This is a genomic window from Marnyiella aurantia, assembly GCF_014041915.1.
In the GTDB taxonomy this organism is placed as follows: domain Bacteria; phylum Bacteroidota; class Bacteroidia; order Flavobacteriales; family Weeksellaceae; genus Marnyiella; species Marnyiella aurantia.
In genome coordinates this window covers 1094014-1324699 of sequence record NZ_CP059472.1, presented here as the reverse complement: position 1 = coordinate 1324699, position 230686 = coordinate 1094014, and the positions used below count along the sequence as shown (strand labels likewise).

The window sequence follows — 230686 nt, the reverse complement described above, 5'->3', positions numbered from 1 at the left end:
ATGTTTTTGGGTCCGCTTGAGCAGAGTAAACCGTGGAATACTCAGGGACTGACTGGTGTCTATGGTTTCCTGAAGAAATTCTACAACCTGTATTTCAATGGCGACGATATAGATGTGTCTGAGGACGAGCCAACTAAGGAAGAATACAAGGTATTGCATACTTTAATAAAGAAAGTAATTTACGATCTGGACAATTTTTCGTTCAATACTTCCGTTTCATCCTTCATGATCGCTGTAAATGAGTTGCAGAAACTTAAATGCTGTAAGCGAAAAATCCTGGAGCCGCTGGCAGTTGTAATTTCCCCGTATGCACCACATATTTGCGAAGAGTTGTGGAGTGTAATGGGACATACTGATTCGATTGAGACGATTCCCTTTCCGGAACTGAAGGAAGAGTACCTGACTGAGGCCAATTTTGAATATCCAGTAAGTTTTAACGGCAAGATGAGGTTTAAGATAAGTCTTGGTACCGATTTGGATACAGAGCAAATTGAGACTGAGGTGATGAAGGACGAAAGAACCATTCAGCAACTCGGCGGTAATTCGCCCAAAAAAGTGATTATTGTTCGGAATAAAATAGTTAATATTGTCGTCTGATTTTAAATGAAAGATTGATAAATATTGCAGATTTAACAATGTTATCCTGTAATTTTCATGTGTTTTCAATGGTTTTCAGATAATCACCTATATTAAGCATTATTTGGGAATCTTATTGATAAATCGGCAATATTAATTATTGTTAATGCACGCTAATATCTGTTGCTATACGGCTGAAAAGTTTGCGTGATAATAATATTTGCTTTTATTTTACGGCATAAATTTTTAAAAAAAAATAACAATTATAATTTAGTTTAATATGGAAATGAATGTTTCAAACAATGGGGAGCAAGTTGTTGCTAAAAAATTAGGAGGTTTAAATCCTGCTTTAATATTACCTATTCTGATTGGTATTGGATACCTGGTTTATTATTTCGTACTGGGGAATCCAAGTAACTTTAAGGACGATCCACGTCTAACAGGTCCTTCTGTTGGTTTTTCGGGAGTAGAAACTAAGGAACTGCATCCGGACGGATTTATGGGTATTATCTTCATGGGAGGTCCTATCGTACCGATTCTTATCGCATTTATGATCATCGTAATTGTTTTCTCTATAGAGCGGGCACTTGTTCTTAGAAAAGCTTCAGGATCAGGGAATGTTGATAACTTCGTTGTTAACGTAAGAAGGTTGCTTAACCAGAACAAAGTGGACGAGGCTATTGAAGAGTGCGACAGACAGGAAGGTTCTGTTGGTAATGTAGTAAGAGAAGGTCTTACAACTTACAAGGCGCTGTCTCACGATACTACAATGAATAAAGAGCAGAAAATGGTAGCTCTTAACAAATCAATTGAAGAAGCAACTACACTGGAAATGCCGATGCTGGAGAAAAACATGATGATTCTTTCCACTTTGGGTACCGTTGCAACACTTGTAGCACTTCTTGGAACCGTGATCGGGATGATCAAGGCGTTTAACGCACTTGGTTCCGGTGGTGGTACACCAGACTCTGCTGCTCTTTCAATCGGTATCTCCGAGGCACTTATTAATACGGCTTTAGGTATTGGTACTTCTGCAGTAGCGATTATCTTCTACAACTATTTTACTTCCAAAATTGACGGACTGACATTTAAGATTGATGAGATCGCAATGTCTATCCAGCAATCATTTGCTGAGTTTCACTAAGAAATTGCAGATGTGAGGGACCATTGCACTCAATACGTTTAATGGTCCTTTTAGGTGAAGTTTAATAATAAAATAAAATAATAATGGCGAGAGTCAAACCAAAAAGACATAATATAAGGGTAGATATGACGGCTATGACCGACGTATCGTTTCTGCTCCTTACGTTCTTTATCCTCACGGCTCAGTTTGCAAAACCTGATGTTGAGACGATAACCACGCCATCTTCTATATCTGAAAAACTTCTTCCGGATGCCAGTTTAATGACTATCCTGAGTACGCCGGACGGAAAGTTCTATTTTACACCCGTAGAAAACGGCAGCGAGAGAATGCAGCTGCTGGATAATATGGGAGAGAAGTATGGTATGAAATTCACGGATCCCGAGAAGGCAGCCTTTTCACAGGTACAGGCCATTGGTGTCCCTATGAATCAGCTTAAAGGTTTCCTGAACCTGCCTGATGAAGACCGTAAGGCTTACAAAAGCCCTACCGGAATCCCAATGGATAGTGCTAATGCACAGCTTATTGATTGGGTACAGCAGAGTTTAGCGGTGAACCCGGATTATAAGTTGGCTATTAAAGGAGATACGCAGACTAAGTACCCTAAGGTGAAAGCCTTGTTCGAAGGACTGAGAGATATTGATTTCTTGAAGTTCTGGTTAATAACAAGTCAGGAAACAGCACAAGAATAAAGAAATGGCAGAAGTACAAGTAAAAGACAGTAGCGGGAAAGGTGGCAAGGTACGCTCCAAGAAGCAGGTACCCCACGTAGATCTTACCCCCATGGTGGACTTGGCGTTCCTTTTGATTACATTCTTCATGTTGGTAACGACGTTTAACAAACCGAATGTAATGGACCTGGGACTTCCGGCTAAACCGAAAGAAAATCAGAAACCGCCTGATACGGAAATCAAATTATCCAATTCAATTTCTCTGCTAATTGGCAAGGACAACAGGATTTTCTGGCATCAGCAGGATAATACCAGCCTGACCGACGGTACACTAAATGAAACTTCTTTTGACAGAGAAGGAATCAGGAATATCATTAAGCAGGCAAAAGCCAGAGCAGCAGATCAGACCAAGTTTACGGTCATTATAAAACCAACTGATGACGCGGTTTATAAGAATTTTGTTGATATACTGGATGAAATGGCTATTACCAATAGTGAAATGTACGGTGTTACCGACGTTAAACCATGGGAACAGGCTATTTATGAGAGAAAGGTAGGCGGCACAAGTGCGCCTGCACCGACGAATTAATCTAACCATAAAAAAGAAAAGAAATGGCAGATGATAACAATTACAGTCCCGATCTGACTTTAGACGAGATTGTATTTGAAAACAGAAATAAGCAGTATGGCGCTTATGATCTGCGGAACAGTTACCGCAGAGTTCTTACGCGTTCATTCATAGTTGGGACTGTATTGTTCCTTGTTTTAGCACTTACCCCTTTTATTATCCTGAAAATCCAGGAAATGAATGCGGAAGCTAAGAAGGAAGTAGATGCGAACCTGATTGAAATTATACAGGAAGATGTGATCCTGGAGCAGCCTAAGGAGGAAGAACCACCACCACCACCTCCTCCTCCAAAGGAGGAGCCAAAGCAGGAGGTGATCCAGAATGTGGTACCGGAGCCGAAGAAGGCACCTAAGGTGGAAACTCCACCGCCGCCAATTTCAAAGCAGCTGGAAACCACTACAGGACTTCAGAATCAGGAGGGGGTGAAAACACCAACCTATACGCCGCCACCGCCGCCACCGTCTACCGGTACTAAGGCTGCGACGATTGAAGCACCGAAAGTAAGCACTACTGAAGTATATGATACGGTTGACCAGGCAGCTGAATTTCCAGGAGGTTTGTCTGCATTCAGACAGAAAGTTTCAAATTCCTTTGATACTGGTGTAATGGAGGGTGATGAAGGTTCAATTAAGGCAGATATAACATTTGTGGTAGAAAGAGATGGTTCAATTACTGATATCGTGGCAAAAGGTCCAAACCGAGACTTTAATGCCGAGGCGGTTCGAACTATCAAATCTATTAGGAACAAGTGGACACCTGGTAAAATTAATGGACAGGCTGTTAGGCAGAAATATAGGTTGCCTATCACAATGAATTTTCAATATTAATCATATAAAGAGAGACACCGTCTCTCTTTTTTATTTTTTATATTTTTGTACTATGTTGTTCAACTGGTTATCTATACTCGCTGGGATATTCTATATAATTCTTGGGGTTTTTGTTATTTTGAAATTTTGGTTTTTTATACCGCTGGAACCTAATATTGCCTATGCGTTGGGGGCATTGCTTGTGCTTTACGGTGGATTCAGGATTTTCAGAGCCATACACAGAATAAGACAGGACCGTTATGAAGATTAGTATTTATATTATTGCGCTGCTGGTCTTTTTATTCAGCTGCACGGAGAAGGCAGAGTCTGCTCCTGAAAACTATCACCAGGGAGAAGTAACCATACTGACCGATGAATCTTTTCGAAGCGTTACGGAAGCGCTTGCGGACGGGTATATGATTCATTATCCCAACACACAGGTGAAGGTAGAAACACGAAAGGAAGATGTAGGATTTATGGATTTGCTCCAGGGTAAAGCTAAAGTGGCCGTCATGTCCCGTGAACTTTCGGAGGAGGAAATTAAAGAATATGAAAGAGTGACCGAATCTAAATTTGAACCTGCCAAATTTGCTGCGGATGCTGTAGTTTTCGTAGTTCCCCGCGATTCTGAAAGGGAAAGCATTTCTATGGAAGAAATAAGTTCCGCTATGCAGTCCCCGGAGAAACAGCTGGTGTTTGATGGCACTAATGCCAGTAACCTGAACTTTGTGGCCCAGCAGTTGGGTAAAAAACCGGCAGAACTGCAGTACTCTATAATCAGCGGGAACAGCAATATCATTCGGGAACTGCAGAACTATCCCAATAAAATTGGCGTTGTAGGTCTCAATACACTTAGCAGGCCGTATTCCGCTGAAGCTGAAAATTTGCGCAAACAGGTGAAGATACTACCCATCACATACAAGGGTAAAACGGTTGCTCCGGAAACCACCAATCTTGCCAACATGTCATATCCTTTTACCAGGGTGCTCTATTTTCTGGTGAATGAGCGTACATTCAATATCGCGCACGGCTTTATTCGCTTTTCCTGTACTCACCTGGGGCAAATGATCGTGGATAAGGAAGGACTTCAGAAATACAACCTTTACCAAAGGGAAGTTAAAATGTATTAATTTTTCCGGCTGAATGTACGATAAACGCACGCTTTTCGTTTTTGGAATGGATATTGTGTAACATTACCCGAATTAAATATAATCGTAAAATAATTAAATGAAAAATAATATGAAATTACCCCAAAAAGCAGTTTTCGCGGTAGCAGCGGCTTTTTTCGCGAATTTTACTTTTGGTCAGACTCTCCAGGATGGCATTACCAGCATAGACAGTCATAAATATGCACAGGCCAAACAGAATTTTGAACAGATGGTGAGTAAATCACCTTCAGCTGAGAATTATTTTTATCTTGGTAATACCTACCTGACGCAGAATGAACCTGATTGGGCTACAGCTGAACAGAATTTCAGAAAGGGTCTTGCTGAGGACAGCAAAAGTTACCTGAACAGAATCGGTTTAGCAACAATCAAACTCGGAAAGGGAGATAAGTCTGCCGTTGCCGAAATCCAGAATATCGTTAAAGATTCCAGGGAGAAAGATGCTGAAGTTCTTTTCAGAGCCGGACAGGCACTTACTCTTTTCGAAAAGAATAATAATCCTGAACTGGCTATCCAATACCTGGACAAGGCGGTGGAAAGAGCTATGAAAGGTGGTGTACCCGCGCCTTACTATTATACATTAGGTGATGCTTACCGTTTGCAGCTAACCAACAGCCCACAGGTGGCAGGTAAGGCTATGTCAGCATATGAGAAAGCACTTCCTCTGGCTAAGAACAAAGCTTCTGTATACACACGTATGGGAACATTGTGGATGCAGGCTAATCAGTGGAAAATGGCTAAAGAAAGGATAACGCAGGCTATTTCAACCGATCCTACCTATGCACCGGCTTACCGCGCACTTGCAGGTTACGAAATGAAGTTCCAGCAGCCGCAGGCAGCAACACAGGCTTTGGTTAATTATGCCAAATATGCAGATGAAGATCCAGGAACGCAGTTGGAAATATCAAAACTGTATTTTACCAACCAAGATTACGCAAATTCGCGCGCGGTATTGGATAAGGTGTTTAATGTTGTTGAGGATCCCATCAAATACAAATTAAGAGCTTATCTTGATTACGCAGACGGAAAATATACGCAGGCACAGACAGATCTGAACACCTTCATTAACACTGTTACAGATAAATCAAGGATTTACCCTGCTGACCGCGGACTTGAAGGTCTTATTCTGGCAGGACTAGCCAAAGACGAGAAGGATGCGGCAAAGAAATCTTCAATGATGATTGAATCCCAGCAAAAAATCGCCATCGCGAAGAATGCTAAGGATGAGACGCTGAACTGGGACAATGAACTTCTTAAGATTCAGGGAGGGGGTGCCAGTACCGCAGCGGCAAACGCTGGACCCACGAACCCTGCGATAGAGGCATTGAAAAAGCAGACTGCTGCCAATCCTAATGATGCCGATGCTCTGGTAAAACTGGGAAGCGCTTATCAGGAAGCACAGAACTGGAATGGAGCGATCCTTACCTGGGATAAGATGATAGCACTTTCGCCAACCTGGGCATATTCCTACTATGCAAAAGGAGCAGCCTACCAGCAGTTAGGAAATGAAGCAATGGCTGAATCTTCTTATCAGAAATTCATTGATACGGTTCTGACCCAAAAACCGGAAGAGCAGGCTGCTCAGAAGGAAACGCTGTCCTATGCTTACTATCTGGTGGCCTACTTTAACCAGACAAAGGACGTGGCCAAAGCCAGGGACTACGCTGCAAAAGCAGTACAGCTAAACCCTGGTTATGAGGATGCTGTAAACCTGAATGCTAACCTGAATAAATAATCCACACATCTGTGTATTCCCGGCCTGATGGCCGGGATTTTTTTTAAACCGAATACCATTTATGAAAGTTGATATTTTAGCCATAGGAGCACATCCCGATGATGTGGAACTGGGCTGTGGCGGAACCATAGCAAAACTAATTTCTGAAGGGAGAACAGTGGCGGTAATCGATCTTACAGAGGGAGAACTGGGAACACGGGGCACAAATATTACACGTGCTCAGGAAGCTGCAGAAGCTTCATCTATCCTGAAAATCTCTGCCAGGGAAAATCTTAAAATGAAGGATGGCTTTCTGCTGAATAATGAGGAACATCAGCTGAAGATTGTAAAGATGATCCGTAAATATCAGCCAAATATTGTTTTGGGCAATGCGGTAGAAGACCGTCATCCCGACCACGGAAAAGCAGCTAAACTAATTTCGGATGCCTGTTTCCTGTCCGGACTTATAAAGATTGAAACAGAACACGACGGAATGCCGCAAGACGCCTGGAGACCCAAGCAGGTTTTCCATTATATACAGTGGAAAAACCTGGAACCTGATTTTGTTGTAGATATCTCTGATTTTATGGATGTGAAACTGCAGGCCTGTATGGCTTATAAAACCCAGTTTTATGACCCCAAATCTGATGAACCTATGACCCCAATAGCTACAAAGGATTTTCAGGAAAGCCTGACTTACCGGGCTCAGGATCTGGGCAGGCTGTCGGGTGTACAGTTTGCGGAGGGTTTTACCACGGAAAGGCTGCTGGCATTGAAAAATTTCGACGGAATAATTTTGTAGTTTAGCCAAAAGCGCTATATTTGCAACCTCAAACGGTGATTGTAGCTCAGTTGGTTAGAGCGCCGGATTGTGGTTCCGGAGGTCGGGGGTTCGAGACCCCTCATTCACCCAAACAAAAAACGTACTGAAATTCAGTACGTTTTTACTTTTTATAAGTGTTTTTTATTTGGTTTCCTCAGTGGCATTGTCAGGAAATCTTGCCTGCGTATAATCGCGGGAGATAGATGACCTTTCAAACTTCAACTTTCCGGAAAGGGTTTCAATAACAACACCATCTTCCATAATCTGGGCAATTCTGCCGTGCAAACCAGCTGTAGTAACCACACGCTGACCTACTTTCAGTGATTCCTGGAAACCTTTTTCCTGCTTGGCCTTTCTCATTTGGGGGCGAATCATCAGGAAATAAAATCCCACGAACATCAGACCCATCATCAGCATCATTGTCATACTGCTGCCACCTGCTGCCGGGGCCTGTAAAAATATACTTATCATATTGGATTTATTAGTTTACTACGTTAGCCGAAAAAGTAATAACAACCGGTTTTTCTACGTTTGCAAAAATTTCAGCCTGCTTGTTCTGAAGACCGTCAAAACTTGAAGAATCGAATTCAAGTGTTACGCTTCCTTTCTGTCCCGGCAGTATTGGGGTAGTGGTATAGTCTGGGGCAGTACATCCGCATGCAGGCTTAACCTGAGAGATGATAAGTGGATTTTCTCCGGTATTGGTTACTTCGTAAACGTGCTTTACTTTTTCTCCTTTCTTAACGGATTTGAAATCGAAATGATTTTCTGAAAGTGCCAGGCTGGTAAGTGGGTAGGACTGCGCTTTTTTGATGAGTTCAGCCTGTGGATCCGCTGCGGCTGCCGCTTCGGCATTCATATCTGTGGCTGCGGCCATGCTGTCCTCAACTATTACAGAATCTTCTGTACGTACTTCCGTATTTTCTTTCTTTTCACAGGATGTTACTCCTAAAACTGCAGCAAATAGCGACAGAACAATGATTGATTTTTTCATACTTTTTTTTAAATTTATATTCTGTTTAGTTCTTTTGTGTATTTGTCCAGGATACCGTTCACGAAAATATTGGATCTGTCAGTGGCGTACACTTTAGAAATCTCTATATATTCGTTTATGATTACTCTGGCAGGTGTTAGTGGGAAGCGGTCCAGTTCGGTAATAGCGGCTACCAGGATAATTTTGTCCATCAGGGCAACCCTGTCCAGATCCCAGTTTTCCAGTTTTGCCTCCAGCTTTTTTTCGCTTTCTTCCCAGTGGTTCAGACTTTCTTTAAGTAGTCGGCGGGCGAAATCTTCGTCCTGATGATCCTTAATCATTCGGATCAGTGTGTGTGACTCTTCGTCTTTCTTAAAAAAACCTATTGTTTTCTGGATCATGGAGTTTGAGATGTGGAAATCATCACCCCAACTCATTTCCTTTTCTTCCAGATGCTCATGAAAATCTTCATTTTCGGCAATGTATCTGAGGAAAAGTTTCCCTACGAATTTCTGGTCCTGTTCAAATGACTGCTCTTCCTCCTTCATATAGTCCTGGTACCTCTTACCGGAAATAATACGCTGGAAGGTCTTTACCAACAGATCGTCGTGCATATCCCAGTTCAGTTCCGCATGTTTGGATGTGAAAGACCTCCTTTCGGTATTGTCTTCAATTTTCCTGAGCACTAAATTCTCAACGAATCTCTGGTTGGGATGTAGTTCTGCATCAGTCCGCAGGTATTTCTTGCGTCCTATTTCAATCTGCATTTCTGCAAGTTCCTTTAGGGCGACCATGAAGTTAAGCTGGTAGATGTAGAGGTGATAAATTTTCTCTATTTCTGTGAGCATATTTTTCTCCAGAACATCGAATTTTATGGGGTTCTGGTAGTATGAATAAAGGGTTTCCACCACTTTTTCACGGATCTGTCTTCTTCCTAACATTTCAAAGAGCTTTTTATGGTGGCAAAGATAGGAATTTTTTACACACCCTCTGCCGCGGTGAAGCCTGTTACAAATTCAAATTTGTACTTTTGCCGCTGTAAATGCAGTGCTTTGCTGCAGCCCAACTTCCTATGAAAGCGCTAAAAACTCTGAACTCCTACTTTTGGAAACACCGCATACTGCTGATGTGGGGTTTTCTGTTCATTGTGGCCAGCAATTTTTTTAATATCTACAAGGTTCAGTTTATAGGAAAATCTGTAGATCAGATTGCAGATTCCGGTCACCTCGGCTTTAACCGTCAGGTACTGATTTATGTCGCGATTATTGTAGCTTCCTCATTACTGACCGGTTTTTTCACCTTTATGATGCGTCAGACTATTATTGTGGCGTCGCGCCGGATTGAATATGAGCTGAAAAATAAAATTTATACAAAATACCAACAGCTCTCGCTTACCGATTATAAAAAGACCACAACGGGTGATCTTATGAACCGCCTCAGTGAGGATGTAGTGGCGGTGCGGATGTATCTGGGTCCCGGCGTGATGTACATTGTCAACCTCATTATTCTGGTACTGATTACAGCCATTTATATGATCCGTACTGATGTTTCCATGACGCTTTGGACGCTTTTACCTCTGCCCATTCTTTCATTTCTAATCTATTGGGTAAGTTCCGTCATCAACCGGAAGTCCAAGATCATGCAGAAAAGCCAGTCGGCAATATCAACATTTGTGCAGGACAGCTTTTCCGGTATACGAGTCGTGAAATTTTTTGCACGCGAAAGATATATTGCACGTAATTATGGAATTAAGGTACGCGACTATCAGGACAAAGCACTGGACCTGGCAAAAACTGAAGCCTATTTTTTCACCATTATACTTTTTGTTATAGGTCTCCTTAACGTAGCCGTACTGTATATTGGCGGGAATAAATATCTGAACAATGAACTGTCTGTGGGTAAGATCGCCGATTTTTTCATGTATATCAATATTCTTATCTTCCCTTTTTCCATGGTGGGATGGGTCACTTCCATTAATCAGCGGGCTGAAGCGTCCATGGCACGTATCAACGAATTTCTGGCTTTGAAATCAGAGGTGGTAGATTCCGGAGCGCCCGCATATCCGGTTAAGGGCTCAATTGAGTTTCAAAATGTTTCCTATGTCTATCCCAATACAGGTATTAGAGCACTGAACAATTTAAGTTTTAAGGTAGATGCGGGTCAGTCTCTGGCTATTATGGGAAAAACAGGCAGTGGCAAATCTACTGTCGCCTTATTGCTGGCCGGACTTATACAGCCTACAGAAGGCCGGATATTGATTGACGGAAAAGATCTGAGGGAGCACAACCTGTATAACTACCGCCGGCATCTGGGGTATATTCCGCAGGAAAGTTATCTTTTTTCGGATACGATAGAGAATAATATCGGCTTTGCGGTAGATCAGCCCAGTTCCGAAAAAGTTATGGAAGCAGCGAAAATGGCTGATGTCCATAAAAACATCGTAAAATTTAAGGAGGAGTATAAGACCAGGGTTGGTGAACGCGGTGTTATGCTCTCGGGTGGTCAGAAACAGCGTATTTGCATAGCCAGGGCCCTGATAAAGGAGCCCTCAATTCTTATTTTTGATGATTCCCTGTCTGCTTTGGATACCGAAACCGAAGAAAATATCCTTCAGAATATTGAAAAGTATATCCATAACAGCACTTCGGTTATCATTACGCACCGTGAGTCCAGCGCCAAAAGAGCAGATAAAATCTTGAATCTCACAGCAGTAGAGAAAGGTAAGTCCGCATAGTTTTTGGCATTTTGTTATTAATAAAGCATTTCGCTTGATAATTATATAACAAAATATTTTGAGGTTCGGAGAAATCTTATATATTTGTTAAATAAGACACAAAAAAAAGACGGGACCATGAGTGATTACAAGGAACGCCACGAAAATGAAATTTTTACGAAGGTGCTTAAAGCGGGTAGGAGAACTTACTTCTTTGATGTGCGCGAGACTAAAGCTGGAGACTATTACCTGACCATTACTGAAAGCAAGAAGAATTTTGGCGAAAACGGTGAAGCCTCTTTCGAAAAGCATAAAATCTATCTCTACAAAGAGGATTTTACAGCATTTCATGAAATGTTCAGGGAAAGTACGGATTTCATCATAAATGAAAAAGGTGAGGACGTAATCTCTGAAAAGCATGACAAGGATTTCAAATCCAAATCCTTCACAATAGAGTCAGACGACGAAATCTAATTCTTTCCACACTTAGCTTCCTTCCGGAAGCTTTTTATGTTTATGCCTTCCATTATTTTAGTGGATAGGTAATTCCTTTATAACTGACTGAATTCGCTCCGGCCGGAATTGTCTTTATCCGGTAACTCGCGGTACGCCGTGATGTCAGATATGGATCAATGATATACTTTTTAACCTTCTCCAGATCAGCATCCATACTAATCCAAAATTCAACCTCTGAACCTCTTTTTACGGAAAAATATCTTTCGCGGAAATGTTCGTGTATCATAATCTCGTGTTGTCTTTCATGGTAATAGGTGAGTCCCAGGTGTACACCTGCATAGATTGTGGCGACTGCCAGCAAAGGCAACAGGTTCCTGATGTTGAACCGAACTGTTAAAAACCTTAGATAATAAATGCCGGTGCACAGGATTATAACTTCCACCAAAGTCATCGGAATATTCGTATGCAAAAGTCCGTCAAAACCCGAAAACCAATGTATTACCGCCAGGATAAACTGGATGAATCCGTCATAAAGGTAGAGGATTTGGTTTAAGTAAATTCCCGTGCCCAAAAGTACTGTCATCAATAAACTGAAGACGATTATGATTTCCGACAGTGGAATTATAACCAGGTTCGCCACGATGGAAATCACTGAAAACTGATGGAAATAGTAGATAACTGCCGGCAATGTAGAGATCTGCGCAGCCAACGAAAGAGAAAATGTGTTAAACAGGATTTTTTTTGCAAAATTATCGGCCGGCGGAAGATGTTTAAGGATGGGTTGGTTTAGCCAGTAAATACCGAACACTGCCATAAAACTAAGCTGAAATCCCACATCGAAAAGTTGGTTACTGTCTGCAAGAAGTATGATGAAGGCCGCCAGTGCCATAGAATGAAGCAGATCCGGCTTACGCTGAAGAATAATATAAACGAAGTACGCCGTGATCATTATGCACGAACGTACAACTGAGTTGCCGTAGCCGATGAACACTGCGAAAATCCAGATAAGAGCCAGACTGCAGACTATGGCCAGGCGTCGGTACCCCAGTGGGAAGGCCCGCATAAGGACAAAGTAAAAGATTCCGAAAATTATTACGATGTGGGATCCGGAGATAGCCAGGATATGGACCAGTCCCGTATTGGTGAAATCAGCTACGGTTTCGCGGTCCATTTCCGTCCTGTCAGCCAGGATGATGCCTTTTAGAAATTCCCGTGACTTTGGACTTATTGAAGTAGAATCAATCTTTTGCAGAACTTCCAGCCTTTTCTGGCGGATATGATCAGACAGTGAAAGTTCCGGTGCATCTGCGGCCTCCATTTTTCCAGGCAGATAACTTTGATGATAAATTCCATTGCGCCTCAGGTACTTTGAGTAATCAAACTGATAGTCATTTTTCGGAGGCGCCACTTTGTTGATGTAGAGTTCCGCTTTGTAGAGATGTTTATAATCCAGTTCCGGCAGATTTCTCGGGATGGAAAGTACCGTTCGGAATTCACCTTTTTCAGGACGTGCGGTTATTTCATATCGTCTGTTTTTCTCGTTGGAATTCAGTTTTTTATTTAGCTTGAAAATCACTTCCTGCTTCCGGGAGATTTCCGGGAGTACAGCGTTTTTTGAATGTTCAGCATGCATCAACAAACCAAGGACTGCGAAAAAAAATCCCAGAAAGTATTTCCTTAAACCAATCCAGAAGAGTGACAGGGAAGCATAAGACAGCAGCGGAACTATTGCTGTCAAGAGAAGGATGTAGGCAGTAGCCGGGCGCAGCGAAAGGTATTCCTGGATAATAATGCCGAGGATAAAACAAATGCACAGTATAAACAATGGCTGTTTATGCACCGGTGTGGGATTTACCTATAAATATAGGCAATTTTACGCTTACCTACGCTCGCGCGTTGCCGTCTAATTTCCGGTAATGATATTGGCAGCCAGATCGCTCGCGCCTTTTCCGCCAAGTTTTTCGCGGAGAGTGCTGTAGTCTTTGAGCATCTTTTCGCGTGTGCTGCCATTCAGTATCCTCCCTAATTCCTCAACAAGATTATCCGTGTTGAGCTCCTGCTGGATAAGCTCCTTCACAACCTCGCGGTCCATGATCAGGTTGACCAGCGATATGTATTTAATATTTTTGATGACGCGCTTTCCGATCTCATAGGAAATTCTGGAGCTACGGTAACATACAACTTCGGGAATATTAAGCAAGGCGGTCTCCAGCGTTGCGGTTCCGGATGTTACAAGAGCCGCACGTGAGCAACGCAGCAGATTATAGGTTTCATTGGAAACGAAATGCACGTCTTTTTCAACGAATTTCTCATAAAAACTCTTTGGCAGACTTGGCGCACCAGCGATCACGAACTGATACTCCGGGAAATGCGGCCTTACAGAGAGCATGAGTTGAAGCATTTTAGTCACTTCCTGCTCACGCGAACCCGGCAGAAGTGCAATGATTTCCCGCTGGTCCAGTCCTTTTTCGGTACGGAACTGCGCCTGATCCAGGGAAGGAAGATCCGACAGCGCATCCAGCAGTGGGTGACCTACAAAATGTGCCTTAACGCCATGACCTTTATAAAAGTCTTTTTCAAATGGCAGGATGACAAGCATCTCGTCTACAAACTTCTTTATTTTGGATACGCGGCCTTCTTTCCATGCCCAGAGCTGTGGGGAAATGTAATAGATGACTTCCAGTCCGGAGGTTTTGGCAAATTCTGCAATCCTAAGATTGAACCCGGGATAATCTACAAGGATCAGTTTGTCCGGTTTATACTGTGAAATATCGCTTTTGCAGAAGGCCAGGTTTTTAAAGATGGTTCGCAGGTTTTTTGCCACTTCCAGAAAGCCCATAAAGGCCAGGTCTTTATAATGCTTTACAGGTGCACTATCCGCTACCTGCATCATCAGGTCGCCGCCCCAAAAACGGAACTCTGCCTCAGGATCTTTTTTAAGTATAGATTTCATGAGGTTGGAGGCGTGCAGGTCTCCGGAGGCTTCCCCTGCAATGATGTAGTACTTCACTTGGTATAAAAAATTGTAAATTTGTTCAAAGATAAAAATAAAAATGGCAGAAGATTTTCAGATAAAAAATAAAGTGGCCGACAGTGGGCTGATTAACTTTGATATTGCTTCGCTGGTACCGAAAGGACAGCGTATCGGTGTGGACCTCAGTTCATTTCTATTCGAAGGAATCATCCTGAAGGAAAAGGATTTTCGCGATAAAGTAGCTGCGCTGGATCCGGAACAGTTTCGGGATGCTTATGTATATATCTATAACTCCGCAGAAGCTATAGTTCCTCTTTGGGCTTATTTCCTGATTACTGCGCGGATTACTGAAGCAGCCAGAAAGGTGGTTTACGGCAGCCGCGAAGACCTGGAGGTATTACTTATGCATAATGCAATACAGACCTATGATTTTAGTGAACTGATGCATAAACGAGTGTTAGTGAAAGGTTGCTCCGAGGTCCAGATACCAGAAAATGCATATATCGAACTGGTGGAGCAGCTTAAGCCTCTGGTGAAATCGTTGATGTTCGGTGAAGCCTGCTCCAATGTTCCTATTTTCAAAAACTGATAGGAGTGCGTGCTAAAGAATTGGGTTATCCTGTTATCCTGTTTTTGGGTTTCTTTCTGCTTTATTATGCGGGAAGTTTTTCTAAAATTCCGTTTGGCGACTGTATAGGTTTTGTTGCAGATACTGAAAAGGGTGCCTTTGTACTTTCCACCTCCACCTACGCACATTTTCTGTTTACCAATACACTCGTTCTTTTCAAGACGCTCTTACCCTTCGTGAGCAGTCCGGAGATTGGCCGCTTCACAGTTATAATCTCATCCTGTATATGCCTGCTGGTACTTTACAGGACTGTTTTGGAAGTTACGGAGCACCGCTTTTCAGCAGTTTTCAGTACAATTATATTTGGCTTAAGTTTTACCTTTTGGCGAAATTCCGAAATCATTGAAATCTATACCTTCAACCTGATTTGGATCTCGCTGTTCCTGATGTTTTCGCTCAGATTCCTCTTGGAAAGAAAAAGCCGAAACTTGGCCCTGGCTTGTTTGTTTCTGGGGATAAGTGTTTTTAGCCATATTCAGAATATATTAATGGTGCCGGCGCTGTTGCTGCTTATTTTTTATGCGGAGGACAGAAAAAAAGCTGCTGCTTCCCTGTCAGTATTTATTTTCTTTTTGCTCTTACTTATTGCAGTTCCACTGCTAACTGATCAGCCAGTGTCAAAGGTTTTTTCGGCAGGTACTGTACTGGATTCTCTGAGTTTTGAAGGGATTGTAAAAGGTTTTGCAGTTGCAGTTGGTTACCTGGTGTACAATTTCTGGTATTTTACTTTTTTCGCTATAACGGGTATATTAGGACTGTTCCGGACTAATAAGCGCGTGCTTCTTTTCCTGGGTGTAGCAGGCCTTCCCGTATTTGGTTTCGCCGGCATTTTTGGAGTTTCAGACAATTATGTATTTTTTCTTCCATTCAATTGCATCATCGCGGTCCTGTTCGGCCTGGGGATTTCCCGTTTATGGCAAAATAATATGGCGCGATATGCTGTATTAACTGCCTTTCTAATCCCATTCTTTTATTTTGCTTCATTTAGAATGGCAGGTAGTACTGCCCAAGGTTTGGGGCTTCATTCGCAGAAAGCGTACAAAGGCGGCCTGTCCTACTATCTTCTGCCGTGGATGAATAATAATGTCGGAATCCTGCAATTTGTCCTGGAAGGTAGGGAATCACCGGACCCAATGCAATGGATGGAGAAGAGTGCACGCGAATTTATTCGGCTTAAAAAAGAAAAAGGATATTCTGAAGAACAGTTAAAGAAATTATAATTCAGTAATTACTGCCTCACTGGGAATAGTTTTTGGTAAATTTGGTTCACATTTTTCACCAACCAAATATTAAAACTATGAATTTAATTGATCTCATTACCGGAAATGCAGGCTCACAGGTAGCCTCACAGGCTGAAAATAAATTCGGCATCAGCAAAAATCAGGTAATTGCCCTGATGGCAGTGGCAGCACCACTTGTAATTTCTTACCTCAGAAAGAAATCTCAGGACGATCCTAATGAAGCTGAGGCACTGAACAGTGCACTGGACAAAGACCACGACGGCAGCATTCTGGATAATCCATCTCAGGTAGAAGACAGACAGCAGGAGGGTGGTTCTATACTGGATCACATCTTTGGCGGACAGAAATCACAGGTAGAAAATCAGCTTTCGCAAAATACAGGAATCTCCATGGATAAAATAGGTCCTGTACTTGCCATGATTGCCCCGCTGATTATGGGCTTCATTGGCAAAGAAAAACAATCGAGCGGCGTGAACTCCGGTGGAGGGCTTGGTGATTTGCTGGGTGGAATCCTGGGTGGTGCACAGAACCAGGCTCAGGCTGAACCTTCAAATCCGCTGAACGACATTTTAGGAAGTGTTCTGGGCGGAGGAAACTCCCAGTCTGCGGGTAACCCGCTGAATGATATTCTCGGCAGTGTACTTGGCGGCGGCGGACAGCAGCAACAGCAGCAGCAAGGTGGTTTAGGCGGCTTGCTGGGAAGCATATTGGGCGGCGGCAGATAATATAAACTGCCGTTTAAAATAAAAACCGAAGATTATTCTTCGGTTTTTTTGTCTTTGGTCGCGTTCGGAAGTGGGTCGTTTTCCACATTCGCATTCTCCGATTCATTGGCGGGATAGCCTACATCCTGTCTCACTTTTACTTTGGAGGACTTGGTGTCGTCCGCATCCAGGACATTCACCGGAATGTTCTTTACAGATGCCGACTTTCTCTGTCTTCTTTTGCCATAACTACCCGCAGTAATTTTACCGCGTCTCGATTTCTTGTCTCCTTTTCCCATAAAAATTAAATTTTGGTGTAGATCAAATTTAGCAAAAGTTTTTAAAACACATATGATTTAGTTGGAGGCTTTCACTGTCCTGGCTTTTTTCATCTTTCGCCATTCCCAAGGGGCAACCGGTGTTATATCCTGCCACAGTCCGACTTTCTTTCTACGGGCATTAAGTTCCAGTGCGGCATAGTTATCATTCTTAGAAAATTGTTTGTAGTGCCAAGCCAGTCCGCTGCGTACAAGTTCCTTATTAAGATTCCTGTTTCCGTGATACAGTTCAGCAATCCATCTGCCATTCCGGTCGGGTTTATTGGCGATCACAATTTTCACGGTTTTACCGAAGCAGAAATCAGAAACAAACTGTTTTGCCTTTGTTCCGTAAGGCTGTTTTTTCTCGGGTGTGTCTATATGAGCCAGCCGGATGGTTTGTGGCTTGTTTTTAATAAGCATCACCACGGTGTCGCCATCTTTAACGGCAGTAATTTTTCCCGTATATGTCTGTGCGAAAAGCAAAAATGGATAAAGAACCAGTAGCAGGCTCGGAATTATTTTTTTCATTGGCTGCAAATATAAATTATTAAACCACTTACATTGTTGCGTCTCTTAATTCCTAAGCCGGCCTTAAAGATGTTTTTCTAATACAGGCCGAACTGATTTTCCCTGAATGTTCTATCTTTGCCGGAATTCTCAATAAACCACTACAAACTTCAGCAAAAAATGTTTAGAACGCACACCAATGGCGAACTCTCGCTTAGTAATCTCAATGATAATGTTACACTTTCCGGCTGGGTTCAGACCATCCGCGACAAAGGATTCATGATATGGATTGACCTGCGTGACCGTTACGGAATTACACAGTTGGTGTTTGATGAGGACAGGTCTTCAGCAGAACTTTTGCAGGATGCCAAAAAACTGGGTCGGGAATTTGTGATTCAGGTTTCCGGTAAAGTAATCGAGAGAACCTCCAAAAACCCAAAAATCCCAACAGGGGATGTGGAGATATTGGTTGAGAAACTTACCGTTCTTAATGCTGCAGAGCTGCCGCCATTTACTATTGAAGATGAAACCGACGGCGGCGAGGAACTCCGTATGAAGTACCGTTATCTGGATATCCGTAGAAATCCGGTACGCGACAAGCTTATTTTTCGCCACAAGATGGCGCAGAAGGTTCGCAACTATCTTTCTGACCAGAACTTTATTGAGGTTGAAACCCCCGTTCTTATCAAATCGACACCGGAAGGTGCCAGGGACTTTGTAGTGCCAAGCCGAATGAATCCGGGACAGTTCTATGCCCTGCCGCAGTCGCCGCAAACTTTCAAGCAGCTGCTGATGATCGGTGGTATGGACCGTTATTTCCAGATCGTAAAGTGTTTCAGGGACGAGGATCTTCGTGCCGACCGCCAGCCGGAATTCACCCAGATCGACTGCGAAATGGCTTTTGTGGAGCAGCAGGATGTGCTGGAAATCTTTGAAGGGATGACGGCAACTTTAATTAAGGATATCACCGGAAACGAATTGGGAACATTCCCGAGGATGACGTACGATGAAGCCATGAAAACCTACGGAAACGATAAACCGGACATTAGGTTCGGGATGAAGTTCGTGGAGGTAAACGACCTGGTGAAAGGCAAGGATTTCAAGATTTTTGATGAAGCCGAACTTGTGGTCGGAATTAATGTAGAAGACTGCGCCGACTATACCCGTAAACAGATAGACGAACTCATCGAGTGGGTAAAAAGGCCGCAAATTGGTGCTTCCGGGATGGTGTGGATTAAATTCCAGACCGACGGGACCATCACTTCTTCTGTAAATAAATTCTACAATGAAGTAGACTTAAATAAGATAACAGAAGAATTCGGGGCCAATGCAGGAGATTTAATTTTCCTGATGTCCGGAACCGAAAATAAAGTAAGGACCCAACTTTCGGCATTAAGGATGGAAGTGGGTAACCGTTTGGGTTTACGAGATCCAAAAGAATTTGCACCACTTTGGGTGGTGGATTTCCCGTTGCTGGAATGGGACGAGGAATCCGGGCGCTACCATGCAATGCATCATCCCTTTACTTCGCCGAAACCTGAAGATATTGCCTTGCTGCAAACCGATCCCGGAAAGGCCAGGGCAAACGCTTACGATTTGGTCCTGAATGGTAATGAAATTGGTGGCGGATCAGTGAGGATTTTCGATAAAGATCTGCAGTCCCGTATGTTCGACCTCTTGGGCTTTACCAAAGAAGAGGCGGAAGCGCAGTTCGGTTTCCTGATGAACGCCTTTAAATACGGAGCACCGCCACATGCCGGCCTTGCTTTCGGCTTCGACAGGCTGGTGGCTATTCTGGACGGCAATGAAGTCATCCGTGATTACATCGCTTTCCCGAAAAATAATTCAGGAAGGGACGTAATGATTGATGCGCCAAGTGCGATTGCAGATGAACAGCTTACTGAATTAAGTTTGAAGGTGAATGCTCCTTCAGAAAAATAGGTGCGCTATTTAGAACAGTTACAAACTATATATAGGTGACTTTTCTCATTCGCCTATACCTTAACATTTTTTTAACTTTGTCAAATTTCAAATTTTAAATATTCATTATGGCAGGATTAACAAGTTCTACTATCGGTAGGAAGTACGCAATGGCATTGTCAGCAATGTTCTTGCTGATTTTCCTTATTATGCACCTCACGGTGAATTTTCTTTCCGTTTTAGGTCCCGATGCGTTCAATACGGCGTCAGATTTTATGGGCTACAATCCCTTAATACAGTTTATTATGCAGCCTGTGCTGGGTTTTGCAGTAATCTTTCATTTCGTTATGGGTTTTATCCTTGAAATCAGAAACCGTAATGCCAGACCTACAAAATATGCAGTTAATAACGGTGCAGCTAATTCCACCTGGACATCACGTAATATGATTATCTCGGGGCTGGTAGTACTGGCATTCCTGGGACTTCACATGTATGATTTCTGGTGGCACGAGATTAATTTCAAGTATATTGAACGTAATGAGGTAGATAATCTGAGATATTGGGGCGAGCTTCACGAGCGTTTCGCAAATCCGGTAAGAGTAATTTTCTACATTATTGCTTTTATACTGTTGGGTCTGCACCTGGCACACGGGTTCCAGTCATCTTTCCAGTCGGTAGGTGCCAGACATCCAAAATACACGCCGGTGATCAAAGCAATCGGGAAATGGTATTCCATCCTGATCCCAGCCGGTTTCATCATTATCGCAGTATATCATTATATCACTCAATAAGATTTTAAGTTTTAGTTTACAACCTATCTAAAATTCAAAATTTAAAATTTCAACAAATGAGCAAATTAGATTCAAAAATCCCACACGGGCCGTTAGCCGAAAAGTGGACCAACCATAAAAATCACATGAATCTTGTAGCGCCCAACAACCGCGACAAGATTGATATCATTGTAGTAGGTACAGGTTTGGCCGGAGGGTCAGCAGCCGCTACTTTGGCCGAGCAGGGTTATAATGTAAAGGCATTCTGCTATCAGGATTCACCGCGACGTGCACACTCCATTGCTGCACAGGGTGGTATCAATGCTGCTAAGAATTATCAGGGCGACGGTGACTCTACTTACCGTTTGTTTTACGATACCATAAAAGGGGGAGATTACCGTGCACGTGAGGCGAATGTTTACCGTCTTGCTGAGGTTTCTGCCAGCATCATCGACCAGTGTGTTGCACAGGGTGTTCCTTTCGGGCGCGATTACGGCGGCCAGCTGGACAACCGTTCTTTCGGTGGTGTACAGGTAAAGCGTACTTTCTACGCTAAAGGTCAGACCGGCCAGCAGTTGCTTTTGGGAGCCTATTCTGCTATGAGCCGTCAGATTGGTAAAGGCCGTATCAAGATGTACAACCGTCACGAAATGCTGGACCTTGTCCTTGTGGACGGAAAAGCCAGAGGTATCATTGCCAGAAATATGGTTACCGGAGAAATTGAAAGACATTCTGCACACGCAGTTGTAATTGCTTCCGGAGGTTACGGAAACGTTTATTTCCTTTCAACCAACGCGATGGGATCCAACGTATCTGCCGCTTGGAAAATTCATAAAAAAGGAGCCTATTTCGCAAACCCATGCTATGTTCAGATTCACCCTACGTGTATTCCTGTTCACGGAACTCAGCAGTCGAAACTGACACTGATGTCTGAATCACTTAGGAATTCCGGGCGTATCTGGGTGCCTAAGAAAATTGAAGATGCCGTAGCGATCCGCGAAGGTAAACTGAGACCTGAAAACATTAAAGAAGAAGACCGCGATTATTATCTGGAAAGAAGATATCCGGCCTTCGGTAACCTGGTGCCGCGTGATGTGGCTTCCAGAGCGGCCAAAGAAAGATGTGATGCCGGTCACGGTATTGAAGCGAATGATACCAAAGAAGGTGTATTCCTGGATTTCTCCACAGAGATCATGAAGAAAGGTAAGGAAGCCGCCATCGAAAAAAATATCACAAACCCATCGGAACAGCAGATCTATGATCTGGGTAAGGCTTGGGTTGAGGAAAAATACGGTAACCTTTTTGTAATGTATGAGAAGATTACAGCCGATGATCCTTACGTGACACCAATGAAGATTTATCCTGCAGTACATTACACAATGGGTGGTGTTTGGGTAGATTACAACCTGCAGTCCACTATCCCCGGATGTTTTGTAATTGGCGAAGCCAACTTCTCCGACCACGGAGCCAACAGACTGGGAGCCTCTGCACTTATGCAGGGTCTGGCGGACGGTTATTTCGTATTGCCTTACACAATTGCAGATTACCTTTCAGCAGATATCCGTACGGGAGCTATCCCGACCAATACAGCAGATTTTGATGCAGCCGAAAAGGAAATTCAGGATAAGATCAACTTCTTCCTGAACAATAAAGGTAGCCATTCAGTAGATTACTTCCACAAAAAGCTGGGTCACATTATGTGGAATAAAGTCGGTATGGGAAGAACTCCTGAAGGTCTTAGAGAAGCCATTACAGAAATCGAAGAAGTTCGCAAGGAGTTCTGGAGAGATGTTAGGGTACCCGGAACCAATGAGGAGATGAACCCTGAACTGGAAAAGGCTTTCCGCGTAGCGGATTTCCTTGAACTTGGACAGCTTATGGCCAAAGACGCTCTGGAAAGAAACGAGTCCTGTGGTGGACATTTCCGCTGGGATCATGCGACTCCGGACGGAGAAGCCGAGCGGGACGACGAAAACTATAAGTATGCCGCCTGTTGGGAATACCAGGGCGCGGACATCAACCAGGAGGTTATGCACAAAGAGGAACTTGTGTACGAGAACATCGAGGTGAAACAGAGAAGTTACAAGTAATCTCCAAATAAATTTAATAGAAATGAGTGCAAAAAAAGGATTAAACCTGACTCTGAAAATTTGGAGACAGAAAAACAATAAATCAAAAGGGCAGTTTGAAACGTATAAGATTTCAGATGTATCCACAGATTCTTCATTCCTGGAAATGCTGGATATGCTCAATGAGAACCTGATTAACGAAGGAAAAGACCCGATCGCTTTCGACCATGACTGTCGCGAGGGAATCTGCGGGATGTGCTCCTTATACATAAACGGAAGGTCACACGGTCCCGATACTGGAATCACGACCTGCCAGCTTCACATGAGGATGTTCAAGGATGGCGAGACCATTCATATTGAGCCCTGGAGAAGTGCCGCCTTCCCTGTAATCAAGGATTTAGTGGTGGACAGAAGCGCATTCGACAGGATTATGGCTGCGGGCGGATTTATCTCCGTTAATACTTCCGGAAATACCCTTGATGCCAACGCAATTCCGGTACCTAAGGAAGATGCTGACAAGGCCATGGATGCTGCAGCATGTATCTCCTGTGGGGCATGTGTGGCTACATGTAAGAACGGATCAGCTATGCTGTTCGTAGGTGCCAAGGTTTCTCAGTATGCGCTGTTGCCGCAAGGCCGTGTAGAAGCGAAAAGAAGGGTGCTGAACATGGTGAAAGCGATGGACGAAGAAGGATTTGGTAACTGTTCCAACATCGGTGCCTGTGAGGTAGAATGTCCTAAAGGAATTTCCCTTGAAACTATCGCCAGAATGAACCGCGAGTATATGTCGGCCAACCTGGACAGAGGATAACTATATTATAATATCATCATAAAACCGTTTCCATTATCTGGAGACGGTTTTTTCCTGTTAAACCTTCACAATTTGTGATATTTAATTTTATTCTACAGCATCAATGCTTTATTTTTGCCCAAATTAAATGAATAATGAATAAACTGAAAATTCACGGATTACAGCAAAAAGCACTGAGTTCACTCGGTAAATATCTGTTTATGATGGTACTGGCTTTCCTGGCCGTTACCTGTTCAAAGAAAGTTGAAGTATCCGGTAAAGTAACCGGCGGCTCGCCACTGGAAAGAATTGAATTTACGGAAGCTTCCGGCGTGGCTACTTTGCCTGTAATCAATATGGGTGTAGATAAGGACGGAAACTTCAGAGGTGACTTTGAAGCGCCTAAAAGCGGCATGTATGTCATTTCATATGCCGGAAAACAAAACCTGATCTACCTGAAAGCAGGACAGAGCCTGAATATCTCCGGAGATGCTTCAAGCTTCCCAGCTGAATTTAAAATAACAGGAGATGCCAAAGGAAACAACGATTTTCTTCAGCAGACTCAGAAATATATGACCGAATATACCCAGAAGGTAAATATGCAGGATCATATGAACAAGGACGAAAATGCTTTCCTGAAAGCCCTTCAGAAAATCCAGGCAGACCTTGAAAAGAATATTGATGAAGTTGGCAAGAAAACCAGCGCCGACAAGGAAGTGATTTCCTGGAAGAAAAATGACGTGCGCACCGGTATTATGTCCATTATTCCGCAGTACGAAATGTACCGTAAGCAGATGACAGCTAACCCGGCTTTCGCCAATTCCAAAGCATTGAAGGATTATGAACTGAAGCTTCAGGAAGATAAGGATATGATGGTGAAGGAACATCCTTTATACCGCAACTACCTGTTGGGCAAGATGAGTGAGGATTTCCAGAAGTATGCTACTGCACAAACCGCCGGCAAGACAGATATGATCACTTCAGAGGTTTTCAGCAGCTATCTGAAGCAGCGCAAAGACCTTTCGCAAACCGCCAAGGATTACCTTTTGGCGTTCGTAATGGCGCAGTCGGACATCAATCCATCTTCCACAAAAGAAACAACTGATAAGGTAGCCTCCATCATTGATAAAGACATCAAGGATGCCGATATTAAAAAAGACCTGAAGACAGTACTGTTTGTTCTATCCGGTCTTAAGAAGGGAGAAGTGGCGCCGGAAGCGTCGCTTATCAAACAGGACGGTAAAGCTTATAAAGTGGCCGACAGTAAAGGTAAACCCACAGTAATGATGTTCTACGCATCCTGGACACCTTACATCACCGAATCTACCGTTCCAATCCTAAGCCAGGTGGTTGATTTCTATAAGCAGAAAATCAACTTTACTTTTGTGAATTTTGATGATACCAAAGAGCAGTTCAATAAGACCAGCTCGGCCATGCTGAAAGGCATCCCTGGAACCAATGTATATGCTGAAGGCGGTCTGAACTCGGACTTTGCAAAGAAATACGGTATTTACGGCTTTAAACTGACACCAAGTTTCATCGTATTGGATAAAGACGGTAAAATCGCCGGACGGAACTTCTTCAATCTGGGCGATCCCGAACTCGTAGCATTGTTGGATCAATTGTCCGGACTTAAGGCACCGCAGGTAGCACCTGAGGCTTCGTTGCAGAACGATCTTTTTGCACCTGAAGCAGAGTTGCAGCCGGAAGAAGGAAACACTCCGCCGCCAGCACCTGCAACTAAGTAAGACTTATTTTTAAACTATTGAACCTTGCCTTCGGGTGAGGTTTTTTTGTTATTTTTACTATTGATGATCAGCACACTATTATTGAACCGTTTAATAGTGAAATTTGTACCAAACCGCTAAGCCAGCCTTTATGAATCCTAAGCCCATGATTATTGACCGGAAGTTTTTACTTTTTGTAGCTGTTCTCAGTTTTTTACTAATGTGGATAGGTATCTGGTTTAAAATCACACATTTTTCAATAGGACCCTTTAAGCCAAACTTTATTTTAACCGTTGCCATCATTCCGGGCATATTTACGTGGCTGATGGTGTTTTACGATATCATTAAGCATTCCTTCAGAAACTCTCTCCTTTGGATAATAGGCATGTTTTGTTGTGGAAGCTTGGTTACTGTTCTATACTTGCTCCAGCGCGATCAGTTAGTAGGACATAAATAAATATATAGTCGGGTCTTGGCAGAACCTCTTTCCTACAACTTCACCTGCTTACATTTAAGCTACCGGAAAATCCGGAATACGATAGTTCAAAAAAACAACAACCTCCTTTAAATCGCTTTGAAAGAGGTTGATTTTTGTAGATTCCGGAAACTTATTGCAGCAAATAAGGGGTTGTGCAACGGTTACTGATGTTGAACTAAACCTCTGGTAGCTTTTCTCCTCGCTGTTTTATTAATTTTGGTAAAATAAACAATAAAATCTTTAATATGGCTACAAAAAAATCACCGGAGGAGTTAAGGGTAAGCAAATTTCTGAACCGTGCTTGTAGCGAAGTTAGTGGTTTTGCCGAATTAATAACGTTCAAAATATTTTCCTTAGTTGCGAGGCTCAGAGCACCCAATTCGTAGGCGTTCTTGAAGTGGAAAGCCAAAGAAGGTGATTTTGCTAATGTAGAAGTTCGCAGAACCTTGTCAAGGTTCCAAACCTTGACAAGGTTGAAGCCCCAATGTCGCGGATTTGTAACCCGTTATTTTATTTACATGATAAATCCGTTCTCAACTAAACAGTAATTCCAAACTCCGTCGGACGGTTTTTCTATTTTAATAACATTCAAAATAATTTCCTTAGTTGCCAGGCTCAGACCACCCAATTCGCAGGCGTCCTTAAAGTAGAAAACCCAAGTAGGTTATTTAGTTGATGTACAAGTTAGCAGAACCTTGTCAAGGTTCAAAACCTTGACAAGGTTGGAGTCCATTTCAAACAGATTTTTTTTTTCAGGTACTTTATTTCTGTAGGTATTTAAGCTGGTCCCAATAATGAAACAGGTGAGGTGCTTAACAACTGTGCAGTAGAATAATGGTACACTGCTATCAAGGAGTTAAGTAAAGAAAAGGTCTTCCAAAACGGAAGACCTGAATCTTATTTTTTAAAGCATTTCTCAAGGAACTGATCCTGTTCCCATAATACATGCAGGATACTTTCGCGGGCAGCGTAACCATGGGATTCCAGCGGCAGCAAAACCATCCGCACCGGTGCGCCCAGATTTTTCAGTGCCTGGAAGTATCTTTCTGTCTGTAGGGTAAATGTGCCGGGATTATTATCGGCTTCGCCGTGTAACAGAAGCATTGGTGTTTTCATTTTATCAGCATTCATAAATGGCGACATCTTGTTGTAAACTTCCGGAACATCCCAGTAGTTACGCTGTTCAGACTGGAAACCGAATGGCGTAAGAGTTCTGTTATAGGCACCGCTGCGCGCAATTCCACATGCGTAATCCTTGGAGTGAGTAAGCAGATTAGCCGTCATAAATGCTCCGTAGGAATGACCGCCAACAGCAACTTTTGACCGGTCAATATAACCTAACTGATCCACTGCATCAATTGCAGCTTTACCGTTGGCCACCAGCTGCGGAATAAATGTGTCATTAGGCTCTGTCTTTCCTTCACCGATTATGGGAAAAGCAGCATCATCCAAAACAGCATAACCTTTAGTAACCCAATATATAAATGAACCATAGCTGGGAAATGTAAAATCATTCGGATTCTGTGTATTTTGCCCCGCTGTATTTTTGTCTTTATACTCAGCCGGGTAGGCCCAGATCAGCAGTGGTAATTTTTCTTTCGGATTTTTCCTGTCAAATCCTGCCGGTAAATAAAGGGTGCCACTAAGCTCCACGCCATCGTTCCGTTTGTATTTGATGACTTCCTTGTAAACATCTTTTATACTGTCAAAGGGATTTGCGAAGGCAGTCAGTGCAGTTGCTTTACTGTTTTTGATGTTTCGAATGAAATAATTCGGATACCTGCCCGCCGACTGTTCCACCACCAGTACTTCACCTTTTTTGACATCAATAATATCGATGATATTTTCCTTTGAGTTCTTAAGTTTGGAAGTGTAAATGCGTTTTTTAGCTAAAGTGTTTATATCGATTTCGTCTATGAACGGGAACTGTCCGGCTTTCGTGAATCCCTCGCCCACCAGATACGCTTTATTGCTTTTGGTATCTATAACTGTTCTGCCATATTGATTTTTAGTTTGACTGAATGAGCCCGGATCTGTGTATACATCCTGGTAATTCCGGTCATCAATTATGCGGTGGGTATTGTCTTTCAGATTAATGAGGTAGGATTTTGTGTTGCGCGTATCATACCAGGAATCGTTAATTACGGCGAAATCTGCATTGGACCACTCAATATTATTGAATCTCTGTTTGGTTTTAAAGAAAGACTTTGGCGCAGAATTAAAGGGCGCCTGCCATAAGAAAACTTCATCCCGGAACTCGACAGATTTAGACTGGTCGCCACCATCAAGCGCTTCCGCATAAACCAGAGTTGCAGGCTCATCATCACGCCAGGACATGCTTCGTTTTCCGGTACGGACGGATGAGAAACCTTTAGGCATAATCTCTGTTAATGGCACCTCGTTTACGTTTTTCACCAAATTTCCGTTCAGGTCGTAAACCGTGCTGGTCATGGGAAAACGGCTGAGCGGCACGATGTACGAATAGGGTCGCTTAATGGTGGTAAGCATCACAAGATTACCGTCGGGTGATAAGATCATGCCGGTATAAATGGCCGCACCTTTATAACTGCTCTCGTTACCGTCCAGGGTAATATTCACCAACTCAGCAGTAGCAAGTGTATCAAAATTCTGTTCGTCCTGGGGGTTCTTTAGCAAATCCTGGTAGGTCCTGTTTTGCGAAACTTTACCGTCGGCAGTAGAAACCGTTGGTCCTGCCGGAATTTCTTTTGTCGGGTCAATTAAATCAATGCGGTTTGCCGGGATTTTCTTTGCTAAAAGACTCTGGGAATCTTTCATCCACACATAGGGCGTACCCAGATTGGCATTCAGGTTGTCACTGCTTATTTTTTTGGCGATTGCCGTAGCCAGGTCAGCTACCCAAAGTTCTACTCCCTTTGACGTTGTGTTGGTGAAGGCCAGCTTTTGTTCGTTGGGCGCAAAACTTATGTATGCTATTTTTGGGTTGGCAGGCAGGCCTTTTATCTGCGTTTCTGCCTTGTCTTTTAGCCTCCTTACCTTCAGATTAGTAATGTACGTAACAGTACTCCCAATGTTCGTCACCGGGTTTACACGCAGGCCAGCCAGTTTCATTTCCGGCTGATTAAGTTCGTCCAGTGATTTGTATGTATTTCGGTACGTAAAGACCATCCAGTCTTTTTTACTGTTCATAATCACGCCCGGAGCGCGCTGATAATCGGCAAGCTGAAGGATTTCTGCAGAGGGCTGCCTGTAGGTGATATTCTCCTGCGCATAGGTCAGTCCCGCAAACAGAAGTGCGATGACGGCAGTTTTGATTTTCATCATATTATAGTTTGTTTATATCGGTGTTTTGAGGGTTGCCGAAGCAAGCAACGTACAAGGACCAAAGTAATAAAAATTCTCTAAAAAGGAAATGACTATTGCAAACACAGAGTTTGTCAGGAGGATTTCAATGCATATTCTGCCCAAAAGGTTTGTACGGATCCGGCACTATGGCCTGCTGAGCAGCAGCTGGAAGCGTGGAAAACTGCAGAATTTACAGTCAGATTTAAAGATCAAGATCCCGGAGGTAAAACCCAAAACGCTGCTCAATAAATGCCGGTGCTGTAAAACGGGAAATCTGGTGACTATTACCGTTTTCGGACAGCGTGGTCCGCCACCGGAATATCTTTTCGTTCCCCAACCCTTGTCTGCGAACTAAACTTTGCGGGTAAGGTAATCTGTGTTCTGCAGCGAAGAAAACCGCAGGAAACACTCCTAAACGGCTACCAAATGCCACAAAAAAAGCAGTCATTCCGAAAAACTGCTTTGTGTATATAAAATCTAAAAACGAAAACTCCATAGACTGCCAGAAAGCTCCCGAAAGTTCCGTTCAACGGGCTTTCATCTGCCTTCGGCGAATCTTCGATTTCGTGTCCTGCGGACAAGACGAAAGCTTAGTTATTACCAGTAGGTGCTTTCTCTTTTTGTCATACAAATTTTGCTTCTCTCGATAATTTATTTTTGTCTAAATCAAATTCTTCACTGAACCATTCAGTCAATACTTTTTCAATTTCATTTTTATTAAATGTCCTTGGGTTTCTTCTTGACTTTAAGTAATTTTCTCGTGTCATTTTTTCTGCAACTTGTCCGACCGTTTGCAAGTCAAGCTCGCTTCCAATTTTGTTTGCGAGCCAAAGTCCACCGATTGAAAATAAAAGTCCTGAAAGCCCTATTTGCCACATAAAGTAAAGTCCAATTAGAGACGCAAGAAATATAATTACGAGAGTTACTGTCATCCAGTGAGGTGGTCGCAAAATGTTAAGTTTAATACCTAAATGCTTTTCTAATTTCTTAGTTCTTGATCGTCTGCTTTGTCGTGGTAATAGGTCAACAAGTGCAAAGTCAGTCGAGATTGTTTTATTGTCGATTTGAAGTGTCGATGAAATTGCGTCACGTATTTTATAAAATGCTTGTTGACTTGTGCAGTCGTCAGAATTGTCAAGTTGGATTTTATTTGCTATGTGGTCACAGAGTTCACCAAAACTCGAAATATGCATTAGTTCAGTGTCGCCAAACTTAATGTTAAATGACTTTTCAACCTTAACGAGTAAATCGTTAATGTCGTCTGGGTCGATATTTTTAAGTTCGTAGTCTGTCATAGCATTACTGGTAACGTTTGGGTATTTCTGTTGGCGGGGATTATGATAACGGGTTTTTGTAAATATAACAAAATGAACAACAAGCGAAAATCTTCATGATGTAAACTTCAACCCCGCTAATAGAAATACATTGTGCCTGTTGCACAACTTCAATCAAATATACTTAAAAAGGGTGGACTGCAGCTTAAACCGCATTTATATTGTTATAAATAGTTGAAAAACAGTTGTATATGCAGAATATTTTTTCTAATTTTAATTATGCAGGGAAAGAAAAAATTCACACCGAAGATCTTCTATCAGCTCAGTCTGGACGCCTTGGTGCCGGAAGATAATTTCTACAGGAAAATCCAGTCTGAACTCGGTTTGGATTTTCCCTACAAAGCCACCAGAAACTATTACGGGAAAGAAGGTCAGGCCAGCATTGATCCCGTGGTTTTCTTTAAGATCCTGCTGGTAGGCTATCTCAACAACATCAACAGCGACCGGGCTTTACTGCGGTATTGCAGCAACAGCCTGGATGTGCGCCTCTTTCTGGGGTATGACCTGGACGAGGAACTTCCCTGGCATTCCACGCTGAGCCGTACACGGCAGCTTTTTGGTGAGGAACTTTTTCTGGAACTCTTCAGGAAAGTCCTTTCGCTTTGTGTGGAGAAAGGAATGGTCCGGGGCAAACGGCAGGCCGTGGACTCGGCCTTCATCAAAGCCAATGCAAGTATGGACTCTTTGGTGGAAAAAGAAGTTCTGGAGGATGCTTCGGCGTTCGTGGATGAGCTGGAAGAAAACAGCGAATTTAAAACCACATCCACCCGAAAGAAACTGGTGGAGCAGCACCACGCCTGGAAAGAAGAAGCCTACAAAGGCATGCCCGGCAACAATAGAAGCGAAAGAAAAGACGAGGACGGCAATACCATCCGCCCCAAATACCTGAGCAACCACACCCATTACAGCCCAACCGATCCCGATGCGAAAATCTCGGTAAAACCCGGTAAAGCACGCCAATTAAATTATTCCGGACAGCTGGCTGTGGACGATGCGCATCATGTAATTACCGGCGCCTGCGCGAGTACTTCGGGCAGCAAAGACAGCGTGATCTTCCCGGAGATTATGAACCAGACGCTTGAAAATCTTTCCCTTAACCAAATGCAGACCGAAGAAGTCCTAGCCGATGCCGGCTACAGCAGCGGCGAGTCTTTAAAGTACTGCAAAGAAAGAGGCATCAATGCCTACATCCCAAACTTCGGGCAATACAAGCCCGAGCGGGAAGGGTTTGAATTTGTAAAAGGAGAAAGTGAAGAAGAAGATTATTACCGCTGCACCCAAAAAGGCGGAAACCATGCCGTTTTGCCCTTCAAAAGAATCCTGACCGACAGCAAGGGTTACCGAAAGAAGAGTTACCGCAGCAGCGAGCGCGCCTGTAGTGACTGCCCGCTGAGAGCGGAGTGTTGCGGCAAGGTCACGAAGTTCAAGAAGATAGAAGACAGCATCCACAAACCCCTGTACGATGAAATGCACGAAAAACTGCGGCGCGATCCCAATTACACACGTTTCCTTACCAAGCGGCGGAGTTCGCGCGTAGAGCCGGTGCTGGGAACCCTCATCAACCATCACAACATGAAACGGATTAATTCCCGCGGCATGAGTCAAGCCAACAAACACGTCCTGATGGCTGCGCTGACCTACAACCTGAAAAAATACCTGAAGTTTATTACCCGCAAAATTCACCGCAACATTCAAATCATGAACCTTCCAAAAGGGAAGTTTGGGTTTGGCGGTACCTCCTCGCCACGGCTTCACCTGTTCAAATTTAAGCCACCGGAAAATCCGAAAACTTTCACCGGCAAAAACAAAAACCTCTCTTAAATCGCTTTAAAAGAGGTTGTTTTTATAGGTTTCCAAGAACTAGACGCTGAAGTTTGAAGTTGTGCAACGGTTACCCTTGTTAGCAGACGTTTTTAGTTTTGAATAATTATTGGTGCTGGTTTTAATCTTTCTTGATTTTTGTTTTTTAATAATTCAACTTCATTTTCTATATACATAGTTTTCAAAACAGGATTTCCTGCAACATTTAGTTTTTTTATTGCAGTATTTAAAAGGTAAATCTGTCCAAGATTAGGATTTTGAGTCAGATCTAATTCTGTTAATTGTTTGCAACCGTCCAAATTTAATGTATATAATTCAGGGAATTTTTTTGTTTCAAATTTTAAAAATTCATTGTCCTGCAAGTATAAATTTTTAATCTTTGATGAATTTAGTTTTATTTCTTTTAAACCAAGTCTGAATGCATAAAGCCCAACAAGATTATTTAGATTTTTAAGATTAAGTTTTTCAACGTTTTTGTTATCACCAATTATTAATTCTTCTAAACTTTCTAACTTGTTAAGTTTTGAAAAATCCGAAATTTGATTTTTTCTTAAATTTAGATAAGTCAAATTTTTAAACTTTTCAAGTCCAGAAATATCAGAAATATTTTTTTCGTCAAGTCTAAGTTTTTTTGTCTCCAAAACTTCACTTTCTTCTATTTCTCCATTGGAGTTTTTGTCAATTTGTTCAATTAAAGCACGCTTAAGATTATTATCTTTAATATACATCTTTTGGGCATTGCAATTAAGAATAAAAAAGGAAAATAATGTTAATGATAAAAATTTTTTCATATCGAGAGTTGTCTTTTAAAATGTCTGCTAACGAAGCGCGGATTGGCGAAGTTTCCTCTGAAAGCTTGCTTTCCTGAGGGAATTTTGCCAATCCGCAGATGTGTTGAAGGTTTTTGCGACAGCGAAAACGCTTTGACACAGCTGCGGATGTAATCCGCGCTTCGATGTGCAAAAGTTGGAGCGGAGCGGAAACTTTTGCACATCGGTTGGGTATTTCTGTTGGCGGGGATTAAGATAACTGGTTTTTATAAATATAACAGAAAGAACAATTAGCAAAATCTTCATGATGTAAACTTTAACCCCGCTAATAGAAATACCAGGTTAGCAGAAGTGTTATCTTTTCTCAAGTTTTTGAATAAATTGCCTATTTATTCTAGATTTGCTCTTCAGTTTAAATAAGCTGAATAATTTTGACGTTAGTTCATGTTCTTTTTTTGTATTATTCGTTCCTTCATAACCACCAATAGAATAGATTCGATGATCGTTTAACACAATTACTGTATTAGTGTTTGCGCCATCCATTACGGGATATCCTTTTTGGTCCTCTTTAAAATCATTCTCTTTGAAAGAAGTAATAATTTTTTGAATGGCCTTTATCTCTTCTTCATTTAATTCTAAATATTCAGGTTCCAATTTTGGATTATCGTGTATGAATTGCTGATGTTCAATTCTTCTTCTTTCTAATTCCTTATCATTTGCATCTTTGTGCGGAGGAGGAGGCGGAGGAATCGAATATTTCGAGGGATTATAAAATATGAGAGATTTGTCACCCAGATTCGCAATGATTTCAAAATGCTGAATAAAGGGTGGATAATAACCAAACTTTACCAAATCTGCCTCATTAGAATTAATTTTCTTTTCACAACCTACGGTTGCAATAATCAGAAGGATAATTGTGAAAACATATTTCATACGGAATCTCGTTTTAACATTTCTGCTAACGAAGCGCGGATTGGCGAAGTTTCCTCTGAAAGCTTGCTTTCCTGAGGGAATTTTGCCAATCCGCAGATGTGTTGAAGGTTTTTGCGACAGCGAAAACGCTTTAACACAGCTGCGGATGTAATCCGCGCTTCGATGTGCAAAAGTTGGAGCGGAGCGGAAACTTTTGCACATCGATTATAGTTTGCGCTGTGCGTGTCGCCCATGTGGGTTGAAAAATAGCGCAATACTATTTGTTGTACGCAGTTATTCTTCATTTTTCAATGCGGTCTTTACTGCTTCTAGGTCGCCTTTTAAAAACATACTATATAAGTTTTCTATCTGTGTCCAGTTGTCTGCTTGCTTTCTAAATTGAACTTCTGGGTCATCTGAAAATACTGCGATTACGTTCAAGTCTTTACTCGTTTCTAAAACGTTCTCCTCGTCATAAATAACTCCCACCCAGAAAGCACCGTGTTCCTCATCCATTTCTTGAATTTCTTCAATAGCAGTTTTTACGTCGTCAATTGTCACATTGCCCAATGGGTCAGACCAAGCCTTCTGTAGATATGTTTCGGTCGGAGTTCTCATAATTGCGTACAATTTGGGTATTTCTGTTGGCGGGGATTATGATAACGGGTTTTTGTAAATATAACAAAAAGAACAACTAACGAAAATCTTCATGATGTAAACTTCAACCCCGCTATTAGAAATACTTTGTTGTACGCAGTTTATTGTCGCGATATTGGAATTCTTGAATTAATTATAATAAAAATTTTATGGGTGTTTTCAGAGACTTCTGTCCAGTCTCCCACAGATTTATATTCACAAGTTAAATTCATATTTTCTTTTTTATAACTAAATTTAACGTTTCCAACATAACCCGTTGCAAGACGATTTGTAAATTCAGGAGTAGTTATAGCTTGATAAATGAATTTGGATAAACTGTCTTTCTCTGCTTTAGTAAAAAATAGTTTTTGTAATTCAGTTTTTTCAATCTCATATTTAGGCGGAATATTATAAACTTCCTTGCTGAATATGATATTTTCAAACTCTGCGGAATCAGAAAATTTTGAAATCGTTAGTTTTTGAAATCTAGTTTCAATTATTAGTTCATCCCAATAATTATTAGTGTCAGGTTTTGTTAGTAAATCTCGCTTTTTATCACAGGAAAAAACAACGAATGCTGAGAAAAAAATAAGCGATTTTATATTCATTTTTCTTTTGGTGACACTTTTATCTAAATTGCGTACAACGAAGCGCGGATTGGCGAAGTTTCCTCTGAAAGCTTGCTTTCCTGAGGGAATTTTGCCAATCCGCAGATGTGTTGAAGGTTTTTGCGACAGCGAAAACGCTTTAACACAGCTGCGGATGTAATCCGCGCTTCGATGTGCAAAAGTTGGAGCGGAGCGGAAACTTTTGCACATCGTTTGACAATATGGCCAGTAAGGGTTTGCGGGCGATTTCCAGTCAAGTTACACGAAAAGTTGAAGCGGGCTACAAACCTTCGCATACCTCTGAAACCCTTATTGGCTATATTGTGTGTTGGCCACAGTTATTTATTTGTCTATCATTGTTTTAATCTTGTTGAATGTCTTTTCTGTTTCAATTTTATCTTTGAAATTGATGATAATTTTGTCCCCATTATTTTTGGTCATTATCAAATATGGAAATAAATCAGAATGAATTAACAATCTACTTTTGCCAAATTTATCAAGCTTGAAAAACCCTTTTTTGATATTACCGAAACTAAATCCATTAGTCCGCATTTTAATTGTCGGTAATTCATTAGAAAGCTCAACATTATCAATTTCGCCAATACTTATATCAAATCCGTACATTCCTGAAAATCGAATCGTATCATTATCGTAAATTGTCTTTGAAGGGATAAATCCATAAGTTATTACCCCAATCACGAATAAAAATACCAATCCAAGAATAAAATATGTCAGTTTAGATTTCTTAGTCTTGTTTTTGTCAAATTTCTGAGCATTTATAACCAAAATTGTTACCCCGACTAAAGTCACTATCAAAATCATTGAATTGGCAATCATTGTAAAACCAATCCATTTGAATAAATAATATCCGATTATAATTGACAATCCTATAATGATTAATCCATTGCGCATAAAAGTCGATAAACCTTCAATGTCAACATTTTTCTTTTTGTCTTTGGGCATAGTGTTATATCCCGCAATCAATTCGGGTGCGGATTTAACTAAAAATCCAATCCCAATCATGAATAATCCAACTATCAAATTAAGTATATCCATTGTCTGTCAGTTTTTTATAATTGTGGCCAACGAAGCGCGGATTGGCGAAGTTTCCTCTGAAAGCTTGCTTTCCTGAGGGAATTTTGCCAATCCGCAGATGTGTTGAAGGTTTTTGCGACAGCGAAAACGCTTTGACACAGCTGCGGATGTAATCCGCGCTTCGATGTGCAAAAGTTGGAGCGGAGCGGAAACTTTTGCACATCGTTTCGGGGCTTTGCGTTCGGGCGGGATTTCGAAGCACAAAAGCTGATATTATTACTAAAATTTAATTGAAAAACTACCGTTGAATTTTGCACTTCAGCCCGCCTGACGCAAAACCCTTGTTAGCTGCAGGTTTTTTTCTAACTTATTCTAAGCATTTTTTTATTTATTACTTTCCATTTTCCATTGATTTTTTTGAAAACGAAAAGATGTGTGTCGCCACACAACATTCCACAATTATTACTAATTTGAATTATTGCAGTTTTTTTATCAATTGATAAGACTGGCAGTGAGATTTGTGCATTTGAATTTGTTCCCCATCTTTCAGTTTTTTCATCTATTTTTATTTTTTTTATTTTAGTACTACAATCCGTAATTATTTTTGTGTCAGAAATTTTATTTTCTTGAATTTTGTCATCTATTTTTAAATCTGTTTTGGCACTTTGATTTGCAAATTGACTGTAAACTGAAAGTAAGTCGTAAAATTCAAATTCGTTAAAAATTTCTTTATCAAAATCGGTACTCTCTTTTATTATACAAATCTTTTCAGGTTTGAATTCTGTATCTGTAAATATTTCGTTTAGTATTTCATATTTTTTACTTTCAGTTGAATAAGAAGTTAGAAAATATAAAATTCCCAAAAATAATAGTGTCAAAAAAAATCGTTTAAATTTTTTCATTTTTTGTTTTAAAAAGTGTTACGTAATAAACTTGCAGCTAACGGTTTGCGTATTGGCGATGGTGCGGCTTTAACGCGGAAACTTTCTATTATTAACTAATCTTCGGAAAATCTAAAATCGTTAAACTAGCGATTCCTCCGCACTATTGCCAATACGATGTTATCTGCCGTTTTTATTCAAATTTTTGTCTCAATTTTCTTTCAGTCAGATAGAAGATAATTGCGCACAATAAAAACATTAAACATAACGCAATAATCAACTGAATAAATTCATTTCCTTTAATATTAATTCCAATTAATGAAGTCAAAGAAAAAACAAAGCCTGACCAAATCATAATTTTAGCAGAGTAATTTTGGGCAAAATTCCAATTGTTAATGTTTTTCATTGAATTCTTTGTCCGATAACCATACAAATAATTAATTTTTTTCGGAGGAAATAATAACATTACAATTCCTGCAATCATAAAAATTGGCCCAACTAAAATCGGTAAAAGAAAAAGAGGATTTTCAAAATTCATTTTACGAATTAGATTTTTATTTTCAGCTTCAATTTTGTTCCAACGCACACTTGATAAAATGGCAGATAACACGTAAATATATGTATATTATCTGATGTCCTAAAGTTTTTTGTTAAAAAATCAATATACTCCAATAACTATCGGAATATTACAGCTTTATGCTTATATTTGAAGTGCGCATTTTATATTGTAACGATTGAATAACCCGGTTTTTTTGGAAATATTAACATATCCAAAATGCGCATAGGGTATATGGACTTTTCAGACAAAAGATATCGCTTTTTCGAAGGTACCCATGAGGGGAAAAATGTGATATGGATCCAGTTCGAAAAAAACGCTGAAATGATTGCCTGTCTGCGGTCGCACACCAAGGCACGCTGGTCGGCCACCAATAAAAAATGGTATGTGACTGATAACCGCTACCACCGCCAGCTGTTCAATATGCCCCTGCAAATTACCGGAAAAGCGGTACTCACCCAAATTCATCTCCTCAATCTTCCGGAATACAAACGCTTCCAGGAGCACCTTCTGCTTAAGGGTTACAGCCCGAATACCGCCCGCACCTACAGCACCGCATTTGCTCAACTGCTTTATGTTCTCAAAAGTCATCCTGTGAAAGACCTTACCCCGGAGCGGCTGCGCGCCTACTTCCTGTACTGCCACGGGAAACTTAAGCTTTCCGAAAGCGAAATTCACACCCGCATCAATGCTGTGAAATTCTATTTCGAACAGGTACTGCACCGTGAACGTATGTTTATTGACATACCGCGGCCTAAAAAGAAGCAGGCCCTTCCAAAAATGCTCACCAAAACAGAAGTCCGGAAAATTATTGAAGTAACTGAAAACCCCAAACACCGCCTAATGCTCCAGGTGTGCTATGGGATTGGCCTGCGGGTAAGCGAGGTTGTCGCGCTTAAACTTAGAGATATTGACAGCAGCCAAAAACTCGTGCGAATAGAACAGGGAAAAGGTAAAAAAGACCGCCTGACGCTCTTGCCGGAAAGCCTGCTAACCGATATGCGGAACTACTACCTGGTGTACCAGCCCAAAGTCTACCTTTTTGAAGGGCAGGCGGGCGCTGCGTATGCTGCGCGGTCGGTACAGGCCGTCTTTAAAAAAGCCCTGGAGAAAGCCGGAATAAAGAAAAAAATAGGCATCCATGGTCTGCGCCACAGCTTTGCCACCCATCTGCTGGAAACCGGCACCGACATTCGATTCATCCAGGATCTCCTGGGGCACAGTTCCCTTAAGACCACCCAAATCTATACACACGTTACCGACCTTTCCAAAGCGCAGATCAAAAGCCCGCTGGACTCTTTGTGACACGTTTTTACCATGAGTTCTTCGGAGCAATAGGGTATAGAAATAGTAAACCTCTAACTTTTACCAAGAATGAGAGAAAGACACTTGTGATAACCTTTCTTCCGGCCGGCGGTTTTTTTATTCCAAAAGCGTACTTTTGCTGCATGTCTAAAAACAGAAGAAAAAATCAGATACTCGAAAATATTCAGCTTGTTTCCGCAGGTGCCAAAGGCGTTGCTATAGGCCGTACCGCAGAGGGCAAAACCGTGCTCGTGTCGGGCGCAGTTCCTGGCGACCGCGTAAACGCGCGCGTGAAAAAAGCGAAATCCAATTACTTTGAAGCCGAAACCGTAGAAATACTGGAACGTTCGCCTTTCCGCGTGGAACCCAAGTGCATCCATTTCGGCGTATGCGGCGGCTGCAAGTGGCAGAATCTTTCCTACGAAAAGCAACTGGACATTAAACAGGATGAGGTCTTTAACCATATTAAAAGGATTGGTGGCATTGAGGACTTTGAAACCCTCCCTATCCTGGGCAGTGCGGAGCAATACTTTTACCGCAACAAAATGGAGTTTTCATTCTCCAACGCCCGTTGGCTGACCCAGTTTGAAATCAGTTCCGAGGAGAATTTCGGCAGCCGCGATGCACTTGGCTTTCATATTCCCGGCATGTGGAGCAAAATCCTGGACCTTAAGGAATGCTGGCTTCAGGAACCACCTTCCAACGACATCCGGTTGGCAGTCCGCAACTATGCCGCTGTCAACGGTCTGGATTTTTTTGATGTAAAAAGTCAGCAGGGCTTTCTGCGCACTTTAATGCTGCGCCAGAATTCAATGGGAGAGTGGATGGTGCTTTTCCAGCTCTTCCGCGAAGAAAAGGAAAACCGGGAGAAACTTTTTGAATTTTTGCTGAAGGAATTCCCCCAAATTAAAACTTTGGTTTATACAATAAACAGCAAACAGAACGACTCCATTTACGATCAGGAAGTGATTATCTATTCCGGCGACGGTTTCCTGATGGAGGAAATGGACGGCCTGAAATTTAAGATCGGACCCAAATCCTTTTTCCAGACCAATTACCGTCAGGCGCTGGAGCTGTACCGCAAAACGCTGGAGTTTGCCGACGTGCAGGGTCATGAAGTCGTTTATGACCTTTACACAGGGACCGGAACTATTGCCCAGTATGTTGCACGCAACGCAAAACAGGTTATCGGCATCGAGTCGGTACCCGAAGCTATTGCCGCGGCAAAGGAGCACGCCGAACTGAACGGTCTTTCAAACTGTACCTTCTACTGTGGCGATATGAAGGATATCTTCAATGATGAATTCCTGGCCAATCATCCACCGGCAGATGTGCTCATCACCGATCCGCCGCGCGACGGTATGCACCAGAAGGTGGTGGAGCAGATCCTGAAACTTGCTCCTCAGCGTATTGTGTATGTAAGCTGCAATTCTGCCACCCAGGCCCGCGATCTTGCTTTGATGAAGGATCAGTACCGCCTGGTAAAGATCCTGCCGGTGGATATGTTCCCGCAGACGCACCATGTAGAGAATATCGCACTGTTGGAGCGCATATAACTGCATTCACTGAGGACTAAAGGATGCCGGTCCGTCTTAGTATAATTTTCTATCTTTAGCCAAATATAAAATTTAATGATTCTTAAGAACTTCTTCATACTCACCCTTGTAACTTCAGCCTTTTCATTTTCAGCTGCCCAGGAACGCGACACCCTGGTTGTAAAGACAGACACGGCCACCGTAAAGAAGCCGGATACCGCTGCCAAGGACAAAAAGAAAGAAACTGTAAAGCCATATAAGGACGTTATTACTGCCAAAGCCATTTCGGATGCCGGGGCCATCACCGTTCATAAGGTTGAAGAAAAGTATTATTTCGAAATTCCGGAAAAGGTACTTGCAAAAGAATTTCTTCTGGTTACCCGTCTTACCAAGGCGGCTGCCGGTATGCGTTCCGGAACCACTGGTTATGCCGGCGACCAGATTGCCCAAAACCTGATCACTTTTGAAAAAGGTCCGCAGGATAAGCTTTTTGTGCGCTCAATTTCCTATGCTGACTACGCCTCTGACTCAACATCTCAGATGTATAATTCGGTGATGCGGAACAATATGCAGGCAATTATTCACGCCTTCGACATCAAAGCTTACGGAAAGGATAAAAAGTCATTCGTTGTAGAGGTTACCGATCTGGTAAATGCGGATAATGAACTGGTTTCATTTGACGCAGGCATGAAGAAGAGGTTTAAAGTAGGAGCTTTCCAAAAAGATAAATCATTTATCAACTTCATAAAGTCTTTCCCGAACAATCTGGAAATAAATACGACCAAGACTTTTGCGCGTACACTGGGCGATGTCACATTTCCACCGGGCGTAGAAAAGCCTACAGTAAGCGGAAATTACACGGTGGAAATTAACTCATCTCTCGTAATGCTTCCTGAAAATAAGATGCAGGCCAGATACTTTGACCCGAGAGTTGGTTATTTTACTGTTGGCTATACAGACTTCGATCTGGATCCGCAGGGAGTAAAAAGGATTTCACTGATCAAGAGATGGCGGCTGGAGCCAAAACCTCAGGATCTGGAAAAGTATAAGAGAGGCGAGTTGGTGGAACCTGCAAAACCAATTGTATTCTACATAGACCCTGCAACACCGAAGAAATGGGTGCCTTACCTGATGCAGGGTGTTAACGACTGGCAGAAGGCTTTTGAGAAAGCCGGTTTTAAGAACGCAGTTTATGCGAAAATTCCAAATGCCAGAGAAGATCCGGAATGGAGTCTGGAAGACGCGCGTTTCTCAGCTATTGTTTACAAGCCTTCAGATGTACCAAATGCGTCAGGCCCTTCAATCTCGGACCCGCGTACCGGTGAGATTCTGGAAAGCCACATCAACTGGTATCATAATGTAATGAACCTGCTGCGTAACTGGTATTTCATTCAGGCTTCACCAAATGATGAACGTGCACGCAGGATGAATTTTGATGATGAACTCATGGGCGAACTGATCCGTTTTGTTTCAGCTCATGAGGTAGGTCACACTTTGGGACTGAGACACAACTTCATATCAAGTGCCGCGGTACCGGTAGAAAAACTCAGAGATAAAAACTGGCTGGAGAAAAACGGTCATACTCCCTCCATTATGGATTACGCCAGGTTCAACTATGTGGCGCAGCCTGAAGACAGAATTCCGGACAGTGGCATAATGCCGCGTATCGGCGATTATGATAACTGGGCTATAGAGTGGGGCTACCGCCGTTTCTATCAGTATAATTCGCCTGAAAAAGAAAAAGAACACCTGAACAAATGGGTGATGGATAAGATGAAGGATCCAAGGCTTTGGTTCGGTACCGAAAGCAACCCATTTGATCCGCGTTTGCAGAGTGAGCAGATAGGCGACAATCCCATGCTGGCAGGAACCTATGGAATTAAGAACCTCGGACGCATCGTGAAGAACCTTGACAACTGGACCGCTACTCCTAATGAAGGTTACAGTGACCTGAGCACGATGTATGATCAGGTAACTACACAGTTCAGCAGATATTTGGGTCATGTGTCAAAATACATTGGAGGACAGATGGAAACACCTAAAACGATAGAACAAAAAGGTGCCGTGTATGAAGCCGTTTCCCGAAAAGACCAGAAGGAAGCACTGAAATTTCTCAGCACAAACATTTTCGAAACTCCCCAGTGGCTTGTAAGAAATGAGATATTTGAGAAAACGGGAACATCTCCTGTGGAAGTAGTGGAGCGTCTTCAGAATACTGTCCTTAACAGGATTCTTAGTGCGAGTGTTTTGCAGATGATGTACCAAACGCAGGCTACTGAGCAGAATGCATATCCGGTGGCAGAATATATGAATGACCTTAAAGCTGAGATATTCAGTGGGAAAACCGATTTGTACCGCAGAAATTTTCAGCGTAATTACGTGGAGTCAATGCTCTCACTGCTGAACAGCAAACCTACATCCGGTTCCGGCAGACCCGGCAGGTCGGTAGCTGTATCAGACAACTCAGATGTTAAAGCTATTGTGCGTGGCGTACTGAATGAACTGAAAAATGAACTGAAGACAAAGACAGCAAGTGACGCTTTAACCAAGTATCACTATGATGATCTTCTGTACCGTTTGGAGAAGGCACTTAACCCCCGGAGCTAAATGAAAATCTTCCTTACATTGCTGACGTCTCTGTTTTTGTTCTTCTCTTGTAGTACAGACGATGATATCTGCACGGATGGGGAAGGTACACCCCAGGTAAAAATCAAATTTAAAACGTTTGCAACCGGAAAGCCGCGAACGCTGGATTCCGTATTTGTGGCGGTGGATTATGGTGCCGGTCCCGTAGCTGTGGTGCAGAATACGGTAGCCACAGATTCCCTCATGCTTCCGCTGAGGGTAGAAGATGTTCCTTTTACGGACATCTATGTGGCCACGTCCAGTACCGGCAATTTATCACAGATTAGGTTGAACTATACTACAACTTCAGAATATGTATCCCCTGCGTGCGGTATAAGACGACTTTATACAGGTCTTTCTGCCACTTTGCAGGCCCCGAATCCTGTATTAGCCGTTGAAACTGCCCAAAATGAAATAGTAAATGAAAGCAAAACTCACCTTTTCCTACTTTTTTAGCCTTCTGTTTATTGGTATTTCTGCACAGGAGATTGCACCAGCTGAGAAGTCAAAGTGGAAATACAGTCCGAATTTTGTGGTTGGGGTTGATGTGCTTAGTGCGGGACTTTCCTTTTTCACGGACCGTCAGGTATTCCAGGGCTTTGTATCTTCCCGACTGAACCGCGAACTGCATGCCGTAGCGGATGCAGGTTTTGAGAAAAACATTTATATAAAGAACGGATACGATGCTGAGGTGAACGGACCGTTTGTTAAAATAGGTACATTATATAGGTTGATGAAAGATCCTGAAAATCCTCTCAACGGTTTTTACGTTGGCGGAAAAGCAGCTGCATCTTTTTACACTCAGGAATACCGTGCTGTTCCGGTACGCGGTTTTGGAGGAAGCACATCATCTGTTGCTTTTCCATCATCGGCACAATCTTCTTATTGGATTGAAGGCCACGCAGGTGGTAGGGTACAGTTATTCGACAGTAATTTCTACATTGATGTAAATGTACAGCCCAAATATGTTCTGTACTCTACTACGCAGGAAGATATTAAACCTATGATTATTCCCGGCTTCGGCAGAAGTTCCGGGAAATTCAATATGGGTTATATGTGGAATATTGCTTATTCGTTTTAATTTATCTGTCTTTAAAGTTTTTGGCAACTGAGAAGTAGAATTCGGAAATTTCATTCGGTGGAGTGCCCGAATCAAAACTTTGGCTGGTGTAAACTTTATCTCCTGCAGTAATTTTAATGTCTGCCGAAAAGGCACCGTCATAATAACGTTTTGTAGTTGGTGCTTCAAATGTTTCCAGGCGCGAAAGTTTTTCAGCCGACAAATTCTCAAGTATCGCGGTCCATTCCGCAGTCTGAGTAGCTACCTGTTTTACCTGTCTGTTCACTTCCACGATTTTCGATGTAGGAGTAATCGTAACCATCCTGCGTGATCCCCGGGTCATTTCCTCCAGTACAATTTTCTGGATATTCATTTTAGTAACGGCACTGCTTAAGGCAGTGTGATTCTTTTTATCAACCTTTTTCTGGGCACTGCACTGCAGGGTTATAAAAGAAAGAGTCAGCAGCAGGCCGGTTTTTAGGTAAGTCATAATTTTCTTTATTTTATAATAAATATTCATGTAATATCGCTTTATTTTAAATTATTGATCCCTGAATTAAAAATAATCTGTATTTTCGCAAATCTTTAAAATAAATTTAATATTTGATAAAAGTACAACTAATTATGAGTAAAAGGTCTTTACTGAAATCAATTTTTCTGTCGGCGTTTTTTCTGGGTGTGTCCACTGCGGAAGCTCAAACGCGCACAAAAGCTGATTCAGATGTAGTTATTTTTGGCAAAAAATACACCAATAATGAAATACAGGAAAATCCGGCAGTGGTAAAGTGTGCATCTACAGAGTACGAGGCAAGGCTTCAGGCTCAGGATCCGGGAAGAATGACTGACGCACAGTTCGAAGCCTGGCTGGCGCCATTGGTGGAGAAAGCAAAAATGGATAAATCGCAAAATAACGGAATTATCACAATCCCCGTTGTTGTTCACGTTATCCACAGCGGTCAGCCGGTAGGATTTCAGGCTAATATCAGTGATAACCAGGTGATCTCTCAGATCACGGCTATGAATAATGATTACCGCAAGGTTTTTGGCAGTAGAGGAGATAATACTGACCCGGTAGGTGCAGATATTATGATCCAGTTCGCACTTGCAAAGGTGGATCCAAATGGAAATCCGACCAACGGTATTGACCGTGTGAATCTTTGCCAAACTTCGTGGAACCCGGATGATGTGGATGTAAAAGTGAAACCGCAGACAATTTGGGATCCCAACTCCTACCTTAATATGTGGACAGTAAACTTTTCAGTTCAGGGTCTACTCGGTTATGCGCAATTCCCGAGCGGTTCAGGTCTGGCTGGTATGCCGGGCAACGGTGGAGCAGCAAATTCTGACGGTGTAGTTGCCGGTTACAGGGCATTTGGAAGTTCCGATTTTAATGACGGTACTTTTAACCTGATGCCGGGCTCTGACTTGGGACGGACAATGACTCATGAGGTAGGCCACTTTCTTGGGCTTAGACATCTTTGGGGTGACGGTGGCTGTACGGTAGATGATTTCTGTAATGATACTCCCAACTCATCAAGCGCCGGAAATGCGCAGTATAATTGTAATGACCTGCAGGATTCCTGCCCGTCCAGCCCCGGTCTGGATATGGTTCGAAATTATATGAATTATACAAATGACTTCTGCATGAATATTTTCACCAACGACCAGAAGGCCAGAATAGTTGCTGTGATGAACAATTCCCCAAGAAGAGCTTCATTAAAAACGTCTACAAAGGATGTTCCTATTGCACTTTTCCCAAACGATGCGGAGGTTAAAATTGAAAATGTTTGCGCAGGAGCAGGTTGCGATATAATAACAAACCAATTCAAACTGACAATCTATAACAGAGGTACATCTACTCTGTCTTCTGCGGTAATCAATTACAGCTTTAACGGTGGTCCAAACCAGGTCTATAACTGGACAGGCTCACTCCTTCAGGATAAATCCAGTACTGTAACTGTTTCTATACCCACAGGAACCGTTTTAACCTCTGTATCTGCAAGTATACAGACAGTAAATGGAGTTGCTGATCAGCGCGCAACCAATAATACTGATACCAAAGCATTTGGTGCTCCGGTGTATCCTTTCACAACTGTAGTTTTCAGACTGCAGCAGGATATTTATGGGGATGAAACAAGCTGGGAAATTAGAAACGGTGCGGGTACCATACTGTACTCCGGAGGTCCCTACGCAGACACATCTCCCACTATGCCGGCTTTGATAACCCAGACATGGACTTTACCGTTAAATGACTGTTATACTTTCAAAATTTTTGACAGTTTCGGCGACGGAATAAACAGTGGTTACGGAGCAGGATACTTTGATATCAAATCTCAGGATGGTACTACTGTAATTTACAGTGGTGGTTCTTTCGAAGATGAAGACAGAACCATTTTCAAACTCAGTTCAAACCTGGCAACTTCTGAAGCACTTCAGGCACAGTTTGAAGTGTATCCCAATCCGGCAAAAGATGTTCTGAATGTGACAAAAGTTTCAAACCGGGCTTTGTATACCATTTACAGTTCCATAGGACAGGTGGTTGCTAAAGGAAAGGTTCAGGATAATAAGGTGAATGTCTCCGGCCTGGCTACCGGCGCTTATATCATTACTGTGAGTGACGGTGAGTTCTCAGGAAATGTGAAGTTTATAAAAAGATAATATTCTTATTAATAGTATAAATATCCTCAAATTTATTTGGGGATATTTTTTTTGCTCTGCTCCGAAATATTTTAATAGCAGCGCAGGTCTCTCCACTCGCCTGACGTAACTCTTTCTCACAAACATGACTTTTAGCTGTAACGTAATTGTAGTACCGCAATCACAAAGTTTTGTTATTTTACATATGGTTAATTGTGAAAAAGAATTAATTTTGTTCAAATTATTTAATAGAGTCATGAAGAAACTTTTCACGTTTTTGATTCTCCTGGGTTTGTCTTCCGGCACTTTTGCACAGTGGAAGAAGGCACCACCAAAAGGAGACAGAGTTATAAACGCCTCGGTCAGAGAGGAATTTTATGTATTGAACCTGCAACAGATTAAGGCCCAGCTGGCCAATGCGGAAGAATCCGGGAATTATGCCTCCCCGGTTGTAATTTCCATTCCTGTACTGGGTGGTAAGACTGAAAGATTTAATGTATACAGTGCGCCTGTTGTGGTAAAAGAGCTTGCCGATCAATACGGTCTTGGTTCTTATGCCGGTGTGGGTATTGACGATCCGTCAAAACTGATCAGATTCAGTGTGGCCGGAGACGATTTCCAGTCATCTATCGAGTCTAATGGTTATTATCAGTTTATAACTCCGGCAGACAAATCCAAATCGCTGTTTAAAGTTCATCCAAAGACCGGGAAATCGGGAGACGGAAGTTTCCTTTGTACTACCGAGGAAAGCCCAATGGTGAAAAAGCAGATGGAGCAAATGTTCAGCAGTGCGACATCCTTTGCGCATAATCCCGCAGATTTTTCCAAAACTTCGGATAAAAAGTTCCGTACCCTAAGACTGGCACTTTCTACTACAGCAGAATACACGAATTTCTTTGGCGGTGTAAGTCAGGCGCTTGCACAAATGAATGCCACACTTACAAGGGTGAATTTTGTATTTGAAAAAGATCTGGCGCTAAGGCTGTTGCTTCAGAACTATCCACAGCTTATTTATACAAACCCAGCCGGAGATCCTTATGATGCGTGGAACGCACCTGCACCTGGAGGAATGGATGCCTGGAACGGACAGTTGCAGCAAACACTCACTAATGTTGTTGGAAATGCAAATTATGACATAGGACACCTTTTCGGAAGTAATGGTGGCGGCGGCAATGCAGGATGTATAGGTTGTATATGCGTTAATCCAACTATAGCGCAGCCAAATGGAAAAGGTTCTGCTTACACTTCACCTGGAAGTGGACAACCAATGGGTGATTCGTTTGATATTGACTATGTAGCTCATGAAATGGGACATCAGCTTGCAGGTACTCATACTTTTACCCATCAGATTCAAGGGGGTGGAAGTAGTATGGAACCGGGATCCGGGTCTACTATAATGGGATATGCAGGTATTACCAATCAAAACGTTCAGAATAATTCTGACCCTTACTTTCATGCTATCTCTATCCAGCAGATTCAGAACAACCTTATGTCCAAGACCTGCGATGTAGAAACCAATATAACAAATAACCCGCCGGTTATTCAAGCTCTGCCAAGCTATACAATTCCAAAGGGGACTGCATTTGCATTAACTGCAGTAGCAACAGACCCAGAGAATAACCCTATGACATATACCTGGGAACAGTTCGATAACGGTTCAACCGCTACGACGGCTGCAAACTTAGGAAACAATACTACAGGACCATCTTTCCGGTCTATGCCGCCCACCGCAAGTCCAACCAGATATTTTCCAAGGCTGTCTTCTGTGCTTGCTGGTGTTCTGAATAACAGCAACAATCTTTGGGAAGCTGTATCCACAGTGGCGAGGCCTCAGACTTTCCGCGTAACAGTTCGAGACAACCATCCTGTGTCTAACCAGCAACAGACGCAGTTTGCACAGCAAAGTGTAGCTGTTGGTGATGCAGGACCTTTCCGTGTAACATCGGTTTCCGGCTTCAATAATACTGCAGGTCCTTTAACATGGGATGTTGCAACTACAAACGCGGCTCCTTATAATGTAGCTAACGTAAAGATTGACTATACCACGAATAACGGCAACACTTGGGTAACCCTTTTGGCTTCCACGTCTAATGATGGTTCAGAAAATGTTGTTTTCACCGGCATTCCTACAGGTTCAAATGTAATAGTTCGGGTAAGTGCTATTGATAATGTGTTTTATGCCGTTGGTTCACTTCTGGTAGGACCTCTAGCTGCATGTGACGGAACTGCTCCTACCGGTGTTTCTGTATCGGGAGTAACTGGCTCAGGTGCAACTGTAACCTGGACAGCAATGAACGGAGCTACCTATGAAATCCGTTACAGAATTGTAGGTTCACCTACCTGGATTACGGTAACCAGCAGCAATCCGATGGTAACACTTTCCGGACTTCAGCAGAATTCAAATTATGAAGTTCAGGTTAATGCTACCTGCAGCGGAACTCCCGGGCCCTTCTCCCCATCAGTAGCTTTTTCGACAACTACAGTGACGTATTGTCCTGCAGCATCGCAAAATGCTCAGTTTGAATATATTTCGAATGTAACACTGGCCAATGTAAATAATACTTCATCCGCGAGTTTGTATACCAATTATACCGCTACTCCGGCTTTACAGATTAATGTAGTACAGGGCAATACGTACACATTGTCAGTTACTAAATCTTGGTTATCAGGGGGTGCCGATTTTGACGCGGTAAGTACATGGATAGACTTTAACATGAACGGAACTTTCGAAGATTCAGAACGAATAATGACTTCGCCAGTAAGCACCACATCAGTGGTTACTTCTAACTTCACTGTTCCGACAACAGCAGTTATAGGGCAGCCTCTTCGGATGAGAGTTATAAATATATTTGCCGGCGCATCTAATGCCGGGGCGATCCTTACTAATCCATGTGCTAATCCTGGCTACGGCGAAGTGGAAGATTACAATGTTGTAGTAACAGGTTCAATGGCTACAAGTGAAGTACAGGATTCCGGAGTGAAAATATACCCTAACCCTGCTACTGATGTACTGAACATTACAAAGGTTTCAGACCGTGCGGTTTACCAGATTCATAATATGGCCGGACAGCTTGTAAGCGGTGGTCAGATTAAACGTAACCAGGTTAACGTTTCGGGTCTTACTATTGGTAACTATATCATCAGTGTAACTGATGGTGATTTTAAAACCAGTATGAAGTTTATTAAGAAATAATTGATTTTCACAATTTATGAAGGCCGTTGTATGTACCTCATGCAGCGGCTTTTTTCGTTCCTGCTTATTTACGGTCATTATTGATTGGAAATGCTAAAAAGCGAAAAGCGTTATTAAAGTATAAAAAAATGTAAGAACTTATATACTAACTATTAAAAATATCTTAGATTTGTAAATAATATAGAAATAGTGTTATTATGAAAAAACTTTTATTAATTTTCCTTTTAGGATGGATAGCACAGGTCAGCGGTCAGGCTTGTCCTCCTGTTGCTGCGCCCTTTCTGGAACCTTTTAGTACGGGCGCACTACCTGCATGCTGGATTAATCAGAATCCAACAAGCACTTCCACAAATGCTAATGTTAAGTGGAAGTTTAGTGGAGCACCTGGTTATGGAGCAACCAATAACGGTAAACCGGCGGGAACGTACGCATGGGTTGACGCAAGTACTCCTTACGACAACGAACATACCGTTGAGTTAATTTCTAGACAAATTAACCTTACAGGACTAACGGCACCATTCGTTCAGTTTGAATGGTTCAAAAATCACCTGACATCTGCAACAGGTACTCTTCCTACTTATGATAATAATGAATTAAAACTTCATATTAACGATGGTTCAGGCTGGGTGCAGCTTTGGGCGAGTACTTCCAACTTAGATGAGTGGAGAACTGTTGGTATTCCCCTTCCGGCTTCTTATATAGGTGCAACCGTAACTCTTCGATTTACAGTTGATAAGAATGTAGGTACAAACCCCTATTTTTACGATGACATCCTGCTTGATCAGGTTCAGGTAATGCAGGCTCCTACATGTTTTGTTCCTGCTCTTTTGCCACCGTCCAATGTAACACCAACTGGTGCAACAATCAGTTGGACTCCACCTGCTACTGCGCCTGCGCAAGGGTATGAATATTATTATAGTACGGTTAATACCGCCCCTACGGCAGCGACTGCAGGAACTGGTACACCAGGTACCACGGCGAATATTACACCATTAGTAGCCGGAACCACTTACTACTGGTGGGTAAGATCTGTATGTTCAGCGTCCGATAAGACTGCCTGGGTAGCCGGAGATCCGTTTACACCGGGCCAGATCGGTTCTGGTACTGCAAGCATGGGAAATCTTCCTGTGTACTCATGCTATGGTTATAATTATTCCCAACAACTGTATACTGCAGCGGAACTTACCGGTGCTATCGGCACAAATACCGTCATTAATAAGATCCGATTTTTTGTAAATTCTACAGCAACAACGCAGACCAACTACAATCAGTGGGTGGTCTATATGGGTAATACAAATAAGACCAACTTTGCTACGACCACAGATTGGGTTCCCTATTCTTCGTTATCTCAGGTTTACAGTGGTACTCTGCCAAATATGACTGCCGGAACTTGGGTTGAAATAACCTTAACTACACCTTTTGTTTGGGATGGCGTAAACAACCTTGTTATTGCAGTTGATGAAAATGCTTCTGGATATTCCTGCACCGCAAACTGGGGAAGTTACACTGCCGGATCCAATAGAGGAATTCTATATTATAGCGATAGTGTTAATCCAGATCCTGCATCGCCTCCAACAGCAAGCAGTAGGTATTCAACAATTCCACAACTACAGCTCGTAAGTGAGCCTATGCCACCTTGTACGTCGGCGGCTCCAACTACCGTTAACGTTAGTGGTATTACCACCACAACTGCCAACCTCTCCTGGACACCTGCGCAAGGTGCTGCATATATACTGCAGTGGAGACCTGTTACAACGCCTGCTGCACCGTGGACTACAGTAACACCGGCTCCAACCGCGAGTTTCCATTTGTTACAGGGATTAACTGAACAGACACAATACGAATTCCGTGTAGCATACGTATGTTCCGGCGTTCCAGGAAACTTCTCGAACCCCGTACAGTTTACAACACCGTCATTGACTTATTGTACCATCGGTACAACAAGTACAACAACCTACGAATATATTTCCAATGTTACTGTGAATGCTGTGGGTGCTCCTACCATGGTAAGTAACTCCACGGGAACGGGACAAGCGTATACAGATTATACCAATGATCCGGCGAGACTGGTGCAGTTGGTTATAGGAACTGCCGGTAACAGTGTCTCGGTTGCAAAAACATGGACCGGCTCTACTTATTCAGCAGGAACCGGTGTATGGATCGATTTTAACCGCAACGGTACTTTTGAAGCGTCTGAAAGAGTTTTGAATTCCCCTTCAAATACAACGACGCCGGTTTCACAAACTTTCGCAGTTCCAATGCCGCCACTTTCTTACAATGGTCCACTAAAAACCAGAATGAGAGTTGTTCTGCAGGAAGGAGGTAATCCAAATCCATGTGGTACTTTCACATGGGGCGAAATTGAAGATTATGATGTGCAGCTCATTATGCCACCTGCATGTTCAGCCGCGGCACCAACGAATCTTACAGCATCTAATTTAACCGCTAGTACTGCTACACTTTCCTGGATGCCCGCAACTGGTGCAACTTATGTACTCCAATGGAGAGCGGTAACCACACCAGCTGCTGCATGGACTACCGTAACTCCAGCTCCAACAGTAAGTTCTTATACTTTGACAGGGCTAAGTGAGCAAACTCAATATGAATTCCGCGTCGCATATATATGTGGTACAGTTCAGGGAGCTTTTGCTAATCCAGTGCAGTTTACTACACCCGCAATGTCATATTGTGCAGCCAATCCCACAAGTAGCACAGTAGACCTCTATATTTCCAATGTTACTGTAGCGCCTATTGGCGCACCCACAATGGTTAGTAATTCAACAGATGGTGCGCAATATATAAGTTATGCTGGAGACCCATCACGTCTTGTGACTTTGATCATGGGTACAAACGGTAATACAGTTTCTGTATCTAAAACCTGGCCCGGCACTCAGTGGAGCGGTGGAGTTGGAGTTTGGATTGACTTTAACAGAAACGGAACTTTTGAAACCAACGAAAGGGTATTAAATTCACCTTCCAATACAACAACTCCGGTAACGGCAACGTTTGCTGTGCCGATGCCTCCTACGGCGTATACGGGACCTCTGAAAACAAGGATGAGGGTTGTTCTTCAGGAAAGCGGCAATCCAAATGCATGCGGCACTTTCACCTGGGGTGAAGTTGAAGACTATGATGTACAACTTGTAGAACCTATACCATGTACCACAGCTGCGCCTCAAAACCTTTCGGCCAGTAATTTAGGGCCAACTTCGGCTACGCTTTCCTGGATGCCTGCTACAGGAGCAGTTTATGTGCTGCAATGGAGAGAAGTTACAACACCTGCAGCTCCGTGGACTACTGTAGCACCTGCACCTGTTACCAGTTTCCATATTTTAAATGGTCTTCAGGAACAGAAAACTTATGAATTCCGTGTAGCTTATGTTTGTAATGGAACTCAGGGAGCCTTTAGTGCGCCATTCCAGTTTACAACACCGCCATTGAACTGGTGTAATGCGGGATCGACCACCACACCGGTTGATGAGCATATTACGAATGTAACAGTGACACCAACAGGATTCCCTATCAGTGCACCGATGGTGAACAATTCCGGAGCTAGTACTTATACAGACTATTATTTTGATCCTTCAAAACTTGTAACTCTTGTTTTGGGTTCCACAGATAATATAATTTCAGTAGAAAAAGGATGGGTAAACGCTCCATCAAATGTAGCAGTATCTGCCTGGATCGACTTTAACAGAAACGGAACCTTTGAAACTACTGAACTTGTATTAAATACAGCTTCCAGTCAGATTACTCCTGTTAATGACACTTTTGATGTGCCTGCAGTTGGCTATGCAAGCCCTTACAATACCAAAATGAGGGTAATTGCCAGACTTACCACTGTGCCGACGGCTTGTGGAACCTTTAACTTCGGCGAGGTTGAAGATTATCCGGTACGTCTTGTGGAGCCTATTCCATGTAACAATGCAGCTCCTCAGAATGTAGTGGTTTCGGGAATAACCCATAATTCCGCTACAGTAACCTGGACTCCGGATCAGGGTGGTGCTACTTACATCGTTCAGTACAAGCCTGTAGGTGCAGCTAACTGGACTGGTCAGATTCCTGTAACTTTCCTTACAGGTACCTATACCATTCCTAACTTAGTACCTTCTACACAGTATATTGTTCAGGTGGTGGCACTTTGTGACAACGTACCGGGAGCACCAACAGAAGTACCTTTCGAAACCAAGTGTGATCCTGAACCGCCGACAAACTTTACGGTTACTTCAATTACTCCGAATAGTGCTTTAGTTTCATGGAATCCTGTACCTACAGCTTCTTATGTACTGGAGTACCGTGAAGTAGGTGCTGCGACGTGGACTACAGTTAACGTAACAGGTACCACTTATTCGCTAACAGGTTTGAATCCTTACACAACTTATGAAGTACGTGTTGCTTCAGAATGTTCAGGTGCGGTTAATCCATATACAACACCACAGGTATTTACTACATTGCCAACCTGTGAAATGGCGCCGATCGGACTTACGGTAACCAATATTACAATGACACAGGCGCAGGTAGACTGGAATGCATATCCAGGGGCAACCTATGTGTTGAGATGGCGAAAAGTTGGTTCTTCCGGATGGAATACCCAAAACCTGACTGCCAATACCTATATCATTACTGGACTGTTTGAAGAAACTCAGTATGAAGTTCAGATTGCAAACGTTTGTGGGGGAACTACCCAACAGTTCACGCATCCTTATGTATTTACAACTCCTGGCCTGATGTACTGCGATATGACAGCGGCCAGTTCAGTAGCTGAACATATTTCCAACGTTAACGTGCGACCTGCAGGTGGCCCAGAAATGAACAGTGATTCAGATGCATCAGGTTATACAAGTTATGTGAATGATATAACCAGACACATTCTTCTGGTTCAGGGTTCTACCGGTAACAGGATTTCCATAGACAAGGAATGGGCAAATACCCAGTATAACGAAGCAGTTACTGTTTGGATTGACTTCAACAGAGATGGAGTATTCTCAAACTCCGAGAGGATTCTTATCGCTCCGGCTAACCAGAATACACCTGTTACAGGAACCTTCTCCGTACCGGCAGATGCTTATGTTAGCCTTACTAATGACAAGTATGTTGTTATGAGAGTTGCAATGAGCAGAGACGGATCTCCTGAGATGTGTTCAACATTCGCCAACGGTGAGGTTGAAGACTATAGAGTAAGAATCATGAAGCAGATGCCTACTAATATTTTGGATCCTAATCAGATTACCGTTTATCCTAACCCTGTTAAAAATACCCTGTTTATCACTAAGGTGAAAGATGGCGCCAAGTACAACGTGTACAGCTCAATTGGACAGCTTATCCAGACAGGCGTAGTTTTAGGCAATAAGATTGACGTAAGTAAATTGATTAACGGTGTATTCGTAATAGATATTACAGACACTAACGGAGATACTGCACAGAAGAAATTCATTAAAGAATAACCAGCTTATCTTCATAAACCAAGCCCTCAGAAATGAGGGCTTTTTTTGTTCAACAGTTTTAATTGTGAACAGATTTCTGAAAAATAAAGACATAAAAAAAGGAGGTGATACATAATCATCTCCTTTTAATTTTATTGTAATACAATCAGCTTAATTCCAGTTGCTCCAATACAGTACGTGTTTCGGCTTCCAGTTCATCAAGACCATCGTTATTATTGATTATATAATCTGCCAGCTTAAGTTTATCCTTTTCCGGTAGCTGTTTGTCCATAATGGCTTCTATTTCCCTGTACGTTTTTCCGTCCCTGTCCATAACCCTTTTCATCCGGATGTTATCCTCGGCAGTTACCAGGATGGTCTGTGCACACTCTTTGTCCAGTCCCAGTTCGAACAGTAAGGCAGTTTCTTTAAATATAAAGCTGTTATGCTGTTGAGCTATCCACTGTTCAAAATCTTTACGTACCGCTGGATGAATAAGACTGTTCAGGCCCTGCAGTAAAGCATCGTTTTCGAAAACCTTACCTGCTACGATCTTTCTGTTGTATCTGCTGTCGCTGTCGTAGGCAGATGGGCCCAGTAATCCAATGATCTGCTGTTTTAGTTCGGGGTTGTCGTTCACGATTTCCTTTGCCCGGATATCAGAGTAGTATACAGGATAACCCATTTCTTCAATGAATTTTGCTACTGTACTTTTGCCGGAACCAATACCTCCTGTAAGGCCAATGACCTGGGGTTCGGGTTCCGGCGAGGCGGTACCGCCATCGTTAGTGTCCATAAATATGCTTTTAATTTAAGTCAAAGATAAACAATTCTGATTTTTGTGGCCTGCCGGTCTTAATATCCGAAAACATCGTTCATTGTAAATGTTTCGTCAAGACGGATCCCTTTTTCTGTCATTTTGAGGCTGGCAAGTTCGTGTTGTGCATCATGTTCAAAATATAAAAGATACTCATTGTCTATACATTTCTGCAGAAATTTGGCCTTTTCCTCCATGGTCAACAGCGGGCGCGTATCGTATCCCATAACGTAAACCTGCGGAATGTGCCCTACGGTCGGGATTAAGTCCGCTGCAAAAACAATGGTTTTCTCCTGGTACTGTATTACGGGTAACATCTGCTTCTCGGTGTGTCCGTCCACGAAAATGACATCCATTTTCAGGTCCGGGGCGAAACCGTAATTTCCGCTGGTGGGCGTAGGCAGAAAGCGCAGCTGTCCGCTTTCCTGCATAGGCATGATGTTTTCCTTCAGAAAGCTGGCCTTTTCACGGGGGTTTGGTTCCGTTGCCCATTTCCAGTGTTCCTCATTAGTCCAGTATTCCGCGTTTTTGAAAGCTGGCCGGTAGCCTGTGCGGTCGTCATTCCACTCAATTGCACCACCACAGTGGTCGAAATGGAGGTGAGTGAGGAATACATCTGTAATATCTTCCCGTACAAATCCATATTTCTTTAGATTTTTATCAAGTGAATCATCGCCCCAAAGCGAGTAATGGCCAAAAAACTTTTCGTCCTGCTTATTTCCAAGTCCACAGTCTATCAGGATCAGTTTCTTACCGTCTTCAACCAGAAGAGAACGGGTACCTAATTCAATAAGATTTCTCTCGTCGACAGGGTTGGTTCTTTCCCATAACGATTTTGGGACCACGCCAAACATGGCGCCTCCGTCCAGTTTAAATTTTCCGCACTGAATTGGATATAATTTCATTTTTTCTGTTTTGTAATTTCTAAAATAAATAATTTGTTCTTAACGCACAGCCGCATAGGATCTAGCGTTTCGGGTAACACTGATGCCTTTGCGATTAAACAGACTTAGTATTTTTCATTTTCTCCGCAACTTTTCTTGAATTTTCCTCTGGAGACTCCTGCAGTTCTTTAATGATATTCTTAAAATCAGTCTCTTTTCTGTTTTGTGAAAGTTTTGATGCAATATGAATTTCGGTTGGGAATATATTCATTCCGAAAGCACCTTTCATTTCATTTCTAATATTTTCTTCGCCAATCTCCTCAGCAAACATCGGACATCTTTGTTGTTTCTCGTATTTGTAGGTAAGTTTGTGCAGATGAAGGTAAAGTTCATCATCAGTCATGAGTCTGACCGTCCCGCGCACCTGAACCGCTTCATAGTTCCAGGTAGACACATTAATGTGGTCATACCATGATGAGGAGATATACGCATTCGCGCCTAAAAAGTCACATAGGACTTCATCTCCGTCCTTTAGTACTTTTGCCTGATGGTTCCCCCTTGATACATGCGTTTCAAGATAAAAATCTTCCATATTTTCGTTCATGACAAACATGGAATGTGTGGCCCAAAGTTTTTCCTTAGCAGAAATGAGCATCGCAAAGCCGTTTTCGCTTATGATTTGCTTCATCAGTTCGCGGTCTTCGCTCTTATATATCTTTGGGATGTACATTTTTTGGAGTATTGATAAGGATTCTAAGTAGGTTTTCTTTCGCAGATACTTAGAATATAAGCTAAAACAACTGGTCCGGTCTTTTAGGTACTGATATATTCAAATGTCTGTAAGCTTTCTCCGTTACTTCCCGTCCGCGTGGTGTACGTATCATAAATCCTTCCTGAATGAGGAACGGCTCGTACACTTCTTCCAGCGTTTCCGGATTTTCACCTATTGATGTGGCCAGCGCCGAAATTCCTACCGGTTTTCCGCGAAAGTTCTCGATCATTACGCGCATGATCTTGTTATCCATATCGTCCAGGCCAAATTCATCTACATTAAGGGAGTTCAGCGCAAACTTGGTAATACCAATCTCAATTTCTCCGTTTCCTTTTATCTCGGCGAAGTCGCGAACCCTTCTGAGCAGTGCATTTGCAATTCTGGGTGTCCCGCGGCTGCGTCGTGCTATTTCCAAAGCTGCATCTTCATAAATCTTGACTCCAAGTACGCGGGCGCTCCTCTCAATAATCATTCCCAGCAATTCAATGGTATAATATTCCAGCCTGGACTGTATTCCAAATCTGGCAAGCATCGGTTTGGTAAGCATACCGCTACGGGTAGTTGCACCTACCAGCGTAAAGGGATTAAGACCAATCTGTACACTTCTGGCATTCGGGCCGGACTCCAGCATAATATCGATTTTGTAATCTTCCATCGCTGAGTAAAGATATTCCTCCACGATAGGCGAAAGCCGGTGAATCTCGTCAATGAAGAGTACATCATTTTCTTCAAGATTGGTTAAAAGGCCCGCGAGGCTGCCCGGCTTATCCAGAACCGGTCCGGAAGTGATCTTACATCCAACTCCGAGTTCGTTGGCAATGATATTTGCTAAAGTGGTTTTTCCAAGTCCCGGAGGTCCGTGCAGAAGCACATGATCCAGTGCACCACCCCGGTTTTTAGCAGCAGCTACAAAGACTTCAAGGTTATCCAGCGTCTTTCGTTGCCCCGCAAAGTCCTGAAAGCTCTGGGGCCGGATTTTCTCCTCCTGCAGCAGTTCATCATCTGAAAAATTATCCTTATCAGGATGCAAAAAATCGGGCATACCTTAGTTTTGTATATTTTCAAAGGTAATAATTTTGGTGGATTCACTGATTATGAAACTCACCATGAAAGCAGGTTTAACCATAAATCTTTGCCGGCTTATGTATTAGTCTTAAATTTACGGATATGAAACTTATAGGACCTTTTAAACAGATTGTTACATTGGCCAATCTACCCCTGCGCGGTAAATTGGCTGATGAGCAGCTTCAGATAATTGAGAACGGTGGGATTTTAGTTAAAAATGGATATGTAGAAGAAGTAGCTTCTTACGAAAGTCTGTACAGACAGTATCCGGATATTGATACAGAGGCTGTAAAGGGCGCTCAGATCTGTCTGCCCGCCTTCACCGACTGCCATACGCATATTTGCTTTGGCGGAAACCGCGCCAATGATTTCGCCATGCGTAACGGAGGTAAGACTTACCTTGAAATTGCAGAAAGCGGTGGTGGTATCTGGAGTTCTGTACAGCATACACGTGCCGCTTCCGATGATGAACTTATTCAGACCACCCTGGAAAGAGTTAATTTCCTCATTTCTCTGGGTATTACTACCATTGAGATTAAGTCGGGTTATGGGCTGGATGTTGAAAATGAACTTAAAATGCTGCGCGTCATTAAAAAAGTGCAGGCCATGACAGAAGCTACGCTTATTCCAACCTGCCTTGCAGCCCATTTGAAACCGCGTGATTTTGAGGGCAGCAATGCTGAATACCTGGACTTTATTGTCAACAGCATTTTACCCCGTGTTAAGGAAGAAGGTCTGGCCAAACGTGTGGATATTTTTATTGAAAAATCTGCATTTCAACCAGAGGAAAGCCGTCGTTTCCTTCGGAAAGCCAACGAGTTGGGCTTTGAAATCACCGTTCATGCCGATCAGTTCACGCCGGGAAGCTCAAGGATTGCTGTTGAAGTTGGCGCAAAGTCAGCAGATCATCTGGAAGCTACCGCTGATGAAGATATTGCATTTTTGGCTGATTCCGAAACGGTAGCGGTTGCATTGCCCGGCGCCAGTCTTGGCCTTGGCGAGAAGTTCACTCCCGCCAGAAAGATCCTTGACGCAAACGGTATACTGGCCATTGCCTCCGACTGGAATCCGGGTTCAGCACCAATGGGGAACCTTATAACCCAGGCTTCGGTGCTGGCTACATTCCAAAAACTGTCCACCGCCGAAGTTTTGGCCGGTTTGACTTTCCGGTCGGCTTTTGCATTGGGGCTGGAAGACCGCGGAAGGCTGGAAGAAGGAAAAAAGGCGGACTTTGTAACTTTCAAAACAGATAATTTCCATAACGTACTTTACCGGCAGGGCAGTCTGCGGGCAGAAAGCGTATTTATCAACGGAAGAAATGTAAGCAATGAATAGAGCCAACAACAGTATCTGGCAGGGACGTTTTGATGGTGACAGTCCTTTGCAGCACCGAATCTGGCAAAGAGTATCGCACCATGAGAATTATAGTGATATTTCACCGAAGGACTTCGTTTTACACGGATTTGCAGTGGAGGAGGGGGTTCGGCGCAATAAGGGTCGGGTGGGTGCAGCTGCTGCGCCGGAGATAATCCGAAAGAATATGGCCAATTTCCCCGTTGTTAAACCTGAATTTACGTTAAAGGATTTCGGTGATGTTTCAGACAGTTCTGCATTGGAGACCGTTCAGGCAGAACTTGCGGAAAGAACAGCGGCTGGTCTGGTAAGAGGAGGTAGATCATTGGTATTGGGTGGTGGTCACGAGGTGACCTACGCACATTATTCAGGAATTAAGAAAGCTTTCCACGGGAAAAAGATTGGAATCATTAACATCGATGCTCATTTTGATAACCGCGAGCCGGAGGAAGGCATTGGTGCAAGTTCAGGTACCGGTTTCTGGCAGATTGCGCAGGAAGGCACAATCCATTCACTTCATATCGGGATACAGCGAAATTCCAATACGTTGAAGCTGTTTGATACCGCTCACAAATACGGGATGAAATATATAACAGCCGATGAAATTTTCTTTGAAAACCTGCCCGGTATCTATGAGAGGATCGATGAACTGGCGGAAAGCGTGGACGTCCTGTATCTGACAATCTGCATGGACGTATTTAATGCGGCAATTGCACCTGCAGTTTCAGCGTTGGCTTATAACGGAATTTTTACAGACCCTGCTTTCATGCATTTCTACAGACATATACTTCAAAGTGAAAAACTTGTTGCGATGGATGTTGCCGAAGTCAACCCCGGCCTGGATCCTGACCAGAGAACAGCCAGACTGGCAGCTTCGCTCCTGAATGAATGGCTGATGATCTAAGGCATCAGTTTTGAAGAATAAGGTGAACACTGTAGAACAGTTGGGCTACTAAACCTAATAAAAATGACAAAAGAAATACAGAACAAACTGGATGCAGCCGACAAGGCTTTTCACGAATGGAAAACCGTATCCTTTGGCGACCGGAAAAAGCTGTTTAAGAAACTGGCCAGGCTTCTCGAAAAAAACTCTTCAAAGCTGGCAGAAATTATCACAAAGGAGATGGGTAAACCCATTTCCCAATCGGTTGCTGAGATAGAGAAATGTGCTTTGATGACGCGCTATTACGCAAATGCAGAAAATGTGCTGAAGCCTGAAAAGGTGGAAACTGAATTCCGGATTTCGGAAATCCATTATGCTCCGAAAGGTGTCATCCTGGGCGTGATGCCATGGAATTTTCCATTCTGGCAGGTGCTCAGGTTTGCAGTTCCTACCATCCTGGCGGGGAATACCGTAGTGGTGAAACATGCGTCTATTTGTTTCGGCAGTGGAAACGCTATTGAAAAGCTGTTCTTAGAGGCGGGTTTCCCAAATGCTGTTTTTCAGAATCTTGAAGTGGGCCATGAGGTAGTTAAGGAAATTCTGGAAGACGCGAGAGTGAAAGCTGTAAGTCTTACAGGCAGTGAAGGTGCAGGTGCTGAAGTAGCAGCCACGGCAGGTAGAAACATCAAAAAATCGCTTCTTGAACTTGGCGGTTCGGATGCTTTTATTGTTCTGGATGATGCCGATTTGGAAGCTGCTGCTGAAGGTGGAGCTAAAGCCAGACTGGCAAACTGTGGTCAGGCTTGCAATGCAGGTAAGCGTTTCATCATCCAAAAAAAGATTGAGAAAAATTTTATGCCGCTCTTCATTAACGAATACCGGAAGTATGTACCTGCTGATCCCATGGATCCAGAGACCGATATAGCAGGTATGGCCAGACCGGACCTCGCAGACGAGCTGGAGAAGCAGTACAATACCGCTTTGGAGAGCGGTGCAGAGATTATTCTGCCACTGGAGCGGATTTCCGATACGGCTTTCATGCCTGGACTGATTAAGGTAAAGCCGGGAAACCCTGTTTTAAAGGAGGAACTTTTTGGACCTTTGGGGATGGTAATGATTGCTAAAAATGATAAGGACGCGTTACAGCTTGCCAATGATATTCCATTTGGACTTGCCAATTCTGTGTGGACTGCTGACCGAAAAAGGCAGAAGTTCTTTATTGAAAACCTGGAGTCCGGCACGGTAAGTGTGAACCGGGAAACCAGTTCGGACCCACGGCTGCCGTTTGGAGGTGCCAAATCATCGGGATATGGTGTGGAGCTTTCCCTGCTGGCTCTGAGGGAATTTGTAACTGTTAAAACAGTTGTAGGGGAGTAGTTGATCAGAACCGTATTGTATATAAATAGAGAAAGCGTCTTAAAAAAGACGCTTTCCTGTTTATTGTAAGGTGTAAACTTACTTAAGTTCTACTTCAGCACCAGCTTCTTCAAGTTGCTTCTTAAGAGCTTCAGCTTCGTCTTTAGAGATTCCGGATTTGATTGCAGTTGGAGCACCATCTACCATATCCTTAGCTTCTTTAAGACCAGCACCTGTAAGATCTTTTACCAATTTAACTACAGCAAGTTTGGAAGCACCGGCAGCTTTAAGAATTACGTCGAATTCTGTTTTCTCTTCAGCAGCTTCACCGCCACCACCTGCAGACATAACTACAGCAGCAGCAGCTGGCTCAATTCCGTACTCATCCTTAAGGATAGTAGCTAATTCATTTACGTCTTTAACAGTAAGGTTTACAAGCGTTTCCGCTAAGTTTTTTAAATCTGACATTGTAATAATGTTTTAAATGTTGAACGATTATGTTGTTTTGAGTGTGTATTATTCAGCAGCAGGAGCCTCAGTTCCTTCTGCAGCTTCCGGAGCAGCAGCTGCTTCAGCAGCAGGAGCTTCGTCAGCAGGAGTTTCTTCAGCAGCAGCATCAGCACCTTCAGCTTTGTTCTGTAATGCAGAAACAAGTCTTTGAATTGGTGACTGAAGCAATCCGATGATTTCTCCAAGCATTTCTTCTTTGGATTTGATGTTCGCCAGGTTTTCCAGGTTTTCATCACCTACATAAACAGTTTCCTGTACGTAAGCAGACTTAAGAGCAGGAGTTGCTTCTTTTTTTCTGAAATCCTTGATCAGCTTTGCAGGTGCATTAGCTGTTTCGGCTACCATAAGAGCGGAGTTTCCTTTGAATGTAGGGAACATTTCAGAGAAATCCACTTCCATTGATTCCATCGCTTTTTGTAGAAGTGTATTTTTCACCACTTTTACGCTGATGTTGTTCTTAAATGCCTGTCTTCTAAAATCTGACGACTTTGCAGCATTCAAGCCTTCAAGATCTGCTACATAAACCACTTTCGCGTCCTGCAGAAGGTCTTTTATTTCTTGTATTACTAATACTTTATCTTCTTTAGTCATTGTATTTCAGAATTTAGTTTACAGATTTAGTATCAATTGCGATCCCGGGGCTCATTGTGGAAGACATATAAATGCTTTTCACATAAACACCTTTTGCTGCTGTAGGCTTAAGTTTCATAAGCGTCTGAAGAAGCTCAACCGCATTTTCCTTAATCTTTGCAGGTTCAAAAGATACTTTTCCGATGGCTGCATGGATGATACCATACTTGTCCACCTTGAAATCAATTTTACCGGCTTTAACCTCTGCTACCGCTTTGGCAACGTCCATTGTTACAGTACCGGACTTAGGGTTTGGCATAAGACCTCTTGGTCCTAAAACTCTACCCAATGGTCCCAGTTTACCCATAACAGACGGCATAGTTACAATAACGTCTACGTCAGTCCAGCCTTCCTTAATTTTCTGTAAATATTCGTCAAGACCTACATAATCTGCACCAGCTTCTTTCGCTTCAGCTTCTTTGTCCGGAGTTACAAGAGCAAGAACTTTAACATCCTTACCGGTACCGTGTGGAAGGGATACTACACCTCTTACCATTTGGTTTGCTTTTCTTGGGTCTACTCCTAAACGAACAGCGATATCAACAGATGCATCGAATTTTGCAGTATTTACTTCCTTTACCAAAGCAGATGCTTCTTCCAGGTTGTAGATTTTATTCTTTTCAACTTTGCTAAACGCTTCCTTTTGTTTTTTAGTCAATTTTGCCATTTTCAGTACGTATTAAGCGTTTGTTGGTTTCTGTCCTGTTACTCTTAAGCCCATAGACCTTGCAGTTCCTGCTACCATTGTAAGTGCAGAATCCATTGTGAAACAGTTAAGATCTGCCATTTTATCTTCAGCGATTTTCTGTACCTGAGCCCAGGTTACGGAACCAACTTTGTTACGGTTAGGTTCTCCGGATCCTGATTTTACCTTTGCTGCGTCCATTAGCTGGATTGCTGCTGGTGGAGTTTTAATTACGAATTCAAAAGATTTATCTTCGAATACTGTAATTACTACAGGCAAAACCTGTCCCGGCTTATCCTGAGTTCTACCGTTGAACTGCTTACAAAACTCCATGATGTTCACACCTGCAGAACCCAATGCTGGACCTACTGGTGGAGACGGGTTAGCTGCGCCACCCTTCACCTGAAGCTTTACCATTTTAAAGACTTTTTTAGCCATTTTTTCTTTTTAAATAAATTAGTAATTTATGAATGTGGAAGCATTTATAAATCTGCAAAGCAGCTGTCTCACAAAACTACTTTGCATTTCGGACTGCAAAATTAAGAATTAATTTTAATACCACAAGCGTAAACCGTTGATTTTAAGAAAGAATTTCTTATCCTTTAAATTCTGTACAACGTAAGCGTGGATATTCCAGCCGACCTTGCATTCCGCTGAAAGATTTCCCTAGAATACGTTGTATTTTAGCGAAAGTCCTACATCCGTTGTTTTTATGTCGGTAAAGTAGCTTGTAGAGCTGGAACGGTAGGGTGCGTACACCAATTCACCCATCAGTCTTTTATAGCGGTAACCTACACCAAATAAAAATGATGTTGCGGATCCGGATTTCAACTCACGTTCCTGAGAATTTACGCTTATAGTTCCTTCGAAGTCTGTTTTAATCTGATAAGCCAGTGTTACAAAAAGTGAGCTGGAATCAGTAAAGTAATTATAATAGCGGAAACCTACAGGAATCTCCAGTGTAGAAGTGGAAAGCTGGATGGTTTGCGTGTGTGGCGAAACATCGTATACCCTCACATATTCGTTTTCATACTGAAAGTATTTTGGGGCTGCGGTTACGGAGAAGGACTGTTTGTTAAAGGGTAGGAAATATTCCAGTTCAATTCCAAATTTTGGAACCAGTTTAGACTCCATTTTAATATTATCCAGATAGTATATCGGGCTGTTAAATGAGGTTTGCAACATATGAGCCTCTGCAACGATGTTGACTGCAAATTTAGATTTTCCCACCCCTGAAGATTTCACCCGGTTGCAGTCATTGTTATAGGTGTCAAACAGTTGCTGCAGTGAAGTTGTGCTGTATTGCGCGGCGTTGTAATTGGTTCCCGGGCAGTTCAGTAATCTGGCAAGTTGCTGTCTGTATGTATTTACCGTTTGAAGATCATTCTTATCATTGTAATACCTGCGGTACAGTAACTGTGTAGGCTGTTCACCGGGAGCAGCATAGAAATATTTTGGTGTGCCTTTATAGTAGGAGTAAAGGTTAAGTTTACCTGTTGACAACTGTCTTAGAAAAACGGTTTGTTTCTGTGGGCTGAAGTCGGGATTATTATCAATTTTACCCAGGTCTATTGCGTAGTTGCTGATATCCAGGGTGAATTTGCGGAATACGGTACCATCCTCAAAACCGAACTCCTGAACCTCATTCAGACCCAGGCTGTATTCTTTGGATGCTTCCGAATCCTTAAGCTGAATATTAGAAGGATTCTCGAGCCAGTCACCGTTACGAATCAGTACATCTTTTCTGTTACCAGACTGGTCTATAAGGTAGGCGTTTTCAAATTTAATCTGTGCAATCACAAGCTGTGCGGTGATCATAAAGCAGAGAAAATAGATTTTTTTCATCAATTATTTATTTTTGTCAAATATAAAAAAAAACCGTTCTGTATGAACGGTTTAATATCTTTTTAAAAACAGTGTCTTACACCTTCTCCACCTGAAGGAAACTAAGTTCCATTGGAGTTTTACGGCCGAAGATAAGTACGGAAACTTCGAGTTTCTTTTTATCCTCCAGAATTTTTTCAACTGTACCGTTAAATCCGTTGAACGGTCCTTCGATAATCTTGATATTCTCGCCCACTACATATGGAATTTCCAGCTCGGTAGCGAATTCAGAAAGTTCGTCCATACGGCCCAGCATCCTGTTCACTTCAGATTTCCTCATGGGTACAGGATCACCACCTTTTGTAAGACTCAGGAATGAAATCACGCCTGGGATATTCTTAATGATGTGCGGAATCTCACCGATTAAGTTGGCTTCCACCATCAGATAGCCCGGATAGTAAGGTCTTTCTTTAGGAACTTTCTTACCGTTTCTCATCACGATAACTTTTTCCATAGGAATAACTACCTGAGTAACGTACTGTTCGAAGCCATGATGCTTCATTTCGTTCTCAATATAGTTTTTAACCTTATTTTCCTGACCGCTGATAGACTTCAGCACGTACCATTTCAAATCACTCATTTCCCGGGGAAATTATTTTTTTAGATGAATAGACCTGAAAGCAAGTCGATGATATTTTTGATGGCTTTAGAAAAAAGCTCATCCACACCAAATACAAAAATTGCAAGTATTATGGTAGCAACAGTAATAACAATTGTAGAAGACTGAAGCTCCGGCCATTTTGGCCATTCCACTTTATCTTTAAACTCGTGATAAGAACCTTTTATAAAATTGGCTACGCTCATTTCTAAAATTTAGCACGGGCACAAGGATTCGAACCCTGATCAACGGTTTTGGAGACCGGTATCCTACCATTGGACGATGCCCGTAGATTAAAAAGTTCCGCAAGTTTCCTTGCGGAACTTTATGATTTAGTGGATTATTAATCCAGGATTTCAGTTACCTGTCCTGCACCAACTGTTCTACCACCTTCTCTGATCGCAAATCTAAGACCTACGTTAAGAGCGATTGGCTGAAGCAATTCTACAGTAATAGTGATGTTATCACCTGGCATTACCATTTCTACTCCTTCTGGCAGGAAGATCTCACCTGTAACGTCTGTAGTTCTTACGTAGAACTGTGGACGGTATTTGTTGTGGAATGGAGTGTGACGTCCACCTTCTTCTTTAGAAAGGATATAAACCTCTGCTTTGAATTTTTTGTGTGGCTTAACAGAACCTGCTTTAGCGATTACCATACCTCTTTTGATATCGGTTTTTTCAATACCTCTAAGAAGGATACCTACGTTATCACCAGCTTCACCTCTGTCCAGGATCTTACGGAACATCTCAACACCTGTTACAGTAGAAGTCAGTTTCTCATCACCCATACCTACGATATCTACACCGTCACCAGTGTTAATGATACCTGATTCAATTCTACCGGTTGCTACAGTACCTCTACCAGTAATGGAGAATACGTCTTCAATTGGCATAAGGAATGGCTTATCCTGATCTCTTACAGGAAGTTCAATCCAAGTATCAACAGCAGCCATCAGTTCTTCTACAGTTGCAACCCATTTTGGCTCACCGTTAAGTGCACCAAGAGCAGAACCCTGTACTACTGGAGAGTTATCTCCGTCATAGTCGTAAGAAGAAAGAAGGTCTCTTAGTTCAAGTTCAACAAGTTCAAGAAGCTCAGCATCATCAACCATATCCACTTTGTTCATGAAAACAACAACTCTAGGTACGTTTACCTGACGGCAAAGTAGGATGTGCTCTCTTGTTTGTGGCATTGGTCCGTCTGTAGCAGCACATACCAAAATAGCACCGTCCATCTGGGCAGCACCAGTTACCATGTTCTTTACATAATCCGCGTGACCTGGGCAGTCTACGTGAGCGTAGTGTCTGCTTTCAGTTTCGTACTCGATGTGTGAAGTGTTGATAGTAATACCTCTTTCTTTTTCTTCCGGAGCGGAGTCAATAGAAGAGAAGTCTCTAGCTTCACCAAATCCTTTATCGGATAATACTTTAGAAATTGCTGCAGTTAAAGTAGTCTTACCATGGTCAACGTGACCGATGGTACCAATGTTTAAGTGCGGTTTGTTACGATTAAACGTTTCCTTTGCCATGATTTAAATATTTATTTATTAACTTTTTAAAATTTCAGTGCGCAAATATAGTGATTTTTTGAAAATCAAAACCTTTTTGCAATAAAAAAAAGTTTTAAGATTCAAATCCAGGCATTTGCCACAAGTGGACATTAAATTCTAGGACTGCAAATTTAAATAAAATTATCCGTTCCGGAAAATGAGTGAATTAAAAATTGCTCCGTTACAGAATCGTCGCATGTGTAATATGCCGCGAAGGCTCCTGCGGATAGGCGGGCATCGTAACGGATAATAAAAAAAAATCTCCCGTTTCTGAGAGATTTATTTTATAGAGCCAACGATGAGATTTGAACTCACGACCTCTTCCTTACCAAGGAAACGCTCTACCCCTGAGCTACGTCGGCAATTTTTTTTTCCTTGCCAAGGAAACGTCTCGTCTGCCGAACGAGACTACGTTGGCGAAGACTTAAAAAAAAATCACAAGCCGTAATTTGGTTGTGATTTTTAGAGCGGAAGACGAGGGTCGAACTCGCGACATTCAGCTTGGAAGGCTGACGCTCTACCAACTGAGCTACTTCCGCATTTGTGTTTAACAAATAGTGTTGGTAAACGGTTTGCAAATTTAATGTTAAATTTTAAAAGTGCAATATTTTTTTTATAAAATGTGGGGAGAGCAGGATTCGAACCTGCGAAGTCGTAAGACAGCAGAGTTACAGTCTGATCCATTTGGCCACTCTGGAATCTCCCCAATTTTACAAAAATAATGAGCCTCCAGAGGGACTCGAACCCACGACCTGCTGATTACAAATCAGCTGCTCTAGCCAACTGAGCTATGGAGGCAAATAGATTTCAAAAGAACGCTTATCTCTTTTTGCGAGTGCAAATATAAGGTAGATTTTTTGAAACCTACAAGTAAAAGTTTAAAAACTTTTAAGAAAATTTAAGAGGCTAATTCTTTTTTCTTGATTAGCAGCTTTTTAGCTACTTCAGCACATTGGTCTAAACTTTCCTCAAAACTGGAAGTTGTCTTCTTTACCACGATATCATCGCCCGGAACGCCCAGAATAATCTCCACGGTCTTGTTTTCTTTATCGGATTTATTTTCCACTTTCAGGAAAACATTGGTCTCAATAATTTTGTCATAATAGTTCTCCAGTTTATTCAGTTTCTTTTCAATATGGTCTTCAAGCGGTGCGTGTGGGGTCAGTCCTATAGACTGTACTGAAATTTTCATAATAATACTTTTTTAAAATTATACATCTGAACTTGCGTTCACTCTTTCTTTGTCGCTCGCGGGTGTGCGCTGTTGAATACTTTTTTAAGCTGTTCTATATTAGCCTGCGTGTACACCTGTGTAGAAGCCAGTGAAGAATGGCCAAGCAGTTTCTTCACCTTTGAGATTTCCGCGCCGTTGTCCAGTATATGCGTTGCAAAACTGTGCCTCAGGATGTGCGGACTCTTTTTCTTCTTAGCAGTTACCATACCAAGGTATCTATTAACCGTTGAATATACAAACTTTTCGCCCAGTTTTTTGCCCTTGTGATTTACGAAAAAGTATATCTGGTTTGGAATCAGTGGTTTCTTGGATTCGCGGTACTTCTGCATTTTTCCGGCCAGGTCCGGCGATATGGGAATCAGTCTTACCTTATTGCCTTTTCCCGTTATGCGGAGCTCACAAGTTTCCAGGTTGGCATCTTCCTCCAGTAAATTGCAAAGTTCAGCCTTCCGCATTCCGGTCTGGTACAGCGTTTCGATAATGAGTTGGGACAGGGCGTCCGGTGGTTCCAGTGCGAGCTTATGAAAATTTTCCATTTCTTCCTGCGACAGGGGAATCTGTTTTTCAGGATAGAATTTTAGGGAAGGTATGCTTTCCGTAGGGGAGATCTTGATCTCGTCAATCTTAAGCAGAAACAGGAAAAATGAACGTAAAGTAGACAGCTTCCGGTTAATGCTGCGTTTGGAAATTCCGCTTTCGCTAAGGCTGACCATGAAATTCCGGATCACTTTTTTATCTGCTTTCCAGGATTCGCCTCCTCCTTCTGTACGCAGGAAAAATTCCTGAAAATCCGAAAGATCTTTGCTGTAGCTTGTAAGCGTATTTGGTGAATACCGTTTTTCGAGCTTAATGTGTTCCAGGAATTTATTGATCATGCTGATGTTAAAACAAAAAAATCACCTTCCAAATATAACTGTTTGGAAAGTGATTTAGTATTTTGAAGTAAAAAAAATTAAGCCTGATCTTCTTTGCTGGCCTCTCTTTGCTTGTAGGCAGCTTTAAGTTTAGATTGTCTTAGTGTTACAGAAGGCTTAATAAACTGTTGTCTGCTTCTTAAAGCTCTAACAACACCTGTTTTATCAAATTTTCTTTTGTATTTCTTAAGTGCTCTGTCGATAGACTCGCCGTCTTTTACTGGGATAATTAACATAATTTACATCTCATTTTGGATTGCAAAAATAGAAATATTTTTATTACTGGCAAACTTAAAGCATCTTAAAAACATTATTTTAAAATTAATTACTAATTTTATGCACTATAATGGTAGCTTTTTAATGGCGTTTCAACAATGTGTTACTGTTGTATATTGTTGAACAGCAGGCGGCCTGCTGCCACTTATTTAAGCACATCCCTCAGAAAATTAAATTATGAAAAAGTTATTTCTCCTATATGTCCTGTTAATAAGCACATCTGCATTTGCCCAAAGTTCCAGGCAGGGCAGTATTCCGGCCTCTCCCACGGCCAAGAGTATGCTGGCGGGTTCCTTTATTGATGTGAACACTCCTGCGTATCCTCAAAGTTCGTTTTCAGTTCAGCAGCTTATAGAAAATGTGTTGATCAGTGGCGGTGCAAACTGTGCAGCCAGCGTAACCAATGTGGTGGTTTCTCCTAACCTTGGTCCGTCAAGCCCATCGCGGTCCTGGGGTTATTTTAACAAAGGTACAACCGCATTTCCATTTAATGAAGGCCTTGTCCTGATGACCGGTCAGGCCAGCCAGGCGGGTAATTCCTTTATTCCGGGTAACCTAAGCGGAACATTGAACACCCTGGGAGATCCGGATCTGGCTGCAGCCATTGGAGTACCTAACAGTAATCTCAGGGATGCTACTTTTATCCAGTTTGACTTTGTACCCGTTACCAGCGAAATCACCTTTAACTATATTTTTGCCTCCGAAGAGTATTCCGGAGGATTTGCCTGTAATTACACGGACGGATTTGCGCTGTTGCTTAAGAAAGTTACTGATCCTACCTATACCAATATGGCGGTCCTGCCGGGTGGTGGCGGACCGGTGAGCGTTACCAACATTCATCCCTATGTTTCAGCCGCCTGTCCTGCTATAAATCAGCAGTATTATGCCGGAAACAACACTGCAAATATTGAGACCAATTTTGCCGGCCGGACCATTCCGCTTACTGCTACCGCACCCGTGGTTCCGGGGCAAACCTACCGTTTTAAAATGGTGCTCGCAGATTATAACGATACTGAATATGATACCGGTGTGTTTTTCCAGGCTGGTTCATTTAACATAGGTGTACAGCTTACCGACCCCTCCGGTAATCCTTTGCCGGCGAACATGAGCATCTGCGCAGGTTCCTCTCAGATTTTGAATGCAACTGTGCCTGTGGCGGGAGCTACTTACCAGTGGTATCTCAACGGGGGCCCCATTTCCGGTGCAACAGCAAGTTCCTATACTGCGACCCAAGCGGGTGTGTACTCCGTGCAGGTCCTGGTTCCCGGTTCTACCTGTCCCGGTTCTGCAGAGATTACCATTACCAATCTTCCTCTGCCACAGGCACTGGATGCGGCTCTAAGCGTGTGTTCAGCCACGGCCAACGGTATCTTCAACCTGACACTGGCGCAGCCCAGTATCAGCACAACACCCGGCGTTACCTTCCGGTACTATCTTTCGCTTGCAGACGCTACTGCAGGAAACACAAATACTATTGCCAATCCCGCCGCACACACCTCCGCCGGAGGAACAGTTTATGTGAGAGTTACCGGCGCGCAGTGCAGCGATATTGCCGAACTTACCTTAGCGGTAAATCCTACACCGGCACCACCGGTCATCACGGCATCGTCTACTTTTCTTTGCGGATCGGCGGGTGTTACCCTGACTTCAAGTTATGCAACAGGAAATACATGGTCTACCGGAGCCACAACACAATCCATAACAGTAACTACTCCCGGAACTTATACCGTGACCCAAAATTCAGGAGCTTGCACAAGTGCTCCGGCTTCGGTTGTAATTACGGCGGCAACCAATCCTAATGTGCAGATCACCGGAAATCTGGCCTTTTGTCAGGGCGGATCAACTACCCTTACAGCTACAGTTAGCGGAACCGGAAATACTTTTCTGTGGTCTACCGGCGCTGCCACACCAACTGTCACTGTTTCCACCGGCGGAACGTACACCGTGACTGTAACCACCGCTCAAAACTGCCAGTACACGCAGTCTGTGACCGTGCAGGCTGATACGCCTCCCATAGCTCAGGGCTCAAGTCTGAGCATCTGTTCACCGGCTGCTACAGGTACTTTTGATCTTACGTCGGCTCAGCCAAGTATAAGCACTACGCCTGGTGTTACCTTTGCTTATTATGTAAATCAGGCCGACGCTAATGCAGGAAATGCAAATACCATCGGTGCGCCCGCAACGTTTGTATCCGGCACAGCTACTGTTTATGTACGCGTAACCAGCGGAACCTGTGCCGTTGTAGTACCGCTTCAGCTTACAGTAAGCCAGACGGTCGTACCTACGATTACTGCCTCTTCCACGGTTATTTGCGGTACAGGAAGCGTAACCCTTACTTCCAATTTTGCCACCGGAAATACCTGGTCCACGGGAGCAACTACTCAATCGATTACGGTTACCACACCAGGCACTTATACACTCACCAATACTTCCGGTAGCTGTACCGGTTCACCTGCCTCCGTAACCATAACCGGAAATGCAGACCCAAATGTACAAATCACCGGGAATACGGCCTTCTGTGCGGGAAGTTCTACCACATTAACAGCTACTGCTACTGGAACCGGAAATACTTTCCTGTGGTCCAACGGTGCTGCTACCGCGGCAACTACTGTAAACACAGCCGGAACCTATACAGTTACAGTGACTACACCGGGCAACTGTCAGTTTACCCAGTCGGTCACAGTAACGCAGAATCCTGTGCCTGTAGCTCAAAATGCTGCCCTGAGCACCTGTTCACCAACAAATACATTCACCTTCGACCTTACTTCTGCCCAGCCGGCGATGAGTACTCAGACAGGTGTAACGTTTACCTATTATACCAATGTGGCCGATGCTAACGCGGGCAATACAAACAATATTACTACACCTGCTACTTACAACTCAGGAACAGCTACAATTTTTGTTCGGGTGAGTAATGCGAACTGTGCTGTCGTGGTACAGCTTCAGCTTACGGTTACGGTTACACCGGCACCTGTAATTACACAATCAGCTCCGGCAATTTGCGGTACAACTCCGGTTACTCTAACTTCTAACTATACAACAGGTAATGTTTGGTCTACCGGCGCCACAACACAATCCATTACCGTAACCACCCCGGGAACTTATTCCCTTACCGTGGCAAACGGTGCCTGCGCCAGCCAGCCCGTTTCGGTAAACATTGTTCAGAATAATGATCCCAACGTACAGATCAGCGGAAACCTGTCTTTCTGCCCGGGCGGCAATACTACACTTACAGCAAACGTGACGGGTACCGGACATACGTTCCTGTGGTCCAATGGTTCTGCGGCACAATCAACGGTAGTGAACACGGCCGGAACTTATACAGTAACTGTTACCACTCCTGCGGGATGCCAGTACACTGCCACTGCGACAGTGACAACAGATGCACCTATTAATATCAACATCGCGCAGCCGGCGCAGATTACGTGTACCAATCCATCGATTACGCTTAATGCATCAGCCTCAACTTTCCAGGCGGGAGCTACGATCCTTTGGACGGCCACGGCCGGCGGAAACATTGTTTCAGGAGCCAATACTCTGAATCCTGTAGTTAACGAGGGCGGTAACTATACACTTACAATAACCAATAATTTCGGCAATAACTGCAGCCAGCAGCAAACGGTGACGGTGGTGGAGAATAACCTTCCGCCGGTAATTACACTTACGGCTAACGATATGAATATCTGTGCAGGTGAATCTGTTACTTTAACAGCTTCCGGGGCGCAGGACTATACCTGGACAGGATTGCCGGGTGCGGGTAATACACAGGTAGTATCGCCGACGGTGACTACTACTTATACAGTTACCGGAATAGGTGCCAATGGCTGTCAGGGAACAGTTGCGAATATTACGATTACCGTGGTTCCCGCAATCATATCAGCACTGGAAGACGTTCAGTTCTGCGAAGGCTTGAGTGATGTGCTGGATGCCGGCGCCGGACCTAACTACACCTATCTGTGGAGCACGGGGGCAACAACGCAGACAATTACCGTGGATACTCCGGGAACCTATACGGTAACGATCAATAACGGTGTCTGTTCGCAAACCTTCAGCGCCAATGCCTCCTTTACTCCGCTCGTAGAGGTGAAAGAAATTGTATACGAAAATAATACGCTTACGGTTATTGTTGACGATCCAAGTCCAAATCTGGAGTTCTCCATCGATAATGGCCTTACATGGCAGTCGTCGAATATTTTTGCGAACATCCTCCGTAATACCACCTATTTTATCTCGGTGCGTTATAAGGACCAGACCTGCTTTGGAACTGTGGAATATCTTACTTTCTTCATCGGAAATGCCATAACACCGAATGGCGACGGCATCAATGATCATATTGATTTCACGGGTGTAAGTAAATATAAGAACTTCAGTGCCTCCATCCACGACAGATACGGTAAGGAAGTCTTCCGCGCAAGCTCCTCAAAAACCGTGTGGACAGGCAACTACACCACCTTTAAGGTAAGCACCGATACCTATTGGTACAAAGTAACCTGGACAGATCCTATTACCCAGAGACCCGTCCTGCGAACCGGATGGATACTGGTAAAGAACAGAGACTAAATCAATTTTATAAAGCCGCACGACGCGGCTTTTTTTTGTGCCGAAATGTCACTTTATGATTTTGGAATAAAATTTTCATATCTTTGCAGACTTATCTGGGGTTGACTGGTTTCGACAGCAAGATCAATGGGTAAGTAAGCATGCAGAGAACCGTAGCGCGATCTCTTTAATCCCTTGCTACACAATTTTAACTGGCGACCAAGAGTTTGCTCTTGCTGCTTAATCTGAATTATAGTAAGATTAGCGTTCTCCCGAAGACAGTAAGGAGGCAAGATATCCCACAGAAGTTCTGTTTCGCGACGTCTGAATCCGGGGTATAGCAATGCGGAAATAAGGCTTTGGAAGCTTCGGCCAAAGCACGAAAACTTTAGAAGCTAAGCTGTAAATTGGGTGTCTGTGCTCTGTTTGCAGTCGAAAATTAAATACAGAATAAGCATGTAGAAATCTTATGTGTTGCTTGTTTGGACGAGGGTTCGAATCCCTCCAACTCCACATTTTAAATAACTCACTGTGTTCAGTGGGTTATTTTTTTTGTGAGGTGATGGCTACTATATCAAGAAGGTATTGGGGTTATTAAAAATGCGCAGTATTATCAAGTATTTACAAAAAATAAGATTTTTATACTTGAATTACTGGGATTTATTAATGGCGAGTTTAATAGCCGGATGTAATGCTAATTGCTTATATTTGAGATTTAGCTCTAACAACAAACCGAATTCACATAATTACATATGAAAACAGGAAAAGTACTAGACCCAATTCATGGTTTAATCGAAATAACAGAGATTGAGGAATTCATAATTAATCAGAAAATATTTGGGCGATTAAGAAAAGTTAAGCAAAACACATTGTTAAATTATATTTTTCCAGGTGCTAATCATACTAGATTTGAACATTCAATTGGTGTCATGCATTTAGCAGAAAAAATTTTTAATAAATCAAATGAAAATGTTGAAACAACACATTTGAAAGGTCAAAAATATAATAGAAGTAAAGGGTATATCACAATAAAAGAGTTGGCAAAAGACAATGACCATTTTGAAACTAAACTTCAAGAACTCAGAATTGCCGCTTTACTTCATGATGTGGGTCATGGTCCTACGTCTCATAAGTTTGATTCGTTCACAATTACAGGCAAAGAACTACTTGCCTTTTTGGAAAAATCAATATATCATAAAAACTTTCTGTCAGAAATAAGAGAATATGTTTCTAAAAATCAGTTGCAGAATAGGAAAATAGAACATGAATTAGTTTCTTGTATTTTTATAATCAAAATCATTTATACATTAAAAGAGAATAAAAATTTTACTGATTTTTCACGCAAAATTATTGATGGAATCGAAGTGAAAAATATTCTTAAAATGATTGATCCTGAATTTTTGCCACAACACGAAATCGTACTTGGGGATAAAAATTGCACAAATTATTTTAATTCAATAATAGCTGGTTTTCCTTTTGATGCAGACCGAATGGATTATTTGTATCGTGATAGTTTTTATTCCGGTGTCAAATATGGCTTCTTTGATCAAAGTAGAATTTTGATGTCTCTATTACCTGTTGAACATGAAGGGAAAATAACGCTTGGAGTAAAAACTAGTGGTTTAGACTCAGTAATAAGATTTATTCAGTCTAGAAATCATTTGTATAATCAAGTTTATTTTCACAAAACAAACTCCGCAACAAACTCAATGTTGGATTTTGTTTTTAGACATATGTCCAATCAAAGTGTTTTTGAAAATGTAAGCTCATATGAAGAGTTTGAAGAATTTTATTTTAGAAATGGAGATGAGTACTTTTTGAATTCGACCATGAAATATAAACTTACGACCAATGGTTGTGACGTATGTAACGAGGGATGTGTAGAAAATGATGTGTTAGATGAGCTTCTAGAGAGAAATTTGTGGAAAAAGACTTTTGAATCAAGAATTAACATAAAGTTCAGTGATTCCGAATTGAGAAATGTAACAAACATTTCTGAGTTGGAGTATCAACTGAAGAAAAAAATAGAAACCAATTATTTTGACAGTTCAAAGCTTGAACAATTTAAAACACAATTAGAATGTGAGGATATCTACGTACAAGAAAATTATTCTTCCAACATTGGATTAAAAGGGGCCAGTAAATCGAAAATGGTTCTCATTGAAAAGGAAGACGGTAATAAAACCACAAATCTTTGGAATAAAATAAACGATGAAATGTTTTTTTTAAGTCAGACTAATGTTTTTATAAAAAGAATTTACGTAAGACGAACCTTTAAAAATGCTGAAGAATTTATTGAGATTGAAAAAAGAATAAAAGAATGTATGATAGAATTAGCCCTATAAATTTGAATACAACAATTCCAAGTCCTAGTAGTCTCAGAATTCTATGAAATAGCTGTTTTATTGTGCGTTCCTACTGAATTACATAAAAACATTAATTTGTGTTTTCCCACGTCTTATTTTGATAATTTGTGGCCTTAATTTTTACTTGTCATAATCGTGAAGATAAAAGTGATTCATGAAGTAATCCTAGAAAAGTTATATTATACCATACTTATTTTACTATAGTGAGATGACTTTAGGAAACAATTTTTATGGTTAAAATATACGAAATAATAAGAGCTGCTGATTACAGATGTACAAACTCATACTGATAAAAAAAGATGCTACATATAACCTCCATAAGATTTATCAACTATAAAAGTTTTAAGCAATTTTCACTCACCTTGTCCGATTTTAATATTTTAGTTGGACCAAATAATGCTGGGAAATCGACGGTAATTGGTTCCTTGAAAGTTCTTGCAGAAGGAATAAGAAAGGCAAAATCTAGGAAGCCGATATTGGTTTTAGATCCGAAAGGTAATCAAGTTTTAGGTTATGAGATTGACCTTTCCCAAGTGCCAGTTGCAACGGAAAATGTTTTTCACAATTATGACGACGCGCAACCCGCCCAAATAAGGTTTAGGCTTTCTGATGGTGCGTATTTGCAGGTGTATTTTACATCAAAAAGCACTTGTTACCTTAATTATGAATCGGATAAAAGAATAATTAGAAGCCCTAAAGAATTTCTTCAATTTGTAAACATTGACATTGGTTATGTTCCTATCTTAGGACCTGTCGAACATACTGAAAAATTATATCAAAAGGAGGCGGCTCGGCTTGCTTTATTAACGCATACCGCCTCGCGAAACTTTAGGAATATATGGTATCACTATCGCGAAGACTTTGATAAGTTTAGAGATTTAATAAGAACTACTTGGCCAGGTCTGGATATTTCGGAACCTGAACTGAATACTTCAGGCAAAGATACAACTGTCGATATGTTTTGTCCTGAAGACAGAATTCCCCGCGAAATCTATTGGGCAGGTTTTGGCTTTCAGGTTTGGTGTCAAATGCTCACATATATAATTAAGAACAAGGAAGTTTCTTTATTTTTAATTGATGAGCCCGATATCTATTTGCACTCTGATCTACAACGTCAACTGCTGGGAATTCTTAAAGCCCTCGGTCCAGACATTGTGATTGCAACTCATTCTACCGAGCTAATAAGTGAAGCGGACATAAATGACATTTTGCTAATAAATAAGTCAAATAATTCAGCTAAGAGGATTAAAGATCCATCTCAATTGAGAAATATTTTTCAAGTTCTAGGTTCAAATTTAAATCCGGTACTGACACAAATTGCCAAGACTAAGAAAGTGTTATTCGTTGAAGGAAAAGACTTTTTAATTTTTTCTAAAATAGCACGAACTCTAAAAATGGAACATGTTGCCAATAGAAGTGATTTTGCGGTAGTTCCAGTGGAAGGATTTAATCCTACAAGATTGCATGCGTTTAAAGATGGAATAGAAAAAACGATCGGAGCAAAGATAATTTCCGCTGTTATTTTTGATAAAGATTACAGGTCCATAGATGAAGTTAAATCTGAATACGAAGAGCTTTCTAAAGGGAATTTTTTTGCGCACATTCACTCGAGAAAGGAAATTGAAAATTTTTTATTGGTTCCTAAAGCAATTGAACGTGCTATCCAAAACAGAATTGATGAAGTTAACAAGCGAACGGGTAAGAGTTTGTATTTTAATGAAGATATAGAAACTTTTTTGAAAGCTTTATCAGATGAATTTAAAAATAAGACTCAGGCACAATTGCAGGCACATCGGTTTAAGTTTGAAAAAAGTATTAATCCTAAACATGATGAATCAACAATAATTGAAAAAATTCTTCACGAATTTGAAATTACTTGGAATTCTTTTGATCAAAGACTGACAGTCATTTCAGGAAAAGACTTTCTTTCAAGACTAAATGCCGTTCTCCAAGAAAAACTAAAGGTAACAATTACTTCTGCTAATATAATTAGTGCAATGACGGCTGACTTAATACCCGATGAAATGAAAGAAATCATTGAAAAGATAAACGGCCTACGGAGTGAGCAAATATAGCATCGTGAAAATTGATTTTGAGGAAGTAACTATCTATTAGTTTAAGTTGTTCGTTATTATTGGTGATTTTAAATGCGGTTTTTAATATCGTTCCAAATAACATTTTAGATATGGCAATTGCATTTTCCTTTGCACAGCTGATCCTAAAAATCATGAATTCAAACATTAGAGTGTTTGAAAAATCTGTGGTTATAGATCCATTTAAAAGAGATAAAATATTGAAGCTAAAAAAAATAACTATCAATATCCTCTTCCCGGCTGTAGTATACTTTTATCAACTCCTCTTACTATGGAATGCCGGATTACAAGACAGAATCCTGCAGTAAATTTTTGTAAATATAGATAAAAGGGGTACGCCAGCCTTGTTTCGTGGAGTTGGTCAAATTCCTAAAACAACGTCAGCGGCATTTTATCCGGTTCCAGATTGTCTGCTGTTAAGATCGGATCAAAAGCGGGGTAGGTGAAGTTTTCAATAGGTTCATCGTTCAGGAACCTGTTTGCCATTTCGATGTTCAGGCAGATGGGCATCCTGTGTTTGGAGTTGTGTATGGCCGTCATCAGTTCATTGGCCTGGGTGGTTACTACGCCAAATCCAATTTCGTTATTGTCCCAGACGTCAAAGAAACCCGCCAGATAGAAATGGCCGGCCTCTTTCCAGTACATCCTGTGCTTTACCTTCAGGGGCGTCTTTTTTCCGGGATTGCTTACATGCATCCAGTCATAAAAACCACTTACGGGAATTACACAGCGGTTACTGAGATAGTTTTTGTAGAGTGTATTCGCTTTTTCGGCGGTGAGGTTAATTCCGAGGGCCGGCCGGTCTTTGGGTATTTCCTTATTCAGTCCCCAGGTGGCGTGGGTAATCTTCCTGCCGTGATGGTCCAGAACCACCGGAAGGGCAGGCCGGTCGAAAGCATTGACCTCTTTCGCCGCGTAATACTTTTCTTCCGCTTCCTCAGCATTCAGCTCCTCTGAAATTTTTTCGATGGAAATCCCGAAATTATCGACTCTGTTGCACATAAGTTGGCTTTTATAGGGTCAAATATAGAGAATTGGGAGTTAATCAGTGCTCTTGCTGGCTTTCAATCCTATCAGCACGAATAAAATTCAATACTAAGGATTTCGCTGTTGTTTATTTATTATATTTACTACAGCACTGGAGTAAACTCCTTCAAATAAATTCCCGTAATGAATAATTTTAAACCACGGCCTGGCAGCAAACTTACTTCCGTTTTTATAGCTTTCTGTCTTTTGATATCAGGTATACTACAATCACAGATTTCAGAAGAGTACACCATTGTAAATACAAACAGCGGTAATGTGAAAATACCAGGACAGTGGCAGAAACTTAGTACGGAGGAGGACTCCGGTCAAACATTTTTTGTTAACTCTGAGAAGGTAATTTTTGCAGTTGCCCAAAATGCGAAGAAGGCATATCCTTTTTTTACTGTGGGTAAGAAAAACTTTGAATATGTAACGGAATTTTACACTTGGGATTCAGATTACATGATTAAGAATAACTTTAAAACCTCAAAAATAAAAGAGAATCCTAAGCAAGAATATATTATTTGGAAATATAATGCTGGTAAATTAGATAACCTCTTTTTGTTCGGCTCCAATAAAGAGGCTTTTTTAAATCTTCTTGTTTATACCGACAAGTGGAGTGAAAATGAAAAAATTCTTTTTCTTGAAAAGATCTATAAACTTAATAAGGACGACGTACCGGTAAAATAAACAGGCTCTTTCACTAGCGTTGATCTTATTTATTAAGAAAGTATAGCGAACTTACTTCCCCAACTTCTCCAGGCCATTCACCCTCTTCAGTTCGTTAATCTCCTTTTTCAGGCTTATAAACATGTCCTTTATGGAATTCATGTCCAGACCGCTGCCACCCAGCTCTTCGGTATTGATGCTGCAGGCGTATTCCCAGATTTCTAAAATCTGCGACTTTGGAATGTCGTAAGGCTCATAAAAATCATTGTCCGGAATTACAGAAATGCTTTCGGAGGAGGTTTTCTGAAACCTTTTATAGGTAATCCCTTCGTTTCGGGTGATAAAGATATAGGTCTTGCCCTTTTTCAGGTCGGCAATATTTTCCACGTATTTGCCCACTACATAGGTGCCGTCGTTATAGGGCGGCATGGAATCTCCTTCCGTGGGGAAAGCCCTGTACTTTCCGTTCCTCAGGAAAGGCAGGGACAGCGATTGCAGGTTTTCGATGTACTCCGGATCCGAATAACCGTTCAGGTAACCCATGGACGCCTTCTGCGGAATAATCTCAATCTTGTTTTCCCCTTTTGCATCTACCGTGATGGGCAGGATGATCCGGTTGTCGGCCAGGGTCAGTATCCTGTCTATGGGGTATTTGGCCAGATCTACCGTGAGCAGTAAGTCCAGACTGATCTTAAAATATTTGGACATGCCGATCAGTACTTCAATAGGTGGCTCATTGGCCCCGTCTTCATATTTGGCATAACGGCCGCGCGTAAGTTTCAGGCTGTCGGCCAGTGCCTGCTGCGAGAGATTCAGCTGACCTCTCAGATACCTTATGTTTTCTGACAGTATTGACATTGCTACAATTTATAGCAACAAATATAGTGTTTTTTGTAATAAAACATAATAATTTTGTCCACATGGAAAGAGCAATTGTGCATATGGATCTGGATACTTTTTTTGTTTCATGTGAAAGGGTGATTAACTCTGAACTTGTGGGCAAACCCGTCATCATTGGCGGTGGCGACAGGGGTGTGGTGGCCTCCTGTTCTTATGAAACAAGGTATTTCGGGGTGCACTCGGCCATGCCCATCAAGATGGCGCTCAGGCTTTGTCCGGAAGCCCGGGTCATCAAGGGCGATATGGAACTCTATTCCAGGATGTCGCAGGATGTCACCGAAATTATCCGCGAAAAGGTGCCGGTAGTGGAGAAAGCCAGTATAGACGAGTTTTACCTGGACCTTACAGGTATGGACCGGTTTTTCGGCTGCTATAAATGGACCGGCGAGGTGGCAGGTTCCGTAATTAAGAACACGGGGCTGCCCATCAGCTTTGCGCTGTCCACAAACAAAACGGTTTCCAAGATCGGTACGGGCGAGGCCAAGCCTTTGGGTAAGTTCGAGATTCGCGAAGAAGGTATCCGACCGTTTTTGAACCCGCTGTCCATCCGCAAGATTCCCATGGTGGGCAATGTAACCTTCCAGCTGCTTTCCAGGGTAGGCATCCGGACCATCCAAACTCTTTCGGGCATGCCGGTGGATGTGCTGCAGCAACTCATAGGCAAGAACGGTAAAGAGCTCTGGAAAAAAGCCAACGGCATAGACGAGACGCCGGTAATTCCTTATTCAGAGAAGAAATCCATCTCCAAAGAGCATACTTTTTCCACAGATACCATTGATATTGAATCCATTAAAAGCATCATTACGGGAATGGTAGAAAATTTGGCCTTCCAGCTGCGGGAATCGGGGTGGCTTACGTCCACCGTGGTCGTCAAGATCCGTTACTCCAATTTCGATACGGAAACCAAACAGTTTAAAATCGCTTATACCGCGGTGGATCATACGCTGACTCGCGTAGCGCTGGACCTTTTTAACAAACTCTACACCCGCCGGATGAGGTTGAGGCTTGTGGGGGTAAAGTTTACAGGTCTCGTACACGGAAACCACCAGATGAATCTGTTTGAAGATACCGAAGAGCTGATCTCGCTGTACCAGACCATGGACAGGATTAAAAACCGCTTTGGCAAAGCTGCCGTGGGCAAGGCTTCAGGTTTTAATTTTAATATCCAGTAGCATGTACCTTAACTGCCATACTTACCACAGCCTGCGCTACGGAACACTCTCCATAGAGGAACTGGTTCAGCAGGCCCAGGAACTCCAGGTTTCCACTTTGGCCCTCACGGATATCAATACGGTTACGGGGATATATGATTTTTATAAACTTTGCCTGGATAAAGGGATAAAACCGGTAGTCGGGGTGGAGGTAAGGAATGAAGATGAACTTTATTATATTACCCTGGCAAAGTCCCAAAGCGGTATTGCCGAAATAAACCGTTTGCTAACGGCTCATAACTGCGAAAACAGTCCGCTGCCCGGATCCAATCCGGATTTCAGAGAGGTGTATGTAGTGTATCCGCTGGAGAATGTGCCGGAGAAACTTCTGGAACATGAATTTATAGGAATCCGTCCGGAACAGCTTAATTTGGTCTTCAATTCTCTGTGGAAAAGACTCATCCATAAAATGGTAGCCCTGGCACCGGTTACGGTACGCACGCAGCGCGACCATAATCTTCACCGCATTCTGAGGGCTGTAGACCATAATACTTTAATAAGCAAACTGACTGAGGCGGATTTCTGTAAACCCGATGAGGTGCTTAAACCGGTGTCAGAAATTCGCGACGCTTACCGAAACTACCCGCAAATCCTGGCAAATACCGAAAAGATACTGGAAGACTGCCACTTCAGTTTCGACTTTTCCACGCCCAAAAACAAAAAGCATTTTACAGCGACTCAGGCGGAAGATGAGGAGTTGCTGCGTACCCTGGCTTATGAAGGGCTGAAGAAAAGATATCCCGAAAATCATACCGCCGCGCGTCTGCGGATAGAAAAGGAGTTGAAGGTCATTAACCAGCTCGATTTCTGCGGATATTTTCTCATCACCTGGGATATTGTGCAGTACAGTAACAAGATGGGTTTCATGCATGTGGGGCGGGGCAGCGGGGCCAACAGTATCGTGAGTTACTGCCTGGGTATTACGGATATATGTCCCATTGAACTGGATCTTTATTTTGAAAGGTTCCTGAACCTGAACAGGAACAGTCCGCCCGATTTCGATATAGACTGGAGCTGGCAGAACCGGGATGCCATCCTTCAGTATATATTTGATAAATACGGCAGGGACCATGTGGCTTTCTGCGGAACCAATGTTGAATTTAAATACCGCTCCATCTTCCGCGAAATAGGGAAAGTATTTGGACTTCCCAAAGACGAACTGGATGTGCTGACCACTAAACCTATGGCCGAACATGAAGAGAATTCCGTGGTCAGGCTGGTGCACAAATACGGCAAACTGCTGGAGAAATTCCCCAACCAGCGCAGCATGCATTCCTGCGGTATCCTGATCTCCGAGGAACCTATCACGAACTTCACGGCTTTGGAGATGCCACCCAAAGGTTTCCCCATTGTTCAGTTTGACATGCATGTGGCCGAAGATATCGGCTTTGAAAAGTTTGATATCCTTTCGCAGCGCGGTTTGGGAAGCATTAAAGATACCGTAGACCTTATCCGGCAAAACCGAGGCATTTCCGTGGATATTAAGGATACAGCGCTATCCAAAGACGAAGCCGCTGCCAATGAATTTCTGAGCCGCGGAAAGACCATCGGATGTTTTTATATTGAAAGCCCCGCCATGCGCGGACTTTTGCGGCGACTGAAGTGTGGCGATTATAAAACGCTGGTCGCCGCATCGTCCATTATCCGGCCCGGCGTGGCACAAAGTGGCATGATGCGCGAATACATTTTCCGGCACAATAATCCCACCCAGTTCGAATATTTTCATGAGGTATTTAAAGAACAGCTGGGCGAAACCTACGGAATCATGGTCTACCAGGAAGATGTGATTAAGATTGCACTCTATTACGGTGGTCTTTCGGCGGCAGACGGCGATATCCTGAGGCGCGCTATGAGTGGCAAGGGCCGGTCATTAGCCGCACTGCAGAAGCTAAAGGATGATTTCTTCATCTCCTGCAGTAAACTGGGCCATCCTGAACAGCTTTCAAAAGAGGTTTACCGCCAGATCGAATCCTTTGCCGGTTATTCCTTTTGTAAAGCGCATTCGGCTTCCTACGCGGTGGAGAGTTACCAGAGTCTCTACCTTAAGGTATATTATCCGGTGGAATTTATGGTGAGCGTAATCAATAATCAGGGAGGCTTTTACAGGACGGAGGTGTATGTACACGAAGCACGCATGTCAGGCGGAATCATCCACAATCCCTGCGTAAATAAGAGCCTGTTTAAAACTACGGTATATGGCAAGGATATATATCTGGGACTGATGCATATTGAGAAAATAGAAGGCCGGATTGCCAGGCATATCCCGGAGCAGCGGGAAAAGGCCGGTGAGTATAAATCACTGGAAGATTTCATCAAAAGGATCCCGGTGGGCATTGAAACCCTTCAGATCCTTATATTTATAGGTGCCTTCCGGTTTACAGGCAAACAGAAAAATGAACTCCTTATAGAAGCGCGCTTAATCATGTCTACTTATAAACCCGAATGCCGCATGGAGTCTTTACTGGAAGAGCCGCCAAAGAAATACAGTTTGCCGGAGCTGGAAAGGAATACGTTTGAAGATGCTTTTGATGAAATCGAAATACTGGGTTTCCCTGTCACCTGCAGCCCGTTCGATTTGCTTCAGACCAGGTTCCGGGGGAGGATTATGGCAAATGACCTGCTGAAGTACCACAAAAAACAGGTAAAGATGCTGGCCTACCTCATCTCCCGAAAGCATGTTCCCACCAAAAGGGGTACTATGTTTTTCGGTACCTGGATTGATGCGGAGGGCGAATATTTTGATACGGCCCATTTTCCGGATAACCTGCAGAAATATCCCTTCCAGGGCGGTGGCTGCTATCTGCTTTTGGGACAGGTGGAGGTGGATTTCCATTTTCCCACCATAACTGTTTTGAAAATGGCCAAAATGCCTTTTATTCCCGACCCAAGGTATGCTTTGGATAAAGAGAAAGCGTATGAAGTACACCGGAAGATCAATGAGGATGTAAGTATGACCTGGCGCCAGCCTTACCCGCAGGAAAGTGAAATAGGCCTGCCCAGAAATAAAATGGTATAAACAACACCATTTCGGAGTGTAATTGAAAGCATCATCCGCCGCCGCTGACTCCCATGAAAAATAGCTGAAAATGGGGATTGTATGCGCGGTAGGAAACGTCTACTTTTGAACAAACGCAAGCCAAATGATGACCCTGAAATTATTCGCCAAAAAGAAGTTTGCCCACTTCTTTACCCAGGAAGACTGGGTGCCAAATCCTTCCGTAAACAGTTATTCACTCCGCATTCCATTGGGCAAAATCAAAATTAACAGTGGTAAAAAAGTATACCTGTACATGCGGCAGGGAGACCGTTATATATATATGAATGAAGGTTTTGAAACTGTGAAGGACAGTCAGATTTTCTATACCGCTCACTTTCCTTTCAGCGGGAAAATATCCATAAAATAATCCCCCTCACTGCCTGCAGTTCCAAGGGTTCCGAACCCTGACTTTTCTTCTTTTAAGGGCGGTTTCTGCTTTGCTGGCTTATGCCGGCATTTTTGATTTAAAGCGTTTTACGCACTGCTGAAAACTGTTTTTTTGTAGTCCGTCACTGATGAATCTGCCACGCGGAGCGCATCGTGCTGCCTTGGCGGCACTATTATTAAACAAGTCTGTCCTTACCTGCAGCTGTATCGCGGTTCAAATTCTATAAGCCAATAAAAAAAGTATAAGTTGATATAGAATTTTATATATTTGCAGCATTAACAACATAAAAAATAAAATTACTATGTCAGACATTGCATCAAGAGTAAAAGCTATCATCGCTGATAAGCTTGACGTTGAAGAAACGGAAGTTACCCCAGAAGCTAGCTTCACAAACGATTTGGGAGCTGATTCTTTAGATACTGTAGAACTTATCATGGAGTTCGAAAAAGAATTCAACATTCAGATTCCTGACGATCAGGCTGAAAAAATTACTACAGTAGGACACGCTATCGCGTACATCGAAGAAGTAGTAAACAAATAATATTTCTTTAACGGAAAAATTAAATTTATGGAATTGAAAAGAGTAGTAGTTACCGGTTTTGGAGCCTTAACGCCTATTGGCAACAATGCGAAGGAATACTGGGAAAACCTTGTGAAAGGTGTGAGCGGTGCTGCTCCTATTACTCTTTTCGATGCCACAAATTTTAAAACAAAATTTGCCTGCGAAATCAAGAATTGGGATCCGCTGAATCACTTCGACAAAAAAGAAGCGAAAAAAATGGACCGCAATACCCAGTACGGAATGGTAGCTGCCCGCGAGGCCGTAGCACATTCCCGTATTATGGAAGATAACGTAGACAAGAACAGAGTAGGTGTAATCTGGGGTTCAGGTATAGGTGGACTGGAAACTTTTGAACATGAAGTTCTGGGCTGGGCCAATACCGAAATTCCAAGATTTAATCCATTCTTTATTCCGAAAATGATTGCCGATATCACACCGGGACACATCTCGATTGAATACGGTTTTCACGGACCCAACTACACTACTGTATCTGCCTGTGCTTCTTCTGCAAACGCTCTGATTGACTCCAAGATGCTTATCCAGCTGGGTAAAGCGGATGTCATTGTATGCGGCGGCTCCGAAGCTGCGGTTACTGCCAGCGGTGTGGGCGGATTTAATGCCATGATGGCACTATCTACACGTAACGACGATCCTACAACAGCTTCCAGACCCTTTGATAAAGACCGCGATGGTTTTGTACTGGGCGAAGGGGCCGGATGTATCGTTCTTGAGGAATACGAACACGCCATGAAAAGGGGCGCCACCATTTATGCCGAACTGAAAGGAGGAGGTATGAGTGCTGATGCTTACCACATGACTGCCCCACATCCTGAAGGACTGGGCGCACACATGGTAATGAAAAACTGTCTGGAAGATGCCGGTATTTCAGCAGATGAGGTAGACCATATCAATATGCACGGTACTTCAACGCCACTTGGCGATATTGCTGAGTCCAATGCTATTTCAAAACTGCTGGGCGATCATGCCTATGATATCCAGATCAACTCTACAAAATCCATGACCGGACACCTGCTTGGTGCTGCCGGAGTGATTGAGGCCATTGCAGCTGTCGGGACAATTATGCACGGTATAGTGCCCCCAACTATCAACCATTTCACGGATGATCAGAACATTGACAGCCGTCTGGATTTTACCTTTAATACAGCGGTAAAGAAAGAGGTAAATGTAGCTATGAGTAACACTTTCGGCTTTGGCGGTCACAATGCCTGTGTCCTCTTTAAGAAACTGTAATACTGCTCCATGGAGTTACGGAAATATCTGCCTAAATTCCTTAAAAAAAGAAAAAAAGTACTTTCGGAAAAAGACTACTATCTGAGTTCAGAAATCAGCCGCATCATTGGCTGTGAGATCCAGAACATCAGTCTGTACCGCGAGGCATTTTCTTTAAAGGGTTCATCAAAGAATTCCGAATATAAAAATTATGAGCGCCTGGAATTTTTAGGCGACTCCATTTTGGGTTCCATCATCTCGTGCCATCTGTTTACGACTTATCCGCAGGCTAATGAGGGGTATCTGACCCAGATGAAATCAAAAATTGTAAACAGGAAGAATCTCAATAGATTGGGAGAAGACCTCCGGCTTACAAAATTCCTTATAAACGGTCATTCCTGCACCCTCAGCGAAAATATTGCCGGTAATCTGTTTGAGGCGCTTATCGGTGCAATATATCTGGACCAGGATTATGCCATGTGCGAACGTATCGTTTTAGACAGGCTTCTCACACCTTCCGAGATCAACAAACTTGAAAATAAGATTGTAAGTTATAAAGGTCTTTTGCTGGAGTGGAGTCAGAAACGCAAGATGAATATCCGTTATGATACCTGCGAAGAAACCCAGGTAAGTAAAGCCACTGTTTTCCGCTGCACAGTTTGGATAGGTGATGATAAAATTGCCAATGCGGTAGAATCTTCCAAGAAAAAAGCCGAAGAGAAAGCAGCTCAGCGCGCATTTTACGTTTTAAACAAGAAAGAAAAGATAATTGGACCTGCTCAAACTAACACTTGATGATTGTGATGAGGACGATGGAGTAATCGCTCTTGTTAGACTGGTGAGAAAAATTCCTGATCATGAGTTTTTTTTCCACATCAATTATGCTAACAGTTTTTGCTTTGAAAGGATAGATGATCTTGTGGTGGAAGGTACATTTTATACCTACCACTTCTCTGTTTTCAGAGGTTACAGTAAAGAAAGCCGTACATGCTTCCGTTTCATTAGCAATAAATCCATATTCAGTATCAAGAATAGGGAACTCACCGAGCTTTTCTCCGGTGAGGGCGAAGTGAAATATTTGCTGGAAGCTTATCCCGATACTGATTATATCCTGACTTCACCAGACAAATGTGCCGATTTTTCCCTAATTTTACTGCCTGAAAATCTGTGCTTTCAGCTGCAGGAAATTCCATTGGGTTTTGATGAGAGACTCTTCCATACACTTCAGTATTATGAATAAATATTTAAAGAAGACCAAAATTATAGCCACTTTGGGTCCGGCAACTTCCACCAAGGAAATCATGACGGATCTTGTAAAGGCAGGCGTTGATATTTTCCGTATTAATTTTTCTCACGCCGATTATGATATTGTGCGCAACAATGTTAAGCTTATCCGCGAAATTAATCAGGAACTGGGATCTTCCGTGGGTATTTTGGGTGATCTGCAGGGGCCCAAACTGCGTGTTGGTGTGGTAAAAGAAGGTTCCTATCTTAACCCGGGCGACATCCTTACGTTTACCAATATGAAGATGGAGGGAGATTCCAAGACAGTTTATATGACTTATCAGGATTTTCCCAGGGACGTAAAGCCTGGTGAAAGAATTCTTATCGATGATGGTAAACTGGTACTGCAGGTGATTGAAACCAATGAGGTGGATATTGTGAAAGCCGTGACTGTTCAGGGTGGACCTTTAAGTTCGAAAAAAGGTGTAAACCTGCCTAATACAAATGTTTCACTGCCGGCACTTACAGAAAAAGACATTCAGGACGCCAATTTTATGATGGACCTGGAGCTGGACTGGATCGCTCTGTCATTCGTGAGGCATGCACAGGACATCATTGACCTTAAACAGTTGCTGGCCAAACATCCTAATAAGATTAAGACACCTATCATCGCTAAGATTGAGAAACCTGAAGGTGTAAAGAATATTGAACAGATCTTGCTGGAATGCGACGGCCTTATGGTGGCACGTGGCGACCTTGGTGTTGAAGTTCCGATGGAAGAAGTCCCGGCCATCCAGAAAATGCTTGTGGAAAAGGCCCGGAATTATGCCAAGCCTGTAATCATCGCTACCCAGATGATGGAAACAATGATCACCAGCCTTACGCCTACGCGTGCAGAGGTTAATGATGTGGCCAACTCCGTACTTGACGGTGCTGATGCAGTGATGCTTTCCGGCGAAACGTCAGTAGGCAGATATCCGGTAGAGGTGGTGCAGAACATGACCAAAATTGTAAAGAACATTGAGAACACCAACTTCTATATCCAGAAAAACTCGCCCATTGAGAAGGAGTTTAACTGTATAGATACCAGGTTTATAACAAACAGGATTTGTCTGGCCGCTGTACGTATTGCCAAAAGTACTGATGTAGAGGCGATTATTACCCTTACTCACTCGGGATATACTGCTTTTCAGATCTCTGCGCACAGACCCAACTCGCATATCATCGTTTTCAGTTCCAACAGAAGGGTTACAACGATGCTGAATCTTCTTTGGGGCGTACGTGCCTATTATTATGACGCGCAGAAATCCACAGACGAAACCATCCTTCAGGTAAATGAAATGGTAAGCGAACTCGGTTACGTAGAGGAAGGCGATTTCGTAATTAATCTGAATGCAACACCGGCCGGTAAAGGGGGCAAGACCAATACTTTAAGACTGACAACGATTTAGGGCCAGTTCTTGCAGAAAATTTGAAGATATCAGCCGTCCGATTCATTTGGGCGGCTTTACTTTTTAAGGATAGATGACCTGAAAGCTGGAGTATCTGTCTATTACTTTCGCAATTATCGGTCAAACTATCCGGGAGCGCCATCAAGATTTCGTGTATCCTTACCACTCTTTGTGAAGCACAGTTATTGCTATTTTTGTTTGATGAATGCTGCCGACAGAAAGATTATTCACGTTGATATGGATGCGTTTTATGCATCTGTGGAACAGCATGACAATCCGGAACTGAAGGGTAAGCCGGTTTGTGTGGGAGGCGGGCAGTATGGCGTGGTGGCAGCGGCCAGTTACGAAGCCCGGAAATATGGAATCCGCTCCGCAATGCCCGGAAGGATTGCTCTTGAAAAATGCCCGCATCTTATTGTGGTGAAACCGCGCTTCCAGCGCTATAAAGAAATCTCCGGTCAGATCCGCGATATCTTTTACGAATACACCGACCTTGTAGAACCTCTTTCTCTGGATGAAGCCTACCTGGATGTTACCGAGAACAAAAAAGGGATCTCATCAGCCAATACCATTGCCCGTGAAATAAGGCAGAAAATTTTTGAGCGCACTGGCCTGACTGCTTCAGCGGGTATATCGGTGAACAAGTTTCTGGCGAAAGTGGCCTCAGATTATAATAAACCCAACGGCCAGAAAACCATTCATCCCACGCAGGTTCTGGAATTTATGGAAAAACTGCCCATCGAAAAATTTTACGGTATTGGAAAAGTGACGGCCAACAGGATGCATGAACTGCATATCTTTAACGGTGCCGACCTGAAGGCCAGATCAGAGCAGGAGCTCACCACACTGTTCGGAAAATCCGGAAAATACTATTATAATGTGGTTCGTGGTATCCATGAAAATCCTGTAAGACCACACAGGATTGCGAAGAGTGTGGGTGTAGAGGAAACTTTTTGGGAGAATCTGGCAGATGAGGAGTCCGTATTTGAACAGCTTAAAACCCTCAGCAAAGAACTGGAGACACGTATGTTGAAAAAAAATGTGAAAGGTAAGGCACTCACCTTAAAGATTAAATACCGGGATTTTACCCAATACACCCGCTCTAAGTCGGTTGAGGAATTCTTCAGTGATTTCAGCAGGTTGAATTCTATTGCGCTGGAGTTATGGAAGTTGAGGCCGTATGACAGGCCTGTAAGGCTCCTGGGCCTTTCGCTTTCAAATCTGGACAGCCACGGGAGTAAAAAGGTTTCTGTTCAGCTTAAAATACCTTTTGAGGATATCTAACAAAAATCATTAGTTAAAGAGATTTATTACACCAAATTTTTGATATCTTTATATTATTATTTCCGAATTGAAATATACCCCTTGAAAACACAATAAATGAAGACTCTAAGAGACTGGGGCCTCAGTGCCCTCAGCGATATACAGGATGAGGACCGGACAATTAACTTTGCCGGTTATTCAATTCTGTATACAGCTACGGAGAATGTACATCTGCTTATTTTTGATAATGAGGTTCATTTGCCACCCGAAACATTTTACTTTATACCGCCCGACAGTCCTATTCAGTTCATGACCGATACCCTGCAGGCCATCATGATGTGGTTTAAGGTGGATCTCTTTGTAGACCGTCTGGAATTTCTGAGCCATATCAAAAAAGGGATTTTTTTTAGGAATCCTTTAGGCTGGGCGGTACCGAACAGTTTTATGCCCTTTGATTCGATTATGAAGTACTACTATCTGCCTACGCAGGAAAAGGTACTCAATAAACTTTTTGCCAAAAACCTACTTGTTAATTTCCTTGAATTTATCCTGATCCGTACGCTTATGGAATACGATCCCAAGATGGATCATTACAGGAAAGACAGTCACGAGAAGGAAATGGCAAATAAATTCATCTTCCTGCTGCTTAACGAATCCTCCTTCAATTTTACGGCGGTCTATTACGCGGATAAACTGAACATCAGTAAAAGAAGCCTGGATAATGCGGTGCAGACGGTTTATGGATGCACAACAAAGTCCTTCATCATCGCTAAGGCCTTGGAAAAGGCAAAGAAATTGCTCAGGGGTACAGAGATTCCGATCAAGAATATCAGTCAGGACCTTGGTTTTTCCGAAGAGAGTAATTTCAGTAACTTCTTTAAAAAACACACAGGCAGTTCACCGCGTGAGTTCCGCGATCATGCAGTGAGCCAGATACCGAATCTGAGATTAGTGAAGTCCTGACGTATAATCAGTAATTGCCTATGATACGTATTATTACAATCTGCATGCTTATCGTTTTATCGCTTTGGTCCGGAAATTTCTCGGCACAAAGCGGCTCTTCCACCGTTCTCAAAATTGTGCTGCATCCTGTGCAGACCATTGAATTGGGCGCGATGGATCAGAATGTTAATCTCACCTATAAAACCAAGCAGGATTATAGCCAGGGCGTAAGCCTGAACAGGGATAATCATCTAAAGGTGTACAGCACTGGCGGTTATGTTGTAAATGTGAGAACATCGGATGCCAAGCTAAAGTCTGTAGGAACCGATGTCTACATCAATGCAGGTGATATCACCCTCACAGCTGCAAAAGGCGCTTCCAGCGGTTCGGATTCATTTACTACTGCGCCTGTCCAGCTTTCCAGCACTGATACCGCTTTCATCACTTCGGCCACCGGCACTTCCAGCAGTAGTTACAGTGTTACGTATGCCGCAAAAGGAGGAGATGCTTTCATCAATCATCATTCAACCGGGCAGGATCCAACAGTATATAGTACTGAAGTTTTATACAGCATATTGCCACACTGATCACTCTTAATGCTCAACCATAACCAAATGAAGCCCCCCATAACAGGAGGGCTTCGTTGTTTCTTTCTTATAATTTCATGAATTCAAATATGCTTCTAATAATTTGTGGCGAAATTTCAGGGATGAGAATATCTGATTATAGTTAGAAAATCTTTAACTGGTATTGTAAAACAGTTTAATATATTAATTATTATTGTCAAAATATTATGAATGACATTTGCATAAGTTTTTTGGATGTTTTCATAAAAAGCTATTTGAAGTGCCGTATTACTTTTGTAGTGTTAAAACAAGGGGTATAAGTCTTAACAAATAAGCACTAAAATTAAAAATCTACAAATATGAAAAAGGCCATTTTATTAGCAATGTTTATCGGAGGCGTTTTTGCAGCTACTGCACAAACCACTCAAACAAAACTGAATGTTATTCTCAACCCTATACAGTCTATAACTGTAAATGATGCTTCCAAGGAAGTAACTTTAGAGTATGTAACTACGAATGATTATCTTGCCGGTGTATCTTCTCCGGTCCTGAATAATCACCTTACCGTATACAGTACGGGTGGATTCCAAGTAAAGGCAAAAGCAGCTAATCTTACAAACGGACTAACTACAGCTCCTGGACAGAATGTTGAAATCCTTTCCAGCGGTATATCACTTTTAATAGCGAAGGGAACGGGAAACAATGGTTCAGACATTAATCCAAGTACAGTAAACCTGGGTACGGGTGATGTTAATCTTTTTAGCAGTACTACCGGTGGTGTATCCATGGGTTACAATGTAACCTACAAAGGTGCCGGTGGTAATGAATATGTTGGAAAACACTTCAGCGGTACGGGTAAAACCACTTACACAACCAATGTGATGTATTCCATTGTAGCTCAATAAACTTAGACAAAATATAAAATTGGGGCAATGTGAGGATACTTATATTGCTCTTTTTATTTATGAAAATGAGGTCTTATTTTTACGCCGTTCTGATACTGTTTATGGCATGCGGTTTAGTAAATGGTCAGACGGGGCTTGATGTTACGCCCCCCAGATCATATTTTGTGTCTGCCCCCGGCTCCTCCAGTTCAAACAAGATAAAGGTTACAAATTCAAGTAAGACAAATTCGCTTACTCTCACTGTATCCACCCACGACTGGGAGTACGATACTGAAGGGAATAATGTCATAGCAGATGCAGGTACTCTGAAAAACTCTGCGGCAAATTGGGTTACGATCAGTCCGCAAAGCTATTTTTCATTGGCTCCAGGCGAATCTCAGGATATTATAGTTACAGTGAAAGCTCCTGCTTTACAAGCTGATACACTTAATGTGCATACAGCTCTTTTATTTATCACCCAAACCAATCCGGTGGATTCCTACAATCAGGAAGGTGCCATGGTTAAGGTAACACTGCGTTCGGGAATAAAACTTTATCACCGCTATAATTCTCCGGAGGATCCCAATGTTGAGTTTCAGGATTACCGTTATAACAAAAAAGCAAAGATGCTGGAACTGGATCTGGAAAATACCGGAAATATGTGGACAGACGGCACTGTCTTTACTGAGCTGGTGAATTTGAGCAACGGTCGGAAACAAACACTAGAAGATCAGATCTTATATACGCTTCCGGGAGACCGCCGATCAGTAAAAATAACACTTCCAAAGGACCTGCAACCCGGGAAATATACCGCTTCATCAACTTTTTCATACGGTAATGATGATACGATTAAAATGGCCGAACTGGCATTTGTACATGAATAAATTTATAGCCCTGTTGGCTGTACTTATTTTTTCAGTTGCAGATGCGCAGACATTTGCCCGCCTCAGTGTACATAATACCGGCTGGGTACCTGTTGATACATATGGCGAAACGCGGATTAAAAACCTTAAACGCTTTTTTATTGAAGTTCAGAATGCAAACGGATTGCAAATGGACAGATGGTCTGTCACTTTCAGGGTAAACGGGTCTATAACCAACGGTATAAAAAACTTTCCACCCCAGAAACTGAAATATCAGTTCAGTTATTTATCGACTGGAGGTGAAAACAACGGGACACCCGTAAATGCCTCTTCTTTAGGCCTTAATACTGCGGTTATGCCTTTTCAGATTAGCGGTACTGATATAACCACTCAGTCACAGTCGGTTTATGATCTTGGTATAAAGAACTATTTTGCTATCAGTCTTTACTATGATGTGATTGTGGAAGCAGGCGCTTACCTGGAAGAATATAAATCGTGGAGCAATTTCAAAGTTAATATGATAATGGAGCTGCGGAACAGGAAAGGTGAGTTGATGACACAAATTCCCGTGTCGTTCGATTTGCGGATTATGCCGTTGGATTCTCCGCCTACCACCCCGACATTCGGAATGGTATTCGACGAAAATGCCAAAAATGTTCTTCTTGAATTCAAGACAGCTTCCGATTATTCTAATGGTGTAACCAAAACACAGTCTAAAGCTTTTTCCACATTCTCCAATACTCCTTATACAGTGCGGGTAAATACAATCGGTAGTTCCCTGTCCAGCAACAGCAACAGCACCCTGCCGGTAAATGCCCTGAAAATGGAGGTACGCGAAAATCAAACACAGCTTCTTACAGGCAATATAAGTCTCTCTACTTCGCAGCAGAATATCATCAGCAGCGCCGCACATCCAGCTCTTAAGTTTTATGACATCACCTACTCCACACAGGCAGGTGACCTTACATTTTTCAACAGGTCCTACGACCAGTACTCAGGAACTGTTGTATTTACCATGATTCCCCAGTAATATCGTGTTGACTCTCAGGAATGTTTTCCGGTTTTTTTTGGTCTTTTTTCCCTTGCTGCTTTTTTCGCAGGTAGGTAAGGTTTTAATTAAGACAGACACTGCTGTTGTGGTGGCCAATGGTGAAATGCGCAGCCTTATGGTACAGATCAGCAACGGTACAGCGACTGCGAAGAACCTGAAGCTTAGCATAAAAGCACCGGAAGGCGTACGACTGTTAAACCCCGGAACTACCGTAAATTCTGAAGCCGGTGAAAACCTCTTTATTCCGGTAAAGATTTTTATTGAGAAAAAGCTCCCTGCAGGAAATTCTCCTGTCTCACTTTGGTTGCAGGATGCTGCCGGAAAAATTGTTGCCTCATGTGAGACTGTGCTGAAAGTGGAAGCACGGCGGCAACTACGTATTTTCTCGGATGAGCCACAGATACTGATTTACAGGGTGGGCGACAGTTTAAACATCAGCACGCAGGTAAGTAACGGGGGCAACCGTACAGAGGAAGCCGAAATCTACGCTAGTTTCCCTCAGGGTATCGGGAATGAATTGATACTCCGTAAAAAAGTTATACTCGCACCCTTCAGCAGCCAGAAAGTTGAGTTTTCACGTATTATAGACCGGGAGATGCTCCGGATGGAGGTCTTTACTGTTAATGTGGCCGTAACTGACGCTTCTAAGGAGTTTTTTGGTAATACTATGGTTACCGTGCAGAATGCTTTGGGCAACAGACGTTATGTGGATCCTACACAGAATCCATTTTACAGAGGAATTGAAAATAACTATATCTCCTGGAGTTCCAATAATCCTTTCGATCAGATTTCAGCCAGCCATATGCTTAATTTACATTCCACTGTAAATATTGGAAATACAAAAGCCATTGTGAATACGAACGGTACGTTCTGGCCTACCCTGGATACCAAAATGATGTTTCAGAATACGTGGCTGAAACTGGAGCACAACGAATTTTCAATGCATTTGGGTAATATTAACGATAATAATATGGAAATCACACTGAACGGTCGTGGTTCTCAGCTTACATTTACGCCAAGTCCCGAAACCGGAACCGCAATTTCCGCAGGTGTGGTGGAAAAATCTTTTAACCTGTTTGAGCCTGTTCGCGTAAATAATTTTCCACGCGGTTACTCAGCTTTTGCCAGAGCCAATTATGTGCTAAACGGCTACCAGAGTTTGGACGGTGAAGCCATTTGGGATACTGATATTTTCCAGAGAAGTTTTATTCTGAAAACGGGATATACATACAGTAACAAAAAGGATAAATCATTTGATGTTGATCTGGGTTACGGATATGCAAGGTCTGTCTCACACAGCGACGTGGCAGAGCCATCGCTTTCGGCAGGACTCAATTACCGACAAAACTGGAAAAACTATTCCTTTACTTCTTCCAATTCCTACAGTAGCGGCTACTATCCTGGAATTCGGAGGGGAAGTACAGTTCTGGAGCAGCGCCTGTTCCGCAGTTTTGATAAATTCACACTTTACGGTGCGTATGGTCTGAATCATTATAATCCTAAGAATATAGATCCCCTGTACCAATTCAGTTCTTTTTCGGAACGTCACCGAATAGAATTAGGTTCCAGCTTTCGGTATTCCCGTAAAATGGATATCAGTTTGCTATCGCAGACCTCAACCGAAAATTCAGAGGTTTTTCTTGGTGAAGTCTTTGCCCGTACTGCAATTAAATTTGAAAGTGCTACAGCAGGAATTACGCTGAACTACGCCACAGACGACCAGAAAAACCGTTTTACACTTTCTCATTCGCAGGGAATCTCTTATTACCGTGGTATCACCGAGCCAAGTCATATCTATAATCTTCAGGCGGGTTGGCATCACCGTAACCTGCTCATAAGCGGAAATTATCAGAAAGGTAATTTTTTACTGTACGAAGGCAACAGGAACGGGAAAATTAGTGATGGTAATGAGAGACTGTCTGCTGTGGCTTCTTACAGGTCTGTTTTGCTGAATAACAAGCTGAATCTGAACTTCAATACAATGGCAAATTTGGACCGTCAAAGCGGAAAAAGTCTCGCCCTAAGTTCCAATGCTGATTACCGCATATTCAGAACCACCCGCATCTTTGGCAGTTTCAGTTACAGCTACTATTCAAGCGGTGCACATGGTAATAAGAATATTTTTTATCAGGCCGGCATCTCACAGGACCTTCCGACTATTGGCGACGAGCCCGTGAAATATAAAAACGGCACAATCCGCATGTTCACCTTTTTTGACCATAATAATAACGGTACCTATGAACCCGGAACTGACGAGCCTGCAAACGGTGTGAAGGTGAAGATCAACAACATTCTGTTTATCTCCGGTGACGACGGCTATATCAAATACCGTAAACTTCCTTTTGGTAAATATGTAATAAAGTCAAATGAGAACGAATGGTACAGCGAAATTCAGGAAGTAGACCTGCAGCAGAAGGAGGAGTTTATAACTCTTCCACTGGTTAAAACAGGGGTTCTCAAGGGAAAAATAACTTACGAAAAAACCGGTAAATTCCAGTATGAAGTCCAGGAGCATCTTGCCGGAATTCCGGTGCTGTTCCGAAGCACCACAGGTAAAACATTTACATTCTACAGTAATGCTCTTGGGGAATACAGTGCCTACCTGCCCTTAGGTCGGTACCAGGTTTCTCTGGAAAGTCAGGCGTTTCAGAAAAATGTTTATACCGAAAGTAGTTTTAATGATGTAATTGTTGAGGCCTCCACCACTAAGTCTCTTGAGGATTTTTTACTTAAGGTCCGGGAAAAGAAGGTTGAAATCAAGCGATTCGGGACCGCGGAATAAACATTTCTGAAAACCTCATCATTTGGCCACCTGCCGGATTGGATTGTTTTTTGCTAAATTGATGCCTCCAAACTACTTCCATGAATCCAACAATGATCCAGTTTTTCCACTGGTATTCCGCCGGTGACTCCACACTTTATACCGAAGCTGTACAGGCTGCAGATTATCTTGCAGAACTTGGAATATCGGCAGTCTGGTTTCCGCCTGCGTACAAAGCTGCTGGCGGGGGCTTTTCGGTGGGCTATGACCCTTACGACCTTTTTGATCTGGGCGAATTTGACCAGAAGGGTGGTGTTGCCACAAAATACGGAACCAGGGAACAGTATCTGGAAGCCTGCAGCGTGCTGCAAAGCAAAGGGATTTCTATAATTGCCGATATTGTGCTCAATCACAAGGCCGGCGGCGACAAAAAAGAGAGGTTTCATGCCATACGGGTTAATCCGGACAACCGTGAAGAACAACTGTCGGAAGCAATGGAAATTGAAAGCTATACCAAATTTACATTTCCGGGAAGAGGCGAAACGTACTCCGATTTTAAGTGGGATTTCCAGTGTTTCTCCGGCGTGGATTATGCGGAGGGGCAGGAACCGGGAATTTACCAGATCATCCATGATCATGGAGACGGCTGGGAAGATATTATTTCCGATGAATTGGGTAACTACGACTTCCTTATGCACAATGATATTGAGCACCGGAACCCTTTCGTTCGCGCCGAGCTTAATCATTGGGGAAAATGGTACCATGACCAGATAGGCTTCAGCGGAGTGCGTTTGGACGCCGTAAAACATCAGTCGCCGGATTTTTATAAGGAATGGCTATACACGCTGCGGGCAAATACCGGCCAGAATATTTTTGCCGTGGGCGAATACTGGGCTCCCGGCGCTCTGGAATTAAAACAGAAGTACATTGAAGCCACAGACGGCTGCATGAGCCTTTTTGATTCCTCGCTGCATCATAACTTTCATGTTGCGTCGCTTCAGGGTGCCGATTATGACCTCCGCACCCTGTTTGATGATACACTTACACTTGCAAATCCGCTGCTTTCGGTAACTGTTGTTGATAACCATGATACCCAACCGCTGCAGGAGCTTGAAGCTCCTGTAGAGCACTGGTTTAAACCTCTTGCTTATGCTTTGATTCTTTTGCGGACAGACGGTTATCCATGCATTTTTTATCCGGATCTCTTTGGTGCGCACTATACAGATGTAGACAAAGAAGGCAACGAACAGGAAATCTTTCTGAATAAAGTAGAGAAGATTGAGGAACTGTTAAAAGCCAGACAGCTTTATGCGTATGGTGTGCAACGGGATTATTTCGAAGATGCCAACTGCCTGGGTTGGGTACGCGAAGGTGACGGTGAACATCCAGGCTGCGCAGTGGTTCTGAGCAATAAGGAAGCTTATGAAAAGCCCATGGAAATGGGCGCACAATACGCGGGCAAACATTTTTACGATTTTTTGGGATGGTTCCCTCAGCAAATCACCGTTGATGAAAACGGCTGGGGAACGTTCCCTGTACCTGCAGGAAATGTAAGTGTTTGGGTGCCTGTCTGAAACGGGGCAACCACTGTTCTGACAGCCTCAGAATAAATAGTATTTCACACTTACTATAAATGGTATAAACTTTTACTAAATAATTATTTGATGTTGAATTATTTACTATTTTTGTATGTATCATTTAACATAATAATATGAATTTTGAGCGCATTCAGGAAAAGCTGGAGATACTTGCAGACGCTGCCAAGTATGATGTTTCCTGTTCTTCCAGCGGGGGAAACCGTAAGAATAAAGGCGGTTTGGGGGACAGTCACGCATCGGGGATTTGCCACACCTATACGGAAGACGGTCGGTGTGTGTCGCTGCTTAAAATTCTTCTGACTAATCACTGTATATACGACTGTGCTTACTGTGTGTCGCGCAAAACCAATGATGTTAAGCGTGCTGCCTTTACGGTGGAGGAGGTGGTGGACCTTACCATCAGTTTTTACCGCCGGAATTATATAGAAGGTCTTTTTCTGAGCTCAGGAATCTTCAAAGATTCGGATACGACAATGGAAAGGTTGGTAAGAGTAGCTAAAAAACTTCGTTTGGAGCACAATTTCAACGGTTATATTCACCTTAAGTCCATTCCCGGCGCCAGTGATGAACTAATGAAAGAGGCCGGACTGTATGCAGACCGACTTTCCATCAACATTGAAATTCCTACTGAAAAGGGGCTCAAGCTCCTGGCCCCGGACAAGTCGCATTCGGAAATGATTAAACCGATGAGTTTCGTTAAAAATGAACTCATTCTTTATAAAGAAGAAAAGAAAATCTTCCGCAAAGTTCCCAGGTTCGCGCCGGCGGGGCAGTCCACTCAGATGATTGTGGGCGCTACCAATGAAACCGACCTTAAAATCATCAAGGTGGCCGATCATTTCTACCAGAATTTTAACCTCAAACGTGTTTATTATTCAGGCTACGTGCCGGTCCTGGAGGACAGCCGTCTTCCTTCCATACATTCCCAGGTTCCCATGCAGCGGGAGAACCGTCTTTATCAGGCCGACTGGCTCATGCGGTTTTACGGTTTTGAAGCGTCTGAAATTCTGGACCCTGAGCAGCCTTTCCTTGATCTGGAGGTAGATCCTAAACTCGCCTGGGCGCTTAGACACCGTGAACAGTTTCCTGTAAATATTAATACAGCTTCCAGAGAAATGATTCTTAGGGTCCCGGGCATTGGCACCAAGTCGGCCGGAAAGATCCTGATGGCGCGTAAATTCCAGAAATTAGGAATGGACCAGCTGCGCAAAATGGGCGTGGCAGTAAACCGGACTAAATATTTTGTTGAATTTGAAAGTTCCAATGTATTCAGCAAATTCATAGATGATCAGAATCTCAGAAAAATTCTGCTGAGCGGTATGAGTTCCAAATATCAGAATCCCTTTTCCCAACAGCTTACTTTATTCTAAAGCATGACCACGCTTGTATATGATGGTTCTTTCGAAGGGCTGATGACTGCGGTGTTTGAAGTTTTTGAATACCGTTATGGGGTGGCGCGCATCATTGGAGAAGAAAATCATCAGCATCATGCTTTTTTTGATGAGGTTCATCACGTAAGCACGGATAACTCGAAAGCTGATCGGGTCATTCAGAAACTGGAAACCGGTTTGGGAAGGAGCGGCGTGAGACAGTTATTACTGGTTTACCTGTCGGAAAGACAGGACGCCGGCGATCTTATTCTTGCAGCAGTAAGGCAGTCTGTGAAGAATCCGGGTGCAGACATTCTGCAGAATTTTGGTGACAGCGATATTATGGAGATTGCAAAAATCTGTAAAAGCATGAGTCGTGAAATCCACCGCCTGCATGCCTTTGTCCGTTTTGAGGAACTGGAAGACGGAATGTTCTTTGCAAAGGTGGAACCCGACTTCAATGTATTGCCGGTAGGTTTCCGGTTCTTCAAAGACCGGTATGCCGATCAGAAATGGATGATATATGACCTGAAGCGGCAGTTTGGCATTATGTACGACCTTAAAGATACGACCTTCTTTTATCCAGATGCTGGGCAGCTGGACCGGCTTCGAAATCCTGATAATCTGTACAGCGAAAGGGAAAAGAAATATCAAAAACTCTGGCAGCGCTATTTTACCAAAACTAACATCACTGAAAGGAAAAATATGAAGCTGCATACCCAGCACGTACCTAAGCGTTACTGGAAATACCTTACCGAAAAAGGATAATGTATGTTATGCAGAATTTTTTTATGGAAACTTTAAGAAATATTTAATAGAGGTCTGTTTTTCCTTTCGTTAATTTTGAAGATAAATCACATTAACAATCAACAATAATGAATACTAAAGAAGTAAAAGCCTACGGTACCGAGGCCAAAGATAAAGATCTGGAGCAAATGACCATCCTGCGCCGCGAAGTTACCCCTACTGATATTGAAATTGAAATCTTATACTGCGGAGTTTGCCACAGCGATCTTCACACTGCACGAAACGACTGGGGTGGTACAGTTTATCCTGCTGTGCCCGGTCATGAGATCATTGGTAAGGTGGTTTCCGTCGGTTCGGATGTAACAAAATTCAAGATCGGAGATCTTGCGGGAGTCGGTTGTCTGGTAGATTCCTGCCGCGAGTGCGACAGCTGCCGTCAGGACTTGGAACAGTACTGTCTGAACGGATCTACAGGTACCTACAACAGTAAGGATCCTTTCATCACCGGACAAAGGACCTACGGCGGCTATGCCGAAACTGTAGTAGTAGACGAAGCCTTCGGTCTGCATATTCCTGAAAACCTGGATCTGAAAGCCGTAGCTCCATTGCTTTGTGCCGGAGTCACTACGTGGTCACCACTGAAGCACTGGAATGTAAAAGAAGGCAGCAGAGTGGCGGTTGTTGGTTTGGGTGGTCTTGGACACATGGCTATAAAGCTGGCTAAAGGCCTTGGTGCAGAAGTGACACTTTTTTCCAGGACACCGGATAAGATTCAGGACGCGTTGGATTTGGGCGCTGATGCTGTAATCATTTCAACTTACGAACATGAGATGAAGGAAGCCGCCGGACAGTTTGATCTGATTATCGATACTGTACCTTACGATCATGATATTAATCCTTATATCGCTACGCTGAACATCAGCGGAACTTTAGTACTCGTGGGTTATTTGGGGAAAATGGAAGACATGCTCCATACTGTTCCGCTAATTTTAGGTCGGAAATCCGTAGCAGGTTCCGTTATTGGCGGAATTAAGGAAACTCAGGATATGCTGGATTTCTGCGGCGAGAAAAACATCCTCCCGGAAATTGAAATGATTAAGATGCAGGAAATTAATGAAGCTTATGAACGTATGCTGAAAAGTGATGTTCGCTACCGTTTCGTAATTGATATGCAAAGCCTGAAGAGACAGGTTGGTTAATGTTTAGAAGCCAGGGGAGCCATTTCGCAGTTCTGAATCCCAAAAGTAAATAAGAAACAGAGGAATCCGGGCAAATGTTTTTGCTGAAACGGATTCCTTTTTTTGACATGTACCCAATAGGATACAAAGTAAAAGGTGTTAACAGATGCCGTACAGCACCCATCCAGAGTGCTTGTCTTCCTTACAAAGGTTTTTTTCGTCTGCGGAGTCATAAAGTTGTTTCCCTCAGGGTTTTAGGGTTTGTTTAATGGTAGAGTGGATATATTATTGTTGTAATTTTACTTGAAAATACACAAGATGAAACCATTACTGTTTTTACCGCTGCTGTTGGTCATGAGTTATGGACTGGCACAGAATCCGCCGAAAACTCAAATGTCAAAACACGTGGATGCAGCTGCCGCACTCGCCGGAAGTTTGATAAAAGCACTTAAAAAAGAAAAGAAAATACCTGGCACCAACACCAAACCTCCTGTGCCAGCACCTTCCAAAAGTTCTGAAGCGCCATCTGTTTCGGAGGTCGGCCTTAGTCCTGTAGCCCAGAAACTGTTCCACGGCGTAGCCTCAAAGCTTACCAATGACGGGAAGAACAAGGTGGCTGCCGCAAGCAAATTCGCTGTTTCCAAATCCGATAAGAATCTGTTCTCTTTTGAAGGGGACGATGAAGCCCCTTTTGCCGTTGAAGTAATCGTGACCGATTTGAATGATGACGGTACGGAGGAAATCATATTTCAGTGGGGAAACAGTTATTGGAGCGGGCAGGCCGGTACCAGTTGCCTTTTGCTTGTTAAAAATCCCAAAAACGGTTCCTATGAGCAGAATTTAGGATTTCCGGGAATCGCCGAGATTCGCGATACCAAAACCAATGGCTACCGCGACCTGCTGATCGGTGGTCCCGGCTTTGAGTTCCCGGTGTATAAGTGGAATGGAAAAAGTTATGAGCAGAAGGGAACGGTGAAGCAGTAATGCGGCATTATCATTCCGAAGGAATCTCCGCAGGGATGCTTAGGCTACTCCCAACCACGGTTTCAGCATGACAAAGCGGCGTTTTCACTTTGCAGACCACCCCGTCCGCCGTGGCGGACACCCCTCCGGAGGAGGGGAATCGCGTAGCGCTTGACCAACCTTGTCAAGGTTAAGTCGTTTAAAAGCAGAGATGCTTTGGCTGCGCCGAACCACGGTTTCAGCATGACAAAACAGCATCCTTATGTAAAGTAAGTTGTTGCTCAAAAAAACTGAAACGCGTTTCTTCAACCAAATGGTTCAACTTAATAAGAATTTTACGTCGGTCTTTCGGTTCGGAGAATTCCAGTTCCACGAGATAGAAAATAATGGAATAGTATTTTTCCCAGCCAAAACCCAGGTTATCAAGATTTACGGTGCGTAAATATTGTAAAGATCTGTTTCTATCACCAGCTTTTTGATTGGCGCAGGCACACAGAATTTTCCACACCTCATCATGCGTCCGTTTTCTTTCGCCGGGAATAATACTCTGATCCGTGCTGCTGCGGTGAAACGTATTGTGGTCAACTAAAAACAGCATTTCTTCTGTTCTGTCGGTAAAGATGAGCAGTTCCAGGACTGAGTATTCAAAGCTGCATACAGAGGCCTGGGAAGCAGAAATATATTGCTTCCGAATGGATCTCATCTCTTCAAATGTTTGAGTGAACAGGCTTTCATTTCCAGTAAAATCTGCATAATGCAACATAATACCGTATTTAAGACCTGCAGGTATAACATGGACTTCCTTCGTAAGCTCTGTGGCTGCAACTATCTGGTGCAAAAACTGTAGCAGTTCCGTGTTTTCCTGCAGGAATGCGCTTTTATAAAGAAATCCATAGGCAAATATCTTGGCTTCATTACTATTGTTGTACTTTAAATAGGATAGGAAATACTGCGAATAGACTGTTCCGAGCATATCGCGCATTGGATGGTTTTCCATAAAATACTTTCGCACCATCGGGAAGGGCATCATACGGTAATGCGTGGTGATGAGCAGCTCCGGTGAATCTGCTATTTGGCGGCAGAGATGTTCGCTTTTCTGCCAGAAGTCTTTTCCGCTGTCTTCGTCTGATCCAAAGAATATTTCCAGTTCGCTGCTACCACACAAAAGACGGAAATTCTCATAATCTTTATATCCACAAAATTTCGACAGGATGTCTAATGTGAAAATACTGGTTCTGGATGTAGTTTTTATCAACCCAAAAAAGCGGCGAAGCGTCTGGCTGCTTACAACTTCATTAAGGTTTTCTTTCAAAGCGTGTGCGAGATTCTCGCAGTCTGTAGCAGTACAGATTTTTTTCCCAAACTGCTCAGTTACCCTTGTCTGCAATTGTGTTACAATGCCTCTTTCTCTCTTCATACTTTTAAATGGAGCCCGAATATAGGAATTTACAGCAAGAGATTGTACAGAATTGTACAGTAAGTAGAATGTTAAGATGTGTTAATTTAGGACCGAACACAAATGATGAGAAATAATCTGTACCCGGAAGTTGAAGGTCACGCTTTGGCGGAGAGAGGAGGTAGATTTGCGACGAACCTGTTGAAAAAATTTGACCCATTATGTATAATTTACCACAAAAATCTGTTAATCTTTTAGCCCACATTAATAACGATCTTGGAATTGATATTACAAAATATAAAAATGGCGAAGTTATGGGCAAAGTTGCTGATCTTATGCTGATTCAAAATTATGCATTATCTTCTATGTATAAACCAATTCTGCTGTCACTGGCTATATACATCTTTGGCTTTTTTGTCCTGAGTTTAGAAATTGTAGGGTTTTTCGTCTACGGCATCGTGGGCTTAGTGGGATTTTTTCTAATTGGACTGCTTTATGGAATAATTAAATTGCTTTCTTGTCTGAAGAATGATTTACTTTCAATCACCCATTTCGCTCTAGATACCACACAACTGATGATTTCGGATTTTAAGACTGCGAGCAATACTGTAAGAGATGACATAAAGAATCCGATAGGTCTCGTCTTCGAAGGGGCAATTGCCGCATTTGTATCACCCTTTGTCACAACGCAATGTAGAAGAATTCCTCTGGCGGGCAATATTCTGCTTTCGGGCAGTGATAAAATATTGAACGGTGTTGTGGCCAACTTAAAAAAGCAGGAGAACAAGTACGACTTTAAGAGCAAATTTGCAGGAACTACACAAAGGATTTCCGAGAGAAGTAGTGGAGTTGAAAGCTTTCTATCCACCTTTTCTAGTAATGTCAACCGTGTAGTAGGAACCAGCTTTCGACTCATTCAACTTCCGTTTAGGTTTGCGTTGATAGGCTTGATCTGCTTCATGTTTATATTTATGGTATGTGTTTCTATTTTTTAATACTAAATAATCTTTAAATGGCAAGTTTTTATTGTGAATACTGCGGAACTAAGGCGTCCAGCATTTCAAGTCTAACTGCAAGTTCCTGTCACCGCCATCCTCTCGGTGCCGGTAAGGGTAAACATAAACTCTATGAAGGCAGTGAGAAAGCGAAATATAGTTGCAAATACTGTGGAACTTCTGCCTCGACCATTTCTAATTTATCTTCAAACTCGTGTCATAGACACCCGGCTGGTGCGGGAAAAGGAAAGCATGGGGTGGCATTGTAAAAGTTTAAATTAAAAACAAAAACAATTATGAGTGAATTAATTTCATGGGACAATTTAATGGAAAATTCTCTGAAGCTTCCTGGCATTAAAGTTAACCGAGATGAATATCTAAAAGATGTTTTCCGTTCTTATGGTGACATTTCCACCCTGTCCGAACGACGACCAGTGGATGTCTTCGGTGATGTGATAATTGATAAGGTTGCTAAAGCTTCAATAAACAAACATTTATTAGGAGTTACGAGCGCATCAGCTGCTGCTGGCATTCCAGGGGGATTTGCTATGTTGGGAACCGTTCCCGCCGATTTAGCACAGTATTATTATCATGTGGTAATTATTGCACAAAAATTGGGGTATATCTATGGGTGGCCTGACCTATTAGATGAAAAACAGCAATTTAGTGAATCATCTCGCAATATCTTGACATTGTTTGTAGGTGTTATGCTCGGAGCTGGAGCCGCAAATAAGGCTGTTACGGAGGTCGGAAAAAAACTTTCTATGCAAGTGGCAAAAAGATTGCCGCAACAAGCTCTGACGAAAACTGCATACTATCCAATAATAAAACAAGTAGGTAAATGGATTGGAATGAAAGTAACAAAAGAAACCTTCGCAAAAGGTGCGTCAAAATTTATACCTGTATTAGGTGGAGTTTTATCCGGAGGTCTTACCTTTTTTACATTTAAGCCAATGGCAAACAAGCTTCATGCTAAATTAAAGGAAGATGCAAATTCTTATAATTTCTATGGCAGTGCAGGCGCACAAGACTCAAGAACAGAATCTGATTATGAAGATGTCCAATACGAAGATTTTACAAATGGGAGTGAGGAAGTGAAAATTAATATTGAGTTTGTGAAAATTCAAGCACTAATTAATATTGCTAAAATTGATTTTGAACTACATAATCAAGAAATTGAATTCATTTCAAATCTTGTTGAAGATTCTGAATTATGCGATGATGAGAAAATGGCTCTTGTGGGACAGCTACACTCAAAAGACCTAGTGGAAATAGATTTGTCAATTTTTCTAGGAAATGATTTATATGCTTTGACTCTAATTGAAAGCTTGGCTTCTCTCATTAAGATTGATGGTATTATAAAGTCGGTTGAAAAAATTTATTTTTATAAGATTGCGAGAGAATTGGGCTTCACGCGAGATGACGTATCTGACATGCTCCAAGAGGAAATTGTACCAGATGATATAACCGCAAGACCAGTTTGATATTATAAAGCTATCACAAAACCATGCAAACGTCCACCTACCTCCCTTGGATTGGACCCAACTACGGTAAATCCGAACTCGGGAAACTACTTATCATCGGCGATTCGCATTATTTCAATAATGATGAGCCGGAAAATTTAGCTGACTTTACGAAAGCCCAGATTGCGGAATTGGACGACATTTCCAGCAACTTCCATAATAGGATTATCCAGATATTCGTGCATCAGAAACATTCAGACTTCTGGCAGAAAGTTGCGTTTGCGAACGGCATCCAAAGTGCCTTTACATCAGCAAACCAAGTTCCGACAAAAGCTGAAAAAGACCGTGCAGAATTGGCCTTTAAGGAATATCTGAATAGTGTGAAACCGGATAAAGTTGTTGTTTTCTCGAGCCGGTTGTGGGAGCATTTTTTTAATAAACCAGGCTGGGGAACCCATCTCGGGAAAATCGATGACCGATGGAACATTCGTGAACTTGATTATGATGGTGGGAAGTGTACTGCTTTAGGAATTTATCATCCTTCCGCGCATGGATTTCAGACGGCAAACTTTAAAGACGTTATTCAACGATTTTTAAAATATTGAGGCTTGAAGTAAACCGACTTACTTTGGCGGTATGCACACCTATATTTGTGCTATAATTAATACTTCAAAAACAGGCAGAATGCAGGAAATTACGCGTCCATCAGATAAAGGTTTTCAGGAAGTCTCCATTTTAATGGTAGTGTTCAGTATTCTGCCGCTTATAGTGGTTGTGGCTGATTCAGTTAACGTATTGTCACTATCTGCTCATTCTGATCTACTGATAATGGCAGTCCTTGCATTTATAAATCTTTTGTTTGTTTACACCCGGGGTGCACTTCGGTTTTATGTCGGGTATCGGCTTACGGAACGGATTTACAATCTTTTCCTATTTGGGTGGTGCACTTATTTGCTGTATTATTTATTTGACCTGCTGATTTCTAAAATTCTCATACAATAACCATAAACACAAATGATGAGGAGATTCCCGTACCTTAAGAGGTGCGGGTTTTTTTTATTTGAATTGTTAATTTTGGATTATTGATTTTGGATTTGTGAGATAGGTTTGTGATAAGTGGGTGTAGACAAAGAACGAAAAGTTGTTCGCGACATTTTAAAATTTGGTAAGAGTGGTTTTAGAAACCTAAACCCTAGCCCTGATCGCAGCGGCATCCTTTTTTGGTGGCTGAAGCACCTGAAGGGACCAAAAAAGATATAGCGGAGAGCAGGTTCCCGGCTCCTAATAGATAAAAATCCCGGCTCATTACTGAACCGGGATCTTTATTGTAAAAACGTGGGTGGCTTATGCCTGAACGTTATTGTTCTGTCCTAATACGAAAGGCTCAACTTCTTTGATTTCGCCGTACTGCTGCTCGTAGTTTGCGATGTTTTGCTGAAGTGCAGAAAGTACTCTCTTTGCATGCAGAGGTGCAAGGATCACTCTAGATCTTACGTTTGCCTGCTGTACACCCGGCATAAGCTGGATGAAGTCCAGTACGAACTCAGAAGGTGAGTGGTTTACCAATGCTAAGTTACAGTATACACCTGCAGCTACCATTTCGTTAAGGTTAATGTTGATGTTGTTTGGGTCCTGATTTTGGTTTTGGTTGTTGTCCATTTTATTAGTTTAGATATTAGATGTTAGACTTTAGATGTTAGATGGAAATTTGAGGTTAGATTTAGAAGACCGAATATACTACAAATGTAGTAATGCATCTGATTTCTAAAATCTAACCTCTAACTTCTTATTTTAGTTGATATCCTCAAACTCCTTGCGGGATCCTACGATAACGTTCTGATAATCCTTAAGACCTGTACCTGCAGGAATTCTGTGTCCTACAATTACGTTTTCTTTCAGGCCGGTCAGATAATCCACTTTTCCGGATACTGCCGCTTCGTTCAGCACTTTTGTAGTTTCCTGGAACGATGCTGCCGACATGAATGACTTCGTTTGCAGTGCCGCTCTCGTGATTCCCTGAAGAACCGGAGTTGCAGTTGCAGGAAGAGCATCACGAACCTCAACAAGAGTCAGATCCTCGCGCTTAAGCTTGGAGTTTTCGTCTCTAAGTTCTCTGGCAGTAATCATCTGTCCCGGCTTCAATTCCTTGGAATCTCCCGCTTCAGTCACTACCTTAAGTCCGAATACACGGTTGTTCTCCTCCAGGAAGTCGAATTTGTGTTCTAAGGCTCCCTCCAGGAACTGGGTATCGCCACCGTCCACAATCTCTACTTTCGTCATCATCTGACGTACAATGATCTCGAAGTGCTTATCATCAATCTTCACACCCTGCAGACGGTATACCTCCTGAATTTCATTCACCAGATATTCCTGTACTGCTGTAGGTCCTTTGATTTTCAGGATGTCATCCGGAGTTACAGAACCGTCGGAAAGTGGTGACCCTGCAGTTACAAAGTCATTTTCCTGTACCAGGATCTGCTTGGAAAGTTTAACAAGATAAATCTTTCTTTCGCCTGTTTTAGCTTCCACGATAAGTTCGCGGTTACCTCTTTTGATCTTACCGTAAGATACCACACCGTCAATCTCGGTTACTACCGCTGGGTTGGATGGGTTTCTGGCTTCGAAAAGTTCAGTTACCCTAGGAAGACCACCGGTAATATCACCCGCTTTCGCAGATTTTCTTGGGATCTTGATCATAACCTTACCGGCTTTAATCTTTTCACCGTCGTTTACCATAAGGTGGGCACCTACCGGAAGGTTATAAGCGCGCTGCTCAACTCCTTTGGCATCTACTACCTTCAGTGTTGGTACCGCTTTCTTATTACGGGATTCAGAAATTACCTTCTCCTCAAATCCGGTCTGCTCATCAATTTCCAGCTGGAAGGATACACCCTGAATAATATCTTCGTACTCTACCTTACCGGCAGATTCTGCAATAATTACCGCGTTATATGGATCCCACTTCGCAATTACATCGCCTTTTTTCACCTTATCGCCCGGCTTCACCAGTAATTCGGATCCGTAAGGGACGTTGGTAATCATAAGTGGAGTTCTAAGTTCATTATCGGCTACCAAACGGAATTCAGTAGAACGTGAAACAAGGATCTCTGCCTTCTTGCCTTCTTCATTTTCAGAAGTTACTGTTCTAACCTCGTCCATTTCCACGATACCGTCTCTACGTGCAACAATGGATGGATTTTCGGAAACGTTACCCGCAGTTCCCCCCTGGTGGAAGGTTCTAAGTGTAAGCTGGGTTCCCGGTTCACCAATGGACTGAGCACCGATTACACCTACTGCTTCACCCATGTGAATTGGCTTACCTGTTGCCAGGTTACGTCCGTAACACTTGGCACAGATTCCCTTCTTGGTTTCGCAGGTAAGTGGTGACCTTACTTCTACTGTTTCAATACCTGCTTCTTCAACAAGTTTAGCTAATGCTTCGTTGATGATGGTATCGGCATGAACTAAAAGTTCGTCAGTTTCCGGATGGTACACATCGTGCAGGGAAACCCTACCCAATATTCTCTCGGAAATTCTTTCAACGATCTCATCATTTTTCTTCAGCGGAGAAACTTCTGTACCTCTAAGAGTTCCACAGTCATCCTGAGTAATGATCACATCCTGAGCAACGTCTACAAGTCTACGTGTAAGGTAACCAGCATCCGCCGTCTTAAGTGCGGTATCTGCAAGACCCTTACGTGCACCGTGGGTAGAGATAAAGTACTCCAGGATGGACAGACCTTCCTTAAAGTTTGCCACAATCGGGTTTTCAATAATCTCGGCACCTGTAGAACCGGCTTTTTGCGGTTTCGCCATCAGACCTCTCATACCTGAAAGCTGACGGATCTGCTCTTTGGAACCCCTTGCTCCGGAATCAAGCATCATATAAACCGAATTGAACCCACCCTGGTCGGTTTTCATCCTGCTCATAATCATCTCTGTTAATCCGGCGTTGGTGTTTGTCCAAACGTCAATTACCTGGTTATATCTTTCTGTATCTGTAATTAGACCCATATTATAGTTGGCCTTAATTTCATCAACATTCTCAACAGCTTGTGCAACCATCGTTTTCTTTTCTTCCGGGATCACGATATCACCAAGGCTGAACGAAAGTCCACCGCGGAAGGCGTTATCATAACCAAGGTCTTTCATATCGTCCAGGAAGCGCACCGTGGTTGGGAAATCCGTATCAGCCAGTACTCGGCCAATAACGTTTCTCAGCGACTTCTTGGTTAGGAGTTCGTTAATGAAACCTGACTCCTTAGGTACGATCTGGTTGAAAAGAATTCTACCTACAGTTGTGTCTATCAGTCTTGTTACGATCTCACCGTTTTCTTTAACAGGAAGACGGCATCTGACTTTGGCATTAAGTGAAATCTGACCTTCAGCATATGCGATTTCTACTTCTTCCGGTGAATAGAAGGCAAGACCTTCACCTTTCACTTTCATTGTATCCGTAGAGTCTAACTGCTTGGTCATGAAATACAGACCCAATACCATGTCCTGAGAAGGTACCGTAATTGGGGAACCGTTTGCAGGGTTAAGGATATTCTGAGAACCTAACATCAAAAGCTGAGCTTCCAAAATAGCCTCAGGGCCTAACGGTAAGTGTACCGCCATCTGGTCACCATCAAAATCCGCATTAAATGCCGTAGTAACCAATGGGTGAAGCTGAATAGCTTTTCCTTCGATCATCTTTGGCTGGAACGCCTGGATACCGAGTCTGTGAAGAGTAGGTGCCCTGTTCAGAAGAACCGGGTGGCCTTTCATTACATTCTCCAGGATATCATAAACAACAGGTTCTTTTCTGTCGATGATTCTTTTTGCTGATTTTACAGTCTTTACAATTCCTCTTTCAATCAGTTTTCTGATGATGAACGGCTTGTAAAGTTCGGCTGCCATATCCTTAGGGATACCACACTCGTGAAGTTTCAGGTTTGGTCCTACAACAATTACCGAACGCGCTGAGTAATCCACACGCTTACCAAGTAAGTTCTGACGGAAACGTCCCTGCTTACCTTTCAGTGAGTCGGAAAGAGATTTCAGTGGTCTGTTGGATTCCGATTTTACAGCAGAAGATTTTCTGGTGTTATCGAAAAGTGAATCCACAGATTCCTGAAGCATCCTTTTTTCGTTTCTAAGGATAACTTCCGGAGCTTTGATTTCAAGAAGTCTCTTCAGACGGTTGTTACGGATAATTACCCTTCTGTAAAGGTCATTTAAGTCGGAAGTTGCAAAACGTCCTCCATCCAGAGGAACCAATGGTCTCAGTTCCGGTGGTATAACAGGAAGAACTCTCATTACCATCCATTCCGGACGGTTAATCATTCTTGTGTTTGCTCCTCTTAAAGCCTCAACAACATTCAGACGCTTAAGGGCTTCAGTTCTTCTTTGCTTGGAACCTTCGTTATGCGCTTTATGTCTCAGATCAAAGGAAAGCTCGTCCAGTTTGATTCTTTTCAGAAGCTCTTCTACAGCCTCGGCACCCATTTTCGCGAGGAATTTATTTGGGTCAGCATCATCAAGGTACTGGTTATCCGGTGGCAGTGTTTCCAGAACATCAAGATATTCCTCTTCTGTAAGGAATTCCATAGGATCGAAATCAGAACCGTCGGCTTTTTTGGCAATACCCTGCTGAATTACCACATACCTTTCATAGTATATGATCATGTCCAGCTTCTTGGACGGCATCCCTAACAGGTATCCGATTTTGTTCGGTAAGGAACGGAAGTACCAGATATGAGCGATAGGAACTACCAGATTGATATGTCCAATTCTCTCTCTACGTACTTTTTTCTCGGTCACTTCAACACCACAACGGTCACAAACGATACCCTTATAACGGATTCTCTTATACTTTCCGCAGGCACATTCGTAATCCTTCACAGGTCCGAATATTTTCTCGCAGAACAGACCGTCCCTTTCAGGCTTGTGGGTTCTGTAGTTAATTGTTTCGGGCTTCAGGATCTCTCCCCTGGATTCCTGCAGGATAGATTCCGGCGATGCAAGACCGATGGTGATTTTATTAAATCTACTTGATTTATTTTTATTTGACATTTTTTATTGTTTAGATTTAAAGATTAAAAGATTTGAGATCAGAGACTGTTTAATGGTAAAAAACAGGTCTCCTGTCTGTACGTCTCTTGTCTATTCTTCTAGTCTTACATCCAGACCCAGACCCTGTAATTCATGCAGCAATACGTTGAATGATTCAGGAATTCCCGGTTCAGGCATAGCCTCACCTTTGGCGATGGCTTCATATGTTTTTGCTCTACCAATTACGTCATCCGACTTCACAGTAAGGATTTCCCTAAGGATATTGGATGCACCGAATGCTTCAAGAGCCCAAACCTCCATCTCACCGAATCTCTGTCCACCAAACTGCGCTTTACCACCTAATGGCTGCTGCGTAATAAGTGAGTAAGGTCCGATTGAACGTGCGTGCATCTTGTCGTCTACCATGTGACCCAGTTTCAGCATGTAAATGATACCTACTGTAGCCGGTTGGGAGAATCTCTCGCCGGTACCACCGTCATACAGGTAAGTACTGCCGTATTTAGGAAGGTTAGCCTGCTCTGTATACTCTGTAATCTGATCCAGTGAAGCGCCGTCGAAGATTGGTGTGGCAAACTTAAGCCCCAGTTTCTGACCGGCCCATCCAAGTACAGTTTCATAGATCTGACCAATGTTCATACGTGAAGGTACCCCAAGTGGGTTCAGTACGATGTCCACAGGTGTTCCGTCTTCCAGGAACGGCATGTCCTCCTCGCGAACGATTCTGGATACAATACCTTTGTTACCGTGACGACCTGCCATCTTATCACCAACATTAAGCTTACGCTTTTTGGCAATATAAACTTTAGCAAGTTTCATGATACCTGCAGGAAGTTCATCACCAATGGAAACTGCAAATTTCTCACGGTTCTTGATACCGGCGATGTCGTTGAACTTGATCTTATAGTTATGGATCAGTTTGCGGATAAGGTCATTTTTCTCATCATCAACTGTCCAGCCTGCACCACTGATGTTCACATAATCTTCAATGGAAGTAAGAAGTTTGTGGGTGAACTTAACGCCTTTTCCGATAACTTCTTCTTCCAGATCGTTATTTACTCCCTGAGAAGTCTTACCGTTTACCAGTGAGCCCAGTTTTTCGATAAGTGTATTTCTAAGGTCATCAAACTTCGCTTTGTAGCTGTTTTCGATTTCCTCAAGCTTCAGTTTTTCTTCAGCTCTTTTCTTCTTATCCTTGATGTTTCTGGAGAAAAGCTTCTTGTTGATTACAACACCTCTAAGAGAAGAGTCAGCTTTAAGGGAAGCATCTTTCACATCACCCGCTTTATCACCAAAGATTGCTCTAAGTAATTTTTCTTCAGGTGTTGGGTCGGATTCACCCTTTGGCGTAATCTTACCGATCATAATGTCGCCAGGCTTCACTTCAGCACCGATCCGGATCATACCGTTTTCGTCCAGGTCTTTTGTAGCCTCTTCGGAAACGTTAGGGATATCTGCTGTAAGTTCTTCCATACCCAGTTTGGTATCACGGACTTCCAGTGAATATTCATCTACGTGGATAGAAGTAAACCAGTCTTCACGAACGATTTTCTCGTTGATAACGATCGCATCTTCAAAGTTGTATCCTTTCCATGGCATAAATGCAACAGTAAGGTTACGTCCAAGTGCAAGCTCGCCATTCTCAGTAGCGTAACCATCGCAAAGTACCTGTCCTTTTTCCACTCTTTCGCCTACTCTTACGTTAGGTCTCAAAGTGATGGTCGTACTTTGGTTGGTCTTTCTGAACTTAGTCAGTTTATAAGTCTTAACTGAAGAGTCGAAGCTTACAATATCTTCATCTTCACTTCTTTCATAGTTAATAACGATTCTGTCAGCATCTACATACTCAACAACACCGTTTCCTTCTGCATTGATCAGGATACGGGAATCTTTAGCAACCTGCTTCTCCAGACCAGTACCTACAACCGGTGCTTCAGGCTTCAACAGAGGAACTGCCTGACGCATCATGTTGGATCCCATCAGCGCACGGTTCGCATCATCATGCTCCAGGAATGGAATAAGTGACGCCGAAATACCAGAAATCTGGTTAGGTGCAACATCAATAAGGTCTACCTGGTTACCTTCCACTACAGGATAGTCACCGTCCAGACGGGCAATGATTCTGTCAGTTTCAAAAGTACCGTCGTCGCTTAGTTCAACGTTTGCCTGTGCAATAACTTTGTTCTCTTCGTCTTCCGCATTCAGATAGATAGGTTCGGACTTGAGGTTTACCCTTCCGCCTTCTACTTTTCTGTATGGAGTTTCGATGAATCCTAAATTGTTGATCTTGGCATAAATACCCAAAGAAGAGATCAGACCGATGTTTGGTCCTTCAGGAGTTTCAATCGGACAGATACGGCCATAGTGCGTATGGTGAACGTCACGAACCTCGAAACCCGCACGTTCTCTGGAAAGTCCACCAGGTCCCAGGGCTGAAAGTCTACGCTTGTGCGTGATTTCAGATAGTGGGTTGGTTTGGTCCATGAACTGTGAAAGCTGGTTGGTACCGAAGAAGGAGTTGATAACTGATGTTAACGTTTTCGCGTTTACAAGGTCAATAGGCGTAAATATTTCGTTATCTCTAACGTTCATTCTCTCGCGGATTGTTCTTGCGATACGGGAAAGACCCACACCGAACTGTCCTGCAAGCTGCTCGCCTACGGTTTTAATCCTTCTGTTGGAAAGGTGGTCAATATCATCAACCTCCGCCTTGGAGTTTACAAGCTCAATAAGGTGTCTTACGATAGCAATGATGTCCTCTTTTGTAAGAACTTCAGTTGTATCAGGAATGTTAAGACCCAATTTCTTGTTCAGTCTGTAACGTCCTACTTCACCTAATGAATATCTCTGCTCAGAGAAGAACAGTTTCTCAATAATACCTCTTGCAGTTTCCTCATCTGGTGGATCTGCATTACGCAGTTGACGGTAGATGTATTCTACGGCCTCCTTTTCGGAGTTGGTAGGGTCTTTCTGAAGGGTATTCTGGATAATGGAGAACTCGTTGGAGTTTTCCTTGTGGATCAGGATCGATTTTACACCTGCTTCCAGGATCATATCGATATGCTCTTTTTCAAGAACAGTTTCCCTGTCCAGGATAATCTCGTTTCTTTCGATAGAAACTACCTCACCGGTGTCCTCATCTACGAAATCTTCAAACCAGGTATTCAGTACTCTTGCGGCCAGTGTACGTCCCTCCACTTTCTTAAGTGCGGCTTTGGAAACTTTTACCTCTTCAGCAAGGTCAAAGATTTGAAGGATGTCTTTATCAGATTCGAAACCGATCGCTCTAAGAAGCGTTGTTAATGGTAATTTTTTCTTACGGTCAATATACGCATACATTACGTTGTTGATATCCGTAGTAAATTCCATCCATGATCCTTTGAAAGGGATAATTCTGGAATAGTAAAGTTTAGTACCGTTGGCGTGGTAGGTCTGTCCGAAGAACACACCCGGCGAACGGTGAAGCTGAGTTACAATTACACGCTCGGCACCGTTAATGATAAAGGAACCGGACGGTGTCATATAAGGTACAGGTCCTAAATAAACATCCTGGATAACCGTTTGGAAATCTTCGTGTTCAGGGTCGGTACAGTAAAGTTTTAGTCTCGCCTTCAATGGAACAGAATAGGTAAGACCTCTTTCCACACATTCGTCAATTGAATAACGTGGCGAATCTACCAGATAGTCCAGGAATTCCAGTACGAACTGGTTGCGGGAATCGGTAATCGGGAAATTTTCCTGAAAAGTCTTGTACAGACCTTCACTCACTCGGGATTCAGGAAGCGTGTCCAGCTGGAAGAAATCCTTGAAGGAAGTAATCTGTACATCCAGGAAATCAGGTGCTGCCACACGGCCCTTTGCTGTAGAAAAGTTAATCCTTTCCTTAACAGCTAATTCCGCAGCGTTTTTTGTAGCTTTAGATTTACTCATAAAGTAATAAAAAAAAGTGTTGGGTTAAAAAATATTTTGTTGTTCACAAAAAATATTTAGTAAGTTTGGCAAGAGAAGCGGGGGGGTAAGTTATCCGTTACAATTACTGGCTCCCGGTCGGTTCCTGGCTCTTACTAATTGCAACACCGGTATATCTTTTCACGGAGTAGTGCAAAATATTTTTTACTTTCCTTAATTGGAGATCCGAAATCTCAAAAGACTTAAAACGCCGAAATCCTCCATCACCACAGGTGAAAGAGAAAAGTCTGGATATGTTTTTAAGGCTTTTGGAACAACGGATAACTTCAAAAGGGAGTGCAAATGTACGATTTAATTATCTAATGTACAAACCTTTAGAGCGTTAAAAATATTGTGAATGTTTTATCGGGCGCCAACTTTTATCTGCTGAAAAGATTACCGGATAGACTACCTTTTCCCTTTCTCACATTTAGTTGTTCCTTACGTAATTCAAAACTGCCTGATTGAAGTCTTCGCGCTTGTCTATATTCACGTTGATGGGCCAGTAAAAGACCAGATCCCTCAGCACATCGAAAGTCTTCAGCCGCACGAAATCTTTTTCAGTAGTCAGGATCAGGCGGTATTCTCCCAGTTTTTTATACTCCGTCATAATCTTTTTGATGTCCTCTTCCGAAAAATCATGATGGTCTTTAAACTTCAGGTGTTTTACGCGCTGCGAAAATTTTGCCAGGTGCTCTGTAAGCGGTTTCGGATTGGCAATTCCTGTGATCAGGAGAACATCATAATAAGCCAGATTGTTATCAGGAATCGACTTATCCAGTGAAAATACATGTTCATCATAGGAAATAGACGAAAAAAATACTTTCTGGTAATGTTGCGGGCGGATTCTGGAAATAAAATACTGCCTTTTCTCGTCAGTAAGTTCAGCCGGACACTTGGAAACGACGATGATCTGTGCTCTTGAGGCGCCGCTGCGGCTTTCCCGAAGGTCACCTGCAGGCAGGATATGATCTTTAAAATAAGGATCGTTATAATCCGTCATCAGAATATTAAAGCCGGCTTTTATCGCCCGGTGCTGGTACGCATCGTCCAGCACCAGAACTTCCAGGTCCATATCCTCAATGATTTTTTTTGCACCCGGAACCCGCTCTTCCGAAACACCGATTACAAAGCGGTTCCTGAACCTCTCGAAAAGCTGCATGGCCTCGTCGCCTACAATTTTGTAGTTGCTCTCGTAATTCACGATGGCGTAGCCTTTGGTCACCCGTCCGTAACCGCGGGACAAAACTCCGGTACGGTAGTTTTTGGACAGCAGATCGGCCAGATACATTACCATTGGTGACTTGCCGCTGCCACCTACCGACAGGTTGCCAACGTTGATGATTGGGGTGCGGAAGCGTGTAGACTTTTTGAGGCCTATGTTATATAAGGTATTGCGGATTCCCGTACCAAGGTGATAAAGCAGGGAAAAAGGGTAGAGGTACCATCTTTTCATACCGCGCAAAAATAGACAATTTTAAGAGTTCTTTAACTAATTTACCCATGACTTTTATTCAATCTCATTTGGAATGATTTCTATATTTTTGCAGCGTAATTTTAGATTTTGAGGTATTTTATTGAGTTTGCCTACCACGGTAAAAACTATTTCGGTTACCAGGTCCAGCCAAATGAAATTTCGGTCCAGCAGGAACTCGAAAAGGCGCTGACTACCATGTTACGTGAACCAATAAAGAGCACGGGCGCCGGCCGTACCGATACCGGAGTGCATGCCAGACAGATGTTTGCACACTTCGATACGGAAAGGAAAATCCCAGAGGACTTTGCATACAGACTCAACAGTTTTCTGCCGCCTGATATTGGAATTAAAAGGATTTTCCCGGTTGCAGATGATCTTCATGCCCGATTCAGTGCTACCCACAGGACTTATGAATATTACATTACTTGCGAAAAAGATCCTTTCACCCAGGATTCTGCCTGGCAGCTATGGCGACGCAAACTTGACATTGTAAAAATGAATGAGGCCTGTAAATTCCTTTTTGAATACGAAGATTTTACAAGTTTTGCCAAACTGCATACCGACAACAGGACTAACAACTGCAAAATTTATAAGGCATTTTGGGAGCAAACTGCTTCCGGCCTTAAATTCACAGTTTCAGCAGACCGTTTTTTAAGGAATATGGTCCGCGCCATCGTAGGAACTATGGTAGAAATTGGCGCAGGTAAAATTGAACCCAAGCAGCTCCGCACTATTATTGAAGGGAAAAACCGTAATTTGGCCGGAACATCCGCGCCGCCACAGGGACTTTACCTTGTAGAGGTAGGATATAACTTAATTAATCAATAAATGCTTGGAATTTTGATCATTTTCGCTGCCTACCGTTACTATGCCTCATTGGCTGGTAGATTTAAAAAAGTGAAATGGCATTATGGCTTGCTGGGCATTGGTGTTTATATAGGAACACAGTTCGTCATTGCTTTTGTTTACGGACTATACACGGCTATTACTGACCCTGACACCATTTATGAAAATTCCTTCACGAGTTATTCTTTGGTGGATTTTGTAGGTTGGGTGATTTCCATCGGAGCCGTTTACGGTATCTATATGCTGTTGGAGAAAAAGTTTAAAAAAGAAAGGGAAGCACCTTTGTCCGAAATAAGCGAGATAGGAAAGTCTGAGGTATATTAAAATGAAGAAACAAACCACGTGGCAAATTATACAGCGGCTGTTCCGGATCGGCATGAAGTTTCGGTCGTGGTTTATCCTGACGCTGATCATCTCCGTAATCCTGTCGGTAATTTCAACTTACCGGCCTTATCTTACAATGCAGATCGTAGATACCGACATAATTGCTCTGGGCGACCGCGAGCAGATGATGAAGCATATCTACATCCTGATCGCACTGGTTTTTGGCGAATCAATTCTGAATTTCTTCCTTGTCTATTTCTCAAATTTCATTTCCCAGAATGTCATTCGTGACATTCGCGAGAGACTTTATGAAAAGCTGATTTACTTTCGTACTGCCTTTTTCGACAGGACGCCCATCGGGCAGCTTGTAACGCGCGCCGTAGGCGATGTTGAAACCATTTCCACTGTATATACAGACGGTTTCCTTATGGTTTTTGGAGATATTCTCCGGATTGTATTTGTACTGTTCATGATGTTTCAGGTGGATGTAAACCTGAGTTATATTTCCCTGGCTATATTGCCTTTAATGGTGCTTATCACCAGATTCTTTCAGAAAAGATTAAGAAAAGCCTTCAGCGACGAACGTACCTGGACATCTAATCAGAATTCCTTTGTGCAGGAAAGACTCAGCGGTATGACGCTTGTTCAGGTTTTTAACCGTCAGGAAGCCGAGTTTAAGAAATTCGACGAAATCAACATTACTTTAAAAGCCGCGCTCCTCCGGACCGTATTTATATTTTCCCTTTTTTTTCCTGTTGTCGAGCTTATATCTTCACTGTTTATTGGGTTCATTCTTTTTTATGGCGGTTATGTAACCATTACAGCTGGTAAAGTAATCGCGTTTATACAGTTCATTTCAATGCTTATCCGGCCGCTGCGGCAGATTGCGGACCGTTTCAATAATATCCAGCGTGGGATTGTAGGTGCCGAAAGAGTTTTGGGAATTATGGATGAAGATGATGCCTTGCCTAATGACGGTAAAGTCACCAAAGATCATTTTGACGGACGCATAGAATTCCAGAATGTCCATTTTTCCTATGACGATAAACAGGAAGTACTGAAAGGAATCAGTTTTAAAGTGAGTCCCGGCGAGACCGTTGCGATCGTAGGTGCGACGGGCGCGGGTAAATCTACTATTATCAGTCTGATCACCCGGCTCTACGATATTAATTCCGGCAAGATTCTGCTGGATGATGTTGATCTGAAGGAATACGAACTCTATAACCTGCGGAGCCATGTGGGCGTGGTTCTGCAGGATGTTTTCCTGTTCCATGGCAGCATTTTCGAGAACCTTACCTTTGGTGACGGTACCATCACAATGGAACAGATCCGGAAGGTAGCTGAGGAAGTAGGTGTGCACGACTTTATTGAAAGCCTGCCGGGTGGTTATGAATATGTAGTAAGCGAACGCGGCTCATCCATCTCGCTGGGCCAGCGCCAGCTGTTATCTTTTGTACGGGCCTATCTTTCAGACCCGAAAATCCTGATTCTGGACGAAGCTACCTCTTCTATAGACCACGAAAGCGAAAAACTTATTCAGCGGGCTACTGAGAAAATTACCAAAAACCGGACTTCCATTATCATTGCGCACCGGCTTTCTACTATTGAAAAGGCCGATAAGATCATTGTGATGGATGGTGGAAGGATTGTAGAAGAAGGTAAACATATGGATTTGCTGCGGCAGAACGGTTATTATGCCACACTGTACAAATCGCAGCTGAAGCATGAAGTGGAAGAATCAGAGAAATCAGAAGATGAACAATAGTATTTTTGACGAGTTCCAGGAGTTTAAACATGAACTTAAGAAACTGAATATTGAAGTTCTGAACATCGTAAAAGTAGGCAATGGCAGCATGGATTTTCATGAAATCCAGTATCGCTCGCCACGCTATGATGAGGTAAAAAGCGTATACATTCACCGCCAAAAACTGGACGAACTTTTGCAGCAGTTCAGGGAGGCATACAGCAGGGAAATCCTCTGATTATAAACAAACCCAGATTTGCCCGTGCAGTTGAAACTCAATTCTGTAAATCCTGTTCTCATTTGAAATAAAAAACAAAATTGCATCTGCTCAGCTTTTTTTTCATGTTTATTTTTATAGGATATCTTTATCCTATTTAGGAAGTTTGAGAACGTATGCCATAAATTAAACACTATTGACGCGCTGGGTCAAAATTTTCCCGAAAGGTAATTGATTGATAGATAGTCAACTGTTAAACAAAAGGAAAAATCAATCAATAAATAGTTGGTGGGTTGGCCAAATAGTTATACTTTTACAGGGCTTTCAGGAGGCTTGTTCTCCGAAGAGGCAATAAATTTTTTTTCATCATTTGTGTTTTTTGAACCGCTTCGCAAGAAGCGGTTCTTTTTTTAGGATTTTGTGCGGTTTGCTGTTTCAAAACGCACGAGCAGATTTACGAAATACGAATAGGTTACCGCACCCTCCTGACGGTTCGATTTCAGAAACAGATCATTGGTTATTCCAAAGAATTCCTCCAGCCACCCCTCATGCTTTTTTCTGAACGACAGTTCTGCCGTACGGTCGCGCTGCATTGCCGGCGAATAATTTCGAAGTGTTTCTTTAACAAACCCCGGGTCAGATTCTGCCAGGGCATTCAGTAAAGATTTCAGAACAAAATATTGGGTGCTGTATTTAAGGTCGGCATCACTGGAGTTTTTGCCTGTTAGAAATGCAATAAAGTTGGCCTCCTGCTCGCGGGCAAATCCCAACTGATGCGCATGCTCGTGTGCCAGGGTAAATGGCAGGTAGGTAGAAGGCAGCTCCGGATTATACTGAGCCTCTGCCGTGAACGGGTTATAATACCCCTGAATTCCGGTATAACTGATAATACGGCTGTAGAGACTCGGTTTAAATGATGAGACTGAGGTTCTGTTCTCCTTATTATTATAGAACAGACCGTCATTCTGAACTTCTGTAATCTGCTGCTGAAGTTTCATCAGGTCATAGACTTTAAAAACACCATTCTGGTCCTCCATAACTTGTTCTCTGCTTTCGCGGCAAAGGTCTAGATAGTGTCTGGCAAAACTTTTTAGTTTTTCATCTGTAACTTCCACTTCAGGTAATCGGTCACTTATTGGTTTTTGAAAATACAGCATGCCCCACCAGATATTATAAGTGAAGTAAAGGATGTTAAGCAGTAAAAGCAGTAACAGTTGGGAACGCCTCCTCTTGCTTTTTTGGCTCACACCCAAAATGATGATCCCAAACACTATTACAAGGACAATATATAAAATGTCTCCCACAGAGAAATCAGGACCTGAAAAGAAGAGCTGATGATATTGTTTCTGCCAAGCAAAAAAACTCTCAAAAACGGAAACCGCCCTGTCTGATAGTGAAAGGAGGTAAAACAGAACAGCTTGGGCAAGTAAAATACCTGCCCAAAACCTTCTTTTATAATATGACTTTAGATTTTCAGTGTGCACGTTCGGTTTCCAGATCATCAACATCTATACCCTGTTTTTGCAGCGCTTTTTTGGCCAGATAGGCAAAAACGGTGATGTACACGAAACATAAAACGGGTATAATATAGGAACTGTGAATGCCGATAATATCCGACAGTTTACCTTGCAGCGGCGGAATGATTCCGCCACCCAGGATCATCATAACAAGGAAGGCGGAACCCTGCGCGGTATATTTTCCAAGTCCTGTAATCGCCAGAGCAAAAATGGATGGCCACATAATGCTGCAGGCCAGTCCGCCGGAAAGGAACGCATAGATAGCAATGTTTCCGGTAGTCAGTAAGCCAATGACCATTGCAGTAATACCGAATACGCCAAAAATAATAAGCGTAAGTGCCGGTTTGTTCTTGGTAAGAAGGAACAGAACGATTTGGATGAAAACACAGATCACATAATAATAGAGGTGCGACATGTCCTTTTCAGCAATGGTGTTAATGCCGATTATCACCAGAAAGGCGATCAGCGGAACCACGATCGTAGCGGCAATCTGCTGCTGCTTGCTTAAGTTGAATACGCTTATGGCGCCAGTCCATCTTCCGATCATTAAACTTCCCCAGTACATTGAAATATAAGGTGCCAGATCCGAAGACTGGTGGCCGCCGAATTCCGGAAGGCTCAAAAGTTCGCCTAAATTACTTCCTATCGCTACTTCCACACCCACATACGCCAGGATTCCCAGCATGCCCAGCACAAGCTGTGGGTACTTCATGGCGCCCCAACCTTCGGGTTTTGCCTTAGATCTTACGTTTGCGAACACAAGACAAAGAACCACTGCAAGTAAGGCGCCTGTCAGGTAAATCATCCTTGTTCTTTCCAGCGGATGTTTTATGGTCTCCATTTCTGCAGTCTTTGCAGCTATTTCATTTGCCAGATCATTGCGGTCTGTGCCGGAAGGCTCGGTGGTGATACTGTTGGTCATAGCAGCAATTTCGGTATTGAGTACTTCAATCCTTTTGGCCGAATCTGAATTGTAGCTGGCAAAAACGGGGATAAAACAGATGATCACCAGCAAAGTCATGATGATGAGGTTCGTCCTTGCTTTGCCTGCTTTCTCCATAGGTTCGTTAATGATTCCTGCAGGAAGTTTTTTCGAGAAGTAAAATATTCCGGCTGCAATCAGGAATAGTGCGCCTACTGCTGTGTACAGCAGGATCACCTTGTCCAGTGCGAGGTGTTTAATCTGGTCATCATCCACTGTGGCAGTAGTTCCGAAAAGTGCCAGGCCTACGATAATAGGACCTATGGAAGTACCGAAGGAATTAATTCCGCCCGCCAGGTTTTGCCGACTGGCACCTGTTTTAGGGTCGCCCAATAAAATTGCAAAAGGATTGGCCGCGGTTTGCTGAATGGAAAACCCAAGTGCCACCACAAAAAGTCCGATGAGCATACCATAATAAACATTGCTCTTCACTGCAAAAATCATGATAGCGGCACCCACAGCCGAGAGCAGAAGACCATACACGATGCTGTTCTTGAATCCCCACCGACCGATAATGTCAAATCCCTTCAACGTGCTGCCTATAAACAGTACCAGCGCGCCCAGGAAATAGGCTGTGTAAAATGCAAAATCAATAAGCTGTGACTGAAACTGATCCAGCGAGAAGTAATTTTTACAGAAAGGTATGAAGATGCTGTTTCCGGCAGCGATAAATCCCCAGAAAAAGAACACCAGAATCAGGGTGTACAGCGCGGGATAATTGGTGGGTTGGTTTTTTGAAGACATATAGTAGTGGTTTCTTTTAACAAATATAAATTATTATTGTCTTGAATAATGCTGCTCAAGGGTACTTTTGATTTCGCGGAAGCATCCTGATTTCATTTCGTTTACTGTAGTTGGCTCCAGAATCTTGTTGAGGTATACCGACACCTTACCGGGATGTCCTTTTCCATTGTCGAACGGGAACATTTCCCTAAGCCCTGCAAAGGTGTAAACAGCGATTGGGAAGTCATGTTTCGTAGAGAGGATAAATGCACCGTCTTTAAATTCGTCCAGGATAATCTTCGGGTCTTCGGCCACACCGCCTTCAGGAAAAATAACGATGTTCTGCCCGTGGCGCATCTTTTCGGCGGCGCGGCGGTACACATCAGCGCGGCTTTTAGGACTTTTCCTGTCTACCAGGATGGCAATACGCTTATATAGGATCCCGAAAATTGGGATTTTGGCAAGTTCAGCTTTCCCAATAAAACAGACCGGATGCTGGCGGTGCAGCACCGTCATCAGCATAATATCAATAGTAGAAGTATGGTTGGCGATGAATATATAATTTCGGTCTTTGTCCAGTTTTTCTTTTGTCTTTCTGATAAGACTGTACCGGAAGCCCATTCCAAAAAAAACCGTGACGCAGAAAAGCCACATGAACACATACGCATATTTAAAATCCTTCTCGCGGATGGAGAGCAGTAGAACGGGAATACAGAAAAGTACGATAAGGACGAAGGCAAGCAGGATAAACCAGCCGCGCCAGATATAGTTCAGGATACGGGTCATATGATTGCGTAAAGGGCCAAAAATAGGAATTTTATCCGTTGAAGATCACCCTTTTTTTTACCGAATAATTTATAACTGAAACCAAACCGATTGCCGCAATCTTGCTGATCATAATGGGACTCAGTGTGTAAAAGCCAAGATGAAGGTTATCGCGGAATACAAAGTAGTAGAAAATCTGGAACACCGTTAAGCTCAGGATGGTGGAGAAAAACGAAACAAACATAAAATAGGCGAACTCCCGCTTTTTGGAATGTTTGCCGCGTTCAAAAACGAACCAGATGCTCAGGAAGTAGTTGAAGAAGATACCGCAGGTTGTGGAAAGTACATTGCTCAGCGGGTAGTGAATTCCAAAGATATTCTGTTCCCAGGAAAGTATTTGGGGCAGGGAAATACTGAAAAGTTTGAAACTTCCAATCTCCACAACTGCACTTGCACCACCTGCAATAATAAATGATAATACCTGTTTTTGTTTCAACAGCAGTTGCTTCATCATGTTTCGAAAAGTACAAATTTACTAATAATGTTAAATGTTTTAAAATTGTGTTAAACTATTTTTTTGCGTTGCTATTCTTTCTAACTTTAATTTTTCATAAGGCGGGCTGCGTTCATAATTATTTTATTATCAATGTGTTGATAGTAGAGTTTTAGCAAACTGCAGCGCTACCGTTTCGCTGATAAATCACTAACTAAGATTGACTGCAATGAAAAAAAATAGTCCATACAGAAAATTCCAGAGTCAGAAGGATAGGATAGCTGTCCTTGAGAAAACGAATCCGCGTTTCAAAAGAGTGTATGATGAATATGAAGTTCTTTCTGAAGAACTCTGGAAACTGGAGACCACCGAAGGCACAAGTATTCCGGATGATTTCATAAATTCATTTAAGATCCAGACCACCTTCCTGGAAGATGAAATAAAGTCCTGGCTTGTGGAACGTGCGGGTTGAAGTACGAGGTCCGGAATCCATCATACTGCTACATCATAAATTTATTCCTATTTTAGCGCTTCGTTTTCCTAAATGATGAAATATGATAGCTATAGTTGATGGCGGTTCTACCAAATGCGACTGGGTTGTATTGGATAAATTTGGAAACCTATTCCTGAAAACCGAAACCACGGGCTTTAATCCGAATATGATCAGTCCCGAACTTATTGTTCAGGAGATTGAGAGAAATCAAAACCTTCTCACTGTTAAAGACAGTATGCAGAAGGTTTTTTTCTATGGTTCGGGTTGTGGGGTAGCCGAAAATGCCGCTGTTGTGGACAAAGAACTTCAGAAGGTTTTCCGCAACGCGGAAATACTTGTAAAGGAGGATCTGACCGCTGCTGCGTACGCGGCCTATAATGGCAGGCCGGCAATAGTCTGCATTCTGGGAACCGGCTCCAATTCATGTTATTTTGACGGTACTTCGGTGCGTAGGGAATTACCATCACTGGGCTTTCTGATTGGAGATGAGGGTAGTGGAAGTGCAATGGGAAAGCACCTGCTCAGAAGATTTTTTATGAAAAAGCTTCCCCACGACCTTCATATTAAGTTTCTGGAGCGTTACCAGCTTACGATCGAGGTGGCGCTGAAACATATGTATCACAGTCCGCGCGCCAATGCTTACCTGGCGGAATTCAACAAATTCGTGGTAGAGAACAAATCACATCCATATTTTCAGAACATGGTTTTTGACGAAATGAAAAACTTTCTCGATTATCAGGTTCTGCCTTATGAGGAAGCGAACAGTGCCGAAATTAATTTTATAGGTTCCATAGCCTATTATTATGAGGATATTCTGCGCGCAGCTGCTGCAGAGCTAAACCTCAAAGTGGGAACCGTAGTTCAGAAACCTATAGAAAGTTTGGTGGAGTACCATAAAAAATACCTCCTTCCACAACTTCATTAATATATTGTTAAAATCTTAAGAATGTCAAGTAAAACAAACAGAGACGAAAAAAACTTTAACCAGGCAGCCCTGGATTACCATAAAGCAGAACCAAAAGGAAAGATTGAAGTTATACCTTCCAAGCCGCATTCCTCTGCGCGCGATTTATCACTGGCCTACTCCCCGGGAGTGGCAATTCCCTGTCTGGAGATTGAAAAGAATCCTCAGGCCGTTTACGATTATACCGGAAAAGGCAACCTTGTAGCAGTAATTTCAAATGGAACAGCCGTTCTGGGCTTGGGAGATATTGGCGCGGAAGCATCCAAACCGGTTATGGAGGGTAAAGGTCTTCTCTTTAAGATATTTGCGGATATCAACGTCTTTGATATTGAGATAAATGAAAAAGATCCGGATAAGTTCATAGATATTGTTAAAGGTATCGCTCCTACATTTGGCGGTATTAACCTTGAAGATATCAAGGCTCCGGAAGCATTTTATATTGAACAGCGTCTTAAGGATGAGCTGGATATTCCATTGATGCATGACGACCAGCACGGAACGGCCATTATCTCTGCCGCTGCACTTATCAATGCGCTCGAAATTGCAGGGAAGGATATTGCTGAGGTTAAGATGGTGGTGAACGGCGCAGGTGCCGCAGCCATTGCCTGTACCAAACTGTATCTGGAGCTGGGTCTGAAGAAAGAAAATGTCCTGATGTGCGACAGTAAAGGTGTTATCCATCAGGAAAGGGAAAACCTTACACCGGAAAAGATCGATTTTATAGCAAATACCAGCCTTCGTACGCTGGAAGAAGCCCTGGTGGGTGCCGATGTCTTTATCGGACTTTCCAAAGGTGATGTAATGACACCGGCGATGCTGAACAGCATGGCTGTAAATCCTATTGTTTTCGGTTTGGCCAACCCCACACCGGAAATCGATTACGACCTCGCGATGCAAACCCGTCCTGATGTCATTATGGCTACCGGCCGAAGTGACTATCCTAACCAGGTGAACAATGTTCTTGGTTTCCCATATATTTTCCGGGGTGCGCTGGATGTGCAGGCATCAACTATTAATGAAGCAATGAAACTGGCAGCCGTACTAGCGATTGCCGCACTTGCTAAGGAGCCGGTTCCGGAGGCTGTAATGCTGGCTTATAACTCGCGTAACCTGAGTTTCGGAAGATCATATTTTATACCCAAGCCTTTTGATAATCGATTGATTACGACCGTGTCAATCGCCGTGGCTAAAGCGGCTATGGAAAGTGGTGTGGCAGGCAAACCAATTGAGAGTTTCGAAGATTACGAGACCGGTCTGCTGGACCGTATGGGCCGCGACGAGAAGCTGATCCGGATGATGCAGACGCGTGCAAGGTCCAATCCGAAAAGGGTAACCCTGGGCAATGCTGAAGAATATAATGTTCTGAAAGCTGCACAGATTCTTTATGAAGAAGGTATTGCACATCCGATTCTGCTTGGCGACAAAAAATTTATTAAGAAACAGATGGAGATTTATGGGATTAACATCGATGTGCCGATTGTGGATCCTATAGATGACGACCAGAAGGAAAACCGTATTAAGTACCGTGAAACACTTTGGAAATTACGTCAGCGTAAAGGAATGAACGAATATAAAGCGAAGAGATATGTTAGGCAGCGCGACTATTTCGGTCCGCTTATGCTGAAGCATAACGATACTGATGCTCTTATTGTCGGCTTTTCCAAAAACTATACATCTGTCCTGAGACCTGTGCTCAAGGTCATTGAAAAGGAGAACGGTGTAGAGAAGATCGCTTCGATGATGATGATCCTGTCCGGCAAGAAACCGATTTTCTTCGCAGATACATCGGTGCAGGCCAATCCAAGTGCAGAAGATCTGGTAAATATCGCCAGGATGTCGGAAAAGACCGTTAAATCTTTCGCTATAGAACCCAGGATCGCAATGCTGGCGTACGAAAACTTTGCCTCCATCTCGGAAACCTCCCGTAAAGTAGCCAAGGCAGTCTCCATTCTGCATGAAAAATATCCGAAGATGATTGTTGATGGTGAAATTCAGCCGGATTTTGCGATGAATGCAGATCATCTGGCCGATTATCCTTTCTCCAAACTGGGAAGTACACCCGCCAATACCTTCGTGTTCCCTAATCTGGAAAGTGCGAATATTGCTTATAAAATCATCCGCGGAATGAAGGTGGCTCAGGTGGTAGGGCCGATACTGATGGGACTGAAGCAGCCGGTGCATGTACTTCAGATGCGCGCGAGTGTGGACGAGATTGTGAATCTTGCTACCATTGCGGTGCTTGATGCACAGAGAAGAGAGGCCAAATGACGATGAGCAAATCAGTATCCAGGGTTTTAGTAACCGCAGGCCTTCTTCTGGGTATTGCAGCATCTTCGCAACAGATAAATGCAGAAAATTTATTGTTAAAGAAAAATGGTTGGCAGCTTGAAAACGTGAAGGGCAGGGTTAAGGCGTTAGAAGTAAAATCATACAAGCCTGATAATAACGATCCGCAAAATCCTTTACACGTTTTGCAGCAAACAGTTACCAGCATTTATAGTGACAAAGGCTTTTTGTTAAGTAAACAGACTGTAAATTCAGTCAACGTATTCGAGAACAGGAAACTGATTGTAAAACAGTATTTAAACAGACTGGTATCCCTGTATAATTCTGAAGACCAATTAGTTTCTGAAAAGAAATTTGTAGGATTGGTGGATGTGCCCATTGATTCTGCCAAAATGACCAGAACCGAATATCAGTATGCAGATGGTAAAATATCTGTTTCAGATTATAATAACTTTGGAAAGCTAAGTTCATTATATGAGATTTTTCCGGCCAAAGAATCATCTCCTGTTCATGCAGTACGTATGTCTTATGGCGGAAGTGCCACAAATAAAAGGGAGGAATTTATATATACATACAATGCGGCCAAACAGCTTCTAAAGATTCAGGTAAGCAGGAACGAACAGATTACCGCTATTCAGGAATTTGAATACTCCGGAAGAAATTTGACAAAGAAGTCTTATCAGTCCGGAACTTCTTTAGATGCAGGTGGTACTGAGTATAAGTATAATCAGCAGGGCGATATTAGCAGCGAAATTCAATTCAGCAGCCGTTCGGGAGCGGAGGTGAGTAATTTTGTATACACATACGACCGGCAGAAAAACTGGACTAAGAAAGAAAAAAAGGATAAAGCAGGAAATCTGATTGGTGTGGAAGAAAGGAAAATTACCTACTATTAAACCAATATAAGAAATGAGATATAAAATGGAACATGCGCAGGTCTCAGCACTGAAAAAACACGCTGACACTTCGGGATTTGCAACACTCGTAATTTATATTCTGTATGGCGCCGACAAAAGATTAGAAATAGGAATACCTTTCACATTGCTGATCATGTTAGGCGGCGTGAACTTTTTATATGCATTGTGGGTGCTGTACTTTACAATAAGACGGAGGGAGAGGATTGCAAAATACAGATGGGCACTGGTGGGCGGCATTAGTACTGCCGTTGTAGCTGCAGGTCTTTTGTTTCTAACCTTTTTTCTGCAAACTGACCGCTGAATGATGCGTTTCAGGAACTGAAAAGTGACCAAAAGCAGCCTCTCCGGCTGCATTTTTTCTTTACAGCCATTTTCCTATATTTGGGTACTTCAATTAATAACATGATTTACTCCTTAAAAGGTTTGGTACAGGAACTTACACCCACCTATGCCGTACTGGATGTTGGTGGCGTTGGTTACTATACCGGCATAAGCCTCCAGACCTCCCACCGAATGTCTCAGGGTACTGAAACCTTTCTCTATATCCAGCAGATTATCCGTGAGGATGCTCATCTGCTTTTCGGCTTTTATACCAAAGAAGAAAAAGAACTTTTTAACCTGCTCATCTCTGTCACCGGTGTAGGACCTGCTTCTGCACTTATCATGCTTTCTTCGCTCAGCCTGGAAGAAATTGCGAACGGAATTCAAAGCGGAAACAGCGGGCTGCTCCAGAAAGTGAAAGGAATCGGAGCGAAAACAGCCGAACGGATCATCGTAGACCTTAGGGATAAGGTCTTAAAATTCAACGTTTCGGGAGAAAATATTTCTACATTTGTGGATAATAAAGTGAAGGACGAGTCGTTATCTGCATTGGAGGTATTAGGCATACCAAAGAAGATGAGTGAAAAAATTGCAGACCGCATGCTTAAACAGAGTCCCGACCTTTCCGTGGAAGATTTGGTAAAACAAATTTTAAAAAACATTTAATATTTTGGTAAAAAACAGCCTCTTGCTCTATAAACTGCTCGCCGTATTTTTTCTGTGTTTCTCAATCTCCGCACAGGCGCAGCAAACCCCAGAAAATGAAGCCTCGGTAAGGCAGGAATATGAGCTTCCGGATCCTACAGTATACGAAGGTTATTATGACATAAAAACCGGGATGTACTATGTGTATCCCAAGATTGGTGATATCATTACCGGACCGCCTTTCGTAATGACTCCTAAGGAATACCAGGATTTTATGATGATGCAGGCCTCGCGCGATTATTACCGTGACAAGTCTGACCGTTACAGCCTTATGTTCCGTAAGGATGTGGATGAAGCCCGTCGCCAGGGAATTCTGCCCACACTCAGTGTCCGCAATAAGATTTTTGAAAGCATTTTCGGAGGAAATAAAATTGAAATCATTCCCTCAGGATTCGCCTCATTTGACCTTGGCGGACTTTACCAAAAAATTGATAATCCGCTCATATTACCCCAAAACCGTACCAGTTTTGCTTTCGATATAGAACAGCGTATTCAGCTGGGGCTTTTGGGTAAAGTGGGTGAAAATCTTCAGCTCAAGGCTAATTACGATACTCAAAGCGGGTTCGCCTTTGAGAACAGGATGAATCTGATCTGGCAGGCCAAGGGCACCTGGAAAGACCTGCAAACCAAAGGGCTTAACGACCCTACAACCGGAGGCGAGGATAAATTTATAAAAAGAGTTGAATTCGGAAATGTAAACATGCCGCTGTCCACCAGCCTTATCCGTGGATCCGAATCGCTTTTCGGGATTAAAACGGAATTTCAGGCAGGCAAGACCTACGGTACTGTAGTTTTCTCCCAGCAGCAGGGGGAAGCCCGCAACATCGTTGTACAGGGTGGTGGGGTAATGAGTACCTTCAAGATCAACGCGATCGATTATGAGGACAACCAGCACTATTTTCTGGGTCATTATTTCCTGAATGACTACGATCAGGCGCTTCTTAATTATCCTCAGATAAATTCCCGGATCAGCATTAACCGTATTGAAGCCTGGGTTTTGGATCAGGGTAATGGGAATCTTTCTTATCAGAAAAGTATTGTAGGGATACGTGATCTTGGAGACGGTGTTTCAGGATTGCCGGATAACTCGCAGAACAACCTTTACCAGGCAGTGAATGGTCTGGGGCCGGGTCTTAGGGATGTAAATACAACTTACAATACCATAAACGGTCAGGCATTACCAAACGCAGCTGGCGGGACTGAGAGCTTTCAGGACGGTGAGCATTTTATCTTCAACCGTAAAGCCCGTAGACTGTCCGAAAACGAATTCAGGTATCATCCTCAGTTAGGTTATGTTTCGCTGAATCAGAAGCTTAATGACAATCAGCTACTTGCCGTATCCTATTCATATACAGTAAGCGGTTCCAACCAGGTTTATAAAGTGGGAGAATTTTCCGAGGAAAGTCCCGTGATCATTACCAAAGTACTTAAACCAAATACGATTGTGAAAACATCATCACCCATGTGGGACCTGATGATGAAGAACATGTATTCACTGGAAAGTATGCAGGTGGATCCTGATAACTTTATGCTGAACATCTACTACCGCGATACTCAGACCGGTGGTAAGGTGAACTATCTTCCCAATACTCCGGTGCAGGACATTAACCTTCTGAAACTGATGAATTGGGACCGTCTGAACCTTAATAATGATATACAGTCCAGCAATGGTCAGTTGGGTGACGGGATTTTCGATTTTGTGCCCAATATTACCATCCGACCGGAAGATGGCCGTGTGATGTTTACAAAGGTGCAGCCTTTTGGTAGCCACCTGGCCTCTGTGATTGGCAGCAACGATCCTCAGTATGTATTTACGGACCTTTATACTCAGCAAAAGCAGGTAGCATCGCAAAGTAATCTGGCGCTTCGTTATACGATGGAGGGTCGCTATAAAGGTTCACAGGGTCAGGGTATCTCGCTTGGCGCCATTAATGTTCCGCAGGGTTCTGTTAAAGTGACCGCCAATGGTGTACAGCTTACGGAAGGTGCGGATTATACTGTAGATTATATGCTGGGACAGGTTACCATCATCAATGAACAGGTGAAACAGAGTGGCCAGGCTATTAATATATCTCTGGAAAACCAGCTTACCTTCAATACCCAAAGAAAGCGTTTTCTGGGACTGAATCTTGAAAGAAGATTCAGCGATAACTTTATTCTGGGTGGTACCGTGGTGAACTATTCCGAAGCACCACTGACCCAAAAGGTTAATTTTGGTCAGGAAGCCGTAAACAATACAATGGCAGGCATCAATCTGATGTACAATAATGAACTGCCCTTCCTGACAAGACTTGCGGATAAAATTCCGCTGGTAAACACTGAAGCTCCTTCAAACCTTAATTTCAAGATGGAAGGGGCATATCTTATTCCGGGTCTCAACAATGCCATAAACAACCAATCCTATATTGACGACTTCGAACAGACTACCTCCCGCATTTCATTAAAGGAACCTACGGCATGGTCACTGGCTTCAAAGCCCGAAAAAAACCAACTTGATCCGCTTTTTGCCGGCGCAGGACAGAACAATACTTTGCTTAATGGTTATGGAAGAGGTTTGCTTACCTGGTACAACATTGATCCACGCTTCTGGGGTGTGGGCGGCGATGCTCCAAACGGTATAGATGCCCAGGCAGTTTCCAACCATGCTTCAAGGCGCGTGCGTGTGCAGGAGCTTTTCAACAGTAAAGATCTCGTAGCAGGTGAACAGGTTTTCACCAATACTTTTGACATCACTTATTATCCTCAGGAACGCGGACCTTATAATGCAAATCCAAATACTGAAACTACTCAGCAGCGTTGGGGTGGGCTGATGCGTCCCATTAGCGTATCCAACTTTATCAATTCTAATATTGAATATGTAGAGTTCTGGATGATGGATCCTTATGCGGACGGCAATAATCTGGGCACCAATCCCAAGATGTTGCTGCAGCTGGGTAATGTGTCAGAGGATGTTTTGAAGGACGGTCTTATGCAGTATGAAAATGGTTTGCCCACACCATCTACTCCTTCCACGGTTTCCAATTCCAACCTTGGGGTTCAGCCAAAACAGCCGCCGATCCTTTATGCATTTTCAAGCGAAGGTACTGAACGGACCCAGCAGGATCTTGGTCTGGACGGCCTGGACGCCGGTGGAGAATCATTGATGTTTGGGACCTCGTTCATAAACCCAGTAACTAACCTTCCTGACCCCGCTGCAGATGATTTCGTTTTTTATCTGAATGATCAGTTCCCGGGTAACTTAGCATCTTCACTTCGCCAACGATACAAATACTTTAGAAATCCGGAAGGAAATTCCAAAAGCAATTCACTGGAGGTAGCTTCTCAAACACCGGATGCCGAAGACGTGAACCGCGATTTCAATCTGGACCAAAGTGAATATTACAACCAATACGAAGTAAACCTGGATCCGGCAAGCCTTGCCGCCGGACAGACCAATCATATTGTGGATGTGAAATCGGTGCCTGTCACATTCGAAAACGGAACTACAAGTGATGTGAAATGGTACCTCGTAAGAATTCCTGTTGCCGACTATGTAAGTACTGCTGGCGATAATGATCCTTCGGTTCTTAATAATGTCCGTTTTGCCAGACTTCTGCTTACAGGCTTCGATGAGACTTCAACCATCAGGTTGGGTACTTTCGACCTTATCCGTTCGGACTGGAGAAAGTATACCAAGAATATTTTCCCAACTTTAACCGGAGCAGGAACTGATGAAGGAACTACACTTGTAAACAATTCCAACTTTGAAGTTGGAAGTGTGAACCTGGAGGAGAACGGCCTTAACCAGCCACCTTATGTCTTGCCTCCCGGAATTGACCGTCAGGTGCTTAGCGGGAACGCCGGTGCACAGCGTCAGAACGAAGGTTCACTTTATATGAAGGTGAAGGGGCTTTCCAATGAATCACGTGGTGTATTCAAAAATACAAGTCTCGACCTTAGAAGATTCAAAAAGCTGAAACTGTTTGTGCATGCACAAAACCTGAACGATGCCGATCCTTTCCAGAATACCGTTGACCCTAATACAAAGTTCTTTATCCGTATGGGGAGCGATGCTACCGATAACTATTATGAATATGAAGCTTCGCTGAAATACACTCCTAAGACAGCAGTGGCACCATTAGATATTTGGCCAACTGAAAATGAAGTGGATCTTGAGGTACAGAATTTTGTTGATGCCAAGATTATTCGCGACAGGTCCGGTGCCCAAATCATGGACAGGTACCAGTATATGCAGTATGGTGATGAGTATAAGAAAATCTTTATTAAAGGACGGCCTACCTTAGGTGGTATTACCACGATTATGGTAGGTGTGCGTAATGAGATCAGGGGAACGGGCAAGGACCTGATCCTTTGGGTTAACGAAATCCGTCTTTCGGATATCGAAAATAAAGGCGGCTACGCCGGAAACGCAAGTTTGAATTTCAACCTGGGCGATTTTGCACTCGTAAACACAAACGCGGCTTACTCTACTATCGGCTTTGGAAATATAGATTCTCGCCCTGCAGAAAGAACCCAGTCCACACAGTCGGCCTTCAATGTTAATGCTTCCGTTAACGTAGACAAATTCCTGCCTGAGAAAACGGGAATTAAAATTCCGGTAAATTACTCCTATTCCCAAACCATCGAAGATCCTAAATATAATCCATTGGATAATGATGTTGAGTTCAGCAAGGCTGCAAATAAGGAACAGCTTAAGGATGTAGCGCGCACCTATACTCAGCAGCGGAGTTTGGGAGTAGTGAATATGCGGAAGGAGAGAGTAAATGCTCAGCGCAAACCGAGACCTTATGATGTGGAGAATCTTTCACTTACTATGGTATACAACGATGATTATTTCCGCGACATATATACGAAGAACAATTACAGACAGTATCTGCGCGCAAACCTGGATTATAATTACAATTTCAAGCCGTGGGTTCTGAGACCGTTTCAGAAAATGATCAGCGATACTGCCAAGTCTGCGAAATATCTGAGATGGGTCAAGGAATTCAATATTAATCCTGTGCCTACCAGACTTTCATTCCGTACAGATATTGACCGTAATTATAATGAGCTTGAATTCAGAAATATTGAAGCCCTGTTAAACGGTAACTTGGGTAGTGACTTTGATGTCCTGAAAAACCGTAATTTTTATTTCGGTTGGCAGTACGGCCTGGGTTGGAACTTCACGAAATCGCTCAAACTTGAAGTAAACTCGGTGATGCGTACACTCAATGATAATCTGGATGTGAATTTAATGGATAATAAATCCATCTTCCAGAATGTATTCCGTGCAGGTCGTCCTGTTCTTTACAACCATAGGATCCAGGCCAACTATAGATTGCCGTTTGAATATCTGCCGTTCATTGACTTTATTGATGCGGAACTTGGATATGGCATGACATACAATTGGAACTCAAGATCTACGGCCCTGCTTATGAGCCCGGAGGGAAGTCTGGGAACGATAGGACAGAATACAAATACAGTAGTAGCTACTGCTTCTGCAGATTTTCCCAAACTGTTCAGTAAGATGAAATACTTCCGCGACATCAATACCACGATGCAGAAGAGAAGACGCGAAATTGACTCCCTGAATACGGTATATACTACGCAGTGGGAGAAAAGAAGATTCCGATATAAAGATTATAAGTTTAAGAATAAACTTAATATAGGTCAGAGCCTGGCTTATGGTTTGGCTTCAATCAGGCAGTTGGACTTCAGCTATAATGAAAATAACGGAACGGTTTTACCGGGTCTTCTGTCTGCCCCTAACTGGTACGGTTACGGTCAGACTTTAGGAGGACCTACCGCTGGTTTCCTTTTGGGCTCTCAGGCAGATATCAGGAGAATTGCGCTGGAGAACGGATGGATAAGTACCTCCAGTTATATGACGGATCCTTATATCCAGATGCGTAACCGGAGCTTAACAGCTAACCTTCAACTTATGCCCGTAAGTGATCTTCGAATAGATTTCAATGTCCTGCATAACTATACGCGTAATTTTACTCAGGCCGGCTTTAACGATCCTCAAAACCTGAACAGGCAATACCACGATTATGCTTTTGCTAATGATTTCATTACATATAGTAATTCCGCACTCATGCTAAACACCTCCTTTACCGCCGGGAATGAGATTTACAGGAACATGATTGCCAATGCGCGCGCTATTTCCCAGCAAATGAACACTCCAACTGTTGCTGATGGCTTTAAGGATGGATATGGGTTGGCAAATGCTTACGTTTTAATTCCGGCTTTCCAGGCAGCGGTGGAGGGTAGGAATCCTGATGGATTACTTGGCGACGCCAGGAAGGCTGGCTTCCCGCTTCCAAACTGGAGACTGGTGTATTCCGGTTTGCGCAATTTCCCGCTTATCAACTCCTATTTTGCTAAATTTGATATCCTGCATTCCTATAATGCTACACAGGTATCCACAGGTATCCAGTCCAGCATTGATTATTTTAATGATCCTACCCAAAGGGATGTGAACGGAAATTTTGTGAATCCGTTTACATTTGCCCAGGTGGGTTATGAGGAAAGATTTGCTCCGCTAATAGGTGTGGATGTTACAATGCGCAACAATATTCAGTTGCGGGCACATTATAACAGGGACCGTATGTTTATGTTGGGTTTGGTCAATAACACGATGACCGAAGATTCCGGAACTGATTATGTAGTAGGATTTGGATACATTATTAAGGATTTTCGTTTAGGAGGTCCACCTGTACGTAGGCGCGGTGCTGCAAAGCTGAATACCGACTTAAACATCCGTGGTGATTTCCAACTTAGGGACAACAGGACCAGAATCAGCAATATTCTTCTGGACGATTCCCAGATTACTGGAGGACAACGCCTTTTCAGTATAAAAGTTACAGCAGATTATAATGCATCCCAAAACCTGAACCTGATGTTGTTTTACGATCAGATGATGACGAAGTATAAGATTTCTACAGCTTTCCCGCTGTCTACAATACGCGCGGGAATCCGTGCAACTTTTACCTTTGACGGAGGCGGCGGATTTTAATGAATGACTGATTCTGATTCGCAGATTGCAGAACCAGCCTGAGGTTGGACGTGCATAAGGATGAGGATGTGATTTTCCTTGCCGCTCTCAATATCTTTAATTAATTTTGAAGAAATAATTTTAAAATGAACACACCAGCAGAACTTAAGTACACCAAAGACCACGAATGGGTTAGAATTGAAGGAAATACCTGTACCATTGGAATTACAGATTTTGCACAGGGCGAACTTGGCGATATTGTTTTCGTTGATGTAGACACTGTGGATGACGAGTTGAACTCCGGTGATGTTTTTGGAAGTGTGGAGGCAGTGAAAACTGTTTCAGACCTTTATCTGCCGGTTTCCGGAACGGTAACTGAATTCAACAGTGCCCTGGAAGACCAGCCGGAATTACTTAATACTGATCCTTACGGGGAAGGCTGGATTATTAAAGTACAGATAGATGAGGATGCGGACCAGTCTGCACTGATCTCCGCAGAAGAATACCAGGCTACACTTGGATAAAGTTTCGAAGATATTTATTAAGATTTTGCCCATTTATTGGGCATTTCTTAGTTATATGCTGTTGAGACCGGGTGGCCAGAATATTGATTACTGGTTTGTTTTTCAGGGAATAGATAAGTTTATCCATCTAAGTACCTTTGTTGTTTTGGGCTTTTGTTTTATGGCTGCATTTCCCAAAACTAAGTTCAGCACGTTTATTCAGATTATGTTAATATACGCATTGCTCACCGAGATTCTGCAGGACGAGATGATGATGGGGCGGTCACTGGAACTCTATGACCTTTTTGCCGATACTGCAGGGGTGCTTTTGGGGCGGCTGCTTTTTAATAAAACGAAACAGTTTTAGATACTGATATGATTCCGGCCCTGGCCGGAATCTTCATTATACATATGTGTTGGAGATGCTATATATATATGTATACCGATGTCCTTTTGATTATTAAAGCACGTTTTTTACTGTGTGGATAAGTGTTTTTGACATGTAATTAATTGATTATCAATAATTACTAAAACTATTTATCCACAATTCAGTATAATGAAGTTGATTTATTTGCATAATGGGATTTTCTTACTCTATCTTTGCAGTCACTTAACAGTGGAGCAGAAGTAGTACAAACATACAGGGTCAAAAAAAATAAATAATTTTTTTCTTGTGTACTTAAAAATAAGTTGTACTTTTGCAGTCCCAATTCGAGGTAACGAGAGATGGGGAAGCGCAGGAGAGACTTAGGGGTCAGATTTGAAAGGAGAGGTAAGTTAAGGAAGGGGTTTGCTGAATAACACAGTGAATATCTGGACGTAAAATTTTCTTCAAAAATATTTGGTCATTTAAAAAATAGTTTATACTTTTGCACTCGCAATTCAGACGCCCAACGACAGAAGAGGTGACTGGAAATAAAGCGAAAAGAAGAGAGATCATTGACATACAAATAACAACCAAAAAAAAAGTAAGGAAAAACCAAAGCGTCAATAACTTTGAGTGAGCGAGTGAACAAACATACAATGGAGAGTTTGATCCTGGCTCAGGATGAACGCTAGCGGGAGGCCTAACACATGCAAGCCGAGCGGTAGAAGTCCTTCGGGACTTTGAGAGCGGCGTACGGGTGCGTAACACGTGTGCAACCTGCCTTTATCTGGGGGATAGCCTTTCGAAAGGAAGATTAATACCCCATAATATAGTGACTGGCATCAGTTACTATTGAAAACTCCGGTGGATAGAGATGGGCACGCGCAAGATTAGATAGTTGGTGAGGTAACGGCTCACCAAGTCTGTGATCTTTAGGGGGCCTGAGAGGGTGATCCCCCACACTGGTACTGAGACACGGACCAGACTCCTACGGGAGGCAGCAGTGAGGAATATTGGACAATGGGTGAGAGCCTGATCCAGCCATCCCGCGTGAAGGACGACGGCCCTATGGGTTGTAAACTTCTTTTGTACAGGGATAAACCCAGATACGTGTATCTGGCTGAAGGTACTGTACGAATAAGCACCGGCTAACTCCGTGCCAGCAGCCGCGGTAATACGGAGGGTGCAAGCGTTATCCGGATTTATTGGGTTTAAAGGGTCCGTAGGCGGGCCCGTAAGTCAGTGGTGAAATCTCGCAGCTTAACTGTGAAACTGCCATTGATACTGCGGGTCTTGAGTAAATTTGAAGTGGCTGGAATAAGTAGTGTAGCGGTGAAATGCATAGATATTACTTAGAACACCAATTGCGAAGGCAGGTCACTAAGATTTAACTGACGCTGATGGACGAAAGCGTGGGGAGCGAACAGGATTAGATACCCTGGTAGTCCACGCCGTAAACGATGCTAACTCGTTTTTGGATTTTCGGATTCAGAGACCAAGCGAAAGTGATAAGTTAGCCACCTGGGGAGTACGATCGCAAGATTGAAACTCAAAGGAATTGACGGGGGCCCGCACAAGCGGTGGATTATGTGGTTTAATTCGATGATACGCGAGGAACCTTACCAAGACTTAAATGGGAATTGACAGATCTGGAAACAGATTCTCCTTCGGGCAATTTTCAAGGTGCTGCATGGTTGTCGTCAGCTCGTGCCGTGAGGTGTTAGGTTAAGTCCTGCAACGAGCGCAACCCCTGTCACTAGTTGCTAACATTCAGTTGAGGACTCTAGTGAGACTGCCTACGCAAGTAGAGAGGAAGGTGGGGATGACGTCAAATCATCACGGCCCTTACGTCTTGGGCCACACACGTAATACAATGGCCGGTACAGAGGGCAGCTACACAGCGATGTGATGCAAATCTCGAAAGCCGGTCTCAGTTCGGATTGGAGTCTGCAACTCGACTCTATGAAGCTGGAATCGCTAGTAATCGCGCATCAGCCATGGCGCGGTGAATACGTTCCCGGGCCTTGTACACACCGCCCGTCAAGCCATGGAAGTTTGGGGTACCTGAAGTCGGTGACCGTAATAGGAGCTGCCTAGGGTAAAACAAGTAACTAGGGCTAAGTCGTAACAAGGTAGCCGTACCGGAAGGTGCGGCTGGAACATCTCATTTTTGAGTCTCGTCCCGTTAGGGAAGAGAATAAACAAACAACACGGTACGCTTTGTCGTACCACACGCACTCACTTTAAGTGATGCTTTGGTTTTTTACTTTTTGGTTGCTTATTTAAAATATACCCACTAGGAATTAGTAATAGGGAAGAGATTAAGAAAGAAGTTGGAAGTTAGAAGAAAGAAGTTAGAATAAAATCTGATATCTGAAGTCTAACATCTAATGTCTAAACAGAGTCTCGTAGCTCAGCTGGTTAGAGCGCTACACTGATAATGTAGAGGTCGGCAGTTCGAGCCTGCCCGAGACTACTAATTACAAGACGGGAGATTAAAAGACACAAGATAGGAGACAAAAAAGTCTCAGGTCTGAAAACTAGAAATCTCAAGTCTGAACTAGAGGGGAATTAGCTCAGTTGGCTAGAGCGCCTGCCTTGCACGCAGGAGGTCAAGGGTTCGACTCCCTTATTCTCCACAGTATTACCACTTTAATTTAAAAGTGACGGAAAGAGCCAAAAACAATTTCTGTTCATTAAAGAAGTAATAAGAAAATTGATCATTGACATTAACGGTAAGAACATCACAAAGAGAAAACCGAGCACCTGCGGGTGTGAAAGTTTACAAAATAAAAGGCAGCACGGTTGTGCTGTTATTAAAAATACTGAACTAATAAAAATATTAGGAAAGAAATCGTTAAGGGCGTATGGCGGATGCCTAGGCTTTCAGAGGCGAAGAAGGACGTGGTAAGCTGCGAAAAGCTCGGGGGATTGGCACACACGAATTGATCCCGAGATGTCCGAATGGGGCAACCCGGCTGGTAGAAGACCAGTCATCTCGTTGTTTACAACGAGAAGCAAACCCGGAGAACTGAAACATCTAAGTACCCGGAGGAAAAGAAATCGAAGAGATTCCGTAAGTAGTGGCGAGCGAAAGCGGATTAGCCCAAAAGTCTTTATATGTTTAATAGAACGTTTTGGAAAGAACGGCCATAGACGGTGACAGCCCGGTATATGAAAGGCATATTTTGATGATAAATGAGTAGGGCGGGACACGTGAAATCCTGTCTGAATATGGGGGGACCATCCTCCAAGGCTAAATACTCCTGAAAGACCGATAGTGAACAAGTACTGTGAAGGAAAGGTGAAAAGCACTTCGAATAGAAGGGTGAAAGAGAACCTGAAACCGTACGCCTACAAGCGGTCGGAGCCCACAAGTTGGGTGACGGCGTGCCTTTTGCATAATGAGCCTACGAGTTAATTTTACTAGCGAGGTTAAGGACTTCAGGTCCGGAGCCGGAGCGAAAGCGAGTCTGAATAGGGCGCATAGTTAGTAGGATTAGACGCGAAACCTTGTGATCTACCCATGGGCAGGTTGAAGCTTTGGTAACACAAAGTGGAGGACCGAACCGGTTGACGTTGAAAAGTCTTCGGATGACTTGTGGGTAGGGGTGAAAGGCCAATCAAACTGGGAGATAGCTCGTACTCTCCGAAATGCATTTAGGTGCAGCGTCGATGTTAAGTTTATTAGAGGTAGAGCTACTGATTGGATGCGGGGGAGTCAAATCCTACCAATTCCTGACAAACTCCGAATGCTAATAAATGTTCGTCGGCAGTGAGGGCATGGGTGCTAAGGTCCATGTCCGAGAGGGAAAGAACCCAGACCAACAGCTAAGGTCCCAAAATATATGCTAAGTTGAAATAACGCGGTTGGACTGCATTGACAGCTAGGATGTTGGCTTGGAAGCAGCCATTCATTTAAAGAGTGCGTAACAGCTCACTAGTCGAGCGGTCCGGCATGGATAATAATCGGGCATAAGCATATTACCGAAGCTATGGATTTGTATCCTAGGGATACATCTGGTAGGAGAGCATTCTATTTGCGCTGAAGCAGTACTGTGAGGTATTGTGGAGCGGATAGAAAAGAAAATGTAGGCATAAGTAACGATAAAGCGGGCGAGAAACCCGCTCACCGAAAGACTAAGGTTTCCTCAGCCATGCTAATCAGCTGAGGGTTAGTCGGGACCTAACGCGAACCCGAAAGGGGTAGTGGATGGACATAGGGTTAATATTCCCTAACTTGCTCACATTAAAAAGGGGACGGATTTACGTACTTGCTGGAGACTGACGGAATAGTCAAGGCCTAGCCTTCGGGCGAAGCTGCTGCAGGGAAATAGATTCCAAGAAAAGCCGAAGTGAAGCAACCCGTACCAAAACCGACACAGGTAGTCGAGGAGAGAATCCTAAGGTGCTAGAGTGAATCATGGTTAAGGAACTAGGCAAAATAGTCTCGTAACTTCGGAAGAAGAGACGCCAGCAGCAATGCTGGCCGCAGTGAAGAGGCCCAGGCGACTGTTTATCAAAAACACAGGACTCTGCTAAATCGAAAGATGCTGTATAGGGTCTGACACCTGCCCGGTGCTGGAAGGTTAAGGAAGGTGCTTAGGGTTAAACCGAAGGCATTGACTGAAGCCCCAGTAAACGGCGGCCGTAACTATAACGGTCCTAAGGTAGCGAAATTCCTTGTCGGGTAAGTTCCGACCTGCACGAATGGTGTAACGATCTGGGCACTGTCTCAACCATGAGCTCTGTGAAATTGTAGTATCGGTGAAGATGCCGATTACCCGCAATGGGACGAAAAGACCCTGTGAACCTTTACTATAACTTCGTATTGACTTTGAATAAACAATGTGTAGGATAGGTGGGAGACTTTGAAGCCGGCACGCCAGTGTTGGTGGAGTCAACGTTGAAATACCACCCTTTGTTTATTTGGAGCCTAACTCGAGCAATCGAGGACACTGCGTGGTGGGTAGTTTGACTGGGGTGGTCGCCTCCAAAAGAGTAACGGAGGCTTTCAAAGGTACCCTCAGCACGCTTGGTAACCGTGCGTAGAGTGTAATGGCATAAGGGTGCTTGACTGTGAGACCTACAAGTCGATCAGGTGCGAAAGCAGGACATAGTGATCCGGTGGTTCCGTATGGAAGGGCCATCGCTCATAGGATAAAAGGTACTCCGGGGATAACAGGCTAGTCTCCCCCAAGAGCTCACATCGACGGGGAGGTTCGGCACCTCGATGTCGGCTCGTCACATCCTGGGGCTGGAGAAGGTCCCAAGGGTTGGGCTGTTCGCCCATTAAAGTGGCACGCGAGCTGGGTTCAGAACGTCGTGAGACAGTTCGGTCTCTATCTATTGCGGGCGTTAGATGTTTGAGAGGGCTTGAGTTTAGTACGAGAGGACCGACTTGAACAAACCTCTGGTGTATCTGTTGTGCCGCCAGGCGCACCGCAGAGTAGCTACGTTTGGAAAGGATAAGCACTGAAAGCATATAAGTGCGAAACCTGCCTCAAGATGAGACATCTTTTAAGGGTCGTGGGAGATGACCACGTTGATAGGCTATAGGTGTAAAGTCAGTAATGGCATAGCCGAGTAGTACTAATTACCCGTAGATTTATAGCCTAATTAGGCGCAACCGTAGGTGCAGCACGGTTATCTCTTTGTGAACGTTTTTATCGATTTTTAAATCAGACAGAAGGTTTAAAGACAAGAGATAAGAGACTAATGTCTCGTGTCTCAAATCTATCCATCTCCAATCTTATTTAAAATACATATACTGTACAACCTTTTGTACAAAACAACCTTTAGGGTGGTTTTAGCAGAGGGGCTCACCTGTTCCCATTCCGAACACAGAAGTTAAGCCCTCTAGCGCCGATGGTACTGCTAACGCGGGAGAGTAGGTCGCCGCCAGTTTTTTTTTAAATCCTTCATTCGTAAGAGTGAAGGATTTTTTTTGTTTTGGAGAGAAGAAAGAGCCAGAACCATGAACCTAGACTTCAGATATGAGAGGTTAGATGTTAGAAGTTAGAAGTTAGAAGTTAGAAATTAGAAACTGCAGCTATAGGTCAAACTAACCAGTCACCAATCACCCATCACCAGTTACTTAATCACCACTAACAAAGACTTCCTATATCAGAGGTGAGATATTAGATGCTAGAACTTAGAAATTGGCGAGGATTACAAAAGAATAATGCAGGGTTTAGTGCCTGAAACTTATGGCAGATAGCTGACCGCTGAATGCGCAAACTAATCACCAGTCACCGATCACCAATAACAAAGACTTCAGATGTCAGATATTAGAGGTGAAATATCAGGGCTTAGTGCTTAGAAGTTAGAAGCTGCAGCTATCGCTGACTGGTTTCCCAACCGCCTGGCAGCTGTGCAAACAGCTAAAACCTAATAGCTTGAAGCCAAAAGCTACTCACTGATCGCTAACCGCTGAATGCTCAACCAATCACCATTTACCAGTCACTAATCACCAGTCACCAGTCACCACTAACAAAGACTTCAGATGTCAGATGCTAGAGCTTAGAAGTTAAAAAGCTGCAGCGATCGCTGACAGGCTTTTCAATCATTTATCAGGTGGGCTTACAGCGTAAATCTTATAGTTTAAAGCCAGAAGCTAACCACTGACCGCTAACCGTTGAGCGCTCAACCAATCACCAGTTACCCGTCACTAGAAAGCAAGAGCCACGAGCCAAGAGCTAGGGCTTCAGACGATTCACCTGATTTTTAATCGATTAGCATATGGATTAAAAGTCCAGATCCTAATCCACAGTTCAAAATACATAATCCGTAATTCAAAAATTGTAATTACATCGTTCTCTGTGAATTCATAGCTTTTTTTTAAATAGCAACCAACAAAAAATCCGCCCAGAAAAATCTGAACGGATTGTTTATGCAATGTGGGTTAAAGCGCGAAGCTTACATCATTCCCGGCATTCCCCCGCCGCCCATTGGCATCGCTGGTTCTGCACTCTTCACCTCAGTAATTACACACTCGGTAGTCAGGAGCATTCCGGATACGGAAGCTGCATTTTCAAGGGCTACACGTACTACCTTAGTAGGGTCAATGATTCCTGCCTCGAACATATTTACATATTCATCATTCTTAGCATTGAAACCGAAATCATTAGATCCTTCGGAAACTTTTGCCACAACCACAGAACCTTCGCCTCCAGCGTTAGCTACTATCTGTCTCAATGGTTCTTCAATGGCTCTTTTTACGATCTTGATACCTGTAGATTCGTCCTGGTTCGCACCTTCGAAATCCAGTACAGAAATACTTCTTACCAAAGCAACTCCACCTCCTGGAACAATACCTTCTTCAACAGCTGCTCTTGTCGCATGTAAAGCATCATCCACACGGTCTTTTTTCTCTTTCATTTCCACTTCAGAAGCTGCGCCTACATAAAGTACAGCTACGCCACCTGCCAGTTTGGCAAGTCTTTCCTGAAGTTTCTCGCGGTCGTAATCAGAAGTTGTAGACTCCATCTGTGCCTTAATCTGGTTCACACGTCCTTTAATCTGACTTTCTTCACCTGCACCGTTTACGATGATGGTGTTATCTTTATCAATAGTTACCTTTTCTGCTGTACCAAGCATTTCCAGAGTAGCGTTCTCCATAGTGAAACCTCTCTCCTCAGAAATTACCTGTCCACCGGTAAGGATGGCAATATCTTCAAGCATTGCTTTTCTTCTGTCTCCGAATCCTGGAGCTTTAACTGCAGCAATTTTAAGTGAACCTCTAAGTTTGTTTACTACTAAGGTAGCAAGTGCTTCACCGTCTACCTCCTCAGAGATGATAAGAAGTGACTTACCAGCTTGCGCTACCGGCTCAAGAACCGGAAGAAGTTCCTTCATGGATGAGATTTTTTTCTCAACCAACAGGATATACGGATTTTCCAGTTCAGTGATCATTTTTTCCGGATTAGTCACGAAATAGGGAGACTGATATCCTCTGTCAAACTGCATACCTTCCACAACATCAACTGTTGTATCTGTACCTTTAGCTTCCTCCACAGTGATAACGCCTTCTTTACCTACTTTTCCGAATGCTTCAGCAATCAGAGTACCGATAGTATCATCATTATTAGCAGAGATTGACGCAATCTGTCTGATTTTCTCTGAAGAATCACCTACTTCCTGAGACTGTGATTTAAGGTTTTCAACAACTGCCAGTACAGCTTTGTCAATACCTCTTTTCAGATCCATTGGATTTGCACCTGCGGCTACATTCTTCAGACCTTCGCGTACGATGGCTTGAGCCAATACAGTTGCAGTTGTAGTACCGTCACCGGCAATATCGTTGGTTTTTGAAGCTACTTCTTTTACCATTTGGGCACCCATGTTTTCTACACGGTCCTCAAGTTCAATTTCCTTTGCCACGGAAACACCATCTTTTGTAACATGTGGTGCGCCGAATGATTTTTCTATAACTACATTACGTCCTTTTGGACCTAAAGTCACTTTTACTGCGTTTGCCAAAGCATCCACCCCTCTTTTCAGGGCGTCTCTGGATTCGATATCAAATTTTATTTCTTTTGCCATTGTTTAGATTTTAGATTTTTAGATGTGAGATATTAGAAGCTCACTGTGTAAAGTATTCGATAGAAAAGTCTTTGCTCTCCAGTCTTTTATTCTCCTGTCTATCCCAGAATTCCCAATAGGTCAGATTCCTTTACGATAAGGTAATCTTTCCCATCCAGTTTAAGTTCAGAACCGGAATACTTTCCGTAAAGTACCTTGTCTCCAGACTTTACAGTCATTGGTTCGTCTTTTTTACCGTTTCCAACAGCGACTACTGTTCCTTCCTGTGGTTTTTCTTTGGCCGTATCAGGGATGATGATTCCTGAAGCAGTTGTTGTTTCCGCAGCGTTTGGTTCAATGAGAACGCGGTCCGCTAATGGTTTGAAATTTACTGACATATTATTTGATTTTAGTTAAGATTTACTTGCCTTCTCTTTCTCCAAAACTTTGCCAAGGTCTGTATATGTCCACTTGGTCGGATTCTTCGTATTTTTTGGCACAATTTGAATGGGCACTGCTGAAATTTTGGCAGAAAAACGTGGCCGTACTGATGTATTATTATTATTCTAAATGTACAATGTAAACCTATTATTTATATATTTGTTACACTAACTATTAAATATGAAACAAAAATTATTCGTGGCAGCTTTAAGCTGCTTTTCTGTTATCAGTTTCGCTCAGGCCGTTGCTGAACCTGATTTTGTGGGTGAGGTTGTAATGCTGAAACCAGATAATTCCTCACTACTACTGGAAAAATCCACCTCACGTATCCGCACTTCCGCAAACGCAGGTGTATATATGGTCGGTATTGGAAGTGTTAGATCTAAGATTGAGTTGGAAGGATGCTGCGCTAAGACCAGGATAAAATCGCGGGACGATGTCAAATTTATTGTAAAGGCTGTAGATAATAATACAGATCCCATGGCAATTGTAAAGGTTTTCGCATTTGAAAAAAATAAAAAGATCAGACGCGCAGAGCTCGCCTCAATGCATACTTTCGCAGGTGCGAAGTCTAACACCCTGAAGTATTTGCCATTCACAGCCAAAAAATATGGCGAAAGCTCCTACCTTATTACGCTGTCTGAAAAGCCGGTTGGCGAGTATGGAGTGACAGTAAGCAATCCAAATAACGTAGACGAAAAGAGCACAATCGTTTCTACTTTTGCAGTGGATTAGGGTTAAGAATATACCGAGTTCAATAAGACGGGGCATGTTGCTTCGTCTTATTTCGTTTTTAGGGTAGAAATATCTTATGGTTAATATAGATTCAATAACCCTACAATCCACACTTTTTTTTAGGGAAGTTTTAATCTGCAGAAATCTTGATTTCCGTCTATTTCTGAACGTCAGAAGAAAAAAAATTAATAAAAACGATAGTTGATGAATAAAATTAACAAAAAATGTGTAAAAAAGGAAAATAGGGTGATTTTCCTTTAGTGGAATTGTGCATTGGGAATAATTTTACCAGGTCAAAGTATTACAGTGCGCAGGATTGTATGCTTTAGGACAACGCGAAACCCGATACGCTTAAAAGTAGGGAAATCATAAAAACATTGATCATGCCTAACGAATTAAATGAAAAACAATTGATGCTCGCAAGAAGTGAATCACATCTTTACCTTGCCAACATCAGTTCGAAAACTGCACTGAAATTAAACACACCCCTGGCGTTCTTCGAAAAGACTTTCAATACCTCTTTTGAAGAACTTGGATGTGTAGGATATAATCCGGACAGTGAGGAGCTGACCGCAATTGTAAAAATAAAGAGACCCACGGGATATTCCGGCAACCTCTGTTCTGCCGGCTCTCATATTTATGTGAGATTTTATGTGAATTATGGAGGAGGATGGGTAGATGAAGGATATGTGGGTGCTAATGTTCATGATATTCCGGACTCAAAAGACTGTGACCAGCTGCTGGAAAAACCTATGGAATTCGCTCTGCGGCTTAAGATAGACCCAAAGCAGAAAGTATGTTCCCAGCCTGTTCTGCCAAGAGTTAAAGCGGTTTTACTGTGGAATACCATTCCGCCTGCTAACGATCCAAATTTAACCCAGCCGGGCTATGTTTGGGGCAATGTGAAGGAAGAGCAGATTCAGGTTAAACCTGTTAAAATCAATATTCCTTTTATAAATATAGGATCACTGATCGAAAAAGCAGTGTTAAATCCGACAGTTTCGCTTAAAAACCTTACAATAAACAATCCTGCGGCGGAGAAAAGTTTAGGTGATGCGCAGAAGGAATATGCTGCGGATAAGGTAGATTTCTCCCAGTTGGTAAGTGATTACAAAAAGGCTAATTTTAATGTAGAGCCACATCGTGCCGGAGCCAAATTGCTGGTAGAAGCCATGACAAGCAATGATCCGGTAATAAAAAGTAATATTGTTTCACTTTTTAAAGCTAATCAGCTTGATTTTACGAAAAGCTTGCAGGACCTTATTAAATCTACCGGAAATACAACATACGAGGAAATAGGTTGTGTGGGTCTCGATTATCATAAGGAAGCATTTGTGGCCACTTTCAAGGCGAAGAAAAATTTCGGCTACAATGGTGGGCTCTGTACTGCCGGCTCTAAGGAATATGTAACTTTCTGGATTAAAGATGCATCCACAAACTGTCAGTGGGTTAGGGTAGGCACCCAGGTAGTTGTGCTTCACGATATACCCGGTCATTCAGGTCTTTCTTACTCTGCCATCCTGCCTTACGACCTCACAAAACTAAAAACAAAATGTGATGCCCCCAGGGTGATCAAGGTCCGGGCAGTACTTTCCTGGAATGTGGCGCCAACAGGACTGGACACTCCGTACTGGGGCAATTATAAAGAAGCCTACGTTCAGATTCCGCCGCTGCCTAAAGGCTGGAATGGGAAATCTCCGAAAATGATTCTTTTAGGAGGAATTTCAGTAGATAATATTGATGACACTACAGGATTGACATTGCCTACAGCTAAATTTGAAATAAACCAAAACCCTGTAACCAACGGCAGCCGTTTTATGGGCAAAATCAGTATTCACGGAATCTCGTCTCCGTTTGCAGGTATGAGATACCGTATTAAAGTGATTAATCTGGAAACAGGAGCCATGAATTATGTTAATGATCCGCTGCATCTTGTGGGCTACGACTCCTCCGGAAATATTGTTCATACAACGGTGGTACCTAATGCTTCCAACTACTATGTTTACCAGCCTTATCAGCTGAATATTACCAGTCAGCTGGCACTTTTCAGCCCGGGCACAAATGCCAGACTGAATATTGTAATTGAGCATGAAGACGGAAGTTCAGATTCCCACCGGATCCAAATGGATAACACCTATCCTGTACCGGTGATGAAGATTAATGATGAAGGAGAGTGCGTTCATTTTAAAAAAGGTGATGTAATTCTCGGAAAGTTCAGTGCAACTGATAACTTCATCCATAAATTCACACTTTCTGTTGCCGGAGGTAGATTTACTGATATGGATTTTGAAGGTGTAAATCAGGTTATTGCTCCGGGAGAAGTAAATTCATTTACAAGAACTGTGAATGTTGTGAACGGAGAATTTAAGGTTACTACAGCAACAGATAAGAACTGTGGAAATATTGTTCTCGTTATTGAGCAGAAAAACGTGGTAGACAGTGCCTATATGGCCAGCCCTACTTATACCAATCAGGCGTTCTGTCTGAAGGATTGATATTGATTTTTACTAAAATGAAACAGGAGCTGCAATGCAACTCCTGTTTTTTATTTTCCTGCAGCCTGCATAGGATTTATCTTCTCCTGTGCTGCACCGCGGACTGCGGCTCCGGTTTTCTGTTTAAAGACTTCAAAACTCGTGGCAGGTGCCGGTATCTGACCCCAGAAATTATTACTGATGTCTATGTCGGCAGTTTCCCGAAGGGGATCAAGATGTATCGACTTTAGTTTTTTGTCGAAGAAATAGGTTTTTGAAACTTTGTTTTCGTCTTTTCTCCAAATTTGAGCCGATGATTTATCACTCAGTTTTGTGCCGTCTTCGAAGGTGAATTCCAAAATTATAGGCATTACCATTCCGCCTTTATTAACGAAGTCTATTTGGTAGGCGAATATATTCTGCAAATCACGCTTCTCTTTGGCAGGCACCTTTTCCATTGTTTCGCGTTCCAGGGTATATTCGCGCTTCGTATCCACTTTCTCCTGGCCACGGGCATAACGCCAGTAGAAATCCTGGCTTTCCTTGTTCTTATCGGTATAAAATGTGATGCTTTTGTCGTTACGGTTCCGGATTTTAGAAATATCCTCGAATGCATTGACATGCGGATTGTCTACATTATAAACCTCACGTACAGGTTCAGGAGTAGAGTCCAGATCAGGAGTAGCTACGGTTACTTTATCTATGGCAATATCGACTGGATCTGTACCGTAAAACCAACCTCTCCAGAACCAGTCCAGGTTTTCGGCACTTGCGTCGTTCATTGAGCGGAAAAAATCCGCAGGTTCAGGATGTCTGAAGGCCCATCTTTTTGAATAAGTTTTGAACGCCTTGTCAAAAATTTCGCGGCCCATAATGGTCTCACGCAGGATGTTCAGACCCGTAGCAGGTTTGGCATACGCATTAGGACCGAAATGAATTATGTTTTCTGAATTCACCATTATAGGCTCCAACTGGTCTTTCGGAAGTTTCATATAATCCACTATGGTGTGCGCAGGTCCGCGGCGGGAAGGGAATTTATTATCCCATTTTTCCTCTGTAAGATACTCCACAAAAGTATTCAGACCTTCATCCATCCAGGACCACTGCCTTTCGTCCGAGTTTACAATCATTGGGAAAAAGTTATGGCCCACCTCATGAATAATCACACCGATCATACCGTTCTTTATACCTTCGGAATACGTACCGTCTTTTTCAGTACGGCCATAATTAAAGCAAATCATAGGATACTCCATACCGTTCGCGGCTTCTACAGACTGCGCAACCGGATAGGGGTAGGGAATAGTAAATTCACTGTATGTAAGAATGGTGTGGGCCACTGCCCGTGTGGAGAACTTTCGGTACAGATTGTAAGCTTCCTTTGGATAAAGACTCATGGCCATCACCTGATTATTATTTTCAGGAATTGTGACCTTCATCCCGTCCCAAATGAATTTCCGGGAAGATGTCCACGCAAAATCGCGCACATTTTCAGCTTCAAAAATCCAGGTTTTTCTTTGTTTTGATTTGGATTTCTCAGCTTTTTTCGCCTCTTCCAAAGTAACGATTTCAATCGGTTCCGAAGCTGTTTGGGCTTGTTTCCAACGGGCCAGCTGAGCAGATGTAAGAACCTTGTCGAAATTTTTTCCTTCGCCTGTAGATGCTACAATGTGATCCGCCGGTACATTCATGGATACTTTATAGTTACCGAAGGGCAGCGCAAACTCACCTCTCCCTGTAAACTGATTGTGTTGCCAGCCTTTAAAGTCACTGTAAACGCACATCCGGGGAAACCATTGCGTAATGGTGTAAAGATCATTTCCGTCTTCCGGGAAATGCTCAAAACCTCCACGTCCACCCATCGAAATACGGTTGGGTATGTTGTAATTCCATTCTATTTTGAAAATATATTTTTCGCCGCTTTTTAAAGCCCTGGGCAAATCAATCCTCATCATGGTTTTGTTCACCATGTACTGCAGTGCATTTCCCGCGGCATCTGTAACCTTTTCCAGGTTAATACCGTAACCGTTATCTTTTGCGGGGAGGTCTGTAACCTTAAGCCGGTCTGTCGTAATCTGGCGTGGCAGCGTAGACTCCATATCGTAGCCTGCGTTTTTTACTGAGGACTGCTGGTTCTCATCCAACTGTAACCAAAGATACTCCAGATCATCCGGCGAATTGTTATAATAAGTAACCGTTTCCGATCCACGGAGATTTCTTTTGTCTTCATCAAGATAGGCAGTAATTTCATAATCTGCACGGTTTTGCCAATATTTGTGGCCCGGTGCACCGGAAGCGCTCCTGTATACATTGGGCGTGGGAAGTATAGTTCCCAGTTGTTCAAATTTATTTCCATGGTTGCTGCCAGGATTATTCTGGATATTCTGACCAAAAAGGCCAAGTGGAAGCAAAATGCTGAACAGTAAATACGCGAGTTTCATAAGTGTGCTTTAATGAAGTAGTGTTTAAAATTAGCAAAATGTTACCATTAATACATCAGCAATGTACATTTAGCTGGATATTTAGGTTAAAATGGCAGTCGCTCCAATGTCATTTGCAGAGCGAGGGCAAAAACGCCGGCCGAAATGAACAGGACCCAGTCTTTTCGGTTGGCCTTAAAAACTCCCAGAACTGTCCACTGAAGAACGAGAATAAATGCTACAACCAATATTTGACCCAGCTCCAATCCGATGTTGAATCCCAGCAACGGTAAAAGCAGATCCTGCTCCTGTGCCATGGTCATTCTGGCTGTATTTGCAAAGCCCATTCCGTGAATCAGCCCGAAAAACATCGCCAGATAGTGGTTCATCTTCATAAGGTTCTGTTGCCTGTTCTTCATCAAAATATTATCTGCAGCGGTGATAAAAATGGTGAGTGGAATAAGGAACTCCACCCAGCTACCAGGTACGCGTACTATCTCCAATACGCTCAATGCTAAAGTGACGGAGTGGCCTATTGTAAAGGCGGTAATAAGCCAAAGAATCTTCTTCCAGTCCTTCATGCTGAAAACCACAACAAGTACAAGAACAAAGAGCTGGTGATCCAGCGCATCCAGTGATATAATATGTTCCCATCCCAAATTTAAATAAAATAGAAAATCCTGCATTGGCCGTAGTTTTTATAGCTGGCGATAATACAAAATTTATTTCTATTTTTGGCAAATGCGCAAACTGCTGATCCTTTTCTCTGTCCTCCTGTTTTCGGCTCTTACCGCAGGCACAGTTCATCCATATCATGTAGGTTCCGTTGAGTTCAGATATAATTCGGAATTTAAAACCTTTCAGATCAGTGCTAAGTTTTTCCTCGATGACCTGGAGAATGCGCTGAAGGAAAAGTATGGTAAGGCAGTGCATTTTAATGATGAAAAGTTCAAGGCACAAATCAATTCCTTACTTGTGGACTATTTGTCGGACTATTTGAAGCTGAAAGCAGATCACAAAGTCTTAACCCTGACCTATCTTGGTTACGAAGAAGACAGCGAATCGGTGAACATTTATCTGGAATCTGAGAAAATCAATACACCAAAAAAAGTAGAAGCGGCTGTCAGTGCGCTATATAACCTCTTTGATGATCAGATCAACATCATTCATATTGTGGTAGAGGGAAAAAGGCACAGCCATAAGCTCAGCTATCCGGACCGCTACCTCTTTAAGGAATTCTAAACTGATTATTAAAGTCTACGGCGTGAGCCATAAGGTCCGGGAAGAAATTCTTGAAATGAAATTGGAGCTGGTCCTTGTTATTCAGGAAAACTTCAAAAACAGCCAGATTTTTATCCAGATATTTTGCCTTATGCAGAACATTTCGAAAAGAGAAATGAATGCCCTGATCTTCGCGGTAGTGATACAGCCAATTATCCCTTTCCATGCCCTCCAGCATCCTGTGAAAAGTAGGCGGAAACAAATTCATATTGTTACGCAGTACTTTATATACCCTTTCGGAATGATGCATTAATGCTATGTCCTGCAGTGAGTTGGCCAGGAAATAATCGAATGCGACATCAACAAAAGCACCGGAATAGAGCCGAACTAGCGGGCTGAAAACCTTCTTGGCCTCGTGAATCTCAGGATGCACATCCGTAAAAGTATCAATCTCGCGGTGCAGCAATATACCTTCCACAATTCCGGGCGGAAAAGAAAACCGGTCTTTATTGCGGATGAAATCCTGCAGGAACTGACCCACGATCTGCTCATCAGTAAAGGAAATGTAGGAATGTGCCAGAAAGTTCATCAGCGAATATAAAAAAATTGCCGGAACAATAGGCCTTCGGGAGGAAGGCCAGTGCGCCAAGTCAAAATTCTTTACCTAAAATCCTGTTTTGCTCTATAACTTTTATTTCAATATAAATTTAGCGGAACCCTTTGTTTCGCCATTTTTCCGGGCCACAACAAGTATATACTCTCCAGGAGTCAGGTGACGGATGCTGATGGTCTTTTCATTTCCGGTATACACCTTTTGTCCTGCCATATTGAAGATATGGAAGTCAAGGTCTTCATTATCTTTTAAGACGATATTAATCTCATCGGAAGCTGGATTAGGATAAATGCTGAATTCGTTTTTCGAAGCTACAGTTACGTCATCAGTACTCATTATTGCCGTAGGCATAAATCCTGAAACCACACAGGCGAAACGCGCGAAGCCGAAAGCTTCATCTGACGGATTAGGATTGCCAATCGGTACGCCGGTAGGTTCAGAGTTGTAATTGACTGCAGGATTCGCCCAACGGTTAGCTTTCGGACAGTTAATACCCGCTGCAGCGCACTCGTCATTGTAAGCCATCATGGTGCGCCATCTCTGGGACGAGGCGCTGCTTGTGCCCAAGATTACAGCGGTCTGATTTACATACCCATGCAAATTACTGCAGGGATTGGTGCTTTGGTTCACATACCAGTCATGGTTCAGACCCATATTGTGTCCCATCTCATGAGATAAGGTATAATTGGATACCGCGCAGTTACGTAACGAGACAGAGAACGCGGAAGTGTTTGAGTAGTTGGATGGGTTGGTGTTCAGATAGCCCAATCCACAAGTGTTGTTAGGAGTAGCAGTAATCAGTGCGCAAAGATCTGCGCCGTAGGTGTTTCGAAGGGTGTGCACATCATCCATAAAACCATCTGCAGTGGCACGTAACCTGCTCAGGTCGGTATTGATGTTCCCACTTTCATCGTAAACAATCTCTCCGGCATATACGAGGTTAATTGTAGTGTTGGGAATGCCGGAGTTAATAAGTGAGGTATTGAAATTGGTAATGGCAGTGGCAATCTGTGAGTTGCTTTGCGCTACGCTGCCCCAACCCATTCTGGCAGCGGCAGTATATACAACCATTACATCAATTGTAGTAGCTCCGCAAATGGCGGTCTGGGCAAGGCAGATATTAGGATTGACCTTATGGGTAATGGAATCCGGAATAATGAAATCCATCCTGGAGTCCCTGCTGTTGATATACGCTTCGTTGACCAAAGAAACAGCGATAATCGTATCATCCGTTTGGTGAAACATTATTTTTTCACCATCAGATGATGCATACATGCCGGAGAGCATATTTCCAAAGCGCGAAAATACGAGTTCGGAATCGGGCTCATTTTCAATATTATAAGTGTATGAGGTGCTATTGTTTGTGTATTTGAAGGTTCGTGACAGGTTTGCACGAATTTTTTTACCGTTGAACAATGTAATGCTTAAATCTGCTGTAAGGTCAAAGGACGGCTGCTCATAATATGTGGTCGATACATAAGAAGACGCAAGGTCTTCATGGAGTTTCTGATAAGGCGGCAGACTGCCCGGACTCACAGGATTCTGAAAAATTGAGGTTTGTGCGAACAGTAAAGCAGTACAAAAAGACAATAAAAGGGATAAAATTCTTTCCATGCAGGAGTGGTTTGGACAGTTAGTTTTATTCAAATATAACTATAAATACCTCATGCATATGCAAGCAGTAAAATTTAAAATAACCTTTCGTGAAACTCCTCCACCTTACTTACCTCCTCAACAATAATTCCGGATTTTCTTTTGGGCAGTTTATTCAGTTTTGATACAAATATTTTCTCGTAACCCAGTTTTTCTGCCTCAGAAATCCGTTGCTCGATCTGTGCAACCGGACGGATTTCGCCACTCAGACCAATTTCTCCGGCGAAGCAGAAATGCTCTGAAATCGCAGTATCCTCATTGCTTGAAAGTATGGATGCCACCACGGCCAGATCCAGGGCAGGATCATCTGTTTTTATACCACCGGTAATGTTCAGAAAAACATCTTTCGCTCCCAACTGAAATCCTGCACGCTTCTCCAGTACGGCCAACAGCATGTTCAGGCGTTTGCTGTCATAACCGGTACAGCTTCTCTGCGGGGTTCCGTATACGGCGGAGCTTACCAAAGCCTGGATTTCGATGAGCATTGGCCGGTTGCCTTCCAGTGTAACAGCCACTGAATTGCCGGAAAGTTCTTCAAATTTTTTGGTGATCAGGATTTCCGAAGGATTTTTGATTTCCTTAAGACCCTGCGCAACCATTTCGTAGATGCCAATTTCTGCGGTAGAACCGAATCGGTTTTTGTTCGCGCGAAGAAGTCGGAAAAGATGGTTTCGGTCACCATCGAAATTCAGTACCACATCAACCATGTGTTCCAGCACTTTTGGGCCGGCAATCTGTCCGTCCTTAGTTATATGGCCTACGAGAAAAACGGGAGTGTTGCTGTCCTTTGCAAATTTTATAATCTCATTGGAGCATTCGCGGATTTGGGAAACAGTTCCGGGTGAACTTTCAATCAGCTGGCTCTGCAGCGTCTGTATGGAGTCAATGATCATGAAATCAGGCTGGAGCTTTTTGGCTTCATGCAGGATCTTCTCCACAGAAGTTTCTGTAAAAAGGTAACAGTGAGGGTTCTGAAGTTCCGTAAGCCTGTCAGCACGCATTTTAATCTGTGAAGCACTTTCCTCACCTGACACATAAAGAATCTTTTTCTTCATTTTGAGAGCCAGTTGTAGAAGAAGGGTAGACTTTCCAATGCCGGGTTCCCCGCCGATAAGGGTTACCGAGCCTAAAACAATACCGCCGCCCAGTACACGGTTCAGCTCCCCGGAAGGGGTGGTTATTCTCGGTTCTTCGCTGGTTTCAACTTCAATGATGTTGATGATATGTTGTTTGGACTTGCTCCCCAGGGTTTTTACAGGAGATTTCTCTACAATTTCCTCTACCAGGGTATTCCATTCGCCGCAGTTCTTACACTGTCCCAGCCATTGAGGATACTGCGACCCGCAGTTCTGACAGAAATATGCAGTTTTAAGTTTTGCCATGCTGCGAATTTCATGAAAAAAAATGAAACAGTATCCCGCACCTTATGATTTCAGTAATTTTCAGGAAAAAATGATCCCATTTTAACTGTACACGTCCAATTCAGTTTGTCCTTTCCGTGAACTGTGAGCGTATAGTTTCACTTTTTAAGAATCCAACTTTATCCAACTGGTAAAGATAGCCCAGTACAAAAAGGAAAGCTGCAGGGACCAAAAGTGAAAGCCAGTTCACACTGACATATTCAGCGATAATAAATGCGGCACTTACCGTGCACCAGCCACCCAGGTAAAGAAAATTTGTGGTTTGCTTGTATCTTAAATATGATCTGTCATGCTGGGAAGGAAATATCAGGAATGTGACATGTGCCAGAATACTTCCCGCAAAAACATCAATAAGGTGATGCTGATAGGTCGTAAGTGTTGACAAAGCGACCATTGCAAGCCAGATCGCGATAAGCGGACGCCATCGTGAATTAATTTCCCGGAAAACCGTCCAGAATGCAAACGCAAATGCAACATGAAGTGATGGTGACTGGTTATACGGGTCATCAACACCTTCCAGCATATAAAATAGGCCGCGGAACACCGCATTCTCTATTTCAGGTCTGGGAATAGCGTATTTTAATGGTGCCACAACGAAGATTAATCCGGCAGCACCAGTCATGAAGAGGACCCGTTTCAGGAAGACCTGAAGTTGTTGAGCGTTCTTTAACAAAGAAAAAGTTCCCCAGAAAAATATGCCGCTGGATAAATAGGGAATAATGGTCCAAGGCAGAAAAGGAATATTTTCCTCAACAGAAAGTACGATGGAATTTACATCCTGAAGTCGGGATGCGTACCAAAGCGCGAAATTGTAAACCAGCACGAATGTCACTGAAAAAATGACAAGGGCACGGGTTCTTTTATCCATTTTACTCATACTTACTGCGGAAAACGGGAAATATTTAGACCAGTTTTAAATGATGTGACTATTGCCGGATATCAAAAATCCTGCCCTGAGGTTTTTCCTGTAGGCGGCATTACTGTATGTGCATGCTCCACGGCGTTTTCTCTGTCGTTTGTTGGATCCACTATATATAGAACAGGTATTCAGAACTAAATTTTGAAATACGCAAATTGCCCTGTTAAACTTTTTAGCCTAACTTTGCGCAAACCTAATCTAATGAGTAAAAAGAACACGAAGTACATCTTCGTTACAGGAGGTGTGACTTCTTCTTTGGGAAAGGGAATTGTTGCCGCATCACTTGGTCTATTGCTGAAATCAAGGGGATTTAATGTAACTATTCAAAAGCTTGATCCCTATATCAATATTGACCCCGGAACTTTAAATCCTTACGAACACGGCGAATGCTATGTTACCGAAGACGGCGCTGAAACCGATCTGGATTTAGGGCATTATGAAAGGTTCCTGGACTCCAACACGTCGCAAAACAATAATGTTACTACCGGTAAAATTTACCAGACAGTTATTGAAAAAGAAAGAAAAGGCGACTTTTTAGGAAAAACCGTTCAGGTAATTCCGCATATTACAAACGAAATTAAACGCAGGATAAAGATCCTTGGCAAGCAGAATTACGATATCATCATAACTGAGATCGGTGGAACTGTAGGAGATATCGAATCGCTGCCTTATATTGAAAGTGTGCGCCAGCTCAAATGGGAACTTGGCGATAACAATTCCATGGTGATTCACCTTACGTTACTGCCTTATCTGGCTGCCAGTGGTGAACTTAAGACAAAGCCTTCACAACACTCGGTACGCCAACTTATGGAGAGTGGGGTGCAGGCCGATGTACTTGTTTGCCGGACAGAACATAAAATTCCGAAGGAACAGCGCGCAAAACTGGCGCAGTTCTGTAACGTAAGTCTGGAGAACGTAATTGAATGTAAGGATCTGGAGACTATTTACGAAGTTCCGCTTTATCTTCAGAAGCAGAATTTTGACGATGTTGTCCTGAAAGAACTTGATCTGAAATCAGATAAGGAAGCCGACCTGAAAGACTGGAAACACTTCCTGAAAAAATACCAGAATCCTAAGAAATCTGTGGAGATTGCCCTTGTTGGGAAATATGTATCACTTCAGGATTCCTACAAGTCCATTGCTGAAGCATTTATCCACGCCGGAGCAGATCTGGATACCGAAGTGCGTGTAAGATGGGTGTACAGTGGCGACATTTCTGAAGATACCATTCAGGATTCACTGCAGGGCGTAGATGGAATGCTTATTGCGCCCGGATTTGGCGACCGTGGAATAGAAGGAAAAGTATTGGCTGCCAAATATGCACGTGAGAATAATATTCCGCTTTTAGGAATCTGTCTTGGTATGCAGATAATGACTATTGAATTTGCCAGAAATGTGTTGGGTTACAAAAAAGCCAATTCCATGGAATTTGATCCCGAAACACCGGAGCCTGTAATTTCTTTGATGGAAGAGCAGAAGAGTGTTGAAAACAAAGGAGGCACAATGCGTTTGGGTGCCTGGAAATGTGCGCTCAAGCCTAATTCGAGACTGATGGAGATTTACGGATCAAAGAATATCTCCGAAAGACACCGCCACCGCTACGAATTCAACTCCCAGTATAAAGAGGAGTTTCAAAATAACGGCCTCACTCCAAGCGGGGTAAATCCTGACACAGGCTTGGTAGAAACCCTGGAACTGGAAAACCATCCGTTCTATGTGGGAGTTCAGTATCATCCTGAATATAAGAGTACAGTGGCCACGCCGCATCCGCTGTTTAAGGCGTTTATACGTGCAGCATCCAAATAAGATTTTTCTGAATACCCGCCTTGCAGCGGGTATTTTTTTACTCAGCAAAAAGAAACTTTCTTTCCAAAAAAAATCAGTAATTTTGTGACCTTTAATTTTAGCAGTATCAGGAAATGTTCCCATACGCTGAAACACATTGAAATAAACAATTAAAATGCAGCAAAACAACGGTTTAGACCGAAATCAGATCATTCTGTTTATGTTGTTCTCACTTATCATGATGGGGGCAATGTTTTACTTTCAGCCGGCACCGGAAGAGCCGGCAGCTACCACAGCGCAAGTCCCGCAAACTGCGACGTCAGCAACTCCTGCGGCAATGACCAACCTGAATGACAGCCTGAAAACTGCTGCCATCAGCCAGGTAGAGCTTAAGAACAAAGAGCTTAGGCTGGTAATCTCCACGTTGGGAGGCCAGATTTCTACTGTTGAACTGAATGAATACAAGGCGTATAACAAGGAAACCGATACGAACGACAAAAACCTTCTCCTGTTTGATAAGAATAACTCGGCTTATGGTTTTCGCTTTAAAGACAAGACCGGCAAGTTACTGAATACCCGTGATCTTGTTTTTACCCCAAAACAAAACGGTAATTCCGTAACCATGCAGGCCGGTATTAACGGCGCTGTTATCCAGTTTATTTATACTCTGCAGGATAAGTATACGGTAGATTTCAATGTGAAAACACAGGGGCTTTCCAAACTGGTATCCGGCCAGAATGCAGAATTCATTTGGGATCATAGTGCCCGCCAGATGGAGAAAGGCCGTTCCCAGGAGCAGACGCATACCGAGTTTAACTACGCCTTCGACAATTATGGCAGTTTCGACTATGACGGCAGGACTACAATGGAAGAAACTGAAGAAACTCTGAACTGGATTGCCATTAAGCAGCAGTTCTTTACTGCAGTTCTGGAACCTCAAAGTGGTTTCACCAATTCTTTCGGTTCTCAGGAGAGCATCGAAGAGGGAGAGTTTCTGAAGAAGTTTAGTTTCAGTGCTCAGACAGCGATGTCCGGTGGCGAATTTAACCAGAACTTTAAGTGGTACTTCATGCCGCTTGACCTTAATCTGCTGAAAGATTACGGTAAAAACTTCGATGAGTTGCTGCCATTGGGCTGGTCATTTATCGGTACGATGAACAGATGGTTCTTTATGCCAATGTACAATATAATTGCGGGTTGGGGACTCACAGCAGGCTGGGTTATTTTCCTGATGACGATTATCGTGAAACTTATCCTTTCACCCATTATGTTCAAGCAGCACAAACTGAGTGCGATGATGCGCGTAATCCGTCCGGAAATAGACGAGGTTAATGCTAAACATAAAGGTGGTGATGCCATGAAAAAGCAGCAGGAAGTCATGGCGGTATACCGGAAAGCCGGAGTGAACCAAATGGCCGGATGTCTGCCCGCTTTGGTTCAGATTCCAATCTTCTATGCACTTTTCAGGTTTTTCCCGAACTTTATCGACTTAAGAGGACAGAGTTTCTGGTTTGCCAAGGACCTTACTGCATATGATGATGTGATTAAACTTCCGTTTAATCTGCCGGTTTTCGGTTGGGACCATATCAGTATTTTTGCTCTTGCATGTACGGTGGTAATCCTGATTTATACAGTAATGACTTCAGGAAACATTCAGCAGCCACAGCAGGAAGGAATGCCAAACATGAAGGTGTTGATGTATATTTTCCCAATTACTTTCTTTTTCTTCCTAAACACATCATCATCAGGGCTTTCCTGGTACTATTTCGTGTCAAATGCTCTGAATATTTTTATTATCCTGGCTATTAAATACCTCATTCTTGATGAGAAAAAAATTCACGCTCAGATCCAGGAAAATAAAACCAAAGCGCCAAAGCCGGAAGGGAAGTTCCAGAAACGTATGCGCGAGATGATGGAGCAGGCTCAGGAACAGCAAAAACAACAGCAGAAACAGACAGGTAAGAAGAAGTAGAAATAATATAGTCACCAAGGCCATAAAAAAACGGAAGAAAAATCTTCCGTTTTTTTTATTCCAGTTCCAGTTGTAAGCTTTCTGCTATAACCGTTTCCGCTTCATAAGGGACGTCGTCTTGTAATGTGTAATCCAGCCTGAAGGATTGTCTGTGGTGAATAGTGGGCCCATACTTATTAAGAGCATCCCGGTGTTCCTTTGTGGCGTATCCCATATTGGTATGCCAGCCATAGTGAGGGAATTGGTCATGCAGTTCCACCATTTTTTGGTCGCGGTAATTTTTTGCAATTATAGAGGCGGCTGCAATGGATAGCACTTTTGAATCCCCTTTAATAATGCACTGGTGCGGAATGTAATTATAAGGGTTAAACCGGTTTCCGTCCACAAGGATGAGTTCCGGACGCACGCTAAGCTGGTCCAGGGCCAGGTGCATGGCGTGTATGCTGGCATTAAGGATGTTGTGTTCATCTATAAAAGCAGGTGGAAGTTCGGCAATTGCATAAGCAACTGCGTGCTCCTTAATGTAGGAGTCCAGTTCCTGGCGGACTTTCGAGTTTAATTTTTTTGAATCATTCACCAGGCTGTCGCCGAAACTGCTGTCCAGAATGACGGCAGCGGCAACCACGGGACCGCATAGGCAACCTCTGCCAACTTCGTCGCAGCCTGCTTCAAGTCCAGTATCAGAATAATTTCTCATCAAATCCACCATAAAAAAACAATCAGTCAGCAAAGTTACATTTTCCCTTTTAAATTGTATATATTATTATGGTAGTGAATTGGGTAATTCCATGCCTAACACATAAAAATATTAAGGAAATATTAAGAAATTCCTTGGCTATGTTAAATATTATATCTTTTTTTGTTTATCGTAAAATCAAAACTGATATGAAAAAATTAACAGCAAGTGTTTTAGCAGTGGTCCTAACTGCATCATTTACAGTAGTAAGTGCGCAACAGGACACCCTCAGAACGCAGGAGATTGAAGGAGTTGTTGTTACAGCTCTCGGAATCAAGCGGGAGAAAAGATCATTAGGCTATTCTACAACCGAAGTGAAGGGTGATCAGGTTGCATCGGCACCTGTAGCCAATGTATCCGATGCTCTTGCAGGACAGGTAGCTGGTCTCAATGTGCAGCAATCCAGTACGATGGGCGGATCAACTAATTTGGTTATTCGTGGAATTAAATCATTAACATCAAGTAATCAGCCTCTGATTGTCGTTGATGGGACCCCCATTAATAACTCATCATACAGCCAGTCTGGTATAGATTCCGGCGGTGGTGGTTACGATTATGCGAACGGGATGGCCGATATTAACCCAAACGACATTGAAAGTGTAAATGTGCTTAAGGGTGCGGCTGCCAGCGTATTGTATGGATCTAGAGGTATGAATGGTGTTATTATGATTACCACTAAAAAAGGTAAGCGCAGTAGTAAAATCGGAGTTGAATTTAACAGTTCAACTACATTGGGATATGCAGACAAATCAACATTGCCAAAATATCAGCATGAATATGGTGGTGGTTATGTGGGATCTTCATTCTATGAATTAGATCCAGCTAATGGCTATCCCGATATTAATGGGGACGGAATTTTGGACGATAATATTGTTTATACTTATGATGATGCTTCATTCGGAAGTGCGTTCAACCCTAATCTTATGGTGTATAACTGGGATTCTCAGTATCCGCAGTTGCCAGGATATCTGCAACCTACACCATTTGTAGCAGGTGCCGATCCGAATTCAATCTGGGAAACGGCAGCTACTTTTCAAAACTCTATTGCATTTTCAGGTGGAAATGACGATGGAGCTTTCAGGTTGGGCTTTACAAACTTTCTTCAGAATGGTGCTTTAATCAACAGTGAGTTAAAGAGAAATACCCTTGATTTCTCAGCGGATTACAATTTTACTGAAAAACTTAATGTGTTTGGTAACATTACATATTCGAATACAAAAGGTAAGGGAAGAGTTTACACCGGCTATGAATCAAGAAATCCTATGCAGGGATTCAGACAATGGTGGAATATGTCCGTGGATATGAATAAACAAAGGGAAGCGTTTTTCCTTACTGACCAAAACATTACCTGGAATTTACAGGATTTTGAAAGTCAGGATGTGGGTTATTCGGATAATTATTTCTTTAACAGAATCAAGAATTACCAAACGGACAACCGTGACCGGTACTTCGGGAATTTTGGCGCGAAATATCAGTTTACAGATTGGTTAAGTTTACTTGGCCGTTACACTTTTGACAGCTTTAATGAACTTCAGGAAGAGCGTGTGGAGAAAGGCTCGTCGGATCAGGGTCGGCTTTCAAATGGAGGTAATGGTGAATATTATTTCATGAATCACCGGGTTTATGAAATGAATTATGATGCAATTCTTAATGTTGACAAGGATTTTGGTGAGGATTTCAATATAAACGCTAATTTAGGTTTCAATTACAGAAGACAGGGACGTGTGGGTAACGATGCCACCACCAATGGCGGACTTAAAGTTCCGGGCCTTTTTTCAATTACTAACACAGCTGAGCCTCTAACTGAAGATAACGTAAACGATTTTGAGATAAAAAAGAGTGTTGACGGTATTTTTGCTCAGGCAAGTTTGGGTTATCGGAATATGATTTTTGTCGATGGTTCAGTTAGAACGGACCGATCTTCTGCACTGCCGATTGATAATATGAGGTATTGGTATTATTCAGGCTCTGCCAGTTTGGTGTTTAGTGAACTGCTGGAAAACCGAGACATTATTAATTTTGGTAAACTGAGATTCAATTATGCTAAAGTAGGTAATGATACTGGTGCATATAACCTGCAAAATACCTACGCTTTTATCCCTGGATTTAACGGTTCGTTTAGTGCAACATCGCCACAAACTACCAATAACCCATTCCTGAAACCGGAATTTATGAATGAAATTGAAGGGGGACTGGAGATGGCGTTCTTAAGAAACCGTGTTAGTTTTGATCTTTCTGTATATAAGCAGGATACTCAGGACCTCATTACGCCTACTGATGTTTCCGCTACTTCCGGCTTTACCAGAATGTGGGTGAATTCCGGTAGCATTGAGAATAAAGGGGTGGAAGCAAGATTGACAGTTGTTCCTGTTAAAACCACGGATTTCACGTGGGAAATGACGGCTAACTGGGCTACGAATGACTCCCGTGTGACAAGTATATATGGAGATAGTGAGTTTCTTGAATTTGCTTCTATGTGGAATGTAACCACCGGTGCAAGAATAGGAGAGTCCACCGGTACGATTCGTGGAACAAACTATGTTTATCTGAACGGACAAAGAGTAGTTGGCACAAACGGTAAATATCTTACAGGAGATAATCCTCAGGAAATTATTGGTGACGCTGTTGCCGATTGGAGAGGTGGTATAATGAATTCCTTCAGATACAAAAATCTTAGCTTAAGCTTTCTGATAGACTTTAAACAGGGTGGTGATATCTATTCCCAAGACATGGCTTTCGGTCTGTCAACTGGCTTATATGAAGAAACCGCCGGTCTTAATGATTTAGGAAATCCGGTACGTAACTCTATCGCAAATGGCGGCGGTGTAATTCTTCCAGGTGTAAAAGCCGACGGTTCACCAAATGACATAAGGACGCAAATGAGCAATTATACCAATGCGTACGGTTATTATGGTGGTCCGGAAGCGATGCACGTGTATGATGGCTCCTTTGTGAAATTAAGAAATGTTACTTTGTCATACAGGATGCCAAAAGAGATATTCGGAAATTCATTTGTTGACAACATGACCTTATCATTAATTGGAAGAAACCTTTGGATAATCCATAAGAACATGCCATATTCTGACCCAGAAGCGGGACTGTCGGCTGGCGGTAACGCCTTTGGTTTCCAAAACGGTGCCCACCCTGCTTTCAAGGAAATTGGGGCCAGTGTAAAAGTTGAATTCTAAATTTAAATTACTTAAAATGAAAAAAATAATAATTGGAGCACTTGCTGCGTGTACATTATTCTCATGTACAGATGAAGACTATGCAGCTCTGAATGTTGATCCTAAAAATCCGACTGAGGTACCTGCCAGTTTTCTCTTTACGAACGGAACTAAAAGTCTTTTCGACCAGTTAGGTTCTACCAGTGTGAACAATAATATCTTCAGGCTGGTAGCACAACAGTGGACCGAAACACAATATGTAGAAGAGACCAACTATGATATCCGTAACCGTGGCATTCCGGATGCTCACATGACGGCGATATATACCAATGTGCTGTATGACCTGAAAAAAGCCAAGGAATCCGTGAATTCAGATGCGTCATTATTACCCGGCGAAAAAGCAAATCAGGACGCAATGATTTCTGTTGTAGAAGTTTACGCGTGGCAAAATCTAGTTGATCTTTTTGGTAATGTCCCATACAGTGAAGCCCTGAATGGTGTAAGTAATCCTACTCCTAAGTATGATGATGCTGCTACAATTTATCAGGATTTGCTTTCCAGAATTACAGCTGCTCACGCACAGATGGATGTGACTTCGGATGGATTTGAAACTGATTTCGTGTATCAGAACGATATTTCCAAATGGAAAAAACTGGCAGCATCCCTGCGTTTTAAGCTTGCCATGAGAATTGCTGATGCAAATCCTGCCCTATCAAAATCTCATGCTGAGGCTGCCTATGCTGCAGGTCTTATAGCTTCCAATGCGGATAATTTTGTGTTGAATTATGAAAATAATACTGCAAATGCCAATCCACTTTACGCTGATCTGGTATTAAGCGGCAGACAGGATTTTGTCCCTGCCAACACTTTCGTTGATTATTTAAATGCATTGGATGACCCACGAAGAACAGTTTTCTTTGATGACAATAAAACGCCTTATGTAGGTGGGGTATATGGAGACTTCAATACATATACAAATTATACGCATATAGGCGACGTTTTCTTTAACCGTGATCTTCCTGGTGACTTAATGGATTTTGCGGAGATTTCATTCCTTTTAGCCGAAGCCAGTGAAAGAGGATACGTTGTAGGCGGAACACCGGCACAACATTACACCAATGGAATTACTGCCAGTATGCAGTATTGGGGAATTGATCCTGCTGATATTGCAACGTATCTTGCGCGTCCGGATGTCGCTTATGCAACTGCTCCAGGAACCTGGAGACAGAAAATAGGTAAGCAGTTTTGGATTGCTATGTATAACCGTGGTTTCGAAGCCTGGTCTGCGTGGAGGAAATATGATGCTCCCGCATTAAACCTACCGGTTGCTACCGGTAATCCTGTACCTGTACGGTTCACATATCCTGTTCGGGAAACTATAATGAATGGCTCCAACGTTGCCCAGGCTGCTTCTGCAATTGGTGGTGATGAGCAGCAGACAAAACTATTTTGGGATTTATTTTAGTACTTCTTTTTTTTACATTCATTCTCAAAACCACTCTTCGGAGTGGTTTTTTTATTTCGCTATATTTGTGATTCAATTTTCCACGATGAATATTAAAGATAATCTGCAGCAAAAAATCACCGAAATCATCCAGAATGTATTTCAGATCCACGATCTGAAACTTGAGGTTCAGGATAATAAGACAGCTTTTGACGGTGACTTCACCGTTGTTATTTTTCCACTTGTGAAACTGGTAAAAAAAGGTCCGGAACAGATTGGGATGGAGTTGGGCAGCGCCCTGACTACGGAAACTGATTTTGTTGAGAGCTACAACGTTGTGAAGGGCTTCGTGAATGTGAAAATCAGCGATGCTCATTTCATGAATAACTTTGCCTCACTTACAAAGTCCGTTGACGAGGTTGAGCCAAAGGATGAAACAGTGATGGTTGAGTATTCATCTCCAAATACAAACAAACCGCTGCACTTGGGTCATATCCGCAATAATCTTCTTGGTTACTCCGTGGCTCAGATTCTGAAAGCGGACGGTTATAACGTCATCAAGACCCAGATTATCAATGACCGCGGAATCCATATCTGCAAATCAATGCTTGCCTGGCAAATGTTTGCTGACCAGACTACCGCAGCTGGTACAGGTGTAAAAGGCGATAAGTTTGTTGGCAATTATTATGTAGCCTTCGACAAACAGTATAAGAAAGAGATCGCTGAGCTTATGGCAGACGGGAACGATGAAGATACAGCAAAGAAGCAGGCACCTATTATGCTTGAAGCTCAGAAGATGCTTCTGGATTGGGAAAAGGGCGATGAGAAAGTAAGAAACCTTTGGGCCGAGATGAACTCCTGGGTTTATGATGGTTTCAACCAGACCTATGCTCGCCTGGGCGTGGATTTCGACCAGGTGCAGTATGAAAGTGACACTTATATCTTAGGCAAGGACCTAATACAGGAAGGCTTGATTAAAGGCGTGCTTTACAGAAAAGAAGACGGCTCTGTGTGGTGCGATCTGACCGAGGAAGGTCTGGATCATAAACTCCTTCTGCGTTCCGACGGTACATCTGTGTATATGACCCAGGATCTGGGAACGGCAGTAGAGCGTTTCAAGAAGAATAATATACAAAAACTGATCTATACAGTAGGCAATGAGCAGGACTATCATTTCGATATACTTTTCAAGATACTGAAGAAGCTGGGTTATGAATGGGCAGATAATCTGGAGCACCTCTCTTATGGTATGGTGGAGCTTCCCGAAGGAAAGATGAAATCCCGTGAGGGGACAGTTGTTGATGCCGATGACCTTATGGAAGAGATGGTGGTAACTGCCCGCGAAAAAGCCGAGGAATTAGGCAAAATGGAAACCCTTTCACCCGAAGAGAAAGAAAGGTCTTACGAAGTGATTGGTCTGGGAGCGCTGAAATATTTTATGCTGAAGGTAGATCCGAAGAAGAAAATGCTCTTTAACCCAGCCGAAAGCATCGATTTTAACGGCAATACCGGTCCCTTCATTCAGTACACTTATGCACGTATCCAGTCACTGCTTCAGAAGGCTGAATACATACCTCAGGCAATCCAGTCAGATTATAAATTAAACGAATCTGAAAAGGAACTGATTACGCAGTTGGCCAATTACCGTGAGTCGGTGAGCAAAGCCGCAGCTGCGCTAAGTCCTGCGTTGGTGGCAAACTATGTTTATGATCTGGTGAAAGCCTACAATTCTTTCTACCAGAATAACCCCATCCTGAAACAGCATGACGAGGTGGCAAAGCAGGTGAGACTTGAACTTTCAGCACTTACCGCAAAGACCATTAAGAAGGCCCTTGAACTTTTGGGGATAGGTATAGTAAACAGAATGTAGTCTGTGAATAGATTTCAAAACAAAAATCAGTCTTCAGGGCTGATTTTTTTTTGAATATGCTTCGGGAATGTAATTGTCTAAAGACCCCGTTTCGCCCTTACAAGCCGAAAAATCATAAATGCGACAAATTTTTTGAGTAGTGCTCAATGATAATATTTGGCGGTCTATGTTTAGATTTACAAAACCAAAAAACGCCCTGAAAATCAGAGCGTTTATTGAAAATTGTAGACCCACAGGGATTCGAACCCCGACAGGCGGTACCAAAAACCGAAGTGCTACCGTTACACCATGGGTCTCAATTATTGTGGTGCAAATGTAGAATAATTTTTGTAATTTCCAAAATCTTTACGCAAGAAAATTAAAAAAAATACAGTTAAAATTCCCCCTTATGTTGACGGTTAATTTTAATGCATTCAATTTGAATAATTTATCTGCCCAGACGGATTTTGAAAATAAAGTACTGAACCTTATAGTAAAGTGGTATTCATCCTCCGAAACTGTAGAGGTACAGACTTCCGGTTCCACTGGTGTACCAAAAGTCCTGAATGTGGAGAAAAAAAGAATGCGCCATTCCGCCATGATGACTTGCAATTTTCTGGGGCTTCAGGAAGGAGATTCCGCACTTGTCTGCCTACCCGTGGAGTATATCTCAGGAAAGATGATGATAGTACGGGCGTTGGAGAGAAAACTTAAGCTTCACGTTGTAAATCCAAGCGCAAAACCTTTGAAGGAACTGGAGCAAAGAGTTGATTTCTGCGCGATGTCGCCTCTGCAGGTGGAGAATTCACTTGATAAAATTCATCTCATAAAAAATCTCATTATTGGTGGAGCGCAGGTCTCGGAAAGTCTGAAACATAAAATCAGCAAGAATATTCCTGAGTCCTCCACCTCACGGATTTTTGAAACTTACGGCATGTCCGAAACGCTTTCCCACATTGCACTGAAACAGATTTATCCAGAAGCTGAAGAATGTTTTACGGTCATGGACGGGGTAAAGATCTCGCAGGATGGACGGGCATGTCTGGAAATCGCAGCACCAAGCCTTACTCCATCTCTGCTTCACACTAACGATGTGGTGGAATTGCAGGGTCCTAACCGGTTTAAATTTGTAGGACGGGCCGATAATATAATTAATTCCGGTGGGCTTAAAATCCAGCCTGAACAGGTTGAAAGTATCCTCAGGCAGTACCTGGATGCAGAGGCTGTAGTTGGCGGAGTTCCGGATATATTGCTTGGCCAGAAACTGGTTGTGGTTGTGGAAGGGGAAAATACGTCCGAAATTAGATCAGGTCTTATTGAAGCCTTCAAAGGAATAAGGACTGCTTTGTCAAAAAACCATGTACCTAAAGATGTTATGTTTTTAAGCACTTTTCCGCGCCTGCCCAACGGTAAAATTAATAGACGTAGTATTTTTAAATGAAATGAAAAATGTTGATTGAAAGGGACTTTAGAAAAGAGCTGAATTACCGTACCTCCAGAAGCGGCGGTCCGGGCGGCCAGAACGTGAATAAGGTGGAAACGTCGGTGACTGTAATCTGGAACGTAGCTGAAAGCATTTTCTTCAACCAGGAAGAAAAAGAGTTAATTAGCACCAGGCTTAAAAACAGGATTAACCTGGAAGGCCTGCTGCAGCTTACCGTTTCGGAAAGCCGCACCCAGCTTCAGAATAAGAAAATAGCTACGGACAGAATCGTTGAAATGGTTAATATATGTCTGATAAAACGTAAGCCACGAAAAGCTACCAAACCTTCAAAACGTCAGGTGGAGAAAAGGATACAGGCTAAAAAGCAAATTTCGGAGAAAAAGGAAAACCGGAGGTTCAGGATTTAACAGTGAGATGCTAACTATTTGTTTTATAGTTTTTTAATTCCTATATTTGCCTTTCAGAAAAGCAATTATGGTCACCTCTATTTTAAAGTTTGACAGTGTTCGCTCGCAAAGACTTCTGTCTTCATTGCTTTATCTTCACATGGATTCATTTCTCAAAAGTTCCAAAGAGTTCATCTACTAGACCCGTCGGGTCCTGGCGGGAATTTGCCGATTTTTTTTATTCCCTTTTTGATTTGTTACTACAGACATGACGCCTCACGGTGTTCAGTGTCTCAGGGCCGTTTGTAACAGCATCATCCCTAAAAAAATATTTAAGATGTCCGAGAATATCATTTTAACAACAGGAGTTTACGACGTAATTAAAGATCATTTAAGAAGAAAAAAAGTAACCATTGAAGAAGAAAACCGACTTCTGGCCGAGCTGAAAGGGGCGCAGCAGGTACGCAGGAGGGAGCTGCCGCCTGAGGTGGTTACCGTGAACAGAAAAGTAACGATAAAAGATCACACACTGGACAGGGAAGAGGAGCTGATTTTTGTGGGAGTAGCAGAAGCCAAACCAAAGAAGAAAAAGTTTTCAATCCTTTCCGATATGGCTCTGGCGACCGTAGGTTACAAAGTAGGCGATGTAATTGAATGGCCTTTCCAGGATGGAGAGAGGAAGATTGAAATCCTAAAGGTGGAAAACTGGCAAAACTAATCACTCCAATACACTGCATAAAAAAAGTACAGCCCGGAAGGCTGTACTTTTTGTTTTATAATCACAGGGCTGTTTATGAATTTTCCAAAATATAGGAGAACATCAGAGGTGCGCAGATGGTAGCGTCACTTTCAACAATAAATTTAGGCGTAGTGATATCCAGTTTACCCCAGGTGATTTTCTCGTTAGGAACTGCTCCGGAGTACGATCCGTAAGAAGTAGTAGAATCTGAAATCTGACAGAAATAAGACCAGAACGGAATATCCGTCATTTCCATATCCTGGTAAAGCATCGGTACTACGCAGATCGGGAAATCTCCGGCAATTCCACCGCCAATCTGGAAGAAACCAACTCCTTTTCCGCCTGAATTTTTTGGATACCAGTCTGCCAGGAACATCATGTATTCTATACCCGATTTCATTGTAGAAGCCTGCAGTTCACCTTTAATGCAGTAGCTGCTGAAAATATTTCCCATGGTGGAATCTTCCCAACCCGGAACTACGATTGGCAGGTTTTTCTCCGCTGCTGCCAGCATCCACGAATTCTCCTTCGGTATTTCGTAATACTGCTCCAAAACGCCTGATAAAAGCATTTTATACATGTATTCGTGCGGGAAATACCTTTCACCTTTGGCTTCAGCATCTTTCCAGATTTCTACAATATGCTTTTGTAAACGGCGGAATGCTTCCTCTTCAGGGATGCAGGTGTCTGTTACACGGTTTAATCCACGTTCCAGCAATGCCCATTCATCCTGTGCGGTAAGGTCACGGTAATGCGGTACTCTTTCGTAATGTGAGTGTGCTACTAAATTCATAAGGTCCTCCTCCAGGTTTGCGCCCGTACAGGAAATAATATCAACCTTATCCTGACGGATCATTTCGGCTAAAATCTTGCCGATTTCAGCAGTAGACATTGCTCCGGCCAGAGTAATCATCATTTTTCCACCGTCTTTCAAATGGGCAACATATCCTTTGGAAGCATCAACCAATGCGGCTGAATTAAAATGGAGATAATATTTTTCTATAAATTCGGTAATCGGTTTGTTCATGTTTCTTTACTTTTATGCAAAGATAAGGATTTATAAAATCTTAAATTTGATGTATGGATGAGACTTTCCGTCAGCAGGTTTTTGAAATAATCCGGCTTATTCCGCTGGGTCGGGTAACCAGTTACGGAGCCGTAGCCAGGGCAGTTGGGTATCCAAACCATGCCAGGCATGTAGGCAACGCACTTCGGCATTATGATGAAGATTTTCCGGCGCACCGTGTCTGCAATTCTTCTGGTCAGATCACGGCCGGCTGTTTAGCGGAATTTTCGGATAAGCTTGCTGCGGAAGGCATTGAGGTAGTGGGTAACAGGATTAAGGATTTCAGGAAGGTATTTTGGAATCCGATAGAAGAATTATAACATCCTGCAGATTTAAAAGGTTTGAAAAAAGTTTCGGCGGCGGCGAAGCCGCCGCCGAAACGGTATCCTGATAATATTTTCAGTTTATTTCGCCAGTTCCTTATAGCTTCTCTGAATAAACTCAGTGAGTTCCTTGCCTTTCAGCAGATTCTGCGACAGTTTTGCCAAGTCTAAAGCGTGTTTGATCTGCGCATTTTTTTCGTCAGCGTCTTCGGCAGTTAACAGTTTACCCGCAAGTTCGCTGTTGGTATTCACCACCAAGTTATACATTTCCGGGAAGCCGCCCATACCGAACATACCGCCACCACCTGTAGCCTGCATGTCTTTCATACGGCGCATAAATTCCGGTTGAGTGATGATGAATGGCGCATCGGTACTTTCCATATCCTCCAGCTGTACGGTAAATTTGGAGTCTGAAATGCCTTCTTCAACGGTGTTTTTGAGTGTTTCCTTTTCAGTTTCGTTCAGTTTTGAAATTACCGGCTCGTCTTTCTTGATCAGATTGTTGATGTGGTCTGCATCAACCCGTGCAAAACGGATTTTTTCTTTCGATGATTCCAGTTTCTGGATTAGGTGCGGTACTATAGGAGAGTCCAGTAATAGAACCTCATACCCTTTATCCTCTGCTGCCTGAACGTAACTGTGCTGGTCATGTTCATTGCTCGTGTACAGAATAATCAGATTGCCGTCCTTATCGGTCTGGTTGGCCTTGATCTTTTCTTCAAGTTCATTCCAAAGGAAATATTTGCCTTCTACATTCGGATACAGCGCAAATTTGTCTGATTTGTCGTAGAATTTGTCCTCGGAAATCATTCCATATTCAATGACTACTTTGATGTCGTTCCATTTGGACTCGTAATCTTCGCGGTTTTCGTTGATAAGCGAAGCCATCTTATCCCCAACTTTCTTCGTGATATAGGATGAGATTTTCTTCACGGCACCATCTGCCTGCAGGTAAGAACGGGAAACATTCAGCGGAATGTCCGGGGAGTCTATTACCCCTCGCAGCAACATCAGGAAGTCGGGAACAATGCCTTTCACCTCGTCAGTTACAAATACCTGATTCTGATAAAGCTGGATCTTATCTTTTTCGATATTCAGGTTGTTGGCCAGTTTCGGGAAGAACAGGATACCGGTAAGGTTGAAAGGATAATCAACATTCAGGTGAATATGGAAGAGTGGGTCTTCAAACTGCATCGGGTACAGTTCGCGGTAGAAATTCTTATAGTCTTCGTCCTTCAGTTCCGCTGGTGCTTTAGTCCAGGCAGGAGTAGGATTGTTGATGATATTATCTACCTCCTGAGTTTCCGGCTTTGCATCTTCAGCTGCATCATCGGGCAAAGGAAGGGTTTCTGTTCTGGTCCCGAACTTAATCGGAACAGGCATGAACTTGTTGTATTTCAGAAGCAGTTCACGGATTCTGGATTCCTCCAGGAATTCTGTGGAATCTTCGGCTATATGAAGGATGATTTCGGTACCGCGGTCGGTTTTTTCAGAAGTTTCTTCCAAAGTAAATTCCGGGCTGCCGTCGCAGGTCCATCTAACGCCAGATTCTCCTTCTTTATAGGATTTTGTAAGTATCTCTACTTTTTCAGCAACCATAAATGCAGAGTAAAATCCAAGTCCAAAGTGACCGATGATACCAGAATCTTTGGCAGAGTCTTTATATTTCTCCAGGAACTCCTCGGCACCTGAAAATGCTACCTGGTTAATGTATTTTTCAACCTCCTCAGCGGTCATTCCCAGACCCTGGTCAGTGATGTGGAGCTTTTTATTTTCTTTATCTATCCTTACTTCAATAGTAGGATTGCCATATTCTGTTTTCGCATCACCAATGTTGATCAGGTGCTTCAGTTTCAATGTTGCATCCGTAGCGTTGGAAATGAGCTCACGCAGGAATATTTCGTGGTCACTGTAGAGAAACTTTTTTATCAGTGGGAAAATATTGTCCACCGACACATTGATATTTCCTTTAGTCATAATTATTTAATTTTTGTTGATCTGATTTTTTCAAATTAAGTACCAAGAAGCTATTCCTGACATTTTGGCACTTATGTAATAAAGCAAAAAAAAGCAGCCTGAAGGCTGCTCTGTAACTTGTGAAGATATTATTTGTTTTTAATCTCCTCTTTGATTTTTGCTTCCAGTTCTTCCGCAAGTTCCGGATTGTCCTTCAGCATATCGCGAACCGCATCACGGCCCTGACCAAGTTTTGTTTCGTCATAACTGAACCATGATCCGCTTTTCTTAACGATTCCGGTTTCCACAGCCATGTCCAGGATTTCTCCCACTTTGGAAACACCTTCGCCATACATAATGTCGAATTCTGCCATCTTGAACGGAGGTGCTACTTTGTTTTTGACAATCTTCACCTTTACACGGCTTCCTACAGCTTCGTCACCGGTCTTGATTGGTGCGCTGGCCTTTCTGATGTCGATCCGTACGGATGCATAAAACTTAAGGGCGTTACCACCGGTAGTAGTTTCGGGATTTCCGAACATTACACCGATTTTTTCTCTCAGCTGATTAATGAAAATTACCGTACATTTTGTACGGGAAATCGTAGCTGTAAGTTTACGTAAAGCCTGAGACATCAGACGTGCGTGCAGACCCATCTTGGAGTCACCCATTTCGCCTTCAATTTCAGCTTTAGGAGTCAATGCTGCCACAGAGTCAATAACTACAATGTCAATCGCGCCTGAACGGATCAGGTTGTCGGCGATTTCAAGTGCCTGCTCACCGTTGTCCGGCTGAGAAATAATAAGGTCGTCCAGGTTGATACCAAGCTTGGAAGCATAATGCCTGTCGAAGGCATGCTCGGCATCGATAAACGCTGCAATACCGCCTGCCTTTTGAGCTTCTGCGATGGCATGAAGCGTCAGGGTAGTCTTACCCGATGATTCCGGACCATAGATCTCGATTACCCTGCCACGCGGATAACCGCCTACACCTAATGCCAGATCCAGACCCAGTGAACCTGAAGGAATTACCTCAATGGAATCATCCACAGATGCGTCACCCAGAGTCATTACGGTGCCTTTTCCGTATGTTTTATCTAATTTATCCAGCACTAATGAGAGTGCTTTTTTCTTATCTTCTATGCTGCTCATCTGTAATATTTATTTGTTCAAAAATACGGAATTTTCCGCTCTTTTTCTTAAAATGTTTTTGCTAAAAAAGTGCTTTAATAGTGAAAATCTTTAGGCGTATATGTCAGGTAATCATCAAGCACTTTCATCTGTTGTTTATGGCCCAGATCCACCAGTTTCCGGTAGCTTTTTGGTCTGTGGAGAGGGAATATTTTTTGGGTAAGGGCATTTGCACTTCTTATTATTGAAGGGAAAACATTCGGCAGGGGAACTTTAGGAATATGAAGTCTTTCGTTAATATCTTCGTCCAGTAAATACCAGTTACAGCAGATGTGCAGATAGCGCAGATTCTTACGCTGGAAATCATATCTGAGAATGGTAGATTCCAGATTTTCATCCAAAAGCGCTTTCGCCAGATAGGCCGAATCTTTATCGCCGGCACCCTGAGTAGCTGTCCAAAGATAAAAGCGCTCCACAGCATCTTTCTTGTCATCCGGCATATAATCCGCCGGAATGCCCAACAGGTACCCAATATATTTCCAGAGATGGAAAACACCCTTTTCCTCGTCGTCGCTTATGGTGATGCCCAACTTTCTTAAACCCTGCATAAATACAAGACTGAAGCCTGTATAGGTAGCCACCATATCCCACATATTAATCGGCGTGCCCCAGTTTTCATAATCCCAGTCGTCACTTTTCTGGCGGATCTTCAGCCGTGCATAAGCGTGCAGCAGCCGTGTTCTTACAATGAGTCTGTATGCCTCCGAATTTGTTTGCATCGCATTTTCCCGCGTTACATTAACCCAAAATTCCAGGGTGTCCTTTAAGCGTTTTACTGCACCGCGTTTCAGTGCACCCGTAAATACCAAAGGTTTGTTGAGGAAAGCGAAATCGTACCCGCCCATAAGCGTGAAATCCCGTAAGATGATAAGCCCGTTGGTTCCCGTGCGCATACAGAACCGTGCGCCGGCATTCGCCAAATCCGCGTTAAACCATTCCGGAACTTCCTGCATCTGTAGAAACAGCTGCTTAAGGTTAGCCGGTGCTTCCTCAGCCGGAGAAACCGGTGATGCTGAATATTTTTCCACCAGCGCCGAGGCTTCGTGATAGGGCAGCTTAAGATAGGTTTCCTGCACCGCGGCGTCTCCAAGGGAATCCACTTCATGGTAGAGATGGGCGTATTGATTAAATTGGTTCATATCGGGCGTTGCGCGGGACCAGTCCAGGAGGTCTTTCCCGTTGCCTTCTTCCCAGAAAGTTTTGAAATGCGGTGCGCTGTAAAATCGAGGTCGTGCCTTCATTTTGAAGATGTTCTGTGAGTTTGCGTTCAAAATAGAATCAGAGCAGCAATCTCTGCGCCACCAAAGTTACGGATTACCTGCCGTGTTTCTCATTATTGCGTCAGAACGGCGGTCTGCGTGAAGTGATGTTTCCTGTGCAATAGATTATCTTTGCTGAAATATATATTCTATGTCTTTTGAATCTTTGGGCTTATCGCACAACATCATAAAATCAGTCAGAAAGTTGGGTTTTCTAAAACCCTTCCTCATACAGGAACAAACGGTTCCTGTTATTTTGTCGGGTAAAGACCTCATGGGAATCGCACAGACAGGTTCCGGAAAAACGGCTTGTTTTGTCATGCCTATTTTGGATAAGTTACAGAATGAAGAGGTAAAGAAAGACCGCAATATTCAGGTGCTGGTATTGGCTCCAACGCGTGAGCTGGTGATTCAGATTGATGAGGTTTTCAGAGCGTTTACTGATAATTTAAAGCGGGAAATCAGAACAATGGCAGTTTATGGCGGTGTTTCCATCAATCCACAAATGAAAGGGATGTTTGGGGTGGAAGTTTTGGTGGCAACTCCGGGACGACTGCTGGACCTGATTGATAACAAAGCTTTAAGCATTTCACAAATTTCCCATTTGGTCATTGATGAAGCCGACAAGATGTTCCAACTGGGCTTTGAAGAAGAAATGAACAGACTTTTTTCAATGATGCCTGCCACAAAGCAAACGGTGCTGTTTTCAGCAACATTGAACGATAAGGTTGAAGAAATTAAAAGCCGTTTAACAATTGATCCGGTAGTGGTTGAAATTAAACAGAACGAAGTTGACCTCGATAAAATTACCCAGATTGCGTACCATGTGACTGCGGAAACTAAGGGTCCTTTTTTAAGGTATCTGATCAAGGAACAGGATATTAAACAGGCCTTGGTCTTCGCGTCATCTTCAAGGTCTGCCGATCATCTTGCAGAAAAACTCAAGAAGAATAATATTCCGGCTACGGCAGTTCACGGGAAAAAATCCCAGGGCTCAAGGTCGGGAAATCTCCAGGATTTTAAGGAGGGTGAAACCCGGATTTTGGTGGCAACCGATCTTATTGGACGTGGGATTCACATTGAATCACTGGAGGTCGTTATCAATTACGAATTGCCGCGGTCGCCGCTGGATTATGTTCACCGGATTGGCAGGACGGGACGTGCAAACGAGTCGGGAACTGCCATAACGCTGGTGACGGATGACGATCTTCCGCATTTCCGTGTGATCCAGAAAAAGATGGGGAAAAGAATTGAAATGAAACGCACAGACGGTATCAACCTGCACGGTTACTGATTGGTGATTCTCTCAGCATACTTTTATTTCACTAAAATGCAAAATAAACCGCCCCAATGGAGCGGTTTATTTCTTATTTATAGTCTCGTACTTACAAAGAAGCTGAGTGTGCAAGCATATCTACCAGTTTGTTGGAGTAGCCCATTTCGTTGTCATACCAGGAAACTACTTTCACGAAGTTTGGAGAAAGCATGATTCCGGCATCCTTGTCGAATACAGAGGTTCTCTTTTCGCCTACGAAATCCTGAGATACCACTGCATCTTCAGTATAACCTAGGATTCCTTTGAGTTCACCTTCAGAAGCTTTTTTCATTGCTGCACAGATCTCTTCGTAAGAAGTAGCTTTTTCCAGTCTCACTGTAAGGTCAACTACGGAAACGTCGGCCGTTGGTACACGGAAGGACATACCTGTAAGTTTACCGTTCAGTTCAGGAATTACTTTTCCTACGGCTTTTGCAGCACCTGTAGAGGATGGGATAATGTTGTTAAGTGCAGAACGTCCGCCTCTCCAGTCTTTAACAGAAGGTCCGTCTACAGTTTTCTGCGTTGCAGTGGTAGCATGAACAGTTGTCATAAGACCTTCAACAATACCGAAGTTGTCATGCATTACTTTCGCAAGTGGCGCAAGACAGTTGGTAGTACAGGAAGCATTGGAGAAGATTTTAATATCATCTGTAAGGTCCATGTGGTTTACACCCATTACGAACATCGGCGTGTCGTCTTTAGATGGAGCGGAAAGGATTACTTTCTTTGCACCCGCATTGATGTGAGCCTGTGCAGAGTCTTTGCTAAGGAACAAACCTGTAGATTCAACGATATATTCAGCACCGATTTCATTCCACTTCAGGTTGTTAGGGTCTTTTTCAGCAGTTACTCGGATTTTTTTACCGTTTACGATAAGGTCATTTCCTTCTGTGGAAACGTCACCTTTAAACTCGCCGTGTACAGAATCATACTTCAGCATATACGCCATATACTCAGCATCGATAAGGTCATTGATCCCTACAACTTCGATGTTGTCTCTTTCGGTCATTGCTCTGAAGACCAGACGGCCAATTCTACCGAATCCGTTGATTCCTACTTTGATTGTTGACATAATTTATTAGATTTATAATTAATGATTTTTCATTGATTTCCACCTAGGAACCTTTCTCACTAAAGTGCCAGGATTTCTGATATCTTAAGCAGGTCCTTGTTAATGGTATTGTGTTTTTTAATAGCTTCTTCAATTGGGGTGAAGACCAGTTTGTTGGATCTCATGCCGGCCATTACATTGTTACGTCCTTCCATAAGTCCTGTTACTGCACCATAGCCCAGGCGGCTGGCCAGCACACGGTCGGCGCAGCTTGGTGATCCGCCGCGCTGTATATGACCCAAAACGGCAATACGGATATCATAATTGGGGTATTTTTTTTTGGTCTGCTCGGACAGGTCGTAAACATTTCCAAGTTTTTCACCTTCGGCCACTACAACCACACTCGAGTTCTTACCGCGTTTGGCAGCTTTGTCAAAAGTGTCGAAAAGTTCCTCCATACTGTCTTTCTGCTCAGGAATCAGGATGTCTACCGCACCGGTTGCAATACCGGAATTCAGGGCGATAAAACCGGCGTCGCGTCCCATAACCTCAACGAAGAATATCCTGTTGTGTGAGGTAGCGGTGTCGCGAATCTTATCTATAGCATCCATCGCTGTGTTGAGAGCGGTGTCGTAACCTATGGTCGTATCGGTGCCAAAAATATCATTATCTATAGTTCCCGGTACGCCAATTGTCTGTATGCCGAATTCTTCGTTAAAGATTTTCGCTCCTGTAAAGGTTCCGTCGCCGCCTATGCATACCAAAGCATCGATGCCGTTGCTTTGGCACTGTTCAAAAGCTTTTTTCCTGCCTTCCTCAGTCCTGAAGTCTTCGGATCTGGCTGATCTCAGTATGGTGCCGCCGAGGTTGATGATATTGCTCACAGATCGCGGACCCATTTTGGTGATGTTTCCGTCGATAAGTCCGTTAAAACCTTCGCGGATTCCATAGCATTCCAATCCGAAATAGTTGGAGGTCCGCACGACTGCACGAATGGCTGCGTTCATTCCCGGGGCATCGCCACCGGAGGTTAGAACTGCTATTTTCTTTATTTTATAGTCTGTCATAAATACAGTCGTTACGAACGGCAAATTTACGAAATTTATGGCAAAGAACCAGCCGCCCTTTCAGATATGCTACTAATCTCATTTTCATAGGTAATCGCCGAAGTTTTCATAGATAAACCAACTTCGAGATTAGAAAATCTGGTATGAAAAAATCTCCGGCTACTGGCAGGCAAAAAAAGACAGCTTCCGTAAGAAAGCTGTCTGAAATATTTTAAAGCCTGAAGTCTTAGTTTGCCAGAACTTCTTTTACCTTGTTTGCTGCTTCTTCCAAAGTGATTGCAGAATGTACGGGTAATCCGGAATTGTCAATCAGCTGTTTTGCTTCTACAGCGTTGGTTCCCTGCAGTCTTACGATCAACGGAACCGGAAGGCTGCCCATTGCTTTGTAAGCATCTACAACACCCTGTGCTACACGGTCACAACGTACGATACCTCCAAAGATGTTGATAAGGATCGCTTTTACGTTTGGATCTTTAAGTATGATTCCGAAAGCTTTCTGTACTCTTTCAGCATCAGCTGTACCACCAACGTCCAGGAAGTTCGCAGGATTACCTCCGGACAGTTTAATGATGTCCATGGTAGCCATTGCAAGACCGGCACCGTTTACCATACAGGCAACATCGCCGTCAAGTTTTACAAAGTTAAGTCCGGCATCGCCAGCTTCAACATCTGTTGGATCTTCCTCACGTGTATCTCTAAGTGCTTCCAGGTCTTTGTGACGGAAAAGTCCGTTACCGTCCAGGGTTACTTTAGCATCAACAGCAATGATTTTATCGTCAGATGTCTTAAGAACAGGGTTGATTTCGAAAAGTGAAGCATCAATACCTACATAGGCGTTGTACAGGCTGGTGATGAACTTCGTGAATTCTTTGAATGCGTTGCCGCTAAGTCCAAGGTTGAAGGCAATCTTACGTGCCTGAAAACCCTGAAGACCCAATGCAGGATCAATCACTTCTTTATGGATAAGGTGTGGAGTTACCTCGGCTACATGCTCGATGTCCATACCACCTTCTGTGGAATATACTACCGTGTTTTTCCCTAATGCTCTGTCCAGAAGGATAGAAACGTAAAATTCTTTAGTTTCAGATGCTCCAGGATAATATACATCTTCAGCTACAAGTACGAAATTCACTTTCTTACCTTCTGCGGAAGTTTGTGGAGTAACCAACTGCATACCAATAATGCTCTGTGCGTTTTCCTTCAGTTTTTCAACGTTTGGAGAGAATTTTACACCGCCGCCTTTACCACGGCCACCTGCGTGAACCTGCGCTTTTACCACCCAACCTTCGGCACCTCCGGTCATTTCTTTTAATTTGTTGGCTGCATCTACTGCCTCCTCTACATTATTGGCGATAAAACCGCGCTGAATGTTAACGCCGTATTTTGCTAAAATCTCTTTGGACTGATACTCGTGAAGATTCATAGTATTGAATTAAATTTATTATTTTTTTAAGGATTTACAAATTTAAGAAAAAAGCACTAAGTAGAAAGCCTTAAAACGCTAAGTTTTTTATACAGCGAAACTTCATTTGGTAATTGCTTTTAAGTTCGCAATAAATTCTGCAGCAGTTTAGTAATCTTTGGGCGCCAATTCCGGCTTTCACTACTCGCTTTTTTGCGCCTCCGCTCGGGCCGGAGCTAACAAAAAGAGCTCAGACAGGCCGTTCAATCCGGGGCGCGGGGCCTTATTCATGTCGTTGCGTCATCAGTACAACCTGCCCACATCCTTACATATCTCCAGGTACTCATCGGGAATTTTGGAGCGGAAGCCCTGCTCATAATATTCATCACTATGCGGAATGTAAATGCTGTACCTCTTGCCTAATGGAATGAGCGGGATGAAAAATAACTCTATATACAGTTTATAAACGGTAATAATGGCCTTTACATCAAAGCCATTCTTGCGGACATTGCGTGTTTCCTTGCCTACCGGTTTCCTGTTCAGTCCGAAGATGAAAAACATGCTGGTTCAGTTTAAATTTGTAAAATTTTCCAAAGTAAACAGAAACTTGGTAAGGTCAAGTGGTTTCGCTAATGTGATATTAGCTCCTGCTGATGTTGCTTCGGCAATAGATTGACCCGAACCTGTCATATAAATTACTGCGGCATGCCTGCCATATGGACTTTGGCGAATATATTCTATGGCACTTATCACTCCCATAGGAGGAATTTGTCTGGCTATCAATATTGCATTCGGTTGGAATTCTGCCAATAAATCCGGCAGATTGTGAGTAGTAGTCCGGGTCTTGCATTGATATCCTTCATCCTTTAAAATCGATTCCAATACTTTGGATACATGTATTTTCGGTTCAAGAATCAGAATGCGTTTTTTATACATGTTAAAAGGCAGTCAATAATCATTCCGTGCACTCATGAACAATTTACACCCGGTTTTTCAGAAAATAATAGATCAGCATTGCCCAGGATATAATCATCATCAAACCTCCAATTGGGGTTATGGGTCCCAGGAATTTAAAATTCATATTCCAGGCCTCACTCATGCTGAGCAGATAAATACTGAATGAGAATATAAAGGTACCTGCAATCATCAGGATCGAGATCCATTTTTCAGAGGGGCTTTCAAATTTCAGGATATACCCAACGATCAGCAGGAACAGGGCAGAGTACATCTGATACCGTACGCCCGTTTCAAAGCTAGTAAGTTTTTCTGCAGAAATAATCTTCTTCAGTGCGTGCGCGCCAAAAGCTCCTAAAATTACCGACAGCAGTCCATAAACCGCACCTATAACCAATGTAAATGTCTTCATATTATATTTCTCCTTTTTGATACATGATAATTAGTTTTCCCGCCAGTGTGATTGCGCCCAGGGCGATAAGTAACCACGAAAACTTTTTTGTTGACGCAAATCCCGGGTCTTTTGTTGCTTTCAGAAACACACCGAACGCCAGCAGAAGTCCGGCCAGAATAATTCCGAACATTATTGCGCTCTTAAACTGTTAAACTGAGAGATTACCTCGTGATGGGTTACCGTCTTATCTTTAAAGTAAGTCACGAAATGATTTTTTTCCTCTTCTGTGGCTCCAAGTTGGTTCAGGATATTCAGTAAGTGCATCTTCATGTGGCCTTTCTGGATCCCAGTCGTAACCAGTGAACGTATGGCGGCAAAATTTTGCGCCAGTCCGGATACGGCCAAAATGCTCATCAATTCCTGTGCTGAAGGTTTCCCAAGCAGCGCCAGCGAGAATTTAACGAGCGGGTGAAGGTTGGTAAGTCCACCTACCACACCTACCGAAATGGGTAGGTCTATCCAAAAGCGGAACACGCCGCCGTCAATGGTACAGTGTGTAAGGCTGGTGTATTTTCCGTCTTTTGCTGCATAGGCATGCGCGCAGGCTTCGGTAGCGCGGAAGTCATTTCCGGTGGCAATAACCACAGCATCTACACCATTCATGATACCTTTGTTATGAGTAGTCGCGCGGAAAGGTTCTATTTCAGCAATCGTTACGGCGCGTTTGAATTTAGTTGCGAATTCTTCATTGGAAATTCCGCTGTCGTCTTTCAGGTCTTCGATTTTACAGGAAACCTCGGCTCTTACAATACAGTCCGGCGTGAAGTTGGAAAGGATATTCATCACAATCTGCAGCGAGTCTTTTTCTTCCGGGGTAAAGGTTTCATCTTTTGCCACTTCTTCCGTCAGTGTCTTACCGAACTGCTCAAGACAGGAATTGATGAAATTGGCTCCCATGGAATCCACGGTATCGAAACTTGCTTTTAACTGGAAATAGTTTTCCAGATCCGCAGTCTTGTCTATGAGTCGGATATTCAGAATGCCTCCCCCGCGGTTACGCATATTCTTCGTAATCTCTTCAGTAGCCTCAAAAAGTCTTTTCTTGAGTTTGAAATTGAAGAAATGCTGCAGTTTGTGAGGTTCAACATTAATTATGAAATGGGTATGACCCAGTTTTTTCGTGTTGATAATCGTGGTTTTAAAACCTCCCTTGTCAATCCAGAATTTCGCGGCTTTGGAGGCTGCGGCTACTACTGAACTTTCTTCAACCGCCATAGGAAGTGCCAGCAGTTTACCGTCTATAAGAAAATTGGGTGCAATACCATAAGGCATATAAAAGTTGGAGATGGTGTTCTCCGAGAACTCTTCATGAAGTTTCTGCAAAATAGCGTCTCCATTCCAGTACTGCTGAAGAATCTGCTCGTAACTGCGGTCATCACTAAGGTATTCTTTAATAAGCCAGTCTATTTTGCGCTGCTTTGAAAGTTTGGAAAAACCCTCCACCGGTTGCTGATTCATGTAAAATGATTTGAGATCCAAAGATATGGATTTTGCAGCTATCAATCGGGGGAGGGTTCAGAAAAAGGCAGCTATTCCTTACCTTAATATTTATAGATTTTACTGGAAAAATACCATAATGACGGCCAGGATAAAACCGATTCCGGCATATATCGCTCCGCGCCGGAAGGCTTTGGATTTAAAGTTGAACATCCAGAACGAGGAAATCACAAAAAAGAAAAGTACCAGTCCAAAAACCGTATTAAGCGAGGCGTACCTGTGCTTGGAGGTGGATTTGTGCAGTTCATTAAACTTCTCCAGCACATAGGGCAGCTGCATCTTGGAATATTTAGCTTCGCCGGTACTTACATTGTATGTGCCGTCTTTAAACTTCCTTATTGCGCCTTCCTCAGCTTCAAATTCAACAGCACGGACCTTGATTTCTTTAGCCAGTTCTTTTTCGGTTAAATTCGGCTTTAGTACTACCTCGTACTTATTCTCCTTCTTCAGGAAATTGGTATCCCGGTAAATGAGCAACACACCACTTATAGCATACACTGCCATAATGCCAGCGGTGAAGTAACCCAGATAGCGGTGCAGGATGCGCATGGTGGACTTTATATTGCCCGATTTTTTTTTCTTTTCCATAGTAAATGTTTTAATGCTGAACGAACAGGTGCAGTAATTGTTAGAGTTTGTAGGTAAGGGTCAGGTAATAATTGCGCGGTGTAATAGGGTTTACCGAGTAATTCTCATGGTAATTATACTCTACAGCGTCAAACAGGTTTCCTACTTTTCCCATCAGTGAGAACTTTTGCCAGTCATAGCCAAAACTTAGTGATGCAGTCACATAATCGCCCACTTCCAGCATACGGGAGGCGCCGTTCCGGCTGTCCAGTAATTCCTTGGTGTCATTCCAGCCCGCAATACGGTCTCCCACAAAGTAAACGCCGCCGCCAATTTTCAGTCCCTTCATATATTTGTCAAAAGTGTAAAATACTGATGCGTTGGCCGTTGTGGCAGGTGTGCGGACCAACCGCTGGTTCTCAACATAACCGAAGGTCTCGGGAGTATCCAGATAAACAGAATGGTTATAGGATGCCCCGGCAATGATGGACAGGTTCGGAAGCGGGTTTCCGGTGATGTCCAGTTCTACGCCCCGGCTGCGCATCTTACCCGCGAAATCCTTAACTGTTGAGTCGGAATTGGGACTTCCATCTGCTGTGAATTCAGCTGTTTGGTAGAAGTTACGGTTATCTATCTGATAAACCGTCAGGTTGAGTGCTACGGCATTGTTCCAGAAATTCTTCTTCATGCCGACTTCAAACTGATCTATAATTGACGGTTTCAGCGCTTTATCATATATGTCGAAGCCGGTATTGGCTACAAAAGAGTTGGTGTAAGTTGCAAATGCAGATAGATTGTCATTCGGCATATAAACTATACCTCCTTTTGGCGAAAATGCTCGGTCTACATTAAGTCCGTTCGGGGTGTCTGTATTTGCCAGATAGTCTCTTTTCGTGCTCTCGCTTTCTATATAGGACCATCTTAATCCTGCCAGAACTTTAAACTGATCATTCAAACTGATGAAATCCTGTGCGTAAATTCCAAATCTCTGCGTCGGGATGCGCGTTCTGTCTTTTTTCTCTGCAAGTGGCATGCTGCCGCCGGCCCAGGTAGAGGGGTCGTCCAGGTAAAGTAAACCGTTACCGCCATTACTTCCATAGATGTAACTTGTTCCGTAGTTTTTGCCGTTTTCCGGATTACGGAAAGTGTAGGCATCGGCAATGCCGTAATCTCCGTCAGTGCCGATCAGGATTTTATGGTTCACTTTGCCGGTGTTCAGTTCACCGTTCAGGTTAATTTGGAGTGAAGAATAGTTTTGCTCGTTATAAGTCTTGTTCAGTGGCCTGCTCCATTTCAGACGGTCGGCATTGTCGTAAGACCAGGTAACACGTTCTGTAGAAAAGAAATCTTTTGTATAGTTCTGGAAGGAGGCCACAGTATTAAGAGTCCAGAAATCACTGAACTGGTGGTTAAATGTAATGCCCGCAGTAGCCTGCTGCACGTTTTGGTACTGCCAGTCTGTTCCCAGAAAGGCGTTGCGTGACAGGAAGGTGTTCAGCGAGTATGATTTGTCTTTGTTGTCAATGGCGCCAATTCCGAAATCTGGTGTAAGGTCATGCTTCAGGTAATCGGCTTCAACAATAATCTGCGATTTTTCGCCAATATTAAAAAGTAATGAAGGGTTGAAATAATATTTCTGAGACTCTACTACATCACGGAAACTCTCGGCAGTTTCAAAGGTGCCGTTCACCCGGAAGGCCACATTTTTACTCAGTGGACCGTAAAAATCTACAGTTGGTTTGTAGGTGTTCCAGCTGCCGGCGTTCAGGCCAATGCTGCCACCAAAATTGAAACGTGGTTTTTTTGTGATCAGGTTTACAACTCCACCGGCGGCCACATTTCCGTAGAGCATAGCGTTTCCGCCTTTCAGTACTTCCACACGCTCCAGACCTGAAACTTCGGGAAAAACGCCGCTGTTTACACGGGCGCCGTTCTTGAAAATATTATCGTTTCCGAAATTGAATCCCCGGCCACCAAAACTGTCCTGCGAATTACCGCGGGAAGAGGTAATATAAAGGCCGTTTACATTCTGAAGAACATCGCTTAACTGTTTTGCCTGCTGCTGCTCTATGATTTCATGGGTTACGATAGCAATAGGTTGCGGATTTTCCATTACCGTCAGGTTAGACTTGGTGGTAAGTGTTCGCGCATTATTGGGATTGCCGGTTTTATGAAGGTTAATATCCTCTATTTGCTGAACCCGCAAAGTGTCGGAATGTTCTACAAATTTCATCTGTGCATACGCCGGAAGGGTCAGAGTCAACAGCCCGATACAAACCAGTTTCTTTTTCATTTCAAGTCTTTATTTAGAATCAATTAAAATAACGATTGCAAATGTAATAAAGCAACTTGTAATGACCAAGCTTATTTTTAATTATTCTAAATAGTTTTAGAAGAAAAACTATAAAGACCTTTTACTGAGAATGTTGCTGCTTAACTGAGATTTGTCATGTAAGGAATGAGAGCATGTTGACGGCGATATTTAAACAATATCAAACTAAATAACAATTAGATCTCCTGCAGTTCCAGCCACCGCAGTTCCAATTCACCGAGTTTTGCGGATAATGACTCCAGCTCATCGGAAAGTTTTGAGATGATGGCATAGTCTGTTTCAGTGGTAAGTTGCTGCATTATTTCTGCACGTTTTTCCTCAAGCAAAGGCAGCTCCTTATCAATGGTTTCCAGTTCGCGCTGCTCCTTATAGGACAGTTTCCTCTGTGCGCTCGTGGATTTCGGTACCGCCTGTGCAATCTCCGCAGTCTTAGCCAGAGCAACAGGTTGTTCCAGGGCTTTCCTATTCTCCTGACTCTTCATTTCCCGGTATTCTGTGAAATTGCCTACAAAATTCCGGATTTTCCCCTCACCTTCGAATGCCAAAACATGATCTACAACGCGGTCAATAAAATAACGGTCGTGCGATACAATGATAAGGCTGCCCTGAAACTGCTGCAGAAAATTCTCCAGTACGGTCAAAGTAGGAAGGTCAAGATCGTTGGTAGGCTCATCAAAAATCAGGAAATTCGGGTTTTGGTAAAGGACGTACATGAGGTGCAACCTCCTTTTCTCCCCGCCCGACAGTTTGGAAATTGGACTGTACTGTGTTTGATCGTCAAACAGGAACAGGCGCAGAAACTGCGAGGCCGAAATCGTACGGCCGTTAGCCAGCGGAAAATTCTCCGAAATCTCCCTTATGAAATCAATTACGCGTTCCTCCTCTTTATATTTAAGTCCTTTTTGGGAAAAGTAACCGAATTTGATAGTTTCTCCGGTTTCTATACTTCCGCTGTCGTACGGTTCAAGACCCTGAATAATATTCAGCAATGTAGATTTGCCGGCGCCGTTCTTCCCTACAATCCCGACTTTTTCGCCGCGCTGGAACTGATAAGAAAAATCTTTTAACAGAACGTTATCACCATAACTTTTACTGATATCATGAAGTTCCAGGATTTTGTTGCCGAGCCTTTTCATCTCGAAATCCAGCTCCAGTTTCTCCTTTCGGGTGTCCGTTTTGGCCACTTTCTCAGTTTCGTAAAAATCATCAATCCGCGATTTGGATTTTGTAGTTCTGGCTTTGGGCTGGCGGCGCATCCACTCCAGTTCCTTTCGGTACAGATTGTTAGCCTTGTCTATAGTCGCATTCAGATTGTCTTCGCGAATCATCTTGTTTTCCAGGTAAGTAGCATAGCTGCCGTTATGCACATAAAGGTTCTGATCCTCCATTTCCCAGATCAGATCGCACACTGCATCCAGAAAGTAACGGTCGTGGGTTACGAGCAACAGTGTGATTTTTGCCTTAGACAGATAATTTTCCAGCCACTCCACCATCTCTACGTCCAGGTGGTTGGTAGGTTCATCCATGATGAGCAAGATGTGGCGGTGCTCTGCGCGGGTTTCGGTCAGTAGTTTTGCCAGAGCTACACGTTTTATCTGTCCACCAGAAAGGGTGCCCATTTTTGCTTCCAGATCGGTGATCTTTAGCTGGGAGAGTATCTGTTTCATCTCATTTTCAAGATCCCAGGCTTTGTGAAGTTCCATTTCAGCCAGTGCTTTCTCCATATCGTCCGGCTTCTCGGTATGCAAAGCGTGATGGTAATTCTTCACCGCAACAATAGGTGCCGAATCCAGGGTCATCATAAACTCTTCTACTGTAAGTGCTGAGTCAAATTCAATTTCCTGATCGAACAGGACCACCTGAATATCTTTGTTGATGACTACCGTGCCCGAATCCGCGATCTCTTTACCCATCAGGATTTTCAGCAGCGTCGATTTTCCGCTGCCGTTCTTGGCCACAATGGCAATTTTGTCCCCTTCATTAACGTTGAAGGAGATGTTTTTAAAAAGAACTTTGAGACCATAAGATTTTGTAAGATCTTCGGCAGTAACGTAATTCATCAGACATTTATTTGCCTGCGAAAATACGTAATTTCAGGGGAGCGGCATAGGTAGTGGCTAACTTTAAAAGTTTCAGTAGGTTAGCACCGACCTTTCAAAGTCGCAGAATTTTGGACAGTACGGATTAGAATTTATTGAATTCCGGATCATGAATAACCGGCCGGTATTTACTTCAGTACCGTTATTCATACCGTTTATTAACAGCATTTGGGAGGTGGGGTCGGGAAATTTGTCCTGGCCAAAATACAGTCTTGCACGCTGAAAACCCTGTGCAGTCATGGCCGCCTGTATTTCTGCTATTGCGTCCTTTGTAAGATCGAAGTAGCCACCAAATTTAGATTTGGCACCCCTCTCCCCATATTCCATTTCACTGCGATGAAAGCTGAAGTAATTTCGGGCTGTTTCAGTGGAAATTTGTGAAGGAGCAGGAGGGACTGGTGGAGAAGTTGCCACCGGATGCATAAAGTAAGTGATGGCAGTGCCTGCCAGAAAGGCAGCAACAGTACTAACTAAGTTTTTCGGACTTTTCATAATCTGTGTGTTTGGGTTGTTAATTTATTATCCTGGGTTTGTTCACCGCTCATGTGATATGTTCACTTTTTTTAATGTAATACAGCTCTTTCATATTCGCAATATTTAGGACAGTCTGTGGCCAGGTTTATGGCGTTGCGGATAATAAAAAGCTTCCCGTTATCTTCTTCTACGCCTGTGTTAGAGAGTCCATTCAGGAGAAAAGTCTGTTGGCTCGGGCTTGGATATCTGTCCTGGCTAAAGTACACCCGAACATTATCAAACTTTTTAGCATCCATTGCATCCATTATATCTTTAGCTGCTGCTGTATTAAGGTCAAAATAGCCGCTAAAGATGAATTCTGCATCTTTCAAATTCTGGTACCCCATTTCGTTGCGGTGATTATCATAGAGAATTTTTGCCTCCTTTTTATCAATTTCTTTTGCGCTGATCAGGTCGGATTTGGTTTTTATTTTATATAGTAAGAAAGTTAGTGCGGCACCCAGTAAAAACGCAACAAGTACGGGCATAATCAATTCGGAATTTTCCATGATTTGTGTGTTTTGATTAATAATAAAGTATAAAATTAACAAATAATTCACTTGGGCTTTAATTATTACAGAAAATATTTCTAAATTTATTAAAATAATCACACGTTATGGACACTCGATTCCCGGATAAGAGCTGTTGGTTGTTATTAAGTTTATTTTTATTTCTCATCCCGTCCTGTAAAAAACAGACGATAAACCTTAATGACCAAAGGAGGGTGAAGGTGGCACGTTTGCTCAGTGATGCACAAAGACATCAGGATACCCTGATGAATCCAAAAGCTGCGGACAGTCTGAGCGACGAAATCATAAAAATATCAATGTTTTCAGACGATCCCCAACTGATTGCTGTTGCAACTACAGCTGCTTTGAAATACAGACTTCCTGCGAACATGAACTCTGCCCAGGCCAAGGAGTGTTTTGTTCAGGCGGTTATAAATGCTGAGAAATTGAAAAGCTCTGAGGCCGTAGATGAAGCATATTTTGCCTACTGTGAGTATCTGATCCGGGAAAACCAACCGCAGGATGCACTCAATTACCTTAACATGATTTCCGAAAATAGCCCTGACCAGTCAAAACAGGAGGCAGGTGAGATCAGGAAATTAATTATCCACAGCAAGATTAACCAGATTCAAAACCGACCGGCCGACCAGCTCGAAAATCTTATTGATGCAGATTATCTTGCTGCCGATCTTGAAAATGACTCTATAAAATATGAAACATTGAGCTATCTGTCCGATTTTTATCTGCTGAATAAAAAGCATGAAAAAGCCCTGGAATATCTTGCGGAACTTAAGAAATCTGTAGAATCGGCTGTTCCTGTTGATTCTGTGCGCTGGTATTATACAGAATCGGCCAGGCTGGTGATCCTGAACCGGTATATTGATCACAAAGTGATTCCTGAAATGTTGAAGAAGATTGATGACTTTGGCAGAAGGAAGAATATACCGCGACTGCGTTTTCAGGCGCAAAGTGCTCTCAGAACCTACTTCATTGATCATAACCAATTCCAAAAAATGGATGATTGGTATAAGAAACACCCTCAGGAACTGAAATACCTGAAAAAGCAAAACCTTTCCTATTATCACCGCGTTAGAGCATACATCGCCGAAAACAGAAAGCAGGTAGATTCGGCACGTCATTACTTTGAACTCTCTGCTGCTGCCAACGATGACGGTAATCCTTACTTTTACTATATCTATTATTTGCGAAAGGGTGAATTTGAAAAAAGGCAGGGTCAGGATGACGCCGCACTGACCAATTTTGAGGAAGCTTTTCAATACAGCCTTCAGAGCAATAATTACTATGACCAGATAAAGGTAGGTGAGAAGATTGCGGCGCTATTCCGGGAGAGGGGAGACGCTGGAAAGGAATTGGAATACGCCAACCTTACCAATACTGCTAAAAACAGCTTAATTAAATTCTTAAGCGATGAAAATGTGCAGAGTGCAGAACTGAACAATATTCTGGCCCAAAAAGAACTTGAGAGGCAAAAAATCCAGGAAAAAAAGGACAGGCAGCACAACCTGCAGTATTTAATCATCACCTGTTTTATCATCCTGATAATCATGTCACTGGTGGTGATCTCCTTTTACCGGGTTCCAGTTTGGTGGATCAAGTCAATGGGTTATGTGTCTTTTATAATGTTCTTTGAGTTTATTGTGCTGCTTATAGACGGGTGGCTGCACCATCTTACCCATGGAAGCCCGGTTCTGATTTTGCTGGGGAAAGTGGTAATTATTTCCGGGCTTTTCCCCCTTCATCACTGGATTGAAAAGACGGTAGTCAACATGTTGCTGAAAAAGAAAGACCTGACCTGGTTCTGGCATCAGTTCCTGAGAATCATACACATTAAAAAGGGCACTACTGGCACAGCTGTTCCTTTTGATAAATGAAGAATCAGTCCAGCGTAAGCCTTTTAAGTGACCACAAACTTCCGTTGTAAACGTCAACATCAACTTTGGAGTTGATGCCGTACACGATTCCGTTTTCTGTAAACTGCCAGAAATCCCAATGTCCGGTAGGTGTGGGTTGCGGAACATCATTATAGTTGGCCAGCCAAAGTGGATAGTCCTCAAACTCTCCATCCAGGAAATCTTTGTAGTAATGGTAGTAGGTGTAAATGATGGGTTTTTCGCCATAGGCTTCCTCCACAATTCTGCACCAGATTTTAAGGTCTTCGATCAGTTTCGCGTTGGTCTTACGCCGTGGTATCCGTTCAATATCCAGGACAGGCGGCAGGTCACCGGACTCCAGTTTTACATTTTCCAGGAAATTATTGGCCTGACGTACAGGATCTTCATCGGCGCGGTAAAAGTGATAGGCACCACGAATGAGGTTATGCTTTTTGGCCATCAGCCAGTACTCATCAAAATGTTTATCGGTACTGCGGTTTCCCATTGTGGCCCGAAGCACTGCAAACCGGATCGGAATAGCTCTGTTGCCTATACTTAAGCTGTCCCAGGTAATATCTTCCGGCCGCTGGTAATGGGAGATGTCTATGCCGAAGGTTTTGTCGGCATAATCGCCTACAATCCTGTTGATCCGCTGTTCCTCAAACTCAGTATTGCTAAGTTTCTTGTGCTTAAACGGCCGGAAGTACATGGCGTAATAAAAAGAGATCTTTTCCTTCAGATAAATGCCTGTGCCCAGAAGTGTGCACGCAAGAATGACTAGTAAAACCGTCCGGCGCAGTATTACTTTGCTGCGGCGGTTTTTGTGGATTTGTTTTCGGACTTTTCCTTTGGCTTTCTTATTTGGCATTGGACTGCAAAAGTATATTTATGATGCTGAAAAAACGAATTTTATTTATTCTGATTTGTATATGGTATAATGTTCGTTCCGTTAAAAATGATGCGCACAGAATCCGTCATACATTTAATAGTATGGGGAACAAGCAGTACAAAATATTAACAGGTAACTTTATACTATGGAAACAAGGGAGAAAATTGTAATCGTCGGCGGTGGGTTTGCAGGCCTTCAGCTTGCCAGGTCGCTTAACAATAAGAACAAAAAAGTGTTTATGATTGATAAGGTAAATCATCATATGTTTCAGCCGCTTTTCTATCAGGTAGCATGCGGACGGATTGAGCCCAGTAATATTTCGTTTCCGTTCCGGAAGATTTTCCAGCGTTCAAGGAATATCCAGTACCGGATGACCGAGGTGCAGCGCATCGTACCGGAACAGAATAAGATCATTACCGAAGATTCCGAATTTACGTACGATAAACTGGTGATCGCCACAGGCTGCAAGACCAATTTTTTTGGAAATGCCGAGATGGAGAAACTAGCCTTCGGCATGAAGAATACGCAGGAAGCCATCGCCATTCGTAACCATGTACTTCTCACCTTCGAAAAACTGATTATCGAAAGAAAACGCAGTGACGACGGTAACTGGAATATTGTGATAGTAGGCAGTGGGCCTACAGGTGTAGAATTAGCCGGTGCCTTTTCCGAAATGAAACGTGAGATCCTGCCGCGCGACTATCCTCACATGAATTTTGACAATCTGAATATCATTTTGGTGAGCTCTACGGAAACCCCTTTGTCTAATATGAGTGATGAATCCCAGAAAATGTCAGAAAAGTACCTTCATGAGTTGGGCGTCATTTTTATGAAAGGCGAGATTGTAACAGCATATGACGGAGACCGTGTGTTGCTGGCCAACGGTAAAGAGATACCCGCTAACAACGTAATCTGGGCGGCCGGTGTTACGGGCAATATTATAGATGGATTAAGCGAGAACCAGATTTTGCGCAACCGGTATACTGTAGACCGATATAATAGGGTGAAGGGGACAGAAAATATTTTTGCCATTGGCGATATCGCCCATATGGAAACTCCAAAATATCCGCAGGGACACCCCCAGGTGGCTAATGTGGCTATTAATCAGGGAAAAAACCTGGCTCGCAACCTACTTAAGAAAAATGAATCGGATTGGGTAGAGTACGAGTATGTTGATCAAGGAAGTATGGCTACGATAGGTAAGCACCGTGCGGTAGTGGATCTGCCCAGATTCAAATTTCAGGGTTTCCTGGCTTGGTACTTCTGGATGTTCCTGCACCTGATGCTTATTCTTTCGGTACGGAATAAACTGGCAATTTTCTTTAACTGGATGTGGAGTTATGTGAATAAAGATTCATCTTTGCGCCTTATAATCGTTCCAAACAAAAAAAATATCACTGAACAATGAGAATTGACATCATAAGTGTGCTGCCCGAACTTATGGAAAGCCCCTTTCAGACTTCAATCCTGAAAAGAGCACTGCAGAAAGGACTCGCCGAGGTACACTTTCATCAGCTGCGTAACTGGAGTGTGGGCAAACACCGCAAAGTGGATGATGAACCTTATGGCGGCGGTGCCGGTATGGTAATGTTGGTGGAGCCTCTGGACCTTTGTATTTCTGAGCTGAAGGCCCAGCGTGACTATGATGAGGTAATTTATCTGACCCCCGATGGTGAGACCCTGAACCAGAGAATGGCAAATTCGCTCTCAATAAAAAAGAACCTCATTTTTTTATGCGGCCATTATAAAGGAATAGACCAGCGTGTCCGCGACCTTCATATTACAAAAGAAATTTCAATAGGCGATTATGTACTTACCGGAGGCGAACTTGCTGCCTGTGTACTCGCCGATTCTGTAATCCGGCTTCTGCCGGGAGTGCTCAATGATGAACAGAGCGCGCTAACTGACACTTTCCAGGATAACCTGCTTTCGCCACCAATTTATACAAGACCTGAAGAATATAAAGGTTTGAAAGTGCCTGAAATTCTGCTGAGCGGTCATTTTGGTAAAATTGAAGAATGGCGCCATGATGAGGCCTTGCGGATTACCCAGGAAAGACGTCCGGATTTACTTCAGGATTAATTATGTTTAAAACACTATAATGAAGCGCTTATCTCCTTCCATTTACTCTTTCCCGTTTAGGTGTGTTTTATTGTTCATACTTCTCTTTTTCGGTTGGAGTTATGCCCAGAAACCCATGCAGGATATTAAATCTGAATTTACTGCAGAGGTCCTCAGCCAGAAAATAATAGCGCTGGACGGAAAAAAACAGTCTATAGCACAGGTGCTGGAAGCGCACCGGGGCAAGGTGATCCTGATAGACTTCTGGGCCAGCTGGTGCCGCGACTGTATACTTGCTTTGCCTAAGACAAATGACCTGAAAGCAGCAAATCCGGATTTGGTAGTGCTCTATTTCTCACTGGACCGCACGCACGACCAGTGGAAGCGGGGCCTGCATAAGTACAGTATTGCAGGCGGGAATAATTTTTGGTTTGATGAAGGCTGGAAGAATAAATTCAACGACTATATTGAGCTTAACTGGGTGCCGAGATTTATAGTAGTAGACCAAAACGGTAAGATAGCGGACTATTATGCCATCTCTCCGGACGATCCTGAGCTGCTTGCTACAGTGAAAAGCCTCACACAAAAATAAAGGGCCCACAAATCATCATCTAAAAGGGGCACTTAAGAAATCATTGAGCGGTTTTACAGAACTGAAGATCCCGGCGAATTTTGCAACAGCGTCCTTATCCAGTATTTCGGTGTCTTTCAATTGGTATACAGCGATATAGCTTTTAAGTTTCAGAAACTCCGCCATGGGGTCGTCTTTTTCAAAACCTGGCGGAACACGTACCAATTTGTCTTCCTGAGAAAGTCCGCTGAAATATTTACTGAATTCCATGCCGTTAATGACAGCCTCAAACTCATCCCTGTTTATGGAAATTTCCATACGGATTTCTCTAAGAACACCACTTTCCGGCTGGTACACGCCGCCGGCCAAAAAAGATTTGCCGGGTTCAATATGAAGATAGTAGCCAGCAATCTCCGCACCCTTACCCATGCCCAGACCGGCACCGAAGTTTATTTTATAAGGCGTTTTGTCTTTGGAGAAACGGGTATCACGGTAAATCCGGAACAGTGACTTTTTTGCGTCCAGCTTCAGGATGGCTTCATCAAAGCCCGAGATCTCCTGTATAAGGTCATCTACAAATTCCACCATATTTTCCTGTGCTGCCAGATATCGTTCTTTATTTTGTGTAAACCAATCCCTGTTGTTATTTTGATTTAGGTCTTTTAAGAATAATAATGTGTCCGGTGATATTACAGAAGCCATAAATAATAATTTACATAAAAGTATACAAAAAGAATTTATCTATAAACTTCCTGTGCTTTACATCTTTAACACTTATTTAATAAAAGCATCTATTTTTTATCAAAAATAAAATAAGTATCTTTGCCGGAGAATTATAGACGATCTTTTACATGAATTTATTTACGGAGACCAACTTAAGTCCTGAATTATTGAAGGCGGTTGGCGAACTGGGCTTTGTGAGCCCAACAGAAATCCAAAAACAGACTATTCCTTTTATCTCTACAGATATACGCGATCTCATCGCACTTGCGCAGACAGGAACAGGCAAAACAGCAGCGTTTTCGCTTCCGATTTTGGATATGATTGACGACGGGAGTCGCAAAATCCAATTTTTGGTGCTTTGTCCTACCAGAGAACTTTGTTTGCAGATTACCAAAGACATTAAAAACTATTCGAAATACATGAACGACATCAAGACCACTGCGGTTTATGGTGGGTCAAGTATTTCCGACCAAATCCGCTCCCTGCGGGATAAACCACAGATTATTGTGGGTACTCCGGGGCGTGTGATCGATTTGATTAACCGCAAGGCCCTGGATTTCTCAGAAATTCAATGGTTGGTGCTGGATGAGGCAGATGAAATGCTTTCTATGGGTTTCAAGGACGATCTGGAAACCATATTAAGAGAAACTCCTGAAACAAAACATACTTATCTTTTCTCGGCTACGATGAACAAGGATGTTGAAAGGATTTCTAAAAGCTATTTAACAGAACCGCACCGTATTTCTGTTGGTTCGATTAATGAAGTTAAGAAAAATATTAAGCATGAATTTTATGTGGTAGGCTACCGTCATAAAAAAGAGGCTTTGAAAAGGCTTATTGATGCGAATCCAAATCAGTATTCCATTCTTTTCTGCCGTACCCGTATGGAAACACAGGAAGTTGCAGATTTCCTGATGCAGAACGGTTATGCCGCAGATGCCTTGCATGGTGATCTGAGTCAGGCACAGCGGGATACGGTGATGAAGAAATTCAGACTGAAAAATATTGATATATTGGTTGCTACCGATGTAGCTGCGCGTGGACTTGATGTTAATTCCCTGACTCACGTTATTCATTATTCCCTGCCGGATGACCCGGAGGTTTTCGTACACCGTAGCGGTAGAACAGGAAGAGCAGGTAAGGATGGTATTTCAATGTCCCTTATAAAGCCTGAGGAATCCAGAAAGCTGAAACAGATCAAGATGTCTACTAAGATTGACATTGTTGAAAAGAAAATCCCAACTGGTGATGCGATCATTAAGGCGCAGGTTGGTGGTGTCTTCGAAAAACTTTTTACCGAACACGAAGAGTTTTTCACTTTTGATGACGCTCTAATCCCAGACCTTTCTGAATTCAGCAAAGAAGAGCTTGTTCATAAACTTCTGCAGTTGCAGCTTCGGGATCTTGCGATGTTCTATAAGGACAAAAACGACCTTGCAGACCAGAAGTTCAACAGCGACGACCGTGGCGATAGCCGCAGAGACCGTGGCCGTGACCGTGACCGTGATGGCAGAGGTGAAGGCAGAAGAGGTGACCGCGACCGTGGTAACGACCGCAGAGACAGCTTCCGTGACGGAGGCCGCGATGGTGGCAGAGACGGAGGCAGAGACGGAGGCCGTGAATTTGTTAGCCGTGACAGGAAGCCCAAGAGAACTAACGGCGACATGGTAAGGTTTTTCTTTAACCTTGGCAAAAGAGATCAACTGAAAAAGATGGACATGCTTGAAATCCTGAACAAGGCTACAGCTAAGTCCAAAAAACGTCCCGACATCGGAGAAATCGAAATCATGGAGAAGTTTTCCTTCTTCGAGGTTGAGAAATCCTTCAAGGATGAGGTTGTAAAAGGCCTTAAAACTCAGAAATTCAAAGGAAAAGAAATGAGAGCTGAAGAGGCGAACTAATCTTGATCCAGGTACATATTTTAAGCACGGGCAACCGTGCTTTTTTTTGTGCCATTCTTTCATCCCAGCTACCGGTGTTAATTGCCGGTTAACTTAATATTAAATTAACATTGTTAACATACGAAGTTTAGTAACTTTGCCGCTGAATCTGACCTATGAAACAATCACTTTCTTTTCTTATTATAATGTGTATCTGCGCTTCAGGTTTTGCGCAGACCAATCCTCGGGAGCATATTTCGTCCTTTAATATGACTTCATTTACCTACAAACACGATAAGAACTGGCAGGCTTATATTGAACTGCAGACACGTGGAATTGAGGATTTTGTAAAGGTTGATTATTATGAAGTAAAAGGAGGAGTGGGTTACAATATCGGAGATCATCAGCCCTTTGTTGGTATCGGTACCTACGGAACCTACAAAAACAGCGAGTTTTTCCAGCGCGAAACCCGGCTGTGGCTTCAGTACACTTACTCGCACAAGCTGAACCGCCTGAAACTGGACCATCGGTTACGTGCAGAGAAAAGACTCTATTATTTTCCGAAGACTGATACGGAGGATAACACAGAACGTTACCGCTACAGACTCTCGGCCTCTTTACCTATAAACAAAGAAAAACTGGAGGCCAATACCTTCTTTCTGAATGCTTTCAACGAAATATTCGTTGGGCCGGAGGAACCCAGCTTCAAAAGGAACAGGTTTCTTGGTGGTGTGGGCTATGTTTTCAGCCGTAACGTAAGTTCCAACCTTGGTTATATGTGGCAGCGGGAGTTCACTGCAGATAACACCCGTAACCTTCACTTCCTTTATTTTGCACTTAACTTCACTCTGGACCGCATGAAGGATGTACCGCAGTCTTACCCGGTGGCCGACTAGTATATGTGAACAAAACTTAATATAAAACATAAATAGCGTTAGTCCGATTATCCGGATATTTGCAACTCAAAATTAAACAACTGACAAAATGGGAATTGGTAACATTTTCAAGGCATTTCAGCCAAAGGACAAAGTCTTCTTCGTACTGTTCGAAAAGGTAGCAGACAATCTGGTGAAGATGTCTCAGGAATTTCACGACGGAATGCTTGATTTCGACCTTAATGATGATTCACTTCTTAAAAAGATGAGTGATTACGAACATAAGCTGGACGATCTGACCCACGAGATTTTTGTGCAGTTGGGCGAGAACTTTATCACACCGTTTGACCGTGAAGATATCAATATGCTGGCTTCCGGCCTGGACGATATTGCGGATTATATTTATGCATCTTCCAAATATATTTTCCTTTACAAAACTCCGGACGTTAAAGAATTTTCAGAATTCTCCCTGCTGATCCATAAATCCTGTGTGGAGATTCAGAATGCAATAAAGCACCTGAACGGTTTCACAAATACAGCGGAAGTGAAGGAATCCTGCATCAAGATCAATTCATTTGAAAATATTGCAGACGATGTGCTTTCTCAGGGTCTTGTTAGACTTTTTGAAACCGGCGATGCCATCAACATCATAAAGACCAAGCACGTACTGGAATATCTGGAAATCGTGACCGATAAAGCGGAGGATGTGGCCAATACCATAGAGAACATTATAATTAAATACGCGTAATAAATATTTTTACGAAAGAATGGAATTACCAATTCTCCTCATAATAATCATTGTCCTAGCGCTGATCTTTGATTATATAAACGGGTTTCACGATGCTGCCAATTCGATCGCGACCATAGTATCCACTAAAGTTCTAACCCCCTTCCAGGCAGTACTTTGGGCTGCAGTCTGGAATTTTGCCGCTTTCTTTCTGGCCATGTATGTCATTGGCGAATTTAAGATTGGTAATACAATTGCCAAGACGGTAAACGAAAATTTCATTAACCTGGAGGTAATCCTGGCGGGTCTTGTAGCAGCTATCTTGTGGAATTTGCTCACCTGGTGGTTCGGGATACCCTCGTCATCATCGCACACGCTTATTGGTGGCTTCCTGGGTGCAGCGCTTATGAATGCTCTTGTAATGGATTACCAGCATGTAGTGGCTTCTATGCCTCACCTTGGAATCTGGGATACGCTCAAGATGGCATTCCAGCAGTTGTTTACCCAGAACGTTGTAAAATATGAGAAAGTAATCCCTATTTTCCTCTTCATATTTATGGCACCATTTATCGGTATGGTGGTTTCAATTCTAATTACGCTGGTAATTGTATATTTTGCCAGAAAAAGTAACCCCCGGAAGGCCGACAAGCAGTTTAAAAGGTGGCAGCTTGTTTCCTCAGCACTTTTCAGCGTAGGACACGGACTTAATGATGCGCAGAAGGTGATGGGAATCATAGGTGCGGCCGTAATTTATTACCACGTGGTAATGATAGGCGGTACCGACGAATATGCAATGATGGATTCTTCAGAGCGATTTAAGCATTTTACTACGGATTATGTTTGGGTTCCTTTTGTATCTTTTCTCGCAATCGCTCTCGGAACAATGAGTGGTGGCTGGAAAATCGTAAAAACAATGGGTACACGTATTACCAAGGTTACCCCGCTGGAAGGTGTTAGTGCCGAGTCTGCGGGTGCCATTACCCTTTTCCTTACAGACCACCTGGGTATTCCGGTTTCTACAACCCATACCATTACCGGTGCGATCATTGGGGTGGGTCTTACCAAAAGAGTCTCCGCTGTTCGCTGGGGGATTACAGTAAGCCTTTTGTGGGCGTGGATTTTAACAATCCCTATTTCGGCAATGGTTGCAGGTATAACCTATCTTTTAGTTAAAATGATTTAAGATATCTCTCTTGATTCAGTATATAAACCATCCCTTTCGGGGTGGTTTTTTGCATTAATACCTGTATAAAGACCTATTAAATCGTATTTTTGCACCAAAGAAAAATGTATGGAGTTTTTAGACCAGTATCAGGAAGTCATTTCTAAGGCGATCACCAAGTATTCCTTCAAGGATAAGCCGCAGGAACTGTACGAACCTATGAATTATATAATTTCCAATGCCGGAAAACGTTTGCGTCCTATTATGGTTCTGATGTCGTGCGACCTCTTTGGTGGCGAGATTGGCAAAGCGGTGAAACCTGCCCTGGCTATTGAGTATTTCCATAATTTCACGCTTATTCATGATGATATAATGGACGAAGCTCCGCTTCGCCGTAATGTGCCTACCATCCATACGGTATATGGTTTAAATACCGGGATTCTGTCCGGCGACGGGCTTTTGCTCAAGGCCTATAAATTCTTTGAGGATCTGGAACCGAATCTTTACAAAGCCTGCGTCCGCGTGTTTACACATACAGGTCTTCTGCTTTGCGAGGGTCAGCAGTACGATATCAATTTTGAGACGCAGGACAACGTAACCTACGAGGAGTATATCCGTATGATTACCTACAAGACAGGCGTCTTGAGTGCGTCATCCTTTGAAATCGGTGCTCTGATCGCCGGTGCTAACTTCCGTGATGCTAAAAACATATTTAACTTTGGTAAACATATCGGTATCGCATTTCAGATCATGGACGATTATCTGGATGTGTTCGGCAATCAAAAGGATTTCGGTAAAAAGCATGCCGGCGACATTTATGAAAACAAGAAAACGGTGCTTTATCTTTTAGCTATGGAACACAGTACACCGGATGAGCGTAAGGAACTGGAGTTCTGGTACAGTAAGAAAACGGATAATGTGGACAAGGTGTATGGTGTGGAGAAAATCTTCCGCAGAACTAAAGTTGATGAGAAAACGCTGCGTCTTGTTGAGAAGCACAATCAGATTGCTCACGATTATCTGATGAAGATTGACATTCCTGATGAGAAGAAAAAGCCGTTCATAGAGCTGGCAAATTATTTACTTAGAAGAGAAAGCTGATTTTAGCTAAATTTTTTCCCGCTGTATATTTATGAAATTCAGAACAGAGGTTAATATAGAAGATTCTTCGGTCAAAATTAAGCCGGAGGACAGCATTTTCGCGATGGGCTCCTGCTTTTCGGAGGAGATTTCGGGTCTGCTGGCCAAGGGTCAGCTGCAGACACTCAGTAATCCCTTCGGAACCATGTTTAATCCCTATTCCATAAATACGGCGGTGAAACGGCTGCATGATTCCGCCTTTTACAACCAGGAGGACCTTGTAGCTTATGATGATCAGGTAATTTCGCTGGATCACCACACGAAGTTCAATTCGCGCTATCCACATCAGACGCTGGAACAGATAAACACTGGCATAGAGGAAGGAAATTTGTTTCTGCAGAATGCCAAGTGGGTAATCATCACCTACGGAACATCATTTATCTATGAATTTCTGCCCAAAAATAAACTTGTAGCCAACTGTCATAAGATTCCGGGTAAATTCTTTAACAAAAGACTTCTCACCAATCTGGAGCTGGCCGATTCAATGTACGAAACAGTGACAAACCTCAAGGACATCTGCCCGGAAGGTGTGCAGATCCTGTTTACCGTTTCACCGGTACGTCATACCAAGGACGGCATGGCAGAAAACACGCTCAGCAAATCTAAACTTATTACGGCGGTACATGAGGTCATACAGCAGTTTGATGACTGCCACTACTTACCTGCGTATGAAATCCTGATGGACGACCTGCGGGATTACCGTTTTTATAAAGACGACCTTATTCATCCCAGCACGCAGGCTATTCAGTATATCTGGGAAAAGTTTGGAAGCGCGTATTTCAGCGACCAAACCATGGATTTTGTAGAAGAGAATTTCAGGATTAGCCGTGCACTTTCCCACAGACCGTCGGATGACAGTGATCCTAAATACCAGGAATTTCTGGAGAATCTGAAAGGCAGGATTGCCCTGCAGCAAACGTTTGTAAAGCATCCGGTTTTTTCAGACGCATTTCCTCAACAATAACAAAATGATTGATACCCATACCCATCTGTATTCCGAAGAGTTCGACGAAGACCGTGCTGCGATGATTGACCGTGCAGTCGCAAAGGGCGTAAGCCAATTTTACCTGCCCGCTATTGATTCCGAAACCCATGAAAAGATGCTGTCACTGGAACAGGAATATCCGGACAGGATCTTTTCCATGATGGGCCTTCATCCCTGTTATGTAAAGCCGGAAACCTGGGAACAGGAACTGAAGGTTGTGGAAGAATACCTTAGCCAACGGTCTTTTCCTGCAATTGGGGAAATTGGGATAGACCTGTATTGGGACAAAACAACTTTGGATATTCAGGTAAAAGCTTTTGAAACGCAGATAGACTGGGCCATTGAACGCGATCTGCCCATCGTCATCCATACGCGCGAAAGCTTTGATGAGGTTTTTGAGGTGCTCGAGAAGAAAAAACATCCGAAGCTGCGCGGAATTTTCCACTGCTTTTCCGGAACTCTGGAGCAGGCACGTCACGCAGTCGACCTTAACTTTCTGCTCGGGATTGGTGGTGTGGTCACCTTTAAAAACGGTAAAATCGATCAGTTCCTGCATGAAATTCCGTTGGATAAGATCGTGCTGGAAACCGACTCACCTTACCTGGCGCCGGTGCCTTTCCGCGGCAAAAGAAATGAAAGTTCCTATCTTGATTTGGTTGTGGGGAAACTGGTGAATATTTACAGAATAGATTTTGCTGAGATTGACAGAATCACGACCGAAAATGCAGAAAGGATATTTGCAAAATGAACACTGCGGAGGGTTTTTACCGGAACATTATTTTTAAAACTGTCCTTTTCAGTTTCATCATTGTGATTCCTTCTGTACGATTATTCTTAAAGATTGATTTGCTGTGGTTATTCCCCATTTATCTGTTGGTCGTGTACTTTATATTCTTTAACCTCAAGGCAATTAACAGCTCGGAGATCAGTAAACGAATGTGGTGGCTCGTTTTCATTCTTCTTGTCGCTGCTCTCAGCCACTTCATTTATCCTGTGGTTAGTTTACGGAGTAACCCGGGCTCCACAGGCGATGACGCAGTACGGCTGTCTGCGCAAACATTGCGAAACAGCGCAAAATTGTATGACGTAGAAATCAGCTCCACTGAACCCATTAGTCCGGGCCCCGCATGGATATTGTTTAATTCGCCGTTTGTGCTGTTTAATTTATATTGGTTGTTCGGAGCCGGTTACGTGGCGTTTGCAGTTGGTCTTCTCAGACGGGCAGTTAGCACTGTTTTTACCAATATTTTCTGCTTATTTATGGGTCTTTCAATGGTTTTTGCTGAATTGCTTTTTAATGGGCATGATTTGTTGCCGCTTTCTATGGCTATGTTTTCAGTTAACCTGCTGATTATGTATTATCTGAAAAAAGACGTGAAGTGGGTATCAATAATTTTAATCTCGTTGTTTTTAGGCATAGTAGCCTCGTCCAGAATTGTGTTCGGTTTTCTGCCCATTATGTATTTCCTGTTGCTTAAAAATGATCACCGCAGAAATTCTTATATGCTTTTAATCATTTCCTCTGCTGTATTCATACTTACGAACGTCTATTTCTTTTTAGTAAACGATAATTTTCAACCCGGTCACCTTATTTTTAAGGGAATCACGTTACTCAGCTTGCCTATTTTTTTAGCGTTGGTTATTATAGGTATTGCAGCGATGTTCTATCTACTCTCTAATGATAAAAGAAAAAGTTTATCTTGGAACTGGACCGTTTTCTTAGTTCTTTCCTGTCCTTTAATCCCTCTGGCATATGCAGATCTGATCAATTCCGGTTATGATTTTAAATATTGGGAAGGTGCCAATTACCTCATTATACCGCTTCCTTTTTTTATTTTAAACCTGTTGAATGATAAGCAGGTGATGTTTTTGACGGCAAATAATTCGTGAGCTGTGGTACTCTGTGATCGCGATCAGCAAATAAATCCTTTCTTAAAATAAGAAAACCGTCTCAAAATTCTATATTGAGACGGCTTCTATATTAAGAAAGTAATTACTTATTCCTTGAGAAATTACTCTTATTGTGCGGTTTTTTATAACCGATGTTTTCTTTAGCCTGCGGCTTCGGTCTCGCCGTAAATGGTTTATTGTTGGAATCCCTTTTCTGCGGTACCAGATTATCGGTATGATAAGGATGGTCCTTTTCCACCGGAATTTTTTTCCCAATCAGTTTTTCCGTATTCTTAAGGTTCAGCAGGTCCAAGCTGTCCACAAAGGAAATGGATTGCCCTTCGGCACCGGCACGGCCGGTTCTACCGATCCTGTGCACATAGGTTTCGGAGACATCGGAAAGTTCAAAATTCACTACGTATTTCAGTTCATCAATATCAATCCCTCTGGCGGCAATATCCGTAGCTACTAAAATCCTTGTCTTTCCGGATTTAAAGTTGGTAAGCGCGTTCTGTCTGGCATTCTGCGACTTATTTCCATGAATGGCTTCGGCTGAAATCTTATGCGACTGCAGCTTCCTGGCAATTTTATCAGCCCCGTGCTTGGTTCTAGAGAACACAAGTACTGATTCTTGGATGTCGTTTTTAAGGATATGGGTGAGCAGTTCCAGTTTGTCTTCCTTCTCAACAAAATAAACCTTCTGCTGAATGGTGTCTGCTGTTGCAGATACCGGCGCCACCGCCACCTTCACAGGGTTGCGGAGAATGGTATTGGCCAGAGTTTTTATCTCATCCGGAAAGGTAGCCGAGAAAAATAAGGTCTGTCTTTTTTCAGGCAGCATCTTCACGATTTTCTTTACATCATGAACAAAGCCCATGTCCAGCATTCTGTCGGCTTCGTCCAGGACAAAGATTTCCAGTTGCTTTAGTGAGATAATACCCTGTGAGATGAAATCCAGTAATCTGCCTGGCGTAGCTACCAATATGTCTACACCCCTCTTCAGTGATTGCTCCTGCGCGCCTTGTTTTACTCCACCAAAAACCACAAGGTTTCTCAGTTTCAGGTTACGGCCATAGGCATTGAAGCTTTCTTCAATCTGAATAGCAAGCTCACGCGTGGGTGTAAGGATTAGGGCCTTAATCTGGTTGTTACGGATGTTTTTTTCTGTAAGATTCTGCAGAATAGGGATGGCAAAGGCTGCCGTTTTCCCTGTTCCGGTTTGGGCAGTTCCAAGTAAGTCGCGGCCTTTCAGTATTTCGGGTATAGCCTGTTGTTGGATTGGAGTAGGTTTCTCATAACCTTCCTGCTTAAGCGCATCAAGTATGGGCTTAATTAAATTTAAGTCTGTAAATAACAAAATGTTGTCCTGTATTAAAATTAGTGCGGACGAAGCGTTATGCTTCTTCATTCATCCTGTCCTCAATAATTAAAACAGAATTTTTTAGTAAAACGAATTACGAAATGGCTTAGAATGCCGCGAAATAGGCTGCAAAGATACGCTTTTATATAATACAATAGCGAAATCTCTAGTCACCCACTTTTTCCCAGGTCTGGTTGTGTCTTAAATCCTCGAAGTAACGGTAAAGTTTCTCCAAATCAGGCGTACCCTGTTTACCGTAATCTTCCACTATTTTAGTTGTTCCGTCCTTAAAAGCCAGGCGTATAAAGGATGTGGGCAGGTCGGTTACATTTCGGCTGCCGTATTTGTCCTTCAGCGTTTTAGGTTTCAGCGCATTCAGCATTTCAACGAGCTTGCGATAGTCTTCTTCTTTAATCGTGCCTTTAAATGTACCTTCCCGCGGCATGGAGAATTCATCTTTGGAACGTCCGTCAGAAAAGTTAAAATGTTCCGCTTCCAGCACAGCGGTGCGGTCAGAACTGATGGTTATTTTAAAAATAGGACAGAAGCCGAAACAGGCACCGCCTTCATATTCAACCGTCGTATATTCTGATTTATTCTGTGCGGTACAGGCCATTAACAGCGCCGCACCGATAAAAAGAAGCATGTATTTCATGTGGAATTTTTTCGGTAACGCGCAATTACTGTTCCAAAAGGAAGGGAGACTGGTGCAGCACATTTATCCCACCGTCACAGTAAAGTTTGGAACAGTGTGTTGATGGACCGTTGGGTACGGGTGCTGAAAATCGGCTCTACCTTCTGTAAATCTCTAAAGTGTCAACTTTAAGTTTGACTTTTAGCCATTGACGCAGGGTTTTCACCTGCGGTTCGGTCAGGGCTTTTGAGGATTGGTACAATGCAACCGGGATTATTTTGGTGGAATCTGTATTGTTGAAAATTTCCTGTTTTGCCACAGAAATCGACTGGATTGCAGGTAAAATTGACCTGGCCTCAGGATAAATATTTTGTGTATCGAAGGAATATTTACTCACCTTGTTTTTAAGTTCGGCAATAATGGCGGTCGATTTATCCTCAACTTCATTTATGTCAGATTTTGTGAGTGCAGCATTTGCGAGAAATGCGCTGTCCTGGCGAATAATCACCTTTGTTCCCTCAATTTTATAATCTTTTAATTTCTTATTGATGTCCGTGATCTGCTGTGTAGAAAATTTTCGGGTCAAAAAAGCCAGCTCAATCGTTTTTGGTATGGTATAATATGAAGTTTTCTTGTAAACTATGGTATTTCCTTTTTCTTCGAACTCACGTGTGAGGAATTGGTCAACTTTGACTTCGTAATTCTGTTTAGTTACGAAACGGTAGGCGAAAAATATACTTGGGATGATCATTAAAGCAACGATCACTGAGATCCAAATCCTTATTCTGTCTGATTTCTTTTTATCAACAAATTCAACGGCGGGATATTTTAGAAATTTTACAATTGAATACGTCGCAATACAGATGAAAACGCAATTGATTGTGTAAAGAAACATGGCGCCGCCAAAATAGACGAAATTTCCTGTCGCCAAGCCATATCCTGCTGTACAGAGCGGTGGCATCAAAGCAGTTGCGATCGCTACGCCTGGAATCGGATTGCCTTTTTCTACACGGGTCACAGCAATTACACCCACTAAACCACCCGAAAAGGCGATGAGCACATCATAAATATTGGGTGCCGTACGTGAAATGATTTCGGACTGTGCTTCTTTATAAGGGCTTAAGAGAAAGTAGAGAAAAGAAACCACAAGTCCTACCACTGTGGAAAGTAAAAGATTTTTAAGGGACCTGCGCAGCAATTGAAAATCAAACATTCCCAAAGCGAAACCTGCCCCGATGATCGGACCCATCAAAGGCGAAATAAGCATTGCGCCGATAACTACAGCGGTAGAATTCACATTAAGACCTACAGAAGCCACCATAATGGCGCAGGCTAAAATCCAAAGATTGGAACCATTGAAAGAAATGTTTTTTTTTACATTAGCAAGGACTTTTTGCTTGTCCTCTTCGCCGTTTTGCAGGTTAAATATATTGTTCATGGATAAAGAGAATTGTCGGCAAATTTACTGAAAAGGCTGAGGGTGCGGTTATTTAATCCGTGCAGTTATTTTCAAAATAAAATGACCGTTTTAAAAAACTCTTTAGATGGTACAAAGAGCAGTCCTTCTAAAAAGCTGTCTATGATAGTAAATTTAAAAATAGAAAACTCTAGAGACTGCGAAAAAAGCTCGCGAAGGTACAACTCTACCGGCTTTATCAATTGTCTCTTAGATTTTTAATTGATTTGATGATTATTAATACATCTCCTGTCCTGCGGACAAGGCGAAAGGTTAGTTATTAGCAGAAGTATTTTCATTGTTTTTCAAAACATTGTGAACCAATCGCACCACCACCATATTCAAGAACAATGTTATCCTTGTAAAAGATGTACTCACAATTATTGTTATATTCTATTTTTTCTTTCTCGTTAAGCGGCTTGTCGAAAATTTTATACGAATATTTTCCCATTCCGCTTCGTGCAAAACCTATTGCTGTAATTTTTCCATTCTGTATTGAAATACAATTTGCTTCTTTTAGAAGTTTTTTAATTTCATCAAGATTTTGATTTGTCCATCCAATCGATTTAATTACTTTTTCAAGTTCATTAGAATTTGGTTTCAAATTCCAATTTTGAGATATAACTTTTAAACCATCAGTTCTCTGAATATCGTCAATGTCTTCTTTTTCATTTTTGGCTTTCAATTTGTAGATTTTGATACTAATTTCTTCTGTAGCAGTCAAAATTTTGCTTTCTGGTTCAAATTCAATATCAACTATGAAATTTTTAGGAACAAGTTTTTGATATTCGGTTTTCAACCTTTGAATTTCTGCTTTTCTCTGTTCAAAATTTTCTATTAGTTCATTTTTGCTACTTTCAGGCATTGAAATCATAAACAGCAAAAATTCCTTTTCTTGTTCATTTCCACTTTTGTATGTTTTAGTGAAATCTTCACGCATTTCGGCAGGTAGTTTTAAAACAGTAGCGTTAAACAAAGAATCTTTGTCAATATTTTCTCTAAATTTAATATTTTGAGCGTTTATATTTATTGCCAAATAAAGTAAAGTCAAAATCAGTGCGATTTGTCTCATAGTATTTCTGCTTACTCTCAAATATACGCAAGTCCTCTTTTCTGCCGAAGTGTTTTCCAAAATTTTTAAAAAGCCTTTGTAACTCCTATTTTGCGGAGGGATAAGCGGTTACGCATAATGAATTGGAGTGCTGTGTTTTTCATAAATTTTACTTTCATTATCGGTACAAAATACGCAGGCATTGGAAGCCAACGCTCGAAACCACTGCGCCTTTGCCTCGCATGGTAATCAGTTTACGTGTAAGGCAGGCTATATAAACCAAAACTGATTATGATTAATGTTTTAAGAAGCACATCATTGTGCCAAAAAAAAACAGACCCGCAAACCAGATCTGTTTTTAATTATTTGTAAGTCGTATTACCCGTGCAGTTTCTTCCAGATCACATCCTTCAGTTCCGTAAGGCCTTCCTGCGTGACGCTGGAAAAGTAAATAGGCTTGCGGTTTTCGGGAAATTCCTTTGAGATGTCTTGTTTTAATTCATCATCAAGCAAATCTGCTTTAGAAATGGAAATGATATAGTCCTTATCCAGCAGTTCCGGATTGTATTTTTTCAGTTCGTTTTCTAAAATCTCAAATTCCTTATAATGGCTTTCAGAATCTGCCGGAATTAAAAAGAGCAGGATGGAGTTCCTTTCTATGTGTCTCAGGAAACGGTGTCCCAATCCTTTACCTTCCGCAGCACCTTCAATGATCCCCGGGATGTCGGCCATCACAAATGATTTGTAATTCCGGTAGTCCACAATCCCTAAGTTGGGAGTCAGTGTGGTGAAGGCATAATCTGCGATTTTTGGTTTGGCGGCCGATACTGCGGCGAGTAGGGTGGATTTTCCTGCATTCGGGAAACCTACCAAGCCTACATCTGCAAGGATTTTAAGTTCGAAAGTGATAAATCCTTCTTCACCGGGCATTCCGGGCTGTGCATAACGCGGCGTCTGGTTGGTAGATGATTTAAAATGCTCATTACCCAAACCTCCTTTGCCACCATGCATCAGTATGATTTCCTGACCGTCTTCCATGATTTCAGCAATTACTTCGCCTTCCTCATTTTTGGCTATGGTACCCAACGGAACTTTTATGTACACATCCTCACCGTAACCACCTGTAAGTTGATTTTTGGCACCGTTATGCCCGCGCTCTGCTTTTACATGCCGCGTGAAACGCAGCGGAAGCAATGTCCACTCGTGGGAATCGCCTTTCATGATCACGTGTCCGCCACGGCCGCCGTCGCCGCCGTCTGGACCGCCCTTGGGAATATATTTTTCGCGGCGAAGGTGTGCCGATCCTGCACCTCCGTGTCCGGATTTACAGTGAATTTTTACGTAATCTACAAAGTTTGACATAGTGTACTTTTAGGGTTTAGGTTAAGGTTTAGTTTACGGATCTGGATTTTTCAGGAAATGCATTCTGCATCCTAAATCCCGGCACCTGCATCCTATTTTATTTTTTCAACTTCAGCGTAAAGCATTTCCGAAATCTCGTCAATTTCTCCTACGCCTTTTATTTCTACATATTTATTCTGCTTCTTATACAGCTCGGCTACCTCGGCAGTTTTGCTGTAATACTCCTGAATTCTCGTGCGGATGATTTCTTCATTCGAATCGTCGGTGCGGCCGCTGGTTTCACCTCTTTTCAGTAAACGGTTCACCAAAATCTCATCTTCAACAACAAGTGAAAGACAAACAGAAATTTCGGAGTTCAGTTCTTTCTTTACAATTTCCTCCAGAGCTTCAGTCTGGTTTACCGTCCTTGGATAACCATCAAAGATAAAGCCGTTGGTATCGGTAGGTTTTTTCACTTCATCGGTAAGCATATCGGTAGTTACCTGGTCCGGTACAAGCTCTCCTTTGTCGATATAAGATTTTGCCAGTTTGCCAAGTTCCGTTTCATTTTTGATGTTGTAACGGAAAAGGTCGCCAGTAGAAATCTGCTTAAGGTTAAATTTTTCAATCAGGTTCTGGGCCTGTGTGCCTTTGCCGCTTCCCGGAGGACCAAATAAAACGATGTTGATCATGAATAATTGTTTGTTATGAAAAAAATTCCGCGCTGGCGGATGATTAGTGGTTTATTTGGCCTTCTGCCAGTTGGTAAAGGTCTTTCAGGTTCCTGCCGAGTTCATCATAATCCAGACCGTAGCCCAGGACAAACTTATTCGGGATTTCCTTTCCAATGTAATCCAGTTTGAAATCCTTCTTATACACTTCCGGCTTAAGCAGGAATGAGGCCAGCTTCACCGACTTTGGACGCTGTGTCTCATTAAAATACTGGAATAGACTTTCAACAGTGTTGCCGGTATCCACAATGTCTTCCACCAGAATAATATGCCTGTCTTTTATCTCCTTGGTAAGTTCCATTTTCTGGTAAACAATACCTGTGGACTGTGTACCGACATAAGAGCTCATCTGGATAAATGCAATTTCACACTGACCGGGATAGTGTTTCATCAAGTCGGAAAAAAACATCACCACACCGTTCAGTACACCAATGAAAACAGGAACTTCATCCTTGTAATCCTCGTAAATTTTAAGGGCGGTTGCTTTTACAATTTCCTGTATTTCAGCATCCTTTAAATAAGGAACGAAAGTTTTGTCATGAATTTTAATGGATTCCATACACTGTTTTGAAGTCTGCAAATTTAAGCATTTTTATCCAAAAAATTTTGAGCCTCTTTGTGAGTTGGAAATTACACCTCAGTTCCAATATTTTTAAGGCAAACTTTGCCTGAAACTTATATTAAAAGTAACTTTGCGCGAATCTAAAAACAGTAGAATATGTCAACTTACGTGGTTGTTGGTCTTCAGTATGGAGATGAAGGTAAAGGTAAAATAACGGATGTACTTTCCGCAAAATCTGATTATGTCGTTCGTTTTCAGGGCGGCGATAACGCGGGTCATACAGTATATGCCGGCGAAGAGAAGTTCGTTCTTCACCTGTTGCCATCCGGAGTTTTGCAGTGCCAGGGTAAATGTATCATTGCCAATGGTGTAGTGGTGAACCCTAAAGCTTTTATGAAGGAGATAGGCCAGCTGGAAGCCAAAGGTATGAGAACTGATCACGTTTTCATCAGCCGCAGGGCACATGTAATTATGCCTTATCATATTTTACTTGACACCTATCGCGAGGAAGAAGAGGACGGAACTCAAATCGGTACCACAAAAAAAGGTATCGGTCCCTGCTACGAGGATAAGATCGCACGCGTAGGAATCCGCATGGTTGATCTTCTGAATCCGGAAGTGCTTCGCGAAAAGATTGAGAAAAATCTGAAGAGCAAGAATAGCCTCTTCGAAAAATATTTCGATAAGCCTACGCTTAACGTGGATGAAATCTTTAATGAGTTTCTGGAGATAGGCGAAAAACTGAAAGACCGTATCGTAGATACTGAAGTGGAACTTAACCAGGCCATTAAAGACGGAAAAAATATACTTTTCGAAGGTGCGCAGGCTTTAATGCTGGATATTGATTTTGGTACCTATCCGTATGTAACATCCTCTTCACCGTCAACCGGCGGAGTTTGTACAGGTGCCGGTGTACCTCCTACAAGTCTGCAGAATCTGATTGGTGTGGCAAAAGCCTATACTACACGGGTGGGTAATGGTCCTTTCCCAACGGAGCTGGACAATGAACTGGGCGAAGAGATCCGCAAAGTCGGTCACGAATTCGGTGCCACTACAGGAAGACCGAGAAGGACGGGCTGGTTAGACCTTGTGTCTCTGAAGCATGCTACGATGATTAACGGTATCAATAATCTTGTAATTACCAAGCTTGATGTTCTGTCCGGAATCCCTACTGTGAAAGTTGCTACACACTACAAAACCGAGGACGGGAAGATTATTGATTACTTTACATCGTCCACCACAAAACTTTACGATTACGAACCGATCTATAAGGAACTGGAGGGATGGACCGAAGACATTACGCATGCCAGGTCTTACGACGAACTGCCTGCAAATGCAAAAAAATATATAGAGTTTATTGAGGAATACCTGGGTATCAACGTTTATTTGGTCTCAGTAGGACCGGAAAGAAGTCAGAACATTATCCGTAAAGAACTCTTTTAAATACTACTTTTTTAACGATAAAAACACCGGCGCGCCGGTGTTTTTTTTGCGTGGAATTGCTATTTCACCTGATCAAACTGCATTATTTTCGGTTTTAAAGGGCTTGATGCTCATCCGCTACATCTAAGTGTCGTAAGTTTGATTACTTATGAGGACTTGAAAGTCCTCGTCGAAGAGGAGAAGCAGTTGCTCATAGACCTTAATGGCCTGCCGGTCTTCGGGTGTAATTATTCGGCGCAAGGTTCTACCGTTGTCTACGTAGATAATTTCTCTTCGTTCACCCTCCGTAAGCAGAGGTGTTGTCTCATGCTCAGGCAAAGCCGACAGGATGGAGATTTTATTTTCCAGAACAGCTATATCATAATCAGTCTTATCACTGTATGTTGGTGAATTTTCATAACCCCTGTATATTTTAATGGAAGCAGTTGCATCACTGTAAAAGTTAATGGTATAGCTGTAGGCATAGGATAGAGGCCGGCTTCCGGTTGTATATATAAGGACAAGAATAGTTTCCATTATCTCAAGATTTCGAGTAGAGGACAAAGTTAGAAGGGATGAATAGGTGATATATAAGGTGAATCACCCTTTCTTTGATGGTTAAAATCAGCTATTTTCACAATACTGTTTCGTTTTGCTACCCAAAATGTTGATTATCAATACCAAGTGCTACAGAAGAAACTTAAGCACCTTTTCCAATATTTATTCTTATTATTAAAAAAAATACTTATTTTATATCATTGGTTTAAAATCACTAATAAAATGGCAGGTTCTTTGAATGCGTTTTAATTATATTCAGACTGTGTTGTCTGGAAGAGTTTTCACATATATCATATAATTCGCTGTTATGAAAAATTTGCTTAGGGAGAATGGTCAAAGTCTGGATGAAATAGTTTTCCAGAACCGCAATAAAAATTATGGAGCATATGCTCTGCGACGCGAAGAAGGATCAATGCTCGGTAAGGCAATGTTCTTTGGGATAAGTATTTTCGTGGTGCTTGGTATTACACCTTTAATTATTGCAGGCATGGATACAACTGTGGCAAACACACCTGAGGGCTCAGGCCCACTATGGGTTCCGGTGCCCGAAGTTGTAGTGCCGGAGAAAGTGATCCCAGCCGCAGCAAAACCTGTTGAAACTTCTGTCCAAACTTATAATACCTCGGTGGTTGTTCCTAAACGTGAGGCAGTGGAAAGCCCTGCTGCGGAAATAGACCGTACCCAGGCCGTTCCCGGTTTACAGGATACTCCCGGCAACCCTCCCGTTACACAGTATAGTCCTCCAGCAGTGGTTCCCGGCAATAGCGTAGTCCCTGCCCAAACCGCACCACCGGTAGCCGACCCTAATGCAATTCCCGTTCGTGTTGATGTCATGGCAGACTTCCAGGGAGGCATTCAGGCCTTCCGAAAAAAAGTCATTCAAAACTTTAACGGTGATGCCTACGTAGGTTCAGGGGAGAAGATTTCAGCTGTGGTTACTTTCGTGGTGGAAAAAGACGGAACTATTTCTGCGGTTAAAGCCTCGGGTAAGGATCCGGAATTCAACCGCGAGGCTGAGAAAGCCGTTGTTTCTGCCAAGGGGAAATGGAAACCTGCCGTGCTGGATGGCCAGAAGGTAAGGTCACATTTCCGAATTCCTATTACAATGCAGTTTGAATAGATTATTCAGCATAAGATTTTATCCACAATTGAATATTCAGTTGTGGATAAATTTTTATATGTTAAAGGGTTAGGTGCCAGCGATTTAATTTTGCCCGTCACAATCCCGGCAGACCGACTCTAAAAATTATGTATTTTTGTCTTTTAAAGATTAATAATGGGTAAAATCATCGGTATAGCGAATCAAAAAGGAGGAGTAGGGAAAACTACAACGGCAGTTAACCTGGCTGCAGCCCTGGGCGTATTGGAAAAAAAAGTGCTTCTGATTGATGCCGACCCTCAGGCCAATGCCACTTCCGGACTGGGTGTGGAAGAAGTGAAATTTTCGACCTACAACCTGTTGGATCACAGTTCTGATGCCAAAAAATGCATACAGCGTACCTCTTCGCCAAATCTTGACATCATACCCTCCCATATTGATCTTGTAGCTGCTGAAATTGAGCTCGTAGACCGTGATCAGAGGGAGTATATGCTCAAGGATGCGCTGGCACAAATTCAGGCTGACTATGATTATATCGTGATCGACTGCGCGCCTTCACTTGGTTTGATTACTATCAACGCGCTAACGGCGGCAGATTCTGTAATCATCCCGATTCAGTGCGAATATTTTGCACTTGAAGGTTTGGGTAAACTGCTGAACACCGTAAAAAATGTTCAGAAAATCCATAATAAAGATCTTGATATTGAAGGTCTGCTGCTTACGATGTATGATTCCCGTCTGCGCCTGTCTAATCAGGTGGTAGAAGAGGTGAACAGCCATTTCCCGGAGATGGTTTTTGAAACAATAATCAGCCGGAACGTCCGTCTAAGTGAAGCTCCGAGTTTTGGCGAAAGCATTCTGAATTACGACGCGGAAAGTAAAGGTGCGATTCAGTACCTTCAGCTTGCCGAAGAAGTTTTGCTGAAAAACGAGAATCTGGTGAATAATTAACAGCTTTTAGCTGATTATAAAAAGTGACTACGCATAAATGAAAGATAAAAAAAGAGCAATGGGTCGCGGTTTGGGAGCTATCCTGAGTGCAGAATCAAAAGCAACAATCAACTCGGCCACCGATGAAGGAGCGGATAAGTTTGTGGGTAATATAGTTGAGGTTCAGATAGAGGATATCTATCCTAATGCCTCTCAGCCCAGAACCTATTTTGACGAGAGGGCACTTAACGAACTCGCGCAGTCCATCCGTAATCTTGGTGTTATACAGCCAATTACGGTTAGAAAGGAAGGTGGTAAGTTTGAGATTATTTCAGGTGAAAGACGTTACCGTGCTTCTAAGATCGCAGGCCTTGCCAGCATCCCCGCTTATATCCGTCTCGTAAATGACCAGGAACTTCTGGAAATGGCTCTGGTGGAAAATATCCAGCGCGAGGACCTGGATGCCATTGAAGTGGCGTTAACATACCAACGACTCCTGGATGAGATAGGGCTTACTCAGGAAAGCCTGAGCCAGCGCGTGGGCAAGGAAAGAAGTACAATTACCAATTCTATACGGCTTTTACGGCTGACTCCCGAAGTTCAGAATGCGATCCGGAGCGGCGAAATTTCCGCAGGTCATGGCCGTGCAATTATCAGTCTTGAAGATCCGGAATCCCAAAACATTCTTTTCAGAAAAATAGTAAATGAAGGGCTTAATGTAAGACAGGCCGAATTTGCTTCCACACAGCTTAAGAATCCTGAAAAAGCAGAGCCTAAAACCAAATCTGTTTTGCCCAACAGCCTGAAAAGAGTGCAGAAATCCCTGGCCGATGCGCTGGAGGTTAACGTGGAAATTAAAACTTCGGGAAAAGGAGATAAAGGTAAAATCGTGCTGGATTTTAAAAATCAGGATGACCTGGATAATATTCTATCGCACTTCCGGTTATGAGATGTTTCCTGACAGCCTTACTTTTTTTCATTTCGGTTTTAACTCTTGCGCAGGTAAACCGTAATGATACCATCCGAACGGAAAATCATCCGCGGGATACCCTGTCTGCCAGGACACCGAAGAGTGAGCTGGAAGTGGTGAGTACTATTGAGAATTTGAACGCACCTTATACAAAGCCCGCCTTCAGCCCTACAAAGGCAGGTCTTTATTCTGCGGTATTGCCGGGATTGGGTCAGTTTTACAACAAAAAATACTGGAAGATACCGATAGCCTGGGGAGCCATCGGTGCCGGCGTTGGCATTACCATCTATAACGACAAGCGGTACAGAAGATACAGGAATGCTTTTGTATCCGAAATAAACGGTGTTCCGCACGAGTTTTCTACCTATAACATTCCCAATCTGAAAGAGGCTTTGGGACGCCAGCAGGATTTGTGGAAAAGAAACCGCGATTATGCAATTGCTGCGACAGGTCTGATATATATACTGAATATTGTTGATGCTGTGGTAGATGCGCACCTATACGAAGGCCGGAATGATCCGGATTTGGTTATTCGGCCCACCATGATACAGGATGATTTTACGGACAGACCATCTACGATGGGCGTGGTCCTTAATTATAAATTTTAAATTGACCGGATGAAAATAGCATTGGTAGGATATGGAAAGATGGGGAAGATCATCGATGAAATTGCCTCTTCCAAAGGTCATGAGATCGTAGCCAGGCTCAGTGAAACACCCACAGCGGAAAATCTGAATAATCCGGATGTGGTTATTGAGTTCTCGCAGCCCGAAGCCGCTTTTATCAACATAAAAAACTGCCTGGAACTTCAGATTCCGGTCGTTTGCGGAACGACCGGCTGGCTTGCTCGCAAGGCGGAAGTGGAAAGCATTGCTGAAGCTAATACTACCGCATTTCTTTACGGCTCCAACTTCAGCTTAGGCGTTAATCTTTTTTTTGCATTGAATGAAAAGCTTGCGAAACTGATGCGGCCTTTTGACGAATATAAAGTACAGTTGAAAGAAATCCATCACACTCATAAGAAAGATGCACCAAGCGGATCAGCCATCTCACTTGCGGAAGGTATTATGGCCCATGATGCACGCTATAATGCCTGGAAACTGGAAGAGACCAAAGGTGCAGAGCTGGGTATATTTGCCATTCGTGAGGATGAGGTGCCCGGTACTCACAAGGTTTATTACCGGTCCGATTTGGATGAGATTGAAATTAGTCATACCGCTTTCAGCCGGAATGGTTTTGCACAGGGTGCCGTAATTGCTGCCGAATGGATCATCGGAAAAAAAGGAAACTTCACCATGAAAGACGTGCTCTTCTCCTGATAACATTACTCTTATGATGCGAAAGATGCATCTGTAAGTAACATTTTCACTATCAAATAAACTAATAGCGTTAAGCAATCGAATATGGATTATTTTCTAACCTACACTTTATATGTAATCATACTTTCCGTTCTGATGGGAATTTCCACCTGGAAACTGTTCCAAAAGATGGGGTACAGTCCCTTGTTGGCATTTGTTCCCTTCTACAATTATTATATTGTGCAGAAGGAATCCGGTCAGCCAAAATGGTGGGTTGCGTTGGCGTATCTGCCGATCGTAGGGCCAATTATGATGTCGGTTTTTCACCTTAACCTTATGAAGGTGTTTGGTAAGACCCTCTTTCAGCAAAAACTGATGACGGTATTCCTGCCGTTCATTTATATGGGGGTTGTTAATTATTCCAAAGATACTGAGCGGTGGACCGATGACGACCTTTACCTGACTGATGATGAAAAAGAAGCGGGGAAAAAAGACTCCTTCCTGGGATCCATCACTTTTGCGGTGGTTTTTGCCACGATAATTCACGTATTCTTCACGCAGCCCTTTGGAATTCCTACAGGATCCATGGAGCGCACACTGCTTGTAGGCGATTTCCTTTTCGTTAATAAACTTAATTACGGCTACCGAATGCCTATGCGGCCTGTGGCAATTCCTTTTCTTCAGGGAACCATCATAGATACAGGCGAGAAAGGAAATCCCAAAGATGATCCAAAATCATATGCTGAAGGGATTAAGCTTCCTTATCTGCGCCTTCCGGGTTGGGAAAAACCTGAAAGAAATGACATTGTAGTCTTCAACTACCCGGATGATTCCGTGCATGTGGCTATAGACAGAAAAGATCCGTATGTAAAACGATTGGTTGCCCAGCCTGGCGATGTTATGGAATTCAGAGCAGGAAAACTCTTTATAAACGGTAAACCAGAAGTGAAAATGGGCGATGCGCAGGTGCAGCACGCGTATGAAGTCCTGACGAGTTCCCAACTTGATATCGGTTCATTATATGATATATACGGTTTTTTACCGGTTCAGGAACAACAAAGGGGTTCAGGCTTTTATTACCGCTTCCAGGGACTTACTGATCAAACAGCAAAGGAGATTAAAGCGCTGCCACAAGTGGTAACTATGGTAGAGGTAGTTGAGCCGCAGGGCAAAAAGGATATTTCTTACTATCCGGACATGCAGAAAACAATGGAACAGCAACAACTGGTTTTCAGCGAAAAAATAAATACCTCGTCAACCATCTTCCCAAATAATAAGAACTGGAATGTAGACTGGTATGGTCCGCTGCGCATCCCAAAAAAGGGCGACGTGCTGAAACTTACACCGGAAAACCTGCCCGAATACCGTAAACTCATTGTGCAACACGAAGGAAATACACTCGATGAAAACAATGGAAAGATCATCATTAACGGTCAGGAAACCAACACCTATACTGTACAGTATGATTACTATATGATGGTTGGGGATAACCGTGACGCCTCGCTGGATGCGCGCTTCTTCGGATACGTTCCCGAAACACACATCGTGGGTACACCGATGTTTACCTGGTTAAGTTTAGAAGGGCTTTTCGCAGATAACAGTTCCAGTTACCAGGCAAAAAAAGGTTGGTTTTTTGGATCAACATTTCGTTGGGACAGAATGTTTAAGGCTGCCAATACCGGTGAACTGCATAAAACCTCCTACTGGTGGCTGGCTGTGCTAATCCTTGTTCTCTTTTTCGGTTGGGATTATTTTGCAAAACTCTTTCGGAAAAAAGATAAAGATGTTTAATCATACAAAACGCGGTCTTTATCGCGTTTTTTAATTTTATATACTCATGAACGTTTTATTGCCTGTATTTTATCTTCCGCCTGTGTCCTGGTTTGCAGAATTCCTGAAACCTGACCGGGAAATACTCCTCGAGCAATTTGAAAATTTCCCGAAACAGACCTTCCGTAACCGCACACTTATTTACGGTGCCAACGGTAAACTGGCACTCATGATACCGATAAAGCACAATGGTAGCCGTCTTTATAAGGAAACAGAGATATCATACGCCGAAGACTGGCCGAAACAACATTGGAAATCCATTAAAACAGCCTATCAAAGTTCTCCGTATTTTGAGTATTATGAAGATAAGCTGCAAACCATATATGGTGAAAAGAAGAAATACCTTTTCGACTTTAACCTTAAGGTACTTGATGTCATCCAATCGCTACTGAAAACTGAGGTAAACTTTGAACTGACGCACGAATACCTTAAAGAACCTGTGATGCTGAATCTGCGGGATAAGTTCTCAGCAAAAAACTCTCAAAACAAAGGCTATCCGGAGTATTATCAGAGCTTTACTGCAAAACATGGTTTCATTGAAGACCTGTCCATTTTGGATCTTCTGTGTAACATTGGACCGGAATCATCTACCTATCTTAAAAATATTACAACTCAACAATAACAAATAATTTTATGAAAAGACTTTTTATAGCAACTTCTTTCCTGTTTGGATTTGGATTGGTTTCTGCACAGTCGGCTGCTGCATTGGATCCAATGAAAGATAAGGATTTAATGACCTGGTACCACAAGGATTTTTCGGCTACCAATGTTTACGGAATTAATACAGAGAATGCATATAAATATTTGGAGTCCAAGGGTCTGAAACCTAAAACTGTAGTGGTAGGTGTTCTGGACAGCGGAGTAGAGGTGGATCATCCCGGACTGATTAAGAATATGTGGAAGAACCCGAATGAAGTTCCTAACAACGGTAAAGACGACGATGGAAACGGTTATGTAGACGATGTTCACGGTTGGAACTTTATTGGTGGAAAGAACGGTGATATTGATGCCGATAACCTGGAAGTTACCCGGATCGTCAAGAAATATCAATCCGTTTTTGAAGGCGCAGATTCTTCTCAAAATAAGACCAATCAGGCAAAGATGCCGGCTGAGTTTGAGATGTATATGAAATCCAAGGAGATTTATACTAAAAAAGGGATGGAGGCAAAACAGGCCTTTCAAACTTACAGTATGATCAACTCCATGATTCCAACAATGGTTTCCATGCTTAACGGTAAGGTGCTGACTCCGGAGGCGGTGGCGGCCATCAAGCCAACTACTCAGGAACAAGCAATGTCGGCACAGGTGCTGTCCGGGATTGCTACGGACCCGCAGTTTGCGGGTAAGACACCTGCAGAGGTAGAAACATTGTTGAAGGCACAGATGAAAGAAGCTATTACCCATTTTGAGTCACAGGCAACGAAACACTATAATCTGGATTTTGATCCGCGTGCAGAGATTGTTGGAGATAACTACGACGATTATAAAGAAAAATATTACGGAAACAACAATTACGAAGGACCGGATGCAGGTCACGGTACCCATGTGGCAGGCATCATTGCAGGATTGGCACATGGCGATGAGGTTCAGTATGGCGTAGCATCAAAAGTTGCAAAGATCATGGCCATCCGTACAGTTCCAAACGGTGACGAGCGGGATAAGGATGTTGCTAACTCAATTAGATATGCTGTGGATAATGGTGCAAAAATCCTGAATATGAGCTTTGGAAAACCTGTTTCTCCGGGCAAGGAAGTGGTTTGGGATGCATTCAAATACGCACAGGATAAAGGTGTACTTCTTGTAAAGGCGGCCGGTAATGATAATGAGGACTTGGCAGAAAATACATATTTTCCAAGCAACTTTAAAAGTACTGCAGACGCGCAGCCATTCATCAGTAATATGATAGTGGTAGGTGCCAGCACAAAGGATGCTGAGTTTCTTAGAGCTTCATTCTCAAATTATAACCAAAAAATGGTAGACGTTTTTGCGCCGGGCCAGGAAATATATGCTCCGGTGCCGGATGCTAAATATAGATATGAGCAGGGAACCTCAATGGCTTCACCAGTCGTTGCGGGTGCAGCAGCAGTTTTATTGGCTTATATGCCTAACCTTAAGCCGGAACAGATCATTGAATCATTGGTGAAAACTGCCAACAAATCTTCTGTAAATGCGATGCTTCCTACCAATACAAACAACCGTTTTGATTTGATTTCCAGATCCGGAGGTGTCATTGATTTGCGCAAGGCTGCGGAGTATGCGTACACCAACTTCTGCAAAGCAGAAGGTAAAGCATCTAAGCCTGCATATAAAAAGGCTGCAGCGAAGAAAAAAGCGAAATAATTACTTTGAGTATTGCTCTGAAAGATAGTGAGAAAAAGTCCATATTTATGGGCTTTTTTTATTTTCCGGTATTTTGGCTGGCACGGTTTTAGCCTGTTTGCCAGTATCAAATAATTTAAACAATGAAAAATTTACTTTTAACGGGAATTGTGGCAGCGTCGCTCGCTGTTTCCTGCTCAACTGCGAAAACAGCGCAAGCCGACAGAGCAGAATTTCTCAAAATGAAGGGTACGTGGCAAATTACCAGTGTAGACTATGATAAGTCTTATATGATCAAACCTTTTGATGAAGGTGCAGATGCACAGTGCTTTGTTGGCAGTCAGTGGATTTTGGTGCCGAATAACTACACCGGCTCTTATACACTTAACGGTGGTGGCGCCTGCCCCGTAAAAACGCAGCCAATTAAATTTGAAGTGTTAACAGGAAATACATTCCAGTTTAAAAAGATTTTTGACGGTACAAAAGCTAAAGAGAATGAGACTGGATATGCCCTTACGTTACTGAATCAGACCGCAGATCAGTTCTCCGTGCAGCAATCCGTTCCTTTTGAAGGACAAACCGTAAACGTGGTTTATAATTTTCAGAGGACTTCTAAATAATTAATTAAAATCAACAGAGTTATGAAACTAAGAAATATATATGTGGCGGGAGCTGCTGCAGCATTAATGCTAACGAGTTGCGAAACTATTCAGAATTCAAACCATCAGCAAAGAGGTACTGTTGTAGGCGCATCTACAGGTGCCGTGTTGGGTGGCGTCCTTGGTAATAATATAGGTAAAGGAGGTAACGCTCCGGCCGGCGCAGTTCTAGGGGGCATCATTGGGGGTGTCGCAGGTAATGTGATTGGCCGTAAAATGGACCAGCAGGCAAAAGAGATTAAACAGACTTTACCAGGTGCTGAAGTAGAGAGGGTAAATGAAGGTATTAAAGTGACATTGCCGGAAAGAATGGTAAATTTCGGTTTTGACTCGTCAGAACTTACCGCCGATTCCAGAGCTAATCTTGATAAACTGGCTCAAATCCTGAACAATAATGACGATACCAATATCAATATTTATGGTCATACAGACAGTAAAGGAACGGACAGCTACAACCAGGCCCTCTCGGAAAGAAGAGCAGCCGCTGTGAAATCTTATCTTGTTGGTAAAGGAGTTGCCGCCAGCCGTATGTTCCCTATGGGTATGGGTGAAAGTGATCCTAAGTCTACCAATGACACGGATGCTGGCAGAGCTGAAAACCGTCGTGTAGAGTTTGCCATTACCGCAAATGAGAACATGATTAAAGAAGCTCAGCAGGGTCAGTAAAGAGTACATTCCAAATAAATATTTTCAGAGAACTGCCTTCGGGCAGTTCTTTTTGGTTGTTTCTCAAATACCGTTGTATTAAAAAGATGTATTTTTACGGTTGATTCTCTTAAAATTTATGACGAAATATATAAAACTGCTACGCGTAGAACAGTGGGTTAAAAACCTGTTTGTTTTCCTGCCGCTGTTTTTCTCGGGTAATATTACCAATGCCGATTTGGTATTAAAAAGTATAGTTGCGTTTGTAGTTTTCTCGCTGGCTGCAAGTTTTATTTATATTCTGAATGATTATTCTGATGTAGATTCGGACCGCCGGCACCCCGAAAAGTGTAAAAGGCCTATAGCTAGTGGAGCGGTTTCAAAAAATACCGCAATCATCTTCATGAGTATGGTTCTGGCAGCGGGACTGTTATTACTTTCGGGCTCACATTTTTATCTTCATATTGATATAGGCAGGTTTTCATCGGTCATTCTTTTTTACGTACTTCTCAACATTGCGTATACCTTTCACCTTAAACATGTTGCCATTATTGATGTTTCCATAATCGCTACAGGATTTGTACTGCGGGTTCTATCCGGAGGTTATATATCTGGAATTCCTATTTCGCAATGGGCCATCCTACTTACGTTTGTACTTGCACTTGTGCTCGCGTTAGGGAAACGCCGTGGCGAATTGATAAACGCACAGATTTCGGGTCGTACGCGTAAGGCCCTGGATGGCTATAATGTTCAGTTTGCCGATATTGCACTTTCCATTTCAGTTACACTTGCCGTTATTTCGTACCTTATGTTTACGGTGCAGCCTGAAGTGCAGGAACGGTTTGGAAGCCGCATATTTTATACCTTTATATTTGTTGTTTTTGCTTTTATGAGATACCTGCAGCAGACTCTCGTGCATAACAAAACTGAATCTCCCACTAAGATCATTTACAAAGACCGGTATATACAGGTTACCCTGGCCTTGTGGTTTGCAACATTCCTGCTGTTAATCTATGATAAGCAGTTTTAATTAAAATGAAAAAGAATTTTGTACAGAGAGTTTCCAATTGGGGGAACTTCCCCGTGGTTACCAGAAAAATGCGCTCCGCGGATACCCTGTCGGGCATAAAATCCTTTGTAGAAGAACATAACGAAGTGATTGCACGCGGTAACGGAAGGTGCTACGGCGATGCAGCTTTGGCCGAAAATATATTTTCTACTTCAAGGCTGAATAAATTTATCAGCTTCGACCGTATAAATGGAATAATTGAATGTGAGTCAGGTGTTTTGCTTGCGGATATTCTGG

At 42.8% G+C, this 230686-nt stretch carries 187 protein-coding genes, 9 tRNA genes, 3 rRNA genes, 1 other RNA gene and 2 pseudogenes (2 of these 202 running past the window's edge); 117 read left to right on the top strand and 85 right to left on the bottom strand.

From position 1 onward, the window contains the following. The 9 genes from leuS to H1R16_RS06015 form a co-directional block, all read left to right on the top strand. Positions 1-597 carry the 3' end of a leucine--tRNA ligase gene (leuS, locus tag H1R16_RS06055; protein WP_181887829.1) on the top strand. The gene continues 2217 nt to the left of window position 1, outside the view, so only the last 597 of its 2814 coding nucleotides appear in the window; the start codon falls outside the window, past its left edge; the stop codon is at positions 595-597. A 259-nt stretch (positions 598-856) separates the two neighbouring features. Beyond that, a complete protein-coding gene (locus H1R16_RS06050; RefSeq protein ID WP_181887828.1) occupies positions 857-1720 on the top strand; it encodes a MotA/TolQ/ExbB proton channel family protein in 864 nt (287 codons plus the stop codon). Positions 1721-1803: 83 nt separating this feature from the next. Next, a complete protein-coding gene (locus H1R16_RS06045) occupies positions 1804-2409 on the top strand; it encodes an ExbD/TolR family protein (protein WP_181887827.1) in 606 nt (201 codons plus the stop codon). Positions 2410-2413: 4 nt separating this feature from the next. Then, positions 2414-2977: an ExbD/TolR family protein gene (locus H1R16_RS06040; protein WP_181887826.1), complete on the top strand. Its 564-nt coding sequence runs from the start codon at positions 2414-2416 to the stop codon at positions 2975-2977. Between the two features lie 23 nt (positions 2978-3000). After that, positions 3001-3843, top strand: a complete 843-nt coding sequence (locus H1R16_RS06035; protein WP_181887825.1) for an energy transducer TonB — start codon at positions 3001-3003, stop codon at positions 3841-3843. A gap of 239 nt (positions 3844-4082) precedes the next feature. Continuing rightward, a complete protein-coding gene (locus H1R16_RS06030; protein ID WP_181887824.1) occupies positions 4083-4952 on the top strand; it encodes a PstS family phosphate ABC transporter substrate-binding protein in 870 nt (289 codons plus the stop codon). Between the two features lie 97 nt (positions 4953-5049). Beyond that, complete coding sequence (locus H1R16_RS06025) at positions 5050-6723, top strand: tetratricopeptide repeat protein (protein WP_181887823.1); 1674 nt, start codon at positions 5050-5052, stop codon at positions 6721-6723. A gap of 61 nt (positions 6724-6784) precedes the next feature. After that, positions 6785-7504, top strand: coding sequence for a bacillithiol biosynthesis deacetylase BshB1 (bshB1, locus tag H1R16_RS06020; protein ID WP_181887822.1), 720 nt, complete (start codon positions 6785-6787; stop codon positions 7502-7504). Between the two features lie 34 nt (positions 7505-7538). After that, positions 7539-7614: transfer RNA gene (locus H1R16_RS06015), tRNA-His, on the top strand. Between the two features lie 52 nt (positions 7615-7666). Here H1R16_RS06015 and yajC read toward each other — a convergent pair. Genes yajC through H1R16_RS06000 form a run of 3 tightly spaced genes read right to left on the bottom strand, consistent with a single transcriptional unit; the run spans position 7667 to position 9439 of the window. Continuing rightward, complete coding sequence (gene yajC, locus H1R16_RS06010) at positions 7667-7996, bottom strand: preprotein translocase subunit YajC (RefSeq protein WP_181887821.1); 330 nt, start codon at positions 7994-7996, stop codon at positions 7667-7669. Positions 7997-8006: 10 nt separating this feature from the next. Further along, the gene (locus H1R16_RS06005; protein WP_181887820.1) at positions 8007-8519 is read right to left on the bottom strand and encodes a DUF1573 domain-containing protein; all 513 of its coding nucleotides are present in this window, start codon (positions 8517-8519) and stop codon (positions 8007-8009) included. A gap of 14 nt (positions 8520-8533) precedes the next feature. Continuing rightward, positions 8534-9439, bottom strand: a complete 906-nt coding sequence (locus tag H1R16_RS06000; RefSeq protein ID WP_181887819.1) for a transcription antitermination protein NusB — start codon at positions 9437-9439, stop codon at positions 8534-8536. Positions 9440-9570: 131 nt separating this feature from the next. Between H1R16_RS06000 and H1R16_RS05995 the strand changes: the two genes are divergently transcribed. Further along, positions 9571-11232, top strand: coding sequence for an ABC transporter ATP-binding protein (locus H1R16_RS05995; protein WP_181887818.1), 1662 nt, complete (start codon positions 9571-9573; stop codon positions 11230-11232). Between the two features lie 117 nt (positions 11233-11349). Further along, complete coding sequence (locus H1R16_RS05990) at positions 11350-11685, top strand: DUF3276 family protein (RefSeq protein WP_181887817.1); 336 nt, start codon at positions 11350-11352, stop codon at positions 11683-11685. Positions 11686-11737: 52 nt separating this feature from the next. On the opposite strand, the gene H1R16_RS05985 is transcribed toward H1R16_RS05990, so the two are convergent. Beyond that, complete coding sequence (locus tag H1R16_RS05985; RefSeq protein ID WP_228451375.1) at positions 11738-13507, bottom strand: ComEC/Rec2 family competence protein; 1770 nt, start codon at positions 13505-13507, stop codon at positions 11738-11740. 63 nt (positions 13508-13570) lie between these two features. Then, positions 13571-14677, bottom strand: a complete 1107-nt coding sequence (gene lpxB, locus H1R16_RS05980) for a lipid-A-disaccharide synthase (protein WP_181887815.1) — start codon at positions 14675-14677, stop codon at positions 13571-13573. 43 nt (positions 14678-14720) lie between these two features. Between lpxB and H1R16_RS05975 the strand changes: the two genes are divergently transcribed. The 3 genes from H1R16_RS05975 to H1R16_RS05965 all read left to right on the top strand — a co-directional run bounded on the left by H1R16_RS05975 (position 14721) and on the right by H1R16_RS05965 (position 17235). Continuing rightward, a complete protein-coding gene (locus H1R16_RS05975) occupies positions 14721-15230 on the top strand; it encodes a DUF2480 family protein (RefSeq protein ID WP_181887814.1) in 510 nt (169 codons plus the stop codon). Positions 15231-15235: 5 nt separating this feature from the next. Continuing rightward, positions 15236-16489 (top strand): protein O-mannosyl-transferase family, encoded by a 1254-nt coding sequence (locus tag H1R16_RS05970; protein ID WP_181887813.1) that lies wholly within the window; start codon positions 15236-15238, stop codon positions 16487-16489. Between the two features lie 77 nt (positions 16490-16566). After that, complete coding sequence (locus tag H1R16_RS05965; RefSeq protein ID WP_181887812.1) at positions 16567-17235, top strand: DUF937 domain-containing protein; 669 nt, start codon at positions 16567-16569, stop codon at positions 17233-17235. A gap of 197 nt (positions 17236-17432) precedes the next feature. On the opposite strand, the pseudogene H1R16_RS12235 reads toward H1R16_RS05965, so the two are convergent. Both H1R16_RS12235 and H1R16_RS05955 read right to left on the bottom strand, forming a co-directional pair. Then, a pseudogene (locus H1R16_RS12235) lies at positions 17433-17513 on the bottom strand (30S ribosomal protein THX); the annotation flags it as partial. 57 nt (positions 17514-17570) lie between these two features. Beyond that, on the bottom strand, positions 17571-18062 hold the full coding sequence (locus tag H1R16_RS05955) for a thermonuclease family protein (protein ID WP_181887810.1): 492 nt from the start codon (positions 18060-18062) through the stop codon (positions 17571-17573). Between the two features lie 159 nt (positions 18063-18221). Between H1R16_RS05955 and aspS the strand changes: the two genes are divergently transcribed. The 5 genes from aspS to H1R16_RS05930 all read left to right on the top strand — a co-directional run bounded on the left by aspS (position 18222) and on the right by H1R16_RS05930 (position 25338). Continuing rightward, positions 18222-19982: an aspartate--tRNA ligase gene (gene aspS / locus H1R16_RS05950; RefSeq protein WP_181887809.1), complete on the top strand. Its 1761-nt coding sequence runs from the start codon at positions 18222-18224 to the stop codon at positions 19980-19982. Between the two features lie 107 nt (positions 19983-20089). After that, positions 20090-20752, top strand: coding sequence for a succinate dehydrogenase cytochrome b subunit (locus tag H1R16_RS05945; RefSeq protein ID WP_181887808.1), 663 nt, complete (start codon positions 20090-20092; stop codon positions 20750-20752). A 56-nt stretch (positions 20753-20808) separates the two neighbouring features. Beyond that, on the top strand, positions 20809-22821 hold the full coding sequence (locus H1R16_RS05940) for a fumarate reductase/succinate dehydrogenase flavoprotein subunit (RefSeq protein WP_181887807.1): 2013 nt from the start codon (positions 20809-20811) through the stop codon (positions 22819-22821). A 22-nt stretch (positions 22822-22843) separates the two neighbouring features. Continuing rightward, a complete protein-coding gene (locus tag H1R16_RS05935) occupies positions 22844-23611 on the top strand; it encodes a succinate dehydrogenase/fumarate reductase iron-sulfur subunit (protein ID WP_181887806.1) in 768 nt (255 codons plus the stop codon). A gap of 134 nt (positions 23612-23745) precedes the next feature. Further along, on the top strand, positions 23746-25338 hold the full coding sequence (locus tag H1R16_RS05930) for a TlpA family protein disulfide reductase (protein ID WP_181887805.1): 1593 nt from the start codon (positions 23746-23748) through the stop codon (positions 25336-25338). Positions 25339-26692: 1354 nt separating this feature from the next. Here H1R16_RS05930 and H1R16_RS05925 read toward each other — a convergent pair. Further along, the gene (locus tag H1R16_RS05925) at positions 26693-29095 is read right to left on the bottom strand and encodes an alpha/beta hydrolase family protein (RefSeq protein WP_181887918.1); all 2403 of its coding nucleotides are present in this window, start codon (positions 29093-29095) and stop codon (positions 26693-26695) included. A gap of 82 nt (positions 29096-29177) precedes the next feature. On the opposite strand from H1R16_RS05925, the pseudogene H1R16_RS05920 reads away from it, so the two are divergent. After that, positions 29178-29474, top strand: a pseudogene (locus tag H1R16_RS05920) (transposase); the annotation flags it as partial. 268 nt (positions 29475-29742) lie between these two features. Here H1R16_RS05920 and H1R16_RS05915 read toward each other — a convergent pair. Continuing rightward, positions 29743-30414: a hypothetical protein gene (locus tag H1R16_RS05915; protein WP_181887804.1), complete on the bottom strand. Its 672-nt coding sequence runs from the start codon at positions 30412-30414 to the stop codon at positions 29743-29745. Between the two features lie 258 nt (positions 30415-30672). Between H1R16_RS05915 and H1R16_RS05910 the strand changes: the two genes are divergently transcribed. Next, a complete protein-coding gene (locus tag H1R16_RS05910; RefSeq protein WP_228451393.1) occupies positions 30673-32274 on the top strand; it encodes an IS1182 family transposase in 1602 nt (533 codons plus the stop codon). A 92-nt stretch (positions 32275-32366) separates the two neighbouring features. On the opposite strand, the gene H1R16_RS05905 is transcribed toward H1R16_RS05910, so the two are convergent. From H1R16_RS05905 to H1R16_RS05875, 7 genes are all read right to left on the bottom strand, one after another. Beyond that, on the bottom strand, positions 32367-33065 hold the full coding sequence (locus H1R16_RS05905) for a leucine-rich repeat domain-containing protein (RefSeq protein WP_181888004.1): 699 nt from the start codon (positions 33063-33065) through the stop codon (positions 32367-32369). A gap of 333 nt (positions 33066-33398) precedes the next feature. After that, positions 33399-34178: a hypothetical protein gene (locus H1R16_RS05900; RefSeq protein ID WP_181888003.1), complete on the bottom strand. Its 780-nt coding sequence runs from the start codon at positions 34176-34178 to the stop codon at positions 33399-33401. A gap of 72 nt (positions 34179-34250) precedes the next feature. Beyond that, entirely contained in the window at positions 34251-34574 is a 324-nt protein-coding gene (locus H1R16_RS05895; protein ID WP_181888002.1) for a hypothetical protein, read from the bottom strand. Positions 34575-34714: 140 nt separating this feature from the next. After that, positions 34715-35410, bottom strand: coding sequence for a hypothetical protein (locus tag H1R16_RS05890; RefSeq protein WP_181888001.1), 696 nt, complete (start codon positions 35408-35410; stop codon positions 34715-34717). A gap of 132 nt (positions 35411-35542) precedes the next feature. Further along, positions 35543-36256 (bottom strand): DUF3784 domain-containing protein, encoded by a 714-nt coding sequence (locus tag H1R16_RS05885; RefSeq protein ID WP_181888007.1) that lies wholly within the window; start codon positions 36254-36256, stop codon positions 35543-35545. Between the two features lie 341 nt (positions 36257-36597). After that, positions 36598-37137 carry a hypothetical protein gene (locus tag H1R16_RS05880; protein WP_181887995.1) on the bottom strand — a complete coding sequence of 180 codons (540 nt, stop codon included), beginning with the start codon at positions 37135-37137 and terminating at the stop codon, positions 36598-36600. A gap of 172 nt (positions 37138-37309) precedes the next feature. After that, positions 37310-37726: an SdpI family protein gene (locus H1R16_RS05875; protein ID WP_181887994.1), complete on the bottom strand. Its 417-nt coding sequence runs from the start codon at positions 37724-37726 to the stop codon at positions 37310-37312. A gap of 180 nt (positions 37727-37906) precedes the next feature. Between H1R16_RS05875 and H1R16_RS05870 the strand changes: the two genes are divergently transcribed. From H1R16_RS05870 to H1R16_RS05850, 5 genes are all read left to right on the top strand, one after another. Then, complete coding sequence (locus H1R16_RS05870) at positions 37907-38977, top strand: tyrosine-type recombinase/integrase (RefSeq protein ID WP_181888000.1); 1071 nt, start codon at positions 37907-37909, stop codon at positions 38975-38977. A 143-nt stretch (positions 38978-39120) separates the two neighbouring features. Beyond that, positions 39121-40533, top strand: coding sequence for a 23S rRNA (uracil(1939)-C(5))-methyltransferase RlmD (rlmD, locus tag H1R16_RS05865; RefSeq protein ID WP_181887993.1), 1413 nt, complete (start codon positions 39121-39123; stop codon positions 40531-40533). A gap of 75 nt (positions 40534-40608) precedes the next feature. Beyond that, positions 40609-43119, top strand: coding sequence for a zinc-dependent metalloprotease (locus H1R16_RS05860; protein ID WP_181887992.1), 2511 nt, complete (start codon positions 40609-40611; stop codon positions 43117-43119). Further along, a complete protein-coding gene (locus H1R16_RS05855; RefSeq protein ID WP_181887991.1) occupies positions 43120-43593 on the top strand; it encodes a DUF6452 family protein in 474 nt (157 codons plus the stop codon). Further along, on the top strand, positions 43559-44218 hold the full coding sequence (locus tag H1R16_RS05850) for a DUF6048 family protein (RefSeq protein ID WP_181887990.1): 660 nt from the start codon (positions 43559-43561) through the stop codon (positions 44216-44218). The genes H1R16_RS05855 and H1R16_RS05850 overlap by 35 nt, the downstream gene beginning before the upstream one ends. A 1-nt stretch (position 44219) precedes the next feature. Here H1R16_RS05850 and H1R16_RS05845 read toward each other — a convergent pair whose 3' ends face one another. Beyond that, positions 44220-44687, bottom strand: coding sequence for a hypothetical protein (locus tag H1R16_RS05845; protein ID WP_181887989.1), 468 nt, complete (start codon positions 44685-44687; stop codon positions 44220-44222). 134 nt (positions 44688-44821) lie between these two features. Here H1R16_RS05845 and H1R16_RS05840 point away from each other — a divergent pair, with 134 nt between their 5' ends. From H1R16_RS05840 to H1R16_RS05830, 3 genes are all read left to right on the top strand, one after another. Beyond that, the gene (locus tag H1R16_RS05840) at positions 44822-46855 is read left to right on the top strand and encodes a M43 family zinc metalloprotease (RefSeq protein WP_181887988.1); all 2034 of its coding nucleotides are present in this window, start codon (positions 44822-44824) and stop codon (positions 46853-46855) included. A 235-nt stretch (positions 46856-47090) separates the two neighbouring features. Next, positions 47091-50027, top strand: a complete 2937-nt coding sequence (locus tag H1R16_RS05835; RefSeq protein ID WP_181887987.1) for a reprolysin-like metallopeptidase — start codon at positions 47091-47093, stop codon at positions 50025-50027. A 197-nt stretch (positions 50028-50224) separates the two neighbouring features. Next, entirely contained in the window at positions 50225-55471 is a 5247-nt protein-coding gene (locus H1R16_RS05830; protein ID WP_181887986.1) for a GEVED domain-containing protein, read from the top strand. 145 nt (positions 55472-55616) lie between these two features. Here H1R16_RS05830 and coaE read toward each other — a convergent pair whose 3' ends face one another. The 4 genes from coaE to ruvB form a co-directional block, all read right to left on the bottom strand. After that, positions 55617-56246: a dephospho-CoA kinase gene (gene coaE / locus H1R16_RS05825; protein WP_181887985.1), complete on the bottom strand. Its 630-nt coding sequence runs from the start codon at positions 56244-56246 to the stop codon at positions 55617-55619. Positions 56247-56305: 59 nt separating this feature from the next. After that, positions 56306-57172, bottom strand: a complete 867-nt coding sequence (locus tag H1R16_RS05820; RefSeq protein WP_181887984.1) for an MBL fold metallo-hydrolase — start codon at positions 57170-57172, stop codon at positions 56306-56308. A 94-nt stretch (positions 57173-57266) separates the two neighbouring features. Further along, a complete protein-coding gene (locus tag H1R16_RS05815) occupies positions 57267-57881 on the bottom strand; it encodes an FMN-binding negative transcriptional regulator (RefSeq protein ID WP_181887983.1) in 615 nt (204 codons plus the stop codon). 61 nt (positions 57882-57942) lie between these two features. Then, positions 57943-58965: a Holliday junction branch migration DNA helicase RuvB gene (gene ruvB, locus H1R16_RS05810; protein WP_181887982.1), complete on the bottom strand. Its 1023-nt coding sequence runs from the start codon at positions 58963-58965 to the stop codon at positions 57943-57945. A gap of 125 nt (positions 58966-59090) precedes the next feature. On the opposite strand from ruvB, the gene hutI reads away from it, so the two are divergent. From hutI to H1R16_RS05795, 3 genes are all read left to right on the top strand, one after another. Next, on the top strand, positions 59091-60323 hold the full coding sequence (gene hutI, locus H1R16_RS05805) for an imidazolonepropionase (protein WP_181887981.1): 1233 nt from the start codon (positions 59091-59093) through the stop codon (positions 60321-60323). Further along, positions 60316-61245: a formimidoylglutamase gene (gene hutG, locus H1R16_RS05800; protein WP_181887980.1), complete on the top strand. Its 930-nt coding sequence runs from the start codon at positions 60316-60318 to the stop codon at positions 61243-61245. Before hutI ends, hutG begins: the two co-directional genes overlap by 8 nt. Positions 61246-61308: 63 nt before the next feature. Beyond that, positions 61309-62601, top strand: coding sequence for an aldehyde dehydrogenase family protein (locus H1R16_RS05795; protein WP_181887979.1), 1293 nt, complete (start codon positions 61309-61311; stop codon positions 62599-62601). A 78-nt stretch (positions 62602-62679) separates the two neighbouring features. Here H1R16_RS05795 and rplL read toward each other — a convergent pair whose 3' ends face one another. The 16 genes from rplL to rpsU all read right to left on the bottom strand — a co-directional run bounded on the left by rplL (position 62680) and on the right by rpsU (position 70823). Then, positions 62680-63048, bottom strand: a complete 369-nt coding sequence (gene rplL / locus H1R16_RS05790; protein WP_181887978.1) for a 50S ribosomal protein L7/L12 — start codon at positions 63046-63048, stop codon at positions 62680-62682. 48 nt (positions 63049-63096) lie between these two features. After that, on the bottom strand, positions 63097-63681 hold the full coding sequence (gene rplJ, locus H1R16_RS05785; protein ID WP_181887977.1) for a 50S ribosomal protein L10: 585 nt from the start codon (positions 63679-63681) through the stop codon (positions 63097-63099). 13 nt (positions 63682-63694) lie between these two features. Then, positions 63695-64387, bottom strand: coding sequence for a 50S ribosomal protein L1 (gene rplA / locus H1R16_RS05780; protein WP_181887976.1), 693 nt, complete (start codon positions 64385-64387; stop codon positions 63695-63697). Positions 64388-64399: 12 nt separating this feature from the next. Next, a complete protein-coding gene (gene rplK, locus H1R16_RS05775) occupies positions 64400-64843 on the bottom strand; it encodes a 50S ribosomal protein L11 (protein WP_181887975.1) in 444 nt (147 codons plus the stop codon). 228 nt (positions 64844-65071) lie between these two features. Next, positions 65072-66250: a hypothetical protein gene (locus tag H1R16_RS05770; RefSeq protein WP_181887974.1), complete on the bottom strand. Its 1179-nt coding sequence runs from the start codon at positions 66248-66250 to the stop codon at positions 65072-65074. Positions 66251-66326: 76 nt separating this feature from the next. Then, positions 66327-66869 (bottom strand): transcription termination/antitermination protein NusG, encoded by a 543-nt coding sequence (gene nusG, locus H1R16_RS05765; protein ID WP_158064893.1) that lies wholly within the window; start codon positions 66867-66869, stop codon positions 66327-66329. Between the two features lie 20 nt (positions 66870-66889). Further along, complete coding sequence (secE, locus tag H1R16_RS05760; protein WP_181887973.1) at positions 66890-67093, bottom strand: preprotein translocase subunit SecE; 204 nt, start codon at positions 67091-67093, stop codon at positions 66890-66892. A gap of 13 nt (positions 67094-67106) precedes the next feature. Continuing rightward, positions 67107-67177 (bottom strand) — tRNA-Trp (locus H1R16_RS05755). Between the two features lie 53 nt (positions 67178-67230). Beyond that, the gene (tuf, locus tag H1R16_RS05750; RefSeq protein WP_181887972.1) at positions 67231-68418 is read right to left on the bottom strand and encodes an elongation factor Tu; all 1188 of its coding nucleotides are present in this window, start codon (positions 68416-68418) and stop codon (positions 67231-67233) included. A 311-nt stretch (positions 68419-68729) separates the two neighbouring features. After that, positions 68730-68801, bottom strand: a tRNA-Thr gene (locus H1R16_RS05745). A gap of 104 nt (positions 68802-68905) precedes the next feature. Beyond that, a tRNA-Gly gene (locus H1R16_RS05740) sits at positions 68906-68978 on the bottom strand. An 84-nt stretch (positions 68979-69062) separates the two neighbouring features. Next, a tRNA-Tyr gene (locus H1R16_RS05735) sits at positions 69063-69145 on the bottom strand. An 18-nt stretch (positions 69146-69163) separates the two neighbouring features. Continuing rightward, positions 69164-69237: transfer RNA gene (locus H1R16_RS05730), tRNA-Thr, on the bottom strand. Between the two features lie 100 nt (positions 69238-69337). Further along, positions 69338-69631: a ribosome hibernation-promoting factor, HPF/YfiA family gene (hpf, locus tag H1R16_RS05725; RefSeq protein ID WP_181887971.1), complete on the bottom strand. Its 294-nt coding sequence runs from the start codon at positions 69629-69631 to the stop codon at positions 69338-69340. A gap of 38 nt (positions 69632-69669) precedes the next feature. Next, positions 69670-70548, bottom strand: coding sequence for a tyrosine-type recombinase/integrase (locus H1R16_RS05720; protein ID WP_181887970.1), 879 nt, complete (start codon positions 70546-70548; stop codon positions 69670-69672). A 77-nt stretch (positions 70549-70625) separates the two neighbouring features. Beyond that, positions 70626-70823: a 30S ribosomal protein S21 gene (rpsU, locus tag H1R16_RS05715; protein ID WP_158064888.1), complete on the bottom strand. Its 198-nt coding sequence runs from the start codon at positions 70821-70823 to the stop codon at positions 70626-70628. A 217-nt stretch (positions 70824-71040) separates the two neighbouring features. Between rpsU and H1R16_RS05710 the strand changes: the two genes are divergently transcribed. The 5 genes from H1R16_RS05710 to H1R16_RS05690 all read left to right on the top strand — a co-directional run bounded on the left by H1R16_RS05710 (position 71041) and on the right by H1R16_RS05690 (position 80169). Further along, the gene (locus H1R16_RS05710; protein ID WP_181887969.1) at positions 71041-75423 is read left to right on the top strand and encodes a choice-of-anchor L domain-containing protein; all 4383 of its coding nucleotides are present in this window, start codon (positions 71041-71043) and stop codon (positions 75421-75423) included. Positions 75424-75520: 97 nt separating this feature from the next. Beyond that, positions 75521-75918: a transfer-messenger RNA gene (ssrA, locus tag H1R16_RS05705) on the top strand. Between the two features lie 236 nt (positions 75919-76154). Continuing rightward, positions 76155-77747, top strand: a complete 1593-nt coding sequence (locus H1R16_RS05700) for an HD domain-containing protein (protein ID WP_181887968.1) — start codon at positions 76155-76157, stop codon at positions 77745-77747. Positions 77748-78067: 320 nt separating this feature from the next. Further along, positions 78068-79843, top strand: a complete 1776-nt coding sequence (locus tag H1R16_RS05695) for an ATP-dependent nuclease (RefSeq protein ID WP_181887967.1) — start codon at positions 78068-78070, stop codon at positions 79841-79843. A 110-nt stretch (positions 79844-79953) separates the two neighbouring features. Further along, positions 79954-80169, top strand: coding sequence for a hypothetical protein (locus H1R16_RS05690; protein WP_181887966.1), 216 nt, complete (start codon positions 79954-79956; stop codon positions 80167-80169). Positions 80170-80230: 61 nt separating this feature from the next. Here the strand turns inward: H1R16_RS05690 and H1R16_RS05685 are convergent, their stop codons facing one another. Next, positions 80231-80863 (bottom strand): SOS response-associated peptidase family protein, encoded by a 633-nt coding sequence (locus tag H1R16_RS05685; RefSeq protein ID WP_181887965.1) that lies wholly within the window; start codon positions 80861-80863, stop codon positions 80231-80233. A 168-nt stretch (positions 80864-81031) separates the two neighbouring features. Between H1R16_RS05685 and H1R16_RS05680 the strand changes: the two genes are divergently transcribed. Next, positions 81032-81577 carry a hypothetical protein gene (locus H1R16_RS05680; protein ID WP_181887964.1) on the top strand — a complete coding sequence of 182 codons (546 nt, stop codon included), beginning with the start codon at positions 81032-81034 and terminating at the stop codon, positions 81575-81577. A gap of 51 nt (positions 81578-81628) precedes the next feature. Here H1R16_RS05680 and H1R16_RS05675 read toward each other — a convergent pair whose 3' ends face one another. After that, complete coding sequence (locus tag H1R16_RS05675; protein ID WP_181887963.1) at positions 81629-82414, bottom strand: XRE family transcriptional regulator; 786 nt, start codon at positions 82412-82414, stop codon at positions 81629-81631. Positions 82415-82476: 62 nt separating this feature from the next. Between H1R16_RS05675 and dinB (H1R16_RS05670) the strand changes: the two genes are divergently transcribed. The 20 genes from dinB (H1R16_RS05670) to H1R16_RS05575 all read left to right on the top strand — a co-directional run bounded on the left by dinB (H1R16_RS05670) (position 82477) and on the right by H1R16_RS05575 (position 105766). Beyond that, positions 82477-83628, top strand: coding sequence for a DNA polymerase IV (gene dinB, locus H1R16_RS05670; RefSeq protein WP_181887962.1), 1152 nt, complete (start codon positions 82477-82479; stop codon positions 83626-83628). Position 83629: 1 nt separating this feature from the next. Next, positions 83630-86683, top strand: coding sequence for a DNA polymerase III subunit alpha (locus tag H1R16_RS05665; protein ID WP_181887961.1), 3054 nt, complete (start codon positions 83630-83632; stop codon positions 86681-86683). Between the two features lie 124 nt (positions 86684-86807). Beyond that, positions 86808-87071 carry a hypothetical protein gene (locus tag H1R16_RS05660; RefSeq protein WP_181887960.1) on the top strand — a complete coding sequence of 88 codons (264 nt, stop codon included), beginning with the start codon at positions 86808-86810 and terminating at the stop codon, positions 87069-87071. Positions 87072-87393: 322 nt separating this feature from the next. Next, positions 87394-87633, top strand: coding sequence for an acyl carrier protein (locus H1R16_RS05655; protein WP_002976354.1), 240 nt, complete (start codon positions 87394-87396; stop codon positions 87631-87633). Between the two features lie 27 nt (positions 87634-87660). Beyond that, positions 87661-88905 (top strand): beta-ketoacyl-ACP synthase II, encoded by a 1245-nt coding sequence (gene fabF / locus H1R16_RS05650; RefSeq protein WP_181887959.1) that lies wholly within the window; start codon positions 87661-87663, stop codon positions 88903-88905. A 9-nt stretch (positions 88906-88914) separates the two neighbouring features. Then, a complete protein-coding gene (rnc, locus tag H1R16_RS05645; RefSeq protein WP_181887958.1) occupies positions 88915-89679 on the top strand; it encodes a ribonuclease III in 765 nt (254 codons plus the stop codon). Continuing rightward, positions 89654-90124, top strand: a complete 471-nt coding sequence (locus H1R16_RS05640; RefSeq protein ID WP_181887957.1) for an IPExxxVDY family protein — start codon at positions 89654-89656, stop codon at positions 90122-90124. The genes rnc and H1R16_RS05640 overlap by 26 nt, the downstream gene beginning before the upstream one ends. Then, on the top strand, positions 90117-91559 hold the full coding sequence (gene pyk, locus H1R16_RS05635; RefSeq protein ID WP_181887956.1) for a pyruvate kinase: 1443 nt from the start codon (positions 90117-90119) through the stop codon (positions 91557-91559). Before H1R16_RS05640 ends, pyk begins: the two co-directional genes overlap by 8 nt. 201 nt (positions 91560-91760) lie before the next feature. Beyond that, positions 91761-92843, top strand: a complete 1083-nt coding sequence (dinB, locus tag H1R16_RS05630; RefSeq protein WP_181887955.1) for a DNA polymerase IV — start codon at positions 91761-91763, stop codon at positions 92841-92843. A gap of 96 nt (positions 92844-92939) precedes the next feature. Beyond that, positions 92940-93785: an AraC family transcriptional regulator gene (locus tag H1R16_RS05625; protein ID WP_181887954.1), complete on the top strand. Its 846-nt coding sequence runs from the start codon at positions 92940-92942 to the stop codon at positions 93783-93785. A 20-nt stretch (positions 93786-93805) separates the two neighbouring features. Beyond that, positions 93806-94351, top strand: a complete 546-nt coding sequence (locus H1R16_RS05620) for a hypothetical protein (protein WP_181887953.1) — start codon at positions 93806-93808, stop codon at positions 94349-94351. Positions 94352-94689: 338 nt separating this feature from the next. Continuing rightward, positions 94690-95235, top strand: coding sequence for a hypothetical protein (locus H1R16_RS05615; RefSeq protein WP_181887952.1), 546 nt, complete (start codon positions 94690-94692; stop codon positions 95233-95235). A 101-nt stretch (positions 95236-95336) separates the two neighbouring features. Continuing rightward, on the top strand, positions 95337-96098 hold the full coding sequence (locus H1R16_RS05610) for a fimbrial biogenesis chaperone (RefSeq protein WP_228451392.1): 762 nt from the start codon (positions 95337-95339) through the stop codon (positions 96096-96098). Beyond that, entirely contained in the window at positions 96091-97107 is a 1017-nt protein-coding gene (locus H1R16_RS05605; protein WP_228451116.1) for a hypothetical protein, read from the top strand. Before H1R16_RS05610 ends, H1R16_RS05605 begins: the two co-directional genes overlap by 8 nt. Positions 97108-97144: 37 nt before the next feature. Then, positions 97145-99910 carry a COG1470 family protein gene (locus H1R16_RS05600; RefSeq protein ID WP_228451115.1) on the top strand — a complete coding sequence of 922 codons (2766 nt, stop codon included), beginning with the start codon at positions 97145-97147 and terminating at the stop codon, positions 99908-99910. A gap of 80 nt (positions 99911-99990) precedes the next feature. Beyond that, positions 99991-101463, top strand: a complete 1473-nt coding sequence (locus H1R16_RS05595; protein WP_181887949.1) for an alpha-amylase — start codon at positions 99991-99993, stop codon at positions 101461-101463. Between the two features lie 137 nt (positions 101464-101600). Then, a complete protein-coding gene (locus H1R16_RS05590; protein WP_181887948.1) occupies positions 101601-102857 on the top strand; it encodes a putative DNA modification/repair radical SAM protein in 1257 nt (418 codons plus the stop codon). Between the two features lie 3 nt (positions 102858-102860). Continuing rightward, positions 102861-103625 carry a TIGR03915 family putative DNA repair protein gene (locus H1R16_RS05585; protein ID WP_181887947.1) on the top strand — a complete coding sequence of 255 codons (765 nt, stop codon included), beginning with the start codon at positions 102861-102863 and terminating at the stop codon, positions 103623-103625. A 107-nt stretch (positions 103626-103732) separates the two neighbouring features. Beyond that, positions 103733-104803, top strand: coding sequence for an NAD(P)-dependent alcohol dehydrogenase (locus tag H1R16_RS05580; protein WP_181887946.1), 1071 nt, complete (start codon positions 103733-103735; stop codon positions 104801-104803). 297 nt (positions 104804-105100) lie between these two features. Continuing rightward, on the top strand, positions 105101-105766 hold the full coding sequence (locus H1R16_RS05575; RefSeq protein WP_181887945.1) for a hypothetical protein: 666 nt from the start codon (positions 105101-105103) through the stop codon (positions 105764-105766). Between the two features lie 217 nt (positions 105767-105983). On the opposite strand, the gene H1R16_RS05570 is transcribed toward H1R16_RS05575, so the two are convergent. Next, complete coding sequence (locus H1R16_RS05570) at positions 105984-107162, bottom strand: hypothetical protein (RefSeq protein WP_181887944.1); 1179 nt, start codon at positions 107160-107162, stop codon at positions 105984-105986. Positions 107163-107362: 200 nt separating this feature from the next. Between H1R16_RS05570 and H1R16_RS05565 the strand changes: the two genes are divergently transcribed. From H1R16_RS05565 to H1R16_RS05555, 3 genes are all read left to right on the top strand, one after another. Then, entirely contained in the window at positions 107363-108136 is a 774-nt protein-coding gene (locus H1R16_RS05565; RefSeq protein WP_181887943.1) for a hypothetical protein, read from the top strand. A gap of 296 nt (positions 108137-108432) precedes the next feature. Continuing rightward, complete coding sequence (locus tag H1R16_RS05560; RefSeq protein WP_181887942.1) at positions 108433-109620, top strand: tellurite resistance TerB family protein; 1188 nt, start codon at positions 108433-108435, stop codon at positions 109618-109620. A gap of 23 nt (positions 109621-109643) precedes the next feature. Then, a complete protein-coding gene (locus H1R16_RS05555) occupies positions 109644-110204 on the top strand; it encodes a hypothetical protein (RefSeq protein ID WP_181887941.1) in 561 nt (186 codons plus the stop codon). Between the two features lie 739 nt (positions 110205-110943). Here H1R16_RS05555 and H1R16_RS05550 read toward each other — a convergent pair. From H1R16_RS05550 to lpxK, 4 genes are all read right to left on the bottom strand, one after another. Further along, the gene (locus H1R16_RS05550) at positions 110944-111258 is read right to left on the bottom strand and encodes a DUF3467 domain-containing protein (protein WP_181887940.1); all 315 of its coding nucleotides are present in this window, start codon (positions 111256-111258) and stop codon (positions 110944-110946) included. A gap of 132 nt (positions 111259-111390) precedes the next feature. Beyond that, on the bottom strand, positions 111391-115656 hold the full coding sequence (gene rpoC, locus H1R16_RS05545; protein ID WP_181887939.1) for a DNA-directed RNA polymerase subunit beta': 4266 nt from the start codon (positions 115654-115656) through the stop codon (positions 111391-111393). Positions 115657-115746: 90 nt separating this feature from the next. Continuing rightward, entirely contained in the window at positions 115747-119583 is a 3837-nt protein-coding gene (rpoB, locus tag H1R16_RS05540) for a DNA-directed RNA polymerase subunit beta (RefSeq protein WP_181887938.1), read from the bottom strand. A 448-nt stretch (positions 119584-120031) separates the two neighbouring features. Next, positions 120032-121057, bottom strand: a complete 1026-nt coding sequence (gene lpxK, locus H1R16_RS05535) for a tetraacyldisaccharide 4'-kinase (protein WP_181887937.1) — start codon at positions 121055-121057, stop codon at positions 120032-120034. Between the two features lie 105 nt (positions 121058-121162). Between lpxK and truA the strand changes: the two genes are divergently transcribed. From truA to H1R16_RS05515, 4 genes are read left to right on the top strand one after another with little or no spacing between them, the layout of a single operon-like run. Then, the gene (truA, locus tag H1R16_RS05530) at positions 121163-121906 is read left to right on the top strand and encodes a tRNA pseudouridine(38-40) synthase TruA (RefSeq protein WP_181887998.1); all 744 of its coding nucleotides are present in this window, start codon (positions 121163-121165) and stop codon (positions 121904-121906) included. Next, a complete protein-coding gene (locus H1R16_RS05525) occupies positions 121907-122248 on the top strand; it encodes a hypothetical protein (RefSeq protein ID WP_181887936.1) in 342 nt (113 codons plus the stop codon). 1 nt (position 122249) lies between these two features. After that, on the top strand, positions 122250-124013 hold the full coding sequence (locus H1R16_RS05520) for an ABC transporter ATP-binding protein (RefSeq protein ID WP_181887935.1): 1764 nt from the start codon (positions 122250-122252) through the stop codon (positions 124011-124013). Further along, a complete protein-coding gene (locus H1R16_RS05515; RefSeq protein WP_181887934.1) occupies positions 124003-124230 on the top strand; it encodes a hypothetical protein in 228 nt (75 codons plus the stop codon). Before H1R16_RS05520 ends, H1R16_RS05515 begins: the two co-directional genes overlap by 11 nt. Before the next feature lie 389 nt (positions 124231-124619). Here H1R16_RS05515 and H1R16_RS05510 read toward each other — a convergent pair whose 3' ends face one another. Genes H1R16_RS05510 through H1R16_RS05495 form a run of 4 tightly spaced genes read right to left on the bottom strand, consistent with a single transcriptional unit; the run spans position 124620 to position 128707 of the window. Continuing rightward, the gene (locus H1R16_RS05510) at positions 124620-125711 is read right to left on the bottom strand and encodes a DUF3810 domain-containing protein (protein ID WP_187350478.1); all 1092 of its coding nucleotides are present in this window, start codon (positions 125709-125711) and stop codon (positions 124620-124622) included. Then, positions 125683-127452: an MFS transporter gene (locus H1R16_RS05505; RefSeq protein ID WP_181887933.1), complete on the bottom strand. Its 1770-nt coding sequence runs from the start codon at positions 127450-127452 to the stop codon at positions 125683-125685. Before H1R16_RS05505 ends, H1R16_RS05510 begins: the two co-directional genes overlap by 29 nt. Positions 127453-127485: 33 nt before the next feature. Beyond that, a complete protein-coding gene (locus H1R16_RS05500; protein ID WP_181887932.1) occupies positions 127486-128217 on the bottom strand; it encodes a lysophospholipid acyltransferase family protein in 732 nt (243 codons plus the stop codon). 31 nt (positions 128218-128248) lie between these two features. Continuing rightward, positions 128249-128707, bottom strand: coding sequence for a GtrA family protein (locus H1R16_RS05495; protein ID WP_181887996.1), 459 nt, complete (start codon positions 128705-128707; stop codon positions 128249-128251). Positions 128708-128918: 211 nt separating this feature from the next. Here H1R16_RS05495 and H1R16_RS05490 point away from each other — a divergent pair, with 211 nt between their 5' ends. From H1R16_RS05490 to rrf, 14 genes are all read left to right on the top strand, one after another. Then, complete coding sequence (locus H1R16_RS05490; RefSeq protein WP_181887931.1) at positions 128919-129161, top strand: hypothetical protein; 243 nt, start codon at positions 128919-128921, stop codon at positions 129159-129161. 82 nt (positions 129162-129243) lie between these two features. Further along, entirely contained in the window at positions 129244-130107 is an 864-nt protein-coding gene (locus H1R16_RS05485) for a BadF/BadG/BcrA/BcrD ATPase family protein (RefSeq protein WP_181887930.1), read from the top strand. 21 nt (positions 130108-130128) lie between these two features. Next, entirely contained in the window at positions 130129-132414 is a 2286-nt protein-coding gene (locus H1R16_RS05480) for an NADP-dependent malic enzyme (protein WP_181887929.1), read from the top strand. A gap of 2 nt (positions 132415-132416) precedes the next feature. Beyond that, positions 132417-133328: a hypothetical protein gene (locus H1R16_RS05475; protein WP_181887928.1), complete on the top strand. Its 912-nt coding sequence runs from the start codon at positions 132417-132419 to the stop codon at positions 133326-133328. Positions 133329-133341: 13 nt separating this feature from the next. Then, positions 133342-133650, top strand: a complete 309-nt coding sequence (locus tag H1R16_RS05470) for a hypothetical protein (protein WP_181887927.1) — start codon at positions 133342-133344, stop codon at positions 133648-133650. A 101-nt stretch (positions 133651-133751) separates the two neighbouring features. Beyond that, positions 133752-134336, top strand: coding sequence for a Holliday junction branch migration protein RuvA (gene ruvA / locus H1R16_RS05465; RefSeq protein ID WP_181887926.1), 585 nt, complete (start codon positions 133752-133754; stop codon positions 134334-134336). A gap of 4 nt (positions 134337-134340) precedes the next feature. Further along, entirely contained in the window at positions 134341-141375 is a 7035-nt protein-coding gene (gene sov, locus H1R16_RS05460) for a T9SS outer membrane translocon Sov/SprA (RefSeq protein WP_181887925.1), read from the top strand. 125 nt (positions 141376-141500) lie between these two features. Next, positions 141501-141878 carry a glycine cleavage system protein GcvH gene (gene gcvH, locus H1R16_RS05455; RefSeq protein ID WP_181887924.1) on the top strand — a complete coding sequence of 126 codons (378 nt, stop codon included), beginning with the start codon at positions 141501-141503 and terminating at the stop codon, positions 141876-141878. Positions 141879-141933: 55 nt separating this feature from the next. Continuing rightward, entirely contained in the window at positions 141934-142224 is a 291-nt protein-coding gene (locus tag H1R16_RS05450; RefSeq protein WP_181887923.1) for a VanZ family protein, read from the top strand. 653 nt (positions 142225-142877) lie between these two features. Further along, a 16S ribosomal RNA gene (locus H1R16_RS05445) occupies positions 142878-144394 on the top strand. Positions 144395-144626: 232 nt separating this feature from the next. Continuing rightward, a tRNA-Ile gene (locus H1R16_RS05440) sits at positions 144627-144700 on the top strand. An 89-nt stretch (positions 144701-144789) separates the two neighbouring features. After that, a tRNA-Ala gene (locus tag H1R16_RS05435) sits at positions 144790-144863 on the top strand. A gap of 208 nt (positions 144864-145071) precedes the next feature. Continuing rightward, positions 145072-147840, top strand: a 23S ribosomal RNA gene (locus H1R16_RS05430). 183 nt (positions 147841-148023) lie between these two features. Then, positions 148024-148131: ribosomal RNA gene (rrf, locus tag H1R16_RS05425) — 5S ribosomal RNA — on the top strand. The 16S, 23S and 5S rRNA genes sit together here with 2 tRNA genes alongside, the layout of an rRNA operon. A gap of 1011 nt (positions 148132-149142) precedes the next feature. On the opposite strand, the gene groL is transcribed toward rrf, so the two are convergent. Continuing rightward, on the bottom strand, positions 149143-150768 hold the full coding sequence (gene groL, locus H1R16_RS05420; protein WP_181887789.1) for a chaperonin GroEL: 1626 nt from the start codon (positions 150766-150768) through the stop codon (positions 149143-149145). 98 nt (positions 150769-150866) lie between these two features. Then, positions 150867-151145, bottom strand: a complete 279-nt coding sequence (locus H1R16_RS05415) for a co-chaperone GroES (protein ID WP_181887788.1) — start codon at positions 151143-151145, stop codon at positions 150867-150869. 223 nt (positions 151146-151368) lie between these two features. Here H1R16_RS05415 and H1R16_RS05410 point away from each other — a divergent pair, with 223 nt between their 5' ends. Both H1R16_RS05410 and H1R16_RS05405 read left to right on the top strand, forming a co-directional pair. Continuing rightward, positions 151369-151923 (top strand): hypothetical protein, encoded by a 555-nt coding sequence (locus H1R16_RS05410; RefSeq protein WP_181887787.1) that lies wholly within the window; start codon positions 151369-151371, stop codon positions 151921-151923. Between the two features lie 383 nt (positions 151924-152306). Beyond that, complete coding sequence (locus H1R16_RS05405; protein WP_181887786.1) at positions 152307-154418, top strand: hypothetical protein; 2112 nt, start codon at positions 152307-152309, stop codon at positions 154416-154418. Between the two features lie 50 nt (positions 154419-154468). On the opposite strand, the gene H1R16_RS05400 is transcribed toward H1R16_RS05405, so the two are convergent. Both H1R16_RS05400 and H1R16_RS05395 read right to left on the bottom strand, forming a co-directional pair. Then, a complete protein-coding gene (locus tag H1R16_RS05400; protein WP_181887785.1) occupies positions 154469-156835 on the bottom strand; it encodes a M1 family metallopeptidase in 2367 nt (788 codons plus the stop codon). Positions 156836-156921: 86 nt separating this feature from the next. Next, entirely contained in the window at positions 156922-157500 is a 579-nt protein-coding gene (locus H1R16_RS05395; RefSeq protein WP_181887784.1) for a HupE/UreJ family protein, read from the bottom strand. Between the two features lie 55 nt (positions 157501-157555). On the opposite strand from H1R16_RS05395, the gene H1R16_RS05390 reads away from it, so the two are divergent. After that, the gene (locus tag H1R16_RS05390; RefSeq protein ID WP_181887783.1) at positions 157556-158056 is read left to right on the top strand and encodes a DUF6702 family protein; all 501 of its coding nucleotides are present in this window, start codon (positions 157556-157558) and stop codon (positions 158054-158056) included. Here H1R16_RS05390 and H1R16_RS05385 read toward each other — a convergent pair. The 4 genes from H1R16_RS05385 to H1R16_RS05370 all read right to left on the bottom strand — a co-directional run bounded on the left by H1R16_RS05385 (position 158043) and on the right by H1R16_RS05370 (position 162590). Further along, positions 158043-158624: an acyl carrier protein phosphodiesterase gene (locus tag H1R16_RS05385; protein ID WP_181887782.1), complete on the bottom strand. Its 582-nt coding sequence runs from the start codon at positions 158622-158624 to the stop codon at positions 158043-158045. The genes H1R16_RS05390 and H1R16_RS05385 overlap by 14 nt on opposite strands. A gap of 102 nt (positions 158625-158726) precedes the next feature. Then, complete coding sequence (locus tag H1R16_RS05380) at positions 158727-160262, bottom strand: zinc-dependent metalloprotease (protein ID WP_181887781.1); 1536 nt, start codon at positions 160260-160262, stop codon at positions 158727-158729. Positions 160263-160336: 74 nt separating this feature from the next. Beyond that, a complete protein-coding gene (gene radA, locus H1R16_RS05375) occupies positions 160337-161683 on the bottom strand; it encodes a DNA repair protein RadA (RefSeq protein WP_181887780.1) in 1347 nt (448 codons plus the stop codon). A 100-nt stretch (positions 161684-161783) separates the two neighbouring features. Beyond that, positions 161784-162590, bottom strand: coding sequence for a phosphatase PAP2 family protein (locus H1R16_RS05370; protein WP_181887779.1), 807 nt, complete (start codon positions 162588-162590; stop codon positions 161784-161786). A 252-nt stretch (positions 162591-162842) separates the two neighbouring features. On the opposite strand from H1R16_RS05370, the gene H1R16_RS05365 reads away from it, so the two are divergent. Next, positions 162843-164447: a CTP synthase gene (locus tag H1R16_RS05365; RefSeq protein ID WP_181887778.1), complete on the top strand. Its 1605-nt coding sequence runs from the start codon at positions 162843-162845 to the stop codon at positions 164445-164447. A 154-nt stretch (positions 164448-164601) separates the two neighbouring features. Further along, positions 164602-166398 (top strand): membrane protein insertase YidC, encoded by a 1797-nt coding sequence (gene yidC, locus H1R16_RS05360; RefSeq protein WP_181887777.1) that lies wholly within the window; start codon positions 164602-164604, stop codon positions 166396-166398. Between the two features lie 55 nt (positions 166399-166453). Here yidC and H1R16_RS05355 read toward each other — a convergent pair whose 3' ends face one another. Next, a complete protein-coding gene (locus tag H1R16_RS05355) occupies positions 166454-167095 on the bottom strand; it encodes a ribonuclease HII (RefSeq protein WP_187350464.1) in 642 nt (213 codons plus the stop codon). 188 nt (positions 167096-167283) lie between these two features. Here H1R16_RS05355 and H1R16_RS05350 point away from each other — a divergent pair, with 188 nt between their 5' ends. The 3 genes from H1R16_RS05350 to argS all read left to right on the top strand — a co-directional run bounded on the left by H1R16_RS05350 (position 167284) and on the right by argS (position 173615). Next, positions 167284-170322 (top strand): SusC/RagA family TonB-linked outer membrane protein, encoded by a 3039-nt coding sequence (locus tag H1R16_RS05350; RefSeq protein ID WP_181887776.1) that lies wholly within the window; start codon positions 167284-167286, stop codon positions 170320-170322. 16 nt (positions 170323-170338) lie between these two features. Continuing rightward, positions 170339-171766 (top strand): SusD/RagB family nutrient-binding outer membrane lipoprotein, encoded by a 1428-nt coding sequence (locus H1R16_RS05345; protein WP_181887775.1) that lies wholly within the window; start codon positions 170339-170341, stop codon positions 171764-171766. Between the two features lie 85 nt (positions 171767-171851). Beyond that, positions 171852-173615: an arginine--tRNA ligase gene (gene argS, locus H1R16_RS05340; RefSeq protein WP_181887774.1), complete on the top strand. Its 1764-nt coding sequence runs from the start codon at positions 171852-171854 to the stop codon at positions 173613-173615. A gap of 225 nt (positions 173616-173840) precedes the next feature. Here the strand turns inward: argS and H1R16_RS05335 are convergent. Further along, positions 173841-173911, bottom strand: a tRNA-Gln gene (locus H1R16_RS05335). Positions 173912-174003: 92 nt separating this feature from the next. On the opposite strand from H1R16_RS05335, the gene H1R16_RS05330 reads away from it, so the two are divergent. From H1R16_RS05330 to H1R16_RS05320, 3 genes are all read left to right on the top strand, one after another. Next, positions 174004-175035 (top strand): AMP-binding protein, encoded by a 1032-nt coding sequence (locus H1R16_RS05330; protein WP_181887773.1) that lies wholly within the window; start codon positions 174004-174006, stop codon positions 175033-175035. Positions 175036-175043: 8 nt separating this feature from the next. Beyond that, positions 175044-175445 carry an alternative ribosome rescue aminoacyl-tRNA hydrolase ArfB gene (gene arfB / locus H1R16_RS05325; RefSeq protein WP_181887772.1) on the top strand — a complete coding sequence of 134 codons (402 nt, stop codon included), beginning with the start codon at positions 175044-175046 and terminating at the stop codon, positions 175443-175445. Between the two features lie 316 nt (positions 175446-175761). After that, the gene (locus tag H1R16_RS05320) at positions 175762-176142 is read left to right on the top strand and encodes a GreA/GreB family elongation factor (protein ID WP_181887771.1); all 381 of its coding nucleotides are present in this window, start codon (positions 175762-175764) and stop codon (positions 176140-176142) included. 73 nt (positions 176143-176215) lie between these two features. Here the strand turns inward: H1R16_RS05320 and H1R16_RS05315 are convergent, their stop codons facing one another. Then, the gene (locus tag H1R16_RS05315) at positions 176216-177190 is read right to left on the bottom strand and encodes a deoxyhypusine synthase family protein (RefSeq protein ID WP_181887770.1); all 975 of its coding nucleotides are present in this window, start codon (positions 177188-177190) and stop codon (positions 176216-176218) included. Between the two features lie 53 nt (positions 177191-177243). On the opposite strand from H1R16_RS05315, the gene H1R16_RS05310 reads away from it, so the two are divergent. Then, on the top strand, positions 177244-177549 hold the full coding sequence (locus H1R16_RS05310) for an MGMT family protein (RefSeq protein ID WP_181887769.1): 306 nt from the start codon (positions 177244-177246) through the stop codon (positions 177547-177549). An 84-nt stretch (positions 177550-177633) separates the two neighbouring features. Here the strand turns inward: H1R16_RS05310 and htpG are convergent, their stop codons facing one another. The 3 genes from htpG to H1R16_RS05295 all read right to left on the bottom strand — a co-directional run bounded on the left by htpG (position 177634) and on the right by H1R16_RS05295 (position 181939). Further along, positions 177634-179529 (bottom strand): molecular chaperone HtpG, encoded by a 1896-nt coding sequence (gene htpG / locus H1R16_RS05305; protein WP_181887768.1) that lies wholly within the window; start codon positions 179527-179529, stop codon positions 177634-177636. Between the two features lie 128 nt (positions 179530-179657). Further along, positions 179658-180659, bottom strand: coding sequence for a recombinase RecA (gene recA / locus H1R16_RS05300; RefSeq protein ID WP_181887767.1), 1002 nt, complete (start codon positions 180657-180659; stop codon positions 179658-179660). A gap of 74 nt (positions 180660-180733) precedes the next feature. Then, a complete protein-coding gene (locus tag H1R16_RS05295; RefSeq protein WP_181887766.1) occupies positions 180734-181939 on the bottom strand; it encodes an oxygenase MpaB family protein in 1206 nt (401 codons plus the stop codon). 169 nt (positions 181940-182108) lie between these two features. On the opposite strand from H1R16_RS05295, the gene H1R16_RS05290 reads away from it, so the two are divergent. Further along, the gene (locus H1R16_RS05290) at positions 182109-183251 is read left to right on the top strand and encodes a DEAD/DEAH box helicase (RefSeq protein WP_181887765.1); all 1143 of its coding nucleotides are present in this window, start codon (positions 182109-182111) and stop codon (positions 183249-183251) included. Between the two features lie 91 nt (positions 183252-183342). Here the strand turns inward: H1R16_RS05290 and gap are convergent, their stop codons facing one another. The 13 genes from gap to H1R16_RS05225 form a co-directional block, all read right to left on the bottom strand. After that, complete coding sequence (gap, locus tag H1R16_RS05285) at positions 183343-184347, bottom strand: type I glyceraldehyde-3-phosphate dehydrogenase (protein WP_181887764.1); 1005 nt, start codon at positions 184345-184347, stop codon at positions 183343-183345. A 59-nt stretch (positions 184348-184406) separates the two neighbouring features. Then, entirely contained in the window at positions 184407-185393 is a 987-nt protein-coding gene (pfkA, locus tag H1R16_RS05280; protein WP_181887763.1) for a 6-phosphofructokinase, read from the bottom strand. 226 nt (positions 185394-185619) lie between these two features. Beyond that, on the bottom strand, positions 185620-186816 hold the full coding sequence (gene sucC, locus H1R16_RS05275) for an ADP-forming succinate--CoA ligase subunit beta (RefSeq protein WP_181887762.1): 1197 nt from the start codon (positions 186814-186816) through the stop codon (positions 185620-185622). Between the two features lie 282 nt (positions 186817-187098). After that, on the bottom strand, positions 187099-187356 hold the full coding sequence (locus H1R16_RS05270; protein WP_181887761.1) for a hypothetical protein: 258 nt from the start codon (positions 187354-187356) through the stop codon (positions 187099-187101). A 6-nt stretch (positions 187357-187362) separates the two neighbouring features. After that, positions 187363-187731, bottom strand: a complete 369-nt coding sequence (locus H1R16_RS05265) for a response regulator (RefSeq protein WP_181887760.1) — start codon at positions 187729-187731, stop codon at positions 187363-187365. A 43-nt stretch (positions 187732-187774) separates the two neighbouring features. Then, complete coding sequence (locus H1R16_RS05260) at positions 187775-188161, bottom strand: DUF423 domain-containing protein (RefSeq protein WP_181887759.1); 387 nt, start codon at positions 188159-188161, stop codon at positions 187775-187777. 1 nt (position 188162) lies between these two features. Beyond that, a complete protein-coding gene (locus tag H1R16_RS05255) occupies positions 188163-188333 on the bottom strand; it encodes a hypothetical protein (RefSeq protein WP_181887758.1) in 171 nt (56 codons plus the stop codon). Further along, positions 188333-189682 carry a hydroxymethylglutaryl-CoA reductase, degradative gene (locus tag H1R16_RS05250; protein ID WP_259370317.1) on the bottom strand — a complete coding sequence of 450 codons (1350 nt, stop codon included), beginning with the start codon at positions 189680-189682 and terminating at the stop codon, positions 188333-188335. The genes H1R16_RS05255 and H1R16_RS05250 overlap by 1 nt, the downstream gene beginning before the upstream one ends. A gap of 78 nt (positions 189683-189760) precedes the next feature. After that, entirely contained in the window at positions 189761-190288 is a 528-nt protein-coding gene (locus H1R16_RS05245; protein WP_181887756.1) for a hypothetical protein, read from the bottom strand. A 40-nt stretch (positions 190289-190328) separates the two neighbouring features. Further along, positions 190329-192560 (bottom strand): TonB-dependent siderophore receptor, encoded by a 2232-nt coding sequence (locus H1R16_RS05240; protein WP_181887755.1) that lies wholly within the window; start codon positions 192558-192560, stop codon positions 190329-190331. Positions 192561-192775: 215 nt separating this feature from the next. Then, positions 192776-194659 carry an ABC-F family ATP-binding cassette domain-containing protein gene (locus H1R16_RS05235; protein ID WP_181887754.1) on the bottom strand — a complete coding sequence of 628 codons (1884 nt, stop codon included), beginning with the start codon at positions 194657-194659 and terminating at the stop codon, positions 192776-192778. Between the two features lie 72 nt (positions 194660-194731). After that, positions 194732-195190, bottom strand: coding sequence for a hypothetical protein (locus H1R16_RS05230; protein WP_181887753.1), 459 nt, complete (start codon positions 195188-195190; stop codon positions 194732-194734). Between the two features lie 71 nt (positions 195191-195261). Next, complete coding sequence (locus H1R16_RS05225) at positions 195262-195720, bottom strand: hypothetical protein (RefSeq protein ID WP_181887752.1); 459 nt, start codon at positions 195718-195720, stop codon at positions 195262-195264. 107 nt (positions 195721-195827) lie between these two features. On the opposite strand from H1R16_RS05225, the gene H1R16_RS05220 reads away from it, so the two are divergent. Then, positions 195828-197612 carry a hypothetical protein gene (locus H1R16_RS05220; RefSeq protein WP_181887751.1) on the top strand — a complete coding sequence of 595 codons (1785 nt, stop codon included), beginning with the start codon at positions 195828-195830 and terminating at the stop codon, positions 197610-197612. A gap of 4 nt (positions 197613-197616) precedes the next feature. Here the strand turns inward: H1R16_RS05220 and H1R16_RS05215 are convergent, their stop codons facing one another. After that, a complete protein-coding gene (locus H1R16_RS05215; RefSeq protein WP_181887750.1) occupies positions 197617-198480 on the bottom strand; it encodes a glycoside hydrolase family 25 protein in 864 nt (287 codons plus the stop codon). A 166-nt stretch (positions 198481-198646) separates the two neighbouring features. Here H1R16_RS05215 and H1R16_RS05210 point away from each other — a divergent pair, with 166 nt between their 5' ends. The 3 genes from H1R16_RS05210 to H1R16_RS05200 are packed head-to-tail and all read left to right on the top strand — an operon-like array spanning position 198647 to position 201154. Continuing rightward, the gene (locus H1R16_RS05210; RefSeq protein ID WP_181887749.1) at positions 198647-199909 is read left to right on the top strand and encodes an NAD(P)/FAD-dependent oxidoreductase; all 1263 of its coding nucleotides are present in this window, start codon (positions 198647-198649) and stop codon (positions 199907-199909) included. Then, on the top strand, positions 199906-200583 hold the full coding sequence (trmD, locus tag H1R16_RS05205) for a tRNA (guanosine(37)-N1)-methyltransferase TrmD (RefSeq protein ID WP_181887748.1): 678 nt from the start codon (positions 199906-199908) through the stop codon (positions 200581-200583). The genes H1R16_RS05210 and trmD overlap by 4 nt, the downstream gene beginning before the upstream one ends. Positions 200584-200602: 19 nt before the next feature. Continuing rightward, positions 200603-201154 carry a TlpA family protein disulfide reductase gene (locus H1R16_RS05200; RefSeq protein ID WP_181887747.1) on the top strand — a complete coding sequence of 184 codons (552 nt, stop codon included), beginning with the start codon at positions 200603-200605 and terminating at the stop codon, positions 201152-201154. A gap of 15 nt (positions 201155-201169) precedes the next feature. Here the strand turns inward: H1R16_RS05200 and H1R16_RS05195 are convergent, their stop codons facing one another. Continuing rightward, positions 201170-201835, bottom strand: a complete 666-nt coding sequence (locus H1R16_RS05195) for a DUF2461 domain-containing protein (RefSeq protein ID WP_181887746.1) — start codon at positions 201833-201835, stop codon at positions 201170-201172. Between the two features lie 149 nt (positions 201836-201984). Between H1R16_RS05195 and H1R16_RS05190 the strand changes: the two genes are divergently transcribed. The 8 genes from H1R16_RS05190 to H1R16_RS05155 all read left to right on the top strand — a co-directional run bounded on the left by H1R16_RS05190 (position 201985) and on the right by H1R16_RS05155 (position 210515). Next, on the top strand, positions 201985-203757 hold the full coding sequence (locus H1R16_RS05190) for a DEAD/DEAH box helicase (RefSeq protein ID WP_181887745.1): 1773 nt from the start codon (positions 201985-201987) through the stop codon (positions 203755-203757). A gap of 155 nt (positions 203758-203912) precedes the next feature. Beyond that, the gene (locus H1R16_RS05185) at positions 203913-204632 is read left to right on the top strand and encodes a DUF2490 domain-containing protein (RefSeq protein ID WP_181887744.1); all 720 of its coding nucleotides are present in this window, start codon (positions 203913-203915) and stop codon (positions 204630-204632) included. Positions 204633-204720: 88 nt separating this feature from the next. Continuing rightward, positions 204721-205359: a DUF47 domain-containing protein gene (locus H1R16_RS05180; RefSeq protein ID WP_181887743.1), complete on the top strand. Its 639-nt coding sequence runs from the start codon at positions 204721-204723 to the stop codon at positions 205357-205359. Between the two features lie 19 nt (positions 205360-205378). After that, positions 205379-206521 (top strand): inorganic phosphate transporter, encoded by a 1143-nt coding sequence (locus H1R16_RS05175; RefSeq protein ID WP_181887742.1) that lies wholly within the window; start codon positions 205379-205381, stop codon positions 206519-206521. 108 nt (positions 206522-206629) lie between these two features. After that, entirely contained in the window at positions 206630-207601 is a 972-nt protein-coding gene (locus H1R16_RS05170; RefSeq protein ID WP_181887741.1) for a polyprenyl synthetase family protein, read from the top strand. A gap of 31 nt (positions 207602-207632) precedes the next feature. Continuing rightward, on the top strand, positions 207633-208604 hold the full coding sequence (locus H1R16_RS05165) for a GSCFA domain-containing protein (RefSeq protein WP_181887740.1): 972 nt from the start codon (positions 207633-207635) through the stop codon (positions 208602-208604). 4 nt (positions 208605-208608) lie between these two features. After that, positions 208609-209373 (top strand): TatD family hydrolase, encoded by a 765-nt coding sequence (locus tag H1R16_RS05160; protein ID WP_181887739.1) that lies wholly within the window; start codon positions 208609-208611, stop codon positions 209371-209373. Continuing rightward, a complete protein-coding gene (locus H1R16_RS05155; protein WP_181887738.1) occupies positions 209370-210515 on the top strand; it encodes a hypothetical protein in 1146 nt (381 codons plus the stop codon). The genes H1R16_RS05160 and H1R16_RS05155 overlap by 4 nt, the downstream gene beginning before the upstream one ends. A gap of 103 nt (positions 210516-210618) precedes the next feature. Here the strand turns inward: H1R16_RS05155 and H1R16_RS05150 are convergent, their stop codons facing one another. The 7 genes from H1R16_RS05150 to H1R16_RS05120 all read right to left on the bottom strand — a co-directional run bounded on the left by H1R16_RS05150 (position 210619) and on the right by H1R16_RS05120 (position 217647). Continuing rightward, positions 210619-211872, bottom strand: a complete 1254-nt coding sequence (locus H1R16_RS05150; protein ID WP_181887802.1) for a DEAD/DEAH box helicase — start codon at positions 211870-211872, stop codon at positions 210619-210621. Between the two features lie 169 nt (positions 211873-212041). Further along, positions 212042-212530 (bottom strand): DUF6438 domain-containing protein, encoded by a 489-nt coding sequence (locus tag H1R16_RS05145; protein ID WP_181887737.1) that lies wholly within the window; start codon positions 212528-212530, stop codon positions 212042-212044. Positions 212531-212666: 136 nt separating this feature from the next. Next, complete coding sequence (locus H1R16_RS05140; protein ID WP_181887736.1) at positions 212667-213947, bottom strand: DUF389 domain-containing protein; 1281 nt, start codon at positions 213945-213947, stop codon at positions 212667-212669. Between the two features lie 313 nt (positions 213948-214260). Continuing rightward, positions 214261-215037 (bottom strand): hypothetical protein, encoded by a 777-nt coding sequence (locus tag H1R16_RS05135; RefSeq protein ID WP_181887735.1) that lies wholly within the window; start codon positions 215035-215037, stop codon positions 214261-214263. 357 nt (positions 215038-215394) lie between these two features. After that, the gene (gene obgE / locus H1R16_RS05130; RefSeq protein WP_181887734.1) at positions 215395-216378 is read right to left on the bottom strand and encodes a GTPase ObgE; all 984 of its coding nucleotides are present in this window, start codon (positions 216376-216378) and stop codon (positions 215395-215397) included. 92 nt (positions 216379-216470) lie between these two features. Beyond that, on the bottom strand, positions 216471-217049 hold the full coding sequence (locus tag H1R16_RS05125) for an adenylate kinase (RefSeq protein ID WP_181887733.1): 579 nt from the start codon (positions 217047-217049) through the stop codon (positions 216471-216473). A 43-nt stretch (positions 217050-217092) separates the two neighbouring features. Next, positions 217093-217647: a phosphoribosyltransferase gene (locus H1R16_RS05120; RefSeq protein WP_181887732.1), complete on the bottom strand. Its 555-nt coding sequence runs from the start codon at positions 217645-217647 to the stop codon at positions 217093-217095. Positions 217648-217806: 159 nt separating this feature from the next. Here H1R16_RS05120 and H1R16_RS05115 point away from each other — a divergent pair, with 159 nt between their 5' ends. Continuing rightward, the gene (locus H1R16_RS05115) at positions 217807-219093 is read left to right on the top strand and encodes an adenylosuccinate synthase (protein ID WP_181887731.1); all 1287 of its coding nucleotides are present in this window, start codon (positions 217807-217809) and stop codon (positions 219091-219093) included. Between the two features lie 123 nt (positions 219094-219216). Here H1R16_RS05115 and H1R16_RS05110 read toward each other — a convergent pair whose 3' ends face one another. Further along, on the bottom strand, positions 219217-219609 hold the full coding sequence (locus tag H1R16_RS05110; RefSeq protein WP_181887730.1) for a hypothetical protein: 393 nt from the start codon (positions 219607-219609) through the stop codon (positions 219217-219219). 328 nt (positions 219610-219937) lie between these two features. Here H1R16_RS05110 and H1R16_RS05105 point away from each other — a divergent pair, with 328 nt between their 5' ends. The 12 genes from H1R16_RS05105 to H1R16_RS05050 all read left to right on the top strand — a co-directional run. Further along, the gene (locus H1R16_RS05105; RefSeq protein ID WP_181887729.1) at positions 219938-220750 is read left to right on the top strand and encodes an energy transducer TonB; all 813 of its coding nucleotides are present in this window, start codon (positions 219938-219940) and stop codon (positions 220748-220750) included. Between the two features lie 156 nt (positions 220751-220906). Further along, positions 220907-221680, top strand: coding sequence for a ParA family protein (locus tag H1R16_RS05100; protein ID WP_181887728.1), 774 nt, complete (start codon positions 220907-220909; stop codon positions 221678-221680). Positions 221681-221717: 37 nt separating this feature from the next. Next, positions 221718-222608 (top strand): ParB/RepB/Spo0J family partition protein, encoded by an 891-nt coding sequence (locus H1R16_RS05095; protein ID WP_181887727.1) that lies wholly within the window; start codon positions 221718-221720, stop codon positions 222606-222608. Beyond that, positions 222605-223237 (top strand): DUF5683 domain-containing protein, encoded by a 633-nt coding sequence (locus H1R16_RS05090; RefSeq protein ID WP_181887726.1) that lies wholly within the window; start codon positions 222605-222607, stop codon positions 223235-223237. The genes H1R16_RS05095 and H1R16_RS05090 overlap by 4 nt, the downstream gene beginning before the upstream one ends. A gap of 9 nt (positions 223238-223246) precedes the next feature. Further along, the gene (dapB, locus tag H1R16_RS05085) at positions 223247-223948 is read left to right on the top strand and encodes a 4-hydroxy-tetrahydrodipicolinate reductase (protein WP_181887725.1); all 702 of its coding nucleotides are present in this window, start codon (positions 223247-223249) and stop codon (positions 223946-223948) included. A gap of 84 nt (positions 223949-224032) precedes the next feature. Further along, positions 224033-225718 (top strand): signal peptidase I, encoded by a 1686-nt coding sequence (gene lepB / locus H1R16_RS05080; protein WP_181887724.1) that lies wholly within the window; start codon positions 224033-224035, stop codon positions 225716-225718. Positions 225719-225764: 46 nt separating this feature from the next. Next, positions 225765-226379, top strand: a complete 615-nt coding sequence (locus H1R16_RS05075) for a WbqC family protein (RefSeq protein WP_181887723.1) — start codon at positions 225765-225767, stop codon at positions 226377-226379. A gap of 11 nt (positions 226380-226390) precedes the next feature. Then, positions 226391-228097 (top strand): S8 family serine peptidase, encoded by a 1707-nt coding sequence (locus H1R16_RS05070; protein WP_181887722.1) that lies wholly within the window; start codon positions 226391-226393, stop codon positions 228095-228097. 122 nt (positions 228098-228219) lie between these two features. After that, the gene (locus H1R16_RS05065) at positions 228220-228696 is read left to right on the top strand and encodes a lipocalin family protein (RefSeq protein ID WP_181887721.1); all 477 of its coding nucleotides are present in this window, start codon (positions 228220-228222) and stop codon (positions 228694-228696) included. A 21-nt stretch (positions 228697-228717) separates the two neighbouring features. After that, positions 228718-229401: an OmpA family protein gene (locus H1R16_RS05060; RefSeq protein WP_181887720.1), complete on the top strand. Its 684-nt coding sequence runs from the start codon at positions 228718-228720 to the stop codon at positions 229399-229401. A gap of 118 nt (positions 229402-229519) precedes the next feature. Further along, the gene (locus tag H1R16_RS05055) at positions 229520-230410 is read left to right on the top strand and encodes a decaprenyl-phosphate phosphoribosyltransferase (protein WP_181887719.1); all 891 of its coding nucleotides are present in this window, start codon (positions 229520-229522) and stop codon (positions 230408-230410) included. Positions 230411-230415: 5 nt separating this feature from the next. Beyond that, a protein-coding gene (locus H1R16_RS05050) for an FAD-binding oxidoreductase (protein WP_181887718.1) crosses the window boundary here: on the top strand, positions 230416-230686 show its beginning. It continues 1091 nt past the right edge of the window; the window shows 271 of its 1362 coding nt (coding positions 1-271); its start codon is at positions 230416-230418; its stop codon lies beyond the right edge, outside the window.

What these genes read in the sequence shown, in the direction of transcription:
- H1R16_RS05870 (WP_181888000.1), top strand. Translation starts at nt 37,907, where the DNA reads ATGGACTTTTCAGACAAAAGATATCGCTTTTTCGAAGGTACCCATGAG.
- H1R16_RS05860 (WP_181887992.1), top strand. Translation starts at nt 40,609, where the DNA reads ATGATTCTTAAGAACTTCTTCATACTCACCCTTGTAACTTCAGCCTTT.
- H1R16_RS05620 (WP_181887953.1), top strand. Translation starts at nt 93,806, where the DNA reads ATGATACGTATTATTACAATCTGCATGCTTATCGTTTTATCGCTTTGG.
- H1R16_RS06045 (WP_181887827.1), top strand. Translation starts at nt 1,804, where the DNA reads ATGGCGAGAGTCAAACCAAAAAGACATAATATAAGGGTAGATATGACG.
- H1R16_RS06040 (WP_181887826.1), top strand. Translation starts at nt 2,414, where the DNA reads ATGGCAGAAGTACAAGTAAAAGACAGTAGCGGGAAAGGTGGCAAGGTA.
- H1R16_RS06005 (WP_181887820.1), bottom strand. Translation starts at nt 8,519, where the DNA reads ATGAAAAAATCAATCATTGTTCTGTCGCTATTTGCTGCAGTTTTAGGA.
- H1R16_RS05145 (WP_181887737.1), bottom strand. Translation starts at nt 212,530, where the DNA reads ATGAAATACATGCTTCTTTTTATCGGTGCGGCGCTGTTAATGGCCTGT.
- H1R16_RS05830 (WP_181887986.1), top strand. Translation starts at nt 50,225, where the DNA reads ATGAAAAAACTTTTATTAATTTTCCTTTTAGGATGGATAGCACAGGTC.
- H1R16_RS05135 (WP_181887735.1), bottom strand. Translation starts at nt 215,037, where the DNA reads ATGAGACAAATCGCACTGATTTTGACTTTACTTTATTTGGCAATAAAT.
- H1R16_RS05160 (WP_181887739.1), top strand. Translation starts at nt 208,609, where the DNA reads ATGATTGATACCCATACCCATCTGTATTCCGAAGAGTTCGACGAAGAC.
- H1R16_RS05070 (WP_181887722.1), top strand. Translation starts at nt 226,391, where the DNA reads ATGAAAAGACTTTTTATAGCAACTTCTTTCCTGTTTGGATTTGGATTG.
- H1R16_RS05850 (WP_181887990.1), top strand. Translation starts at nt 43,559, where the DNA reads ATGAAAGCAAAACTCACCTTTTCCTACTTTTTTAGCCTTCTGTTTATT.
- H1R16_RS05605 (WP_228451116.1), top strand. Translation starts at nt 96,091, where the DNA reads ATGAATAAATTTATAGCCCTGTTGGCTGTACTTATTTTTTCAGTTGCA.
- H1R16_RS05235 (WP_181887754.1), bottom strand. Translation starts at nt 194,659, where the DNA reads ATGAATTACGTTACTGCCGAAGATCTTACAAAATCTTATGGTCTCAAA.
- pyk (WP_181887956.1), top strand. Translation starts at nt 90,117, where the DNA reads ATGAATAAATATTTAAAGAAGACCAAAATTATAGCCACTTTGGGTCCG.
- H1R16_RS05230 (WP_181887753.1), bottom strand. Translation starts at nt 195,190, where the DNA reads ATGAAAAGTCCGAAAAACTTAGTTAGTACTGTTGCTGCCTTTCTGGCA.
- H1R16_RS05895 (WP_181888002.1), bottom strand. Translation starts at nt 34,574, where the DNA reads ATGAGAACTCCGACCGAAACATATCTACAGAAGGCTTGGTCTGACCCA.
- H1R16_RS05520 (WP_181887935.1), top strand. Translation starts at nt 122,250, where the DNA reads ATGAAGAAACAAACCACGTGGCAAATTATACAGCGGCTGTTCCGGATC.
- H1R16_RS05580 (WP_181887946.1), top strand. Translation starts at nt 103,733, where the DNA reads ATGAATACTAAAGAAGTAAAAGCCTACGGTACCGAGGCCAAAGATAAA.
- H1R16_RS05590 (WP_181887948.1), top strand. Translation starts at nt 101,601, where the DNA reads ATGAATTTTGAGCGCATTCAGGAAAAGCTGGAGATACTTGCAGACGCT.
- H1R16_RS05990 (WP_181887817.1), top strand. Translation starts at nt 11,350, where the DNA reads ATGAGTGATTACAAGGAACGCCACGAAAATGAAATTTTTACGAAGGTG.
- groL (WP_181887789.1), bottom strand. Translation starts at nt 150,768, where the DNA reads ATGGCAAAAGAAATAAAATTTGATATCGAATCCAGAGACGCCCTGAAA.
- H1R16_RS05120 (WP_181887732.1), bottom strand. Translation starts at nt 217,647, where the DNA reads ATGGAATCCATTAAAATTCATGACAAAACTTTCGTTCCTTATTTAAAG.
- H1R16_RS05665 (WP_181887961.1), top strand. Translation starts at nt 83,630, where the DNA reads ATGTACCTTAACTGCCATACTTACCACAGCCTGCGCTACGGAACACTC.
- dapB (WP_181887725.1), top strand. Translation starts at nt 223,247, where the DNA reads ATGAAAATAGCATTGGTAGGATATGGAAAGATGGGGAAGATCATCGAT.
- H1R16_RS05975 (WP_181887814.1), top strand. Translation starts at nt 14,721, where the DNA reads ATGGCAGAAGATTTTCAGATAAAAAATAAAGTGGCCGACAGTGGGCTG.
- H1R16_RS05890 (WP_181888001.1), bottom strand. Translation starts at nt 35,410, where the DNA reads ATGTGCAAAAGTTTCCGCTCCGCTCCAACTTTTGCACATCGAAGCGCG.
- H1R16_RS05100 (WP_181887728.1), top strand. Translation starts at nt 220,907, where the DNA reads ATGGGTAAAATCATCGGTATAGCGAATCAAAAAGGAGGAGTAGGGAAA.
- H1R16_RS05195 (WP_181887746.1), bottom strand. Translation starts at nt 201,835, where the DNA reads ATGGCTTCTGTAATATCACCGGACACATTATTATTCTTAAAAGACCTA.
- tuf (WP_181887972.1), bottom strand. Translation starts at nt 68,418, where the DNA reads ATGGCAAAGGAAACGTTTAATCGTAACAAACCGCACTTAAACATTGGT.
- H1R16_RS05380 (WP_181887781.1), bottom strand. Translation starts at nt 160,262, where the DNA reads ATGGAAAGAATTTTATCCCTTTTATTGTCTTTTTGTACTGCTTTACTG.
- H1R16_RS05210 (WP_181887749.1), top strand. Translation starts at nt 198,647, where the DNA reads ATGGAAACAAGGGAGAAAATTGTAATCGTCGGCGGTGGGTTTGCAGGC.
- H1R16_RS05515 (WP_181887934.1), top strand. Translation starts at nt 124,003, where the DNA reads ATGAACAATAGTATTTTTGACGAGTTCCAGGAGTTTAAACATGAACTT.
- H1R16_RS05595 (WP_181887949.1), top strand. Translation starts at nt 99,991, where the DNA reads ATGAATCCAACAATGATCCAGTTTTTCCACTGGTATTCCGCCGGTGAC.
- rplJ (WP_181887977.1), bottom strand. Translation starts at nt 63,681, where the DNA reads ATGACTAAAGAAGATAAAGTATTAGTAATACAAGAAATAAAAGACCTT.
- H1R16_RS05965 (WP_181887812.1), top strand. Translation starts at nt 16,567, where the DNA reads ATGAATTTAATTGATCTCATTACCGGAAATGCAGGCTCACAGGTAGCC.
- H1R16_RS05095 (WP_181887727.1), top strand. Translation starts at nt 221,718, where the DNA reads ATGAAAGATAAAAAAAGAGCAATGGGTCGCGGTTTGGGAGCTATCCTG.
- H1R16_RS05500 (WP_181887932.1), bottom strand. Translation starts at nt 128,217, where the DNA reads ATGACCCGTATCCTGAACTATATCTGGCGCGGCTGGTTTATCCTGCTT.
- H1R16_RS06050 (WP_181887828.1), top strand. Translation starts at nt 857, where the DNA reads ATGGAAATGAATGTTTCAAACAATGGGGAGCAAGTTGTTGCTAAAAAA.
- H1R16_RS05470 (WP_181887927.1), top strand. Translation starts at nt 133,342, where the DNA reads ATGAGATATAAAATGGAACATGCGCAGGTCTCAGCACTGAAAAAACAC.
- H1R16_RS05680 (WP_181887964.1), top strand. Translation starts at nt 81,032, where the DNA reads ATGAATAATTTTAAACCACGGCCTGGCAGCAAACTTACTTCCGTTTTT.
- H1R16_RS05685 (WP_181887965.1), bottom strand. Translation starts at nt 80,863, where the DNA reads ATGTGCAACAGAGTCGATAATTTCGGGATTTCCATCGAAAAAATTTCA.
- H1R16_RS05385 (WP_181887782.1), bottom strand. Translation starts at nt 158,624, where the DNA reads ATGAACTTTCTGGCACATTCCTACATTTCCTTTACTGATGAGCAGATC.
- H1R16_RS05505 (WP_181887933.1), bottom strand. Translation starts at nt 127,452, where the DNA reads ATGTCTTCAAAAAACCAACCCACCAATTATCCCGCGCTGTACACCCTG.
- H1R16_RS05995 (WP_181887818.1), top strand. Translation starts at nt 9,571, where the DNA reads ATGAAAGCGCTAAAAACTCTGAACTCCTACTTTTGGAAACACCGCATA.
- H1R16_RS05240 (WP_181887755.1), bottom strand. Translation starts at nt 192,560, where the DNA reads ATGAAAAAGAAACTGGTTTGTATCGGGCTGTTGACTCTGACCCTTCCG.
- aspS (WP_181887809.1), top strand. Translation starts at nt 18,222, where the DNA reads ATGTTTAGAACGCACACCAATGGCGAACTCTCGCTTAGTAATCTCAAT.
- rpoC (WP_181887939.1), bottom strand. Translation starts at nt 115,656, where the DNA reads ATGTCAAATAAAAATAAATCAAGTAGATTTAATAAAATCACCATCGGT.
- H1R16_RS05720 (WP_181887970.1), bottom strand. Translation starts at nt 70,548, where the DNA reads ATGATCAATAAATTCCTGGAACACATTAAGCTCGAAAAACGGTATTCA.
- H1R16_RS05695 (WP_181887967.1), top strand. Translation starts at nt 78,068, where the DNA reads ATGCTACATATAACCTCCATAAGATTTATCAACTATAAAAGTTTTAAG.
- H1R16_RS05290 (WP_181887765.1), top strand. Translation starts at nt 182,109, where the DNA reads ATGTCTTTTGAATCTTTGGGCTTATCGCACAACATCATAAAATCAGTC.
- H1R16_RS06035 (WP_181887825.1), top strand. Translation starts at nt 3,001, where the DNA reads ATGGCAGATGATAACAATTACAGTCCCGATCTGACTTTAGACGAGATT.
- H1R16_RS05065 (WP_181887721.1), top strand. Translation starts at nt 228,220, where the DNA reads ATGAAAAATTTACTTTTAACGGGAATTGTGGCAGCGTCGCTCGCTGTT.
- H1R16_RS05900 (WP_181888003.1), bottom strand. Translation starts at nt 34,178, where the DNA reads ATGTGCAAAAGTTTCCGCTCCGCTCCAACTTTTGCACATCGAAGCGCG.
- H1R16_RS05570 (WP_181887944.1), bottom strand. Translation starts at nt 107,162, where the DNA reads ATGAAGAGAGAAAGAGGCATTGTAACACAATTGCAGACAAGGGTAACT.
- H1R16_RS05405 (WP_181887786.1), top strand. Translation starts at nt 152,307, where the DNA reads ATGCCTAACGAATTAAATGAAAAACAATTGATGCTCGCAAGAAGTGAA.
- H1R16_RS05075 (WP_181887723.1), top strand. Translation starts at nt 225,765, where the DNA reads ATGAACGTTTTATTGCCTGTATTTTATCTTCCGCCTGTGTCCTGGTTT.
- hutI (WP_181887981.1), top strand. Translation starts at nt 59,091, where the DNA reads ATGAAACTTATAGGACCTTTTAAACAGATTGTTACATTGGCCAATCTA.
- htpG (WP_181887768.1), bottom strand. Translation starts at nt 179,529, where the DNA reads ATGACTAAAGGAAATATCAATGTGTCGGTGGACAATATTTTCCCACTG.
- H1R16_RS05925 (WP_181887918.1), bottom strand. Translation starts at nt 29,095, where the DNA reads ATGAAAATCAAAACTGCCGTCATCGCACTTCTGTTTGCGGGACTGACC.
- H1R16_RS05845 (WP_181887989.1), bottom strand. Translation starts at nt 44,687, where the DNA reads ATGACTTACCTAAAAACCGGCCTGCTGCTGACTCTTTCTTTTATAACC.
- H1R16_RS05475 (WP_181887928.1), top strand. Translation starts at nt 132,417, where the DNA reads ATGAGCAAATCAGTATCCAGGGTTTTAGTAACCGCAGGCCTTCTTCTG.
- H1R16_RS06030 (WP_181887824.1), top strand. Translation starts at nt 4,083, where the DNA reads ATGAAGATTAGTATTTATATTATTGCGCTGCTGGTCTTTTTATTCAGC.
- H1R16_RS05410 (WP_181887787.1), top strand. Translation starts at nt 151,369, where the DNA reads ATGAAACAAAAATTATTCGTGGCAGCTTTAAGCTGCTTTTCTGTTATC.
- H1R16_RS05155 (WP_181887738.1), top strand. Translation starts at nt 209,370, where the DNA reads ATGAACACTGCGGAGGGTTTTTACCGGAACATTATTTTTAAAACTGTC.
- H1R16_RS05315 (WP_181887770.1), bottom strand. Translation starts at nt 177,190, where the DNA reads ATGAACAAACCGATTACCGAATTTATAGAAAAATATTATCTCCATTTT.
- H1R16_RS05625 (WP_181887954.1), top strand. Translation starts at nt 92,940, where the DNA reads ATGAAGACTCTAAGAGACTGGGGCCTCAGTGCCCTCAGCGATATACAG.
- lpxK (WP_181887937.1), bottom strand. Translation starts at nt 121,057, where the DNA reads ATGAAAAGATGGTACCTCTACCCTTTTTCCCTGCTTTATCACCTTGGT.
- H1R16_RS05225 (WP_181887752.1), bottom strand. Translation starts at nt 195,720, where the DNA reads ATGGAAAATTCCGAATTGATTATGCCCGTACTTGTTGCGTTTTTACTG.
- H1R16_RS05365 (WP_181887778.1), top strand. Translation starts at nt 162,843, where the DNA reads ATGAGTAAAAAGAACACGAAGTACATCTTCGTTACAGGAGGTGTGACT.
- H1R16_RS05575 (WP_181887945.1), top strand. Translation starts at nt 105,101, where the DNA reads ATGAAACCATTACTGTTTTTACCGCTGCTGTTGGTCATGAGTTATGGA.
- H1R16_RS05655 (WP_002976354.1), top strand. Translation starts at nt 87,394, where the DNA reads ATGTCAGACATTGCATCAAGAGTAAAAGCTATCATCGCTGATAAGCTT.
- H1R16_RS05610 (WP_228451392.1), top strand. Translation starts at nt 95,337, where the DNA reads ATGGCATGCGGTTTAGTAAATGGTCAGACGGGGCTTGATGTTACGCCC.
- H1R16_RS05450 (WP_181887923.1), top strand. Translation starts at nt 141,934, where the DNA reads ATGCTGTTGAGACCGGGTGGCCAGAATATTGATTACTGGTTTGTTTTT.
- hutG (WP_181887980.1), top strand. Translation starts at nt 60,316, where the DNA reads ATGAATAGAGCCAACAACAGTATCTGGCAGGGACGTTTTGATGGTGAC.
- H1R16_RS05795 (WP_181887979.1), top strand. Translation starts at nt 61,309, where the DNA reads ATGACAAAAGAAATACAGAACAAACTGGATGCAGCCGACAAGGCTTTT.
- H1R16_RS05615 (WP_181887952.1), top strand. Translation starts at nt 94,690, where the DNA reads ATGAAAAAGGCCATTTTATTAGCAATGTTTATCGGAGGCGTTTTTGCA.
- H1R16_RS05125 (WP_181887733.1), bottom strand. Translation starts at nt 217,049, where the DNA reads ATGATCAACATCGTTTTATTTGGTCCTCCGGGAAGCGGCAAAGGCACA.
- H1R16_RS05660 (WP_181887960.1), top strand. Translation starts at nt 86,808, where the DNA reads ATGATGACCCTGAAATTATTCGCCAAAAAGAAGTTTGCCCACTTCTTT.
- obgE (WP_181887734.1), bottom strand. Translation starts at nt 216,378, where the DNA reads ATGTCAAACTTTGTAGATTACGTAAAAATTCACTGTAAATCCGGACAC.
- H1R16_RS05700 (WP_181887968.1), top strand. Translation starts at nt 76,155, where the DNA reads ATGAAAACAGGAAAAGTACTAGACCCAATTCATGGTTTAATCGAAATA.
- H1R16_RS05220 (WP_181887751.1), top strand. Translation starts at nt 195,828, where the DNA reads ATGGACACTCGATTCCCGGATAAGAGCTGTTGGTTGTTATTAAGTTTA.
- rplK (WP_181887975.1), bottom strand. Translation starts at nt 64,843, where the DNA reads ATGGCTAAAAAAGTCTTTAAAATGGTAAAGCTTCAGGTGAAGGGTGGC.
- rlmD (WP_181887993.1), top strand. Translation starts at nt 39,121, where the DNA reads ATGTCTAAAAACAGAAGAAAAAATCAGATACTCGAAAATATTCAGCTT.
- H1R16_RS05485 (WP_181887930.1), top strand. Translation starts at nt 129,244, where the DNA reads ATGATAGCTATAGTTGATGGCGGTTCTACCAAATGCGACTGGGTTGTA.
- H1R16_RS05815 (WP_181887983.1), bottom strand. Translation starts at nt 57,881, where the DNA reads ATGTACATCCCAAAGATATATAAGAGCGAAGACCGCGAACTGATGAAG.
- H1R16_RS05840 (WP_181887988.1), top strand. Translation starts at nt 44,822, where the DNA reads ATGAGTAAAAGGTCTTTACTGAAATCAATTTTTCTGTCGGCGTTTTTT.
- ruvA (WP_181887926.1), top strand. Translation starts at nt 133,752, where the DNA reads ATGATTTACTCCTTAAAAGGTTTGGTACAGGAACTTACACCCACCTAT.
- H1R16_RS05525 (WP_181887936.1), top strand. Translation starts at nt 121,907, where the DNA reads ATGCTTGGAATTTTGATCATTTTCGCTGCCTACCGTTACTATGCCTCA.
- sucC (WP_181887762.1), bottom strand. Translation starts at nt 186,816, where the DNA reads ATGAATCTTCACGAGTATCAGTCCAAAGAGATTTTAGCAAAATACGGC.
- secE (WP_181887973.1), bottom strand. Translation starts at nt 67,093, where the DNA reads ATGAGCGTAGCCAATTTTATAAAAGGTTCTTATCACGAGTTTAAAGAT.
- gcvH (WP_181887924.1), top strand. Translation starts at nt 141,501, where the DNA reads ATGAACACACCAGCAGAACTTAAGTACACCAAAGACCACGAATGGGTT.
- H1R16_RS05935 (WP_181887806.1), top strand. Translation starts at nt 22,844, where the DNA reads ATGAGTGCAAAAAAAGGATTAAACCTGACTCTGAAAATTTGGAGACAG.
- rpoB (WP_181887938.1), bottom strand. Translation starts at nt 119,583, where the DNA reads ATGAGTAAATCTAAAGCTACAAAAAACGCTGCGGAATTAGCTGTTAAG.
- H1R16_RS05910 (WP_228451393.1), top strand. Translation starts at nt 30,673, where the DNA reads ATGCAGGGAAAGAAAAAATTCACACCGAAGATCTTCTATCAGCTCAGT.
- H1R16_RS05770 (WP_181887974.1), bottom strand. Translation starts at nt 66,250, where the DNA reads ATGAAAAAAATCTATTTTCTCTGCTTTATGATCACCGCACAGCTTGTG.
- H1R16_RS05165 (WP_181887740.1), top strand. Translation starts at nt 207,633, where the DNA reads ATGAAATTCAGAACAGAGGTTAATATAGAAGATTCTTCGGTCAAAATT.
- H1R16_RS05330 (WP_181887773.1), top strand. Translation starts at nt 174,004, where the DNA reads ATGTTGACGGTTAATTTTAATGCATTCAATTTGAATAATTTATCTGCC.
- gap (WP_181887764.1), bottom strand. Translation starts at nt 184,347, where the DNA reads ATGTCAACAATCAAAGTAGGAATCAACGGATTCGGTAGAATTGGCCGT.
- fabF (WP_181887959.1), top strand. Translation starts at nt 87,661, where the DNA reads ATGGAATTGAAAAGAGTAGTAGTTACCGGTTTTGGAGCCTTAACGCCT.
- yidC (WP_181887777.1), top strand. Translation starts at nt 164,602, where the DNA reads ATGCAGCAAAACAACGGTTTAGACCGAAATCAGATCATTCTGTTTATG.
- H1R16_RS05585 (WP_181887947.1), top strand. Translation starts at nt 102,861, where the DNA reads ATGACCACGCTTGTATATGATGGTTCTTTCGAAGGGCTGATGACTGCG.
- H1R16_RS05190 (WP_181887745.1), top strand. Translation starts at nt 201,985, where the DNA reads ATGAATTTATTTACGGAGACCAACTTAAGTCCTGAATTATTGAAGGCG.
- rpsU (WP_158064888.1), bottom strand. Translation starts at nt 70,823, where the DNA reads ATGTTAATTATCCCAGTAAAAGACGGCGAGTCTATCGACAGAGCACTT.
- rplA (WP_181887976.1), bottom strand. Translation starts at nt 64,387, where the DNA reads ATGGCAAAATTGACTAAAAAACAAAAGGAAGCGTTTAGCAAAGTTGAA.
- H1R16_RS05110 (WP_181887730.1), bottom strand. Translation starts at nt 219,609, where the DNA reads ATGGAAACTATTCTTGTCCTTATATATACAACCGGAAGCCGGCCTCTA.
- H1R16_RS06025 (WP_181887823.1), top strand. Translation starts at nt 5,050, where the DNA reads ATGAAAAATAATATGAAATTACCCCAAAAAGCAGTTTTCGCGGTAGCA.
- H1R16_RS05905 (WP_181888004.1), bottom strand. Translation starts at nt 33,065, where the DNA reads ATGAAAAAATTTTTATCATTAACATTATTTTCCTTTTTTATTCTTAAT.
- H1R16_RS05835 (WP_181887987.1), top strand. Translation starts at nt 47,091, where the DNA reads ATGAAGAAACTTTTCACGTTTTTGATTCTCCTGGGTTTGTCTTCCGGC.
- H1R16_RS05710 (WP_181887969.1), top strand. Translation starts at nt 71,041, where the DNA reads ATGAAAAAGTTATTTCTCCTATATGTCCTGTTAATAAGCACATCTGCA.
- H1R16_RS05090 (WP_181887726.1), top strand. Translation starts at nt 222,605, where the DNA reads ATGAGATGTTTCCTGACAGCCTTACTTTTTTTCATTTCGGTTTTAACT.
- H1R16_RS05295 (WP_181887766.1), bottom strand. Translation starts at nt 181,939, where the DNA reads ATGAAGGCACGACCTCGATTTTACAGCGCACCGCATTTCAAAACTTTC.
- H1R16_RS05245 (WP_181887756.1), bottom strand. Translation starts at nt 190,288, where the DNA reads ATGGAAAAGAAAAAAAAATCGGGCAATATAAAGTCCACCATGCGCATC.
- H1R16_RS05175 (WP_181887742.1), top strand. Translation starts at nt 205,379, where the DNA reads ATGGAATTACCAATTCTCCTCATAATAATCATTGTCCTAGCGCTGATC.
- H1R16_RS05370 (WP_181887779.1), bottom strand. Translation starts at nt 162,590, where the DNA reads ATGGATAAAAGAACCCGTGCCCTTGTCATTTTTTCAGTGACATTCGTG.
- H1R16_RS05675 (WP_181887963.1), bottom strand. Translation starts at nt 82,414, where the DNA reads ATGTCAATACTGTCAGAAAACATAAGGTATCTGAGAGGTCAGCTGAAT.
- H1R16_RS05495 (WP_181887996.1), bottom strand. Translation starts at nt 128,707, where the DNA reads ATGAAGCAACTGCTGTTGAAACAAAAACAGGTATTATCATTTATTATT.
- H1R16_RS05310 (WP_181887769.1), top strand. Translation starts at nt 177,244, where the DNA reads ATGGATGAGACTTTCCGTCAGCAGGTTTTTGAAATAATCCGGCTTATT.
- H1R16_RS05885 (WP_181888007.1), bottom strand. Translation starts at nt 36,256, where the DNA reads ATGGATATACTTAATTTGATAGTTGGATTATTCATGATTGGGATTGGA.
- H1R16_RS05115 (WP_181887731.1), top strand. Translation starts at nt 217,807, where the DNA reads ATGTCAACTTACGTGGTTGTTGGTCTTCAGTATGGAGATGAAGGTAAA.
- H1R16_RS05255 (WP_181887758.1), bottom strand. Translation starts at nt 188,333, where the DNA reads ATGTTCGGAATTATTCTGGCCGGACTTCTGCTGGCGTTCGGTGTGTTT.
- H1R16_RS05565 (WP_181887943.1), top strand. Translation starts at nt 107,363, where the DNA reads ATGTATAATTTACCACAAAAATCTGTTAATCTTTTAGCCCACATTAAT.
- trmD (WP_181887748.1), top strand. Translation starts at nt 199,906, where the DNA reads ATGAGAATTGACATCATAAGTGTGCTGCCCGAACTTATGGAAAGCCCC.
- H1R16_RS05260 (WP_181887759.1), bottom strand. Translation starts at nt 188,161, where the DNA reads ATGAAGACATTTACATTGGTTATAGGTGCGGTTTATGGACTGCTGTCG.
- recA (WP_181887767.1), bottom strand. Translation starts at nt 180,659, where the DNA reads ATGAGCAGCATAGAAGATAAGAAAAAAGCACTCTCATTAGTGCTGGAT.
- H1R16_RS05055 (WP_181887719.1), top strand. Translation starts at nt 229,520, where the DNA reads ATGACGAAATATATAAAACTGCTACGCGTAGAACAGTGGGTTAAAAAC.
- H1R16_RS05490 (WP_181887931.1), top strand. Translation starts at nt 128,919, where the DNA reads ATGAAAAAAAATAGTCCATACAGAAAATTCCAGAGTCAGAAGGATAGG.
- H1R16_RS06000 (WP_181887819.1), bottom strand. Translation starts at nt 9,439, where the DNA reads ATGTTAGGAAGAAGACAGATCCGTGAAAAAGTGGTGGAAACCCTTTAT.
- coaE (WP_181887985.1), bottom strand. Translation starts at nt 56,246, where the DNA reads ATGGACACTAACGATGGCGGTACCGCCTCGCCGGAACCCGAACCCCAG.
- ruvB (WP_181887982.1), bottom strand. Translation starts at nt 58,965, where the DNA reads ATGCCCGATTTTTTGCATCCTGATAAGGATAATTTTTCAGATGATGAA.
- dinB (WP_181887962.1), top strand. Translation starts at nt 82,477, where the DNA reads ATGGAAAGAGCAATTGTGCATATGGATCTGGATACTTTTTTTGTTTCA.
- H1R16_RS05915 (WP_181887804.1), bottom strand. Translation starts at nt 30,414, where the DNA reads ATGACAGACTACGAACTTAAAAATATCGACCCAGACGACATTAACGAT.
- H1R16_RS05320 (WP_181887771.1), top strand. Translation starts at nt 175,762, where the DNA reads ATGTCCGAGAATATCATTTTAACAACAGGAGTTTACGACGTAATTAAA.
- H1R16_RS05200 (WP_181887747.1), top strand. Translation starts at nt 200,603, where the DNA reads ATGAAGCGCTTATCTCCTTCCATTTACTCTTTCCCGTTTAGGTGTGTT.
- pfkA (WP_181887763.1), bottom strand. Translation starts at nt 185,393, where the DNA reads ATGACAGACTATAAAATAAAGAAAATAGCAGTTCTAACCTCCGGTGGC.
- lepB (WP_181887724.1), top strand. Translation starts at nt 224,033, where the DNA reads ATGGATTATTTTCTAACCTACACTTTATATGTAATCATACTTTCCGTT.
- H1R16_RS05060 (WP_181887720.1), top strand. Translation starts at nt 228,718, where the DNA reads ATGAAACTAAGAAATATATATGTGGCGGGAGCTGCTGCAGCATTAATG.
- H1R16_RS05930 (WP_181887805.1), top strand. Translation starts at nt 23,746, where the DNA reads ATGAATAAACTGAAAATTCACGGATTACAGCAAAAAGCACTGAGTTCA.
- H1R16_RS05215 (WP_181887750.1), bottom strand. Translation starts at nt 198,480, where the DNA reads ATGCCAAATAAGAAAGCCAAAGGAAAAGTCCGAAAACAAATCCACAAA.
- H1R16_RS05170 (WP_181887741.1), top strand. Translation starts at nt 206,630, where the DNA reads ATGGAGTTTTTAGACCAGTATCAGGAAGTCATTTCTAAGGCGATCACC.
- H1R16_RS05185 (WP_181887744.1), top strand. Translation starts at nt 203,913, where the DNA reads ATGAAACAATCACTTTCTTTTCTTATTATAATGTGTATCTGCGCTTCA.
- hpf (WP_181887971.1), bottom strand. Translation starts at nt 69,631, where the DNA reads ATGAAAATTTCAGTACAGTCTATAGGACTGACCCCACACGCACCGCTT.
- H1R16_RS05555 (WP_181887941.1), top strand. Translation starts at nt 109,644, where the DNA reads ATGCAAACGTCCACCTACCTCCCTTGGATTGGACCCAACTACGGTAAA.
- H1R16_RS05350 (WP_181887776.1), top strand. Translation starts at nt 167,284, where the DNA reads ATGAAAAAATTAACAGCAAGTGTTTTAGCAGTGGTCCTAACTGCATCA.
- H1R16_RS05940 (WP_181887807.1), top strand. Translation starts at nt 20,809, where the DNA reads ATGAGCAAATTAGATTCAAAAATCCCACACGGGCCGTTAGCCGAAAAG.
- H1R16_RS05560 (WP_181887942.1), top strand. Translation starts at nt 108,433, where the DNA reads ATGAGTGAATTAATTTCATGGGACAATTTAATGGAAAATTCTCTGAAG.
- H1R16_RS05880 (WP_181887995.1), bottom strand. Translation starts at nt 37,137, where the DNA reads ATGAAAAAATTTAAACGATTTTTTTTGACACTATTATTTTTGGGAATT.
- H1R16_RS05820 (WP_181887984.1), bottom strand. Translation starts at nt 57,172, where the DNA reads ATGAAATTATATCCAATTCAGTGCGGAAAATTTAAACTGGACGGAGGC.
- H1R16_RS05180 (WP_181887743.1), top strand. Translation starts at nt 204,721, where the DNA reads ATGGGAATTGGTAACATTTTCAAGGCATTTCAGCCAAAGGACAAAGTC.
- arfB (WP_181887772.1), top strand. Translation starts at nt 175,044, where the DNA reads ATGTTGATTGAAAGGGACTTTAGAAAAGAGCTGAATTACCGTACCTCC.
- H1R16_RS05550 (WP_181887940.1), bottom strand. Translation starts at nt 111,258, where the DNA reads ATGGACAACAACCAAAACCAAAATCAGGACCCAAACAACATCAACATT.
- H1R16_RS05105 (WP_181887729.1), top strand. Translation starts at nt 219,938, where the DNA reads ATGAAAAATTTGCTTAGGGAGAATGGTCAAAGTCTGGATGAAATAGTT.
- H1R16_RS05140 (WP_181887736.1), bottom strand. Translation starts at nt 213,947, where the DNA reads ATGAACAATATATTTAACCTGCAAAACGGCGAAGAGGACAAGCAAAAA.
- H1R16_RS05690 (WP_181887966.1), top strand. Translation starts at nt 79,954, where the DNA reads ATGGCAATTGCATTTTCCTTTGCACAGCTGATCCTAAAAATCATGAAT.
- H1R16_RS05955 (WP_181887810.1), bottom strand. Translation starts at nt 18,062, where the DNA reads ATGAAAAAAATAATTCCGAGCCTGCTACTGGTTCTTTATCCATTTTTG.
- rnc (WP_181887958.1), top strand. Translation starts at nt 88,915, where the DNA reads ATGGAGTTACGGAAATATCTGCCTAAATTCCTTAAAAAAAGAAAAAAA.
- H1R16_RS05945 (WP_181887808.1), top strand. Translation starts at nt 20,090, where the DNA reads ATGGCAGGATTAACAAGTTCTACTATCGGTAGGAAGTACGCAATGGCA.
- rplL (WP_181887978.1), bottom strand. Translation starts at nt 63,048, where the DNA reads ATGTCAGATTTAAAAAACTTAGCGGAAACGCTTGTAAACCTTACTGTT.
- H1R16_RS05510 (WP_187350478.1), bottom strand. Translation starts at nt 125,711, where the DNA reads ATGATCTGGAAACCGAACGTGCACACTGAAAATCTAAAGTCATATTAT.
- H1R16_RS05345 (WP_181887775.1), top strand. Translation starts at nt 170,339, where the DNA reads ATGAAAAAAATAATAATTGGAGCACTTGCTGCGTGTACATTATTCTCA.
- argS (WP_181887774.1), top strand. Translation starts at nt 171,852, where the DNA reads ATGAATATTAAAGATAATCTGCAGCAAAAAATCACCGAAATCATCCAG.
- dinB (WP_181887955.1), top strand. Translation starts at nt 91,761, where the DNA reads ATGAATGCTGCCGACAGAAAGATTATTCACGTTGATATGGATGCGTTT.
- H1R16_RS05480 (WP_181887929.1), top strand. Translation starts at nt 130,129, where the DNA reads ATGTCAAGTAAAACAAACAGAGACGAAAAAAACTTTAACCAGGCAGCC.
- H1R16_RS05395 (WP_181887784.1), bottom strand. Translation starts at nt 157,500, where the DNA reads ATGCAGGATTTTCTATTTTATTTAAATTTGGGATGGGAACATATTATA.
- bshB1 (WP_181887822.1), top strand. Translation starts at nt 6,785, where the DNA reads ATGAAAGTTGATATTTTAGCCATAGGAGCACATCCCGATGATGTGGAA.
- nusG (WP_158064893.1), bottom strand. Translation starts at nt 66,869, where the DNA reads ATGAGTGATTTGAAATGGTACGTGCTGAAGTCTATCAGCGGTCAGGAA.
- H1R16_RS05390 (WP_181887783.1), top strand. Translation starts at nt 157,556, where the DNA reads ATGCGCAAACTGCTGATCCTTTTCTCTGTCCTCCTGTTTTCGGCTCTT.
- H1R16_RS05355 (WP_187350464.1), bottom strand. Translation starts at nt 167,095, where the DNA reads ATGAGAAATTATTCTGATACTGGACTTGAAGCAGGCTGCGACGAAGTT.
- H1R16_RS05415 (WP_181887788.1), bottom strand. Translation starts at nt 151,145, where the DNA reads ATGTCAGTAAATTTCAAACCATTAGCGGACCGCGTTCTCATTGAACCA.
- yajC (WP_181887821.1), bottom strand. Translation starts at nt 7,996, where the DNA reads ATGATAAGTATATTTTTACAGGCCCCGGCAGCAGGTGGCAGCAGTATG.
- H1R16_RS05270 (WP_181887761.1), bottom strand. Translation starts at nt 187,356, where the DNA reads ATGTTTTTCATCTTCGGACTGAACAGGAAACCGGTAGGCAAGGAAACA.
- radA (WP_181887780.1), bottom strand. Translation starts at nt 161,683, where the DNA reads ATGGCAAAACTTAAAACTGCATATTTCTGTCAGAACTGCGGGTCGCAG.
- H1R16_RS05400 (WP_181887785.1), bottom strand. Translation starts at nt 156,835, where the DNA reads ATGAAACTCGCGTATTTACTGTTCAGCATTTTGCTTCCACTTGGCCTT.
- H1R16_RS05265 (WP_181887760.1), bottom strand. Translation starts at nt 187,731, where the DNA reads ATGTATAAAAAACGCATTCTGATTCTTGAACCGAAAATACATGTATCC.
- H1R16_RS05855 (WP_181887991.1), top strand. Translation starts at nt 43,120, where the DNA reads ATGAAAATCTTCCTTACATTGCTGACGTCTCTGTTTTTGTTCTTCTCT.